Genomic DNA, 227,316 nt, shown 5'->3' with positions numbered 1-227,316 from the left:
GGTACAGCCTACCAAGGCCGAGCAGTCATGGAACCCTTCGCGCGCGGCAAGCAGGATAGTTCAGGCACAGGGCTCGGACTGGCAATCGTCGCACAGGTGGCGGCGCTCCACGGCGGGCTATTCTCAATCGACAAGACACCCGGCGGCGGCTCAACCGCGACATTGACCTTTCCGGGCTGAAGCTTCGCGATGTGATGTAATGAGCCGGTAATCCTCGGGTCGAGAATGGCTGATGTCATTGAGACACGAGGACCATTATGCGTACGCCCGCAAGAACCCTTCTTTGCGCTCTCTTCGCCAGCAGCCTTCTCGCCTCATCAGGATCCCAGGCACGTCCGCGCGGCGAGAATCTGGTTGCCGGCGCGCTCGCCGGTGTTGCTGTCGGCGTCATCGCCGGATCGGTGTTCGCGCCGCCGCCCCCGCGCTATCATGTCTACCGAGTTCGCCCCGGGTGGGACGGCTATCCCCCGCCGTATATCGAGCACGATTGGGATGATCCGTCGGATGAGGACCGGGACGACTGATCCTGTCTCACTGCGTTCCCCCGGTCATGCCCGCACCCTGACGGGCGCGCCTTATTCTCTCAATCAATAGTGACCTTTGCCATGTCCGCCTTTCGCGACCAAATTGGTCGGCCGCAAACAAGGGCCGTGCAGTCCCGCCTCCTGCACGCGGTGGCTCGGCTGCTTCGACCGTTCTGGCACCTTATTCTGCTCACCACCGTCGCCGGCGGCGCCGGTGGCATCGCGATGGCCTGGGTGCTGTCGATCATCAACGGTGCGCTCGCCTCGGCCACGTCGGCAGGCGTCCTGATCGGGCTTGCCGGGCTATGCACGCTCAGCCTGGCGGGCCAACTCATCGCCGGCATCGGCAATAGCCTGCTGGGCCAACGCATCGTCGCCCGGCTGCGACAGGACGTGAGCGGCCGGATTTTGCGCGCCCCTCTCAGCCAGATCGAGCAGATGAAGAGCCCGCGGCTGCTCGCCGTGCTCAATGGTGACGTCGAAAAGATTTCCGAGCTGGGCAATCATTTCGCCGGCTACACCACCGCGCTCGCCATCGTTCTAGGCTGCCTTTTCTATCTTGCCGCGCTTTCGCTGCCGATGTTGGGATTCGCTCTGCTGCTGGTGGCTCTCGGCGGAGCGCTCAACAATGCGGCGATGCGGCACTGGCTCGCCCGCTTCGACGAGGCGCGTGGCCTGGAGGATCAACTCCAGCGGCAGTATCGCGGGATCATCGAGGGGGCCAAGGAGCTGCGCCTCAACCGCGTTCGCCGCGAGCAAGTTGAACATAGCGGCATCGGTACGCTCACCAAACGCATTGCGTCGCTCAATGGCCGCGCATTCGCTGCCGATGTTGGGATTCGCTCTGCTGCTGGTGGCTCTCGGCGGAGCGCTCAACAATGCGGCGATGCGGCACTGGCTCGCCCGCTTCGACGAGGCGCGTGGCCTGGAGGATCAACTCCAGCGGCAGTATCGCGGGATCATCGAGGGGGCCAAGGAGCTGCGCCTCAACCGCGTTCGCCGCGAGCAAGTTGAACATAGCGGCATCGGTACGCTCACCAAACGCATTGCGTCGCTCAATGGCCGCGCATTCGCTATCTTCTGGGCCGTCGACACCATCAGCGTCGCGCTGATCTTCGTCTTCGTCGGTGCTGTGCTGGCGTTGCGGCCCTATCTCGGCATCGAAAACGAGGCGATCACGGGCTTCATCATCGTCATGCTGTTCGCCAAGGGGCCGATCGAGGAACTCGCCAGCGCGCTGCCCGTGTTAAGTCAGGCGCAGATCGCCTTTCGGCGTATCAGCGCACTCACGGCGAGCCTCGCCGAGGGGGGCCTGCAGATCGACGGACCGCAGGCGAGCTTCCGTTTCCGCGACAGCCTCGCCTTGGACGGCGTGCGCTACCTGTTCCCCGGCGCAGCGAGAGACGCCGGCTTCGCGCTCGACATTCCCCATCTGGTCATCAGGCGCGGCGAGGTCACCTTCATCGTCGGCGGAAACGGCAGCGGCAAGACGACGCTGATCAAGATCTTGCTCGGCCTCTATCAGCCGCGCTCCGGCGCCGTGCTTCTGGACGGCGAGCCCATTTCCGCCGCGGAGCTCGACGGCTATCGCCAACTCTTCTCGGGAGTTTTTGCCGATTATCACCTCTTCGACGAGCTGATAGTGGGCCCAGGCGGAGAGGCGCGGGTGAGTGCCTGGCTGCGGCGGCTCGGCCTCGCCGATGCGGTGGAGTTTCGGGACGGGCGCTTTTCGACAACCGATCTGTCGACCGGGCAGCGCAAGCGGTTGGCATTTATCCATGCCGTTCTCGAGGATCGCCCGATCCTGATGTTCGACGAATGGGCGGCGGATCAGGACCCGGGCTTCCGCAGGCTGTTCTATCGCGAGCTGCTGCCCGAGCTGCGCAAGATCGGCAAGACCGTGATCGCGGTCTCGCATGACGACCGCTATTTCGACGCAGCCGACCGCGTCGTCCACATGGCGCACGGACGCATCACCGGCATCGAGCAGTCCCGAAACGGCCTCGCGGGCGAGGCGATGACCGCCAGGGAGGAGAACCCCGCGTAATGTTCGCGTAATCGCCTCCGGCAAGATGCCGCCATGCCCAGAAGGGTTTTCACCTGCCGGATTGCAGCTGCCGTCCGCATCCTCGCTTCGCGCAACACAGCCGGCCGCAAAGCCGAGGCCCTGGCGCCGGCGAGGGTGTCGACGCGCCCGATGAAGACAGACGATGCATCAGCGCCCCGCTTCCATGCCCATTTCCCGCCATTGGTTCGCATGGCTGCCACGCAACGGCCGGGCACGGGCGACCCTCCGCTCCGGGCGGGGCATCCTCTGGGCAGCGACGATCGCAGGCGCGCTATCCGGCTGTTCGGCGATCGAGCCAATCGTCGGCGAAGCGCCGAATCTGCCGGCGAGCTACGCTCGGGAGGTCGCTACCGGCCCGCGTAGGGACCTGAAGGGCTGGTGGCGCCAGTTTCATGACCCGGTGCTCGATCGCCTCGTCGCGCAGGCGGGTCGTCAGAACCTCTCGATCGCGCAGGCGAAGGCGCGTCTCGCTGCCGGCCGCAGCCAGGCGGGGACGGCGCAGTCGCTTTTCCTCCCGACGGTCGGTGGCAGCGGCCAAGCCCTCGCAGGCAATTCGCGCGAGGAGATTGTGGATCCGCTGCGCCGTCCGCTGCTGGCTGGCTTCGATACGAGCTGGGATGCCGGCCTGTTCGGTCTCTCGGAAAGCACCGAAAAAGCCGCCGCCGCTTCCAGAGCCATCGCTGGTGACGAGCTCGAGGCGGTCCGCATCGCGGTGACGGCCGAGGTCGCCGCGGCCTATATCGGCCTGCGTTCTGCTCAGCACCAGCGGGAGCTCTCGACAGCGCTCGTCGCGGCTCAGGAGCGGCGCGTTCGGCTCGCTCGCGGCAGGGCCAAGGCCGGCATGACCTCGCCCGGCGAGGACATCGATAGCGTCACGTCCCTCGGCGAGGCGCAGGTCGACCTCGCCCGGCTCGACGCCCGCGCGGCGGCGCTGCGCCAGCAGATCGCGACGCTGCTGGGCGTTGTCACGCCGGATCCTGCCCTGGACCGGGCGGCACCCCAGCCGGTCTCGCCGGGCACGCCCGCGGCGGGACGCCCCGCCGACCTGCTGAGGGCGCGGCCGGACGTGCGCGCGGCTGAGCAGAGGGTCCTGAAGGCAGCTGCCGAGGTCGGGATCGCGAAGGCCGATCTCCATCCGAAACTGCGGCTCAGCGGCACGATCGGCCTCGGCGGCCCTTCCATCGGCTCGCCTTTCGGCCTCGCCGGCGGACCCTCGCTGCAGATCCCGCTGTTCGACTATGGCAGGCGCGAAGCAGCCGTCTATGCCCGGCGCGCCCTGCTCGACGAGGCGTTGGCCGCCTATCGGCAGACCGTCCTTACCGCTTATCAGGAAGCAGCTGGAGCGCTCGCGAATTGGCGCGCGGCGCACGAGGCCACGGAGCGACAGGCGTCCGCGATCGAAACGGAGCGGCGCGCGACGCGGCGGATGGGCGTCCTGCACCGGGAGGGGCTGGCCGACGCCGGAAAGCTCGCCGACGTTGAGGTCGGCCTGATCCTGGCCCGGCGGCGGTTAGCCGCTGCGAAGGAGGTCGAGGGATTATCGCTCGTCGTCCTCTTCAAGGCCCTGGGCGCGGCTGTTCCGGTATCGCAAGGTGAGGCGCGCGGCTGATGGCCGTCGCGCTCGCCCGCAAGACGCTCCTACATGAATGGCGGCGCTTCCTGCCCGCGGTGATGTCGGTCGGGTTTTCCGGCGTCCTCATCATCGTGCAGGGCGCGCTGCTGCTCGGCATCGTCGGCACGAACGCATTGCCGGTGACGCAATCGAGCGCCGATCTTTGGATCGGGTTTCCCGGCACGCAGAGCGCCGATCTCGGCCGCAGCATCGATGCTGGCGTCTCTGCCGAGCTGCTGGTCGATCCGCGGGTCGTCCGCGTCGAGCCGTTCCTCATGGGGACGGGCGACTGGCGAGGCCCTCGCGGAGGGGGCATCAGCGTGACGCTCCTCGGCATCGACACGCGTCCGGACGGGCTAGGACTGGCCAAGGCCTTATCGCCTGGGACGCGCGCACTCCTGGAGGAACCCGCCACGGTGCTGGTCGATGCAGGCGATCGCGACAAGCTCGCCACCGCGGTCGGTGAAGCCGCCGAGATCAACGGGCAGCGCGTCCGCGTCGTTGGCACGACCAACGACATGCGCGCGATGGGCGGCGTCAATGTCGTGGCCTCGCTCGCCACGGTGAGGGCGATCGACAAATCCCTCGCCGCTGCGGACAACGTGACCTACTACCTCGTGGGGCTACGCTCGCCCGAGGCCGCGACGACGGTTCGCAATCGGTTCTCCCAACACGAGAACCGAACACGGTTTGAGGTCTGGACCGCGGCAGATCTGGCGGAACGCTCCGTCCGCTACTGGCTGCTGGAATCCGGCGCCGGCGTGGGCTTCATCTTCGCGACGATCGTCGCCCTGCTCGTCGGAATCCTGATTACCAGCCAGACGCTGATGGCCGCGGTCGCGGCTTCCACGCCGCAATACGCCACGCTGCGGGCGATTGGCGTCTCCTTTCCGAAACTGCGCCGCATCGTGGTCGAGCAGGCTGGCTGGGTCGGGGCGGTCGGCCTGGCCTTTGGGCTGGCGGGTAGCCTCTTCGCGGCGCTGCTAGCACGCTTGAACGGCATTCCATTCGCGCTCGGGCCGGGCATCATGGTTCTTTCCGGCGGCCTTGTCCTCGCAGTCGCGCTGCTCGCGGGCCTGCTCGCCTTGCGCCGCCTGCGCCACGCCGACCCTGCTGCGTTGCTGCGATGACGCCGGAGATCTCGTTGAGCGCCGGCGCCCTGTCAAAATCCTATGTCGTCCAGAACATCCGGACGCAGGCGCTAAGCGATGTCTCGCTGACGCTTCATCCGGGTGAGCTCTCCCTGATCAGCGGGCCTTCCGGCTGCGGCAAGAGCACGCTTCTGTCGCTGATGAGCGGCCTCTCGCGGCCGGATCAAGGGTGGGTGCACGCGCTCGGGGTCGATCTCGGGCGGCTCGACGATGCGAAGCGGGACGCCTTCCGGCTGGCCCATTGCGGCTTCGTCTTCCAGGGGTTCAACCTGTTTCCGGCGCTGAACGCGCTGGAGCAGGTTCAGATCGTGCTCGACTACCAGGGCGTACCGCATTCGCAGGCGCAGCGCGGTGCCGCGCGGGCGCTCGAAATGGTCGGGCTCGGACACAGGCGCCATTTACGGCCCGCCGAGCTCTCGGGCGGCGAAAAACAGCGCGTGGCCATCGCCCGCGCCATCGTCAAGCGTCCGCGCCTGCTCTTTGCCGACGAGCCGACGAGCGCACTCGACAGCACGAACGGCGCCGCCGTCACCGACCTATTGCGCGAGATCGCGCATCGCAGCAGCGCGATCGTCGTCTGCGTTTCCCACGACCCGCGCCTGATCGCGCGCGCCGATCGCGTCCTCGAAATGGAGGACGGCCGCCTGCGCCACGATCGCCGCGGACGCTCCGGCCTTTCTTTCAAGGAGATCTCCCCATGAAGCTCGCGCGCTTCGCCACGGTCGCACCGGTCGTCCTGGCACTAACCTTCTCTGTGACCACCGGCATCCTGATGCTGACCGACAGCAGCCAGGCGGATGTCGAGCTGCAGACTGACGCGCCACGCATCGCCGCCGCCGCGCGCGGCCGTATCGAGATCGAGGGCGGGCTCTCGCGCATCCTCGCCACCCTCGATGGTCAGGTTGAGTCGGTTCTGGTCGCGGAAGGCCAGCGCGTCGAAGCGGGTGACGTGCTGGCGAAACTCGTTTCGCGCGATGCGGAGTTCGTGACCGCGGCAGCCGAAGCGGCCCTCAAGGAGGCGAAGTCGCGTCAGGCGGCGCTGGAAAGTCGGCGGGTCATGCAGGCGCGGCTTCTGGACCGCATGCGCCGGGCGGCGAAGGAACAGGCCGTCTCGCCACAGGCCCTCGACGAGGCGCAGGCCGCCATGGCGGCCCTTACCGGCGATCTCGGAAGCGCCGAGGCGGCGGTCGCGCTGGCCACCGCCAAGCGGGACGGTGCGCTGTACGAGCTTGAGCGCAGGCAGATTCGCGCGCCCCTGCCGGGGCGGGTCGCGCGCCGTTCGGTGAAAACCGGGGACGTCGTGTCGGCGACGATGCCGACGGAGATGTTCGTGGTCATCCCGGATGCGCCGCTGATCGTTCGCGCCGAAATCCAGGAGAATTTCGTCCGGCTGGTGAAGCCCGGCATGGTTGCCGAAATTGTCTCCGAGAGCGACGAGCGCATGAGCGCCAAGGGAAAGGTCCTCAGGGTCGGCGCTTTCCTCGACAATCGCCGCGCCGGCGAGAGCCCGACTGAACGCGCTGATGTGCGGGTAGCGGAAAGCGTCGTGCAACTCGACGCGCCCGACGCGTTCCTGATCGGCCAGCGGGTCTATGTGCGTTTCCGCAATCCGTGACGAACGGCCGGCGCGGCCATGGCACGTAATGCCCGCGTAACCCGCTCGCGACATCTCTCCCTGCAGACGCAATTCGACCGGAGATACCCCTTGTCAGTCAATGTGCCCGAAGACGCCTGGCCACCCTCAGTCGAGCCCGAGCTCGCTGCCCGCATCGTCGATGTGATCGTCAAGGAAGGGATGCTGGATCGGGCCGCAATGAAACCAGGCGCCACCCTTGATGAGCTGAACTTCGACTCACTGGAAGCCGTCATGGTGATCAACGGTATCGAGGACACCTTCGATGTCGAGATCGGCAGCGATCTGCAATGGGGCGAGGCTCGCAATCTCGGCGATCTCGTCGCCCTGCTAGCGGAGCACGTCAGGCGCGCGACACCCGCGCTCGAGTCATGACCTGCGTCGCCGTCACTGGCTTCGGGGTCGTGTCGGCCGCCGGGCTCGACCGCGGTGCCTTCGGCCGCTCGCTGTTCGAAGGGCGTAGCGCCGTCGGTGACCTCATGCTGCCGCGCTCGGTCGGGCGGCACTCCTTCCGGGCTGCGCAGATCGCCACCCTTCCGAGACGAGCGGCGGATATGGCTGGTGAAGGTCGTGCCTATGACCGTTTCAGCGTGCTTGCGCTACTGGCCGCCGAGGAGGCCATCGCTGCCGCGGGGCTCGACGAAGCCGATCTCGCCGGCGAACACACATCGGTGCTGCTGGGAACTGGCATCGGCGGTGCCACCGCGATCGACGATAGCCATTATGGTATTTATGCAGAGCAGCGTAGGCCCGATCCTCTGAACATTCCCAGGCTGATGGCCCATGCTGCGCCGGCTCTGCTGAGCCGCCGTTGGGGCTGCCGTGGTACCGTCCTAGCCGTATCGAGTGCGTGCGCCTCCGGCGCGCAGGCGATCGGGCTGGGCATGGGCTTCATCCGGGCCGGGCTTGCCGAGCGTGTGCTCGTCGGGGGCAGCGAAGCCTCTCTGACACCGGCTGCCATGCAGAGCTGGCGGGCGATGCGCGTTCTCACCTCGACGCGTTGCCGCCCTTTCAGCACGGCGCGCGACGGGATGGTGCTGGGCGAAGGCGCCGCAGTGTTCGTTCTGGAGAGCGAGCAATCAGCGCAGCGTCGCGGCGCGCCGATCCTTGCCCGCCTGCGCGGCTACGGCACGACATCCGATGCAGGCGATCTGGTGCGCCCTGATCCGGAGGGGGCGGCGGCGGCGATCCGGGCCGCGCTCGCGGATGCCGCTCTGCCGCCGCACGAAATTAACCACGTCAACGCGCATGGCACAGGCACACGTCTGAACGACGCCGCCGAAGCGCAGGCGCTCCAGGCCGTCTTCGGCGCCAATGCTGCGCGTATCCCGCTTTCCGCCACCAAGCCGATCCACGGTCATGCACTCGGTGCGTCGGGCGCAATTGAGCTCATTGCGACGATTCTTGCACTGCAGCACCGGAGCGCGCCGGGCACGCTCGGCTTCGAGGCGGGGCAGGGCGCCTTTCCGCTGTCGATCAGCGCGTCGAACCAGCCGATCGACGGCGCGATTGGCCTCAGCACCAGTTTCGCGTTCGGGGGCGTCAACGCCGCGCTCATCGTCGACGCTCCCGCTTTGGCGTCCCTGTAAGGCACTCCATGCCCTTCGCGCATCGCCCTTCACTGTCCTCGTCCTGGCAGGCCGTTGTCGATTTCGACGGAACGATCTCCTGTGACGACACGACCGATCGAGTGCTCCAGCGCTTCGCCGAACCGGGTTGGGAGGCAATCGAGGCGGAATGGCAGGCAGGGCTGATCAGCTCCCGCGCCTGTATGACGCGGCAGGTCGCGCTTCTGCGCGTCTCGCCTGAAGTACTCGACACCTTCGTCACAACGCTCGAGATCGATTACGGTTTTCCGGCCTTCGCGCTGCTCTGCCAACGCCACGGCATTCCCCTGACCATCGTCTCCGATGGGCTCGACAGGACGATCCGCACCATCATGAGGCGAACTGGTTTCGACCATATCCCCGTGATCGCGAACCGACTGGAGCCGACCGGCGGCGATCGCTGGCGGCTGACCTCCCCGCATTCGGCACCCGACGGGGCCTGTTCCAGCGGCACCTGCAAGTGCCGCGTCGCTGCCAAGCAGCCGCGACCTCTGACGCTGCTCTTCGGCGACGGGCGCTCGGATTACTGCCTGGCGGGCGAGGCAGACCTCGTCTTGGCCAAGAGCGGCCTAGCCGCCCATTGCCGGCAGGCCCGCATTCCCCACCACGCGGTCACGGATTTCGCCGAAGCCGCCGCGTGTCTGGAAGCCGTTCTGGCCGGCGCGCCGCTGCCACGTCAACCCGAGGACAAGATCAATGGCTAACACCGCTCTAAAGCATGCCGACTACATGGCCGCCGACATGGGGCACCTAGCCGCCGAGGAAGCCCGCTTGCTCGCGCTCGAGGCCGAGTACTGCTCGCATGGCGACACGGTCCACTATACGTAGTTCCCGAAGATCTTCTCGGGCTGCGAGGGCTCCTTCATGCTGGACGCGGCCGGAAACCGCTTCCTCGACCTGCAGATGTGGTACTCCGCCGTCAATTTCGGCTATGCCAATCCGCGCCTCAACAACGCCCTGAAGCGCCAGATCGACACGCTGCCCCAGGTGGCGAGCCAGTATCTCCACCGGGAGAAGATCGAGCTCGCGGCGATGATCGCCAAGGATGCCGAGCGCAAGTTCGGCACCAAGGGCCGGGTCCACTTCAACGTCGGCGGCGCCCAGGCCGTCGAGGATTCGCTCAAGCTCGTGCGCAACGCCTCGAACGGCAAGAGCCTGGTGTTCGCTTTCGAGGGCGGCTATCACGGCCGCACGCTTGGCGCCTCCGCGATCACCTCGTCCTATCGCTATCGCCGCCGCTTCGGTCATTTCGGCGAACGCGCGCATTTCATCCCCTTCCCCTACCATTTCCGAGGGCCGAAGGGCATGAGCAAGGAAGAGTACGGCGAGCACTGCGTCGCCCAGTTCGCCCGCCTGTTCGAGAGCGAGTATAACGGCGTCTGGGATCCCAAGGTCGGCCAGGCCGAATACGCCGCCTTCTATGTCGAGCCCCTGCAGGGCACGGGCGGCTACGTCATCCCGCCGCCGAACTTCTTCACCGGCCTCAAGAAAGTGCTCGACGACCACGGCATCCTGATGGTCGTCGACGAAATCCAGATGGGCTTCTACCGGACCGGTAAGCTCTGGTCGATCGAGCATTTCGGCGTCCAGCCGGACGTGATCGTCTTCGGCAAGGCGGTGACCAACGGCCTCAACCCCCTTTCGGGCGTCTGGGCGAAGGAAGAGCTGATCAACCCGGCCGTCTTCCCGCCGGGCTCCACCCATTCGACCTTCAACGCCAATCCGCTCGGCACGGCCGTGGCGCTGGAAGCGATGAAGATGATGGACGAGGACGACTACGAGTCCATGGTCATGGCCAAGGGCGCGCATTTCCTCGCCGGCCTCCAGGAGCTCAAGCGCCGCCACAAGATCGTCGGCGAGGTCGATGGCCTCGGCATGGCCCTGCGCATCGAGATCTGCGAGCCGCATGACAGCTATACGCCGTCCAAGCGCCTGGTCGACCTGATGTGCGACGAGGGGATGAAGGCCGATCTCGAAGTGACCGGCCGTCGCTACGGGCTCGTGCTCGATATCGGCGGCTACCACAAGAACGTCATCACGCTCGCGCCGGCCCTGACCATGAGCTACGCCGAGATCGATCTCGCGATCGCGCTGCTCGACCAGCTCTTCGCCCGCGTCGCCAACGCCTAAGCGTGGCGGGCCAAGACATGCGGCTGCGCGTAATCGATCTTGACGGTAGCCTGCCGAGGCAGGAGCCGCTGCGCCGGCACATCGAGGCGGGTAACTCGACCTGCATTGATGCAGTCGGGCTGGCGGCACAGCTGCGCATTGTGGCGAGCCGCTCCGCGCTTCGCAGTCTCGTCGACCGCTTCAAATCCGCGGCTGGCGGTGAAGGGACGACGGTCACCTTTTACGGTTCGGGGGATTTCCACCACCTGACCGCGGCCCTCGTGGCCACGCTCGACGAGCCTCTGACCATCGTGCATTTCGACAATCATCCCGATTGGGTGCGCTTCCCCGCCACGACAAATTGCGGCGCCTGGGTCAATCGCGCTCTGGAATTGCCGCATGTCCATAAAGTCGTGACGATTGGGCCGTGCAGCGCCGATCTCGTCAGACCCGAATGGCAGTTCGCCAATCTCGACGCAGTGCGCGACGGACGCATTGCGCTCTATCCCTGGCGGCATCCGCCCTCACGCGTCTGGGGACGCTACGGCCGGACGCGCTGCTACCGGCAAGAGGGCGGCTATCTCCGCTGGCGCAATCTGGCGGATGAGGATTGGTCTGATTTCCTCCACGAACTCGTCGAAACGATCCCCACTCGCGCCGTCTGGCTCACTATCGACAAGGACGTGCTCGGCCACGGCGAGGCAGTGACGAACTGGGACCAGGGCGAGCTGACGCTCAACCATCTCGTCACGGCGATCGAGCGCCTGGCGGCCGAGCGGCGCATCATAGGGGGCGATGTATGCGGCGACTGGTCGAAGCCCCGCTTCTCGGATCCGTTCCGTGCGGCGCTCGCATACTTCGACCATCCGCCGCGGCTGCGCCCCCAGATGGAGGATCTGCACGTCAATGCACAGACGAATGCGGCGCTGATCGATTGTTTCATGCGGGTGCTGCCGTAAGCCTCACCATCACCTCATGGGTTGCGTCTTTGATCTTCTGTGAAGTCATTGCGCAATTCTGCTTCACGCGCAGCGCTCGCCTCATCTCTTGCGGCAAGATCATGTTCTCCCGCACAGCCTGACGGAACCCCACGTGACGACGCGCGATTTTAGCCTCCGCTATGCCGGTGACCGCACCGGCTTTTTACTGGTCCACGGCCTCGGCGGCACACCGGCTGAGCTAAGGCTCGTCGTCCGCGCGCTGCATCGGGCCGGGCGCACCGTGCATTGCCCGCAGCTCGCAGGCCATTGCGGCACGGAAGCCGACCTGGTCGCCACCGGCTGGCGCGACTGGGCCAACAGCGTGCTCGCCGAGCTCGAGCGTATGCGCGAGACCTGCGAGCGTGTCATCGTTGGTGGCCTGTCGATGGGAGCGGTGCTAGCGCTTCATGCTGCGGCCGAGCGCCCGGACGCGGTTGACGGACTCGCTCTCTATGCACCGACGCTGCGCTATGACGGATGGTCGATCCCGCGCTACGCGTTTCTTCTGAAATGGCTGATCAATACGCCGGCGGGCCGGCGCTACAGCTTCATCGAGCGCGAGCCTTATGGGATCAAGGACCCGCGGGTCCGCAACATCATCCTGAATGCGATGACCTCGGGCGATTCCGCGGAGGCGGGTCTGCATCGAACGCCCTCGCGCGCTGTGCAACAGATGTGGCAACTTATCACCGATACCCGCCGGCGATTGCCATCCATCACCTGCCCGGCTCTGCTCGTCCATGCGCGCGACGACGATGTCGCAGGTCTCTCCAATGCCTTCGAGATCCAGCGTCGACTTGGCGGGTTAGTTGATGCCGTGATCCTGGACGACAGCTACCACCTCGTCACGATCGACCAGCAACACCACATCTTGATAGAACGCTCGCTGGCATTGGCGGCCCGGCTCGAAATTTCTGCCCGCAGGCACCGGAGGGCGGCACCGATGCGCGCCGTCGCCGCCCAGTGAGCGTACTTGCAGCGCGCATTGTCGGTAGCATAGCTGAGGTCGATGCTATGGCTTGGGATGCCTGCCTGCCCGGCGAGGTGGAGGACCACGCCTACTATCGTGCCTGCGAGGAAGCGGCGGCCGCCTCCGGCATTGGGCTACGCATGGCTGCAATCGTCGTCGAACAGAGCGAAGAGGTGGTTGCTGTCGCACCGCTGTTTCGCCTGAACTATCGGCTCGATATGCCACTGCAAGGCAGGCTGAGGAGACTTGGCGAAGCGCTGTTCCGCCGTCTTCCGGGCGTTCTCACCCTGCAAACTCTCTGCGTCGGCTCGCCGTATAGCGAGCGCTGCCACCTCGGCTTTTCGCCGCGCCTCGATACAGTCGGACGGATCGCCGCTCTCGAATGCATGATCGCGACCTTGCAACGTCAAGCTGCGGCCGAGCGCGTCCAGCTCCTCGTTTGGAAGGATCTGTCCCCTGGCCAGGAGCAGGACGCTGCGACGCTGCTGAATCGGGCCCGCTTCGCCCGCCTCGCCAGCCTGCCGATCGCGGTGCTCGACCTTCCCTATACAGATGAGGCCGCATATCTCGCCTCCCTGTCACCGGCCACCCGCAAGGATATTCGACGTAAGCTCGCTAAGGCCTGGGCAGTGCGCCTCGAATACCGCAGTGACATCGCCGGGCTGGAAGGTGAGATCGACACGCTCTACGAATCAACCCGGCGCCAAAGCGCGCTCGACTATCGTGATCTGGAGCTGTTGCCTCCAGGCTATTTCGCCGCCATCTCACCCGCGCTGGGCGAGCGGGCGGTCTTCGCCCTCTATTGGGTCGGAACGGAGCTCGTGGCCTTTAACCTGCTGCTCGTCGAGGCCGACCGCGTCATCGATAAGTTTCTCGGCATGCGCTACCCGCTCGCCCGAGAGCACAATATCTATGCGGTGAGCTGGATGGCGAATGTGCGCTTCTGCATCACGCGCGGCATCTCCCTGCTCCAGAGTGGCCAGACGGCCTATGCATCGAAGCTGCGCTTCGGCAGCAGCCTCGTCACGTCCACCGTCTATGTCCGCCACTGCAACACCCCTCTGCAATGGGTGCTGCGACGCTTAAGTCCGTGGCTCGGCTTCGATCGCTTCGATCCGGACCTCGCCGAATGGGCCAGAAGGGGTCGTTTGCGGGAGGGGGCGAAAACCTACTCTAAGCTTAGACAGCGCAACGAAAGAGCGGTGTGACGGCTTAATTTGATAGCTTAAGGTTGAAGCTCATTTCCAACGCGATCACCCGATGACGATGCTTCGCTGGGCGGTGCTTAAATTAAAGGGGGTTGAGCGCTCCCGAGTTATGGGGGAACGCAGTCTCAGTGTCACATGCGCTTCTTGAGGAGTTTCATAAGTTCGCTGTTGCGCGGAGTTTTTCTTTCCTTACCCTGTTCTGTGAGACAACAGAACCGCCCGGGACTAAGACTTGCGGGCAACTCGTAATCCATGCCATCCCACTCGTCTTCGCGAAACGCTTAAATGCGCGGCGAGCATGATACTTGTCCGTGGCGTCCATCACATCGGTCAAATAGGCGCTGCATTCTGGCCAGATCCGCATACAACCGAATTCAGCCATCACTATCCGTGTAGTGCTCAAGCCGTTTTTCTTGGCCCATTCAAATGGTAGTGGCCTGCCCCCAGCAGGTGGCCCGGTTTTAATCTAATGTATGGTAGTGCTTTGAGCCTGTCCCCGATGCTGGACCGGCCTGCTGGCCGCTCCCAGGGGGTAAAACGGTCACCGTGGGCTGCGTGCCGGCGGCCGATCGACGAGCGATATCGGTGGCTTGTTCCCGATCGCACTATGAGGTCGTAGCTCGTTGTAGTCTCTACGCCAAGCCTCCACTTTCTCCCGGGCATCGGGAAGGCTCATGAACCAGCGGGCATTGAGGCATTCGGTCTTAGGCAGCAATTGCACCAAGATTTGGATTGCTCCGGACCGATTGATACCAGATGTTTAACGCATAGCAGGACTGTTTGTCATCCAATCGCTGAAGGACAAGCGCGCCGAGATCCATGGGCGGATCACGGCGTATCAGGCACAGATCGCGCAGGCGAAGCATGACCTTGCCCATATCAATGCATCGATCCGATTGTTTACTGATCCCGCTCACCAACGGGCCCGCTATATGGGCAGCCATGGCTTCTTCAAGAAGCGCGAGATCGCCGACATTTGCCTGCGTCACCTGCAGGTCGATGGTGAGATGACCACGCGGGAACTGGCCGAGCGAGTAATGGTCGAGCGCAAGCTGGATGCGACAGATACAACGCTCAGGAACTCGGTTGTCTTCAAGGTCGTCCAGGCTCTGCGTCATGCGATGCCGTTACGCTGCGCGTCGTTGCCAATAGCCCGGGCCTAATCAGCTCATCTCCGCTCTGACGAGTCGAACGGCTTGTCCGCCGAGCCGGGCGTGGCTCGGAATGCGATTCCCTACCGGGACGCGATACCGTCATCCAACGCGGTCCGGCGTCCTTCAGAATCCGTTGAGGAACAACGGATTTTTGCAGGTCGCCTGTCCGGATGTGTCCGGCCGGGTGTGTTGGTATCCAGTAAAATCGTTTACAATCCTGTTTCATAACACCCATCTGTCTATGTCGTTCACGTCGTCCGACAGCGGCCCGGTAGAGGCGCCGCAGGATAGATGCCTCTCGAAGCCGATCCAGCTCGTCTGGGCTCGACCTTCCTTGGTCACCCAAGCCCGCAGCGCCATCACCTCATGGAAGGAGGACTACGGTCGCTCGGTATTATACAATTCGACGACGGAGCGCCCACGGGACCGGTGTCGATCGAGAGCTTCTTCATCCAGATCTGCGCCGGGCTTTGCACGATTTGAAGCCTATCGGGATCCTCTATGGTCCCGTGATCATCTCGCGCCGTGGCGGAGCGCTGCGGCCGAACAGCGTCGTCAATTTTTTTGTGAGCCTCTACCGGGAGCTAGGCCTGGTCGGCTGCTCGTCCCATTCGGGACGCCGCAGCTTCATCACCCAGGCCGCGCGCAATCTCCATCGTGCCGGCTGCAGCCTGCGGGATGTCCAGGTGCTGGCCGGACATCGCTCGATCGAGACCACGCAACGCTATATCGATGGTGACACCGACGCCCAGCGCAAGCTCGTCGCTTTGCTCTGATCGTTTGCCCTGTCTCAACCCGGCATCATGAGCGGCGTCGGGATCATTGCGTTTGCTTGTCATCCCAGATTTCGGCGGATCGCACGGCCCGGACGCCGCTGACACGACCGGCCGCTTCTCGTTCCTTCCCCCTCCCAAAAAACACGCACGTTCTCAAACAACGGACCTTCGGTTCGGCGCGCGATGACGCATGCGGTTTTGTCACTTCAAGGCTATGTCCATGAACGATCCTCTTTCCATCAACGATCCTCGTGCCCATGAAGCCCGCACACGCCGCCTCAACGATGCCCTGCGCCGCTTCCATGTGGGTGGCCGTGTCCTATTATCCCTCGGCATCACTTGCCTCAGCGACAACGCCATCGCCTCCATTCTCAATGCGGTGAGAACCTATGACGGGTTTTCCGCGGAAAATGATTCCGACAACCTCCACGACTTCGGCATCATCGAGGTCGGCGAACATACCGTGATGTTCAAGATCGACGTCGCATCCGCACCGCGGTCTGCCGGCATATCGCCACTCTCCCCCTACGCGCCCTCGCCGCCATTCATTCCAGACTGATTCCGGCATAAGTCGGCATGTGTCAGCGAGGCAGATCCACGGGGAGGTTTGCCAGATTCTGCAGCGCCTGACGGAGGTGGAACAGGAACCGCGCGGCAGCGGCGGTAGTCTGGCCGCGCCGCCGTGATAGCACGAAGAAGCTGTGCTTCAGATCGAAACCCTCGATGTCGCGGAAGACAAGATTGCCGGACTGGATCACGTCCATAGCCAATTGCGGCATAAGGGCTATTCCGTTGTTGCGCGAGACCAGCGTGAGTAGCGATATCGTGCTGTTGGTCTGGACCATTCCCGATTGCAGGCAATCCGGCAGGTTCGGATATTGTTTCAGCAAGCGTGAGATCCCGGTATGGGGCTTGAGCGAGATGATATGGGCCGGATCGAGATCGTCGAAGGTGATCGGCCCGGGGTGCCGCGCCAGCGGATGGTCACGGTGGCAGACCAGGCCGAAACGATCGCTGAAGAGCAGTTCCTCCTCGAGTGTCGGGTCCGACTGGCCGCGTGCCACGATCCCCAAGTCGATGATGCTGTCGCGCACCATCTCTGCCATCTTGTCGACCGAGTCGTCATGGATCTCGATCTCGATCTGCGGATGCTCCGCGCGAAAGGCGGCGAGAGCCGGGGAAAGCAGGTGCAGCACCAGCGAGGGTGCCAGCCCGACACGAACGAAGCCACGTTGCAAACTCCCGAATCGGCGCAGATCGGTCATAATTCTGTCGAAACGCAGCAGCAGTTCGGCCGCTTCGTTGATGAAGCCAACGGCCTCGACCGTGGGAGAGACGGGGCGCGTTGCGCGATCGAATAGCGGCAGACCCGCAAAGCTCTCGAGTTGGCGGATCGTCTCCGTGAGGGCGGAGGGTGCCACGTTCAGAACTTCCGCCGCACGCACAAAGGAACCTTCGTCGCGGATCGTCACCGCTGCCTGGAGATGGCGCAAACCGACATTCGTATTTTCCGAATCAATCATCATTTCATTCTAATTTTCCGCTCTGGATTCTTCTGCTTCAATGCACCGGAGAGACAAGCAGCGCAAGGTTTCCATGAACGCCCAGCCGGAAGTTCCCATAAATCAGCCTGTCTGGAACCCGGCGGTTCCGACGCAACGCGCGGAGACGCTCGACCATCGACATGGGGCCGCTCAGGGACGCCTCGCCACCACCATCTCGATCTCCACTGGGGCGTTTCGCGGCAATTCGCTGATGCCGAGGGCAGAGCGCGCATGTCGCCCAGCCTCGCCGAATATGTCCACCAGCCGTTCGGAGGCGCCGTCAATCACTTGCGGCTGGCGGCCGAAACCAGGCGCGGATACGACGAAGCCCATCACCTCAAGTATCCGTTCAACACGATCGAGCGAGCCAAGCGCGGCACTGAGCTGCGCCAATCCTTGCAAGATGCAAGTCCGCGCCTGTTCGCGGGCGATCGCGATGTCGAGATCGGCGCCGACCTTGCCGAAGACGCGCAGTTCCCCATCCACCTTGGCGACCTGATCGCTGACCCATGCCGTCTCTCGGTGGACCACCACTGGCAGATAGTTGCAGGCGGGCGGAACCGGCGGGGGAAACACTATACCGATACTGGCGAGGCGGCTGGCGATTATCCCGGGTACGACCTTCTTTCTGGATGGCGCCCATTTGGCGCAACTGCTGTTTCTGTTCACCCTGATACAGCAGAAAATCTTCGCTCCATCAATCGAAGACGCGCGATGATTTAAAAACGCCGTCCAATAACAATACGACAAATTGATGTTGCCAGGACATTCGGCTGCCTTGCATCAGCTGCGTATCCCGCGAGGGTGGCAGTACGACGATCACAAAAGAAGAGGCGAAGGCGCCGCAACCTAGAGGAGAAAGATATGAACAGAAGAGAGTTGATGAAGTTCTTCGGCATTGGCGGCGCCATGGCGCTTGGAGGAAACAGCGCCTTTGCACAAAGCGCGGCTGCGGACAGGCTCTCCGTGGCGCTTGCAGTTAACCTGCCCTCCCTCGATCCTCATTTCACCACCGCCGTGGTGACCCGGCAGATCGGCTGCCACATCTACGAGACGCTGCTCACCTACAATGCGGACTATAATCTGGCGCCGATGCTGGCCGAGACTTGGTCGACCAGCGAGGACGGTCTGACCACCAGCGTCACGCTGCGTCCTGGTTTGCGTTTCCATGACGGAAGCCCGGTGACTGCGATGGACGCCGTCGCCTCGCTCGAACGCTGGCGCGGCCTCTCGACGGTGGGCAAGAGCGCCTTCGCCGATGTGACCGCGATCACCGCAGTCGATGAGCGCAGCCTGACCATTACCGCGACCGCAGCGTCGAGCGCGCTGCTGGAGGCACTGGCCTCGCCGACCCAGGCGGCGGCGATCATGCCCGCCGCCGTGGCGAGAGCCGCCGGCAAGAACGAGATCACCAGCTTCATCGGCACGGGCCCCTACCGGCTGCAGAGCTGGCAGAAGGATCAGTATGTCACACTGGAGCGCTTCGCCGACTACGTCGCGCTCGAGGCCCCCCCCAGTGGGCTCGGCGGCCGCAAGGAGGCGCTGATCGCCGAGATCCGCTTCGATTTCGTCACCAATGCGCCCTCGCGGATCGCGGGGCTCCAATCGGGCGAATACGATTTCGTCGATGACGTGCCGCCGGACAATTTCAAGACGATCGCCGCGATTCCCGGCATCACCACCTATATCGGCAAGCCCAGCCGCCAGAACATCATGTTCTTTAACTGTGGCCGCGGGGTCTTTTCCAATCCTGCGATCCGCAAGGCGGCGAACAAGGCGCTCGATCTCGACTCGATCATGCTGGCCTCAGCGGCGCGACCGGATTTCTATCGCATCGATCCAGGCCTGATGTTCCGCGAGCAGACGCTGTGGCATTCCGATGCCGGCGCCGAATTGATGAACCTTAAGGATCCGGAAGGAGCGAAGGCGGATCTGAAGGCGGCGGGCTATGCCGGGCAGCCGGTCGTCATCCTGACCTCGCGCGAATATCAGTATCTCTATCGCGCGTCCCTCGTCATCCAGCAACAGCTGATGATGATTGGCATGAATGTGAAGCTGGAGGTCTATGACTGGCCGACGTTGCTGGAGAAGCGGCGCAATGCTTCGGCCTGGGACATCTTCTTCACCTTCGCCGGGATCTACGCCCATCCGACGCAGATCACCTTCGTGGATTCGCGCAAGGGCTATCCCGGTGGCTATGCCAATGCTGAGGTGGATGCGCGGCTCGACCGTCTGGCCGCGACGGTGGATCGCGCGGCGGCTGCGGCGCTCTTCCACGAGGTTCAGGCGCTCTATCGGGCGGATGTTCCGACGGTGAAGCTTGGCGACATGTTCGCGCTTGCCGCTTCCGGTCAGCAGGTGAAGGGGTTCGACTTCTTCTTCGACCTGCATTTCTGGAACGTGTCACTCTCGCGCTGATGGCAGCATAAGGAGGAGACGAGCATGCTCGCCTATGTCCTGAAGCGGACCTTCTCGGTGGTCCCTGTCTTTCTTGTCGTTCTGCTCGTTTCCTTCCTGCTGACCCATCTGACGCCGGGGGATCCGGCGCGTGTCATCCTCGGCGACACGGCGACCGAGGAGGAGGTCTGGGAACTGCGTGACCGGATGGGGTTGAACGCGCCCCTGATTGTGCAGTTTTTCCGCTACTCCAGCGATCTGCTGCAGGGGGATTTTGGGGATTCGGTCTTTCTGAAGATCCCGGTGACCGAGGCTTTCCTCCAGCACCTCGCGCCCACGGTCAGCCTGACGCTGCTCGCCCAGGCGGTGGCGATCGTGATCGCCATTCCCTTCGGTATCCTTGCGGCGATGAAGCGCGGGCACTGGCCGGATCACCTCTTCTCGGCAACAGTGCTCGTTGGGGTCTCGATCCCCAGTTTCTGGCTGGGGCTTTTGGTGATTCGTTTCTTCGCGGTCCAGCTGGGCTGGCTGCCGGCCGGAGGCTATGTGCCGATGACCGAGGATCCCTGGGCACATCTGCGCTACATGATCCTACCCGCATCGACGCTGGGCTTCATCCAGTCGGCGCTGATCGCGCGGATGACGCGTAGCGCCATGCTGGAGGTGATGACGCAGAACTACATCCGCACGGCGCGCGCCAAGGGCACGTCGCGCTGGCGGGTGATCCTCATCCATGCGCTACGCAATGCCTTGATCCCGATCCTCACCTCGATCGGTCTCTCACTCACGATCATGATCAGCGGCTCCACCATAACCGAGGCGGTGTTCAACATCCCCGGGGTCGGCCAGCTGATCGTCAATGCGGTGCTGCGCCGCGACTACGAGGTGATCCAGGGCGCGATCCTGATGATCACCGTGATCTTCGTCCTCATCAATCTGGTTGTTGACCTGCTCTATGCGGCGATCAACCCCGTCGTCCGCCTGAGATAAACCATGTCCGACCCAACCCAGCAGGCGCTCGCCGCCCTGGCCCGCCCGCGCAGCAAAGGTTCCCGCTTCCTGCGGCTGGTCCGCCGCAATCCCTTCGTGCCAATCGGAGGCGGCGTGGTCGTGCTCTTCGCCCTTACGGCACTTTTTGCACCCTGGCTGGCGCCGAAGAATCCGCAGATGATCGATGTCGTCAATCGGCTGCTGCCGCCAGGTCCGGGCCATTGGATGGGCACCGACGAATATGGCCGCGACATACTGAGCCGGGTCATCCACGGCAGTCGCATCTCGATGAGCGTGGCGGTGCTGGTGGTGATCCTGAGCGCGCTCATGGGCGTCGTCCTCGGCATCCTCTCCGCCTATTACCGTAAGCTCGACAACATCATCATGCGGATGGTCGACGGGCTGATGGCCTTCCCCGAGATCTTGCTCGCGATCTCGATCGTCGCCACGCTGGGGCCCAGCAAGGGCAATGTCGTGGCCGCGCTCTGCGTCGTCTATACGCCGCTGATCGCGCGGGTGGTGCGCGCCTCCGCCCTGGTCGAGCGCGAGCGCACCTATGTCGAGGCTATGGAGGTTATGGGTGCGCATCCGCTGCGCGTCATGTTTCTCAACATCCTGCCCAATTGCACCGCGCCCCTGATCGTCCAGCTGACTTTCATCTTCGCGCAGTCGATCATTGTCGAGGCCTCGCTCAGCTTCCTCGGGGCAGGCACACCGCCGCAATACCCGAGTTGGGGCAATATCCTCAGCGAGGGCGTGATCGTCATGCAGGAGGCCTGGTGGCAGACGGCCTTCCCGGGCCTGTGCATCCTCGTGGTGGTGATGGCCCTCAACCTCATGGGCGACGGTCTGCGCGACGTTCTCGACCCCCACAACATCTCCCGCAGGTAGGGCCGGATCATGGACACTCTCATTTCCATCCCGGAGAATCGGGCCGTGGCAAGAGCGTGACAGCGCTGTCGATCATGCGGCATTTCGAACCTGACAGCGGCGATCTGTGTGGCAACCCGGTCGCGACCGGGATCTGCCGCAAGGCTGCGCCAGCGCGCAGCGATCCCGGTCCGGCCCATTGGGCCAGGTGCCATCTCCTTTCCGCAAATCCAACCGGAGCGTCTCAATGAGCCAGCTCGTTATCGCCTCTGTCGAGGCCATTCCCATCCGCTCGGAACCCTCCCGCCCGCGGCGCAGTGCGCTGGGGCAGAGCATGGGCTTCGACTATGGCCTCGTGCTGGTGCGCACCGCCTGCGGAATCGAGGGCCTGGGCGAGATCTCCATGCTCTGGGACGGGATGGGCGGTCGCGCCTGTTACGAGGTGAACCACATCCTCGCCCCCACCATCCTCGGGCTTTCGGCCTTCGACATCCCTAGGGCGCTGGCGCGGATGGAAGAGGTCATCCGCTTCTCACGCGGGTCGAACACCGCCAAGGCGGCGATCGAGATGGCACTGTGGGACATACAGGGCAAGCATCTCGACACGCCAGTTTTCAATCTGTTGGGCGGGCGGATGCGCGACAGCGTCCCGCTGTCGATCTCGATCTACATGGACGATCCCGAGGCTATGGCCGAAAGCGCGGCGGCGATGGTCGCGAAAGGGTTCCGGACCATCAAGATCAAGGTCGGGCAGGGCCGCGACCGCGACCGTGCGGCGCTGGCCGCGATCCGTGCGGCGATCGGCGACGACATCGCGATCCGGGTGGATGCGAACATGGCCTGGCGCTCGCCTGCGGTGGCAGCAGCCTCGATCCGGGCGCTGGAGGAATTCGGCATCCACAGCGTTGAGCAGCCCATGGCACCCGAGCGTCTGGCCGACATGGCCCTGCTGCGCAGCCAAGTTTCGACCCCGATCATGCTCGACGAGAGCATCTGGTCACCGGAAGATGCCGCCCTCGCGCTGCGGGCCGGGGCGGCCGATATCCTGAACGTCTATGTCAGCGAGAGCGGCGGCATCTACAACGCCGGGACCATCTTCCGCATGGCCAGGGCATTCGGCACGGATGCGACCATCGGCAGCATGCCCGAACTGGGGATCGGAACGGCGGCGCAGATCCACCTCGGGCTCAGCGTGCAGGATTTCGACTGCCCCGGCGATGTCTGCGGCGCGCTCTATCACGCGCGCGACATCATCCGCGAAACCATCCCGGTGCGAAACGGTCATGTCCATGCGCTGACCGGCCCGGGGCTTGGCGTGACACTGGACCCCGATGCCCTGCGCGACATGCGCCGAGATGCAAGCGAATAAAAGCAGCGAGGAGATGACGGCAATGTATTTCGACTGCGACACGCGGATCGGGCGATCCGCGGGAACGAAGAATCTCGGCGGGCATGACATCTCCCCGGAGACCCTGCTGGCGAACATGGATCGGATCGGCGTCGGGAAGGCGCTGGTCTTCCACACCATGGCTTGGGAGTATCATCCGAACGAGGGCAATGCGATGCTGATAAAGGCACTGGCGCCGCATCGCGACCGGCTGGAACCCTGCTGGGTCATGCTGCCCCATCACACCGGCGAGGTGCCACATCCCCAGGACACCGTGGCCGAGATGCAGCGCCTCGGCGTCAAGGCCGCGCGGATCTTTCCGAACTTTCCCGCCAATTCGCATCGCTTCGAGCTGGCCGAATGGTGCATTGGCGAAATGCTCGACGCGTTGGAGGCCGCGCGGATCCCGCTCTTGCTGGATTTCGTGCTGTTCCGCCGCGAACAGCCGCCATTCCGCGACATCTTCTCGATCTGCGAGAACCATCCCAACCTGCCGGTAATCCTGATCGGGGTGCAGGCGCGCAACAACCGCAGCCTCTATCCGCTGCTGCGCCGCTTCCCCAACCTGCACGTCCAGACGGCAGGCTATTTCGTCCATCGCGGGCTGGAGCATTTCACCGAGTTCTTCGGCAGCCGGCAACTGGTCTTCGGTTCGAACACGCCGACACTCGGCATGGGGGCCGCGCATTTCCATGTCGACCGCGCACTGGTTGCGGAAACGGATCGCACCGCGATCGCCGGATCCAACCTGACCGCCCTGCTGGCGGCCGCCGCCGAACGGGCGCAACAAGAGGGACGAATCTGATGCGCAACAAGACCTATCCCAGCGACTTCGATCTCATCATCGACATGCATTGTCACATGGGGCATTTCCGCAACTTCCAGATCCCGTTCAACGACGTGCATGGCATGGTCACCGGGATGGATGCGCTCGGCATCGACATCGCCTGCGTCACCCATCACGCGGGGATCTTCTCGGATTTCCGGTTCGGCAACGACAAGGTGGCCGAGGCGATGCGCCTCTATCCCGAACGGATCGTGGGCTATTGCACCATCAATCCGAATTTCCCCGGCGAGGTGCGCGCCGAGATGGAGCGCTGCATCGACGGCATGGGGTTCAAGGCGCTGAAGGTACATCCCGAACTGCATGACGACTATCCGCTCGACGGGCCGAACTACCGCCCGGTCTGGGAATTCGCCCAGGAACGCAAGCTGCCGCTGCTGTCGCACACCTATTCCGGCGGCGACAGCCTCGAAGTCTTTGGCCGGCTGGCCGACGAATATCCCGATGTCACCATCCTGCTCGGCCACCTTGCCTTCGACAAAGGGCTGGAGCGTTCCTTCGCCATGGTGAACGAGCATCCGAACGTGATCATCGACCTCACCGGCCCCGTGCAGTTCCTTGGCGTAGTGGAGCGCGCGGTGCGGGGCGTCGGCGCCGATCGCGTGGTCTATGGCAGCGACATCCCCTTCCGCGACGCGGCGACGCAGCTTGGCAATGTGCTTTATGCCGATCTGACGCGCGAGGAGAAGACGAAGGTCCTCGGGTTGAATGCGAAACGCATCTTCGGCATCGGGGAGATGTTGGCATGAGTATCTGGATGGGGGATCTCACACGAGAGGAAGTCGCGGCTATCGCGCCAGAAGGGGTGGCGGTTCTGACGATCTCGGCCACAGAACAGCATGGCGACCACCTGCCGCTGCACACCGACTGGCGCATCGGCAGTCATATCACCGAAGGCGCCTGCCGCCTGCTGGCGACGGAACTCCCGATCCTCGCCTGCCCGGTGTTGCCCTATGGCAATTCTCATCATCATTTCCCCTGGCCCACGCTCTCGCTGCGCAGCGAAACCTTGATCGCGGTGCTGAAGGACCTGGTGGATTCGTTGGCCCGGTGCGGCTTTCGCAAGGTGTTCATCCTGAACGCCCATGGCGGCAATGACGAGGCGATCCGCATCACCGCCCGGGACCTCGCGCGCGAGCTGGGCATCACCATCGGTGCCGCCTCCTATTGGACACCGGCCTGGAACCGGCTGCGTGAAACGCTCGACAGGACCGCGCCGCAGATCACCCGCGTGCCGGGACATGCCGGTGATTTCGAGACTTCGGTGATGCTGGCGATCGAGCCGGAGCGTGTCCGGATGAACCGGCGCTCCTCCGTGCGCGAGGATGCGCCCCAGCATCAGGAGTTGCGCAATCGCGTCTTCATCCAGCGCCCGGGCAACAGCGTCGGTCTTGCCGGGGTCAGCGACGATTCCCGCCATGCCGATGCGGAGGCCGGAGCTGCCGCCATCGAGGCGGTGATCGAAGAGGTGGCCGCGGTGCTGCGCAGCTTTCACAGGGGGTGAGCATGCAGGACATGCACAGACCGACGGGCGCCAACCCCAGCCGCAATGTCGCGAGAGCCATCGTCGACCAGTTGCGGATTCAAGGGGTCGAGCGCGTAACCTGCGTGCCTGGCGAAAGCTACTTGGCTGTGCTGGCAGCGCTGCATGGTAGCGGGATCCGCACCATCACCTGCCGCAACGAGGGCGGCGCAGCCTATATGGCGGAGGCAGAGGGCAAACTGACCGGCCGGCCCGGTATCTGCTTCGTCACCCGTGGGCCGGGAGCGAGCAATGCCTCAGGGGGAGTGCATGTCGCCATGCAGGATTCGACTCCAATGATCCTTTTCATTGGTCAGATCGAGACCGGCATGCGTGAGCGCGAGGCATTCCAGGAGGTCGATTACAAGGCGATGTTCGGCAGCATGGCGAAATGGGTGGCGGAGATCGACGATCCCTCCCGTGTCGTCGAATTCGTCACCCGCGCCTTCCGTGTAGCGATGCAGGGACGGCCGGGGCCGGTGGTTCTGGTCCTGCCGGAGAATGTCCTGCCGCAGATCACCCATGCGCCGGATGCCGCCCGGATAGAGCCGGCGCGCGCCGCGCCGCGCCGCGAAGATATGACAGCGTTTGCCGCGCTGCTCGGCTCCGCACGCAGGCCGCTGGCAATTCTCGGCGGTTCGGGCTGGAGCGAGGAAGCCTGTGCCGGCTTCGCGGATTTCGCCGCGCGGGCCGGTCTGCCGGTCGCGACCTCCTTCCGCCGTGCCATGCTGCTGCCCGTCGACCATCCCATGCATGCCGGGGATCTGGGTATCGGCGCGGCGCGTCATCTCTCGGATGCGGTGCGCGAGGCGGATCTGATCGCGCTGATCGGCGGGCGGCTCTCCGAAATGCCCTCGGCCTCCTACAGCCTGCTGGAGGTGCCGGTTCCGCATCAACGCCTCGTGCATGTCCATCCCGGCGCGGAGGAACTGGGCCGGGTCTATCAGCCGGAGCTGGCGATCCAGGCCGGGCCGGTCGAATTCGTGCGTGCGCTGTCCGATCTCGAGGTGCCGCCAGCAGCCGATCCGGAGCGCGCAGCCAGGCTGCATGCCGCGGCCCGCGCCCATAGCACGGCGCCGCGGAAACTGCCGGGCCGGTTCCAGCTCGGCGAGGCGGTGCGCTGGCTCTCCGAGCGCCTGCCCGAGGATGCGATCATCTGCAATGGAGCGGGCAACTACGCCGGCTGGATCCATCGCCACCACGACTTCCGCCGTTACGGCACACAGCTTGCGCCGGTCTGCGGCACCATGGGCTACGGAGTTCCGGCGGCGGTCATGGCCCGGCTGATACATCCCGATCGTCCGGTCATCGCTTGGGCAGGCGACGGCTGCTTTCTGATGAACGGCCAAGAACTGACCACCGCCGTGCAATACGGCGCAGCCATCGTGGTGATCGTAGTGGACAATGGGCAATACGGCACCATCCGCATGCACCAGGCCCGCGACTATCCCGATGGCGCGGAGGGGCTGCAGATGCAGAGCCCGGATTTCGCCGGACTCGCGCGTGCCTGCGGTGCGGCTGCCTGGCGGGTCGAGACGCTAGAGGAGTTCATGGCCGCGATGGAGGCGGCTCTGGTCGCCGGGCGTCCGGCACTGCTGCATTGTCTGCTCGATCCGCGCGTGCAGTCCCATGCCGCCGATTTCCCCGAGCCGACGACATGAGGCGCCCCGTCCTCGCCTTTCTCGCCGACCAACAAAGGTGGGAGGCCTGGCGAGCGCCTGTCCTGGCGGCCCTGGCAGAGCGCGGCATCAAGGCGGAGCTGCGTTTCGGCGCCGAAACACCAGAGGAGGTGGATTACATTCTCTACGCGCCCACCGCCGCGCGGGTTGATTTCTCCACCTTCACCCGCGCCCGGGCGGTGCTTAACCTCTGGGCCGGGGTGGAGGGCATCGTCACCGATCCTAGTCTGACCCAACCACTGTGCCGCATGGTCGATACCTCCCTGGTCACGGGGATGGTAGAGTATGTGACTGGGCATGTGCTGCGCCATCATCTGGGCATGGACCGCCATGTTCTGGGTCAGGACGGCATCTGGCGTGGCAGGGAGGTTCCGCCGCTGGCGGCCGACCGGAGTGTCGGGGTCCTTGGCCTCGGCGAGTTGGGCGCGGCCTGTGCAGGAGCCCTCGCCAGTCTCGGGTTTCGGGTGACGGGCTGGAGCCGCCGCTGTCGGAGCCTGGCGGGCATCACCTGTCTGGACGGGACGGCCGGACTGGATGCGCTGGTTTCGCAGGCCGAAATCCTCGTGCTGCTCCTGCCGCTCACGCCCGCGACCGAGGGGCTGATCGGGGCGGGAGTTCTGGCGCGCGCGCGGCCCGGCGTAGTGCTCATCAACCCGGGGCGCGGCGGGTTGATCGAGGATTCGGCACTGATTGCAGCGCTTGATGAAGGTCGGGTCGGCCATGCCACCCTCGATGCCTTCCGTGAGGAGCCGCTGCCGCCGGAGCATCCGTTCTGGCACCATTCGAAGGTGACCGTCACACCGCATATCGCGGCGGCGACGCGACCGGAAACCGCAGCCCGGGTGCTGGCGGAGAATATCCGGCGCGGCGAAGCGGGCGAGCCCTTTCTGCATCTGGTGGATCGTGCAGCAGGATACTAGACTAGCATCGTCTTTCGCGCAGTTGGAGGGACAATGTCATAGGCGCGACATCAAACGCCTAGACGGGCGCCGAATTGGAAAACGGACTGGGAAAATGGAGTTTTCCAAAGAAGGCCCTTTTACCCTCAAAGGGAGGAAACCACCGGCCTGCAGCCGGCTTCGCGGGGACCGACATTGGGTGTTTCAAGACGCCGGAGGTGGCCTATACAAGGGCATTTCAGTATCGCTATTGCTCATAACTGAAGAGGGGGGTTATTTCACCCGCCATTTATAGAGCTTCCTCGCCAGTGTTCGCCTGTGCATGCCAAGACGGCGGGCCGTTTCGGAAATGTTGAACTCAGCGTCGACAAGCGTTTCGTGGATACGTTCCCACTCGAGATTCTTGATCGAGGTCTGCCTCATCGTCAGGGGAACGGATGTGTCACCGTCAATTTTCTCAAAGGCCGCTATGATGTCATTGGTATTCGAGGGCTTCGGCAGATAATGGCACGCACCGAGCTTGATCGCCTCGACGGCGGTGATGATGCTGGCGAAGCCGGTCAGTATCACGATTTTCATCGCGGGATCATGCCGATGGAGTTCTCTCACGCATTCGAGTCCCGAGCCTCCAGGCAGCTTCAGGTCCACAACCGCATAGCCGGGTGAGCCGCCTGCCAGGATCGACCGCATTCCTTCCAGCCCGTCGCACAGATGCACGTCATAGTTGCGACGCTCGAAGGAACGGCGCAGCGCCCGGGCGAAGGTTGCATCATCCTCGATGATCATCAGCGAAGGTCTAGAGCCCATCGAAGCCTCCCGGAGACAGGGAAGCGAGCGGCAGCTTGAGAGTGACGGACGCGCCGCCTGTCTTGCCGTTCTTCGGCGTGACCGTGCCGCCGAGCTTGCGCAGCACGTTGACGACGAGGTAAAGACCGAGACCGCCGCCGGGGCGTTTCTTGCCTGATCGATAAGGCTTGCCAAACTCGGCCAGTATCTCCCCGTCAAAGCCAGGACCGGCATCACTCACCGTGATCACCAGCTCATCGCCGCGCCGGACAACGGCGACGCCGATCCATTCAGGAGAGGCCTCCCAGGCATTGTCGAAGATGTTGAAGATGACCTGCTTAAGCGCAGTGTCCGAGACGATGGGCGTATCCGGTCTGAAGAGGTTGGTGTAGTCGACCGCCAAAGCCGGGCGGCCCGCGCGCCATTCCTCGACCAACGCGTCGAGGAAGGCGTTCACGGTGGTGCGCACCGTTCCTTCGCCGCGTGTCGCGCCCGACGACGTCAGGATGTCTGAGACAATCGCCTTGCAGCGGTCGAGCTGGCCAAGCATGTCGGAGAGATCCTCGATAAGCTCCGGATCGGCTTTGAACATCGGCATCCGCTGCCAGTCGCTCAGAATGACCGAGACGGTCGACAGCGGCGTGCCGAGTTCATGGGCGGCGCCGGAAGCCAGAAGACCCATCCTGACGATGTGATCCTCCTCTGCCGATTGCGCGTCGCGGATGCGAAGATTGCGCTGGATGCGCGTGACGAACAGGACGAGCAGACTCGCGGCCAGCACGAAGCAGATGAACATCCCCTGGATGTGCAAGTCGAAGAGATCTGGCCCGTGATTGTGCGGCATCGCGATCTCGCGGTAGTTTGTCGTCAACCAAATGAAGCAGGCGCTGGTGATCACGACGAGCGCCCATGTCGATCCTGCCTCCAGCAGCACCGCGCCGAGGATGACCTGAAGCAGGTAGAGTGAGACGAACGGGTTAGAGGCGCCACCGCTCAAATAGAGCTGAACTGTCAGCGCCGCGACATCAAGCAGAAGCTCGAGAAATAGCTCTGTGTTGCTGACCTCGGATTGATTTCGAAGTCGCATCAGGCTCACGATGTTGAGCCCGACCAGAAACAGGATCACCCCTGCCATCGTGATGAGCGGCAGCGTGATCCCGAGCCAGTCATGCACGACGAGGATCGTCACCACCTGACCGCCAACGGCCAGCCAGCGCAGTTGGATCAGTAGAGCGAGATTCTTCTTGTTGGTCTTGTCTGGAGTACTCAAAGATCGTGCCAGTTCAGCTTAAAAGATACAGATAGATCAGAGGCGCCGAGATCAACGTCATTGTGGTGATGCCTTTGATCGTCTGGTAGCGATCCAGAGCCAGATGGACCGCTTGACCCAGGCGCGGAAGGCGCGAAGAACGTTCCAGATGCCGCGCGGCTCGCCCCAATCCAGCGAACCAGGGATCATTGTGAAGTCCTCACATCGCCACCTTTCGCCGCCGCCTCCCGATTGGCCTCCTCAACCTTGCGCATGTAGTCCTCCGTCTTGGCGCGGACGAGTTCGCGATGGGGGGCCACGGCAGCTTCCCGGTAGAGATGGCGGCCCGCGCCCATCAATCCTACGACCACAAGCATCAGCGCGCAGATGGGCGCAAAGCTCTTGCCGATTGTCTCGGCCGGGCGCCTTGTCTCGGTGAACATCAGATGCGCCATGCCCATCGAAACGAGGATGGCGACACCGAAGACGGCAATGACGGAATGGATGGACTCCTGCGTCTCGGGAAGCGTCAGAAGCGCGAGGGGGCCGATGACGAACTGCGCGGCGGTCGGCCAGAAGGCCCACTGATAGCCCTTGCGGATCAGTTCAACGCGTTCGAAGCCGGTTGCGGCGATTTCCGCCTCGTTCTTTCGGCGGAACAGCCAGACCATCAACAGACCGGTCATGGCCGGACAAGCCAGGATGAAGTGGGCGTAGCGCGAGAAGACGTTGGGAAGCATCAGCGCCGAGAAGAAGCCACGAATCGTGCCCCATTTCTCCGGGAACAGCATCAGGTTGATGTTGGTAAGGAAGATCAGCGGAATGAACAGAAAAAGCAGGCTGACCACAATCGCCAAGCCGATGTGGAGCCATTTCATCCGTTCCATCTGATGCCAGAGATATTTATGGATGTAGGTCAATACGAAGGCGACGATGACCAGCGGGATGATACTGATCCAAAAGGCGCCAGTGAGCGCATTGGCGGTGTAGAAATAGACAGTATAGAGCGTGTTGATCGCGAGCAGCGGTCCGACGCCGAGCACGACCGCAATCGACTTGTTAGCGGTGATCGTCGCGGCGATTTCATAGGCAAGATCGTCGTAGCGCTTCTCCTTCAGGCCGCGTAGTTGGTACCAGAGGGTCAGGAAGGCGCCGCCCACCATAAAATTCACGAAGACGATATGCATCAGGAAGAAGATTATCAGCACGCCGATCAACACTGGTTCAGGTGCTGGCATTGGCAGAGGGATATCTCTGGGCACGGGAATCTCATTCATCGGGCGGCCGCCTCTGTCTGGTTGGTCTTCGTCGCGATGCGACCCGCATTCTCGTCATGCACGATGACGCCCGCCGACTGCGCGCCTGGGATTGGCGCCTTATTGTGCTGGAGATGTTCGAGATAGGCGCCCAAGAGTTGCAGCTCTGCCTTGCTGCCGGGGAACGGCGGCATATAGGGCTGGGCATAGTGCATGCCCTCGATGTAGCCCGCGGTCAGCTCCGGCGTCCAAGGCTTGTCACCGAACATCCGCTGGAGATGGCTGGTGATGCTGTTCACTCCATGGCCGGTATGGCAACGTGAGCAGGTATCCATGAAGACGTCCTTGCCCTTCTGGATCGTTTCCAGCCGCGCCGTCCGCTCCGGTTCCGACAGTCTCTCCGGCAGCCCGGCTTTCTCAGCCTCGGTCAGAGGATTCGAATAGGTCGCGTAGGTAAGGACGCCGTCGCGCTGCAGCAGGGCGTAGTCGTCGACCCGCATGCCGTTGGCATACATGTACTGACCGATCACATAGGGCTTGCGGATGAACTCACGCACCCGCTCGAAATGCCCCGTCATCCACAGGATGGCAAAGAACGGCACGACCAGCGCCACCTTCGGCAGCAGGTTCGGCCGCGAGATCGCAAACTGGACGACCAGCAGGATGGTGACGACGGTGACGACGGCGATCTGGAGGAACTTGGTTTGCCAGTCGGCGAACGCGAGCGTCGCCAGGGAAACGCCGAGGTTGTCCTTCATCGCGTCAGGAACGGAGGTGTAGTACCACCAGCCAGCGGCGAGCACGAACGGGGCGAAGGCGAGCGTCCAAAGGGCGACCGCCCGCAAGGCCTCGTGTCGGAAGCCATCCTGTCTCTTCGTGAAGAAAAGGATCAGGAACAGCGCGATGATGCCGGCCATGGCGGCCGCGAGCGGCGTGCGGAAGGCGAGCTGCGGGATGTAGAGCGGGTTCATCACACCCGTCCAAAAACTGTGATCCGTCAGCCAGTTTCCGGGATCCATCATAAAGCCGAGGATTGCGACGATGATGGCCATCGTCACCCAGGAGAAGAACGCCAGCGCAAAGCCGAGCCGGATGTGCTGCTTCTTCTTCTCCGGGCCCTGATTGCTCCACTTCTTCCACGTCAGCGTGTAGGCGAGAATCAGGCAGACCTCTGTGATGAAGACCAACCACTCCGTGAACCACGCCCAGAAGAACACACGGATCAGGCTCGCTATCGAATAGGGATTGACCAGCGATACCGATAACCAGATGCCGACGCCGGTGAGCGCGCCAATCGTCGTCGTGATCAGGAAGCAGAAGAATAGAATCTTGTAGGCAAGCCTGTCCCAGCGCGGGTCCTGCTTCTTCTGACCATACCATTCCATAGCCGCGACCAACGGCATCATGCCGACGGCCAGGCCATGATTGACCAAGACATGCAAGATGGCGATTGTCGCGATCAGCCAGCGATTACCGAAGAAGTCGAGGTGAAAGACAGGAAAATCCATTAGACGACCTCTATGATTCGGGACGATTTGCTTGCAGAATCGTCGAGATCGACTCCAGCGATGGTGAGCATCGCCAGTTCACAGGCGAACAAGATCACCCCAAGACAATAACCCATGCTGAACGGCTCGGCGCTGATGACGAGATAGAGCCCAGTCATTGCCAGGACGATCGCAAGTAAACCCGGGATCCAGGTCAGAGAAAGCTGATACGGATTGACAAATCTCTTTGTCCGAGCTGTCAACGCGATGGCGCGAAGGAGAAAGTAAAACGATGCGATTGCAATCGCTCCTCCGCCAACTGCCATGAAAAGTTCGGAACTCTGAGACATAGCAAGGACGCCTGTCAACATCACTAAATTGACCACCGTGCTTCTGTAACTCTTCTCAGAAAGCCACTGTCCAAGTGTCTTCATCGCCCACGGATCCCTCGTAAACATGTCGCCGGCGACAATTAGAGACTGTCAGAGCGATCCGGGATTGGACAATCGGTCCAAGGGAGGTCGCGATCGGCATGGGGCACGGGCCATTCCGCACGCGGCATGCACGCCCCGCGCCAGCCCAATCAACAAAGCCGACGCCTCCTCAAGACTGGGCGCTCCGGCGGGCGGTGGCCCGTCGGACGGTAAGAGCGATCCCCACAATCAGATGCTTGCCCGAAGGGCGGCAACAATCGCGTCCAGTCCGTCCGTCAGAGCGGCAGGGCCGGGCTGCAGGATCAGGGGAGATTTGATCTCGACGATGCGATTGTTGCGGACTGCCGGGATCGTGTCCCATCCCGGACGGCCTCTGATCCGCGCGGAGACCACCTTCTTTCCACACCACGACGCCAGGATGACGTCGGGCGCCGCCGCTACGACCTCCTGCGGCTGGATGACGCGATCTTTGGCAGCCTTCGCCTTGGCCTTGTCGGCAAAGACGTCATCACCGCCGGCGATCCCGACCAATTCCGACACCCAGCCTATGCCGCCGATCAGCGGATCATCCCATTCCTCGCAATAGACCTTCGGTCTCGGCAATCCGCGAGCCGATGCCGCGATGCCACGTAGCCGCGCCTCGTAACCTGAGGCCAAAGCATGCGCTTTCTCGGTCACGCCGACGAGAGCGCCAACCGTCCGGATCATGGCAAGGATGCCGGCGATGTCGCGCTGATTGAAGGCATGGACCGCGATGCCGGCCCGGATCAATTCCGCGGCGATGTCGGCCTGAAGGTCAGAAAAAGTAAGAACCAGATCCGGTTCAAGCGCCATGATCTTTGCAATGTCGGCCGATGTGAAGGCCGAAACCCGCGGCTTCTCGCGGCGCACCTGGGGTGGGCGCACCGCATAGCCGGAAACGCCGACGATCCGCTCCTGCTCCCCAAGCAGATAAAGCGTTTCGACCGTCTCCTCGGTCAGGCAAACGATCCGTCGGGGCGGAAAATGTCCGGCCATTGCCTTCAGGCGTAACCGGCGGGCTGAGGTCTGAGAGGAGCCAACAGCCCAATTGCGATCGCCAGTCGATGGAGGACGAGGAGACCTGTCAGCGCGAGGATATTCGTCCAGGCAATCCCGATGACAACCGCGAATGAAAAGGCCGCATCTCCGGACGGCAGGAACGCGGTCGCGCCGTATAACACGGCTTCGTAGGTGGCAAAGGCGGCGACGAACCCGCCGGTGAGTGCGGCGAACGTTGAGGGCGCCCCATTCTTGACGGCGACGACCACGCCCGTTGCCGCCAGGGCCGAGATGCCGATCATGGCTCCCCATGCCAAGCTGTCCCATGTGATCGGATAGCCTAGAATGAGATAGCCGACGAGCTGGTTCGCGAGCCACGCGGCGCCCGTCAGAACGATCGCACCAACGACGGGCATCCGTGTTCCCGCGATCGTTGCAATCGCGGCAAAGGGAATGGCGCAGGCCAACGCCATACTGAAGGCAACGCTCACCGCCGCGATGAAGGCGATCCACGCAGCGCCGCCCAATCCGCCAATCCGGGTCTGCAACTGAGCCGATCCCATCTGAACCTCTGTAAACTCGTCCGGCTCACCCACGGGCCGGCTTGGACGCCCGTGATCACGGAGCTTTCACGATGCCGAACCGGCTACAAACATAGCCAAATCCAGGCCAGGATGCGATGGAGAACGTTCAACGTGGATTGGCAGATCTGTCACGGGCGCGTGGCTCCGTTGAAGTTAAGCTCCGCCCGGCCGCCGTCCGAAGACAACAAAGTTGTCGAATTGCTGCCAGGCTGTACCCACCTCCGTGAAACCAGCATGGCGCATCGCGGCCAGATGGAAATCCACCGAGCAATCCTCACCGCTCGTCGCACGCTTTTGCCCCCGCGAGGCATAGAAGGCATCGCGCTGTTCCTTCAGCGCGGCGAGGCGGGGTATAGCGGCGGCGCGCGCCCACCAGGTTGCCCAGTCATCCTCGCCATTGGCGACGGCCTCGCGCTCTATGCGCTGGCGTGTCGCCATCGCCACCTTGGCGAGGGTGGGCCAGCGGCTGTCGAACCGCATATGGTCCCCGTTCATCACAATTCCGCCCGGCTGCACGAGTTCGCCCGCCGCACCGTAGAATTCGGCCAAAGCGCCTGGGGATAGCCAATGCAGGGCTGTGGTCGAGACCAGGGCGGCCGGCCGGTCAGCGTTCAGCGACGCGGCGGCTTCAAGAACACGCTCGCACCAGGAGGCGTCGGCGAGATCCGCCTCGACGACGCGCGCCCTTGCGCCGTCGGGGGCGAGAGCCACCCGTGCCATTTCCAGCAGCATCACATCCGCGTCGACGGCAATGACCTTGGCTTGCGGAAAACGTGCGAGCAGCCGCCGGCTGAGGGACCCTGGCCCGCATGCCGCGTCGACAACCGTGAAGGCGTCGCCAAGCGCTGATTGGAGCACGTCGAACATGACTTCGAAACGCTCTTCCCGCTGCTTGATGTAGCCTTCCTGCTGACGATCCCACCGATCCAGCAGAGCCATGATTTGATCGTCGGCTACCATTCCTCGTCCTTCCCGCAGATGCATCTCGCCGCCTGAGCCGCGAGGCTTTGATCATTCTTGTCGGTCGCCCTTCTCAGGACGGCGGCGACGTCCAACGCGCCAGTTCCACATCGAAATGCGGCGGCGCGTGCGGCGCTATCTGCACGAATTGTCCTTTCACGCGAAAGACCTCTTCGATCAAGCCTGTGGCCGCCAGATCCCGTGGCTCTCCATCGAACGCCAACATGCCGTGATTGAGAAGCGAGATCCGGTCGCATATCGACATCGCCTGGTTGAGGTCGTGGATCGCCATGACGATGCTCACGCCCCTGTCCCGGCTTAGACGATGGACCAGATCGAGCACCTCGATCTGATAGCCGATATCGAGAAATGAGGTCGGCTCGTCGAGGAGCAAAGTCTGCGCTTCCTGAGCCAGCGCCGCCGAGATCCATGCACGCTGGCGTTCGCCCCCGGAAAGCTCGTTGAGGCCACGCTCGGCGAAATCGGACAGGCCTGTGCTCTCGAGCGCCCAGGCGATCGCGGCTTCATCCTCCGGCCTGTAGCTGCGAAACAAGCCCACATGGGCGAACCGGCCCTGCCGGACGAGTTGCCCTACGGTCATTTCGTCTGGCGCTGAAGGCTGCTGGGGGAGAAATGCCAATCGACGCGCGATATCCCGCCGCGACATGACGGCGATGGGGGCGCCATCGATGTCAGCACGCCCCTCATCCGGCCTGATGAGGCCGGCAAGCGCTTGCAACGCGGTGCTCTTGCCCGAACCGTTCGGCCCGATCAGCGCGCGAACCTCGCCTGGTGCGACCGCGAGGTTGAAATTGGTGAGGGCCTTGCGAGCACCATAGGTCACGGACAGGCCGGAGCAGGAGAGCGACATGGTGTGACCTCACGGAACCCGGCGAAGGAGCGCGATCAGGACGGGAACGCCGAAGATTGCGGTGATGACGCCGATCGGAACCTCTTCCGCTTGCCCCAGCACCCTCCCGGCCAGATCACCCAGCGTCACGACGACGATGCCCAGCGTGATCGTCAATGGGAGCACAAGGGTGAAACGCCGGCCGGCGAGAAGACGTGCCAGATGGGGAACGATCAGGCCGACGAATATGATCGGCCCGACCACGCCGACCGCGCTCGCCGCGAGGCTGCAGGATAATGCAAGCGCAAGGGAAAAATGGAACCGGTAGCCGAGGCCGAAGGACCGCGCCACGGGCGCATCGAAACGCAGCAAGTCGAGCGAGCGGCGCAAAAGGGGGAGGAGGCTCAGACCGACAACGGTGAAAGGCAGGAGGAACATCACATGCCGCCAACTGCGCGCATAGAGTGAGCCGGAGAGCCATTCGAGCAGGATTTCGATCCGCGCCGATCCCCAGCCGGCAATCAGGCCGATCGCGACGGCGTGCAGAACGGCTCCCACCGCGATGCCGCAGATGGTGATCCGAAGCGGCCCGAGATTTTGGCGGAAAGCCAGCAGATAGATGACCGCGCCTGCTGCCAATCCTCCGACAGCCCCAACGCCGGGCAACCACGCGATTGGAAGCTCGGCCAAGGTGTTTGAGCCGGGATTGTCGATATAGACGGTCAGCAGCAGGAAGAGCGATACGGCAAGCGTCGCGCCCTGCGATACGCCCATGATCGAGGGATCGGCGAGGGGGTTGCGGGTGATCATCTGGAGTATCAGGCCGGCGACCGCGAAATGGATGCCGGCCAGCATGCCCGTCAGGATGCGTGGAAGGCGGATATCGAGGATAATCGACTTTGCCTCGGCGGAGCCGTGGCCTTGGAGTGCGGCTAGAATATCCGCAGGCGGTATGTCGACCACCCCGATAAAAACCGCGAGCATGATCGAGAGGACGGCGACAGCGACGGACGTCGGCACAAACCAGACGGGCGCGCGCGAGACGGTTTGCGGAGCATGGCTCATCCCTTGCCGCCCGACCTGAAGGTGACGTTGCGCGCCTGTACCAGATAAATAAATACAGGACCGCCGATGAGCGCGGTGATGATACCAACAGGGAGTTCTCGCGGGGCGGCGATCGAGCGTGCGAGAAGGTCGGCGACGGTGACCATCAGACCACCGAGGGCGGCCGCCAGGGCAACCGTCCAGCCTTGGCCGCCAGGCTTGAGGAGCCGCGCGATATGCGGCGTCGCCAATCCGACGAAGGCGACCGGTCCTGCCACCGGAACGACCCCCGCGACGGGCAGGACGGCAAGGAGCAGCAGCAGCGGCTTCCAGAGTTTGAGCTGGAGCCCCATGCCGGCCGCGGCGTCCTCGCTCAGGGTCAGAAGATCGAGGACACGGTGCGCCAGCAGCGCACCGATGAAGCCGACGGCGACCCAGGGCGCCATGTAGGCCAGCTGAATCCACGTTCGTCCCTGAAACCCGCCGGAGAGCCAGAACAGCATCGATTGGACCTGCGTGCCGCTCAGGAGAAGGACATAGATGGTGACGGCGCCGAGGAACAAGGAGACGCTGATGCCGCCAAGCGCCAGATGGAGCGGTCGGCCGGTGCTGCCTCGAGCGATCCAGAACGTGACCAGCGCCGCGCCGAGCCCTCCCGTCATGCCGACCAGCGGGTAATAAAGCGAGGACAGCCACGGCACGAAGGTGAAGCAGAACACGATCGCCGCAACAGCGCCGGTGGTCACGCCGGTCAGTCCCGGCCCGGCGAGCGGATTGCGCGTGAGGGTCTGCAGCAGATAGCCGGAGATACTCAAGCCGGCGCCGCCGAGAAAGGCGGCCAGGCTGCGCGGCAAGCGCAGCATCCAGACGATGATGGAATCGATCTTTCCATCAGGCCAGAACAAGGCGGAAACGAGCCCTTGAGGCGTGACTGGTCTTGCCCCGACGAGCAGGCCGCCGATGATCATGAATGCGGCAGTGGTGACGACGGCAATAATCATCAGCGCCGATCGCGCAGGGTGTCCTCGCCGTTCGAGCGACTGGCTTCTGATCACTTCTGCAGGTCGGCCGGGATGAGCTTCGCCGCTTCGGCCTTGACGTCAACCGCAGGAAAGACGTCCGGATACAGATAGTGGGCGGCTTCGCGCAGCACGACTTCGCGCGCGATCGGGCCGTTCGTTTCCGCCCACTGGTCAAAGACATAGTGAACACGGCCGTTCTTGACGGCGGACAGTTGTTGCCAGATCGGGTTCTTCTCGTGGGAGCGGTCCGGGTAATAGTCGATGATGAAGATGACCTCAGGATCCTTTTCGAGGATGGTCTCGAGGCTGAGGCTGAGGCCGAAGCGTCCGTTCTGCGTCATCGGGCCGGCGACGTTGTCGCCACCAAGCGCAGCGACGATCGATGCCGCCGTATTCTCGGTGTGGAACGCAAAGGGATCATCACCACCGAATGTAATCAGGAAGCGCGGATGCTTGTCCTTCGGGGCTTTCTGGCCGAACTCGGCGAGATGTTGCTTGAATGTGTCATTGAGTTGCTGACCGCGCTCAGGCTTGCCGAGCACTTTGGCAAGCTCCGCGACTTCCTTATAGCTTTCGCTCAAGAGTTCCATGTTATAGGCGACATAGGGGGCGATGGCCTGGAAGCGATCGGCATTGCCCACCGTGTAGCGCCGCATGGCGACGATGAGGTCGGGTTTTGTCTCCGAGAGAAGTTCAAGGTTGGGTTTGGCCCGCTGCCCGACCTGCTTCATGTCCTTGGTCAGGCCCAGGAGGAAGTCAGGTTCGCGTCCCGCCACCATGTAGGTGGTTGCGACGGGTTTGATCCCGAGCGCCAGGGCGACATCCGCCGCCAGATAGGAAATCCCCGCGACCCGTGTCGGATGGCCGGGGATCTCGACCTTCACACCACGATCATCCACGAGCGATTGCGTCTTGGCATCTTGTGCCAGGGCAGGACCCGCCATGACGGCAGCAAGCAGCCCCGTGGCAAAGAGCCAGTTTGAGATGGATTTCATGACGTGTCTGCCTCAGGACAATAAATTTGCCCCACCCATACCCCTGAACTAACGGAGTGGCAATAAACATCCCACGAAATTCCGGTTAGATTGTCGTTAACCCTGGTCCGTATGTGCAAAGATGCCCCACCTGCGCAATGTCGGCTGCAATTCCAACAATAGAATTATTATAATTCTCCACTACGTTGGGCTATGATTGTCATTGATACTCGGTCGCCAGCCGCCACCCTCAATGCCTGCATGTATGTTCGACATGAGGCCACTTACGACGTGATCTGACGGACGTAACTTGAGACCACCCTCTGGCCCGCCACTGGGCCTGCTGGTTCAAACGCAACCGCCCCTTCGCAGAACGCCGTGAGGACATAAGCCGGCTGCGGTCACATTCCGCTTTCGTTATGCAACGGCATAACATTGCATAGGGGAAGCGGCCAATGGTCCTGAAATCTGGGGTGATCTGCGCCCTCGCGACGTTAGCACCCGATCCACAAGCTCTCTAATACTCATCGGATTCGTGGACGGCCACCATTCTTCGGATTTTGACGCTTTATGATGTCCAATCAGATGAGTTGGAATCCATGCTTCAAGGGGTCCCGGTCATCGACAATAAGCGTATTGTAGCCCGTGAGCCGCGCCCAGCCTGCGATGCTCGGAATGATGCCTGGCCGCCCGGCTATGTCCGCAGCTTTCTCGATACGGCAGTCGTAAAGTGTGCCGATCAAGCTCTCATTGATGTAGGTGTCGCCAACTGACAGCCGACCTTTGCCGAAAAGATGTGCGATCCGCGCCGAGGACCCCGTTCCGCAAGGAGATCGGTCGATTGCCTTCTCGCCGTAGAAGGCTGCGCTGCGACCATGAGCGCGGGGATCCTTTGGCCCGTCGCACCACATGACGTGGGAGATGCCCTGCGCGTTTGCGATCAGCGGATGCGTTGGCTGTACGGCTTCTTGAACCAACTCTCTGATCAGAGGGCTCCAGCGGACGATCGCGCCGCCGGTGAAGTTTTCAAAGCCCTGCCAATTCCGCTGCGGCTCGATAATCGCGAAGAAGTTGCCACCGAAGGCCACGTCGACGATCAGTTGCCCCAATCCCGGCACATCGATCTTGACATCGACCGCGTGAAGATAGCTCGCCACGTTCGTCAGTCGGACCGATTCCACGAAATCACCGTTGCGTTCATAGCTCGCCTCGACGATCCCAGCCGGCACTTCGATGACAATCTGTCCCTCACGCTTCGGTTTGATGAGGCCCTCCTCGACGCCGAGCGTCGCCGCGCCTATCGTACCGTGGCCACACATCGGCAGGCAGCCATCGACCTCGATGAAGACAATGCCGATGTCGACTTCGGGCCTTCTGGAAGGATAGAAAAAGAGGCCCGACATAATGTCGTGCCCCCTTGGCTCGAACATAAGCGCCCGGCGGATCCAGTCGTAGTCCCTGATGAAGTGCTCGCGCTTCTCGGCCATGGTCTCGCCGCGCAGTGGGGGCGCGCCAGTCTTCACAATCCGGATGGGATTGCCGCAAGTGTGGCCGTCAATGCACTCGAAGATGTGTCGCGTCATCGATCGGAGCCCTCCACTGGAGCCTTTCCGGCGAAAGCCAGTTCACCGGAAAGGCTCTATCTCCTTGATTTTACGCAATTCCGGACGCGGAACCGCTACACACTTCCGCTGGAATTGCTCTAAGCCGGAAGACGCGCGGGCATTGTCTCGGGATCGCAGACGTTGCGGCGGTTCTCCAGATCGCGGATGACCTGCTTGATGATCTGCTCCGCCCGCGCCCGTTCATCGCCGACCAGCGGCAGGCGCGGCGCACGTAGATGCTCCGGCGCGCCGGACGTGAGATGATCAGCCAGCTTGATGGAGTGGACGAGCTTGACGTCGGTATCGAGGTGGAAGGCCTCGATCATCAAACGATAGAGGGCGCGCGCCTCTTCGAAGCGTCCCGCCGAGCAAAGATTGAACAGTTCCACGCATTCTGCCGGCCAGGCGTTCGTCATGCCGGACACCCAGCCGGTGGCACCGGCCGCCACGCTCTCCAGCACGAAATCGTCGATACCGCAGAACACGAGGAAGCGGTCGCCGCAGCGCTTGTAGATGTCGGTGATGCGGCGGATGTCGTAGGACTCTTCCTTGATGCAGACGACGTTCTTCACCTCGCCAAGCTTTTCGAGCAGTTCGGGGGTGACATCGACACGGTAGGCGACCGGATTGTTGTAGACCATGAGGCCGAGCGACGGCGCGGCATCGCCGATCGCTTGGTAGTATGCCACCGTTTCGCGATGATCGGTCTTGTAGGTAATGGCTGGGAAGACCATCAGGCCGTCAAGTCCGACGCGCTCGCAGAGCTTGGCGTAGGCGACCGCATCCTGCGTGGTCGCCTCGGCAAGGCCTGAGAGAAGCGGTACGCACGAACCCACGACTTCCTTGGCCGCGCGGAGGATGCTCTCCTTCTCCGTCGTCGTCATCATGCCGTTCTCGCCGAGCATACCTAGCACAACGATACCGCTCACGCCGCCGTCGAGCGCCCGCTGCACGCCGGCCTGCGTCGCCTTGAGGTCGATCTGACCGTCCCTGCTCAGCTTCGTCGTCAGCGCGGGGAACACCCCACTCCATTTCACCATGGTTTGATCTCCATTTCTGCGTTGTCGCGCGCCGTCCTGCGTGCTGATCCGCGGCTGTCGCGCGATCGTCAATTTCGACTCTTGACATTTGTAGATTGGATACATGTAAATTGGATGTCAATCAAAAACAGACCGCGCAGGGGGCGCGGTCGGCTCAGCAGGGGAAATCCAGATGTCGATCCGAAAGCTTATGAGCGTGGCGGTCATAGCCGCCGCATCACTTCACATCGCCGGTGCAGCCAGCGCACAGTCCACGCTTGACCGCATTGTCCAGTCTCGGACGCTGCGCTGCGGCGTCATGTTGGACTATCCGCCTGCAGGCTTCCGCAACCCGCAGAACCAGCCCGACGGTTTCGACGTGGCCTATTGCCGCGACATGGCCCACGCGCTGGGCGTCAAGCCGCAGATCATTGAGACACCGTCGACCGAACGGCTGCCGGCGATTGCCTCCAACCGAATCGACGTGCTGATCGCCTCAACCTCGAACACGCCTCAACGGGCACTCACTGTTGCCTTCAGCCAGCCCTACGTCGTCTATCAGGACGTTGTGCTTACGCGGAACGACACAGCCATCGAAAATTTCGATGGCTTGAAAGGACGCAAGATCGGCGGGGTGACCGGCTCGACAGGCGAACAGGCTATCATGGGCTTCTTCCGAAGCTGGAACAATCCGGCGGGCAACTATACCGGCTATGGCAGTGAAGCCGAAAGCTATCTCGCCCTGTCGCAGGGCAAGATTGACGGCATGATCGTCGGTAACGCTGCTGCTGCAGCGCTGATTGCGAGCGGGCAGTTCAACAATCTGGTCACCATGGGGCTGGCACCGTCGCCGCCTGATTTCTGCGCCATCGCAGTGCGTCGCGGCGATCAAGAATTTCTGAACTGGGTCAATCTATTCATTTGGCAGCAGGTCCGGACGGGGCGCTACACGGCCCTATACAATCAGTATTTTGGTCCCGGCGATGCGCCGTCGCTCGCTGTTCCCGGTGTCTACTACTGAACCGCACCCCAGCTAAGCAGGTCGTTGAAGCCGCGCTAGCGCGTGGCTTCAAACTGTGTCGGTCAGGAGGCATCTTATGTTCGACTATACGTTCCTTTGGCCGCTGGTCTGGGCCGAGTGGCCGCAGTTGCTGGCGGGCGCGCGTGTCACGCTCGAGATCACCATTCTTTCGATGGCCGTCGCGACCGTCGCCGCGTTCCCCCTCGCGCTTGCGCGGCGTGCTGGAAAAGGGCTTTCGTGTCAGGCCGCCACCATATGGGTTGAGGCTGCACGGAACACGCCGTGCCTCGTGCAGATATATATGGTCTATTTCGGGCTAGGTGCTCTCGGGTTGCATATCGGCAGCTACTTTGCTGTGTTAGGGGCAATCACGTTCAACAACACGGGCTATCTTGCGGAAATGTTCCGCGGCGGGCTCAACGCCGTGGCGCCACAACAATTCAACGCAGGCCGTTCGCTCGGCCTCACGGCATTTCAGACTTACAAGAATATCATCTTTCCGCAAGTTTTCCGGATCGTCTATTTTCCGTTCGTCAATCAAATCACGTGGGCGATGTTGAACTCCTCGCTCGGCATGATCATCGGACTGCGCGAGCTGACAGGCGCCACTCAGATGGCGCAATCAGTCTCGTTCCGGACGTTCGAATTCTTCGTCGTCGCTGCCGGCCTTTACTACGCCATTGCAAAAAGCGTGCAGATTTTGGCGCGAGTCGTAGCTTGGCGCGCCTTCAGACGGGCTTGAATGTTATGCAATTCGTGCTTCCCTATTCTGGCTTACAGTGGAGCGATCTGCCCTTCATGCTTGAGGGCGCGTGGCGCACCATCATGCTCACCATAATGGCGGGCTCGCTCGGCACGCTGCTCGGCGTCATCGTCGGTTGGCTTCGCGAAACCTTCGTAAGCTTTCGCATCGGCCTTATTCCTTTCATTGATGTAATCCGTAGCGTACCGCTGATTATACAGTTCATACTGGTAAACAGCTTTCAAAGCATCTTGGGCCTTCAATTCGATCCATTCTGGATCGGCGTCGTTACCCTTAGCATCTACATGGCCGTGCTGACATCGGAACTCGTGCGGGCCGGCCTTCAATCTGTCCGGCCCGAACTCTCCCGAGCCGGGCGCTCGCTAGGCATGAGCTACTGGCAGGGCTTCTTGCATATACGCGCACCGCTAGCCATTCGAACCGCGTTGCCAGGGTGGATCGGCGCGCTGATCGCGCTCACTAAGGACACCGCGCTTGTCAGCGTGATCGGCTACATCGAGTTGCTCCGCGCTGCCCAGGTCTTAATCAATCGCAGCAACGAAGCCCTGCTGATCCTCGCCGGCGTCGGCCTATTCTATTTCGTCATCTGCTACCCGGTCTCACTCTACGCACGACGGCTCGAACGAAGGCTCGCCATATGATTGAAATCCACAATGTTCACAAGGCGTTTGGATCGCTGAAGGTCATCAGGGGCGTCGACCTTGAAATCAAGAAAGGCGAGGTGCTTTGTCTGATCGGCGCCAGCGGCTCGGGCAAATCAACTCTGCTTCAGTGCGTCAATGGCCTGGAGCCCATCCAGCAGGGCGAAATTCAGGTCGACGGGATCAGTGTCCACGCCAAAGATACGAACCTCAACAAGCTTCGCCAAAAGCTCGGAATCGTTTTCCAACAGTACAACGCCTTCCCACATCTCACAGCGTTGGAGAACGTTGCGCTCGCGCCGCGGGTGGTGAAGCGTATCTCGAAGGCCGAGGCACGGGCTTTGGCTTCGAAACACCTCAAACACGTTGGACTGGGTGACAAGGAGGATGTTTTTCCATCGCGCCTGTCGGGTGGGCAGCAGCAGCGGCTTGCGATCGCCAGGGCGCTCGCCATGGAGCCGAGCTACATGCTGTTCGACGAGGTCACTTCGGCTCTTGACCCCGAATTGGTGGGCGAAGTGCTCGACACGCTGCGCATGCTTAAGTCCGAAGGCATGACCATGGTGGTCGTCACTCATGACATCGTCTTCGCACGCGAGACGGGCGACCGTATCGCCTTCTTCAAAGATGGCCGAATTTGCGAAGTCGGTGAAGCCTGGCAGGTAGTGAATGCGCCTCGGGAGGAGCATACGCGCCAGTTCCTGAAAAGGGTTTTGGCGTGATCGAATGTCGCTTGGTATTCTGGCTCCCTGGCTGCTTGAAACGTGTCAGTCGAGGGCACGTTTCGCTTTACGATACCGAGCGATCTCCTGAACCAGTTGTTTCCTCGCGTTTTCGATATGCTTGGCGAGATAGGCGACGGCCTTTGCCGTCTCTCCTTGCCGGCACAAGTCGAGAAGCTCCCGATGTTCACGCTCGGCGTCGGCCAAGGCATGGCTCAAAGTGAGCTGAAGCCGAATGTAGCGCTCCGTCTGCACATTCAATCCTTCGATCAGCGCGAGGGTCCGTGGCCGATCCGAAGGCCGGTAGAGGCTCATGTGGAATTCGGAGTTTCCCACTCCCCAAGCGCGCGTGTCGCGCTGATGATAGGCCTCTTCAAGCACGACCAGCAGTTTCTCGGCATGCCGAAGGGCTTCCGGTGTCATGCGGGGAACGGCGATTTTCAGAGCGTCACATTCGAGTAGGCCCCGAAGGTGAAACAGTTCTCCGATCTGCTCGACCGGCAGGGCCGTGACAATGGCCCCTTTGTGAGTTTGTATCTGGACAAGACCCGCCGCTTCCAGTTGCCGCAACGCTTCGCGCACCGGCATGCGGCTGACTTCATATTCTGCCGCGATCTGCTCCTGGAAGAGTTGATCGCCCTCGTTGAACTCCCCGTTGAGAATTCTTTCCTGGAGCGAAGCGGCTACCGACTCCGGCAGGCTCTGCCGCTTAATGCTAAGCCGCCCCTTCGTGGTGCGCTCACTCATCATACCAACCTGCTCCAAACTGGCTTTCGTATCCATTCGTACGACATCCATAGAGAGCACAAATGACGGCTTATGTCTGCTCCTGTTCGATGGTGTTCAAAGGCGCCGCAAACATCGGATGGTTGAGGGCTTCGACAACCAACGCATCGAACTTGCGGCCTTCGCTGCTTCTTTCGTCATCGCGAACAGGCAATCACGGCCGATGACAGACCCGCGCCGCGTCGAGGCCCTCGATCGGATCGACGGTCACGAAGCCGAAGCTGTCGGTGCCGGGGAAGGGGGCGTTGCCCGTAGCGGGACGATGGACGACCGGGACACCTACTGTCGTTGCGAACCCTTTCAGCGCATAGCGGCAGTCCGGCCATGCCGTCGGCGCCGTGCTCGGGGCGACCATGGCCCACTTTCTGATCGATGCTTACACGTGGCGGTTATCGAACCCGACATCCCGTAACTATGTGCGGCAACGGTTTGCTTTTCTGTTTTCAAAGCTGCCCAGTTCTCGCGGGCCTGAACGGCGCCGTCGAGAGACCAGTGCGGGGTGGAATGGTGTGATAAGCATGTAGCGATCGCGTTTGCCCGGCCCATCGTCCCCGTTTGACTATGATGCCGCCTTCGCCACCGACGCCGTCGCGAAGGTCGCCCGCGCCACCATCAACTCACGGCTCTTGTCGAAGAGGTCACCACGGCGACAGGCGGCATTCACCTTGTTCTCGATCGTGTGGGCGAGCGCCATCTCGCAGACCTCGCGGGGGGAGTGCGTGGTCTCGGCAGCCCAGTCTCGGAACGACGAGCGGAAACCATGGGCCGTGGCATCAACCTTCATCCGGCGCAGCATCATGAGCAAAGGGCGGCCCATTGGTCCGCGTTCAATCTGGACGAGGGGCTGTGGACCGTTCCGGAAGCGCGGATAAAGATGCGCCGTCCCCATCGTGTGCCTTTACCCAAGCAAGCGGTTGCCTTTCTCAAAAACGTGCAGCAACTCACCGGTCATGGCACCTTTGTCTTTCCCTCGATCTAAAGACCGCGTTTAAAATTTTAGAATTAGCATAGTTAAGAACACTATGCTTACACAGGATCGACGAGATCAGACGAGCGTCGAATGTTTGCATTCATAGCATGTTAGTCTAAGATAAAGAATTAACAGGTTGCTGGTTCAAGTGCCTTCAAGAGTGGCGCCTTAGAGCAAATCCGACTTAGATGGAATCGTCTGATACCATCTAGGACCAATCGATATTCAGCGCTTTCAGCTGTCATGGCCGGGCTTGTCATTGAAGTCGGGCTTGCCCGACTTCAACTTGTTCAACGCGGAACTCGGCTACAGCCGAGTTCCGTTGCCATCCCGATGTATCGAGGCGCCATTCCTGTCGGGATCACCGGAACTCGGCTACAGCCGAGTTCCTGACCAAAAGCCGAAATTCGGATAAATCCGATTTCGGGGACAAGCCCGGTGATGACAATGTAACTCTTGCGGCAATTCTCGAATGTCGATTGAGCCTAGGTCGATGAATTTGCTCGTTATTTTTTGAGCGTTGCCAAGTCCGCAAAAGACGGACTTGCTCTAGGTGATTAACGCGACCCAGCAGCACAGCTTTTCAAGAAGCCCGTGAGGCGTCGAAAATGTACCCGTGCTTCGATAGTCGTTTCGAAATGCCTGAGGTAACCGTGGTGCATGCCGTTTGAAACAGTACATTCACAAGTGACATGGAGGCACCTCAATGCTTCTGCAAGCTCCAAACTGTCAGAAAGCAAAGGATCAAGCTGTGCGGCCTCGATATACATATTGGGAAGATTGTGGAGATCTTGCGCCAACAAGTTGGCCTTCTCACAGATGTGATGCGAGGCGGAATTCAGATAGGCCGCCCAGTATCTCTTCATGTCGGCCGTGGATAGTCCGAATTCACCGCTTCCGAAGGAAGCATGGCTAGTGGCGGTAAAGCCCGGCCTGAATGCTCCGTAAAAGAGGAACGCGCCGTCGATGGTGCCTGGCTCGAGCTGGAGAGCAGCAGACAAGGCGATGTGGGCGCCGGCAGAATCTCCACCAACGAAGAGCGAACCTGCCTTCAGGTTGTTCAGCAGACAGCGTCGAGCTCTTATGGTGTGGACAACGGCAATCAGATCATCTCTCGCTGCGGGAAACGGGTGTTCTGGCGACAGGCGGTAGTCGACCGAGAGGACAGCAATCTCACAGCTGATAGCCAGTTGCCGCAGTAGTCTGTCGTGGCTGTCGAGGGAGCCGAATGCCCATCCGCCGCCATGCGCATAGATGAGGAGCGGCAGAGATCGGTGGCGGACCGGGAGGTAGAGCCTGCATCGTACGCCAGTTCCGGCCGGAGCAACCACGTCCTCGACATGGGCGATCGGAGGCGCATTTTCATTGATCGCTCGGTCGTCTCGCGCTCTGGCGAGACGCTCCAGCCTCAATGCGGCTATTTCAGCTTCCGTCAGCGGAGTAAAATGGGTCATATGTTAATATCGATCGCCAAGTGATAGAGGCAATCGCCGTGGCTCGTCCTCCCCGTTGACCGCTGGCAGATGACGAGACCGTCATGGCGGAAACGCTCGATAACTGGCGCTTTCGTTGGTGCTTCCGGAAACCATATCCTCGCTGCCGGCTCGCCTTTGGCGACGACGTCACCCAGTTCTTTCAGGGGCTCGTATACTCCATCGGCGGACGCGAAGACAAAGTAATCATCTCCGCCCAGTTCGACCAGCCGAACGGGCTGGCTATCGTCCGTATCGTTGTATTCCGTCAATACACCGAGGTGGGCCAAGGTCCGCCGGATGCCGCGTTCTGCTATCGCAAGACCGCGCGTCGAGACGGTGCCGCCGCCGCCAAGTTCTGACGAAATCAGCGGCTTCCCGCAACGCTCGGCCGCACCCGCGATCCCCCTGTCCAGCAGCCCCTCTTCGTTTGGCTGTCCGGCTTTCACCAGGCATAGGGGCGCGCCGAAAGCCCTGACTGCGTCGACAAGCACGTCGCGGCGGCCAAGGTCGGGCGTGAGGCGCATCAGCGTGCAGGGACTGTGCAGGAGCGAACTTCCTCCCGAATGGAGATCGATAATAAAGTCGCATCGCGGCAGGAGGATGTATTCGATGTAGTGAGCAAGCATCTCCGTCGGAGATCCGTCGGGATTACCCGGAAACGATCGATTGAGATTCCGATGGTCCAGCGTCGAAAGACGTATGCCGGACTTGACGGCCGGCGCATTGACCGCCGGCATGACGATGATCGTTCCCTGGACTTGCTCCACCGATATCTCGGCAAGAAATTTGGTCATCGCGAGCTGCCCCTCGTATTCATCACCATGAATGCCGGACGACAGGAGCACGGTCGGGCCGTTGCCGTGTCTCAGGACGGTAATCGGGATCGGCTGCCAACCATATGCGGATTGATTCGAAGAAAAGGGCAGGCGCAGGTTGCCATCGAAACGACCCGCCTCGGTCAACGGAACTTCACAAGTAATGCGGGAATAGGCCGGCATTCGCTCTTTCCATTCTATCTAGTCGTTGGCTGTCCGGTTGTAAAAAGGCACAAATCTGTGAATAAATGTGTCCTCGTGGAAGATCATTTCCACAAGACCGGGCAACGGGATGGGGTCATTGATCGGAGAGGTCAGCTCATCTAGCTGGTCGCTGGTTGTCGGCGCCCAGACAATGGTGACGCCATCACGATGAAGAACGCGATATTCGTGGCGATGGCCGCAAGCGATGACTTGGACACCGTAGCGGCGTACCAGAGCCCAGAGGTGACCTCTCGAAGCCGGCGGTATCGCCGCGGACCCGTGCTCGACATCGTCCGGCGTAGTCACGAACGGAGGTTTGTGCATGAAAAGAGCGACCGGCTTACCGGACGCCGTGGAAAGTGCCTTTTCCAGCCAGGCCCACTCTTCGTCTTCCTGCGCGGTTCCAAGGCCGAAGAGCATCGCATTGACGCCGATGACGAGCCAGTGGCCGATATCCTTGGTCCAATGCGTCGCACCATAGGTGTCTGCAAATCGGTGGATGAGGTCGCTACAGATGCTTTCCTGGCGAGGAGGGCCGTCACCGATGTCGTGATTGCCGGGGATGACCAGCCATTCCACAGCAAGATTGGCAAGTTCGTTTCTCGCGAATGCGTGGTCGGTTGCGTTGTCCGGTTCGTCGAGAACGATATCGCCCGTATGGATAACCAGATCGGGTTGGGTTGCCGCGATCGCGCGTATCGCCTTCGTCCACCCCACGAGGGAGCCGAGATTGCTCTCCCGGAGGTGAGTGTCGCTGATATGAATTACTTTGTACATGCAGTTCTCCGCGCGAGCGCGTTGGAGCACTCTGCGCCGACTCCCAGGATGCCGATGCGAAATCGGACCGTTGCGCAACAATCCGACTAGAGCATAATCCGACCGGAGTGAAACGAGGATCGGTAAGATTATGCGTGAAATAAAAGAGGTTAGAGCGCCGATCTGATGCAATCGGATCGAAACGCGCTCTAGAGAAGCCGTTCGACCTGTTGTGTCAGTTCCAGGAGCGCCTGTTCGGGCGTGAGCTTCAGGGACGATGTCGACTGCATGATGTCCTCGATCGTCTTGTCGATCTTTGCGGAGTTTTGGCCGGGGAACGCGTACCAGGGCGATGCCTTGCCGATGCTTTCCAGAGCTGGCGCCAGATTTGGCTGTGATCCGAGAAAGGCCTTCAGGGCCGGATCTTTTTCGACGGCAACCGAGTTGGTCGGTAGATAGGAAGTATTCCGGGCCACCAGAAGCTGCCCCTTGGGACCAGTCAGAAATTTGAGGAACCGCCATGCGGCCTCTTGTTGCTTCGGATCCTTGGCGGTCATCACCGCGGCAATTCCTGCCGCGGGAACACGGCCCGCGGGGGCCGGCACGGGCAGCGCGGTTACCCCCAACCGGAACTTGCCGGCAATTTCCTGCGTATGCTTCGACAGGAGGCTGCTCGAGTCGGTGAAAATTCCGATGGCGCCACTGACGAAGGCTTGGCGTGATTGCGGCGTGGTCATTGTCATCGATGACTGTCCCGCTTGTCCGAAGTCGCGCAATAGACCGAAGACCGATTTGCCCGCGGGCCCATTGAATGAAATCGTCTTGTCGTCAGCACTCATAAGCTTGCCGCCGTGTGACTCGATCAAGGCCTGGAAAGTCGCGGCATTGCTCCTGACGAACCCACCAATGATATTGGGATGCTTTGCTTTAATAGCCCTCGCTAAGCTCACGATGTCGTCCCAATCGGTTGGGAAGGGCTTGTTGCCCAGGACCTCTTCGACCAATGTCGCGTTGTAGTAGAGCATAGGGAAAGAGAAGCCCACCCCCAGACCGTAGGCGGTGCCCTTCACCCGCGCGCTATCCGCGACGGACGGCGAAAAGGCGCCGCCCTTCCAGTCAGTGTCAGCTGCGATGAATGGATCGAGTGGTACCGCCAAGCCCCGGTCGGCGACAACACGCAGGTAGTTGTATCCTTGGAACGTTACGTCGGGTAAGTCATTCACGACCGCCTTTCGAAGGAGTTCTTGGATCATTTCGGGCTGCTCGCCCGGTGCGACCTCCAGCTTCACCTGAATATCCGGGTTGTCCACCTGGAATAATTTTACGGCCTCCTCGAACATTGGACGGAAAATCGAGATAGCCTGTCCGACCCTCAAGGTGGTTTGTTCGGCATGGGCGTTGAACGGTAATCCTGAGAGTAGGATCGTGCCGGCGAGAAAGGAACGTCGAATGAGACGCATCGTAACCTCCGTCGAATGAGCAACTGGCGGGCAAGGGCCTCGCTGGCACGTCACGCCCGCTGTTGTGGGACGAGCTCTTGTTTCCCAGGACTGTTACCTCTGAAGTTCTTTCACCTTGGCTTCGAGAGCCTTAAGGGCGGGAGCAGGTTCTTGCCGCAAGGTGACGACAGCTGCCATCGTATCGTTGATTTCCTTATCGATACGGGCTGTGTTCGCACCCGGGAATGCATACCAAGCCGAGGCGGACGACACAGTGTCGATGGCTGCCTGCATTTTGGGCTGCTTACTCAGGGCAGCCCGCAGCGCAGCGCTGTCTTTGATGGCGACCGTGTTGGTCGGAACGTAGGACGTGTTGTTGACAACATCGATCTGGCCATCGACACCGGTAAGGAATTTCAGAAACTGCCAGGCGACTTTCTGGCGTTCTTCATCCTTTGTCAGCATGAGGGCCGCAATTCCGGCGGCCGGGATCTTGCCGTTTCCGGCGATCGGAAATCGTGCGACGCCGAGATTGAATTTTCCCGCTGTTTCCTTTTCGACCCTCGAGAGAATGCTGCTCGCATCGGTCATGAACCCGATCTTTCCGGCTGCGAAAGCCTGGCGCGCCTGGTCGGTGCTCATGGGGATGTTACCCTGGCCGGCTAGGCCGAATTGTCTCAAAAGCGCAAAGGCATCTCTACCTTCTTCGTTGGCGAACCGCGGTGCGTTCGTCTTGGGGTCTGCAAGTGTCCCGCCAGCGCCATCGACGAGGGCTTGCAGGACCCAGGAATCGGGCCTGATATATCCACCTATGTTGTCTTTGTTCTTCTGTCCGATGGTCTCCGCTAGCGACAGCAGGCCGTCCCAGGTGGCCGGAAAGGGCGCATCGCCGATCGCCGCTTTTACCAAGTCGGCATTGTAATAGATAACGAGAAAGGAATAGGCGACGCCGACGCCATAGACCTGTCCGTCGATGACAGTGCTTGCCGTCACGTTCGGCGAAACACTCTTGTCAACCCATTCCTGGTCACGCGCGATGATGGCATCCAGCGGTTGAGCGAGCTGCCGCGAGACGACTGTACGGATGAAGTTATATCCCTGAAAGGTAACGTCCGGGACATTTCCGATCAGGGACTTGCGCAGCAAGTCCTGAATCATGTCCTCCTGGTCGCCCGCAGGTATATCGAGAGAGACTTTAACGCCCGGGTTCTGGGCTTCGAAATTTCTCGCGAAGCTTTCGAACATCGGTTTGAAAATCGCGGGCGTCGCTGAGACCGTCAGTTTCGTTTCGGCGAAGGCATTGCAGGTCGTGGCCGCCAGTGCCAGAAGCATCGCGGCGCCAAGTGTCGAAATCTGCTTCATATTCGCGGTCCTTCACGATTGGGTTGGTGCTGAAGGCCAGGGTCGATTGCCGCTAGAGCATTTTCGCGTTTCTTCGAATCGCGAAAATGATCCATGTCTTTGTGTTAACGCATTTTCTTCACGCGAACCGGTGTCCACTTCGCTCGAAAATGCTCTAGCTACCGGCCGCCTTGATGTGATTGTGCTATTTTTCTTCTCACGAAAAACGTTCGAACCAACGGCCCTCCCCAGCAGCCGACGGTCATTTGAGTTACTTCAGACCACTCACTGTCAGTCCCTCGATGAAGCGACGCTGCGCAATCAGGAATGCGATCAGCAGCGGTGCCACGATCAGGGTAGCTGCCGCCATGAGTGGGCCATAGGAGTTCCCGGCCTCTTCGCTTCGGAAGAGCATGATCCCTGCCGGTGGGGTGAGGAGTTGTTGGTCCTGAATGAAGATCAACGGCAGGAACAAGTCGTTCCATCGGCTGACGACAGAAAGGATGCTGAATGCGATCACCGCAGACATCGAGGACGGGACCATGATCCGCCAGACGATCGAGAGTTCGCTCAACCCGTCAAGCCGCGCCGCATGGATCAGGTCATCGGGAACGGCTTTGAAGAACTGTCTCAACAAGAAGATCCCGAAGGGTGAAATCACACCAGGAAGAATGAGCGATGCGTAGCTGTTTAATATGCCGATCTTGTTGAACAAGATAAACAACGGGATCGCCAAGACTTGATGGGGGATCAGAAGGCCCACGAGCACCATCGCGAAGATGGCGTCCCTTCCCCGAAACTCCAACTTGGCCAAAGCATAGGCGGACGGGGCGGCAATGGCGAGTTGAATGACGAGGACCGATATACAGATCAGGAGGCCATTGCCCATGAAACGCAGTAGGGGAACATCGACGAAGGCTCGCTGGTAGTTCTCATGACCGTAAAAAACACTCGGGATGAGGCTGATGGTTTGCTGGAAGGCCTCCTGGGGCGACTTGATCGAGAGACTGACCATCCACACAAAGGGCATCAGAATGAAAAGGCTGCTGGCGATCAGGACAACGTGACGGAGAGCAGCGGAGCCGTGGTGTGCGCGTGCGGCGATCATGAATAGTGCACCCTCTTATCGAGTACTTTCGCCTGAAGGAAGATAATGGCGATGACGATGAGGAGGAAAACCACTGTCATCGCGGCGCCGTATCCCGTCCTGAAGAACTGGAAGCTCTCGACATAGAGCGTGTGCAACAGGAGTTCGGAAGCATTCTCCGGTCCGCCCTGCGTCAGCACCGCGACAGTGTCGAATGTCTCCAGAGCCTTCAATGTGATGACGATCAGCAGGAACATGATCACCGGACCCAGCATCGGAAGCGTGACATACCGGAGTCTGTCGAGAGGGTGATCAACACCATCGATTTCTGCCGCCTGGTAAAGATCGGACGGAATGGCTTTCAGTCCTGCCAGGAACAGAACCATCGCGTAGCCCAGATGTTGCCAGACCCCGATGACGCATAAAGTCGCGAGAACCAGTCTAGGGTCGTGGAGAAAGTTCCAGCTGCCCAGTCCGAGCTGGACCGCCAATCTCGTCACCAAACCGATAGTCGGATGCAGGAGCGCTTCCCACGCAATCGCCATAGCCGCAAGCGTGGCCATAACCGGTAGAAAGTGCACGGCTCGATAGAAGGCTTGGAATTCCTTTCGGGATTCGATAGCCAGAGCCACGAACAGGCCAAGGCCCAAAACGCTCGGGACGACGACTGCGACATAGATGAAAGTGTTCGAGAGTGAACTGAGGAAAACCCGATCGTCAAACAGTTCACGAAAATTCTGTAATCCAATGAACGAGAAACTCTGCGCACCAAACTGCCAGTTTGTTACAGATATCGCAAAGACAGCAAGTGAAGGTCCTATCAGAAGGCAGATCAGTAATACTAATGACGGACCCACAAGAGCGTAGGCGGAGATTGTATCGCGGGTATTGTATTTCTGTAAAGCTCTTTGATTTGAGAATGTTGAAATTGCCATCATCCACCTACCTTCCTCAATATCGGCAGGCAATTGTTTGACCTGAGTCTTTCCCCGTTATCAGAGAAGATGAGCGCTTCTTTCGGAGAAAATCGCAGCCGGACTCTTGTTCCGTTTCCGATCGTTGCCGCCTCGGCCGGGGTCGCACGAGCGATGACTGCCGTAGTGCGATCGACGAGTTTGGCGTGGATGTAGCTGTCAGAACCCAAGCTCTCGACGTAAGTGACATGGGCGAGAAGGCCGTCGGAGCTATCATCCAGCGCGAGCTTTAGCGCTTCCGGCCGCAAGCCTATCGTCACCGACATGCCTGGACGGATAGATGCCGGCAATATGCCTGCAACCTTCATGTCGAAGATTTCCAGTTCCGCCTTCTCGTTTACGATTGAAGGAATGAGATTGATCTGCGGGCTGCCGATGAATTTTGCGACCTCGATGTTCTCCGGATCGCTATAGACCTGCTGCGGGCTTGCGAGCTGCAGGATGTCCCCTGATTTCATAACCGCCACCCGGTCGGACATTGTCATTGCCTCGGCCTGGTCATGGGTTACGTAGATGAATGTCGCTCCCAGCCGCCGGTGCAATCCGGTGATCTCCTCCCTCATCTGTACGCGCAGTTTCGCGTCCAGATTGGAAAGCGGCTCGTCCATGAGGAAGACATCGGGGTGGCGCACCATAGCGCGGCCAAGCGCAACCCGCTGCCTTTGTCCGCCGGACATCTGGGATGGCTTGCGCGAAAGGAGCGGCCCGAGCCCTAGCGCGTTGGCAACGTCCTGAACCTCTCGTGCAATTTCCGCGCGTCGAGCTCTCGCGCCGGGCATCCAGCTTCCTATGAGCGGAAGCCTTTGCCACGCGGTAAGCTTTCGCATCACCAGGGGCAATGCGATATTCTCCTCGGCAGTCATATACGGATAGAGCGCGTAGGATTGGAACACCATCGCAACATTTCGCATCTTAGGCCGAACCGCATCGACGGCCTTCCCGTCGATGGCAATAGAGCCGAAATTTTGTCGCTCCAGCCCGGCGATAATCCGCAGCAATGTCGATTTTCCGCAGCCGGAAGGCCCGACAAGAGTGAGAAACTCGCCATCCCGCACGTCGAGTGACACGCTGTTCAAGACGCTTGTTCCACCGAATATCTTCGTTATGTCGGTCGCGCTGACGTTGGCCATCAGTAGTTCCCCATTATGGATTGCCTTATGTCTTGGCCTGTCACCGAGCCATCCGTACCTTTCGCAGGGCGAAGCGTTATAGAGTTTTATTATTATATAACACATGACTTGCGTGTGACAGAGATTCTCGGCTAGCGTTTTTTGCCGACTATTCTCCAAAATCGATTCGAGAGATGACGCTGAACCGGGAAAATATGGATTTATGGCGGCGCATCAGCGCCACCCTCAGTGAGGAAATTGCTGCAGGCACGTTTCCGATAGGCTCCCAACTGCCTCCGAGCACGACTTTGGCGAGCCGGTTCGGAGTTCATCAGCACACCGTTCTCAAGGCCATCTCGCATCTCCAGTCGGAAGGAATTGTGCGTATCGAGAGGGGACGCGGTACTTTCGTCACCCTTCAGCCAATTGGTTTTCGCTTGGGACCGAAGACATGGTTTGAACAGAACCTGCTTGAAGGAAACCACGTTCCAGCTCGCAAGATTCTGTCCATTACAACGATCCCGGCCCCCGGGGACATCGGCCGCGCCCTGGATGTACCTCGGGGTACCGAGTTGTTGCTCGCGACGCTGCTCGGGGAGGCGGACACCCTTCCGGTCTACATGGGGCATCATTTTTTTGCACTCGGCCGACTGCCTGGCATTGAAGCTGCTTTTCGGGAACTCAGCGAAAGCAAGAGCGAGCGGATCGTGTTCCAGGATCTTCTGCGGCGAGCGGGCGTAGCGGATTTCAGGCGCCGAAATGTGAAAATACGAGCGCGACTTCCTGAGGCGAGCGAGGCCCACCATCTCCAGATTGGACGAAGCGTGCCTCTTCTGGAAACGATTATCACCCTCGTCGACAGCGACGGCATACCGCTCGTACATGCTTTCTCTGCCTATTGCAGCGATCGCATCGAGCTTGTTCTCGAAATGTGAGGTGATGAGCGTCCGAGCCAGGGTTTGCATCACTCCTCCGCCTTCATGGCGTCGCGGACCGCATCCGCCGCCGCAACGATGTCGCTGTCCGAAATTGCCGCATGCATGACGAATCGGATCCTGCCATGTCCGTAAGGGGAGGCAAGCACATGGCGTTTCTTCAGCTCGGTGAGCATGGTCTTTGCCCAATCTTCCGAAGGTCCGCTCATCATGACAATATTCGTTTGGGGCGCATTGACCGATCCGATCGGGGCGATGCGCTCGGCGAGAAGGGCCGCAAACCGCCGGCCGCGGTTATGGTCTACCGAAAGCCTTTCCTTGTAACTGCGCATGGCAGCGCTGGCGCCGGCAGCAAACATTCCCACGGGCCGCCACCAGCCGCCGAACATCTTGCGTACGCGGGCGGCCTCTTCGATGAACGCGCGGTTTCCAAGGATTGCAGCGCCCGTGGGCGCACCGAGCGCCTTGTTTAAGTTAACAGATATACTCGTTGCCCCCTTAACCAGGTAAGACGGTTCGGTTCCGGTGGCGACGGCTGCATTCCAGATGCGCGCACCATCCATGTGCACGGGCTTTCCAATCGCGTCGCAATATTGCCCGACCGCTTGGATCCAGCCCGCCGGCGAAACGGTACCGCCGGCATGATTATGCGTGTTCTCAAGCCATATGAGCCCGACCTGACGGTCGATCGACGATCTGGGCGTATTCGCAACGGCCTCTTTCACCATGTCCGCCGAGAGGTGACCGTCGCTGCCTTCGACGCCACGGACGGCAACACCATTCAGACCGGCGGTCGAGGACGATTCGTTAATCGTTACGTGAGCCTCACGATCCGCGATGATGACCTGTCCGGGCTGGCACCAGATCCTGACGGCGATCTGGTTGGCCATTGTTCCCGTGGGGACGAAGAGTGCATCCTCAAATCCGAATAATCCGGACAGCTCTTCCTCCAGCGCCCGCTGGTTAAGGTCCTCGCCATGGGCGAAGCCTCGCGGATCATTTGCGGCGTCTATCATCGCCTTAAGGACGTCGGCGGACCATCCGCCAAGGATGTCACTTCGGAGATCGATCATTCCAGGCTCACGTCAGGGCTAAAGAATAGGTCTTCTTGTTCGTATAAGCCGCCATCGCTTCGCTGACGCCTTCCTTATAGCCGAGACCTGAGTCCTTTATGCCGCCGAATGGCGAAAGCTCGGAGCGGAACCCGGGCACCTCTCCAATATTCACATTGCCGACATCCAGCTCATCGATGAAGCGGGTGATGTAATCGAGACGGTTCGTGCATACGCCCGACGACAATCCATAGGCCGTGGAATTGGAAATCCGGATTACTTCGGAGATGTCATCGGGGCAGTGAATGATGGGAATGACCGGACCGAAAGTTTCCTCATGGACCAGTTCACAGTCGTAAGGGACATGATCGACCACGGTCGGCGGGAACACGGCCCCCTGACGCATCGCTCCATGGAGAACAACCGCCCCTTTCGCCACCGCATCGGCCACACGCCGTTCGAAAAGCGCCGCCGCGTTTTCATTGATCACCGTTCCGACATCGGTCGAGGGATCCATCGGGTCGCCGCAGGTCAGGTTCGCGGCCCTTTGCGCCACTTTTTCTGCAAATTCGTCGGCAACCGACTCGACGGCGAGGATACGTTTCACCGCGGTGCAACGCTGTCCCGAATTCTTGGTGGCTCCGGTCACGGCCAGTTCCGCAGCCCGGTCCAGATCTGCGTCTTCCATGACGATCAGGGGATCGTTGCCCCCAAGCTCCAGAATAAGGCGCTTATAGCCGGCGGTCCGCGCGATATGCTTTCCGACGCGAACCGAGCCGGTGAACGTCACCAGATCCGCATCGGGGTCGGTCATCATGGAATCGCCCATCGTTCCCGGGTTTCCCGTGACGACCGAAAGCATTTGCGGCGGAAGACCGGCTTCGTAGAGAATGTCTGCGAGCGCCAGAGCCGTGAGTGGGGTGAGTTCGGTTGGCTTGAGAACCACGCGGTTGTTGGTCGCTATCGCCGGTGCGATTTTGTGTGAAACCATGTTGAGCGGATGATTGAACGGCGTTATTGCGGAGATAACGCCGAGGAGCGGGGTGCGTGTTGTATAGATCTTGCGCGGCACCCCATTCGGGCTGATGTCGCAGGAAAAAATCGCGCCGTCGTCACGCACGGCCAACTGCCCGGAGAAATTGTAGACATCGCATGCCCGGCTGACCTCATACAAGGTGTCCTTAAGGCAGAGCCCGGACTCGCTTGTGATAAGCCTGGCCAACCAGTCACGCCTGGACGACAAGATTTCCGCAGTTCGGAAGAGGATCTTCTGGCGCTCATAGCGGGTCAATCGCGAGCGAAAGGCCCGGGCCCGCGCAAACGCCTCCCTGACGTGTTCGGGTCGCGCAGAAGGCACCTTGCCGACAACCGCACCGGTGAAAGGGTTGACGACGTCGAGGGTTTCATCCGTCTTAACCTCCCTGCCGCCGATGCGCATCGCATCGGACACGATAGCTGGGCATTTGCCTGACGGCATGCTTTGCATCGTCATCTCCTACTCTTGGAGAACCGCGTTCAACGCAATGTCGAAGACATCGAAATTACGCAGTTCATGATTGACGGGCCGGCCTATCTTTCTGTTCAGGATCATCGGTACCGATTGCTCGGAAATGCCGCCATGTGACCTGAGTGGACCCGACAAGCCGGAAAGGTCGTGACGATCGGCACTTGTGCCGATCACCTTGTGCCTTGTGGAAATGACCACTAAATCGCCTATACGATCCTCGGGCAGTTCGAAGGCTGCGGCCGCTTCCGCATTTGTGGCAACCAGTTCCACAGCCGGAGCCGCTCTCAAGTCGGCTATAACGCTGCTGCAATTCACGCCAGCGGGTAGATAGACCGTCGCGAAGGATCCGAGGGCGCCGTGGTGCCCCACATAGGGGTCGGTGATCGGCAGGATAACGCGAGCGCGCCCCTCGCCGAGCCTCTGGTCGAGCCATTCCTGCAGATAGAAGACATCTGGCTGCCCGTCGGAGCGGAACTTGTCGTTCATTCCATGATCGGCCGTCAAAGCAAGTACGCATCCCAGCGCATCCAACTCGCCCACATACCGATCGATCATACAGTAGAAGCTTTTGGCGTCAGCAGAGCCTGGCCCTGCCTTGTGTTGGACATAGTCGGTGGTTGAAAGATACATCAGGTCTGGCGTGAAAGTCTCAAGTAACCGCACTCCGGCTGCAAAAACGAATTCCGATAAATCGGCGGAATATACCTCAGGTAGTGGCAGGCCGGAGAATTCCAGTACGTTATCAATGCCGCTGGAGGTTTGTGTTGCGCGGTCCGCCTTTTCTGCCGAAAAGGCGACGGCTTGACCCTTGGAAAAATCCAAGCCCTTGGCCAGCAACGCGCAGAGCTTATCCTTTGCCGTAACCATGGCGACTTTAGCGCCGGCGTCCTGAAACGCCTTGAGAATCGTCTCCGCCCGCATGAAGCGGGCATCATTCATCATCACTTCGGTCCCGGAAGACGTATCGTAAAAGTAATTTCCGGCAATGCCATGTACGGACGGAGGGCGCCCCGTTATGATAGAAATATTGTTTGGATTGGTGAAGCTTGGGATGACCGATTTAGCAGTGAGACACGTTCCGGCCTCAATGATCCGGGCGATATTCGGGAGATAGCCCTCCTTTAAGCCGGAAGCAATGTAGTCCGGCTCCGAGCCGTCTATGCAGACGACGACGACCGGCCTTTGGGGCCATTGATAGGTTCTGCCATTCGCATGCACGTACGGGACTTCCCGCCTCGAAGCGGCATTGAGGGACATGGTTTTACTTTCCATTTAGATCGATGCACGGACTAATCATCTTGGGTGGCGTGCATGCGTCGTTGACTGGACTCGACGTGATCGATCATCGCCTGCCGCGCCTCGACAGGGTCGCCTGAGCAGATTGCGTTCACGATCCGAGAATGCTCCATCAGAGAGACTTCCAGCGAATTTCCGCGCACCAGGGTGGTATTACGGTACATCGTCAGCGTCATGATAATGCCGTCGTAGATTTCCTTGAGCTTGCCGTTGCCGGACGCATCTACGATGAATTGATGAAATCGGACGTTTAGGTCCGCGTATTCTTTCATCGACCGCTTGGAGGCGGCCTCTTTCATGCTCGCAAGAAATGTCTGCAACGTTCCGTGTTCGTGTTGGGAGGCCCGTAGTGCGAGGGTTTGCCCGGCAAGTCCCTCAAGCACCGCGCGGACGGCGTAGGTTTCATCGGCTTCGGCAATGGTGACCTGCCGAACGAACACCCCCCTGTTCTTTTCAATCCGGACCAACCCCTGTTCTTCGAGAGCGCGGAACGCCTCACGGACCGGGCCTCTGCTGACACCAAGCCGTTCCGCCATTTCGGCTTCGCCCAACCGATCGCCCGGTTTGAGCGCCCCACTGAGGATTAGCGCCTCCATTTCCGACTGAGCCAGGGATGCCAGCGAATTGGCGCGCATCATTGCGATCGATGTGGAGGGGGGAGTGTTTCTCGTTTCCATGCCGCATAATCCAACATTGATTTTCCAGATTGTCAACAACATGCAACATGGAATACGGATTTTCAAGCGGTAGTTGTGGGGACGAGAGGCTGGGCGATTTGACGAGCCATTGTGTGGCCAATGGATTTTGTCTCCGACGCAGTTCGAACGATGCGGCTGAAGAACCTTAGCGGGAGGAGCGGCCTTGAAAATCGCCGCGGGAGGAGGAAGGACGTGCTCGATTTATGTGGTGCAGTAGCCCTTCTGCTGTGGGGGGTGCGGATGGTTAAGACCGGCGTCATGAGGGCCTTCGGCCCGCGGTTGCGCCTGTGGATAGGGTCGGCAGTGCGCAACCGGGTCGCGGCATTTGGGGTCGGGATCGCAGCAACGATCGTGCTGCAGAGCAGCACCGCGACCGCGATGATGGCCGCAAGTTTTACGGCAGGCGGTTTTATGAGTTCGATGATGGCGCAAGCTATCATGCTGGGCGCCAATATCGGAACTGGCATCGTCACGCGGCTTCTCGTGTTTGATATTCATTTCTTGGCGCCGCTATTGATCGCAACCGGCGTTGTGTCATTCAGTTTCAGTCATTCGAAACCGTTGAAAGGTTTTTGCCGCGCTTTGCTCGGGCTCGGCATGATGCTGCTGTCACTTCAACTTCTCGGCCAGGCGACCGAACCGATGCGGCATGCAAAGGTCCTTACCGCATTGATGGCGGCTCTTGAGGCCGTGCCCGTTCTCGCTGTTGCGGTTGCTGCCGTCCTCGCCGCGGCGGCGTCCTCCAGCATGGCGATCGTGCTACTGGCGATGTCGCTTGCCACCGCAGATACGGTTTCCCCGATGACGGGGTTGGCCCTTGTGCTGGGAGCCAATCTCGGCGGTGCTATTCCACCCCTTGTCGCGACCCTGCGCCATCAGGCAGCCGCTCGTCGTGTCACGTTTGGAAACCTGCTCGTTCGCCTTCTCGGATGCATCCTGCTTCTGCCCTTCATTGAGACTGTCTCAGCGCTATTGTCGAAGTTCGCAGTTGATCCCGGTCTGTTCGTCGCGGACGCTCACATTCTGTTCAACATCAGTATCGCCGCCATTATGCTGCCATTGCTCCGGCCATGGTCGATGCTAATGCGGAAGATACTGCCGGATGCGCCGGGACCGCGTAGCGGTCCGCTGCATCTTGACGCGGAGTGCTTGGATAGTCCTGCATTGGCACTCGCCGGGGCCGCCAGAGAGACGTTGGCTATCGGCGATCGTATCGCTTCGATGCTGGAAATGAGTCTCGAGGCGCTGCGAATAAACGATATATCCAGATGCGCATCGATTGCGGATATGGACGATGAGATCGATCGCCTCAATAGCGCGGTTAAGCTCTATCTTGCCCGGCTTGATCGGCCGCGACTCAATATCGGAGAAGCAGACAGGTCGGACGATATCATCGGCTACGCTACCAATCTCGAACATGTGGGCGACATAATTGACAGGAACCTGTGCGAACTGGTGGAAAAAAAGATCCGAAATCAATTGAGTTTTTCGAGTGAAGGGGCCGCGGAAATAGAGGAAATATACAACCTGACATTTTCGAATCTACGGATGGCCCAGAGCATACTTCTATCGATGGACGATCACCTTGCCAGGAAACTCGTTAAGGCAAAGGTCGATATTCGTCATCTGGAGGAGCGTTCCGCCGCGAATCATATGTCGCGATTGAGAGAGGGGATCGTCGAAAGTATCCAAACCAGTTCGCTTCATATGGACATGCTACGCGATCTGAAGCGAATCAATGCTCACATAGCAGCGATTGCCTACCCCATTCTAAAGCGCCATGGTTTGCTACGGGAAAGTCGCGTCGTTGCGGTTGGAACCGAGCGGTGAAGCGTGCTGAAAATTCCCATTCTTCCACGCCGGAGGTTGGCTGACCGCCTCCGTAGCTGACAGCGCCCCTCGTTCTGCCATAGCATCGTCTCGCTGCAGAGGGGCTCAGGTTAGGAATGATCACAAACAGCATAATCAACGGCTGTTGCAGCCGGCTGGCTGCGCTACAGCGCATTTATCGGTCCCCATCCAGCATCCGTACAGGCATGGAGAGCCGCGCTCTCTAGCGGTACAGCACCACGAGAAAGCCGCGCGCGGGCTTGTTGCTGGCGTTGGAAATACAGTGCGAAACGTCAGCGGGATAGCGCGCCGTTTCGCCTTCCCTCAGCTGCGCCGCGTTCTCTCCACACGTGATTTCGAAGCCCTCCGACTGCGCCGTAAAATGTTCAAATGTTCCAGGCGCATGCGGCTCGCTCTCCAGCCTCCCGCCGGCCTCGATCTCCACCTCGTACCATTCCATCCGGCCGGCCAATGGGGGTGAGCTGAGGATCTTCAGGCGGCAAAGCCCGTCAGCGCTCCAAATTTGGGGCGTGTATGTCTTCGTCGTAATCTCGATGTAGCCGGTGCGCGGGGGCGCGCCACTTCCGCCGATGAGCTCTGAGAATTCGATGCCAAGCGCCTGCGTCAGACTCCAGACGACTGCGAATGTCGGGTTGGCTTCGCCGCGCTCGATCTGACTCAACATGGATTTTGACACGCCGGATTGTGCGGAAAGTTGCTCGAGGGTCAGCTTGTGCAGCTTGCGCTCCTTCCGGATGGCCGGGCCGATTCGCGGTGTTCGCTGTGTCATCCTGGCCTTCTTTTGCGCCGTGAGGGCCGCAGGCAAGTCGCTGATCCTGTTTATCGGAATTTTCCTGTTTCTCACAATTCGTATTGCCTTGTCCTTCTGATCGGGTATTTATCGCATATGCGGGAGAGAGACGGCTAGTGTCTCGCCGAAGGAGCAACCGCCCCGGAAACTCTCAGGCAAAAGGACCGCATACAGAAGACAGAGCTCTGAAAAGCGAAGCCGGCTGGCTTCCGCCGATGGTGTAAGCAGCGGGCCAATCCCGGTCGCGTTGTGAAGCTCTCAGGCCAATGACAGAGGGGGCATGGGTGCCTGCGTGTGCAGGTGATTTGCTATGTCCTCATCGTCTGAAAGCGTTGCCGTCATCGGCGCCGGTGTTACGGGCGTTACGACCGCCTACAAATTGGCAAAAGCTGGATATCGGGTCAGCCTGTTCGACAGGCATCCCTATCCTGCGATGGAGACCAGCTTCGCCAATGGCGGGCAGCTCTCCGCCTCGAATGCCGAGGTCTGGAACAATTGGGCGACCGTGGTGAAGGGTCTCAAATGGATGTTCACCCCCGGCGCGCCGCTGCTTGTCAACCCGAAGCCGTCTTGGCACAAGCTTTCGTGGATGGCGGAGTTCGTTGCCGCGATCCCGAAATACGAGCGAAACACCGAAACGACGGCCCGCCTGGCGATCGAAGCGCGTTCGCACCTTCGGCAGATGGCCCTCGACGAGAATATCGCCTTCGATCGCGAGGATCGCGGAATCCTCCATTTCTATAAAACGAGAAGCGATTTCGAGAAGGCCTGCCGGGTGACAGAGCTGCTCGCTCGGGCGGGGCTTCATCGCACAGCGGTCACGCCAAGTGACATCAAGGCGATCGAGCCAGCCTTGAATGGCGAGATCTATGGCGGTTTTTACACGGAGAGCGACTTCACCGGGGACATTCACAAGTTCACGAACGGGCTCGCTGATGCGTGCCGCCGGTTGGGCGTCGAGCAGAATTTTGGTGTCGATATCGTCCGCATCGATGCGCGTGACAAGGAAATCCGGCTTCGTTTCGAGGGCGTCCATGGCGATAGCGGGTCAGGCGGGACCCAAGCTGAAGCTTCATTCCAAAAGGTCGTTGTCTGCGCCGGCGTCGAATCGCGACGGTTCGCGGCTCAGCTGGGGGACCGGGTCAACGTCTATCCCGTGAAGGGATATTCCATCACGGTGAACCTGGACGTGGGTGCCGCGGTCGAGGCTGCTCCCTGGGTCAGCCTCCTCGACGACGATGCCAAGATCGTCACGAGCCGATTGGGTCGGGATCGCTTCAGGGTAGCAGGAACAGCCGAATTCAATGGCCTCAACCGCGATATCCGCAGCTCGCGCATCGAGCCGCTCGTCAGGTGGTGTCGCAAGCACTTTCCGGATATGAGCACGCGCCAATCTGTGCCCTGGGCGGGGCTGCGCCCGATGATGCCCGATATGATGCCGCGCGTGTTCCAGGGCAGGCGGCCCGGCGTGGTCTATAATACCGGCCATGGCCATCTCGGCTGGACATTGTCTGCAGCGACTGCGGAAATGGCCACGGCGCTCATTCAGAACGCATCTCGCACGGCGCGCTGACGTCCCCCGGCACCAGCGGGCCGCATTCACCGGCGCTGTCCGCGGCGCTTGCCCCGGGCAGCTTCTCTTGACAGATTTCCGATATACAGGAATGAATATGATATAGCGAAATGCGAGGAAGCCATGGCGTCACGTATCGATGATCATATCCGAGGATTGCTGTCGCAGATCCAAGCTGAAGGCCTCTACAAGCGGGAACGCCTTATCACCGGCCCGCAAGCTGGCACCGTCAGCATTCGCTCGGACGGCGTGGACCGCGAGGTCATCAATCTCTGCGCCAATAATTATCTTGGCCTGGCCGATCATCGCGAGGTGATCGCCGCAGCGCAGCAGGCTCTGCACGAATTCGGCTTCGGAATGGCATCGGTCCGCTTCATCTGCGGTACACAGACGCTGCACCGTGAGCTCGAACGGACGATTGCTCGCTATTTGGGGAAGGATGACGCGATCCTTTTCGCGGCCTGCTTCGACGCCAATGGGGGGGTGTTCGAGCCGCTCCTCGAGGCGGACGACGCCATCATCTCGGATTCACTGAATCACGCGTCGATCATCGATGGCGTTCGCCTTTGCAGGGCGAAGCGCTATCGTTTTGCCAATGGCGACATGAACGAACTGGAGGACCGGCTGAAGGAGGCCGACCGAGACGGGGCGCGATTCAAGCTGGTCGCCACCGACGGCGTATTCTCGATGGACGGATATGTCGCCGATCTTCCGGCGATCTGTGATCTGGCCGACCGCTATGGTGCCATCGTCATGGTCGACGATTGCCATGCCACGGGGCATCTCGGAGAGGCTGGCCGTGGAACGCCCGCACTCACGGGCGTCGGCCAGAGGGTCGACATCGTCACCGGCACGTTCGGGAAAAGCCTGGGCGGTGCGATGGGAGGGTTTGTCGCCGCATCACAGCCGATCGTCGATCTCCTGCGGCAGCGGTCGCGGCCTTATCTCTTCTCCAACAGCCTGGCTCCAGCGGTCGCCGCCGGCTCGATCAAGGCCATCGAGATCGCAGAGAACGCGGATGACCGACGGCAGCGGCTCGCCGGCTATTCCAAACGCTTCCGGTCCGGTCTGGAACAGGCTGGGTTTGAGCTTCTTCCGGGCGTGACGCCGATCATTCCCGTGATGCTGCACGAGGCGCCTCTGGCGCAGAAGATGGCAGCCGCGCTGGACGACCGCGGGGTTTACGTTGCCGGCTTCTTCTATCCGGTTGTCCCGAAGGGCAAGGCACGCATCCGGACACAGATGTCCGCAGCTCTCACCGAAAAAGAAGTGGACAGCGCGATCGATGCCTTCGCCGACGCGGGCAGGGCGTTGGGCATCATTTGATGATCAATAGAGGTGTTCTCATGAAGGCTCTCGTGAAGTGGGACGCTCAGCCCGGTTTGTTGCTGGACGAATGCCCGGTGCCTTCGATCGGTCCGGACGATGTTCTGATCAAGATCAGGAAGACCGGGATCTGTGGCACCGACATCCACATCTATTCATGGGACGAGTGGGCGCAGAGGACGATACCGGTCCCCATGGTGGTCGGCCATGAATATGCAGGCGAGGTCGTCGAACTGGGCGCAAATGTCCGACATCTGCGGGTCGGCCAGCGTGTCTCCGGCGAAGGGCATGTCGTCGGGATGAAGAGCCGGGCGGCGCGCGGCGGTCGGTTCCACCTTGATCCCGAGACCAAGGGCGTGGGTGTTCAAATCCCCGGCGCCTTCGCTGAATATCTCAGATTGCCGGCGTTCAACGTGGTGCCATTGCCGGATTCGATCGACGACGAGCTGGGCGCCATCCTCGATCCGCTCGGGAATGCCGTTCACACAGCCTTGTCGTTCGACCTTGTCGGGGAAGATGTGCTGGTCACGGGAGCGGGCCCGATCGGCATCATGGCTGCGGCCGTCGCGCGTCACGCGGGCGCACGCCACGTGGTGATCACGGACGTCAATCCAACGCGGCTCGCCCTCGCGGCGGAGGTGGCGGATGTCGAGCCCGTGGACGTCGGCAAGGAGGATTTGCAGTCCGTCAAAGCACGCCTCGGCCTGAGAGAGGGCTTCGATGTCGGGCTGGAGATGAGCGGAGCGCCAGCGGCATTCGAGCAGATGGTCGAGCATCTCGTCATGGGCGGCAAGATTGCCATGCTTGGCATCCCGGCAAGACCAGCATCGGTCGATTGGGCCAAGGTCGTCTTCAAGATGCTGACAATCAAAGGCATCTACGGTCGTGAAATGTTTGAGACATGGCACAAGATGCTCGCCATGCTCGAAAGCGGGCTCGATATCCGCAAGGTCATCACGCATCGTTTGCCAGCTCAAGAATACGAGATGGGATTCGAAATCATGAAGAGCGGCAATAGCGGAAAGATCGTCCTCGATTGGAATTGATGAAAGGTCCGACGGGGCGAAATCAACCGAACTCGGTGCGGAAGCCTCACCTCACCGGCATATGCGGCCGGCAAACGAGTGGCGCGCGGTCCGACTGGGGTGAAGGACGAAATTCCCTCAGGACCGATGCCGCTGGAGCATAATCTTATCGATCCTCGTTTCACTCCGGTCGGATTATACTCTAGCCGGCCCGCCAGCGGATCTCCTGCCCTATTCCCATGGTCTTCGCGTTGCGCAGGGCACAAACGGCCGCCGCCATGTCCTCAACAGCCATGCCGAGGGATTTGAAGACTGTCAGCGCGTCGGCGCTGGACCGGCCAGGGCGGGCGCCGACCAGAACCTCGCCGATCTCGCCGCGGATGTGATCCTCGCCGATAGCCCCTTCACGCATCGGCAGCAGCAGTTCACCGCACTCGACCATGGCTTGCGCGCGTGAATCCACGAAGAACGCGGCTGACGCGACGATATCCGTGCCGAGCTCCCGCGCCTGGGGCGAACTCGCGCCGACGGCGTTGATGTGGCAGCCGGCCTTGAGCCAATCCCGCCGCAGCAGGGGCTCGCGCGCGCCCGTGACCGTGCAGATGATATCGGCGTCGACGACAGCATCCTCGATCGTCGACGCCAAGCGGCATCCGGCTTCTTCGGCCAGTCGCCCGGCTTGCCCGGGAGAACGGGCCCAGAGGACGATCTCGGCCCCCGGCAGTGCGATACGCAGGGCGTCGATATGGGCACGCGCCTGCGTTCCGCTTCCGAGGATCGCGATCCTCCGGGCGTCGGGGCGCGCCAGGGCGAGCGTCGCGACCGCGCTGGTCGCCGCCGTCCGCACGGCGGTGATCGCTGTTGCATCCACGACCGCCAGCGGTTCACCGGTCGTGCCGTCATGAAGCAGGATGACGCCCTGATGGCTGTCGAGGCCGCGTGCGCGATTGCCCGATGCGACCAGCACGTCCTTCAGGCACCAAACCGGCATGTCGCCGCCCTGGAAAGCCGGCATGAGCCCCATCAGCGGCGCGGCCGTCGCCGGCTTGAGCTGAAAGCGCGGAAACTGCTCGCACTCCCGGCGCGCAAAGATTTTCAGCGCCTCACGCACCGCTTCGATGCAATCCTCCATCGTGAGCGCTGCGCGAACGTCCATCCCATCGAGGATCAGCATCGTCACAGTCCCGCCTGTTTGTCCTGCCAGCGCGCCTGCGCAATTGCGAAGGATGGCGCGGCGACGGCGAGCATGCGCATGGGAATGCGGCCCGCGCGCGCCAGTCCGATCGGCAGGTCCTGAAGGCGCGCGCCGCCCGCTGCTGCGGCCATGACCTCGCCCAGCATGGCCGTCAGGGCGATACCGCGCCCGTTGCAGCCGATGCCGCCGAGAAAGCCCGGCCCGAACTCGTAGAGATGCGGCAGGAAGTCGGTCGTCATCGCCGCCGTACCGCGCCAGACAAAGGCGGCTTCGGGCGTTTCCGGCAAGGCGAGTTCGCGCTGAAGGCGCTCAACGATCATCCGCGCCATCCGCTCTTCCGCCCGGACAGGCAGGATCGCCATGCCGCCGCTGATCAGGCGGTTATCGCGGTCGAGACGGTAGGTCATCAAATTCGCCCGCGTGTCGGCGACCGGGTTGCGCTGCGGGGAAATCCTGCGGACGATTGCCGCGTCGATGGGCTGGGTGGCGATCTGATAGACGGTGAGCGGCACCGTCGACCGGCCGAGACGGCGTGCCGCCCCCTGTTCGAACGCATTGGTGCAGAGGAGGACCTGCTCGGCGTGAACCGTCCGCTCGCCGCAGCCGAGGCGCCAGCCGTGTCCAGCCCGCTCTATGCGGCCGACCGGACAGCGCTCGTAGATATGCCCGCCGAGAGCGGTCACGGCGCCGGCGAGGCCATAGGCATAGTTTAAGGGATGGAGCATGCCCCCGCTCACATCGAGCAGGGCGCCGACGCAATGCTTTAGCCCGGAACGGGCGCGCGCGCTCGCCTCATCCAGCATGGAAACGGGCCTGCCGAGGTCCCGCCAGGCTTCGGCCCGGCGCGCAAGCACCTCCACCATGGCGGGCGAATGGGCAACATGCATCCAGCCGACCTGCTCGGCGTCGCAGGCGATGTCGTGGTCGCGGATCGTCGCGAAGACCCGGTCGGCGCCGGCGCCGATCATACTGAGGAGCCGCTCGCCGCGCTCCCGCCCCAGCCGCGCGATGACGGCGGCCGGATCGGCCTTCGCGAAATTCGGCACGACGAAACCGGCGTTGAGGCCGCTCGCCCCCGCGCCGATCGCATCCGCCTCCAGCACAACGACCTTTGCGCCTGCGCGGGCGAGATGCAGCGCCGCGGTCAAGCCGGTGAAGCCCGCTCCGATCACAGCGATGTCCGCGGTGATATCTGTCGTCAGTGTATCCGTGTACGGCCGCGGCGCAGCCGTGCTCCACCAGACGGTCCTTTGGTATTGGGGTGCCGCCGGGTCGTATCGCCTCGCTGACGTCATCGCGTCGTGAACTCCGGCAGATCAAAGGCTGTGACGGGGGGAACGTCCCCCGTCCAGGGGGCGATCTCGACAAGGCAGCTTTGCGCACTGCAGCCCTGGGACAGGGAGGAGGCCGGCGCGTCGCGCGTCAGCACGTTCGGGTTGCCATGCCGGTCGAGATCCGTCGCGGGATCAGGGTCATACCAGGCGCCGGTCGACAGGCGGGCGACGCCGGGCATGATATCGTCGCTGATAATAGCCCCGGCCAGGCAGCGGCCGCGATCATTGAACACTTCGACGATCTGTCCGTCGGCTATGCCGCGGGCGGCCGCGTCGGCCGGGTTGAGATAGACCGGCTCGCGTTCCGCGACCTTGCCGGCGCGGCTATGGGGGCTCGCGTCGAGCTGGCTGTGCAGGCGCCGCGCGGGCTGATCCGTGAGCAAATGCAGCGGAAAACACTTCGCCTTGTCCGCACCGAGCCACTCGGAGGGTTCCCGCCAGACCGCATGGCCGGGACAATCCGACAGCCCGAAGCCGGCAATCTTCTCCGAAAAGATCTCGATGCGTCCGGACGGGGTTCGCAGCGGACGGCGCGCGGGATCGGCAACGAAGTCCGCGAGCATCGTCGCCGGGCGATCATGTGCGGTCAGATCGACGAGCCCCTCCCGCCAGAAGCTGTCGAAATCGGGCAGGGCGAACCCACGCTCGTGATTGACTGCGAGGCCTTCGTCATAGAGGCGGCGCAGCCATCCCATCGTGTCGAGGTTTTCGGTGAAGGTTTCGGCGCAGCCGAGCCGGTCGGCAAGCGCCGCGAAGATATCGTAGTCGTCGCGTGCTTCATGCGCGGGCGGCACGACGCGCTTCATCGCCACGAGAAAGGCTTCCAGCGTCGCGGAGCCGATATCGTCGCGCTCGAGCGTCGTCGTGGCCGGCAGGATGATATCGGCACGCTTGGCCGTCGCCGTCCAATACTGTTCATTGACGACGATCGTCTCCGGCTTTTGCCAGGCCCGCCTCAGCCGGTTGAGATCCTGATGGTGGTGGAAGGGATTGCCTCCGGCCCAGTAGATCAGTCGAATATCGGGATAGGCGAAGGTCTGGCCGTTGTAGGTGAAGGGCTCCCCCGGCCCGAGCAGCATGTCGGCGATCCGCGCGACGGGGATGAAGTCGGGGATGCCCGGGCGTCCCTGCGAAAGCGTCGGTCCCTTCACTCTCGCATGCGCGCTGCCCACGAGATTGGCCGCGCCGTAGCCCACGCCGAAGCCGCCGCCAGGCTGGCCGATCTGCCCGAGCATAGCGGCCAGCGCAATCACCGCCCAGAACGGCTGTTCGCCATGGCTGGCGCGCTGCATCGACCACGACACGTTGAGCATGGTCCGTGAAGCGGCCATGCGTCGCGCCAGCGCGGCGATCGTCGCCGCCGGCACGCCGCTGATCGTCTCAGCCCATTCCGGCGTCTTGGCTATGCCGTCGGCGGCGCCCGTCAGATAAGCCGCGAAGGTGTCGTATCCAACGCAGCAGCGATCGAGGAAGTCGCGATCGACGCGGTTCTCCGAGCACAGCACGAAACCGAGGGCCAGCATCACCGCGGTATCGGTGTTGGGGCGGCACGCAATCCACTCCGCATCGACGCCGGCCTTGCCGAGATTGTCGCGGACCGGGCCGATATTCACGAATGGCACGCCGGCCTGCCGCATGCTGGCGAGGCCAAGCGCCACGCCGTGCAGCCCGACGCCGCCGGCATTCATTTGCGCATTCTTCACCGGCACGCCGCCGAAGGTGACGAAGAGTTCGGTATGACGGGCCATCACCTCCCAGGAGGTATGGCTCGCCATCAACTCGTCCATGCTGGCGACGATATGCGGCAACACCACATTGGCAGCGCCGAGGCTGTAGGAATCGACATGCCGGACATAGCCGCCCGCGGCATTGAGGAAGCGGTGCACCTGGCTCTGCGCATGGTGGAAACGCCCCGCGCTCGACCAGCCGTAGGAGCCGCCGAAGATCGCACTGTTTCCGAAATGCTTGCGGACACGCGCGATTTCACCGGCGACGAGATCGAGCGCCTCGTCCCACGGCACCTCGACGAAGGCATCCTGCCCCCGCCGCTCCGGTGACGCGCCAGGTCCATCGCGCAGCCAGCTTTCGCGGATCGCGGGCCGCCGCACCCGCAGACGCTTCAACGCCGGATCGAGTTGGTAGAGGCCGATCGGATTCGGGTCGGGATCGCGCCGGAATGGAGCGATGGCGGGATCGCGCCCCGTCCGTGGCTCGACCTCGTAGAGCCCCCAATGCGACAACGTGTAATGCGCCATGGCTATCTCAGACGGACGGGCCTAGTGGAGCGAAATTTGACATTTGAGTCCCGCCAGACATGAGGCGCCAGATCAAATGTCAAATTCAAAAGCTCCACTAAAACCATTAACTTCCTAGTGGTTCTCGTTGCTCCGACATTTGCTCCGAGGCCTGTATAAGGCGGATGCAAATGTCGGAGCAGAACCACTAGCCCGCGCGTCACCGAGCTCCTTGTTGTGTCAGCCGTCGATCTCTTTGAACAGCTTCTGCATATCTTCGGTCGAGAAGCTGCGGTCAATGACGAGATCGGTACCATCGACACGCCAGGCGAGCGCCGGACCGCTGACGTCGCCATTGGCGTCGAACTCAACCGGGCCGGTTGCGCCGAGATATTTGATCGGCGCGCCCTTCCCGATCAGCCCAAGAGCCTTCTTGAACTCGGCGGGACCGGTCGAGACCGTCTCCCCGCCGGCCACATGGACCTTGCGGATCGCATCGCGGATGGCGGTGCCCGAGAGGTCGGGGGCGATATTCATCGCTAGTCCCAGCACCATCACGGCGTCATAGATATTGTAGATACCGGGGCCAGCCGCGCTCGCCTTGAACTCGGCCTCGAAGGCGTCCTTGAAGACATTGACGGACGGGCCGGCTGCCGAAGCATTATCCGTACCGAACGCCTTGGCCAGATATTTACCGCCGACGGCCTTGACGAAGTCCGGGCTGCGCAGGGCGTTGTTGAGGATCAGGTTCTGCGTGCCGCCGAGCGATATCCACTCCCGCGCGATCGTCGCGCCATCCTGCGGGAAGGCGACGAGGAACATCGCATCCGGCTTCTCGGCGAGGGCGGAAGCGACCTCTGCGCGATAGGAGGCCTGATTCTCGTTGAAGCCGACGGCCTTGACGACCTTGCCGCCGAATGCCTCGGTCGCGCGCGTGAAGTCCTTCACCAGGCTCGTGCCGTAGTCGGTGTTGACGTAGATCATCGCGATGCGCTTCCAGCCGCGCTCGGCCGCGATCTTTGCCGGCGGGTAGGCCAGGTTCTTCACCGTCGGAAAGGTGCGGAAGAAGAAGCCGCCGGTTTTCCCTTCCTGCGCCATCGTCGTGAGGATAGGCGCGGATGAACAGCAGGCGATCTGCGGAATCTTGGAAGGCACCGAAACCGAGGTCAGCACGGGAATGGTGACGCCGCTGGAGATCGCTGCAGTCAGCGCCGCGACCCGCTCGACCTCGACGAGGAACTTGGCGGCGTCGACGCCGACATTGGGCTGTCCCTGATCGTCGCGCAGCACGAGCTCGACCGGGCATCCCTTGACGCCGCCCCCGCCATTGATGTGCTGCACGGCGAGCTGGGCGCTGTTGGCGATGTTCTTCCCGACGGATCCCATCGACCCGGTCAACGACAGGACACCGCCGATCTTGACCGGGCAAGCCACGCTTTGCGCCATGACCTGCGACGGCGCCAGGGCTGACCCGGCAGCGCCTACGGCGCAGGCGATGAGCAGAGTTCTGATTATGTGCGACACGGCTTTCCCCTCTCTTATGTTTTGGTCGAAACGATACCGATAGCCCTCTGCAATGCCCGAGGCTCCGGCATGATCTTGCATCATTTGATCATAAGAGCATACAAACGGGAGGTGATAAAGCGCCCAGGCGACACTGCGGAAGTCCAATGACTGTTTGATTTTTATGTGGTTCATACGCACCATTCGCCGTTCGACGCTTGCGCGCGGAACAACGCAAACGCCGTGCAACGACACCCTTCGGGAGTTCTAAGGCCAGGCGATAGCTTGTCCCGGCAAGGCTGGCGTCCTATGTTGCAAATCGAAGCATCGTTTGATCAAAAAGTGATCTGGAATGGCCATCGATTTCCTTGAGCCGGTCTCGTCGCGCTCGACGATTCAAGACGGCGTCTACCGGCAGCTGCGGCATGCGCTGATGTCCGGACATTTCGAACCGGGGCAGACCCTGACAATCGCCGTTCTTGCGGAGACGTTCCGGACGAGCCACATGCCGGTGCGCGAGGCCCTGCGTCGCCTGACCGCTGAAAATGCGCTGGTCGTCGTTGCCAGCGGATCTGCCAAAGTGCCGACGGTCAGCCTGGCCGGCTTGAACGATCTATGCCTCACGCGCATCTCGCTCGAGACGCTTGCCGTCAAGCTGGCCGCCGCGCGCAGCACGGCCGAAGACCGCAGGCGATTCACGGCGCTGATGCTGGAGCATGAGGATGCCGCCGCCGAACGCAACCTTGCCAGGATGCTTGCCCAAAACCAGGAATTCCACTTCGCGATCTATGACAGCTGCGGTTCGGCCGTTGTCGTGCAATTCATCCAGACGCTCTGGCTCCGCTTCGGGCCCTATATGCGTATGCTCTCGAACTATATCGAGCCCCTTCTGATCACCGGCAGCTACACACCGAGCTCCCACCACCGGCACCTCGTTGCGGCGATCGAGGCGGGCGATGCCCGCGCAGCGGCCAAGGCGGTGAAGGGCGACATCGAGACGACCCAGGACCTTCTCCGCCGGCTGTGTCGCGAGGAGGTCGGGAATTCGACACCCAAGCGCAAGAAGAAGCGCTGAATCGCGACGCCTCGCCACCGGCTCCGCTCAGGCGGCGTGACGCGACGTGGTGCTGCGTTCGCCGATCAGGCCGCGTGGGCGCAGCAGGAGCGTCAGCACCAGGATGAGCCCGATGACCAGGGACTGCAGCGCGCCGCCATAAGCCTGATATTGCGCGGGAACCAGCAGGGATGTCGCGGCGCCGATCAGCGTCCACAGCGCCCAGACCACGATCGCGCCGAGGATCGCGCCCTTGTTGTTGCCGCTGCCGCCGATGATCAGCATCGTCCAGATCTGGAAGGTCAGGATCGGCATGAAGTCGGAAGGGCTGATAAAGCCCACGAAGCCGACGTAGAGCGCGCCGCCGAGCCCCATGAGCATGGAGCCCAGCACGAAGGCCTGGAGCCGGAACAGGCTGATATTCTTCCCGAGGGTCTGCGCGGCGATCTCGTCCTCGCGGATCGCCTTCAGCACGCGCCCCCAGGGTGATTCAACGAGCCGCTGCAGGCCGGCGTAGACCAGCGCGACGATCGCCAGGACAAGCGCGAGATAGCAGAGATTGTTGATGATGGGCGAGCCGGTCAGGCCGCGGGCGGGGTTGGGGATCGATGCGATGCCCATGGCGCCGCCGGTCAGCGGGTCGGCGTTCAGGGCGAGGAGCTGGATCGTCGAGGCGATGCCGAAGGTCGCGATCGCCAGATAGTCGTCGCGCAATTTGAGCGTGGCAAGGCCGATGACAAGGGCAGCTAAGGCCGAAGCGACCATGGCGCCGGCCAGCCCGGCGAGCCAGGGCAGGCCGAAATTGCCGATAAGCTCGGGGCGTGGTGGCGCGGTCAGGATCGCAAAGGCGTAGGCGCCGATGGCATAAAAGCCGACGATGCCCGCATTGAAGAGGCCTGTCGCGCCCCACTGCAGATTGAGCCCGAGCACGACCACCGCGAGGATCAGCGCGACGCTCGTGAAAAACACGAGATAGGACAACAGACCGATCATTCCGCCCTCACGCGCGTGTCGACTTGGCGAAGAGCCCCTGCGGCCGGACATAGAGCACGAGCAGGAGCAACAGGAATGGCACCGCAGGCTTGTAGCTTGCGGGAATGACCAGGACGGAGAGGCTTTCCGCCAGTCCGACGATCAGTCCGCCGACAACGGCGCCAAAGAGGCTGCCGGACCCGCCGAGCACAGCCGCGGTGAGAACGGCGAGCAGCATGTTGAAGCCGAGCTCCGGCCTGATCTGGACGGTGAGCCCGGTGAACACGCCGGCACAGGCCGCCAGCATGCCCGCCAGCAACCACGTCCAGCGGATGACGCTCGCCGTATCGATGCCGCACGCCTGCGACAATGCCGGGCTGTCCGCCATCGCGCGCATCGCGACACCCACTCTGCTCGACTGCAGGAAGAGATGCAGCGAGACGACAAGGATAAGTGTCAGGGCCAGCACGAACACATGATCGGGCAGGAGGCGCACGTCGGGCAGGACTTCGATCGCGATCTGAAGCTCCTGGCCGTAGTAATGCGCATCCGGTCCCCACAGCAGCAGGACGAGATTGCGCAGCATCAGTGCCACGCCGAAGCTGGCAAAGACGAGCGTGAGAGCCGCCGCGCGGCGCGAGCGCAGCCGGCTGAAGACGAGTCTGTCGACCGCAATCGCGACCAATCCTGTCCCGATACCGGCGAGAATCGTTGCAACGATCAGGGGCAGGCCGAAGGACAACGCGCCGATCGGCTCCGCCGCTCCCATAAGGGTGACGAGGGCCAGCGCGAGATAGGCGCCGACCGTCAGAAACTCGGCATGGGCAAAGTTCGCGAATTTCAGGATTTGCGAACTCAGCGAATAGCCGATCGCGCCGAGTGCAAGAATTCCGCCCGTCAAAAGGCCGTCTGCAATCGCCTGGCCGATCATGGCGCTCTCCGGAATCCAAGGAAGGCTTCAGCGATGGCCGCGTCGTCGAGCAGGTCGCGCGCCGTGCCTGTCGTGTGATTGCGCCCCTCCACCAGGACATAGCCCCTGTCAGAGATGCGCAGCGCCGCTTTCGCGTTCTGCTCGACCATCAGCACCGCGACGCCGCTGTCGGCGAGCGCACGCAGGTCGGCGAGAACCTCCTGGACCACCTTCGGCGCAAGGCCGGCCGTCGGCTCGTCCAGCATGATCAGCCGCGGCTCGGTCATCAGGGCGCGCGCGACGGCGAGCATCTGCCGTTGGCCGCCGGACAGGACGTTGGCGGCCGACCGTCGGTGATTGGCAAGCGCGGGGAACCTCTCGAAGGCGCGCGCGAGCCGTTCGCGCAGCAGCGCCTTGGAAAGGGTGTGCCCGCCTGCGATCAGATTGTCCTCAATCGAAAGAGAGGCAAAGACATTGCCGGTCTGGGGCACGAAACCGACGCCGGCTGCTATGATGGCGTAGGTGGACCGCCCCGTGATGTCCTGATCGTCGAATTGGATGGTGCCGCCTTCGATCATGACGAGGCCGGCGAGCGCCTTCATGAAGGTCGACTTGCCCGCGCCGTTGGGGCCGACCAGGGTGACGAGCTCGCCGGGGGCGACATCGACGGAGATGTCGTGGACGATCGGCAGGCCTCGGCGATAGCTGGCGCGCAGATTGCGCGTGACGAGCAGTGGCCTGATCATAGCGCCAGCTCCGTTACGTCGCCCAGATAGGCGTCCACCACGCGCTGTTCCCGAACGACATCCTGCGGACGGCCGGTGAAGATCACCTGCCCCTGCGCCATGACGATGATCGATCCGCAGATCCGCATCACCATATCCATATTGTGCTCGACGATGAGGAAGCCGATTCCCCTCGCGTTCAGCGCCACGATCTTCTCGATCAGGGTTTCCAGCAGCGCCGGATTGACCCCGGCCGCCGGTTCGTCGAGCAGGATGAGCCGCGGCTCCACCATCATGACCCGCGCCAGTTCGAGGAGTTTCTGCTGACCGCCCGAGAGCACGCCCGCCAAGTCCTGCGCCTTGGCGGCCAGCCCTGTGAAGCCGAGCACCTCCATGGCGCGCGCGCGACACCGCTTCTCCTCTTCGCGCACGAGTGCAGGCCGAAACCAGTTGTTCCAGAACTGCTCTCCGGCCTGGGCCGTGGGCGCCAGCATGACGTTTTCGAGCACCGTCATCTTCGGAAACGGGCGCGGAATCTGGAAGGTGCGCGCCAATCCGGCGCGAAAGATCCGATCCGGCCGGAAACCCGTGATCGATTGGCCCGCAAAATCGATCTCTCCGGCGCTCGGCATGACCTCGCCCGCAATCAGACCGAAAAGTGTGCTTTTGCCGGCCCCATTCGGACCGATGAGCCCGGTGATGCCGCCGTCGGCGATAGACAGGCTCACGTTGTCGACGGCGCGCAGGGCACCGAAGCTGCGCGATAAGCCACGCGTTGCGAGGATGACGTCGCTCATCTCATCATGCCGCTCTGGAGGGTGAGAGATCGATTTCCGGAAGTCATTGCCGCGCTCACAGCCGGTTGAAGAAGTTGCTGAGGCGATTCATGCCTTCTTCCAGTCGCGCGGAACTTTCCGAGCCGAAGCAGATGCGCAGATGTCCTTCGCCCGCCGCGCCATAGAAGCTGCCGGCTTCCACCACCACATGGGCCTGCTCGAGGATCATATCGGCGAGAACCTGGGAGGGCAGCCCGGTGCCCGAGATATCGGGAAACGCATAGATGGCGCCTTGCGGCAGGGCGCAGCGCACGCCCGGCATCTGGTTCAACCGCTGCACCACGAAATCGCGCTTGCGGCGATCGTCCTCGACAAGCGCGGCGAGGACCTCACCCGGGCCGGTGATTGCGGCATGGGCACCGGCCTGAATGAACGTATTCACATGCGTGACGTCGTTCGCCGTGATCTTCAGGAGCCCCGCCATAGCCCAGGCCGGCGCGGCGAGATAGCCGATCCGCCAGCCGTCCATCGCGAAGGACTTGGTGAAGGCGAAGGCCGAGAAGGTGCGCTCGGCCATGCCGGGAAGCGAGGCGATGCTGCAATGCGCCGCGCCGTCATAGACGATGTCCTCATACACTTCGTCGGCGAAGATCAACAGATCATGCCGGCCCGCGAGGCCCGCGAGCCCCTCCAGCTCCGACCGTGTGAACACCCGGCCCGTCGGGTTGACCGGATTGACGAGCACGATCATGCGCGTGCGGCTCGTGATCCGGCTTTCGATGCGCTCCGGGGCGAGCCGAAAATCATCGGCCGGATCAAGCGCTGCGAAGACGGGTTTTGCACCGGCCAGTTCGATCTTGCCGATATGCTGGGGGTAATGGGGATCGATCAGGATGACCTCATCGCCCTCATCGAGCAGCGCCATGAAGACGGCAAAGGCCGCATGTGTCAGCCCGTTCGTGACGAGAACCGTGGCAGGCGTGGCCGCGATCCCGTTGCGCGTCCGCAGCTTTTCCGCGAGAGCGTTCCGCAACGGTGCCGTTCCCGCCAGGTCGCTGTAATGGACATCTCCGGCGAGCAGCGCGTCGATCGTCGCGCGCTTGATGTGCTCCGGCGTATCGGCGACCGGCCGGCCCAATTCCAGATGGATGAGATCATGGCCGGCACCGCTCAGCGCTGCCGCCTTCTGGTACATGCCGAAGGATTTCTTCGCCGTTCCGGAAATCCGCTGGGCGACGCGCCTCATCGTCCGGCCTCCTTGGATGCAATGGCGCCCGGCTCGCGGCGACGCTGATCGTCGCCCGAGGGCGGGAACACGCCATATGCCGGGTCATGGCCGGCCGTTCCTGAAACAAGGATCCGATCCCCGTCGACGAGCGCCGGCGCATGGCCGGCCAGCTTCCCGAATTCCGAACCCGTGTAGATCGCTCGCCGGCCCATGGGATCCCTATGAGTGCTCGTTTGATCAAATTATCTATTCTGCTTTCTAGCACATTCGGGGTGACATGCAACGGCGGATGGCAGCGTTCTCCGGAGTTTGAGCGAGCGTGGGCTGGGGCGGCACGCGCAGACAGGAAGGCTGAAGCCGTTCGTTCCGGGCCCCGCGCAGCCGACCTCAAGTCCGATGGACTTGGCTTCCGCTCAGGTGTAATCATGCAAGTCTTCCTATCTTGCTACTTCGCATCCGCGCAGTGAGCTTTCCACGAGGACTATCGAATGATTGCTAAAGCCCGGCGTATGCGCATGCACACGTGGTCGATTCCTGTCGCTATCGCGGCCCTGTTGTCGCTCGCCGGCTGCGTGTCGTCGCCGGTTCCGGTGAAGGTCCCGACCGCGCAGAGCGTCGCCGGGCTGTCTCCGTCCGGCACGGTGACCCTGACCGAAGCTGTCGTCGGCGGTTTCGTGGCCGGTGAGGGCATCTTGACGGTTGAGGGAAAGAAATACCCGTTCCGCTTGATCGGCAGCGTGATTGGCCCGGGGGGCGCGTCTAAAGTCGTTGTCACGGGCGATGTCTACAAGCTCACCGACATCGCGATGTTCGAGGGCGTTTACGCGCAAGGCACCGGCAAGGTGGGTCTGGAAACGTCGGGCGGCAGCGAACTCTGGCTTGAGAACAAGGCCGGCGTGATCATGCACCTGCGCGGCGCCAGCGCCGGGATTAGCCTCAGCCTCGGCCGCGACGAGGTCTTCATTCAAATGAAGGGAAAATGACTCGGAGCGACGAGTAAACCGACCAGGCGCCCGGGATAAGGAATGGCGCGGCATGGCGGAGTTGGCGCTGTGCCATCGCCTCTCGAGCGCTGGACTTTCGGGATGGGCGCGCCCCGTTTGTCCCGAAGTCCCGCCCGGTCGTGGGCGCGTCCAAACCGGATGTGCTCGAAATCGGATGTGCTTTAAGGCGTGGAACGATCGACCATCGCCTTGGCGGCCTGGACGGCGATCGGGTAGCCCTCCGCTCCGAGGCCGGCGATGACCGCGGTCGCCGCCAGCGAGACATAGGAGCGGTGATAGATCGGCTCGCGGCGGTGGATGTTTGTGATATGCAGCTCGATGATCGGGCCAGGAAACATCTTGAGCGCGTCGAGGATCGCCATCGAGGTAAAGCTGAAGGCGGCGGGATTGATGACGATGGCGGAGCCTTCGTCGATCGCCTCGTGGATCCAGTCGATCAGTTCATACTCGCGGTTGGACTGGCGGAAATGCAGCGGGGTGTCCCCCGCGGCCTCACGGCACATGGCCTCGATCTGGGCCAGCGTCGTCGCGCCATAGAGATGCGGCTCGCGCGTGCCGAGGCGGTTTAGATTGGGGCCGTTGAGGACATAGATGGGCTTGGTCACGAGAGCACCTGTCATATGCGTTGTCGCCGGCCGGACGATCAGCCCTGATATCCCATCAGACGGGGAAGCCAGAGGGACAGGCCGGGCCAGAAGGTGATCAGGGCGAGCGCCGCGATCATAGCGGCCAGGAAAGGCATGCAATCCCGCACGATGTCCCGGAGCGGCACGCCGGTGATGGTGTTCATGATGAAGAGCAGCAGCCCGTAGGGCGGCGTGATCAGCCCCAGCATGATGTTGACGACGACGACGACGCCGAAATGCACCATGTCGATGCCGAGCGCCTTCGCGGTTGGGATGAAGACAGGCACGACGATGAGCAGGATCGCCGTACCCTCCAGCATGCATCCGAGCACCAGGAGGATGCCATTGACGAGAAGCAGGAAGCCGATCGGCGACAGGTTCCAGCCCGAAAGCAGAATCTTGATGCTCTCGGGGATGTTCTCGACCGTCACGACATAGTTGAACACCAGCGCCCCGGCGATAAGCATGCCGATCGAGGCGGTCGTCCGCGCGCTATAGGCGAGGGAGCCGTAGGCGTCGCGCAGCGAGACGCTGCGGTAGAGCCATGCCGATATGAGGAGCGCGTAAGCCGCCGCAAGAGCTGCGGCTTCCGTCGGCGTCGTGGCGCCGCCATAAATGCCTCCGAGCAGGACGACGGGCATCATCAGCGCCGGAAAGGCGCGCCAGGTGATGCAAGGCAACTCGCGCAGCGGGATCGGCGGCTCGACTGGAAAATCCCGACGCCGCGCGGTGAGCCCGACGATGCCCATCTGGACACCTGCCATCAACACGCCCGGCACGACACCCGCCAGGAACAGGAAGCCGATCGAAGCGTCCGACACCAGCGCATAGAGCACCATCGGGATCGAGGGCGGGATGATCGGCCCGACGACGGCCGTGGCGGCCGTCAATGCGGCTGCGAAGCTTGCCGGATACTTGCCGTCCTTGGTCATCATCGCCTGCATCATGCGCCCGGTGCCGGCGGCATCGGCGATCGCCGAGCCCGACATGCCCGCGAAAATCAGGCTCTGGACGACGTTGACATGGGCCAGTCCACCTCTGAAGCGGCCGACCAAAGCGTTGCAGAAGAGCAGCAGGCGCTCGGTCATCGAGCCGATGTTCATCAACTCCGCCGCAAGGATGAACAGGGGCACGGCGAGAATAACGTAGTTGGTATACATGCCGTTGAGCAGTTGTTCCGCGGCGATGCTCATATCTTGGCCGGCGAGCAGCAAGTACAGGATCGAACTGGCGATCATCGCATGGCCGATCGGCAGACCGAGCAGCGAGAGTGTGACGATCGCCAGGATGCACAGCGCGAATGGGCTGGTCATACGCCTGATCCCGCTTTGGTCGGATCGAAGGCCTCGGGCGCATTGCCGCGCATTGCCCGCCAGCCGAGCCAAAGATAACGGGCGATCGAAGCCACCGCGAAGGCGAGATAGATCGCATAAACCCAGTTGAAGGGCAGCTTCAGATAAGCCGTCCGCTCGACTTTCATGAAAGAGACGTAGTCAGCCATCGCCGGCAGGGAGATGGTGTAAAGCACGACCAGCGCGGCGGCGGTGACGACCGCCATCACCCGCCGCGCGCGCCGCCCGACCGCGCCATAGATGATGTCGAAGCGTATCTCCTCGCTCTCGCGGGTGACGAAGGCGGAGCCGAACAGCACGATCCAGAGCCAGAGGATCACGCTGATTTCATGCGTCCAGCCGATCGGCAGGTTGAGCATGTAGCGGAAGACGACTTGCAGGATGAAGACGGCAAACATCGCGCCGAGCATCAATACCAGCACATTTTCGGCGCGGCGGGCCAGCCACCCGCCGAGCGTCCTCAGCCGATCCATCACCACGCTTGGCCCTCCCGCCCCGTCCGCTCAGAGCGCGTTGATCTTTTCGATCATGCCGGGCTTCCAGCTCTTGGCGAGATCGGAGGCGAGATATTTCTTCTGGGCGAAGTCACGGAAGGCGGCGACATCGGGAGTGTAGACCTCGAGCCCCTGCTTTTTGAAGAAGTCGACAAGTTCCTTTTCCTTGTCGAGATGCTGCTTGGCGCTCCAGTCCATGGCCGCGTCGGCGGCTGCCTGAAAGGCGGCCTGCTTTTGCGGCGACATCGCCTTCCAGACCCGGTCGGTGACGCAGAGCAGGTCGAAGCCGACGAGATGGGAGGTCAGCACGATCTGCGACGAGACCTCGTAGAACTTCATGTTCTGGACGTTGGGCAGCGGGTTGTCCTGCCCGTCGATCGCGCCGCTCTGCAAACCCGTATAGACCTCGGCATAGGCCATCGGCGTCGGGTTGGCGCCGAGCGACTGGCCAAGGAACTGCCAGGCATCGCCGCCGGGCATGCGCAGTTTGATCCCGGCCATGTCGGCCGGCGTCGTGATCTTTTTCTTCGGCCGCAGGCCGACCTGACGCGCGCCGAAATAGGTAGGCCCGAGAATCTTGATGTTGAGCTTGTCCTCGGCCGCCTTCTTGAGATCGCTGCCGACGTCGCTTGCGAAGACCTTCTTGAGGTGATCCGCGTCGCGGAAGAGATAGGCCGAGGTCACGATCGACCATTCCGGGATCTGGTTCGAGATGTCCTGCGGCGCGATATTCCCCATTTCGAGGTTGTTGCGCTGCATGGCGACCAGTTCGGTGCCCTGCTTGAAGAGGTTGCCGCCGAAATAGGGCTGCAGGGTGAAGTCTTCTTTGATCGCTTCGCCAAAGCGCTTCATCATCTCGGCGCGGATGTCCTGCTCCGAGAACACCGCCGAAAAGCGCAGATTGGGCTTTGCCTGCGCGAAAGCGCTCCCACTCAAGCCAGCCGCCGCGATGGCCGCGCCCCCCGCGATCAGAGCACGCCTGTCGATTGAATAGGCCATGACGAACCTCCCCTTGTGAACGGACTGTGACGCCGCCTTATGGGTCGCACTATCGCCGCGGGCGGGCTATGGCGCAATATGGTTTTTTTATTTTCGTATGACGTTTTCAATATTGCCATACGAATTGATCCTGCGATGCGGTTTGACTATCATGCCGCCTCCATTCCATAGCGGGGAGCACCCCGTCCGCGCCGGCGGCCGCCGTCCAAGGCAGATCATGCTCAGTATCACTCCACCGCCCCCTTCCATCGGCGAGACGGCCTACCGCCGCATCCGCGCGGATATCATCTTCGGGCGGCTGGCCCCCGGCCAGAAGCTGCGGCTGGAACTGCTGCGCGAGGCCTACGGGGCGAGCGTCAGCACGCTCCGCGAGCTCCTCAACCGGCTGGCTTCGGAAGGGCTGATCGAGGCGGAGGGACAGAAGGGCTTCGCGGTGATGCCTGTGTCCGCCACCAATCTGCGCGAGATCGCCGCGATGCGCCTGCTGCTGGAAGGCCATGCGCTGGCCCAATCCTTCGCGGCCGGCGATATGGAATGGGAGGGCCGCGTCGTCGCGGCCCACCACAAGCTCGCGTTGATGGAGCGGCGCATGCTGGCGGGAGACCGCACCGAGACCGAGCTGTGGAAGCGCTACGATTGGGAATTCCACCACGCGCTCATCTCGGCCTGCGGCTCGCAGGTGCTGCAGGAGACGCATGCGGCGATCTACGACAAATACCTGCGTTACCAGATGGTCGCGGTGGTGTTCCGGGGGGAGATCGCCGCGGAGGAACACAAGCTCCTGCTCGACTATGCGATGGCCCGCGACACAGAGCGTGCCACCGAGATCCTGGCTACCCACGTCAATGCCTGCGTGGACCACACCGCGGCGATGGGCGGGCTGCCCGCGGGGTGAACGGCGCCAGCTGCATATCCCGCACCTCCAACTCTGCGACAGGGATGGCTCCTCATGATCCGCGGCACCACCAAGCTCATCGCCCATCTCGGCTACCCCACCGAAAGCTTCAAGGCGCCGATGATCTACAATCCCTATTTCGCAAGCCGAGCTATCGATGCGGTCGTGGTGCCGATGGGGTGCAAGGCGCCCGAATATCCCGCTTTCCTCAAGCTGCTGTTCAAGCTCACGAATATCCATGGCGCCTTGATCACGATGCCCCACAAGGTGTCGACCATCGCCCTGCTCGACGAGGTGCTGACCACGGCGCAGGTCGCCGGCGCCTGCAACGCAGTCCGGCTGGGCGCCGATGGACAGCTCATCGGCGACATGTTCGACGGCGAGGGCTTCGTGCGCGGCGTTTTGCGCAAGGGGCGCGTCGTGAAGGATGCACGCGCGCTTGTCGTCGGCTGTGGCGGTGTGGGATCGGCCATTGCTGCCTCGCTGGCCAAGGCCGGCGTCGGGCAACTGACGGTCTTCGACCCCGACGCGCGGGCGATGGATGCGCTCGCGAGCCGCCTGCGCACCCATTATCCGCGGCTCAGCCTCGTCGCCGGCTCAGCGGACCCGTCGGGTCAGGATATCGTCGCCAACGCGACCCCGCTCGGGATGAAGCCGGGCGATCCGCTTCCGGTCGATGTCTCACGTCTCGACCCCGGCGCCTTTGTCGGCGAGGTGGTGATGGCGCAGGAGATCACGCCGTTCCTGGAGGCCGCCCGCGCCCGCGGCTGCGCCTATCAGATCGGCATGGACATGCTGTTCGAGCAGATCCCGGCCTATCTCGATTTCTTCGGCTTTCCGACGACGACGCCCGACGAACTGCGCCGATTGGCACAGTTCGGCCACTGACCGGGAGGCCGCATGGCCTGGCAGATCGCGACGATCGCCTTCCCGTCCCCCTTCCGGAAGGCCCCCGGCTGAATGGTTTCACCGTCAACACGGCCTTGGCGACGGCAGCCTATCCCTTCGCCAAGGCGGCCACCGGATCGAGCCGCGAGGCACTGCGCGCCGGCAGATAACCGAACATGACGCCGATCACGCTCGAACACAGAAACGAGACGACAATCGAGGCCGTGGAATAGACGAAGCCGAAGCTGGCGTTGAACATGCTGAACAGGCCGCCGAAGCCGAGCGCCGCTGCAATGCCCAAAAGGCCGCCGATCATGCAGACGAGAATGGCTTCGATCAGGAACTGTCGCAGGATATCACCCTGGCGCGCGCCCACCGCCATACGCACACCGATCTCGGAGACACGCTCGGAGACAGAAACCAGCATGATGTTCATGACGCCAATGCCACCAACGATCAGCGAGATCACGGCGATTGCGGCGATCAGGAGCGTCATGGTCTGTGTCGTGCTGGTGATGGTCTGACGGATGTCGTCGGTGTTCAGGATGAAGAAGTCCTTGGCCCCATGCCGCTTCATGAGGAATTCTGATACAGCCTGTTCTGCAAGGCTTGTGGTGACATTGTCGCTGACGCGCACGGTGATGCTGCGCAGCGAAGTCGATCCGAGAAAGCGTGTCTGCGCCGTCGTGTAGGGAATGTAGAGGGAGGGGCTCTGGCTCGATCCAAACCCGCCCTGCCGCGCCTGCACGACGCCAACGACACGAAGGGGGACCTTGCCGGCAAGGATGACCTGCCCGACCGGGCTTCTGCTATCGGGAAACAATGTGGTCTTCGCATTGACGTCAATGACGACGTCTTGAGCGATCCTGTGCACGCTGGAGGCATCGAAGAGACGGCCATCTGATAACTTCATGCCGGTTGCTGCAAAATACTGATCGCCGACCCCGTTGATGAGAGCACTCGCCTCCGTGGCGCGATAGCGGACGGTGCTGGAAGTCGAGACCGTCGGCGTGACGGCGGCGACATAGGGTTGCTTCGCGAGCTCGGTCGCGTCGGATGCGACAAGCGTGGTGATCTTGCCGGAGCGCGTGTCGCCGAAATCCTTGCCTGCAAAGATCTCGAGCGTGTTCGTGCCGAGACTGGCGATATTCGCCAACACACGCTGCTGCGTGCCTTGGCCCAGGGCAACGACACTGACCACGGAGGCGATGCCGATGATGATGCCGAGCATGGTCAGAAAGGTCCGCAACTGGTGCGCCTTCATCGCGAGGAGCGCCATGCGGAACGCCTCCCGAAAGCGGTCCAGCCAGGCGGCGACGGCCAACCGGACAGGGGCTGCGGCAGCGCGATCCTTCGCGGCCGCGGTGACCTTCTTCCGCTCCTCATTCCTCCTGTCGGAAACGATCTGGCCGTCGCTGATCTCGATGATGCGTTCGGCGCGGCTCGCCACACCCATGTCGTGCGTGACAATGACGACGGTCCGGCCCTCGGCATGCAGCTCGTCGAGAATGCGCAGAACGTCTTCGCCGCTGGTCTTGTCGAGCGCGCCGGTCGGCTCATCGGCGAGGATCACATTGGCATTGTTCATCAGCGCGCGGGCTATGGAGACGCGCTGCTGCTGACCTCCCGACAACTGGCCGGGACGATGATGGCTTCGGTCGGCCATGCCGAGCCGCTCCAGCAAGGCGGCAGCGCGCTTTATCCGCTCGCTTCGATTCCGGCCGGCATAGATCGCAGGGATCTCGACATTGCCGAGCGCGGTCAGTTCACCGAGCAGATGATAGCGCTGGAAGATGAACCCGAAATGGTCCCTCCTGAGCGCCGCAAGGTCGTCCGCGCTCAACAGGGACGTCTCGGCTCCAGACAAGCGATAATGGCCCGATGTCGGCCGGTCGAGGCAACCGATAATGGTCATCAGCGTCGACTTGCCGGAACCCGATGCGCCGACGATGGCCACCATCTCGCCCGCCTCGATGGCGAGGTCGATGTCCTTGAGGACAGTGATGGTCCCGTCGCCGGATGGGAATTCGCGCCTGATCTTTTCCAGGTTGATGAGCGGCACGGCCATGGCCTCACAGGCCCATGGGAGGCGGCCCGCCGGGTCCGCGCGGAGTGCGGGTCGTGTTTCGTGCGGAGGTCTCGCCCATGATCACCCGTTCGCCTTGTTCCAAGCCGGATCGCACCTCCGCGATCACCGTGTTGTTGAGCCCGATGTCGACCTGGCGCAGCGATGTCGTCCCGTCGGCCGCAACCACGCGAACGGCACGGCGGCCGTCGGCATCGGCCGCGCCGAGCGCGGCGGAGGGAAGGGTGAGGACGTTCTCGGCCCGCCCGAGAACAATATGGACCTGGGCCGTCATATAGGTTTTGAGACGGCCATCCGCGTTGGGGACGTTGAAGACGCCGTTGTAGTAGATCGCGCTCGACGAAGAGGAGCTGCTGCTCGACGAAGACGATGTGGTCGACGAACTGAAGCTGCTGTCGCTCCTGATCGATTCCGGCGCCGGCTCGATGGCCTCCAGCGTGGCGTTGTAGCGATGGTCGGGTTCGCCGAGCACGGTGAAATAGAGTGGAAGACCGGGCTTGACCCTGGTGATGTCGGCCTCGGAGATCTCCGTCCGGACCGTCATCGTGTCGAGCTGACCGAGAATGACGATGGTGGGCGCCGACTGCATGGCATTCACCGTCTGTCCCTCCTGACTGACGATCGCTAGGACGGTGCCGTCGATGGGGGCGGTGATCCTGGTGTAGCCGAGGTTGGCCTTTGCGGTTTCGACGGCGACTTCGGCCTCAATGATCTGGGCCTGCAACGCCTCGATCTGGGCCTGCGTGACATCGACGGCCGCGGTGGCGCTCTCGAAATCGGCGTGCGACACGGCATTTTGAGCGATCATGGTCTTCTGTCGCGCCAGGGTCTGTCGGTTGAGGATCAGCGTTGCCCGCTTCTCGGCGAGCTGCGCCTGGACGTTCGCCAGAGACGCCCTGGCCGTGCGCAGGCTGTTCTCCTGCGTCACGGAATCGATCTCGGCGATCAGATCATCGGCCTTCACGGCTTGGCCGAGCTTCACCTTCACCGCGACAATACGACCGGATACCTGCGCACCCACCGCAACGAGCCGGACCGGCTTCAGCGTGCCGGTTGCCAGCACGGTCACTTCGATATCGCCGCGTGCGACCACGGCCGTCATCATCGTGGCGCCCTGCTCGGCCCCGTACCCTTGCCAAAGGAGGTAGAGGCCGAGAGCAAGACCGGCGACCGCGACACCGGGGATGAGGATGCGGACGAACCTCATCGACCGCGCTTTCGTCCAGCAGGCCGGACGCGGCTTGCGGTTGCCGTGAAGTAAAGGATGGTCAAGGCCTCTGGATCGAGCGGCATCGGTCTCAATTGTGTTGGCCGAGCAGGTTGAACTTTCCACCAGACGAGGCGAGATGCGGGCCGGTATTGGTATCGATCACCGCCGGCTTCGAAGCGTCGACCGTGCCGCTCCACCCGCCGCCCAAAGCCTTGTTGAGGGCGATGTAGTCGGTGGTGATGGCGACCTGGCTCGTGATGAAAGCATCCTCAGCCGAATAGAGCGAGCGCTCCGCCTCGAGCAGATCGAGGAAGCTCTGCGAGCCGGACTGATAAAGCGAGCGGCCGAGCGAGGCGGCATCCCGATAATGTTTCGCGGCGACGGCGAGCCTGCCGCTCTTGACGCCTTCCTGCGCAAGCGAAACGATGGCGTTCTCGACATCCTCGAGGGCTGTCAGCACGGCCGATTGGTAAGCGATGAAATACTGGTCGCGCTGTGCCTCGGCGATCTCCACCGCGGCCTTGAGCTGACCGCCGTTGAAGATCGGAACGCTCAGCGTCGGCCCGATCGACCAGCCGATCGATGAATTCTTGCCGAGGTCACCGATCTTCGTGCCCGACGTGGAAACAGAACCCGCCAGGCTAACGCTTGGATAGCGCGCCGCCTCGGCCTCGCCGATCTTGGCCGTATACTGGGCATAACGCCGTTCGGCGAGGCGCAGGTCCGGACGGCTGCGCAGGATATCGGCAGGGATACCCATGGGAATGGGCAATTTCGGTCGGGGAATGGGCGTCGAACGCCTGAGGCGCGCCGTCAGCGCGCCCGGCGGCCTGCCGGTGAGGACCGAGAGCCTGTGCACGGCCTCGGCATTGGACGCTTCGAGGTCGGGTATATTGGCCTCGGTGCTGGCCGCCTGGCCCGCAGCGTTGGCGACGTCGACGGCCGAGGAGGCGCCCGACTCGAACTTGACCCGAGTGAGCGCGGCGGTCTCGCGTTGCGAGGCCGCGGTGCGGCGCGCAAGCGCGATACGGGCCTGATAACCCCGCGCCTCGACATAGTTGGAGGCAACGTCGCCGACCAGAGTAAGCAATGTCGAACGCAGATCCTCCTCGGCCACATCCATGCCATAGTGCGCGGCCTCGACGGCGCGCCGGTTGGCGCCGAAGAGATCGAGTTCCCAGCTCGCATCGAAGCCGGCCTGATATTGCGTGTACGGCCCGCTGACAGTGATATCCCCACCGCTTGACACGTTCGAACCGTTATCGCTGCGCGTCACCGAACCGGAACCGTTGACGCTTGGCAGCAACGCACCGACTGCCTTCCGATAGCTGGCCCGCGCCTCGCGGATCTTGGCCTTCGCGGTCGCGACGTCGAGATTGCCCGCGACCGCTTCCTGAATGAGGTCGTTGAGCAACGGGTCGTTCAGCCGTCGCCACCATTCGGCCAGCTGCGGCGGCCTCGACGACTTTGCTGGCTGCGCTGCGCCCCAAGTCGCTGGGAGGGTAAGATCGGGCTTCTGATAATCGGGGCCGACCACGCAGCCGGCGAGGCCGGTGGTCATGATCAGCATGCCAAGGAAACGGAGCGGTCTGTTCCACGACGTGCCGGCCGGCTTGCCTCGATCGGGCATGGCCGTCTTCATGGTCTCCGATGGGGTCATTGGCTGGCTCCGGCTGAACGAGTCGGGGTCGGCTCCGGCCGCGTGGGCTCATCCTCCCCGGTTGTCTTTCCCTTGAAGATTCGGCGGACGGTGACGAACAGCAGCGGCACGAAGAAAATGCCGAGCACGGTCGCGGCGATCATGCCGCCCATGACACCGATGCCGATGGCGTTCTGGGCGCCCGAGCCAGCACCGCTGGCGATGGCGAGCGGGGTCACGCCGAGGATGAAGGCGAAGGAGGTCATGAGGATCGGCCGCAGGCGCTGGCGTGCCGCGTCGAGCGTCGCCTCGACGAGGCCAGCCCCGTGCGCTTGCCGCTCGATGGCGAACTCGACGATGAGGATCGCGTTCTTCGCCGCGAGGCCGATGGTGGTGAGCAGGCCGACCTTGAAATAGACGTCGTTGCTCTGGCCGAAGAGATGGGCGCCGAGCAGCGCGCCGAAAATGCCGATAGGCACCGAGAGCAGCACCGCAAACGGGATTGACCAGCTCTCATAGAGCGCGGCGAGGCAGAGGAAGATGACGAGCAGCGAGATGGCGTAGAGCGCCGCGGCCTGGTTGGCCGAGAGCCGTTCCTGATGCGACAGGCCGGTCCATTCATAGTCGAAGCCCGGCGGCAGCTTGGCCACCATGGTTTCGATCGCGTCCATCGCCGCGCCGGAGGACACGCCCGGCGCCGCCTGCCCTTGGATCTCCACCGCCGAGGCACCGTTGAAGCGCTCCAGCCGCGGCGAGCCGTAGGTCCAGCGAGTCGCGGCGAAGGACGCGAAGGGAACCATCGTCCCGCCGGAATTGCGCACCTCCCATTTGGCGAGGTCATCCGGCTGCATGCGGAAGTCCGCCGCCGACTGGAGATAGACCTTCTTCACCCGTCCGCGGTCGAGGAAGTCGTTGACATAGCCGCTGCCCCAGGCGGTGGAGAGCGTGTTGTTGATGTCGGCCAGCGAGACGCCAAGCGCACTCGCCTTTTCCTGGTCGATGTCGACGACGAATTGCGGCTCATCCTCCAGCCCGTTGGGGCGGGTGGCGATGAGCCGCCGATCCTGCCCCGCCATGCCGAGCAACTGGTTGCGTGCCGCCATCAGCCTCTCGTGGCCGGCGCCCGTCATGTCCTGCAAATAGAAGCTGAAGCCGCCCGAATTGCCCATGCCCTGGATCGCGGGCGGGTTGAGGGTGAAGACCATGGCGTCGCGCATGCGCAGCGCGGCCATCGCCCGGCCCGCCACCGCGCTTGCGGAGACCGCAGGGGACTTGCGCTCATCGAAAGGCTTCAGCCGCACGAAGACAATGCCGAGATTTTGTCCCTGCCCGCTAAATCCGAAGCCGTTGACGGAAAAGACCCCTTCCACCGCGTCCTTCTCGTCCACAAGGAAATGGGTGCGGACCGCGTCCAGCACCTTCTCGGTGCGGTCGGCGGTGGCGCCGACGGGGAGCTGCACCATGGTGATGAGGATGCCCTGGTCCTCCTCCGGCAGAAAGGAGGAGGGCAGCCGCACGAACATCCAGCCCATGCCGACGCCGATGGCGAGAAAGACCAGGAGGAAGCGTCCCGTGCGCGCCAGCATCCCGCCGGCCCCGGCACGGTAGGTATGGGTGGCGCGGTCGAAATTGCGGTTGAACCAGCCGAAGAAGCCGCGCCTCTTGGCGTGGTCCTTGGGGGGCTTGAGGATGGTCGCGCATAAGGCGGGGGTGAGGATCAGCGCCACCAGCACCGAGAGCACCATGGCGGAGACGATGGTGACGGAAAACTGGCGATAGATCACGCCGACCGAGCCGCCGAAGAACGCCATGGGGACGAACACGGCCGACAGCACGGTGGCGATGCCGATCAGCGCGCCGGTAATCTCGCCCATGGACTTGGCGGTCGCCTCTTTCGGCGAGAGTCCGTCCTCCTCCATCACGCGCTCGACGTTCTCGACCACGACGATGGCGTCGTCGACCAGGAGGCCGATGGCGAGCACCATGGCGAACATGGTGAGCGTGTTGATGGAATAGCCGAACAGCGCCAGCACGCCGAAGGTGCCGAGCAGCACGACAGGGACGGCGAGCGAGGGGATCAGCGTCGCACGGATGTTCTGCAGGAAGACGAACATCACCACGAAGACGAGGACGATGGCCTCGAGCAACGTGCGCACCACCTCCTCGATGGAGAGCACGACGAAGGGCGTGGTGTCGTAGGGGTAGACGACCTCGACCCCTTCCGGGAAGGTCGGCTTCATCCGCTCGATGGCGGCCTTGACCTTCTCCGCCGTGTCGATGGCATTGGCGCCGGTCGCCAGATTGATGGCGAGGCCTGCCGCCGGCTTGCCGTTATAGCGCGAGGAGGTCGTGTAGGTTTCCGCGCCGAGCTCGACGGTGGCGACGTCATTGACACGCACCAGCGAGCCGTCCGTCGTGCTCTTGAGGATGATGTTGCGGAACTGCTCCGGCGTCTGCAGGCGCGAACGCGCCGTCACCGTGGCATTGAGCTGCTGGCCCGCGCGCGCTGGCAGGCCGCCGAGCTGGCCGGCCGAGACCTGCGTATTCTGCGCCTCGATGGCGCTCGCTACGTCGCTCGGCATGAGCTGGTACTTGGAGAGCTTCTCCGGATCGAGCCAGATGCGCATCGCATAGGAGGAGCCGAACAGCGTGGTCGACCCCACGCCCTCGATGCGCCGCAGCGTGTCGTTGAGCGTGGAATCGACATAGTCCGACACGTCGGTCGAGGACATGCGACCATCGGCCGAGACGAAGCCGATGACCATCAGGAAGCCGTCGGAAGCCTTGTCGACCGAGATGCCGTTGGTCTGCACGACGCTCGGCAACTGCGGGGTCACGAGTTGCAGCTTGTTCTGCACCTGCATCTGCGCGATGTCGGGATCGGCCGCATTGGTGAAGGTGAGCGTGATCGTGGCCTGGCCGGTCGAGGTCGAGGTGGCCGACATGTAGTCGAGATTGTCGATGCCGGTCAGTCCCTGCTCGATGACCTTGGTCACCGAGTTCTCGACGGTCTGCGCATCCGCGCCGGGATAGGAGGCGGTGACGCTGACGGTCGGCGGCGCGATCTGCGGATATTGGGCAATGGGAAGGCTGGTCAGGGCCAGCACGCCGCCAAGCATGACGAGCAGGGCGATGACCCAGGCGAAGACCGGCCGGTCGATAAAGAAGCGGGACATGGGTGCGCCTTAATTCGACGTCGCGGTCGAGGTGCCGGCGGAAGCGGCCGCATGGCTGGCCGATGGCGTCGGAGCCGTGCCCTGCTGGCCGCGGTCGCGCACTTCGCCGGTCGTGTCGTCCACCACCACGTCGACGGGGGTCACATCCTGGCCGGGGCGGGCGAACTGGCTGCCCTCGACGATGACGCGATCGCCGTCCTTGATGCCGGTATCGACCAGCCAGCTGTTGCCGACGCTGCGCGACACCGTGAGGACGCGCTGCTCCACCTTGTTGTCGGCGTTGACGACGAGCGCCACCGGCTCGCCCTTGGTGTTGCGCGTCACGCCGCGCTGGGGCACGAGGAAGCTGTCGGGGGCGACGCCTTCCTCGATGAGGGCGCGCACATACATGCCCGGCAGCAGCAGCCGGTCCGGGTTGGGGAAACGGGCCCGCACGCCATAGGTGCCGGTGGTCTGGTCGACATAGGCCGAGGTGAATTCCAGCGTGCCGGGATGGGGGTAGGTCTCGCCATTGTCGAGCCTGAGGCGCACCTTCACCGTGTCGCCGGAGATCTTGATGCGCCCGGCTGCGATGGCCTGGCGCAGGTTGAGCAGGTTTGTGCTCGACTGCGTCACGTCGACATTGATCGGATCGAGCGTGCGGATTGTGGTGAGGGCCGTATCCTGGCTCGCCGTCACCAGCGCGCCGGGCGTGAGCGTGGACTTGTCGACGCGTCCGCCGATCGGCGCGGTGATGCGGGTATAGTCGAGGTTGATGCGGGCGGTCTCGACAGCCGCCTTGGCTGAGGCGACATCGGCCCGCGCCTGGGCGAGTGAGGCGACGGCATCATCCAGATCCTGCTTGCTGATGGCGTTCTGCTTGATCAATCCCTGGTAGCGCTCGACCTTGGCCTGGGCGCTCGGCACCCCGGCTTCCGCCTTCTGCAGGCTGGCGGTGCTGCTGTCATAGGTCGCCTGATAGCTCGCCGGGTCGATCTGATAGAGCGGGTTGCCGGCCTTGACCTCTGAGCCTTCCTCGAACAGGCGGCTCTTGATGATGCCGCTGACCTGCGGGCGCACTTCGGCGACGAGCGAGGCTGTCGTGCGGCCCGGCATCTCGGCAGTGATCGCCACCGATTGCGGACGTACCGTGACCACGCCGACCTGCGCCCTGGCAGGTGGAGGCGTGGCCGGGCCCGCGCCGCTCTGGGGGTCGCAGGCGGCCAGCATCCACGCTATGACAAGGCTTGCGCAGAGCTTGCCGCCGACGGCGAGCCGGTGCGGAGACCCGTGGGCGGGCAAGCGAGAGAGAGGATTGGGAGAGGTGTATAGAAACAAAGGATTCACCCCGGCTTCGTATTTATAGTACGGTATCGTATCCATATTATCGAGGTGTGCCGGTGTCAATTGTGAGTGGCCGTGACAACGCAACGCATGACCGGAGCGCGGAGGACGAGTCATCCCCTGCATCCGCTTTGGGACGGCGCGGCCGCGGGCGGCCGAAGCGCGCGTCCGACGCGGAACAGGCGGCGGCGATCGCGCGCCGGGCGCGTGACCTGTTTCTGGAAAAGGGCTACGCCCGCACGACGATGGAGGACATCGTTGCCCGCTGCCGTATCTCGAAAAGCACCCTCTACAGGCTGTTCCCGAACAAGACGGAGGTCTTTGGCGCCGTCATCGACGAGCATCGCCAAGCCATGCTGGCGCTGCCGGGAGACTACGACGACCTGCCGATCGACGAGGCGCTGGCTCGGATCTTCCGGGTTGAGATCGACGATGAGGCCAATCATGAACGCATGGCCTTGATCCGATTTGTCCTCGTCGAGGCACGGGAGTTTCCCGAACTGCGCGCGCAGCTGCGCGAGCGCGGCGTAGACCGTTCGCGCCATGAGCTTGCCAGATGGCTGGACGGGCAGAGGGCGCAAGGCCGTATCGATTTGAAGAATGCCGATGACGCGGCCAAGGCGCTGATGGATCTGATGTTGGGCGCAATCGTCATGAAACCTCACGATGAAGACCAACCATGGCCTGAGAGGCAGGAGCGCATCCGTTATCTCAGGAACTGCATCAGCATGTTCACGCGCGGACTTCTTCCTCGCTGAGACGTCCTGTCGTCCCAGCGCTGGTGATATGCGTTTACTGCCCGTCGGGCGTCCGCAGGCCCCCCCAGGCATCACGCACTTGCCGGTAGTGACGGGTCGGATCATAGCGGGGGACTTTCAGGCTGAGATGCTGGGCCGTCAGCTTCCCGCTGGCCGAAAGCGCGGCATAGGTCGCAACGATGAAATCGCGTTGGGCTGAGACCAGATTGACGCGTGCATTGAGCAACGCCTGCTGCTGGTTGAGGATATCGAGGGTGGTTCGCTGCCCCACCTTGGCTTCTTCCCGGACGCCGGCCAGCGCGATCTCATTGGCGGAGACTGCGGTCAATCTTGCCGCAATTTGCTCCCGGGACGATTCCATGTCTGCCCAGGCGGCCTCGACCTGCTGACGGATCTGAGCGCGTGTGATCTCTAGATTATCATGCGCGGACGTCACATTTTCCTTGGCCTGGCGCACCTGGGAATAGAAGAGCCCCCCTTCGTAAATCGGTATCGAGGCTGCCAGCGCGGCCTCGGCAGCGATCGTTTTATCCTTCCGATAATCGTCGTCCCAGATGACCGATGCGGATGCGCTCGCCGCGATGCTGGGAGCAAGTTTACCGGTCTTGACCTTGACTTGCAGTTCCGCCGTGTCCACCGCGTGGAGATTTGCGCGAATGGCCGGATGTGAGGCCAGCGCCGTAGCGATCGCAGCCTCCCGGCTCTTGGGTAGCAGGGGAATGGCAGGAGCCCCGGGCGCTAGCCGCTGGGGAAGATGGCCAATGACCCGCTGATAGGTGGCAACACTGCTTTTCAAGGTGGCGACAGCGCTGCTTTCGCTTCCTCGTCCGCTGGCGAGGGACGCCTCGGCTTGCGCGACGTCGGTCTGTGTTACCTCGCCGGCGCGGAACCGGTCCTGCGTTTGCCGCAGTTGTTCCTCCAGCACCTCCACGTTGCTGTGTTGGAGATTCAGGGCAGCGGTGTCGCGCAAGACGTCCATATAGGCGGTCGCCGCATTATAAAGGGTGCTTTGCTCCGTATTGAGCAAGGTGGCTCGACCGCCCAGCACCTGACTTTCCGCGGCGCGGACGGAATTCAGGGTCCGCCCGCCGTCGAAGAGCTTCTGCTGGACCTCTATGCCGATCGATCCGGGATAAAAGGTCGAGCGCGTCGTGGAACCCTCGACGACCCGCCCATTTGAGCGTGTCGCCGCCTCCTCGTAGGTGAATGGATTGATGCCGTATGACGCGCTGCCAGCGATTGTGGGCCGATAGCCCGCGAGCGCCTGCGGGACCCCTTCATCGATCGCCTTCAGCCCGGCGCGTTCGGCGTTCAGGCCGGAATTATTCACGTAAGCCTGCGCCAACGCACTGGCCAGGGTTTCCGCCGACGCGCCGTTACATGTTACTGAAACGGTTGAAATCAGGGCGAATGAAGCAATTTTCCGCAGTCTCATTGCATATATCGAAATCTGCCAATCGAGATGAAAACATATACACGATATTTAAATAATCAACGAGAAGACGTTGTATTTACAATCAGAAATGTATTGTTACAAAATGTAGCATACCAGAAATTTTTGCTGACCATTTCAATGGAAAGTTCGGGCTGGATACGTTCATTGCGAATGCGATTCAAAATTTACTGCGCTGCTTCACTGTGAGTGACGATCGTGGTACATCACGATCGAGCGCTATCCTCCCGGGGATAGGGGGTCAATGGTCGTCCGGGGATAAAAGATATGCCTGTTGGACAGGAAAGAAATGTGGAGGCGCAGACGCTATCTGCAGGCGCGGGCCGAACGTGAGCTCAACGTAAAAGCAGCCGGCTTATGGCTTGTCGATCCCCAGCATGGAAACTCCCCCTCTGGGCTCGCTCTCACTTCTGGGCCCGCTGTCGACCCATGCCAGGCAAAGGGCAAGCGGTATAGCCCCCACGAAGAGACCAGCCGTATCGATGTAGCGTATGGCCGGGAACGTTGTGAGAACAGTCAAGGGAGCGGTTGCCAGAAGCCAGGCGGCGGCGATCAGCGATACTGACAAAATATCCCTGTTTGCCGGCAAACTATGCCGTCTCCGGACGACAGAAGCGGCCGCAAGACCCAGCAGCAGGCTACATGCGAGCAGGAAGGTCGCGTTCGCCATCATCATCTTGCCGACGAAGCGCCCGCTCGCACCCGCAATCCATGCCATCCAGGAGCGCGGCTCCGCCATGATGACGGCTTGCGCGAATTGTAACAAGCGGCGGTCGAAAGCAACCCAGCTCTCACCGGGCTCACGGAGGGCTGCGATGTTCTCCCACAGGAAGGTATCGTAGCTTCTTGCATAAATGTCGAAATAGCCGAGCGCGGCGGAAGCGAAGGAGCGCACGCCAAGCGCGTTCTGTGGCGTGCGCGCGATGGTTCCCGCCGTCTCGGCCTTCTGGCGTTGCGCGAGCACGGCCCGAGCCGTCGGCCGAATATCCGGCGGCAACCGCGCGATCGTATCCTCCTGCAGCATGAAGCCGGCCATGGCCGACATCTGGAAGCCGCCGAACGAAACGACATGGGCATCGCCCACGGCCTGGATCCGGATCGCTGCATTGCCAAGAAGCGGTATGGCGAGCACGCAGGCCAGAAGCAGCGCGCGCCTGACGAGGCCATGGGCGCCCTGGCGCAGGGCGAGGATAAACCAGAAAGCGGGGAACACAGCGATCAGCGGCAGGAAGGTCGGCCGAAGCAGATAAGCAGCACCGCCCCCGACGGCTGCCGGCACGAGGGAGATCCAATAAGCACGGCTGCCTGTCGCGCCATAGAGGATAGCCGACAGGGCCAGTATCCCAAAGGCGATCGCAAGCGCCTCCGGGATCAGCAGATGAAGGGTGAGGAAGGCCGCCTGAGAGAAGAAGGCTGTAGCGCTCAGGGCGAAGGCGGCGGAGCCGCCAATCCCTGCCCGCCGCGCGGAAGCGAACAGCACGACGACCGAGAGGGTGAGCAGCCCCATCTGCAGGGCAGCAATTGAGGCCGGGCCCCCGAGTAGCGTGACGATCGCGCCATAGAGGGGGTGGCGCATCTGGCCCCAGGCTTCTTTCCCTTCGACGGTTGCGAGATAGCCGGGGCTGTCGGGGGCGACGACCGTCGTGAGATATCCCGATGGTGCGAGAACGCACCATGCCAGCATGAGGCATGCGAGCAATCCAAGAAGCCAGCCATCGGGCGGGGATCGGCGGATGGCGTCGACCGTGGCCAGCCTCTCTGAACGATCCTGACACCAGATCGCGCCCGGCGTCTCGATCGCCCCGGCGAGCCAACCGGAAGACACTTCGTTCTCACCAGCCACTTCGGCCATTCTGACCATTCCGCCACGCTCTCAACATGCCCAGTCGAGCTGCGGAATTTACTCATGCACGATCTTCTGCGCGTGACGCAGTTGTTACAATTGATATCGGCTCGTGACAGAAACATCCCACGGGGCTACGTACCCCAGCGAAGTAAGAGCGCCGCATAAGCATTGACACGACGATCGTGCTGACACCGGAGGCCGTCATTCGACTTTCCTGGGGCCTTCTTTCCGAGGGGCGTCTGTCAGAGCGCGCTGATTATAGACGGAACCGCCGCGTCATTCCATCCACACGCAGTATGTTCTAATAGGTGGCGCGTCCACCGGACAAATCGAATACAGCGCCCGTCGAGAACGAGCATTCATCGGAGACGAGGAAGCTGATCATGGCGGCAATCTCTTCCGGCCTGCCGAAGCGACCCATCGGAATCTTTGACTTCGCCATTTCGAGCGTGGCCGGCGCCATTTGCTTCAGCAACTCGGTCTCGACGGCCGACGGGGCGACGCTGTTGATCCGGATATCCTTGTCGAGATACTCACGGGCGATCGCCTTGGTAAAGGCGATAACGCCTGCCTTGGCGGCAGAGTAGCAGGACACCGTGGGAACGCCTTCCTTGCCGGCCATGGATGCGATGTTGACCACGCGGCCGAAGCCGGTTTTCGCCATCTCAGGCACCACCGCACGGCAGGTCAGGAACACACTCGTCAGATTGATGGCAATCACCTTGTCCCACAGATCGAGAGGATAGTCCTCCATGCGGTGATTGGCGCCGGAAAAGCCGGCGGAGTTCACCAGAATATCGATGCGGCCGAACGCGTCGATCGCGTCGGACGTCGCCCGCGTCACGCTGTCGTAGTTCACGACGTCCACGACGGAGCCCCGCCAATCCGGATGTTCCGCGAGCACCTGGTTGAGACGAGCGGCATCGAGATCCCACAGAATGATGCGGGCGCCTTCCGAACTAAGCCTTGCCGCGATCGCCATGCCGATGCCGCCCGTGCCGCCGGTGACAATGGCGATTTTGCCCTGATGATCGTTCTTGTTCATGGCAGTCAGGTCCTGGTGTTGATAAGGCCGAAGGCTTGTGCCAGGTCGTCCTTCAGATCGTCCGGATCTTCCAGGCCAACATGGAGACGTATTCCCGCGTTGGAATAGGCATAGCGCGTCACCGTTCTCGGTGGATCGATCGGCATGACGAGACTCTCGTACCCGCCCCAGGACCCGCCGAGCGCGAAAAGCTTCAAGGCGTCGATGAATTCCCGCCGGAATTTTGCCAAATCCGGCTTGAGTGCAAAGGCGAACAGGCCCGAGGCCCCAAGGAAATCGCGTTTCCAGATGGCGTGGCCCGGATCGTCGGGAAGAGCAGGCGACATCACCCTTTCCACCTCGGGCCGGCTCGCCAGCCAAGCAGCCAGTTCAGTCGCCGCCTGACCCTGGCGAGCAAGCCGGACACCCATCGTGCGAAGGCCGCGCAAGGCGAGGTAACAATCGTCGGGACTTGCCGTCTGGCCGAGGTCGAGCGTCGCCGCCTTCAGCCGCTCATAACAGGCCTCGTTCGCTGTCACGACGCCGAGCATCGTGTCCGAGTGGCCCGTCACATATTTGGTCGCGGCATGAACCGAAACGTCAACGCCATGGTCGAAGGCGCGGAAAAGAAGCGGCGTCGCCCAGGTATTGTCCATCACCACGACCGCCCCATGCCGGTGCGCCACCGCGGCGATGGCGGGGATATCCTGCATCTCGAAGGTCAGCGATCCGGGAGCCTCCACATAGATCACCCGCGTGGTCGGCCTGACGAGGGCCTCGATGTCCTCGCCGATCCGTGGATCGTAGAATTCCGTCTCGATGCCAAAGCGCTTGAACATCGTGCCTGAAATCCGCCTGACGGGGCCGTAGACGGAATCGGGCGCGAGGACATGCTCGCCCTGACCGGCGAAGGCCATGATGGCGGTCACGCAGGCCGAGACTCCCGAGGGATATACGAAAGATCGGAACCCGCCCTCCAGTTCCGCCATGGCCTGCTGCAGGGCCTTGCTGGTCGGCGTACCGTGGCGTCCGTAGAACAGGTCCGGCTCGTTGGTGCTGGCCTGCTCCCGGTGCTTGCGATCCCACTCGTCCATATTCCGCGCGATGACGGTGGATGTGCGATACACAGGTACGTTGACCGCCCCCTTGAAGTCTTCGGGGTGGCGTCCTGCATGAACTATTCGCGTATCGTTCTTCATCGACTGGACTTTCAAACGGCAGGATGTCGACCAGAATTCAGAATTTCGATCAGAGTTGCGGTTCCGGCAGGCCCAGCACCCGCCGCGCCGCGGCGGCGTTCATGGCGACCGTCTCGGCCACCGGCAAGCCGGCCGTCGTGAGGCTGGGCGCCTCGATGCCGATCGGCAGCATTGGCGGCAAGGCGGCGACGAAGGCGTCAAGCCAGAGTTCACCGTCCCCGGGCAGGAGACGCTGCTGTCTCGTCTCGGTCGGAAGGTCTTCGACACGAGGCTGCTTCAACGGCGCGTCGCACAGATGAGCGAAGGCGAAGAGCTCGGGGGCGACCTTGGCCAGATCGCGGGGATGACCACCGGAACGGCTCAGATGGAGAGCGTCGACCAACAGCTTTCCATTCGGCTGTCTGGCACTATCGAGTATGGACAAGGCGCCGTCGAGCGTCTTCAGCAGTGAAAGCGGTACGAATTCAAGCGCGGCATTGAGATCATACTGGGCCAGCAGAACGCAAAGTTCGGCAAAGCGTTCGGCGGCGCGCTGCAGATCGTCTATATACATATTGACGACAACGTGGCGTGCGCCGAGTTCAGCGCCCGCCACGAGCGCAGCCTCGAACTGCGACAGGTCCGTCTCCTCGCGCAGGATGATCGCTTCAATGTCGTTCAGGCGCACATCGCGCGCGCTGAGTTCGGCCTTGAGGTCCCGAATGGCGCGCGGATTTCCGGCAACCTGCGCGACCACGTCGCCCGGGCGGGGGGCGATGATACGCAGGCCGACAGCGTCCAGCCCCGCACGCGCGGCGCCATCTATCAGTTCCAGTGGCGTCGCCTCGAGGGCGGACAGGTGGGCGATCGAAAGCGTGCGGGGAGCGGACATGGCGCTTATCTCACCGGCGAGAAACTGGCGGGCAGGAAGATCTCCGAGCGCATCGCGGCCAGATGGGGCGGCGCACCAGCCGGCGGCCAGACCTTTTCGGCAACAGTCTTCGCCCGAATTGCGAAGCGCTCATCGAAGCTCTTGTAGGGCCAGATATGCACGATGCGCGGAACTTCGCCGCCGACGGCATACATGAAGGACAACAGTTTCGAGTAGGCGGAGCGGGGACCGACAGCTTTGGTCCAGGCGTCGAGGGTCGGCGTCAGGCCGCCCGGCTTCAGCTTGTAGGTGCGAACTTCAAAGACCGGCCCCATCTCCCCCGCGATGATCTCCGGCAAACCGTTGAGGGGCGTATAGGCGTCCGTCTCCATGGAGACGATGAGATCACCAATGCCGAACGGATTGTCGCTGTAGATCACGGTCTCACGATCGCGTGGAATATCGGCGATGACATCATAGCCGTGCACCAGCAGAATTCGCGAAAGTTCGCCGATTTCAGACGTCCAGCAGGCCAGGAACTTTCCCTTCAGGGGCGATGTCTCCAGCCATGCCTGCAGGCCCGAGAGCGCCTTCTGCATTCCGGTGGGCGGGACGGTGATATAGGTCAGGTTATAGCGAAGCATCGCATTGTCCCGGTTGGTGATTATGGCGGAACAGTTTCACAAGCACCAACCAACCGCAACGAATTTTTCCCAATAAGTTGCAATTATTGGCGTTGTTTCGATATTTACAACAATGCTGATGCGCAGAGCGCGTTAATCGCGCAGGAACGCGCTGGCCGTGACTTTCAGGCGCTCCCCCAGGGGGCGGAGATCTTCACGGGCCATTCTTACGGTCGGGCCGGATACGCCGATTGCGCCGACAACCGTTCCGTCTTGTTCGCGCAGCGCGGCTGCGGCGCAGCGGATGCCCAGGTGATATTCCTCGTCGTCCAAAGCGTATCCCTGCTCGCGGATCGTATCGAGGAGGGCGGCAAAGCGGACGGGATCGGCGATGGTGTTCTCCGTCCGCTTCTGGAGTTGCAGCGGGATTGCCAGGGGCAGGTGGGCAAGGAGGATCCGGCCCATCGCCGTGCAATCCAGCGGTGCCAGTGTTCCAGCCGGGCGATCGACGCGCAGCGGCGAGTTGGACTCGATCGTGTCGATGTAAAGAACGCGATCGTCGGCCGGAATCGAGAGGTGGACGGCCTCTCCCGTCTCCGCGGCGATTCGCTCCAGCAACGGGCGGGCGCGCTCGCGGAGGCTGCGTTCAGGGCGCTCCAGGCTTTTTCGTCGGACCATTTTCTCGGTCAGCTCGAAGGCGCGCCCTTCTCCGAGGCGGACATAACCCGAAACGACAAGGGTCTGCAGCAGGCGGGAGGCGGTTCCCTTGTCGATGCCGAGGTGCTGGGCAAGGTCGGTTGTACGGACCGGGCCGCGTTCAAGCATGTGATCGATGACGGCAAGTCCCTTTGCCAGGGTTTTAACCTCGGGAGGCCTTGAGGGCGCCGCTCGTCTCTGATCCTCCGCTGCTGCTGCCGCCATCGCCCATTCTCCCTCGATCGCCACGTTTGCAACTATACTCGCACATTGTTGTAATATCAGCAACAAATATCAATTGTTGCATTTTTCTTTTGACTTTACAGCATAACGCCCCTTACCTGAAGCGGAGTGGGGGCGGGAAGAATAGCCCCCAGGGAGGTACTCAATGAATAAACTGACACAGATGCGCTCCATTGTTGCGTTTTCCGCAACTGCGGGTTTCGTATTTGCCGCGCTGTCGGCCCAGGCCGGGCCTGTTACGGACAAGGTCAAGGAGCGGGGCCGCATCGCGGTCTGCACCAACGTCAACAACCCTCCCAATGTCTTCATCGATTCATCCGGCAAGGCTCAAGGCATGCAGGTTGATCTGATGAACGATATGAAGGCGAGCCTTGAAGGTAAGATGGGCAAGCCGCTTGAGATCGAGCTCGTCCCGACGCTGCCGGCCAACCGTGTCGAGTTTCTCGACCGCGGAAAATGCGACATGATCTTCACGTCGCTGACCGTTACACCTGAGCGCCAGAAACTCATCCAGTTCATCGAACCGTATTATTATGCCGCCGGTCCCGGCCTTCAGACGAAGAAAGGCGTTAGCCTCAAGAGCTGGGCGGATTTGAAGGGCAAATCCGTCTGCAGCAACCAGGGCTCCAGCTGGAACGTGCCGCTGGAACGCGACTACGGCGTCAAGATCATCGCCTTCCAGACGCAGCAGGAAGTCGATCAGTCGCTGCGCGACGGACGTTGCATCGGCCTGGTTTCGGATGACAGCTATTTGCAAGCGCGGTTCCTGACCGACAAGGACGGCATCTGGAAGGATTTTGAAATTCAGAAGCTGCCGGCGTTTACGGAAGGCCCGTGGGGTTTGGCGATCAAGTTCGGCGACGCGGACTTTGAGAAGGACCTCTCGGACATCGTGATCGCGTGGCATCGGAAGGGCACAGTGATCGAGGCTGCGAAGAAGTGGGGCTTCACGCCTCCGAAGTTCTCTGAAGACATGCAGCAAAAATATAAGGCCAACTGAGCATCAGATGGACCTGCTCGCTCAAAGCTTCGAGGCGCTTTATCACCGCACCGGCTGGAATTTCTCCGTCTTCTATAACGCGTGGGAAGCCAGAAAATATGCAGACGGCATATACGTCGCCATCGAGCTGGCCCTCTGGGGCCTGTTCGGAGCAATGCTGCTCGGAACGCTCTGCTGCTTTTTACGGCTGGTGCGGTTTGCACCTTTGAGGTGGCTCGTCACGGCGTATGTGGAATTCTTCCGCAATACGCCGGGGCTGGCGCAGCTCTACTTTCTCTTTTTCGGCATCGGATCCTATTTTCGTCTCAGCAGCTACGGGCCGAACGGCGAGGGTCCGGTTCTCAGCCCGATGCAGTTCGTGATCATCGCCCTGTCGCTGCAGTACGGCGCTTTCGTCGCGGAAATCCTGCGCGCGGGCATCGAAGGCGTGCCGAAGACAACCAAGGAGGCCGCGGAAGCCTTAGGGTACGGTCGCTGGGGTGCGCTCTATCATGTCATCATGCCGCTGGCGTTTCGCGCGAGCCTGCCTGCGTTGGGCAACAATATGGCGCAGATCGTCAAGAGCACAGCCATGGCCTACGCAATCGCGGTGCCGGAGGCGCTCTATGTAGCCCATGAGATCTGGACAGAACATTTCAACGTGATCGAGATGATGAATGTTGTTCTCATTACCTATCTCGCGATCATGTGGGTCTTCACACTGATCGTGCGCCAGATCGAGCGCTGGCTTTATGTGCCGGGGATGGGCCGATGACGGCATTGCTCGACATGTTCGGCCCTCACAGCGCATGGGCCGTGCTGATTCCCTGGTTTCCGCTGATCCTGAAGGGCTTCTGGCTGAATATCCTGATCTCCGTGCTCGCCATGGCGATCGGAATTGTCACGGGTGCGGCGCTCGGCGCGCTGCAGATGTCGAAGGTCCGCCTGATTGTATTGCCGGCGCGCGTCCTGACGTTGTTCCTGCGCAACAGTCCTTGGCTGGTGATCGTTTTCTATGTCATGTACCTGATGCCCTTCGAGATCCGTGTGGGATCGCAGTGGATATCCTTCCCCGATTGGGTCAAGGCTGTCGTTGCCTTCTCGCTCCCCGTCACGGGATATATTTCGGAGATCGTGCGCGGCGGCATGCGGGCGGTTCCGACCACGCAGTGGGAGGCTGCCGAGGCCCTGGCCTTCGGCCCCGCCAGGACGGTGTTCTCGATCATCCTCCCGCAAGCCTTCAAGCAGATGCTGCCGCCGACGATGAACCTGTATTGCTCCGTCGCGATGGCGACGTCGCTGGCGAATATCGTGGGTGTGCAGGAAGTGATCACCATCACCCAGACAATCCTGACGACGGAGACCAGGCCGGGTCTGATCCTCCCCGCATACGGCATAACCCTGGCGCTCTTTTTCGTTTATGTCTTTCCGATTTCGCTTCTCTCCCGCCAGTTGGAAAGGGTCTGGAGCAAAGGACTTCAAAGATGAGCCAAGTTGCCGCCGCGCCCCAGGTCGTCCTCACAGACGTACACAAGTCCTATGGTCATCTCGAAGTTCTCAAGGGAATTTCGATGGCGGTGAAAAGGTCCGAGATCGTTTCGATCATCGGTCCGTCGGGCTCCGGCAAGTCGACCATCCTGCGCTGCATAAACGCGCTGGCGCCGATCAATGCGGGATCCATTACCGTTGGCGGAATGGAGGTGAACGATCCCAAACTCGATGCGCGAGCCCTGCGCCGCCGTGTCGGCATGGTCTTTCAGAGCTACAATCTCTTCCCCCATCGGACGGTCTTGCAGAATATCATGATGGCGCCGCTGCAGGTCCTGAAGCAGGACAAAGCCGAGGTGGAGGCGCGCGCCCATTCACTGCTTGGCAAGGTCAGATTGTCCGAGAAGGTGAACGCCTATCCGGGCGAGCTTTCCGGCGGCCAGCAGCAGCGCGTGGCCATTGCCCGTAGCCTCTGCATGAATCCTGACGTCATGATGTTCGACGAAGTGACTGCGGCGCTCGACCCTGAAACCGTCAAGGAAGTGCTCGTAACGATCCGGGATGTGGCGGAAGAGGGAATGACCTGCATTCTCGTAACCCACGAGATGAGATTCGCGCGCGAGATATCAGATACGGTTTATTTCACTGACAAGGGACGCATCATCGAGAGCAACAGCCCGAAGGATTTCTTCGAGAATCCCCAGGACGAACGCACCAGGGCGTTCCTCGACAAGGTCCTCTAAGCGGCCCGGCCGATGGGATTAATCGACCATGCGAACGCAGAACCATCCGGACTATCTCGTATCGACGCAATGGCTGGCCTCCGCGCTGTCCGATCGCGACGTGCTGGTTTTCGATTGCACGACGCGGATCGTCCCTGACGAGCGCACGATCTACCGGACGGAGCCGGTCATCGATCGTTTTCTGGCGGGCCACATACCCGGCGCGCAGTTCGTCGATGTGCAGAAGGATTTTTCCGACAGCACGCATCGCTATAAATTCATGCTGCCGCCGGCCGACCAATTCGCCGAGCGGGCGTCGGCGTTCGGCATCGAACCCGGCAAGACCGTCGTGCTATATTCCACCATGGATCCGTGGTGGGCAACGCGGGTCTGGTGGCTCCTGCGCGTGTTCGGTCACGAGCGTGTCGTGGTGCTCGACGGTGGTTTCGACAAATGGGCCGCAGAGCAGCGGCCTGTCGAGACGGGGCCCGCGCTGCCGCGCGAGCCCGGCCGCTTCACCGTTCGCTTCAATCCCCGCATGGTCGCCAGCCGGGATGAGGTGCTCGCGGCGATCGGCAGTGATGCCGTTTGCACCATCAGCGCGCGTCTGCCGTCGCAATTTGCCGGGATAGACGGCAACACCTATGGCAGGCCAGGCCGAATACCCGGCAGCGTCAATGTTCCTGCCGCCAGTCTGCTGGATGCGGAAACGAAAACCTATTTGCCGCTCGACGTATTGCGAGAGCGTTTTGCGCATCTGCCTGTCGCGGACCGGCGGGTCATTGCCTATTGCGGCCATGGCATCGCCGCGAGCGCGGATGCCTTCGTTCTGGCCATGCTGGGCTACGACAATGTCGCGATTTACGACGCCTCGCTTTCGGAATGGGCCGCAGATCACAGCCTGCCGATCGAGGTCGGCTGAAAGGAGTTCTGTCATGGTATCGATTGGTTTGATCGGGGCGGGTCGTATCGCCTCAGTGCATGCGCGCCACCTGCGCGAGAACCACAATGCCAGGATTGTCGCCATCGCCGACCCGTTCGCGCCAGGGTTGGCCGGTCTGGCAGCCGAACACGGTGCGAGAATGGCAGGCAGTGCGGAAGACATCATCAATGATGACGGCATTGATGCCGTCATCGTGGCCTCGTCAACGGACACGCATTGCCCGCTGATGACGGCCGCCGCCAAGAAGGGCAAGTTCGTCTATTGCGAAAAGCCCCTCGCGTCCTCGCTCGCGGAAGCTTATGCCGCGTCCATAGGCCTGGGCGAGGCCTCCGAAAAGGTCATGGTGGGCTTCAATCGCCGCTTCGACCGTAACCACGCCGCGGTTCAGGCCGATCTTGCGGCAGGTCGGCTCGGGCGCGTGCAGACGGTGCAGATCACCTCACGTGGCCCCAATGCGATCCCCAGTCTTGCATATCTGAAAGTCTCGGGCGGATTGTTCTTCGACAAGATGATTCATTTCTTCGACATGGTTCGCTGGTTGACCGGCGAGGAGCCGCTTGACGTCGTTGCTTTTGGTTCGGTTATCGCGGATCCGGTTTTTGCCGAGGCGAACGACATCGACACCGGGATCGTGACACTGCGCATGCAGAGTGGCGCTCTCTGCCAGATCGAGAATACGCGCCGTGCCGTCTATGGTTATGACGATCGCGTGGAGATACTGGGCACGGGCGGACTGATCGAGTCATCACGCATCACCGAGGGTGCGGTGATGCGCATCCTGGACGACAAGATCATGACGGAAGGCCTGCCGAAGGATCCCATGATCCGCATGGCGCCAAGCTACAAGGCGTCGATCAATGCTTTCGTGGACTTCGCCAGCGGGAAGCTTCCGCGGGCGATGGTTCCCTCGATCAACGACGGATTGAGAGCCCAGGTCATCGCGGCGGCGGCTGACCTGTCGCTCCGCGAAAGGCGGATCGTCGCTTGTGATGAGATCACGCGCACCGCAGGCATGGCAGCGATGAATTAGGCGTCGCGATGAAAGTCTCGGCCCCGGAGCTTGAACAGGAGAGCTTTGATGTCGTCGTGATCGGCTCCGGGGCCGCCGGGCTCTCCACCGCCGTGACGGCGGCCCATCACGGGGCGCGTAGTCTGGTTCTGGAAAAGGCCCCCGTCGTGGGCGGAACGACCGCCTGGTCCGGGGGCTGGATGTGGATACCGTGCAATCCGCTGGCTGTGCGCGCGGGGATCCAGGAGGACGCCGAGACGGTCAAAGCCTATTTGCGAGCAAGCCTCGGCGATGCCTATAACGCCGATCACATCGAGGCTTTTCTCGAAGCCGGGCCGCGGATGGTGTCGTTTTTCGAAGCGAACACGGCTCTCCAATTTGTGGATGGCAACCGGATACCGGACATGCATGGCGCGCTCCCCGGCGCGGGGCTCGGCGGCCGGTCCGTCTGTGCGGCGCCATTCGACGGACGGGCGCTCGGACACTCCATAAGGCTGTTGCGCGAGCCGTTGGCAGAAACGGCTTTTTTCGGCATGGCCATCGCCTCCGGCGCCGATCTCAGCCACTTCATGGCGGTCAGCCGATCTCTTCGCTCGGCCGTCTACGCCACGCGCCGCTTCGCCCGCCATCTTGCCGACTGGGCAGCCCACGGGCGCGGCCTGTATCTGGTCAATGGCAACGCACTCGCCGCGCGGCTGCTGAAGTCGGCGCTCGATCTCGGCGTGGATATCCGTACGCAACACCGTGCCTATCGCCTCCTTCAGCGCGAGGGGAGGATAGAGGGCGTCGCCACTATGCGGCCCGATGGAACAGAGGCGATCATCCACGCCCGACGCGGCGTGGTTCTGGCGTCGGGGGGCTTTCCGCAGGATCCGGCGTTCAAGCGACAGTTCTTCGCCCACGCGCCGACGGGCGTCGAACATTGGTCTGTGGCGCCGCACACCAATACTGGCGACGGGCTCCGGATGGCGATGACGGTGGGCGCGACGCTCAGCGATGATGTGAAGCAACCCGGCGCCTGGGTCCCCGTATCGCTGGTCCCGCGCCGCGATGGATCCTATCACCCGTTTCCTCATTTCATCGATCGGGCAAAGCCCGGCCTCATCGCCGTTCTTCGGAACGGGCGCCGATTCACGAATGAAGCCGACGGCTATCACGACGTGCTCTGCGACCTCCTGCAGAACACGCCGACAGGCGAGCTCGCTGAGGCCTGGCTGGTCTGTGACCATCGATTTCTGCGGCGTTACGGGCTGGGGCATGTGCGGCCGGCCCCTGTGCCTTACAGGCGCCATCTCAAGATCGGCTATCTCAAACGTGCACACACCATCGGTGCGCTCGCCAAGCAATGCGGAATAGACAGTGCCGGCCTTGAACAGACGGTTGCGGACTACAATCGTCATGCATCGGAAGGGCGGGATCCATTGTACAGGCGCGGAGACATACCGTTCAACAGAGCGGGAGGCGATTCGTCCGTCTCGCCAAACCCCTGCGTTGCACCAGTGCAGGACGCTCCATTCTATGCTGTTCGCATCGTGCCGGGCAGCATGGGAACATTCAAGGGCATCCGGACCGATGCCGCGGCGCGGGTCCTTGATCGGGATAGCGCGCCGATCCCCGGCCTGTTCGCCGCGGGCGCCGACATGACCAGCATCATGAAGGGCGCATACCCGGCCGGTGGCATCAATCTCGGTCCCGCCATGACCTTCGGGCATATCGTGGGCCTTCAGCTATCCAGAGATGATCACGAGGCAGGCGATACACGATGAACAGGCTTTTATCCCTTGCCCATCTCACCGCATTGTCGCTCGCGCCGCCGGATTTGGTCCGCCTTGCTGCGGAGACCGGCTATCAGGCGGTGGGCCTGCGTCTGATAGCCGTAACGCCGGACACGGCGTCCTATCCTCTGCAGAGCGACAGGGCGATGTTGCGCGAAACGCGGCGTGCCCTGGCCGAAACGGGTATCAAGGTGCTCGACCTTGAGATCTTGCGCCTCGAGCCATCGCTGGATCTCGCGAACTTTACCGCGGCCCTGGAGGTGGGCGCCGAGTTGGGCGCCTCCCAGGCCTTGCTGGCAGCCTACGATCCAGACGAAGGTCGCCTCTGCGACAACCTGGCCCGCGTAGCGGACATCGCGCGCCCGCTCGGCATTTGCGTCAATCTGGAGTTCTATCCCTGGACCGCCGTTGCAAATCTGGCCGATGCCGTGCGGGTTATTGATGCAAGTGGCGCCGAAAACGCGGGCGTGCTGGTCGATGCCCTTCACCTGGCCCGCTCGACAACCACATTGGCGGATCTGAAATGCCAGCCCGCGGGTCGCTTTCGATACCTTCATCTGTGTGATGCTCAAGCCGAGCATCCAGGTTCCCTCGAAGGGCTTTTGAAGGCCGCGCGCGAGGAACGTTTGCCGCCGGGCGAGGGAGGCCTCGATCTGCGTGGGTTTCTGGCAGCGATGCCAGACGATATACCGATTGCGCTGGAAATTCCGATGCAGGCCAAGACAAGACTGGAAGGGGAAAGGGCTGTCGCTCGACTGTGCCGAGAGGCAACCGAGAAGCTTATCAAGAGCTGAAAGCCTTACACCCCCCGCGATAAGGTCTACGATCCCAAGACAGGTCAAGCTTGTCCTAGTGGAGCGAATTTGACATTTGAGTCCCGCCTGACATCAAGCTCCAGATCAAATGTCAAATTCAAAAGCTCCACTAGAACCAATAACTTGCTAGTGGTTTTCTTGACTCCGACATTTGCTCCGAGGCCGGTATCAGGCGGATGCAAATGTCGGAGCAGAACCACTAGAGCATTTTCGAGCGAAGTGGACACCGGTTCGCGTGAAGAAAATGCGCTAAAATAAAGACATGGAGCATTTTCGCGATTCGGAGAAACGCGAAAATGCTCTAGTGGAGCGAATTTGACATTTGAGTCCCGCCTGACATCAAGCTCCAGATCAAATGTCAAATTCAAAAGCTCCACTAGAACCAATAACTTGCTAGTGGTTTTCTTGACTCCGACATTTGCTCCGAGGCCGGTATCAGGCGGATGCAAATGTCGGAGTCGAACCACTAGCAGGCTGTTGAAAAACTGTTTCTCGAACCGCTCACGTGTCATCCCCGGCGCGATTGGCGAAGCCAATAGCGGGAAGGGGATCCAAAATCATCAAGGGCGCCATTGTTCTGGATTCCCTTCCCCTCGGGCCTTGCGACCCTCGGCCGGGAATGACACCGTCGCCAAATGACATCGCTCAGGCAAAGGCTGAGTTTTTCAACAGCCTGCTAGAGCATAATCCGACCGGAGTGAAACGAGGATCGATAAGATTATGCTTGAAATAAAAAAGGTTAGAGCGCCGATCTGATGCAATCAGATCGAAACGCGCACCAATGAAAACTTGAGGCGAGCGCGCTGACCAGTATAGACGCACAGCCTCGAGCCCCCGTTTCGCTGCAGCGAGGCATGATCAACCATCGGACATACAATGACCGGTGAATATATGTTGCAGCGAAGCGGACGGCGTCGCTGGTGAGCTGGCGCCGCGGGAACAGTATGAAGCGAGCAACGACCCTCCGCAGAGCGGACGAAAAGGCATTGCAGCTCATTGTTATCGGCATGTCTCTCCCGATCCGGGAGGACGGCAGGCCATCGTTACGGTCAATTGAGAAAAATGAAGCGCAGGACGAGAATTCGGCCGGATTGTTTTTGTTTGACCTAAGATCAAACAACGGGGCAGCCAAATCTCTTGACCCCGCGCGCCACTCCGCCATGGTCCGATAGCATCGCCGAGCACGCTTCAAAGGGGGCGTTGGGTGAGAAGAATGCAAAGACCGGGAGGTCGGAACGAACGATGTGTGCAGACCGATGAGCCGTCCCGCGCTGGCCTATATTGTCGGGGCTTTCGAACATCCAACCCGCGACGCAGGGGATAAGACGCTCGCGCAGTTGCAGGCGGACGTTGCCTTGGGCGCCCTGGCGGATGCGGGCTTGGGCAAGGATGACGTGGACGGCTTCTTTTGCGGGCCCGACGCGCCCGGCACCGGCCCCCTGTCCATCGCCGACTATCTCAATCTCGATCTGCGGCATGTCGACACGACCAATACCAGCGGCTCGTCCTATCTCCTGCATGTCGCCCATGCCGCCCAGGCGATCGCAGCCGGCAAGTGCAACGTCGCGCTGATCACGCTTGCGGGCCGGCCGCGGACCGAAGGGCGCGGCAAGGGCGGTCTCGTCCGCCGGGACGATCCCAACCAGCCGGATTTTCAGTGGGAGCAGCCGTTCGGGATGCAGATCCTGAACATGTACGGCATGACCGCGATGCGGCACATGCATCTCTATGGCACGACGAGCGAACAACTGGCCTGGATCAAAGTGGCCGCCTCGCATCACGCCCAGCACAACGAGCGCGCCTATGCGCGCGACGTTGTGACCGTGGAGGATGTCATCAATTCGCCGATGGTGGCAGACCCCCTGCATCGGCTCGACTGCTGCGTGGTCACCGATGGCGGCGGTGCGCTGGTCGTCACGCGCCCGGAGATCGCGCGCAGCCTGAAGCGCCCGCTGGTCAAGGTGATTGGTACCGGCGAGCGCCCGCAGCACCAGCAGGGCGGGTATTTCGAGATCACCCAGTCGGGTGCCGCCTGGTCGGGGAAGACGGCCTTTGAACAGGCCGGCGTCAGGCCGGCCGACATCAAATATGTCTCCCTCTACGACAGCTTCACCATCACCGTCCTTCTGCAACTGGAGGATCTCGGCTTCTGCGCCAAGGGCGAGGGCGGGCGCTTCGTGATGGACGGCAACCTGATCAGCGGCGTCGGCCGGCTGCCGTTCAATACCGACGGCGGCGGATTGTGCAACAACCACCCCGGCAACCGCGGCGGCATGACCAAGATCATCGAAGCCGTCCGCCAAGTGCGGGGCGAGGCTCATCCCGCCGTGCAGGTCGCCAATTGCGACCTCGCGCTGGCGAATGGCATCGGTGGACAACTCGGCGTCCGCCATGCCTCCGGTACCCTGATCCTTGAGCGGGAGTGAACGATGAACGAGCGCGTCTTCATCGAACCCCAACCCTCTGCGGAAACGGAGGCGTTCTGGCATGCGGCCGGCGAGGGGCGTTTCCTGGTGAAGCGCTGCACCGCGTGCGGCAAGGCCCATTGGTATCCGCGCAGCCATTGCCCCTTCTGCGCGAGTGCCGACACCGTGTGGGAAGAGGCCTCCGGCGAGGGCGTCATCTATTCCTACAGCGTCATGCGCCGGGCCAAGCCACCTTACGTCATGGCCTATGTGACCTTGGCCGAGGGGCCGACCATGATGACCAATATCGTCGATTGCGATCCGGACGGGCTGTCGATCGGCGATGCCGTGACGCTGCGCTTCGTCACGACGGCCGAGGGCGCCGCGCTGCCCATGTTCGCCCCGAAGGCGGCAGCCGGCGTCGTGGACCCTGCGGAGGAGCGGCCATGATCAACAAGCAAGTCGCGCGCGCTGCCGAAGCGCTCGCGGACGTCCGGGACGGATCGACCATTCTCGTCGGCGGGTTCGGGCAAATCGGCCATCCTATGGCGCTGATCGACGGCCTGATCGAGCAGGGCGCGCGCGATCTCGTCATCGTCTGCAACAATGCCGGGGTCGGAACGAGCGGTTTGCCCCGATTGATGAAGCTTGGCCGCGTCGCCAAGATCATCTGCTCCTACCCGCGCACGGCCGCCGTCTTTACCGAACTCTACGCAGCCGGCAAGCTCGAGCTCGAAATCACGCCGCAAGGCACGCTGGCCGAGCGCATTCGCGCGGCGGGTGCCGGAATAGGCGGATTCTACACCCGCACCAGCGCGGGCACTCTGCTCGCCGCGGGCAAGGAAACGCGGGAGATCGACGGGGTGGCCTATGTCTTCGAAAAACCATTGAAGGGAGACGTCGCCATCATCGAGGCCTGGGAGGGTGATCGCTGGGGCAATCTCACCTATCGCGGGTCAGGCCAGAACTTCAACCCGGTGATGGCGACGGCGGCAGCGCTGACGGTTGCCCAGGTGCAGCGCGTGGTCGAGCTCGGCGCCATCGATCCCGAGGATGTCGTGACGCCTTCCATTTTCGTCGATCGCGTCGTCGAAATTCCCTACGAGCCGCCGTATCCGGCGATCAGCTATTGAGGAGTGCGCCATGAGAGCAGCAGCCGAACGCATGGTCGGGCCGGGCTTGGAAGCGCGCAAGGCAATTGCCAGGCTGGTCGCGCGCGACATCCCGGAGGGCTGGCATGTCAACCTCGGCATCGGCATCCCGACCCTGATCAGCGATCTCGTGCCAGCCGGCCGTGAGGTGCTGTTCCAGTCGGAAAATGGGATCCTCGGCATGGGGCCCGCGCCGGATGACGAGACGCCGGATCCGTGGCTCGTGAATGCGGGCAAGCAGAACGTCACCCTGTTGCCGGGCGCAAGCCTGTTCGATCACACGCTCAGCTTCACGATGATCCGCGGCGGGCATATCGACCTCTGCGTGCTGGGCGCGCTCGAGGTGGCCGACAATGGTGATCTCGCCAACTGGTCGACCTCGGCCGCCGACACGGCGCCCGCGGTGGGCGGGGCGATGGATCTGGCCGTCGGAGCGCGGCGCATCTGGGTCGCGATGGACCACACCACCAAACAGGGCGCGAGCAAGCTCGTAAGCGCCTGCTCCTATCCCTTGACCGCGGCCGGGGTCGTCAAGCGCGTTTATACGAATCTTGCGGTTCTCGATGTGACGCCGCGTGGTTTCGAGGTGCGCGAACTCCTCGACGGGGTGGATTTCGACGCCGTGCAGGCGCGCACGGACGCCAAGCTCCACCGCGCCGGCGTGGCTGCATGACGCTGGGCTCTTCGCCGGCGGGGTGATCGCAACACCACAGTCGGCGTCGCAGCCGGTCGATCGTCCGGGCCTGCACCCACAGTCCCGGCTCACTGGATGGCGCCCGCAAAGCGCCCGATGGCTTGAGACAATGGCATGAGCAAAAGTCAACTGAGCAAGGCGCTGTCAGGGGTCGCGGCAATCGCCGGCGTCGGCCACAGCGACTGGATCGCCGATTATGCCGCCGTTCGCGGCGGGGCGAAGCCGCACGACTCCTTCGGCTATGGCGCGATCGCCCTGAAGCGGGCGCTCGAGGACGCCGGCATCGACAAGTCCGAGATCGACGGCCTGGTCTCCGGCCCGCCGACGGCGCATGAACGCATGTGCGAGGTGCTTGGCATCGATCCAAGCTGGGGCGCCCAGGCGGACGCCATGATGGGCATCCAGGCCGCCGCCATGGCGATCCACGCGGGGATGTGCGAAGTGGTGGCCCTCGTCTATGGCAACGATCAACGCTCGGCCGCCGTGAATTATGGCGGCAGCAACGCCGCCGGTGGCAACGCCTTCCTGTCCTACATCTACCATGCGCCGTGGGGGTTCACTTCCCAAGGCGCGCTCTATGCGATCATGCTGCGCCGCTTCATGCATGACACCGGCTTCACCGAGGCCGACATGGGGCAAGTCGCCGTGGCGCAGCGCCTGCACGCAAGCCTCAATCCCCATGCGATCATGCAGAAGCGCGTGACGATCGAGGACTATCTCGCCACAAACTACGTCACCGAGCCGCTTCATCTGCTCGATTACTGTCTGATCAACGATGGGGGCGTCGCCTTCATCATGATGAGCGCCGAGCGCGCCCGGCGGGGCAAGCGCAAGCCGGCCGTCATCCACGGCATCGGGCGCCATGATCTCAGCCGCGAGGCGACGAGCCTCGCCCCGCGCCTCACCAATTTCTACCGCCCGGCTCAGGCGAAGGTAGCAGAGCAGGTCTTCAATATGGCCGGCGTCGGGCCGAAGGATATGTCCTGCCTGCAGATCTACGACAGCTTCTCCGTGCATATCCCGCTTGCCCTGGAAGGCTACGGATATTGCGGTTATGGAGAGGCGGCGAAGTTCCTCCGCGAGACCGGCATCTCGCTGGAACGCGGTCTGCCGGTGAATACATCGGGCGGGCATCTCTCCGAGAGCTACATGCAGGGCTGGAACCATCAGGTGGAAGCCGTGCGTCAGATCCGCGGCGAGTGCGGCGACCGGCAGGTGCCGGACTGTCGCTATGTCCACTATTCATCCGACGTTGCCGGCAAGGCGTTGTCGATCATCTATGGTCATTGAGGAGGATCGCCATGGGACATTCAAGCCGCGTCCTCGGTCATTACGACAAGCCGATGTGGGACAGCATCGCACGCAAGGAATGGGCTCTGCAGTATTGCCCGGAGAGCGCGCGTTTTCGCTATCCCCCGTCGCCGATTTGCCCTGACAGCCTCTCGATGAACTACGAATGGCGCCCGATCAAGGGGACCGGGGAGATCCTGTCCTGGGCCATCTTCCATCGCAAATACTTCGACGATTTTCCGCCGCCCTACAACACGATTGCGGTTCGTCTCGACGAAGGGCCGATCGTCGTATCCAATCTGGTCGGACCGGAGCCGGAAGGTGACTGGATCGGACGCCGCGTGCAGGTGGTCTATGCAGAGCATGACGGCGTGACGATACCGAAGATGAAGCTGGTCTGATCCAAGTAGCAAAAGGCCGGCCGATCGATGGCCGGCCTTTTTTTCTTCAGACGGGCCTAGCGCCTGTAGAATGCGTTCGGATTATCGACAAACATCTTCTGGCGGAGACTGTCATCGCCGGTCCAGCTGTCGAGGAGGTCGACCATGTGGCCGACATCCGGCGGGGCTGCGTCGAGGCTGAGATAGGGCCAATCGCTGCCGAAGAGCAGGCGGTCGGGCACCTGGCGCAACAGCGCTTCGAAGAAAGGTCGCGCTTCGGGATAGTCCGGTGCCGTCTTGGATATGCGCACCGGCGTCGTCTTCACCCAGTAGTCGCCGGTCGAAACCCACGCGAGAAAGGTCTGGAAGACGCGGTCGTCCACGCCTTTGGCCGCCTCGACATAGCCGAGATGGTCGAAGACGAGGGGCAGATTGTAGCTGTCGAGCGCTTGCCGCTCGTTCATGATGAAATCGCAGCGCCCCCAGATCTGGGCATGCCATCCCATCTCCTTCAGGCGGGGCGCCAGACGCGCGAGATCATCGAAATAGAGGGTGCCGAATGAGCGCCCGCTGTGCCCGCCATTCTCCGTGAAGCGAATGGCGCGGAATCCCTGGTCGTGAAGGCGGCTGAACTCTGCGTCATCCGCATCCGGCGCAACCACCGCCACGCCGACGAGCGTGTCGGGCCGGCGCGCCAGCGCATCGGCGACATTGCTCATGTCGAAACCCTTGGCCGATGCATGCACGATGACGCCATTGGCGAAACCAACGGTATCGAGCATGGCCAGATAGTCTTCGACCGGCGCAAGTGGCGGTTCATACCGGCGCTCGTCGCTCACGGGGAAGCGGTCAAACGGGCCAAAGACATGGGCGTGGCAGTCCCACGCGCCTTTCGGAAGCGGCTTTCGTGGCGGCGAAACAGGCCGCTTTGGGCCGGGCACCGGTTGCGGTCTCACGTTCATTGCTTTCTCCCGCCGCATAGTGTTCTTAAGAAAAATCCTCAGCGCGCCATGGCATTCGCCGGCTGAAACAGGTCATCGACGTCTGGCCGATGGCTGATCAGCCTCTGGTCATGCAGATAGTCAATCAGCGTTTCGATCGCAGCGCGGTTCTCCGGCGTCAGTCCGTACGGCATGGGATCGCCGCCGAACAGGGCCATGGTGCTGTTCCAACGCGCCTCACCCCAAGGCAGGAAGGTGCTGCCGAGCTTGCGCTGCAGGGCGCTGCGCTTGGCCTGCTCGAACAGACCGACGATGGCATCCGCGGCCTGGGGATCCTTTGCGGCGGCCGCGCGCGAGAGGATGACGACATGGAGAAGTGGAAATCGGCCTGTCTGCCGATAGTAGTCTGCCTCGGCGCCCTGGGGATCCGGCAGGAGAGGACGCAGGGCACGCTCGGGCAGCGGCTTCTTCTGGTCGCGAACGCGCACGGAGAAGAAGAGATCGATATCGCCGCCGACGAGGAGATCCTCGAGATCGCCGTCGGCTGCGACGACATCCGCCTCGGGCGGCGGCGGGAAGCGGCGGTTGGGGCCGACAACCCAGGTATTGGCGCGCCAGTCGATGCCATGGTGGGCCTTGAGATGGCCGCGGAACCACACGGAGGTCGTCGAGCTGTAGTCGCGCAGGCCGATGCGTCGGCCCGACAAATCGTCCAGGCTGCAAAGGGGCGAATCGTGGCGAACCCACAGGCAGGAATGGAAAAACGAGCGGGCCGGGAAAATGGGCAGTGCCGTGACGTCGAGCATGCCGCGGGTGCGCAGAATGATATAGCCTGCGAGCGTGAATTCAGCGGCGTCGAAAGGCTCGCCTTTCAGTATCGTCTGGATGACCGGCCCGAGTTCTGCCGGCTGGTAGCGGATTGGCGCATCCTCTGTCCTCGGAATGGCCAAGGTGTGCTCGTAGTCGCGTCCCGTGATGATCATTGCGCGGCCACCACTTCGACGCCGATCGTGCCGGTCGCCGGCGCATCCTGATCGTAGCTCGCCACCGCGGCGCTTGCAATCAGGGCATCGATGTCCGCCTGGCTGTAGCCGCCCACGCGATGAAGGACCTCACGCGTATCGGCGCCGCAATGCGCGGCCGGGCGGCTCGGCGTCATCGGGCGCGCATCGTCCGTGAACAGGAAGCCCTTCACCATATCCGAATCCTTCCCTTGCTGGAGCGCCCGCGTCCAGGCGACGCCGCGCTGGGCGAGCACACCGCGACCGTCGAGCACCTGCGCAGCATCTATCCCGTGGGCCTTAAGGTCGGCGGCCGCCTCCGGCGCCGTCCGCCCGGCAACCCAGGCCGCGAGGGCAGGCGCTGCGTCATCGCCGGCCAGTCCTTTCAGCGCGCCGAGTTGCTCTGCGCGTATGGTGACGGCCACCCATTGTCCGTCATCCGCCCGGTAGCAATCCTGCACGGGAATGCCGGGCTGGGCATTTCCCCGTCGTGCCGGTGTGGCTGCGGCCAGAAAAGCTTCGCCGCATAAGAAACTGGTCAACTCGCGTTGTGACATGTCTAGATGCACGCCACCGGCCCCATTGCCGCGCGCATGCCAGGCTGTCGCGATCATGCCGGCTGCGAACATCGCCACCACCTGGTCGGGGTAGTTGAGCGCGATGCCGGAGACCACGGGCGCGCCGCCCTCGTATCCGGTGAGAGCGGCAAGGCCTGCCATGGCTTCGAGCGTCGAGCCGAAGGAGACGTAGCGGGCGTCCGGTCCGTATTCGCCCTGGCTCGAAATGGATGCGAGAATGATATTCGGATTGGCGCGCTTCAGAGTGGCGAAATCGAGCCCGAGACGCTCCATGACGCCGCGGCTGAAGTTCTCGACCACGACATCGCTACGGGCGACGAGGCGCAGAAAGACGTCACGGCCTTTCGGATGTTTTAAGTCGATCCCGGCGTTCAGCTTGCCGCGGTTGGTCATGCGGAAGAACGGCGGCAGATCGGGGTGCTCGCCGGGAAATGTTTCGCCTGACCAGATCCGGAATGGATCTTTGTAGGAAGGACTTTCGATCTTAATGACCTCGGCGCCGAGGTCGGCGAGAACTGCCGAAGTCGCCGCGCCGGCGGTGATGATGCCAAGATCGAGGACGCGGCACTGGTCCATCGGTATCATCCGGAAATAGTCCTGTTGTCCTGTGCCGCATGCGCAAATCCGCCGGGTGGAAAGGCTCTGCCGTTCCAGAGCACGGGCAGGCTCGGCATGGCGAGAACCTGTCCGTCGACGGTGACCGGCTGGAAGTACCCGCGTTCGATCATATGAGGATCGCGCTTCAATTCCTCCGGCGTCCACACGGGGCCGAGTGGCAGCTTATGGCTGAGTGCCATCGTACGGATCTCGGCTCTCGTCTTGCCGGCAAAGATATCCGCGAGGATTGCGTTGAGCTCCGCGCGATTCTGGCTTCGGCGTGCGACGGTCTCGAACCGCGGGTCCGCGAGCCGTGCGTCGCCGGTCGCCACCTTGAGCGATGTCCATTCCTGGATCCGATAGACGAGCGCGACATATCCATCGCGACAAGGCACGATCGTCCATTCGGCCTTGGCGCCCGGGCGCATCGGCGATTGGCCGGTTCGGGCAGCGGTGCTCAGGGCTTTCCAGTTCAGCCAGACCCCGACATCGAGCAGGTCGACATGGACCGGGCCGGCAGGCCGCCCGGCGTCGCGCTGGGTGAGCGCCGCAACCAGCCCGAGATAAGCCGACAGCCCGGCGGAATAGGCGAGCTGGTGCCCGGCAAGGCGCAGGGGCGCGCGGTCAGGGTCGCCGATAAGGTCCAGCAGACCGCAGCGCGCCTCCGCCGTCAGTTCGCTGCCCCGCAGCGGCTCATCCAGCGACATGCCGATGAGGACAGCGATCGTCTGCGGGCCGAGCGACAGGTGGGCATGCGTGCCGCTGTCGCAGATGAGCGCATCGGCGCCGGCGCCGTGTATCGCGACGTGCCTGAGAAAATCCTCGGCAGTCGTCGCGATGAGCCGCTTGCCGTGATGCAGGAACACCCCGGTCTCTGACTTTCCGGAGGGTGCGAGGCGAATGACCGTTGCGCCGAGGTCGGCCGCCATGCGCCCGCACAGTCCGGCGGCGTGGCCGAGCGCATCGGGCGCGTCGGGCCCTATCGCTTCCACAACGACAACCCGGGATAGAGGTCCGCCGCGCGAGGTCACAGGCATAACCTCGCGGCTGCTGGCGTGTCGTGCCGCATGATGTCCATCCTCGCTGGCTGCGGTCGAACCGGGCATGCGGGACCGCAGATGTTTGCTCACGATGGCTGGAAGGCTGGGCGACGGTCAAACGAGGATATCGCGGCTTCGGTTGAAGTGCGCTCAAGGTCGAGGACGATGATTTCTCAATAACCAGCGTGTCTCACGGGGCCTTCGCCGCGGCCGCGACGATCCAGTCGCGGAATTCCTTCACCTGGGGCATCTGGGCGGCGGCCTGGGAGTAGATGAGATAGAACGATAGTCCTGTCGGGTGGATGAGCGGATGGGCGATGACGAGCCTGCCTGCATCAAGGTCCTCCTGCACGAGGCGTTTCATGGCCATGGCCACACCAATACCTTGAATGGCAGCCTGGTAGGCCAGGCTCGAACTCTCGAAACGCATGCCGACCTGCGGGTCAATTGCAACTCCCGACGTATCGACCCACGTGCCCCAGTCATTGGGTCGTGCCGAAGAAATGAGACGGGTCACACGCTCCCATAGGCCAGGGTCGCGACCGAGGGTGCCCTCTGCCATCAATCTCGGACTGCAGACGGGAACAAGCTCAATGTCCATGAGCGGATGGGCGATGAGACCCGGTGCGGCGGCCGCGACGATCTCGGGCGTGCGGATCTGGATGGCGACGTCTGTCGGCAGGTTGCTGAGATCCGCCGCGCCGGGCAGGCCGGTGGAAATACGGATCTCCCGCCGCGGATGGCGTGCGTGAAAGTCCACCAGCTTCGGCATCAGCCAGCGCATCGTGAAGGTGATGGCCGTGTGGATGTGCAGATAGTTCTGCTTGCGCGAATCAACCAGACGGCGCGTGGCCCTTTCCATCTGATTGAAGGCGTCGGTCAGTGCCTCCACATAGGCGCGGCTCTCGGGCGTCAGCCGGACTTCGCGATGGTGGCGCTCGAAGAGCGAGAAGCCGAGCGTCTCCTCAAGGCCACGGATCTGCCGGCTGATGGCGCCGGGAGTGACATGGAGCTCTTCTGCAGCACGACTGAAACTCACATAGCGACCCGCGGCTTCAAGTGCTCGCAGCGCATTCAAAGGCGGTAAGCGTGCGGGCATGTCGCTCTCCCTTGATAAAAACTCAATTATGACGTGTTGCAATTCGATTGACAGGAATACAGCTTCGCGTCAACGACAAGATGGTGGGAGGAACCGGCAGATATGAAACTCTACGCCTCGAATCGGTCGCCCTTCGTGCGCAAGGTGCTTGTCTGCGCCCATGAACTCGGGCTCGCGGATCGGATCGAGCTGGTGCCGAAGGTTGTCTCCTTCCTGAATGCGGACGAGGAGGTGGGGCGGCACAACCCGCTCGGCCAGCTCCCGACGCTGATACGCGACGACGGAACGAGCCTCTACGATTCCGGTGTCATTTGTGATTTCCTCAACCAGCAGGTCGCGGGCGCCACGCTGTTTCCCGACCAACCTGCGGCGCGCATCGAGATGGGGCAACGCCAGGCAGCGGCGGATGGGCTGCTTGCGAATTTCATGCGTTGGTATGGCGAACGCAGGCGCGCCGATCATCCGCTCACCCCGCAATACGTCGCCATATGTCGCGGCAAGCTGCAGCGGGTCGGCGATGCCTGGGAGGCCGCTGCGCCGGCATGGCGGGGCCGTCCGCTGGATATCGGTTTCATCGCGATTGGCTGCGCGCTGGCCTATGCTGACTTCCGCTTCGCGGCGGAAAACTGGCGCCAGGGCCGTCCGCAACTGGCCGATTGGTACACGGAACTGAGCAGCCGGCCCTCCTTCCTGGCAACCGAATTCGGAGGGGGCTGATGGGCGCGCGAATCGACTGGCTCGACGTCAATGGCGTTTCCCTGCGCTACGCGCTGGAGGGAGCGGGCGATCAGGCAATCGTGCTGCTCCATGAGATGGGAGGCTCGCTCGAGACCTGGGACAAGGTCGTTCCTCGCCTCGCAGGCTATCGGATCCTGCGTTACGACATGCGCGGGGCAGGCCTGTCGCAGAAGGTGTCGTCTTTGACGCTGGATGATCTCGTTGCCGACCTCGGCGCGGTCCTCGACAGTCTGGACATCAGCGGCCCCGTGATCTTGGCCGGTGTCGCGGTGAGTGCAGCGGTTGCCGCCGCATTTGCGGCGCGCTTCCCGGCACGCGTCGTGTCCCTCGTCCTGATGTCCCTGGCGGCAGGCATCCCGCCCGAGCGGCGTGAGGCAACGGCCGCCTTGGCACGCTCGATCCGCGAAGGCGGGCTGCGGGCCCGCGTTGATGCCCGGCTCGAGGCTACCTTTCCGCGCCGTTTCCGTGACGATGACCGTTGGGTGAGAGACTTCCGCGGCCGCGCGCTGGGCAATGATCCGGCAAGCTACGCCGCCTATTACGACATGCTGCTTTCGCTCGACCTGTCCAAGGACCTGGCGGCCATTCGCTGTCCCACGCTCGTGCTCGCGGGTTCAGACGACGGCACGCGGACGCCGGAAAGGGTCGCGCAGGATGCGTGCGCGATTCCCGATATGAGCTTCCAGACGATATCCTCGGGGCATGTCATGCCGGTGTTGACGCCCGCCCTCGTCGCCGAGGCGATCCTGGCATTCTCCGCGCTGCCTGCGTGCCTTCCGCTTGACCTTTCGTCAAGCAACGGTCCCCGAAAGGTCGTTTGACGCGAACGCCGGTCGAACGCGAGGATCAACCATAGACTTGAAGGTGCCCGTCTGAGTGGCGCCGGTTGCGAAACGCCTGAAGGATCATCGTGGCGCTCAAATTCTCAATCGAAGAGGGCATAGCGACCCTCATCCTGAATCGGCCCGAGGCGCTCAATGCCCTCGATCCGGAGACGCAGCAGGACTTGTTCGATGCGCTGAACCGTGTGCGTATCGATCCGGACGTGCGTGTCGTGATCATCAGTGGCGATGGGCCGAAGGCGTTCTGCGTCGGCGCGGACCTCAAGAAGACGATGCCGCCTGCCGAAAGCCACGCACAACTCACCTTCGGCGGGGGCGCACGGGAGCCACGCTGGGTCGATGCAATCGAGATGGATAAGCCGATCATCTGCGCCATCAACGGCCTGGCCATGGGCGGCGGACTGGAGCTGGCGCTTGCGTGCGATATCCGTATCGCTGTCGAGACGGCAAAGTTTGCGCTTCCGGAGGTCCGTGTCGGATCGATACCCGGCGCCGGCGGCACGCAACGGCTCCCGCGCGCGATCGGTCTGAGCGACGCCATGCTGATGTTGCTCGCCGCCGAGACGATTGACGCCCGTGAGGCGCTGCGCGTCGGTCTGATCAGCAGGATTGTCGGCGCGGATGAATTGATGGGCGAGGCACGGGCGATCGCGCTGAAGATCGCGGCCAACGCGCCATTGGCGGTCAGCGCCGTCAAGGGACTGGTGCGTCGCGGTCTCAACATACCGCTCGCCGAGGCCATCACCGAAGAGCGCATGACCTGGGGCCTGCTCCGCGATACGAAGGACCGCATCGAGGGACGTGTCGCGTTCCAGGAGAAGAGAAAACCGCACTATCGCGGGCACTAGTGGTTCTGCTCCGACATTTGCATCCACCTGATACGAGCCTTGGAGCCAATGTCGGAGTCACGAGAACCACTAGCAAGTTAATGGTTCTAGTGGAGCTTTTGAATTTGACATTTGATCTGGAGCCTCATGTCAGGCGGGACGCAAATGTCAAATTCGCTCCACTAGCTGCACCGGTGGTTCCCGCGGAACGCACAGACGCCGAAGGCGCAGGATTTGGGAGGAACGGATGAGTATTGCACGCAATTGTCTCATGGGACTGGTCCTGGCGGCTGCCGGATTGTTCGGCGGATTGGATCGCGCCAAGGCATCCGATCCGGCGCTGATCGAGGCCGCGAAGAAGGAAGGCCAGGTCATCTGGTACACATCCTTCGTGGAAAATCAGCTCGCACGTCCGCTCGCTGCCGCCTTTGAGAAAAAGTATCCGGGCATCAAGGTCCAGATCGTTCCCGGGACCGCCACAGATCTTCTTCTGAAGCTGCTCGGCGAGGCGCGGGCCGGCGGTGTTCGCGGCGATGTCCATCACGGCGGATCGTCGCTATGGCCGCTTTTGAAGGCGGATGCGATCGAAAAGTACATTCCAGATGCGGCCAAGGATTATCCGGATAACCTGAAGGACAAGGACGGTCTCTGGACCGCCGACGCACTTTATTTCCTCGTTGCGGCGGTCAATACCGACATGGTGTCGCCGGGTGACGAGCCGAAGACCTATGACGATCTCCTGGATCCGAAATGGAAGGGCAGGATCGCCTGGACCAACCAGATGACCCAGGGCGGCGCTGCCGGCTTTATCGGGACCATCCTCACCGCGATGGGCGAAGAGAAGGGGATGGCGTATCTGCGCAAGCTCGCGGACCAGAAGCTCATCAACGTGCCATCGAACCAGCGCGTGGTGCTGGACCAGGTGATCGCTGGCGAATATCCCATCGCCATAGCAACGTTCAACAATCACTCCGTGCTCAGCGCGGCCAAGGGCGCCCCGGTCAAATGGCTCAAGCTTGAGCCGGTGACGAATACCCTCGATACGGTGATGTTGCTGAAGGGCCCGCACCGCAACGCCGGCAAACTCTTCATAGACTACAGCCTTTCCGAGGAAGGCCAGAAGGTCGTCCGCGAGGCCGGCTATATCCCGGCCAACCCGAAGGTCGCCGCCAAGGTCCCGGAGTTGAAGCCGCAAGAGGGCAAGTTCAAGGTGCAAGTCTTGACGCCAAACATGGTCGAGGAGGGCCTTCCGAAATGGGTTGCGGTCTATAACGAGCTCTTCAAATGACGGTCCTCGACGCAACACGAAGCCTGCCGGTCTATAGGAAGTCGGCCCGCGAACGGTTGGCCGAGTATGCGCCTGCGATCATCGTCACGATCATTCTGGCGGTGATCGTCATTCCACCGGTCATCGTGCTGCTCCGGACAAGCCTGCGTGGCAATGACGACGGCGTCTTCACGCTGTCCCACTACGCGTCGTTGTTCAGTGATCCCCGCCTCTATGTGAGTGCCTGGAACTCGGTGAGTTTTTCGGTGCTGGCGATGCTGCTGTCGCTCGTCAATGGCGGGCTCGTCGCGTGGCTGGTGGAGCGCACGAATGTGCGCTTCAAGTCGCTCGCCTATATCTCGGCGATCATTTCGCTCGGCACGCCCTACATCATCTATGTCAGCGCCTGGCTCTATATCCTGGGCCGGGCTGGACCGGTCAATGGCCTTTATCGCGCGCTGGTCGATCCGACAGGAACATTGTTCAACGTCTATTCCATTACCGGTATGGTGCTGATCGAGGGGTTCCTCTGGTCGCCTCTCGTCTTCCTGCTTCTGTCGGCGACGTTCCGCCGTTCGAATGCCGATATGGAAGAGGCCGCGCGCATCGCGGGTGCCTCCGTCTTTGCGACGGTCACGCGGATTTCCCTGCGCCTGGCGATGCCGGCGGTTCTCGGCCTCGGGCTTTTCGTTTTCATCCGCAATCTCGAAGCCTTCGATGTTCCGGTATTGATCGGTACACCGTCAAAGATCAGCCTGTTGACGACCGATATTTATCTGTCGATGACCCAGGTTCCGCCGCAGCTCGGCCACGCCAGTGCGTTCTCCATCGTGCTGATGTTCGTGGTCGCCGTCCTGCTTTATTACTACGGCAAGATCTCCAAGCACGCGGAACGCTTCGCATCGATCACCGGCAAAGGTTACCGCCCGCGTCCCTTCGATCTGGGCCGCAGCAAGTGGCTCGGTTCCGCGCTCATTCTGTTCAACGCGATGCTCGTGCTGGTCCTGCCGCTGGCAGCGATCCTCTACAATTCGCTGACGCCTTTCGCGCGCCCTGTGAATTGGACCGGCCTCACCAACCTGACGTTCGACCACTACCGCGCCGTGTTCGCCCAGTCATATTATCTGGAGCTCGCCCTCAATACGGTCATCGTCGCAGCGGCATCCGCCACGGCCGCGATCCTGATCACATCCATCGCCGCCTGGATGAATGTCCGGCGTTGGCCAGGCAGTGCCTTGCTCGATCAGCTGACGAGTGTGCCGCTCGTTTTCCCGGGCATCGTTCTGGGTGTCGCGATGATCGAGATGGCGCTGAACTTCCCGCTGCCGGTTTATGGCACGCTCTGGGTGATCGGCTTCGCCTTTGTGATTCGCTATCTGCCCTACGGCATGCGCTACTCGCACGCCGGCATCATTCAGATCCATCGTGAACTGGAGGATGCCGCGGGCATTTCCGGGGCAAGCCGTCCGACGATCCTGCGGCGCATCCTCGTGCCCCTGATTTCACCATCGCTGATCGCCGGCTGGCTCTTCATCTTTCTCATCGCCGCCAAGGAATTGTCGATTGCGGTGCTGCTGGCCGGCTACAATGCCAAGACCATCTCCGTGGCCATGTTCGACCAGTGGGTCAACGGCGCGGGTGGTGAGGTCGCTGCGATGGGCGTGATCTGGACATCAGTCATGACGATCTTTACCGCGACCCTCTACATGATCACCCGTCGGCGAACCGACCTCATTTCCGGAAAGTGAAGGCCGATGAACAACCAACATAGCGCTCTCACCGTCAGCGGCTTGTCGAAAATCTACTATGGCACGACAGGCGGCGTGCAGAAGGCCGAATTCGCGCTGGAAAACGGGACGTTCTTCACGCTGCTCGGGCCCTCCGGATGCGGCAAGACAACCACCCTGCGCTGCATTGCGGGACTAGAGACACCCAACACGGGAGCCATCCGGCTCGGCCAAACCACGTTCTTCGATTCCGCGACAGGGGAGCATATCCCGCTCAATCGGCGCAATATCGGGATGGTCTTCCAGTCCTATGCGATCTGGCCGCATCTCACGGTGTTCGAGAACGTGGCGTTTCCGCTGCGTGTCGGCCGCGAGAAATATACGGCGGCGCAGGTCAGGGAGATGGTGGAGCGCGCCCTGTCGTCGGTCGACCTGACGGGCTTCGAGGATCGCTCCGCAACGCAGCTTTCGGGTGGCCAGCAACAACGTGTCGCGCTTGCGCGCGCGATCGTGAAGAAGCCAAGCTTGCTGCTGCTCGACGAGCCCTTGTCCAATCTCGATGCGCTTCTGCGGGATGAGATGCGGGCTGAGCTCAAGGCGCTGCAAGGTCGGCTGGGCGTCACGACCATCTACGTCACCCATGACCAGGCCGAAGCGCTTGAGATGTCCGATCTGATTGCGGTGATGAACAAGGGACTCATCGTGCAGATGGGCACGCCACAGGACATTTACTTCCGCCCCGCCAACGGATTCGTTGCGAGCTTCATGGGGTCCACGAATGTGCTCGCGGCGACCGTGGATGCGGATGTCCCGGAAGGGGCGTTTGGCTCCGTGACACTCGTCGGCGGGCGTAAGATCGCGGCTCGCGCCACCCGAAGCCTGCGTGCGGGGGAGGGCATCGTCGTTTCCATCCGCCCGGAAGACATAGGTCTTGCGGCGGCGGCGAGTGGACGAGCCAGTGTGAATCAGATGCAAGGCACCGTCACGGCGGCCGGCTTCCTCGGCCATCTCATCCGCTACGACATCGACGTCGGCGGCCACATCCTGCATGCGAGTGTCGGCTCCCATGCCGTCTTCGAGCGTGGCGCGACAGTGTCCGTAGAGTTTGCTTTCGACGACGCCTTGGCTCTCGTCGTCGACAAGAATGACAACGCGGCGGATTTTGCCCGCGGCCGTCGCAATCAGGTGGCGGCTTGAGCGGGCCGATCGCGCGCCGGCGCGAGGCTTATCGCGCAATCCTCGCCGGTGCCGGCTGCGTACGGCCCGCCATTATCTACGATCCGTTGTCGGCGCGCATGGCCGAGGACATCGGCTACGAGCTCGGCATGATCCCGGGCTCCGACGTGGCCCTTTCGGTCCTCGGCGCGCCGGATATCGCGCTCGTCACCATGTCGGAGTTCGTGGACCAGGTGCACCGGATGACGCGCGCGACGTCCATGCCTTTGATGGCCGATGGCGATCATGGCTATGGCAACGCCATCAATGTCCGGCGCTTCATCCGCGAGCTCGAGACCGTAGGTCTCTGCGGCGTGACGATCGAGGATACCGAATTACCCGCCGCCTACGGGGGCCAAAAGAGCCGGCTCATCCCGGTCGAGGAAGCCGGCGGCAAGCTCAGGGCGGCCTGTGCAGGGCGCACTGATCCGCGTTTTGTGATCATCGGGCGAACCAATCTTGCCCTTGCCGAGGGTGGGCTCGACGAGACGATTGCGCGTCTGCGCGCCTATGAGGCGGCCGGCGTCGATGCGCTGTTTCTGCAGGGGTTGAAAACACGGCAGCAACTGGAAGCGATCAGCAATGCCGTATCCTTGCCGCTCGTCACGCCGAAGCCTGCTGCTGAGCTGGATGACAGCCAGTACCTCGCCAGCCAGCGAGTCAGGATCGCTTTTCCCAGTGCCAGGAAAGCCATGACCGCTGCGATCGATGCGGCCCATGGTGCGCTTGTCGCCATGCGTGGCGATGGGGCCGCGATTGCCACCGATCATGCAGCCTTGCTGCGACGCCTGACGCGCGCCGACGACTTCGATGCGGCGCGCCGGGACTACCTGACAGATCAAGCTGGTTGAACGGAGGCCAATTGTGAAATTCGCGAGCTATCTGAAGGATGGCCAGCCGACGTTCGGCGTTGTCGTCGGCGACGGGCTGGTGACACTGGGCAACAAGTTGCCACATGTCCCAACGCTCCGCGCGGCGATCGAGACCGGCGCTCTTGCGCAACTGGGCGAGGCAGCGGTCGATGCCCGGCCGGATATCGCACTCGCGGAGGCGGTGTTCCTGCCTGTCATTCCCAACCCCTCGAAGACGCTGTGCGTCGGCGCCAACTACCGCGACCACGCGGCCGAGGCCGGCAAGACCGAGAAGCCCTGGCCCGGCTATTTCATCCGCGTCGATGACACGATCGTGGGCCACGGACAGCCGCTCGAGGCACCTGTCGTCTCCGAGGCGTTCGATTTCGAAGGCGAGCTCGCGCTCGTCATGGGTCGGCCGGCACGGCATATCGCAGAGAGCGAGGCGCTGGCTTACGTCGCGGGCTATACCTGCTTCATGGACGGAAGCGTGCGCGACTACCAGAAACGTTGCATCTCGGCCGGCAAGAACTTCCAGGCGTCCGGCGCCAGCGGTCCCTTTCTCGTCACGGCCGATGAGATTCCGGACCCCGCGCAGCTCACGCTGACGACCTATCTCAATGGGGACCAGGTGCAGCACTCCAGCATCGCCATGATGATCCATTCCGTGCCGAAGACGATCGCCTATCTCTCCACCATCATTCAGTTGCGGCCGGGTGATGTCATTGCCACAGGCACGCCGGCGGGGGTCGGCCACGGCCGCGAGCCGCCACTCTGGATGCGGCGCGGAGACCGGATCACCGTGGAGATCTCCGGCGTCGGCAGGCTCTCAAACCCCGTCGCCTGACGCGCGCTGCAGGAGAGGGAATCCAACGGGATGAGGAAGGGCAGCGCCGATGTGCTGCCCTTTTTCCATTTTCGGCATTATCCCACCGCGTGGGTGACGAATTTGAAGGTCATGTAGCCCTTCAGGGCCTCAAGCCCGCCTTCCGAGCCGTAGCCGGAATCCTTGATGCCGCCGTGCGGCACCTCCGGTAGCGACATGCCGTGGTGATTGATCGACAGCATGCCGGTCTCGATCGCGCTTGAAAGCTTGTGCGCCACCGCAGCCGAGCGGGTGAAGGCATAGGCCGCCAGTCCGTAGGGCAGGCGGTTGGCCTCGGCGATCGCCTCTTCCAGGTCGTTGAACGGCGCAAACAGCGCGACCGGCCCGAACGGCTCCTCGTTCATCAGTCTGGCGTCTCGCGCCAGCCCGGTGACGACCGTGGGCGCAAAGAAGTGGCCCTTGTTGCCGACACGCTGCCCGCCGAGCTCTGCAACGCCCCCATGTTTGAGCCCGTCGGCCAGGAGGCTTTCCATGGCCTCCAGCCGGCGGCCGTGCGCCAGCGGGCCCATGGCGCTGGCCGGGTCGGCTCCGTTCCCGACGCGGATGTCCTTCGCGGTGCCGATGAACATATCGAGAAAGGCATCATAGACCCGGTGCTGGACCAGGAAGCGCGTCGGCGCGATACACACCTGTCCCGCATTGCGAAACTTCGCCATGGCCAGGGTCTTCAGCGCGACGTCCAGATCGGCGTCGTCGCAAACGATGGCGGGCGCGTGGCCCCCCAGTTCCATGGTGCAGCGCTTCATATGGGCGCCAGCCTTCGCGGCCAGCAGTTTGCCGACGGTCGTCGAGCCCGTGAAGGAGATCTTGCGCACGCCCGGGTGGGCGATGAGGTGGTCTGATATCGTGGCGGGATCGCCGAAGAAGAGGCTGACCACCCCTTCGGGGATGCCGGCCTCCGCGAAGGCCGCAACGAAGGCCGCGCAGCAGGCCGGCGTGTCCTCCGGGCCCTTCAGGATGATGGGGCAGCCCGCGGCGAGTGCCGCGGCGATCTTGCGTGCCGCTTGCGCGATTGGGAAATTCCACGGTGAAAAGCCCGCGACGATGCCGATGGGCTCTTCGAGGACCGTCTGCATGACATCGGGCGAGCGGCTTGGGATGACGCGCCCATAGGCACGTCGGCCTTCCTCGGCAAACCACTCGATGATGTCGGCGCTGTTGCGGATTTCCCGCTCGGCTTCTGCCACGGGTTTGCCCTGCTCGGCGGTCATGATCGAAGCGATCGCAGCGGCGCGATCCCGCACGAGACCGGCGGCGCGACGCATGAGGCGGCTGCGCTCCAGCGGGCCGATCGCCCGCCAGCCTGGGAAGGCGCGGGCGGCCGCCTCGACAGCCTCGTCGAGATCGCCCACGCTTGCCACGGCATGTCGGCCGATCTCTTCCTCGGTGGCGGGGTTGTAGACGGGCGCTGTCGCCCCGTCTTCGGCTGGCCGCCAGCGGCCTGCCACGAAGAGTTGTGCATCGGGATTCATGGGGAGCATCTCAATGGTGTGGCCGTGGCCGGGGCCGATGTCCGACGCGTTATCCAGCCTTCAAGCCGTTGGGAGTTAGAGGGCGACTTCGATCAGCGATGGACCGCGCTGCGAAACACCGGCGCGCAAGGCGGCGTTGAATCCCTCCATCGACGTTACGCGTTCGGCCGGTACGCCGAACCCACGCGCGATCCCAGTCCAGTCGATGGCCGGGTTGTCGAACGACAGCATACGGATGGCATTGGTGCCCGGATTGTCGATGCCGACGTTTTTCAGCTCATTGCGCAGGATCGCATAGGCATTGTTCGCATAGACGATGGTGAGAATGTCGAGGTTCTCGCTCGCATGTGTCCAGAGCGATTGCACCGTATAGAGCCCGCTACCGTCGGCCTGCAGCAGGATCACCTTGCGGTCGGGGCAGGCCACTGCGGCGCCCGCGGCAAGCGGCAGACCGATGCCGATGGCGCCGCCCGTCAGCGAGAGATAGTCGTGGGGCGCGGCGGCCCGGGTCGCGGCGAACACGGGGCGTCCCGAGGTCACCGCCTCATCGCAGAGGATGGCATTGTCCGGCATCAGTGCGGCCAGCGACTGTGCGATGCCCTCCAGCGTCAAGGCGCCTTCCGCGGGGGCTATGTCGGCACGGGCGATACGCAGGCTTCCATCGGCCTTGATGCCGAGAGCATCGGCCAGGCGATAGAGAGCATCGGCCATGTCGTCCGCGCCCGTTGCCAATGTCACATAGCGACAGTCTTCAGGGGCAAACAGGCTCGGCTTGCCCGGATGGGCGAAATTGGCGACCGGCGGCTTGGAACCGACCAGAACGATCGTCTTGATGCCGCGCAAGGCCTCCACCGCCGGCCCCGTCATGGTGGGCAGGCGCGGCACGGCAACGCGCCCCGCGCCGCGTTCGATACGCGGATCTCGCCCTTGCGCAGCGATGCGGTTTCCGGTGCCGGCGGCGATCGCTGCCGCCACTTCTGCGGGCGCGGCCCTCAGGGCCTTGCCGCCGAGCAGAACGAGGGCATTGCCGTCGCGGAGTGCGGCAGCCGTATCGCGGATGGCGTCTTCGCCGACGATCGCGGCGGGAGGCGAGGCGGGCACCGTGCCGACGACGCCTCCCTCATTCCACGAGGCGTCGGCCGGCAGGATCAGGGAGGCGATCTGCCCCGGCTCGACCAAAGCCGCGGCGATCGCCTCGGCAGCCTTCGGCCCGACCTCGGCCGCCGTGTCGGCACGGCCCAGCCAGTGCGACATCGGCCGGGCGAGCGCTTCGACGTCCGATTTGAGCGGCGATTCGTACTGGAGGTGGTAGGTCGCATGGTCCCCGATGATGTTGACCATCGGCGTCTGCGCCTTGCGCGCGTTATGGACATTGGCGAGGCTGTTGGTCAGGCCGGTGCCGAGATGGGTGAGCGTGGCGGCGGGCCTGTCAGCCATGCGCGCGTAGCCGTCGGCGGCCCCGGTTGCGCCGCCCTCAAACAGCGACAGGACGCAACGCACCCCGGGGACGCGGTCGAGAGCCGCGACGAAATGCATTTCCGACGTGCCGGGATTGGCGAAGCATACGTCGACGCCTGCTTTCGCGAGGGTGCGCACCAGCGCTTCTGCACCGTTCATCAATCTCAATCCTGTCTATGATGCCGCCAGTCCTCAGCCCTAGTGGAGCGAATTTGACATGTGAGTCCCGCCTGACATGAGGCTCCAGATCACATGTCAAATTCAGAAGCTCCACTAAAACCAATAACTTGCTAGTGGTTCTCGTTGCTCCGACATTGGCTCCGAGGCCCGTATCAGGCGGATGCAAATGTCGACGACGAACCACTCGTGACTGCTGCCAATCCGGCTAAACTGAGCCATGGGCTGCGGGGCGTCAAAAGACCATTCCTCACGAACTGATGAGATCAACGATTGCAATTCGGTCGCTCGAAGCTCTCCTCAGTGAGAAAAGATCAAGCAAATGGTCGATATGGTCCGTTGACGATGCGAGCACGTCGGAGATTGCGGCGGCCTCGCATCCTGGACATCCTCCTTCTGAGCCGGGCCCTGCATGTCAGGGATCCTATCTGCGCCTTGTACGCCGGCTCGGCGTCCGCATATCCGAGTACATCGTCGGCGACGAGACCGACGCCGTCCGCGCCGTCGGGTTCCCGTCGACTTGGACACTATCCGTCGAACCCGGTTCAAGCCGCACCAGCTCAATCCTTCTCACAGGATTGCGACAGCGCGGGTCCACCCTGCCGAAGCTTTCCTGATCTTGACGGGGAAGCAGGCCACGGTGAAGCCGGTTGGCGGCAGGACTTCCAGCTGGTGCAGTTTCTCGAGGTGGCAGTAAAGGCGCTCGCGCCCTGCCTTGTGCCCTTCCCAGACGAGACCGTAGTCGCCGGTTTCGTCGACCTTGTCGCGGGTGAAGTTGAACGGCGCATCCCAGCTCCAGGCATCGGTGCCCGTAATCTTGATGCCCTGCCGGGCCAGAAACAGGGTCGCCTCGCGGCCGACACCGCAGCCCGCGGTGACGTAGTCTTCGCAGGAATAGCGGGATCCGGCGCGGGTGTTGATCAGCACGATATCGAACGGTTGCAGCCTGTGGCCGATCCGGTCGAGTTCAGCGCTGACATCGTCGACCGTCGCGACATAGCCATCCGGGAAATGGCGGAAATCGAGTTTCACGCCGGGCCGGAAGCACCAGTCGAGCGGGATTTCGTCGATAGTCGGGGAGGGCTCGCCGCCCGCGACGAGCTCATGATTGGTCGTGGGGTGAAAATGATAGGGCGCGTCGAGATGCGTTCCGTGATGGGTCGTCACCTCCAAGGTCTCGATCGCCCAGGCTGCGCCGTCCGGCAGATGATGCGCTTCGAGGCTTGGGAAAGACGTCCGCATCCGATCGATGGTCACGTCATGCGCGAGATAGGTGATCTTCGGGCGGGAGAAATCCGGATCGCTCACCACGTCGTTCTCAATGGGTATGGAGAGGTCAACGATACGCGCCATCGGGACAATATCCGCCATTCTGTAAGGTGATCGAGCCTCAGAGCCCGAGATAGGCACGCCGGATCGCTGGATCCGCCGCAAGTTTCGCTGAAGGGCCCGTCGCCGTGATGTGCCCGGTTTCCAGCACATAGGCGCGGTCGGTCGCCGCCAGCGCCATCTCGGCGTTCTGCTCGGCAAGGAGCACCGTCATGCCTTTGGTCTTGAGGAGGCCGATGAGCGCGCGGATCTGGTCGACGATGATCGGCGCCAGCCCGAGCGTGGGCTCGTCCAGCATCAGCACTTTCGGGCGCGACATCAGGGCGCGCGCGATCGCCAGCATTTGCTGCTCGCCGCCGGACATGCTGCCGGCAAGCTGGCTGCTGCGTTCGCGCAGGCGCGGGAAGAGCTCCAGCATGTCCTCGCACAAGGCCGGGAAGTCCCCCCCGATGAAACCCATCTCGAGGTTCTCGAGCACGCTCATCTGCGGAAAGACATGGCGCCCTTCCGGGGATAGGGCGACGCCGCGCATGACGCGCGCGTGGCTCGGCCGCCCGGTGAGCTCGGTGCCATCGACGCGGACCGAGCCGGAAGACGTCGCCAGGCCGAGAATCGCCTTCAGGATGGAGGACTTGCCGGCCCCATTGGCGCCGATGAGCGCGACCGCCTCGCCGCGCGCGGCGGTCAGCGCTATGTCTTCGACGGCGCGGACCTTGCCGTAGGTGACGGAGAGCCCGGACAGCTCAAGCATTCTGCGCCTCCTCCGCCGTGTAGCCACCGAGATAGGCTGCGATGACGGCCTTGTCGGCCTGGATCTCGGCCGGTGTGCCCTGGGCGATCAGGCGGCCGCGGTCGAGCACGATGATGCGATCGCAGAGCGCCATCATCATGCGCAGGTTGTGATCGACAAGCACGATCGTCAGTCCGCGCTGGCGCAGGCTGCGCAGCAGATCCGCCAGCCGGTTGGCCTCGGTGTGGTTGAGGCCCGCGGCAGGTTCGTCGAGCATCAGAAGGCGCGGCTGCGTGGCCAGCGAAACGGCGATGGCCAACATTTTCTGCTCGCCATAGGGGAGTGATCCCGCCTCCAGCGCGGCGCGCTCCGTCAGGCCGACGAAGGCGAGGCACTCCCAGGCGCGCCGGACGCGCCTGGCTTCCCGTGCGCGCCAGCCGGGGCCGCGCAGGACAGAACTCAGGAGCGATGCGGGCTCCGGGCAACTCGTGGCGGCGAGCACGTTCTCAAAGACGGTCTGGCTGCCGCAAAGCGCGGCCTGCTGGAATGTGCGTGCCAGTCCCTCGTTGACGAGGCTGCTCGGCGAATCGCCGGTCACCTTGCGCTCGCCATAACGGATTTCACCCGCCGTCGGCGGTGTGAAACCGCTGATCAGGGACAGACAGGTGGTCTTGCCGGCTCCGTTCGGCCCGATGATGCCCACAAGCTCGCCGGGCTCGATGGTCATGCTGACGTTGTCCACCGCCGTCAAACCGCCGAAGCGTTTCGTGAGGTCCGTTACGACGAGGCGGGGTGATGGCTCGAAGGCGATCTCGCCACCCTTGGCCGGCGCGCCGGGTGTGCGGAAAGGCCGGGTCAGGTGGAAGAGCGGCGCGAGGCCGGCCGGCTGGATGCGGATGACGGCCAAAAGGATCAGCGCGAAAATCGCGATCCGATATTCATCGACGAAACGCAGCGTCTCGGGAAGGGCCGCGAAGATCGCGCCGCCGAGCAGCGGGCCGATGAGTGTGCCCTTGCCGCCGAGAATGGCGATCAAGAGGCCTGTCGCCGACAGCATCGGATTGAACAGATCAGGCGTCAGGACAAGTGTGCGCGGGATGAACAGGACGCCGGCAAATCCCGCCAGCCCCCCGGAGAGCGCGATCGCCATCACCCGCTGACGCATCGTCGGGATGCCGATGCTCTCAGCGAGCGCGTTGGATTCGCGAATGACCTTCCAGGACCGGCCGGTGGGGCTTTCCAGCAAGCGGTGAACGATCAATACGGCGAGCCCGAGCCCGAGCAGTGTCGCCAGGAGATAATACTGGTGAAAGACGAGACCAAGCGACTCAAGCGTCTCGACGCGCGGGCGCCGCACGATCAGGCCGAGGGGGCCCCGCGTGAGATCGATCCAATTGGACACGACGAGGCGCAGGATCTCGGCCGTCGTCAAGGTGGCGATGGCGAAATAGGCGCCGCCGAGCCTGACGGATGCGAACCCGACCAGCGCGCCGAGGAGGGCCGCCGGGATAGGTGCGAACAGCAGGGTCACCCAGTAATTGACGCCGAAATTGACGATCGCCAAGCCCGCGACATAGGCGCCGAGCCCGAAGAAGGCTGCATGGCCGAAGGAGATCAGGCCGAGGTAGCCCACCGTCAGGTTGATCGACAGGCCAAAGATTGCGAGCACCGCGGCATAGGCCAGGAGCCCGCTGTAGTAGCTTTGCCCGGCGAGCAGGAAGGGGGCAGCAACGGCAAGAGCCAGAGCCATCACAATCAGGATGCGTCTCATCGGGCGCGCCCCGCGAAAAGGCCCTGCGGCCGGATGAGAAGGAAGATCAGAAGCAGCGCGTAGATGACCGCGGTGCCCATGTCCTGCGGCATGAAGGCGCTGGCCAGGGCTTCGAGCAGACCGAGCAGCAGCCCGCAGACGACCGCGCCCGTCGCATTGCCCATGCCGCCGATCACCACGACCACGAAGGCGGTGATGATGGCATGCTGGCCCATCGAGGGTGTGAAGAGGCTGACCGGCGCGATCAGAGCACCGGCGATCGCGGCGATTGCGGCCGCCCCGAGAAAGGTCAGCGTGCGGATGCGCGCGACATCGATACCGACGACCTGCGCGGCGAATTCGCTCTGCGCGACGGCCCTGATGCGGCGCCCCACGAGCGTGCGGCGCAGGACATATTCGATGGCGAGCAGGATCACGACGCCCGAAACAAGCACCAGCAGTCTGTGATTGGTGATGACGATCGGACCAAGCGATAGGGATCCCGCGAGCCCTTCGACACGGGACGGATTCGGCCCCCAGGTCGACAGGACCGATTGGTGCAGCAGCAGGCTCACCGCAAAGGTGCTGAGCAGGACGGTCGACGGGCCGTCTTTCGTCGGGAGAACCGGCCGCACGGCGACGAGGTCGACAAGGGCTGCGATGGCGACGACGGCGACAACAGCCAGCACCAATGCGAGGCCGTAGGGCAGGCCGAGCATCGTCGTGGCGACGACAGCCATGAGCCCGCCCAGCATGTAGAGTTCGCCATGCGAGAAATTGATGATGTGGAGCACACCGAAGATCATCGTCAGGCCGAGGGCCACAAGCGCATAGGCCATGCCCTGCGTTAGCCCGTTGACGGCCTGCTGAAGGAGAAGCTCAAGCATCGATTGGTTCCGACGTGCAACCGCGGGAGGAGGCGCGTGACGCGCGTCCTCCCGCCGGCTTTGGAATGTCAGAGACGATTAGCGGTTGACGACGATCTCGCCAGACTTGACGACCAGACGGATGAGCTCGCCGCTGGAGGCCTGCCCATTCTTGTCGAAGGTGACTTCGCCGCGCGGCGTCTCCCATTTGCCCTCATGGATGACCTTGGCGATCTTGGTGGTGTCATCGGCCGTCCCGGCCTTGTCCATTGCCTTGGCGGCGATCCAGATCGATTCGAAGCCGAGGACTTCGATTTTCTCGGGCTTGCGGCCGAATTTCTTCTCGAAAGCGGCGACAAAACGCTTGTTGAAGGCATTGTCGATCGACGGGACATAGATGTCGGCGCTGAAGGCCTTCTCGGCCGCCGCACCGGCGATCTGGACGCCCTGCGAATTGAGGACACCTGGCATCAGGCAGCGGTTGCCGTTGAAGCCGAGATCCGACAGGGAGCGCAGGATATTGCCGTATTGCTCCATGTTCGAGCCGACGATGCAGATGGTGTCTGCGCCGGAGGAACGCGCATTCGTGGACATTGCCGCGAAATCGTTCTGTTGCATGCCGAATGTATCGGAGTAGACGAGCTTGTCGCCGAACAGCTTTTTCATCTGGTTGATCGTCACCTGGCCGAAGTCGCTGTTTTCGGCAAGGATAGCAACCTTCGCGGGCTTGACCGTCTCCAGAAGAAAGGTGTCAAACGACTGCGCATCCTGTGCTGTCGTTGTATTCATCCGGAAAATCTTATCGTATCCGGATTTCGTCACGTCCGGATGCTTCGGCACCGCCGCCATGAAGATCGCGTCCTCGCCCTCGATGACCGGGATGGCCGCCAGCGCGACGCTGCTGGAGATCTCGCCCGCGACGACTTTCACCCTGTCCTGGGTCAGGAGACGCTGAAGCGCGGCCACACCCTCGGGTGGTGAGAAGTTGGTGTCGTAGGTAACGAGCTCGATCTTGCGACCGCCGAGGATGCCGCCGTCCTGGTTGATCATCTCGGCGGCGAGCTGTGCGCCCTCGAGGTTCTGTTTGCCGACAAGTGTCTTGATCGGGTTGATCACACCGAGCTTGACCGGCTCAGCCGCATTGGCCTGGCCGGCCGCAGCCAGGATGGCCCCGAAGGCGAGCGCGGCCAGGTGGCGCTTGAGAATTGTCATTGATTCCTCCCTATGTGCGGCGCAGACAAACGGACTTTTGCGATTGTGTCAAGCGCTTGCTTTAATCAGTTGACTGCATTATCCATCGCACAGGGAGGAAATCGCATGAAGCAGGTTCAGGACGTCGCATCGGATACGCGCGAGCGGTTGATGGACGTCGCGGAGCGTCTGTTTGCAGAGCGTGGCTACAGCAACGTCCCGACACGGATGATCGCGGAGGAGGCGAGCGCCAATACGGCGGCTGTGCATTACCACTTCGGCTCGAAGGAGCGCCTGCTCGAGGCGGTTTTCCATCGCCGACTGGAGCCGATGAACAGAGAGCGCATCGCCAAGATCAAGGAGGCGATGGCGGCTTCCGGCAACGGGCGCCCCGACGTCGAGGTGGTGCTGCGCGCTTTCATCGAGCCCACCCTGCGCAAGCCGCGCGATGACGGCGAGCGTGCGTTTCGCCTGCTCTCTGGCCGTGCGTCCACGGATCCCAATCCCGAGGTCAAGCGGATCCTGTTCCAGGCCTACGACGAGGTGGCGCGGGCTTTTGCCGATGCGATCGCGAAGGCCTGCCCGGAGCTTTCGACGGAAGAACTGTTCTGGCGCGTCGCCTGCGTTTACGGGGCGATGCTCTATATCCGCGCCGACAACGGCCGGCTGCAGCCTGTCTTCGGCAAGGAGTTCAGCCTGTCCGACCCCGAAGGGGCGCTGCGCTACGCCATCGCCTTCATGAGGGCCGGAATGCAGGCTCCTCCTGCCGGCCCTGTCGACTGACGTTGAAACTGGAGAGACCAGCAGTGTCGAAGAGGATCTTGCTCAAGGGCGGGCAGGTGGTTGGCGGTCCCCGCGTGCCGGCGGACGTGCTGATCGAGAACGATATCATCGCCGCCATTGGCCCGTCGATCGATGCTGCCGATGCCGAGATCATCGATGTTGCCGGCATGCTGGTGGCGCCGGGCTTCGTCGATACGCATCGGCATATCTGGCAGACGTCGATTCGCGGCGTCGCCGCCGACTGGAGCCTGGTGGAGTATATCCGCTTCATCCGGCTCGGCTATGCGACGGCCTATCGGCCGGAGGATGTCTGGATCAGCACCTATGCCGGCGCGCTCGAGGCGCTTGACGCCGGTATCACGACGATCTGCGACTTCTGCCACATCATGCGCACGCCCGAACATGCCGATGCCGGCATCGAGGGGCTGGACCGTTCCGGCATACGCGGCCAGTTCTATTACGGCTTCTATGACGTGCCGTCCGAGCCGCGCAGCTTCCTCGATCACGACGCCCGTGTGAGGCATGCCCGCCAGTTCTTCGACGCGCGTTTCCGCGCACGGCCGGCCAGTGCCCTGGTGACGATGGGCGTGGCCTTGACGGAGTTCAATCTCATCCCGGTCGCGCATACCGCCGATGAAATTGCCGTGGCGCGCGATTTCGACATCCCGCTGACCATGCATATGGGCACGCTCTCGACGCCCGACAGCGTCGCGCGCCTGGCGCAGGCCGGTCTGCTCGGTCCCCGCATGCTCCATGTGCATTGCAACGCGTCGAGCGACGACGAGTTGAAGGCCATTGCCGACAGCGGCGGGGCGCTCAGCATCACGCCGGAGACGGAGCTGCAGATGGGCATGGGCATTCCCGTCACCAACCGGGCGCTCGCGGTGGGTCTGCGCCCCACGCTCGGCATCGATATCGTCTCGGACTACTCCGGCGACATGTTCGCGCAGATGCGCATCGCGCTGCAGACGGCGCGGGCGATGGACAATCAAAAGGTCCTGGATGCCGGCCGGATGCCGCCCGAGATCGATCTGAAGGTCGCCGACGTCTATGACTTCGCGACCATCGACGGCGCGCGGGCCATCGGCCTCGATACGCAGGTCGGTTCGCTCGCGGTCGGTAAGCAGGCGGATATCATCACGGTCCGGCAGGACGGCATTCATCATGCGCCGCGCACGGCCGATCCGCTAGCATCGCTTGTCCTCCAGGTGCGGCCGTCCGACATCGACAGCGTCTTCGTGGCGGGGCAGGCACGCAAGCGCGACGGTCGGCTCGTCGGTGTCGATGTCGCGGCCGTGAGAGAACGCGCGCAGGCGTCGTCGGATCACCTCGCCGCAGCTTTCGCCGAGGCCATGCAACGGACGGGGCAGACGGCCACCCGGGCGACCTATGGCTCGGAATTGGCACGCGCCACGAAAGGGGATGTGTCGTGAAGCTCGCCAGTCTCGCGGACGGGCGCGACGGCCGCTTGGTCGTCGTCTCTGCGGACCTTCGCCGGGCCGTCGACGCAGGCCCTATTGCGCCGACCCTGCAGGCGGCGCTCGATCGCTGGGCCGAGGTAGCACCACGGTTGCAGGAACTCTCCGACCGACTGGCGAGCGGAACGGAAGCCGGCTTTGCTTTCGATGCCGCGGCCTGCGCGTCGCCGCTGCCGCGCGCCTTCCAATGGGCCGACGGGTCGGCCTATGTAAACCATGTCGAGCTGGTCCGGCGCGCGCGCGGGGCGGAACTGCCGGCCTCGTTCTGGACCGATCCCTTGATGTACCAGGGTGGCTCCGACGCGTTTCTCGGCCCGCATGATCCGATCACCTTGCCGGATCCCGAATGGGGCGTGGACTTCGAGGGCGAGATTGCCGTCATCATCGACGACGTGCCGCTCGGCGCCAGCCGCACGGAGGCGCTCAAGGCGATCCGGCTCGTCATGCTGTGCAACGACGTATCGCTGCGCAATCTCATTCCAGGCGAACTGGCGAAGGGCTTCGGCTTTTTTCAGTCCAAGCCCGCTTCCGCCTTCTCGCCGGTGGCCGTCACCCCCGAAGCGCTGGGGCCGGCATGGCAGGATGGACGCCTCCATCTGCCGCTTCATAGCTGGCTCAATGGCGTCGCATTCGGCAAGCCTGATGCGGGCCTCGACATGACGTTCGACTTCGGCACGCTGATCGCCCATGCGGCGCGCTCCCGCCGGCTCTCGGCGGGAACCATCATCGGCTCTGGCACGGTCTCCAACCGCGGCGAGGATGGCGGCCCCGGCCGGCGCGTGGATGAGGGGGGCGTCGGCTATTCCTGCATCGCCGAACTGCGCATGATCGAAACCATTCAGACAGGCAAGCCCGCGACACCCTTCATGCAGCCGGGCGATACGGTGCGCATCGAGATGTTCGACGGCGAGGGACGGTCGATCTTCGGCGCCATCGACCAGCGCTTTCTCCCCGCCGATCCCCCAGAGACGGCGGCGTAGCATGACGGAAGGCTTGATGTATCGTATGCCCTATGGCTTCGGTCCGAGTGCCGGACCGCGCCAGGGCCCGGATGGCCGCCCGTTCGACTGGACGAATACGCCGCGCAAGCGTTCGGTCGCCGTGAGCTACCTGACGGATGCGGCGCTTCTCCGCAATCTGTTGCCGCCCGGGTTCTCGCTCGCGGATGAGCCCGTAGTGACGATCGAGCTGCAGTATTTCACCGAACTGGAATGGCTTGCGGGGCGTGGATACAACACGCTCGGCGTCAAGTTTCCCGTGACTTACAGGGGCACCGTCGACGAAGTCACGGGCCTCTTCCTCGCAGTTCTTTGGGAAAACCTGGCAGATCCGATCCTGACGGGACGCGATGAGCTTGGTTTCGCCAAGCTCTATGCGGAGATTCCCGAGCCGCGCGTCTTCCAGGGCAGGGAGTTTCATGGCGCCGCCTGGCTCGGCCATCGTTTCATCGACATCGAGCTTGATGCGATCGAAGAGGCCTCTCTCGCGCCTCTGTCGGGCCCGGCGGCCGGCGGCACGCTGCACTACAAATATGTGCCCGCGACGGGACAGTGGGGCGAAGCCGACATCGCCTATGCCTGCCATACGCCCCCCGGGGCAAGCCAGCAACGTACCATCGGGGCTTTCCACGCCAAGGGCAGGGTGACGATCCACGACACGCAATGGGCCGATATGCCCACGCAGTTCCACATTGTGCGCGCACTGGCAGCGCTCCCGATACTGGAGGCGCGCGGCGCTGTCATCACAGAGACGCGCGGCGGCAAGGACCTGTCGGATCAGCGCCGCCTGACCTGAGGACGCGAGATGAGTACGGAACCATTGCCGCCGTTCCGGCGGATCATCACGGCGAATGCGGAGAACGGCCGCTCGCGCATTCTGACGGATGCGCCCGCTCCGCATATCCTCTTGTCCGGTCCAGGACGCGGATTGATCAACCTGTGGGCAACCGAAGGCAATCCGCCTTCACTCGACACCCTCGATGATGCGGCCTGGCCGGTCCAGCTCGAGCCGCCCGCGGGTGGCACCGTCTTCCGTCTCTTCCAACTCGGCCCCAGGACGGTGTCCAACGAGGATCCCGAGGTTGCCGAACGGGCCGCGGCGGCTGCCTTCGCCCGCATGGGGGCAGCCCATCTGCGCGTCGATACGACCCGTCACCCCGCGATGCACAAGTCGCACACCCTCGACTACATCATGCTCCTCAAGGGCCGGGTGCTGCTGGTGCTGGATGACGCGGAGACGGAGTTGAAGCCCTTCGATGTGGTGATCCAGCGCGGCACCAACCATGCGTGGGTCAATCTCGACGATGAGCCGGCGCTGCTGATGGGCGTGCTCATGGATGCGGTGCGCGGCCCCTAAAGCGGCGATCAGCCATCAGGCCGGCGATCCTCGTTTCACTCCGGTCGGATTATGTCTAGAGCAAATCCGGCTTAGATGGAATCGTTTGATGCCATCTAAGCCGGTGAATTTGCTCGTCATTTTTTGAGCGGAGCAAGTCCGCAAAAGACGGACTTGCTCTAGGCGGACAGGTCCGACCTCGGCAGCTGCGGCGATTTATCAGACATCAGACAAATTTGCGGCAAAATGGTCGCCCGGCTGTGGCCTTCGGCGTCCTTCTCGCTCATTATCGCGGGCGGGAGTGACGCCTCACGGGCATCCAAACATTTATGCCAAGCCGGAGAAGCCGATGCTGTCTGCAGAAACCCGCCAGAAACTGAAATCCGTGAGCACAGCCACGTTGAGCACGGCGTTGTTCAAGCGGGGATTGCGCAACCAGTTTATCCAGGATGTGAGCCCCTTGCAGTTCAAGGGCGAGAACATGGTGGGCGAGGCTTTCACGCTCCGCTACATCCCGGCGCGCGAGGATCTGAACACGATCGAGGTCTTCCGCGATCGCTCCCATCCGCAGCGCAAGGCCGTGGAAGAATGCCCGCCCGGCGCGGTGATGGTCTTTGATAGCCGCAAGGATGCCCGGGCGGCATCGGCCGGTGCCATTCTGGTCTCGCGGCTCATGATACGGGGGGTCGCCGGCGTGGTCACCGACGGGGGGTTCCGCGACAGCCCCGATATTGCCGCACTCGCCATCCCGGCCTACCACCATCGCCCCTCCGCGCCGACCAATCTGACCCATCACCAGGCGCTCGATATCAATGTGCCGGTCGGGTGCGGGGATGTCGCGGTCTTTCCGGGGGATGTCGTCGTGGGCGACGGCGAAGGTGTGATCGTCATTCCCGCCCATCTCGCCGACGAGATCGCCACTGAGGCGGTGGAGATGACCGCCTTCGAGGATTTCGTGCAGGGCGAGGTGCTCAAGGGTAGGTCGATCCTCGGTCTTTATCCGCCGACCGATCCCCAGACGCAGGTTGATTACGCGGCATGGCGCCAGGCCACCGGTCGCTGAAAGCGTCCGGCGTCGACCGCCGGTCGCGATTCACATCATTCCTCCGATGTTGCACGAAGCTGGCACCTTTCTTGCTGTGATTGTTGTCGGCTGAACGAGAAACGGTGATCGATGACCGGAGCGGTTGCCACGCGGTTCTTGGCGAGCTAAAGCACGCCCGTCTCTTGCGGGCTTGCTCCGTTTAGAATAGACGAGCAAATTCAATGGTCTGGATCAGGATGGCGCGATCCGGGCCGGATTTGCCCTAGGGATCGCCTGCGGATGACAAGAGCCTCGCCCCATAGTCCTCTGTCCCTCGTTGCGCTGGTGCGCGAACTCGCCGAGCGCGTGGGTGGCGCCGACGATGGGGAGACCAGCGCCGCGGACAGCGATGGGCGCCTCGCTCTCGCGACTTTGCTCGTGCATGTCGCCCGCATTGACGGCATCATCGTTCCAGCCGAATGGGCGCGGTTGGAGACCATGCTTCGGGACGAATTTGCTCTTACGGCGGCGGATGCAGAGGCCCTCGCGGTGCAGGGCGATCTCGCAGACCGGGGCAACGCCGATGTGCAGATTTTGATCACGCCGCTGCGTCGCCGCCTTGACGTTGCAGCGCGAACGCGCCTTCTTCATCTGGCGTGGGATCTGGCGCAGGCCGATGGCGAGGTGCGCGAGCTTGAGGATGACTTGATCTGGCGGCTGGCCCGCCTGCTCGACCTCGATGAGACGGTCGTCGCCGGCCTGCGCCGCTCTTCCCCTGAGTAGCATGAGGTTTGCTGAGACATGCACGATACGGCCACCCGCTTGGAGGTAATCCGCACGCCGGAGCCCGTTGAGCGGGCGAAGCAGCCGGTTCTTGTGATCCTGCACCAGGAGCATTCCTCTCCCGGGCGGGTGGGGCGTCTGATCGCCGCCCAAGGGCATGCGCTGGATATCCGCCGCCCGCGGTTTGGCGATCCATTACCCGAGACGCTCGCAGGCCATGACGGGGCGATCATCTTCGGTGGGCCGATGAGTGCCAATGATGACGAAGCCTGGCTGCGCGACGAGATCGACTGGATCGGCCGCGTCCTCCGTGAGGGAAAGCCCTTCCTCGGTCTCTGTCTCGGTGCCCAGATGCTGGTGAAGCATATGGGCGGCCGCGTCGCGGGCCATGCCGAGGGCCGGGCGGAGATCGGCTATTTCCCGATTCACCCCACTTTTGCCGGCGAGGATTTAGCGAGCCGCCTCGGCGTGCCCTGGCCGTCCCATGTCTATCAATGGCACCGCGAGGGGCTCGATGATCCCGCCGGTGTATCGGTCCTCGCGACGGGTGCGGACTTTCCCATCCAGGCCATCCAGGTTGGTCCGGCCGCCTTCGGCTTCCAGTTCCATCCGGAGGTCACGCACGCGATGGTCTACCGTTGGACGACACGCGCCGTGGAGCGGCTCGCTCTCCCGGGCGCACAGGAAGCGCGGCTCCACCATAGCGGCCGGTTCATGTATGACGGCGCGGTGGCCACCTGGCTTGAGGCGTTCCTCACGCGGTGGCTTGAGGGAACGCCGGCGGCGCTGGCCGATCAAAGCTCAGCGCGAGATCGTGACCGGCGCGCCTGACTTCGCGATCACGCCGTTATAGGCACCGGAGCCGCCCTTCAGGCGGGCGACAACGCTGCCGCGCGAATAGAGATAGACCTCGTCATCACGCAGATCCCAGGCATTGACGCTCTGGAGGTCCTTGTTGGCGCAGCCTGAGGTCGATGCGCGATAAAGATCCAGCGACGGCGAGCTCGATAACGTGACGCGGCACGACCCACCCGTGGCCTCGCGCGCCGTCCAGGTGCCGGTGATCGAGGTGCGTGACGTCGGCATTTGCGATGCGGGTACAGCAGCCCCCCCAGCGGGAGATCCGAGGCTGGCCATGTTGTCGGGCTTCGGCTGGCCGAGCATCGGATCGACAGGCGCAGGGGCGCCTGGCGTCGGGAAGTTCGGGTCCGAAGCGACGGGGGTGCCCGGCGCCGGCGGAAGGGGGCTCGCGATGACAGTCGGCGCGGGGCCTGGTGCCACGGGCTCCATATCGTCGCTGATGGCGCGCGAATACCCTCCGGCACCAGACGGGACGCTGCCGCCGGGTCGGCCGGAGAAACGATCAGAGCTTGTGCAGGCACCGAGTCCGAGCAGCATGATGGCTGCCACGGCTGGCCATTTGGGTCCAAATTCACGCACGATCAACTGCATCCTCTGCGCTCTCCCGCAAACGCGCCCGCGTTAAGCCAAGGCCGGGGTTAAGCCAAGGCCTGCGTCAGGCCGGAGACCTTCACTGGTGTGCCTTAAGCAGGAGCGTTGAGCAAGTGCTGAGCATCATCAACCATAGTCCGGGCTATCAAAATCGCCCTATGAGGCCTGGGTGTGACAGACGGCTTCGATATTGTGGCCATCCCCATCTCGCACGAAGGCGCCGTAATAGTTGGGATGATAGTCAAGCCGCAGACCCGGCGCGCCATTATCCGTCGCACCTGCACTGAGCGCCGCGGCGTAAAACGCGTCGACGATGGCGCGTGTCTCCGCGCGAAAGGCGACATGCACGGGCGGAGAGGTGCGGCCGCCTGCGTAAATCCAGAAATCGGGCTTGCCATCAAGGCCGAAACCCGCTGTGGAATCCGCGAATTCCATGACTACGGTATAGCCGAGCGGCGCAAGAGCCTTGGCGTAGAAGGCCCTTGCTTGATCATAGTCGGAAACCTGAAGGCCGAAATGGTCGATCATGATCGCCTTCCCATTGCTGTGGGCCGGCCACCATGGCCGGTGGTCACACCTGGCGAACGACCATCATCTGCTTGATCTCGGCGATGGCCTTCGCGGGGTTGAGACCCTTCGGGCACACATTCGCACAATTCATGATGGTGTGGCAGCGGTAGAGGCGGAAAGGATCCTCGAGCTGGTCGAGGCGCTCGCCGGTGGCTTCATCGCGCGAATCGATCAGCCAGCGATACGCCTGCAGCAAGGCTGCGGGACCGAGATAGCGGTCCCCGTTCCACCAGTAGCTCGGGCAGGAGGTCGAGCAGCAGGCGCACAGAATGCACTCATAAAGCCCGTCGAGCTTCTGCCGGTCCTCATGGCTCTGCCGCCATTCCTTTTCCGGAGCCGGCGTCGTGGTCTGAAGCCAGGGCTCGATCGAGGCATGCTGGGCATAGAAGCGCGTGAGATCGGGAACGAGATCCTTGACCACCGGCATATGCGGCAAGGGATAGATCTTCACGACGCCCTTGCGCTCGACTTCGTCGATGCCCTTGGTGCAGGCGAGCGTGTTGGCGCCGTCGATATTCATCGCGCAGGAGCCGCAGATGCCTTCGCGACAGGAGCGCCGGAAGGTCAGCGTCGCATCGACCTTGTTCTTGATCCAGATGATGGCATCGAGAACCATCGGGCCGCAATCGTCCCGGTCCACCGTATAGGTGTCGATGCGCGGGTTCTCGTCCGTGTCGGGGTCCCACCGGTAGATGCGGAAATCGGTCGTGTGCTTGGCGCCGGCCGGCTTCGGCCACACCTTGCCTTCAGTCATCCGGGAATTTTTGGGAAGGGCGAATTCAGCCATATCCTGAACCTCAACGACCGCCGGCGGGGCGAGCCAACGCGATCAATAAACGCGAGCTTTCGGCTCGATGTACTGGATCTCGTTCGACATGGTGTAGCTGTGCACCGGCCGGTAATCGAGCGTGACGCTTTTCTTCGCCTCGTCGATCCAGGCCAGGGTGTGTTTCATCCAGTTCACGTCGTCGCGGCTCGCATAGTCCTCGCGGGCGTGGGCACCACGGCTCTCGGTGCGGTTGGCCGCGCCCTCCATGGTGACGACGGCCTGGGTGATGAGATTGTCGAATTCCAGCGTCTCGACGAGATCCGAGTTCCAGATCAGCGAACGATCGGTGACGCCGATGTCGGCTGCACCCGTCCAGACGTCCTTGATCAAGGCGCGGCCTTCTTCCAGCACCTCGCCGGTGCGGAACACCGCGCAGTTCGACTGCATGGTGCGCTGCATCTGAAGCCGGAGTTCGGCGGTCGGCGTCGCGCCCTTCGCATAACGGAAGCCGTCGAGGCGGCTCAGCGCGAGATCGGCGGAATTGGCCGGGAGATTGGCGTGCTTCTCACCCGGCTTGACGAGTTCGGCGGCACGCAGGCCGGCGGCACGGCCGAACACCACGAGATCGATCAGCGAGTTGGAGCCGAGGCGGTTGGCGCCGTGCACCGACACGCAGGCGGCCTCGCCGAGCGCCATGAGCCCGGGGACGATGAAGTCGGGATTGCCGTCCTTCAGCGTGACGACCTCACCGTGGTAGTTGGTGGGAATGCCGCCCATGTTGTAGTGAACCGTCGGCAGAACCGGGATCGGCTCCTTGGTCACGTCCACGCCGGCGAAAATCTTCGCTGATTCGGAGATGCCGGGCAGGCGCTCGTGCAGGACGGCGGGGTCGAGGTGGTCCAGATGCAGGAAGATGTGGTCTTTCTGCTTGCCGACGCCACGACCTTCACGGATTTCCAGGGTCATCGAGCGGGAGACCATGTCGCGCGGCGCCAGATCCTTCACGGACGGCGCATAGCGCTCCATGAAGCGCTCGCCCTCGGAATTCGTGAGATAGCCGCCCTCGCCGCGCGCGCCTTCGGTGATCAGGCAGCCTGAACCGTAAATGCCGGTGGGGTGGAACTGCACGAATTCCATGTCCTGCAGCGGCAGGCCGGCCCGCAGGACCATGGCGTTGCCGTCGCCCGTGCAGGTATGGGCCGAGGTGGCGGAGAAATAAGCGCGGCCATAACCGCCCGTCGCCAGAATCACCAGATGCGCGCGGAAGCGGTGAAGCGTGCCGTCGTCGAGCTTAAGCGCGATCACGCCGCGGCAGCGGCCTTCCTCATCCATGATGAGGTCAATGGCGAAATACTCGACGAAGAACTCGGTATTGTTGCGGAGGGCCTGGCCATACAGCGTGTGCAGCATGGCGTGGCCGGTGCGGTCAGCGGCGGCGCAGGTGCGCTGGGCCGGCGGGCCCCTGCCGAAATCCGTGGTCATGCCGCCGAACGGCCGCTGGTAGATGCGGCCGTCTTCGGTGCGCGAGAACGGAACGCCCCAGTGCTCGAGTTCGTAGACCGCGGCCGGCGCGTTGCGCACGAGATATTCGATGGAGTCCTGGTCGCCCAGCCAGTCCGATCCCTTGACGGTATCGTACATGTGCCACTGCCAGGTGTCGGGGCCCATGTTGGCGAGCGAGGCCGCCACCCCGCCCTGCGCGGCAACCGTGTGTGAGCGGGTGGGGAACACCTTGGTGATGCAGGCCGTCCGGAGGCCTGCCTGGCTGCAACCGACGGTCGCGCGCAGGCCGGCCCCGCCGGCCCCGACGATGATCACGTCGAAGGTGTGATCGGTGATGGGATAGGCACGACCGTTGATGCTGGGCGTTGATGCGCCGATGGTCGTGGTCTGGGACGCCTGAGCCATGACTTAAATCCCGAAGGCGATCTTGAGAACCGCAAAGGTCGCGGCCGCGCCGATGGCGACGGCGAAGAACGTGTTGGCCATCACGGCGACGACCTTGGCACCCTCAGAATGCACATAGTCCTCGATGATGACCTGCATGCCGATGCGCATATGAATGACGCCCGACAGGATGAAGAGGAGCAGGAGGATGGCGATCAGCGGCTGGCCGACGGCGAGCCGGGCCTCCTCGAAGTCGCGCCCTGCCACCGACACCACGATGATGATGAAGGCGATCGCCAGAGGGACGTTCGCCACGGCCGTCAGCCGCTGCAGCCAGAAATGTTCCGTGCCGGACCTTGCCGAGCCGAGACCGCGCACGCGCCCCGCTGGGGTGCGGATGGAGAATTTGAACTGCGACATGGCGCTCCCTCAGCTCAGGCTCAGGCCGACAACCCACACGAGAAGCGTGAGCGCGGCCGATGCGACGAGGCTGCCCTTGGCGAGCATAAGCCTTTCCTTCGGCTCGAAGCCCTTGCCGAAGTCCCACATGAAATGGCGGAGGCCGCCCATCATGTGGTGCAGGAGGGCCCAGGTGTAGCCGAACAGGATGAGGTAGCCGAGCCAGGAGCCCATGAACCACTGCACCCGATCAAAGGCACGCGGGCCAGTGGCCAGCGCGACGAGCCAGATGACGAGGAGCAGGGTACCGATATAGAGCGCACCGCCGGTCGCGCGATGCATGCCGGACATCACCATCGTCCAGGTCAAGCGATAGATCTGGAGATGTGGTGAAAGAGGCCGGCTGTGAGCCGGTTGGGACGTGGGCGCTTTGGCCTCGGCCATGGGCGGGTCTCCAGAGACCTCTCGGAACAGGTGGGTAGTCTAGAGTTAGTCGAAGTTGTTCCGGTTGGTACTCAATATGGGCGGCAATCGCAATGCAGTAAGGGACGTGCTGTTGTGACAAAAAATGATTTTTGTCATTTCGCGTTGTCCCGGCGGTCCGGGATTGACTAACTAGATTATGTTTTACAAAGCCTTGCTCGGCTGGGTGAGCCATGGTCTTTTTCGGCTGGCCGAAAGCTCGACTCCGGCGACGATCGCGCTCGGCGGGGCGATTTTCGCATCCGCAACAGACATGGGTCCGTCGGATAGCCCGGCCTCGTCGCCCATGATGATCACGCGGTAGCCGAGACCGGTCGCGTCGGCACAGCTCTTCGCGAGGCCGCCAAGAGGGTTGGCCGCCGCGAGAACGAGGGTCGTGATACCGGCGGCCGTCAGGCGCGCATCGAGATCCGTTTCTGCAAAGATGCCGGCCGGGCCATGGGTCATCACGGGGATGCCCGTGTCTGCCTCGGAAAGGAGGCCTTCATCCGCTACGGGGTCGTGCACGGGCGTGAGGATGGCGCGCGGCATGTCCGCGGCGCGCCAGGCCGCGAGCAGGGCAGCCAATGGTCCATCATGCAGTCTTGATGCTGTCGCCCCCTCGCCGAGAACGAGGAGGGCGGTGTCCTGCGGCAAGCGAACTGGCGTCGTCATGGTCACCGTCCATAAAATGGGCCTCACACAGCCGTGTCGGCGAGCCCGCGGCGCAGGCGCGCGGCGGTCAGCGTATTCCTCAGCAAGCAGGCGATGGTCATGGGGCCGACGCCGCCGGGCACGGGCGTGATCGCCCGGGCCTTGCCGACCACCGCGTCAAAGGCGACATCGCCGACAAGGCGCGTCTTCCCCTCGCCAAGGTCGGGCGCGGGAATACGGTTGATGCCCACGTCGATCACGACGGCGCCGTCCTTCACATGGTCGGCGCCGAGCATCTCTGGACGGCCGACCGCGGCGACGAGGATGTCGGCCCGGCGACACACCGCGGCGAGGTCGCGGGTGCGCGAATGGGCGATCGTCACCGTCGCATTCTGTTGCAGGAGCAGTTGGGCGATCGGCTTGCCGACGAGATTCGACCGGCCGACGACGACCGCCTCGGCGCCGGCAATATCGGGCAGGACGGAGTTGATGAGCATCATCGCGCCGAGCGGGGTGCACGGCACGAGCCCGGCGCGTCCGCTGGCCAGGCGCCCGGCGCTGGCGTCGGTGAGACCGTCCACGTCCTTGAACGGATCGATCAGGGCAATCACCGGCGTGGCATCGAGCCCGGGAGGCAGGGGGAGCTGGACAAGGATGCCGTCGACCGCGTCATCGGCGTTGAGCCGGCGAACGAGGTCTTCCAGATCCCGCTGGCTCACGCTCGCCGGCAGCTTGTGCTCGATGGAGCGCATGCCGATCTCGACCGTCTGCTTCGCTTTCGAACGCACATAGACCTGGCTGGCCGGATCCTCGCCCACCAAGACGACGGCAAGGCCGGGCGCGGTTCCGACGGACGCGCCGAAAGCGGCCACAGCCCCCGTGAGACGCTCGCGCAGGCCTGCTGCGAAAGCTTTGCCGTCGATAATGATCGCGCTCACTGGCTCTCTCCTCGATCACCGGTCTGCGATAATCTACCGAGCATTTCAGTGAGGCGCCCGGTGATATCTGTTGCATTGCCGGCCAGCGCTATCGTCTTGAGACGCATGCGATGGCCACTTTTCAGGCTGGCCGCGGAAGCCGGCACCCCGGCCGCCTTTGCGAGCATGGCGATCAGCGCAGCATTGGCGGCACCGTCCTCCGCCGCCACCCGCACACGCGCCTTGATGACGGCGCGCCCGTCCGACAGGACCGCGATGCCGTCAAGCGCATCACGTCCGCCGCGCGGCGTCAGGCGCACGGTCACGACGAGGATGCCCTTGTCGTCGACGCGCCACGGCCGCGCCTCAGAGGAGGAGGCTGTAGGCATATTCCCGGATCAGGCTGGACACGAACCACAGCAACAGCAGCAGAATCACGGGCGAGATATCGACGCCGCCGAGGTTGGGGAGGATGTTGCGGATGGGCCGCAGCGCGGGTTCCGTGATCTGATACAGGAAGTTGCCGATCGCGCGCACGATATCGTTGCGCGGGTTGATGACATTGAACGCCACCAGCCAGCTCATGATCGCCGAGGCGATGACGAGATAGGAATAAACATCGATGACCGTAAGAATGAGGTTGATGAAAGAGATCATGGGCGCGCCTGACGTTGCATCATCGGGTCTGTGTAGCCGCGGTATCCCGGCGGCACAAGAATTGTGCGCGAAAGGCGGGGCCGCGTTTGGTGCAGACCGGCGCCGAACAATTCACGGGGTGTGATCATTCTGGGCGATTGACATTGCCCATGGAGGCGCCCTACAACGCGCAAACCCGCCGGGTCGGGGGCTGTAGCTCAGATGGGAGAGCGCTGCAATCGCACTGCAGAGGTCAGGGGTTCGATTCCCCTCAGCTCCACCAGCCGCCTTGAGGCTGGCGATAGTCCAGGGATATTTTCAAACAAGTTCGGACTGTTTCCGCGACAGCCGGCTGGCTGAATCCGGCCCCGGCTGCGCGCGCCTCAGGACCCGGTCGCGAACAGGGCAAGTCCCATCGCCCTGATCTGGTCGAGCGGGGATTGCTCCGTCGCCACAGCCTGCTCGAAGGCGGCAAACGAACGATCGAGCCGATCGAGCTCCTTCTGCTTCTCGTCAGCCATCAAGAATGAATGGACGATGGCGTTCCGGGCTATCGCCTTGAGCCGCCGATAGCCGAGGCCATGGTCGCGGGCGGCACGGTAATATTCGTTGCCGAGATCGATGCGCGACACGCCGGCGTCGTCCGTTGCGAGAACCACGGGCACGCCCGCGGCCAGATAGAGCGTAATCGGATGCTCCTTGCCGCGCACCCCCAGGATGACATCGCTCGACGTGAGCGCAATCTCGACGGTGACGCCGCGGCGGCGCATCTCGGCGAGGAGGCCGTCCATGTCGCGCTCGAAGACCACCGCCGTGCCGTGGCCGATGCGGCGCGCGCCCGCGGTTTCGACCGCATCGCGGATGTGGAACGCAAGATCAGGCGGAGGCACCAGTCCCATCCACAATTCGCCGGCATGCAGCGCGACGGGCACATCATCGCGGGCGAGGAAGCGGATCCAGCGCATGTGGGTGCGGTAGTCACGCAATGAGATCCGGTAATCTTCCGGCCCCACATAGTTGATGCCCACCACGATATGCGGTGCCTTGCGCACCAGTGCCGTGGCAAGCGCCGTCTGCGCGAAAACCTCCGCGGGTGCGCTGTTGCGATTGATCTGGGCGATGAAGCGGAAGGTCACGGCGCAGCCCGGATGCTGCTTGTCGGATCCGCAGTCCCGCAGGCTCTCGATCCGGCCCATCAGGTCGCTGAGCTGCTGAGCCCGCGCCGTCACCAGGTCGGCGAGGCCCGCGCGCTCGAGGGCTTCCAGCATGGCGGCAGGCTCGGCCTCCTGGCCGATCGCCTGCGCCATCTCACGCCGTTGCTCGCCCTCGAAGAAGGTCGCCATGAACTCGACATAGTGCACGGCTTCCGCGTCATATTGCCGGAGCTGGTCCACCGTCATCGCGGCGATGCTTTGTGCGGTCTTGTCCCAATTGTCTCCGCCGGTTGCCGCGTTGAACTTGCTGAACGTGCTGAAGAACTGATCGTGCCCCGACGGCACCTCCAGGGAGGGCAGGAACCAGCGCATGGACAAGGCATTGATCAGGAGATCGTAGTGTGTCTGGCCATTTCGCCCGGATACGGCATCCGCGACGGGTATGGCAGACGGATCGGCGCCGCACGGCTGACCCTGGCCAACCTCGGCCGGCGGCGCCATCAGCGTCATGTCGGAACGTCGCAGACAAAGTCCGTCGCGGATCGCCCAGGCGACATAGCGCTCCGCGTAGACCGCGCCGGACAGATGCGTGTGGAGATCGCCCCCCTTCGGCATCCGGCGGAGAAAGGCCCGCATGCGCGAAGGGTCGGTTTGCAGATCGTCGAAATGCGCCGTTGTCGTGACTTCATTGCCGTTGCCCAGGACGACGATCAGGCGCGCGAAAAGGCCGGTCGCAGCCAGGGCGAGGACGACGATCCAGATATATCGGCGCAAAGCTGCCCCCGTGCGGAAAACGGTTGAGCCTAGCCCAAGCTACGGCCAGGGGGAATGCGGGACTGATGGAATGGCGAGCATAATACAACCCTTCTTATCTCACGCGACGGACAAGGCGAGCGCGGGCCAGACGCACGCCGTCACCGGCGGGCGACAAGCAGGTGCCGTCCCCCGGAGCCGTTTCGCGGTCACGGCCTGAGAACGGAGGGCTTCCCAATATCGCGGGTTCGCGTGTATTGACGCGAGGTGTGACGGGGATCGCGAGTCGCAGGGCGATGCCGTTGCCGGGTCGGATGCCGCCCGTCTGCAATCGCTCTCGATCCGGCAAGCCGTCTTTGCCCCGTTGTACCGTCCGGAGATTTTTACGGTTTCGATATGTCCTGACATTCGTTCGGCGTTCCCGGCCGCTGCCGTCTGGCGACAGCCGACCCATGCGCCGATGTTCACCAAGGCGACAGGCGAGCCTCACCAGAGATCCTCGCATATTTCGCGATCGGATCATGTGGTGTGACCATGCAGAGCCGGCCTCCCTTCCTCCGTTACCTCGACAATGCACGTGGCGGGCGCCTCAGCATCGGGCTTCTCGTCGCCGGCTGCGTCGTGATCGTGGCCATCTGTTTTGTCGCTCAGTTCTTTATCGTCGCTTTCGCGGGCCTGTTCTTCAGCCTCTTGGATGACGGAGTGGCCGGCGACGACGCCTTTCTCACGACGACCGACCTCCTGGCGACGCCGGGCGGGATGTTCATTATGCTGGCGTCCATCGGGAGCGTCTGGATCGGCGTGTGGCTGGCCTTGGCCCGGCTGCAGAAGCGACGGCTGGCGAGCGTGCTGGGAGCGGACGGGCACATCACGCGCGACCATTTCGTCCGCGGCACCCTCGCCGCACTCTTTGCAGGTTTCGTCGCGGAATTCGCCGCCTATGTCGTCGACCCCTCGCTCGCCGTGGGCGATGTGGCTTTCGGCACCTGGCTCGTCTGGCTCGTTCCCTTCATCATCATCATCCTGATCCAGACCTCCGCGGAGGAGGTTCTGTTCCGCGGCTACATCATGCAGATCCTCGGCGCGCGCTTCACGAGCCCGTGGATCTGGGCGGGCATTCCTTCCCTCATCTTCACCCTGCTCCACTGGGATCCTGAAGCAACGGGTTGGATGAACCTGGCGCTCCTCGTGAATATCGCCGCTTTCGCCGCTGTGACCGTAATCGCGGTCGCCCTCACCGGCGATCTCGGCGCGGCGATGGGCATGCATTTCGGCACAAACCTCTTCGCCTTCCTTATCGTGTCCCATCAAGGGCTTAGCAATTCAGTCGCGCTCTTCCACGCCCGGCCCTTTGAGGCGCCGGATTGGGTCGCAGGCGACGCCATAGCCTTCGGCGCGATCGGCGTCGCCTCGATCGCCGGCACCCTGTGGTTGCTCGTCGACCCGCGTTCGCCGCTGCGCCTGCGCTGATCGGCCGGCCGGAACGGCGGTTTGCATCGCGCGGTCGCGCGCGGGCATACGAGGAGGGGAGATTTTGCGAGGAGGAGGGATGTTGCCATCTGCGTTCATCCCGGCTTTGGTTATCGCCCGCTGAGTTATGGTGCCGCTGTAATGATCGAGACGTCCCGTCTCCACTTGATCAGATTCGATCGCGTTCGACTGGCGCGGGGCGGGCACCGGCTGTTCGACGGGCTCGATCTCACCGTCTCCGAAAGGCGGGTCGGGCTGATCGGCGACAATGGCTCCGGCAAAAGCTCGCTTCTACGCCTGATCAACGGCCTCATCTTGCCGGACAGCGGAGACGTCTGGGTCGGCGCGCGTGACACGCGCCGGCACCGCAAGGAATTGCCGGGCGAAATCGGCTTTGTTTTCCAGAACCCCGACCATCAGATCATCTTTCCCACGGTGGGGGAGGAGGTCGCCTTCGGCTTTGCCAACCGAGGCCTGAAGGGACGTGCCGCCGAGGCGGAAGCCGCGCGATTTCTGGCGGCACACGGCTGCGCCTCATGGGAGGGCCGGGCGGTTCATGAACTGTCGGGCGGCGAGCGCCAGCGTGTCGCGATCATCAGCGTGCTGGCCGCCAGTCCCTCGCTGCTGCTCCTGGACGAGCCATTTGCCAGCCTCGACCTGCCGATGCGGATGGCGTTCCGGCGGCTGATCGCGGAACTCCCGCTGCAGGTCGTGATGGCCAGCCACGATCTCGAGCTGCTCGCCGATTGCGACCGCATCATCTGGCTGGACCGCGGGCGTGTCGTCGCCGAGGGCCCTCCGGGGCGTATCCTCCCGGCCTATCGCGAGGCGGCCACGCTCCGCGTGCTGGCATCATGATCTCCGCCTATCTCGCGCGCCCCACCTGGCTGCACCGGCTGCCGGCCGGCGTGAAGCTCATCGCCGTCGCGGTGATCAGCGTCGCCGTCCTGCCGGTCACGGACTGGCGGCTGCTTATGCTCGGGCTCTGCGCGGTCGTCGGGGTCTATGCGACATTGGGGCGCGAGGCGCTCCTGCACATCTCGGCGCTGCGGCCGCTTGTCCCTATCCTCCTCGGCATCGGGCTGCTGCAGGTCTGGACCGACAGCTGGCAGGCAGCCGCGGTCTCGCTGTTGCGCATTATCCTGATGGTGCTCGCCGCGGATCTCGTCACGATGACGACGACCCTGCGTGCCCTCATGGCGTCGCTGGAGCCGCTGCTCCGGCCCTTGCGCATCCTTGGGTTCGATCCGGAGCGCCTGTCCCTGGCGATTGCCCTCGTGCTGCGTTTCGTGCCCGTGCTGCTCGCGCAGTGGCAGGCGCGTGAGGAAGCCTGGCGCGCCCGCTCCAGTCGCCGGCGGCCACTGCGTCTCGTTGCGAACTTTGTGGCGGAAACCCTCGTGATGGCCGATCATGTGTCGGAATCGCTTGACGCGCGTGGCTTTTCATCGCGAGAAGCAGTGAAGGATAAACCACGCGCGGCGGCGACGGACCCTTCGGCCGGTCGCGACAGGGAGTAGGCATGGAAACGCGTCATCTCGTCCGCATCGCGCTCTTCGCGGCGCTTCTCGCTGTGCTCGGTCTGTTTCCGGCCTTCAACCTGCCCTTCGTCGCCGGCGTGCCGATCACCATGCAGACGCTCGGCGTGATGCTGGCGGGCGTCCTGCTCGGTGCGCGCTACGGCACCGCCGCCATCTGCCTGTTCATCGCCGTGGTCTTGCTCGGCGCGCCCCTGCTGGCAGGGGGGCGGGGCGGCATCGGCGTGCTGGCGGGGCCAACCGCCGGCTTCCTCATCGGCTGGATTCCAGGCGTTGCCGTGACCGGCTGGGTGATGGCGCGGCTCGTGCGCCTGCCGGTGCTGTGGGCGGCCATCGTCGCCTCGATCGTCGGCGGTATCGTCGTTGTCTATGCGCTCGGCATTGCCTGGCTCGCCTTCTCAGCCAAGCTCAGCCTCCAGCAGGCAGCACTCGGCAGCCTTCTGTTCGTGCCGGGCGATCTCATCAAGGCGGTCGCTGCCGGCTGCGTCGCTGAGGCGACGCGACGGCTCCAGCCGTCCCTTTTCGTTCGCCAGCACTGAGCATCGGACCGGAAGCGCGTAAAGCTTTGCATGGATCTGATGCGCAACCAAAGTCCTGAACCTGTCATCCCGTCTCCGAGGAAACCGCTGATGCAAACGTTCTTTGTGCAGATCAAGTGCAAGCTGGGTAGAACTTATGAAGTCGCCAGCGAGATCGCGGATCGCGAAATCGCCTCGGAGATTTATTCCATCGCCGGCGATTACGATATACTTGTGAAGTTTCACGTTGATGCCGACGTGGACATCGGTCATTTTGTCGCCCAGAAGGTGCAGACCGTGCCCGGCATCGCCGATACGCGGACGCTCATCACGTTCAAGGCGTTCTGAGGGGGATCGTGGCGCGCGTCACTGCGTTCAGGCTGCGGCAGAACGGCCGCGATCAGGCTGCGCGGCGAGCCGCCGAGAAATTGACGATCCGCCGCTCTTCCCGGTCGATCAGCCCCAGCCGCAAGGCGATGACGGCCTCCAGCTCGGCGCGACGGCGTGGCGATTGGCGATTGCGGACGGCGATCACCGCGGTCAATTCTTTCATGATCATGTTATGCAGGGCCACGCATTTCTTATGGTCGAGCCCAAGCTGGTCATAGGTCTGGTAGAGGCATGAGATGATTGATTCGCGGTCGCAGCTTGTGTCGGCCAGGAGCGTCATGATCGCCGCGCCGTGGATCCGGCTCAATTGTTCGGCCAGATTTGAATTGTCCGGAAGCATATAGGCATATACCGGATTGACAATGTCGTGGATAATCGGAAACGCCCAGGAAAAGGAGATGTGTAGCTGATCTGCTGTGAGAACAGTACTTGCCATGCTGCTTTCTTCTTCTTCCATGTCGGAATGTGACGTTGGCCACGCATAGCCCATGGCGGTCCCCTATCCTCGCAATCAATAAATTAAAATTCATTATGGTTAATCTTGTGTTAATCCACGCTCGTTAATATTTCTTTAACTTCACTATAAAGTGTCACGAGCCTAGGCTTCTTTTGCGGTCGGCTCAATCCGAGAAAACTGCGTGTCGAATTGTCCCCAGTGCTTATGATGAGCTGCTTGTCGCAAAGGCACCGCGGAATTGCGCCAAATGCGACGCCCGGGACCGCATCAACCCTGCCACGACGTTGCAACCGAAGTGATTTGTCTCGCCCCGTTTTCTCAGAATTCTGGTATGTCCATGGTTGCATTGTCCTGCCGCTTTGATCGGTGCCGCCCCCATGACGTCAGACCCTTCCCCCGCGAAGTCACAAGAGAAGTCGCAAGAGAAGCCCTCACAGAAGCCCTCACCGAAGCCTCATCCACACAAGCCCGATCCGGGGTTCAGTCCGGAGCAATCCGGGCCGGCCGCCTCGACGCGGGGCCCAATCGCGAGCCGCCGCCTCGGCGGGACGGATCTTCACGTGCCCATTCTCGGCTTCGGCACGGCGCCGCTCGGCGATCTCTACCGGCGGCTTGATGAAGAGGCCGCGCTGGCCACCATCGCTGCGGCCATCGCGGGTGGCATCAGGCTGTTCGACACCTCGCCACACTACGGACGGGGCCTGGCCGAGCATCGCCTTGGCACCGGGCTGCGACGCCTGCCGCGCGATCAGGTGATCATTTCAACCAAGGTCGGCCGCGTCATGGACCCCTGGCGCCCGCGCGCCGTCGCATCAGCGGACGGCACGTCTGGACCGGCGGTGGCGGCGCCTGGCTTCGCCGGCGGCCTGCCGCACCGGCCAATCTTCGATTATTCCCATGACGGGACGATGCGCGCGCTCGAGCAGTCCCTGCTGCGTCTCGGGACCGACCGCATCGAGATCGTCCTCATCCACGACGTCGATGTCTGGACCCATGGCGCCGATGCCATCGAGGGCCGGATCGCCGAAGTCATGGCGGGCGCCTATCCGGCCCTGCGACGCCTGCGCGACGAGGGCGTTGTCAAGGCGATCGGCATCGGCGTCAACGAGGCTGACATCTGCGAGCGGTTTGTGCGCATGGCCGATCTCGATTGCGTGCTGCTGGCAGGGCGCTATTCGCTGCTGGAACAGCCCGCGCTCGTGAGCTTCCTGCCGCTGGCGCAGGCGCGCAATGTCGGCGTCATGCTGGGCGGGGTGTTCAATTCCGGCATTCTCGCCACTGGCGCGGTTCCCGGTGCCCGCTACAACTACAAGCCGGCGCCCCAGCCGATACTGGACCGGGTGGCGGCCATCGACGCCGTCTGCAAGGCGCATGGCGTATCCCTGCCCAAGGCGGCCATGCAGTTCGCGCTGGGACATCCCGCTGTCGCTACTCTCATTCTGGGCGCTGTTGCGCCCGATGAGGTCAGCGCCAATATCGCGGCTTTCGCCACACCGGTGCCGGCCGCCCTGTGGGCGGATCTGAAGGACAAAGGCCTGCTCCAGTCCGAGGCGCCGGTGCCGGTGTGACCGCGGCTGCGCCACGCCGTCTGTTGCCAGTTCATAACCGACCGATTCATGAGGAAAACGCATGCTCAAGGGCATTGATCCGCTGCTGACGCCGGATCTCCTGTGGGTTCTCGCCGCCATGGGGCACGGCGATGACATCGCCATCGTCGACGCCAATTTTCCCGCCGAGACGGTCGCGGGTGCCACGCTGTCGGGCAAGCTCGTCCGCCTGCCGGGCCTGAAGCTCTCGCGGGCCGTGGAGGCCGTGCTGACGCTCCTGCCGATCGACACTTTCGTGTCCGATCCCGTCCGTCGCATGGAAGTCGTCGGAGATCCCGACACGGTTCCGCTGATCCAGCAGGAGGTTCAGCGCGTGGTCGATGCCGCCGCAGGGATCGCGCTGCCGGCGGAGGGGATCGAACGTTATGCCTTCTACGACGCGGCCCGGAAAGCCTTTGCCGTGGTCCAGGCGGGGGACCTGCGACCCTACGGGTGCTTTCTCATTCGCAAAGGCGTGATCCTCGCAGATTAGCAGGGCACCGCCGCCGACAGGGGCTCGTTTACGCGGAGCTAACATGTTAGGCGTAACGGCCCGGTTGGAATGAGTCCAGGGTCGCCGTTCCGGCGATCCTACGAGCACTTGCTTATTGCGCCGGCCATGACAATTTGTGGCGATGAAATCGAAGGAGCAGGTCGCGAGGTCCGCGGCTTGAGGAATATCCGTCCATGGATCAGTTAGTTTCGGACCGCCCCCGGTCGTCCCGCACCATCCGTCTGAACGACGCCGACAACATCATCGTCGCCGTCGATCCGATCGAGCCAGGCGCATTGGCCGAGGGTGTCGTCGCGACCGCGCGCGTCCCGCGCGGCCACAAGATGGCGATCGTGCCGATCGCCCAGGGCGAGCCGGTTCGCAAGTTCGGACAGATCATCGGCTTCGCCTCCTGCCCGATTGCGCCCGGCGATTGGGTGCATGAACACAATGTCGAGATGCACGCCTTTGCGCGCGAGTATCATTTTGCCGAGGACGCGCGTGACGAGCCCGTGCTGCCGCTCGCCGAGCAGGCGACGTTCCAGGGCTTCCGCCGTGCCAACGGCAAGGTCGGCACCCGCAACTACATCGGCATCCTCACCTCGGTGAATTGTTCGGCGACCGTCGCGCGCTACATCGCCAAGGAAATCGAACGCTCCGGCCTCCTCGACGATCATCCCAACATAGACGGGGTCATTCCGCTCGTGCACGGCGGTGGCTGCGCCCTCGATGTGAAGGGCGAGGGCTACGAGATCCTGAAGCGCACCCAGTGGGGCTATGCCACCAACCCCAACATGGCCGGCGTGCTCATGGTCGGCCTCGGCTGCGAGGGCTTCCAGATCAGCCGCTGGATGGAGGCCTATGGCGTGAAGGAGAGCGACACGTTCCGCACCTTCGTCATCCAGGATGTCGGCGGTACGAAGAAAACGGTCGCAGCGGGTGCCGAGGCCATACGCGACATGCTGCCGATCGTGGGGAAAGCCAGGCGCACCACCGTGCCGGCGTCGGAGATCGTGCTTGCGCTGCAGTGCGGCGGGTCGGACGGTTACTCCGGCATCACCGCCAATCCGGCGCTGGGGGCGGCGGTCGATATCCTCGTCAATCAGGGCGGCACGGCGATCCTGTCGGAAACCCCCGAGATCTATGGCGCGGAACATCTGCTCACGCGCCGCGCAGCCGACCGCGCGACGGGGGAGAAGCTCGTCTCCATGATCCGCTGGTGGGAGGATTACACCGCTCGCAACAAGATGGAGATGAACAACAATCCCTCGCCGGGCAACAAGGCCGGTGGCCTCACCACCATCCTCGAGAAGTCTCTGGGCGCGGCCGCCAAGGGCGGCACGAAGACCCTGGCCGGCGTCTATCACTATGCCGAGCCCATCGATCGGCATGGCTTTGTCTATATGGATACGCCCGGCTACGATCCGGTCTCGGCCACGGGCCAGGTCGCGGGCGGTGCCAATGTTCTCTGCTTCACGACCGGCCGCGGGTCCGCCTATGGCTGCAAGCCGACCCCCTCGATCAAGATCGCGACGAACACCGTGATGTACGAGCGCATGATCGACGACATGGATCTCAACTGCGGGGACGTGCTCGACGGCGTCTCGATTGCCGACAAGGGCAAGGAGATTTTCGAGACGGTGCTGAAGGTCGCCTCCGGCGAACGCTCCAAGTCCGAACAGAACGGCTACGGAGACACGGAATTCGTGCCGTGGCAGGTCGGCGCGACCATGTGACGATGCAAAGGCGCAACTGCGGCCGGCTTACGGGCCGCAGTTGCGAGCATGTGCGGCGTCGATGGCGATTGCCGCACCATGCGCGTGGATGGTAAGGGGCGCGATCCCACGTTCAGCCATGCCATGCGCGATCGGTCAGTCTCATTGTGACAGCACGCTCCGTTCTGTTTCTCATCACCGAAGACTGGTTCTTCGTGTCGCATTTCCTGCCGATGGCACGGAAGGCGCGGGAGATGGGCCTCGATGTCACGGTGGTGACGCGCGTGCGGGCCCATCGCGCCGAGATCGAGGCGACGGGCGCGCGCGTCATCGCGCTCGATGCGGAGCGGCGCAGCCTCAATCCTTTCGCCGTCCTGCGCTATCTCAGGACGCTCACGGGTATCCTGAGGGAACAACGCCCCGATATCCTGCATTGCATCGCGCTCAGGGTGATCCTGCTTGGCGGCCTCGCGGCGCGCTTCGCGAAAATTCGCAATCGCGTCTATGCCGTCACCGGCTTCGGCTTCTTCGGCGCGCGGCGTGATGTCGTCGGGCGGCTGGCGCGCCTCGGGCTCAGCGCGGTCTTGCGTGGTCCCTTGGACGGGGAGGGGACGCGCTACCTGTTCGAAAACGAGGATGACCCGCGGGTGCTGGGCTTGAGCCCGACCGACCCACGCGTCGTGATCGTCGGTGGCGCAGGCGTCGATCCAGATGCCTATCCTGTCACACCCATGCCTGCCCAGCCGCCGCTCAGGGTCGCCGTGGTGGCGCGCATGCTCTGGTCCAAGGGCATCGACCTCGCGGTAGAGGCGGTGCGCCGGGCGCGCGTCGCCGGGGCCGATGTGACGCTTTCGCTTTATGGTTCGCCCGATCCCTCCAATCCAAAGGCGGTGCCCGAGCAGCGCCTGCGCGCCTGGGGTGAGATCCCCGGAATCCATTGGCATGGCCCGACGCGGGATCCGGGGGCGGTCTGGCGCGACCATCATGTCTGCCTGCTGCCATCGCGAGGAGGCGAGGGATTGCCGCGCACGCTCCTGGAAGGCGCCATCTGCGGGCGCGCTCTTCTGACCACGGATGTTCCGGGCTGTCGCAGCCTGGTGCGGGACGGCACGGAGGGCGTCGTGGTACCGGCGGAGGCAGGGGCGCTTGCCGAGGCGCTGCAGCGTCTGGCCGCCGACCCGGCGCTCGTGGCCCGTTTGGGGAACGCCGCGCGCGAGCGTATCCTGACAGGCTATACCGAGCGCCATGTCATGGATGCGGTGGGCCGCCTCTACGCCGGACTTCTGGAGGAACGGCCTGCGGCCGGCCAGGCGGGAGGAGTGCCATGATCGACGACAGTGCAGCGGCACGGCGCGGCTTCATTGAAGGCCACACACGTCTCCTCCCTGTGCCCCACGCGCCGGAAATCAGCCTCTATGTTGCCGATGAGGCGACCGCGCTCTGGCAGAAGACCGAGGAGGAGATCGGTACGCTCGGCCTGCCACCGCCGTTCTGGGCTTTCGCCTGGGCGGGCGGGCAGGCGCTGGCGCGCTATATCATCGACAATCCGGATGTGGTGCGCGGCAGAAAAGTGCTCGATTTCGCGGCCGGCTCCGGCCTCGTTGGCATCGCTGCGGCGCGCGCCGGCGGTGTGGATGTGATCTGCGCCGACATTGACGGCTTTGCTGCCGCGGCCATTGGTCTCAACGCTGAGGCGAATGGCGTCGACGTGACGCCGATCACGCGGGACATCGTCGGCGCTGAAGAAGGGTGGGATGTCGTTCTCGCCGGAGACATCTTCTATGAGCGTGATCTCGCCGCAAGGGTTGGCGTCTGGCTTTCGGCGCTGGCGGCGCGGGGGGCCAACGTGCTGATCGGCGATCCCGGTCGCAGCTATCTGCCCAAGGATCGGCTGGAGGTGCTCGCAACCTACAGCGTGCCGGTGACGCGGACGCTGGAGGACAGCGAACTCAAGAGGTCCAGCGTCTGGCAGTTCCGCCGGGGCGAGCACCGATCAGGGGCCTCCGCGTTGTGAGTTGTCCGGTGGTATGCTAGCGCGGTTGCCATGAAACCCATCAAGCTGCCCGAGTTGCCTGGCGATACCCTTCCGACGCTCCTGCGTCTGTGGCACGCGTGGGTGAAGCCGCACTGGCCGACGCTGGCCCTCTCGCTGGTGCTCGTCGTCGTGGTGGCGGCGACGACGGGTACATATCCGGTCCTGATCTCCAAGGCCTTCGATGCTTTCACGGCGAAGGATGAGCGCGCATTGCTGCTGGCGCCGCTGGTCGTCATTGCCGCGACCCTCGTACGCGGCTTCGCCATGTATTTCCAGACGGTGCTGACCAACACGGTGGTCACCCGCATCGAGGCCGACATGCAGAGCGCTCTTTACGCGCATCTCATCGATGGCGACCTGGCGCAGCTCTCTCGCGAGAGCCCGGCCATGCTCACCCAGCGCTTCAGCACGGATTTCATCTATATCAAGGAGGCGATGGCGCGGGTCTTCACCGTGTTGCTGCGCGATGGCGCCACGATGATCGCGCTCGTCATCGCCATGCTGTGGATCGATCCGGTCCTCACGCTTCTCGCCGGCGCGATCGCGCCTTTCGCCAGCCGCCCGATCGCCAAACTCGGCAAGCGTTTGCGCCGCGTCGCGACGTCGACCCAGGAAGAGATCGGGTCGATGGCGAGCCTCGTCTCCGAGAGCTTGGGCGGCGCGCGCGTGGCCAAGACCTTCGGGCTGGAAGGCTACCTCAAGGACCAGGCGCGCGGAGCCTTCGAGAAGGTGCGCGAGCTCAAGATGAAGTCCGCCAATGCCCGCGCCCGTCTCGACCCGCTCCTTGAGGTCGCAGGCGGCCTCGCCATTGCGGCGGTGCTGGCCTATACCGGCTGGCGCATTCTCGCGGGAACCAGCACCGTCGGTGATTTCACCGGCTTCGTGACGGCGCTTCTCATGGCGGCCCAGCCCATCCGCACGCTCGGCAATCTCAACGCCATCGTCCAGGAGGCGATGTCCGCGCTGAAGCGCTTTTATGAAGTGATGGACGAGCCGGCGACCATCGTCGACCGGCCTGATGCCAAGCCGCTTGCGCTCGGCAAGGGCGAGCTCGCCTTCAACGATGTCCGCTTCAGCTATCATGCCGAAGCGTCGGCGCTGAACGGCATCGACCTCGTGCTGCCGGCGGGCCGCACGGCCGCGCTCGTCGGCCGTTCCGGCTCGGGCAAGTCGACGCTGATGGCGCTCGTTCCCCGCCTCTATGACGTGACCGGCGGCGCCGTGACGATCGATGGCCAGGACGTGCGGGACGTGACGGTCGCGAGTCTGCGCGCCTCCATTGCCGTGGTCAGCCAGGATGTGGTCATCTTCGACGACACCATCCGCGCCAACATCGCCTTCGGTCGCCCCGGGGCGACCGATGCGGAGATCGAGGCCGCCGCAAAGGCCGCCGCCGCCCATGATTTCATCATGCGGCTGCCCGATGGCTACGAGACACGTGCCGGCGATCGCGGCTCGCGCTTTTCCGGCGGCGAGCGCCAAAGGCTGTCGCTGGCCCGCGCCATCCTGAAGAACGCGCCGATCCTGCTGCTTGACGAGGCCACCTCTGCGCTCGACGCGGAATCCGAGCGGCTCGTGCAGGATGCTTTGGCGGAGCTGATGCAGGGCCGCACGACCCTCGTCATCGCCCACAGGCTGTCGACGGTGCGGCAGGCTGACCTGATCGTGGTGATGGATCGCGGCCGGATCGCCGAGACCGGCCGCCATGAGGATCTTGTCGCCGCCGGCGGGCTTTACGCCAATTTCCACCGGCTGCAGCTGGCCGATGATGGCGAGACGCAGCCTGCGTGAGCCGTCAGGCTCCGTCTATTCGCGCTTCAGCAGGCGGTCGACCATCATGTCGGACCAGAAGCGTGTCTTGAAGTCGCGCTTGAGCTGCTCCGGGTCGTAGTGCTGCTCGACCCAGGTGAAAAAATCGATGCCCTTGGCCTCGCCCTCGCGCGCGTAGAGATCGAGGAAGGCATCGAGAATGCCGGTCTTGGCGAAGCGGAAATGGCCGTAGCGCGCCGAGAGCTGGCGCTTGGCCTGTGCCACCGGCTTGTTTTCGGCGATGATCAGGAAAAGCGCGGCCATGAAGCCCGCGCGATCGGCGCCGGACTTGCAATGGACGAGGACCGGATACTCAAGATCGGCCAGGAGATCGCGCGCCGCGAACAGCGTTTCCTTGTCCGGCGCCTCGCGCGAGCGCAGCACGAATTCCTTCAGGCTGAGGCCGGCCGCGGCGCAGGCGTCGCGCTCCAGCGGCCAGGAGCCGTAATCGCGCCCGCCACGCAGATTGATGATCGTGCGAATGCCGCGTCGCGCGATCGCGCGCAGCTGGGCCGGCGTGGGCTGGGCGGCGCGCCAGAAGCGATCCGTCACGCGGTGACGGTTGAGATAGATGACGCGAAAAATGCCGTGGTCGACGAAAAGCATGCTGGCGAAGGCATTCGCGCGGTCGAGAACCCCGCCAAGCGGGCGATCCCATCGGGCGGTGCGGGCCATGCGCCGGGCGTAGCGCAATTCAGGCTTCAATAAGCGGTTGAGCACGGATCCTCGATATCAGCCTTGATAATCCCGCCCATAGCAGGAGGATCGCCAGCCGGCAATGACTGCGGGTCTGGCATATGGGGATGAAGTGCCGCAACGAGGCCCCTTCCGGCGCGCCAATGCCCTGGAATCGGCGCATCTCACGGCTATTTCTCGATGTTGTGAAAGGGGATTTTGGCCAAGTTGCAGCTGTCCCGCATCGCGGCTCTTGTCGGAGACCCCGGTCTCGTCTTAGGATTATCTCATGGGTGAGCTCGTCGTCAGTGTCCGTCGTCCTGTCCCCGCCGATGTGCCGGGCCTTACAGACGTGCATGATGCAGCCTGGCGGGAGGCCTATCGCGGGATCCTTCCCGGTCTTGCTCTGGAACGCATGATCGCCAAGCGCGGGCCGGTATGGTGGTCCCGGATGATCCGCCGCGAACGCCCGCTTCTCGTTCTCGATCTCGGCGATCGCATCGGCGGCTACGTGAGCTATGGTCCCAGCCGCACGTTGAATATGGCCCAGCGCGGTGAGATCGACGAACTCTATCTCGATCCGCTGTTTCAGGGCCTCGGCTTCGGCACAAAACTGTTCGCCACGGCCCGGCGAGATCTTGCGTCCAGTGGGTTCAAGGGGCTCGTGGTCTGGGCCCTGTCCGATAATGCGCGGGCCTGCGCCTTTTACGAGCGATTGGGCGGCCGGCGCGCCGGCACGGCGCCGATCCGTTTCAGCGGCGTGACGCTGGACAAGGTGGCCTACACTTTTCCATAAAGCCGACGGTCCACGGCGGTGCCAGGCTGAGCGCCGGTCCGCCCTCCTCTTCGGAGGTCTTGCCGCAAATTTGATCGGCCGGCTATTCGGGACTTGCAGCCGCATGGCGCGGGCGGGTATGAACGCTCGCCGACATGGTGCAATGCAACAATGCGTAAGAGGTTCCTATGCGTCTCGATGCCGTCAAGATCGGCTCCAATCCCCCCGATACCGTCAATGTCGTGATCGAGGTGCCCATCGGCGGCGAGCCTATCAAGTATGAGCTCGACAAGGAGGCCGGCACCCTGGTGGTGGACCGCTTTCTCTATACGGCGATGCGCTACCCCGGCAATTACGGCTTCATTCCCCATACGCTGTCGGACGATGGCGACCCCTGCGACGTGCTGATCGCCAATACGCGTGCGATCATTCCCGGCGCCATCATGGCCTGCCGCCCCGTCGGGGTCCTCCTGATGGAGGATGAGTCAGGCGGCGACGAGAAGATCATCGCGGTTCCCGCGCCGAAGCTGACCATGCGTTACGACAGGGTCCAGAACTACAGCGACCTGCCGGACATCACCTTGAAGCAGATCGAGCATTTCTTCGAGCACTACAAGGATCTCGAGCCCAATAAATGGGTGAAGATTGCGCGCTGGGGCGATGCGGACGAGGCCAAGGACCTCATCCGCAAGGCAATCGAGCGGGCGAATAAGAAGGGCGCGCAATAAAGAAGGGCGCTCCTTCGTATGGCGCGCGCGGCTGATCCCTCCCCTTGAGGGGAGGGATCAGGCCGGTGTCGCGACGCCGGCCTTCCTTCGTTTGCGCGTTTGTGGGAATTGTCTGCCGCGGCCGGCGGACAGCCATCATCGTGATTCCAGGATCTGCTCGGCGATGGCGAGATGGAGCCGTTCAACCATGCGCCCATCGAGTGATATGGCGCCGGCACGCGCGTTCTCGGGCAGCGCGAAGGCAGCGACGATCGCCTCCGCCTCGGCGATCTCGTCGGCGGAAGGCGCGAAGGCGGCTTTTGCGGCAGCAATCTGGCTCGGGTGGATCAACGTCTTGCCGTCGAAGCCGAGGTCGCGCCCCTGTGCGCATTCGGCCGCGAAGCCGTCGGCATCGCCGATGGCGTTGTAGACGGCATCAAGCACGGCAAGGCCATGGGCACGGGCCGCGACGACGATCGACGACAGCAAGGGCACGAGCGCAGCACGGCCGGGGGAAACGCGCATGCGCGTTTCCTTGGCGATATCATTCGCACCGACCACCAGGCAGGCGAGGCCGGTTTCCGGTGCCGCCGAGACGATGTCGCGCAGGTTGAGGATGGCGGCCGGCGTCTCGATCATAGCCCAAAGCGCCAGGTCACCCGGGGCGCCCGCCCGGCGCATGGCGGCGCCGACACGGGCGAGATCGTCCGGGCTGGAGACCTTGGGGACGAGCACAGCGTCCGGCCAGCGCGGCGCATAGGTGAGGGCCGCGACATCATCGGCACCGAAGTCGGTGTCGAGGCCGTTGATGCGCAGGACGACGCGCAGGCCGGATAAAAGGCCATCCGGGCCGAGCGCTTCCCGTATGGCCCCGCGCGCTGCCGCTTTCATGGCCGGTGCCACCGCGTCCTCGAGGTCAAGGATGATGGCATCGGCTTTCAGCGAGCGCGCCTTCTCAAGTGCGCGGCGATTGCTGGCCGGCATGTAGAGCACGCTATGCAGCGGACCCGCTGGTACCGATTGCGAAAGGCGCCGCGCCATTGTCATCTGTCCGCTATTCGGCGACCCAACCGCCGTCGATCTGCTGCATCGAGCCGGTGATGGACCGGGCCGCATCGGACGTGAGGAACAGGGCGAGCGCCGCCACCTCTTCCACCGTGACGAATTCCTTGGTGGGCTGGGCGGCCAGCAGCACGTCGCGCTTCACCTGCTCTTCCGTCATGTCGCGTGCCTTGGCGGTATCGGGAATCTGCTTTTCCACGAGCGGCGTCCAGACATAGCCGGGGCAGATCGCGTTGCAGGTGATGCCGAAGGTCGCCGTCTCGAGGGCCACCGTCTTCGTCAGGCCGGCGATGCCGTGCTTCGCCGCGACATAGGCGGATTTGAAGGGCGAAGCCACGAGCGCATGGGCCGAGGCGGTGTTGATGATGCGCCCCCATTTGCGCGCCTTCATGCCCGGCACGGCGGCGCGGGTTGCATGGAAGGCGGCGGACAGGTTGAGCGCGATGATCATGTCCCACTTCTCCGGCGGGAATTCCTCGATCGGCGCCACATGCTGGATGCCCGCGTTGTTCACGAGCACGTCCACCGTGCCGAAGGTCTTTTCCGCCTCGGTGATCAGCCTGGCGCATTCCTCACCCTTGGTGAGGTCCGCCGCCACATAGGCGGCCTTGACGCCGAAATCCTTCTCGATGCCGCTGCGTTCTTTTTCGATCGCCGCCGCGTCGCCGAAACCGTTGATCACCACATTGGCCCCGTCGCTGGCAAGGGCGCGCGCGACGGCGAGCCCGATACCGCTTGTTGACCCGGTCACCACAGCCGTCCGCGATTTCAGTGACATGATGCTACTCCTCAGGGAAAATCAGAATGCGATCGTGAGGCAAGGAAATGAAGTCTCGTTGACGATGTTCGCCTTCTTATCAAGCCTTCCCCTCAAGCCTTACCGCTCGCATGCTGCGATGCAACTGCAAAGCAGCAAGGTGCTATCATTGTTGCATAAGGGCAGTGTCACAGGGAGTCGCAGGCTCTTCAAGCTGCCGGCAGCCGTCACGATATGAGGGGGGGGGAGACGGAGACCGGATCGTGGCCGCACTGGCGTGCGCCCTGTGGTCCGTGGTACGCAAGGTGCTGCGATTGAGGAGACCGGCGGCATCAGATCGTTATGATGCCTGCCGCCATCCCGGGCGGCGACCACGAATGGCAACGGCAGTACGGTAACGACAGGTGCGGTAGAGGCAAGCGAGCGAGATTGCCGGCAGTGACGATTTCCAGGAACGCGATGTCCGAGAACATGCCTTCATCACGAACTGGACTGCGCGCAGGCGAGGCGGGCCGACAGGCCCGAGGCGAGCCCCATACCCATGCCCATGATGATGCCCATATCCATGACGAGGCTCATGTCCTCGGTGAGGTTCATGGGCACGACCATGCTCATGATTGCGACCACGCCCAGACGCGTGCCGCCCAGGCCCCGAAGGCGCTGGCTGCGGCCGAGGCCCTGTGCGAGCGCCTCGGAGTACGGCTGACGCCTATTCGCCGCGAGGTCCTGGAAACCTTGCTCGCGACCCATCGCCCGCTGGGCGCCTATGATCTCGTCGAGGATCTGGCCCGGCGCCACGGACGCCGCATGGCGCCGATCACCGTCTATCGGGCGTTGGATTTTCTTCTCGAACATGGCCTCATCCACAAGCTTGCGACGCAGAACGCCTTCGTCGCCTGCCCGCACCAGCATGCGGCTGATGAGCTCGTGATCTTTCTGATCTGCGAAAGCTGCGGCGGCGTGGATGAGGTATCATCCCCCGAATTGAGCGCGGCGATGCAGGGCATCCGCCGGAAGGCGCATTTCACGCCCCGGGCCGAGGTGATCGAGATCACCGGCCTTTGTGGCCATTGTGGTGCTAAGGCGTGAGCCTCCGCGGACATAGCGTCTGCGTCTTGATGTGCTCCGCGTCGGCGGATAAGAGTCTCCACCCATGAGTCCCGCCCTGATGGCCCTGCCAGATACGATGCCTGAACTGAGTGGTCCGCGACCGCGCCACCGCACGGTGGGCGTGGCCGTTGGGAATGTGATGGTGGGCGGCGGCGCCCCCATCGTCGTCCAGTCCATGACCAACACGGACACCGCGGATATCGACGGCACGGTGGCGCAGGTCGCCGCGCTGGCGCGGGCCGGGTCCGAGCTCGTCCGTATCACGGTCGACCGCGATGAGGCGGCGCGGGCCGTCCCCCACATCCGGGACAAGCTGCACGCCCGCGGCGTCAAAGTGCCGATCGTCGGCGACTTTCATTTCATCGGCCACAAGCTGTTGGCCGATCATCCCGCTTGTGCCGAGGCGCTGGATAAATATCGCATCAACCCCGGCAATGTCGGCTTCAAGGACAAGAAGGACCGGCAGTTCGGCATGATCGTCGAGGAGGCGGCGCGACGCGGCAAGTCCGTGCGCATCGGCGCCAACTGGGGCTCGCTCGATCAGGAACTGCTGACGCGCCTGATGGATGCGAATGCGGTTGCGGCCCGGCCGCTGCCGGCACGCACGGTCACGCAGGAAGCGATGATCCAGTCGGCCCTCATCTCGGCGGAGCGGGCCGAGGAGATCGGTTTGCCGCGCAACCGCATCATCCTCTCGGCGAAGGTGTCTGCCATTCAGGACCTCATCGCCGTTTATCGCGAGCTCGCCCGCCGCTCGGACTATGCGCTTCACCTCGGCCTCACCGAGGCCGGCATGGGGTCCAAAGGCATCGTGGCTTCGTCGGCCGCCCTTGGCATTCTCCTTCAGGAAGGCATCGGCGATACCATCCGCTTTTCGCTCACGCCCGAGCCAGGCGGGGACCGCACGCTGGAAGTGAAGGCGGCGCAGGAGCTCCTGCAGACCATGGGCTTCCGCACCTTCGTGCCGCTGGTCGCAGCCTGCCCGGGCTGCGGGCGCACCACCTCGACGGTGTTCCAGGAACTGGCGCGTGACATCCAGACATGGATTTCCACCTCCATGCCGGAGTGGAAGGCGCGCTATCCCGGCGTGGAGGCGTTGAACGTTGCGGTCATGGGATGCATCGTCAACGGACCGGGTGAGTCGAAGCATGCCGATATCGGCATTTCGCTGCCGGGAACGGGCGAGATGCCGGCTGCCCCCGTGTTCATCGATGGCGCCAAGGCGATGACCTTGCGCGGGCCGACGCTCGCCGCTGATTTCAAGGCGCTGGTGTCCGAATATATCGAACGGCGTTTCGGCATGAGCGAGCGGCGCGCGGCCGAATAGCGCCGCTTCCTCTCGATGAAAGGTGGCGGGATGAAGCGCGGAGCCAGTTGTTTCATACGCGCACGATGGGGCACCCATCCGGGCCTTTCGCCAGCCGCGGGAACCGCGTCTGCGCGTGAGCGTTGACGCCTCATGCGCTTCCGGTGCCGGTCCGCTGCAGTTGCATCAACGGGCGGGCCAGATGAGAGACATTCCGGCCTCCGTGCCAGAAGCGGACCTTACAGCGGGCCTCCATGCAAAAAGATGCGGCTTTGAGTGAACGGGATAGCGCAGGCGTTATCGCGGACGGGGACGACAGTGAAGGCCACTCCCGTTCGGCGTCATTTCCGATACTGATGCTGGGCGCCGTCGGTGTCGTCTTCGGCGATATCGGCACGAGCCCGCTTTATGCGATGCGCGAGGCCATCGCCGTCGCGACGGCCGGCTCGGCCGTGACCCTGAGGGAAACGGTGCTCGGCGTCATATCGCTGATCCTGTGGTCACTCATCCTGGTCGTCACCTGCAAATATGTCCTGGTGCTGCTCCGGGCCGACAACAACGGGGAGGGTGGCACGCTCACGCTGGTGGCGCTCGCCCAGCGCAGCGTGCGCAAGGGCCGCATGGCGGTCCTCATGCTCGGGGTCGTCGGCGCGGCGCTGTTCTATGGGGATGCCGTGATCACCCCGGCGATTTCGGTCTTGTCGGCCGTCGAGGGTGTGAAGCTCACGACGCCGGAACTCGATCCCTATGTCGTGCCGATCACGATTGTCATCCTGTTCGCGCTGTTCGCGGTTCAGAGCCGCGGCACCGGCAAGGTCGCGGCTCTGTTTGGCCCGATCATGGTGCTCTGGTTCCTGAGCCTTGCCGGTCTTGGCCTTCTCCACATCGCCGATGCGCCGGAGGTGTTTCGGGCTGTCAACCCGTTCTATGGCATCGCTTTTCTCGCGCACCACCCCGGCATCGCGCTGTTCATCCTCGGCGCCGTGTGTCTGTCGGTGACAGGCGCGGAGGCGCTCTATGCAGACCTCGGGCATTTCGGCCGCGGGCCGATTCGGGCAGCGTGGCTCATCTTTGTGTTTCCGGCCCTGGTGCTGAACTATTTCGGCCAGGGCGCGCTCGTGCTCAGCGATCCGTCTGCGGCCGATAATCCCTTCTACCGCATGGTGCCGGCACCGCTGCTGGTGCCATTCATATGTTTGGCAACGCTCGCCACGATCATCGCCAGCCAGGCCGTGATCACAGGGGCGTTCTCGCTGACACGGCAGGCTATCCAGCTTGGCCTTCTGCCGCGCATGCTGATCCGCTTCACGTCGGCGTCGCATTCCGGGCAATTCTATATTCCGAGGGTCAATTCGCTGTTGCTGATCGGCGTACTCGTGTTGGTCGTCATGTTCGGCACGTCCAGCGCCCTGTCGCACGCCTATGGCATCTCTGTCTTTGGAGCGATGGTCGTGGACGGCATCCTGGCCGTCATTTTCATCTGGAAGGGCTGGCGCTGGAGTTTCATCGCTGCCATTGCGCTGATGGCGCCCTTCCTGACGATCGACATTGCCTTCCTGTCCGCCAATCTGCTCAAACTGTTCTCGGGCGGTTACGTGCCGCTGATGATGGCGGCCGTACTCATCCTCATCATGTGGACGTGGGTAAGGGGCAGCGCGATCCTCTTCGCCAAGACCCGCAAGACCGATGTGCCGCTCAGCGAGCTTATCGGCATGCTCGAGAAAAGCCCGCCGCACCGCGTCAAGGGAACTGCGGTCTTCCTGACAAGCGATCCGGATACGGCCCCCTCGAGCCTGCTGCACAATCTGAAGCACAACAAGGTTTTGCACGAGAAGAACGTGGTCCTGACGGTGCGCACGGCCGACACGCCGCGCGTGAGCAACGGCGAGCGGGTGGCGGTGGAGCATCTGACCGACAGCTTCTGGCGGATCGAGATGAAATTCGGTTACATGGAGATGCCGAATGTACCGCGCGGTCTCGCCATCCTGCGCAAACTCGGCTTCAAGTTCGATATCATGTCGACGTCATTCTTCCTGTCGCGCCGCTCCATCCGGCCCGCGTCCCAGTCCGGCATGCCGCTGTGGCAGGACAAGCTCTTCATTGCGCTGGCGCGCAACGCCAGCGATGCGACGGACTTCTTCCAGATACCGACTGGCCGGGTCGTCGAGGTCGGGACGCAGGTTTCGGTTTAGCCGCGTATCCCCGTCGGATGTCCGTCGATCAGACCCGCCGTTCGACGGTGAAGCGCGCGGCGTCGCGCAGGATGTCTGCCTCCGGGCCGAAGCACGAGAGAGCCGCAATCGCTGTCGCGGCGATCGCGTCCCGCCGCGCGCGGGCAGCTGGCAGACCGAGTATGTCGACAAGGGTTCCCTTGCCCTTGTCGGCATCCTTCGCGGTACGCTTGCCCATCGCGGCCGCATCGGCCTCGCGGTCCAGCACGTCGTCGGCGATCTGGAAGGCGGCGCCGATTGCCTGGCCGTAGGCGACAAGGGCACGCCGCTGGTCGACCGTCGCCCGGCCGAGAATGGCCCCGGCCTCCACTGAGAACGCAAGCAGCGCCCCGGTCTTCATGGCCTGCAGCGTCTCGATTCCGGCCTCGCCGGGCGGGGCATCGCCGTAGCGTCCCTCGGCTGCAAGATCGAGGACCTGCCCGCCAACCATGCCGCCGAGGCCCGCCGCCCGCGCCAGTCCGCGCACCAGATCGAGATGAACGCCGCAATCATCCGGCTCGGCGGGGCCGGCCGCGAGCTCGAAGGCCAGCGTCAGCAGGGCGTCGCCAGCCAGAATGGCGGTCGCTTCGTCAAAGGCGATATGTACGGTCGGCTGGCCGCGCCGGAGGTCGTCGTCGTCCATCGCCGGGAGGTCGTCATGGACGAGCGAGTAGCAGTGCAGCATCTCCACCGCGCAGGCCGCCTGCATGACGTCGCCGGTATCGCGCCCCAGAAGCCTGGCGGTTTCGATGACGAGGAAGGGACGCAGACGCTTGCCGCCGCCGAGGACGGCATGCCGCATCGCCGCCATGAGCCGTTCGGGGCGGGCAATCTCGCCTTCGCGTGCGGCAGGTGCAAGGAAGCCGGCAAGAGCATCCTCAACCGCCGCGGCCACCTGGGTGAGGCGATCTGCGAATGCGACGCTGCTATCCTGGTGCATGTCCCGCTCCTTCACTGGCCGTCCTTCGCATGCCTGACGGAATTTTGCAGCCCCTTAAGTCGGTTCGGTCTGTTTTTCCGCGACCTGCGTGGGTTAGACTGCCACGACAGCTGTTTCATCCGGCGGTATTTGCAATCGGCGCGACGCTCGGCGCCATGACGATCAAGCGGAGGGGTTGCGCGCTTGCGTTTTGAGAAGGCAGCGACGTCGGAAGGGGAGGGGGCCGCCACGCGTCAGACGAAAGCGCGCGGGTCAAAGCGTCGGTTTCCCATTCGCCGCATGATGTGGCGGATTGTGTTCATCGCGGCGGCGCTGCCGATCGTCGTGGCGCTGATTTATCGCTTCGTTCCCCCGGTTTCGACGCTCATGATCGGGCGATGGATTGCCATGGCCGGTGTCGACCGGCAGTGGGTGCCGCTTGAGGCCATATCGACGGAACTTGTCAGGGCGGTGATAGCGGCTGAGGATGCGCGCTTCTGCAGCCACGGCGGCGTGGATTGGGTCGCGCTCAACGACGTTCTCGACGATGCGGGGGATGAGGGGCCGGCGCGGGGCGCATCCACGATCACCATGCAGACCGTGAAGAATGTCTTCCTCTGGCCCGGCCGTTCCTACATCCGCAAGGGGCTCGAAATTCCATTGTCACTGATGGCCGATGTGGTCTGGGGAAAGCCGCGCACGATGGAGATCTATCTCAATGTGGCCGAGTGGGGCGAAGGCATTTTCGGCGCCGAGGCCGCGGCGCAACGCGCTTTCGGCAAGACGGCAAAGCAGCTGTCGCGGCGCGAGGCGGCGCTGCTCGCGGCGGCGCTGCCCAACCCGCTGAGGCGTGATGCCCGCCGGCCGAGCCGCTATATGGCTGTTTATGCCGGACGCATCGGTGCGCGTATGCCAAGTGCGACGATCAGCTGTACGGGCGCGTGACGGAGGGAGCTCGCTTTTATGTGCGATGCCCTGACGCGCGCCGTGTTGCTTGGCCCTCGGAAGGCCGGACGTTCAGCCGCCTGCGGCGTTAAATCTGTGATGGGGGCTAGCCAGCGCGCGGTTGACCCTGTATAAGCCCGCATCCTTTTGATTGCTGGATGATCCGGGAGCCTGAAGCCGCTCGCGCTTATCCACGGCTCATCGCGCGGAGTTTGTCATGGCCGTTCCGAAAAGAAAAACATCGCCGTCGAAGCGTGGCATGCGCCGGTCTGCCGACGCCCTGAAGCAGCCGACCTATGTCGAGGACAAGGATTCGGGCGAGCTGCGCCGTCCGCATCATGTCGACCTCAAGACCGGCATGTACCGGGGTCGCCAGGTGCTGAAGCCACGCGCCGAAGCCTGATCCCTGTACGATCTGTGTCTGTAGGAAAGCCCGGCCTCGCCGGGCTTTTTTGCGTATCTGGCGCACATTTCGCGCGTGCTAGCGGCATGCATGCAGTATGTTCCCGCTACACGCTATAGTAGATTGTGTACATTTGCCGGCAACCTTCTCATTTCTTGACGTTTCGTTAACCAATTCTCAAGAGCATGCGCTATAGTGTCCCAAGCGAAGGGTGCGGAGTGTGCGATTTTGATAGACGCGCTCTCCGTGCGATCGATAATGAGCGCCCTGTCGTGGGGCCTCCAAAGGCGGATCGGATGGCGCAGAAGGCGCAAATGAAGGATCTGCGGTCGGAGAGCCCGGCGGGCACTGGGGCCGCCGGCGTCATGACGAATTGGGCGCATCTCGCGGAAGCCTTGGCTGCAGGGATAAGTGAGGCGTCCCGTAGCAGCGTTCCCTTCTCCCTTCTCGTTCTGGCGCTTGATAATCTTGATGACTTGAACTGCGACATCGGCTGCGATGCGGCAGACGAAGCGCTGAATATCGTTGCAGGGCGCATCGACAAGGTCGCCCGCCGCCGTGACCAGGTTATCCGCCATGCCGGCAATCGATTCGCCGTACTGCTGCGCGGCTGTCCCGCGGCGCAGGTACGCGGTATCGCCGAGCGCATGGCGCATGCCGTGGAGGCGGCTGCGGCGACCACGCGGCGCGGGCGCGTCCGGCTGCGGGTGCGCATGGGCGCTGTGCAGGTTCCCGATCAGGGCTGCAGTGTAGAGACATTGTTGCGGCATGCCCGCGATGCGCTGCGCTCAGCCAAGCACGTATCCGGCGGTCTGGCACTTGTCACCCATGCGGTGGCGCCTGAGGATGTGGCTGCTCCGGCGCTCGTCCATGCAGCAGAACTCGGCACCTTGGTGGATCCCGTGCGGTTGCTCAACGAGCAGCAGGTCATGCTCGCGGGCCAGCCCGTCGTCTCCGCAAAGACGCACGAGCTTGCCTTCCACGAGGCGCTCGTGCGCATCAAGCTTGCCGACGGTACCATCATGGGGGCGGCGGAAGCTGTGCCGCTTGCGGAGCGCCACGGCGTTATCCCGCTGTTCGACTATCGCGTGCTGCAACTGGCGGTCAGCCATCTCATCAAAGCACCGACCGAGCGGCTCGCCATCAATATCTCGCCATTGACGCTGCGCACGAACGACACCTGGGCCGCCTTCACGGCCCATCTCGGGGCTCATCCGTCCGTCGCCCAGCGCCTTATCGTGGAACTGACCGAGACCGCGGCGATTGACGATCCCCATATCGTGCAGGGGCGCCTTGCGACCTTGAAAATTCTCGGGGTGACCATCGCGATCGATGATTTCGGCTCAGGACATACATCGTTCAGACACTTGCGGAGCTTCCCTGTCGACATCCTCAAGATCGATGGCAGTTTCGTGTGCAATCTCTCCCGCTCGCGGGAAGATCGCTTTTTCACGCGCACCCTGGTGGAGCTTGCGCAGCATCTCGGCATCGCCACGGTCGCCGAATGGGTCGAGGACCGCGAAACGGCATCCATTCTCGCCGATTGGGGTGTGACCTATCTGCAGGGCGACTATATTGGGGCCGCTACCCTGTGGGACGAAGGACCGCAGGTCGCCTCCGCCCGGCGTCGCCGTATCTTGCCGCCGCTTGTTGACCTGCGGGCCGGCTAGAGCAAATCCGACTTAGATGGAATCGTCTGATGCCATCTAAGTCGGATTTTCGCTAGCCTATCATGATCAGTCCTTGCCGATCCGGTCGAGTCTTGCCTGCATTTCCGAGACTTGACGCCTGAGCTCGCCGAGGTCGTCCGCATCATCCGCAGCGGGCGGGGGCGTGGGCGCAGCGCTGGGCGCGTTGGGCTGCAGCCCCGCTCCTCCCGCAAAAGGTGTGAAAAGCCGCAGCGCCTCACTGAACATGGCCATGTTGGCGCGCACCTGCTCTTCAATCGCCTGGAAAGCCGCCGCGGGCCCGAAGGTTTGGCTCATCGTCTCGCGCAGCTTCTGCTGGTCTCGCGTCAGGTTGTCGATTGAAAACTCGAGATAGCGCGGCACGAGCGCCTGCATGCTGTCGCCATAGAAGCGGATGAGCTGCCGCAGGAAGGCGACGGGCAGGAGATGCTCGCCGTGCTTGTTCTCTTCCTCGAAGATGATCTGGGTGAGCACGGAGCGAGTGATGTCCTCGCTCGTCTTGGCATCATAGACGACAAAATCTTCACCGGTCCTGACCATATTGGCCAGATCTTCCAATGTCACATAGGTGCTGCTGCCCGTGTGGTAGAGGCGACGATTAGCGTATTTCTTGATGACGACCGGCTTAGTTTCATTCGCCATGGCTGCCTTTGTCCGATTTAATATCAACCCCTGCTACAACGGCGGGGCCTCAGCTTATTGCCGTGGGTCGGCCCCTTGTGCGTCGCAGCTCCACCCAGAAGAAGGATATGACGTTATACGGGTGTCGGAAACTCATTTGTTTGCGATGCACAGTGAGAGCATACAGTCCATGGTGTGAAGCTGATATGCTTGACGCCTGTCAAATGCGCCAGCCAAATAGCATCTATAAGAGAACTGCGACGCCTTGCGGGGCTAGCTGACAGAACAGGAGACTGAGGATGGCCTCAGACGATATCGTCATTGTTGCCGCGGCGCGCACGCCTGTGGGTTCGTTTAACGGGTCCTTCGCGTCGACACCCGCGCATGTGCTCGGCGCCACCGCGATTGCTGCAGCACTCGGCAAGGCCGGCGTCGCCGCTGGCGAGGTGGACGAGGTCATTCTCGGCCAGGTGCTCGCTGCGGCCGAGGGCCAGAATCCGGCGCGTCAGGCAGCCATGAAAGCCGGCGTTCCTGTCGAGAAGACCGCCTGGGGCCTCAACCAGGTTTGCGGTTCGGGCCTGCGCGCGGTCGCGCTCGGCATGCAGCAGATCGCCAATGGCGATGCGGACATCATCGTCGCGGGCGGCCACGAATCGATGAGCATGTCGCCCCATGCCGCGCATATGCGGGCCGGAACCAAGTTCGGCGACATCCAGTTCGTCGACACCATGATCAAGGACGGCCTGTGGGATGCGTTTCATGGCTACCACATGGGTGTGACGGCCGAGAATGTCGCAACCAAATGGCAGATCTCGCGCGAGGAGCAGGATGCCTTTGCGGTCGCGTCGCAGAACAAGGCCGAGGCCGCGAAGAAGGCGGGGCGCTTCAAGGACGAGATCGCGCCCGTCACCATCGCCTCGCGCAAGGGCGACATCATCGTCGACACGGATGAATATATCCGCGACGGCGCGACGCTCGAAGCCATGGCCAAGTTGCGCCCCGCCTTCTCCAAGGACGGAACGGTGACGGCCGCCAATGCGTCGGGCTTGAACGACGGAGCCGCCGCGCTGGTCTTGATGAGCGCTGCCACCGCCGAGAAGCGCGGCCTGAAACCGCTGGCGCGCATCGCCTCCTGGGCGACGGCAGGTGTCGAGCCGGCCATCATGGGTTCGGGCCCCATCCCGGCGGCACGCAAGGCGCTTGCCAAGGCCGGCTGGAAGGTGGATGACCTCGATCTCATCGAAGCGAACGAGGCCTTCGCAGCGCAGGCCATCGCCGTCAACCGCGACCTCGGCTGGGATACGGCGAAGGTCAATGTCAACGGCGGCGCCATCGCCATCGGCCATCCCATCGGCGCGTCGGGCGCGCGCATCCTGACCACGCTGCTGCATGAACTTGTCCGGCGCGATGCCCGTAAGGGCCTGGCGACGCTGTGCATCGGCGGCGGCATGGGGATTGCTTTGACCGTCGAGCGATAGGTTCGCCATCCGGCCGGCATGGCCATGGCAAGACTATTGCACCGAATAACCCTGGCGCCGGCCGCGTGCGGCGCCAGGCCTCGTGAGTTCGGCTGAAAGCCAGCGTTCACAATAAATGTGGAGGAGGAGCCCATGTCCAAGGTAGCGGTAGTCACAGGCGGCACACGCGGCATCGGCGCTGCTATTTCCCGGGCGTTGCACGCGGATGGTTATAGCGTGGCCGCGACCTTTGCCGGGAACGAGCAGGCGGCAAGCGCCTTCACGGCTGAGACGGGCATCAAGTCCTACCGCTGGGATGCCGGCGATCCCGAGGCCTGCGCGACGGGCCTCAACCGCGTGGCCGAGGAACTGGGCCCGGTCGAGATTCTGGTGAACAACGCCGGCATCACCCGTGACAGCATGTTCCACCGCATGAGCTACGAGCAGTGGTCAGCGGTGATCCATGCCAATCTGAACAGCATGTTCTGCATGACGAAGCCGGTGATCGAGGGCATGCGCTCCCGCGGTTTCGGCCGTATCATCAACATCTCTTCGATCAACGGCCAGAAGGGTCAGGTCGGCCAGGTGAACTATTCGGCCGCCAAGGCCGGCATCATCGGCTTCACCAAGGCGCTGGCCCTGGAGAATGCTCCCAAGGGCATCACCGTCAACTGCATCTGCCCCGGCTATATCGACACGGACATGGTCGCGGCTGTACCTGCCGACGCGCTCGCGAAGATTGTTGCGGGCATTCCCGTCGGCCGGCTTGGCAAGGCGGAAGAGATTGCCGCCGCCGTTGCATTCCTCGCCTCGGACAAGGCCGCGTTCATGACGGGCTCGGTGCTCACGATCAATGGTGCACAATATATAGCCAACGGCTAACGCTTGATGCATGGGCCGCCCTCCGGGGGGTGATACCGCTGGGATGGCGAACATGGTCGTGTTGACGGGAGCGACCCGGGTTGGCTTGGGGGCCATCGCGCTCTGGTCGCTCCTCGCAGCCTTGACGGCGGCATCCGGCAAGGTGCCGCCGTTCCAGCTTGCGGCGATGACCTTTGCGCTGGGCGGCCTTCTCGGCTGCGCATCATGGATCGTCAAGCCCGCGGGGGTGGCCGCCTTGCGGCAACCCTGGCGGGTGTGGCTCGTCGGCGTCAGCGGGCTCTTCGGCTATCACGCGCTCTATTTTGCCGCGCTGCGCATCGCGCCGCCCGCTGAGGCGGGGCTCATCAACTACCTCTGGCCCCTCCTCATCGTGCTGTTTGCCGCGCTTCTTCCGGGCGAAAAGCTGCGGCCAGCCCAGATTCTGGGGGCGATTTTCGGCTTCGCAGGCGTGCTCGTCCTCATCTTCAGCAAGCAGGACCTGTCCTTCAGCGGCGCCTATGTCCCGGGATATCTCGCGGCCCTGGGGGCCGCCGTGATCTGGGCGATCTATTCCCTGTTGTCACGCGCCCTGGGGACGGTCCCGACGGATGCGGTCGCCGGCTTCTGCCTTGTGACGTCTGTCCTCAGCGCGCTGTGCCATATCGCCTTTGAGGAGACTGTGTGGCCGGCGTTCTGGTGGCAATGGCTGGCCATCGTCGTTCTCGGCGTGGGGCCGCTTGGCGCCGCCTTCTATTGCTGGGATATCGGCGTGAAACGGGGCGACATCGGCTTTCTCGGCGTTGCCGCCTATGCGACGCCGGTCATCTCGACCCTGCTCCTCGTCGTGTTCGGATTTGCCGAGGCGACCATCTCACTGGCCGTCGCCTGCGCCCTGATCGTGGCGGGGGCCTTCATCGCCTCCCTGGCGACCAGCCGGGGGCGGCCATCTCGAAGCCCGCAAAGCTGAAGCCGGGCGCCACCGTACAGCCGACCAGCGTCCAGTCGCCGAGGCTGGCGGCCGCCTGCCAGGACGCCGCCGGCACCACGAACTGCGGCCTGGCGCCGGCGGCGAGGTCCGGCCCCAGCACGTGCTGGTTGACGGCGATGCCGTCGTCGCTGAGCTCGAGCAGGAGCGGGGCGCCCGCGTACCAGTGCCAGACCTCGGCTGCATCGACGCGGTGCCAGTGCGAACGCTCGCCGGCGCGCAGCAGGTAGTAGATCGCCGTCGAATGTCCGCGGGCATCGGCGCCGGCGTCCCGGAAGGTCTCGCGAAAGGCGCCGCCTTCGGGGTGGGGCTCCAGCGCGAGCAGCGCCATCACCTCCGCGGCACCGAGGGTTTGCGGCTGATCGGCCATCAGAACTTGTCCTTCCAGCGCCGCAGCGCGGCAAAGACATCGGCTGCACGCCCGTTTTCAAGGCTGACGGCCTTTGCGAGGGCAGGTTCGCCCGCGCGCAGGAACGGGTTCGTGGCCTTTTCTTCGCCGAGCGTCGAGGGAATGGTGAGCTTGCCGGCGGCGCGGGTCGCGTCGATGGCCGCGGCACGCTCCCGCAAGGCTGGATCGTCGGGCGTGACGGCGAGCGCGAAGCGGGCGTTGGACTGCGTATACTCGTGGCCGCAATAGAGGCGCGTCGCGTCCGGCAGGGCCGCGAGCTTCTGCAGCGACTGCCACATCTCCTCCGGCGTGTTCTCGAAAATGCGTCCGCATCCCAGCGCGAACAGGGTATCGCCCGCGAACAGGGCTTCCTCCCTTTCGAACCAGTAGGCGATATGGCCGGCCGTGTGCCCTGGCGTGGCGATGACCTTCGCGGCGAGCTGGCCGACCTTCACCACGTCACCGTCGTGCACGGTGACATCGATGCCGGGAATCGCATCGGCCTCGGCGCCCGGCCCGACCACCCGGATGTCGTAGCGATCCTTGAGCGGCAGGATCCCCTCGACATGGTCGGCATGCTTGTGGGTGACCAGGATGTCGGTCAGCGACCAGTTCCGGGCGGCGAGGACTTCGAGGATGGGGTCTGCCTCCGGCGCATCGATGGCGGCGGTCGCGCCGGTTGCGGGATCGTGGATAAGCACACCGATATTGTCGCTGCGGCAGGGGAAAACCTCGATCTGGGCGGGCATCGGTGACCTCACTTTGGTCAAAAGCAGGGGAGGGGACCAACCGCGCGGTGGCGCTGCGCGGCCTGGCCGGAGAATGGTGTCGGGCTTGGTACCGGGCAAGGCCGGAACGCGCACCGCTTGCATGGGGCGGCCGTCGCCCCCATTGATAGCATGGTGGATAGCGCGGAGAGGCCATGCCTGTCGATGTCGTCGATCTCAAGAGCTTCTACGCAACGCCGCTCGGCGTCGTCGCGCGGCGGCTGGTCGGGCGCGCGATCGATAGCCTGTGGGGCGACATGCCGCGCCAGCGCCTCCTCGGTATCGGCTACGCAACGCCCTATCTCGCACCGTTCCGCCCGCGCATGGAACGGACGCTGGCCTTCATGCCGGCGATGCAGGGCGTCGTGAACTGGCCACCGAACGGCATTTCCTCGTCCGCGCTGGTGGAACCCACCATGCAGCCGCTGCTCGATGCGTCGATCGACCGGGTCATCATCGTGCACGCGCTGGAGACGAGCGACGCGCCGGAGGAACTGCTGTCCGAGGTGTGGCGGATCCTCACCCCCGGCGGGCGCATGATCGTCGTCGTGCCCAACAGGCGCGGTCTCTGGGCCCGGATGGACACCACGCCCTTCGGGCAGGGGCTGCCCTACAGCCGCTCCCAGCTCACGACGCTGCTGCGGCGCACGCTCTTCTCGCCGGAGAACTGGGGGGAGGCTCTCTACGTGCCGCCCTTGCGCGGCCGGCTGTTCCTGCGTGCCGCTGTTGCCTGGGAGCGGGCGGGCGCCCGGCTCTCGCTTCCCTTTGCAGGCGTCTATGTCATGGAAGCCACCAAGCAATTGCACCGTCCCGTCACGGTCCGCAAGGTCCGCCGCGCGCGCAGCCTGAGCCCGGTGCTCCTGCCGACACCAGGGCCGCCGGTGCCCACGGGCCGTATCCCGACGGCTGATGAATCGCCGAACATTCCGACATGAGCGCCGGGCGGGTCGTGCGGTGGCGCACGGATGCGACGAGGCACACCGGATATTGGCTTGGCCGGCATATCGACCTGGCCGGCATATTGGACTGGCCAGGATATTGACTTGGCCAGATATTGACTTGGCGCCCTCGTAACGCCAAGGTCCGGCCTTCGCCGGCCGCCCTGACGGAGGCTCTTGTCGGCCCTTCGGCCTTGAAATGCGAAGGGCTTTGCTGACCCCCATTGTGAGTTGATGCGCAGCTATCTCGATTTTGAAAAACCCGTTGCTGAACTCGAAGCCAAGGTCGAGGAGCTGCGAGCGCTCGCCCAGTCCGGTGACGCCGTCGCCATTGGCGAGGAGATCGGCCGGCTCGAGGCCAAGGCGGCACGGGCGTTGGACGAGCTCTATGCAGCGCTGACGCCGTGGCAGAAAGCGCTTGTGGCGCGTCATCCGCAGCGGCCGCATTTCATCGACTACTGCGCGGCGCTGATCGACGATTTCACCCCCCTCGCGGGAGATCGCAAATTCGGCGAGGACGAGGCGATCGTCGGTGGTTTCGGCCGCTTCCGGGGCGAAAGCGTCTGCGTGATCGGCCAGGAGAAGGGCTCCAACACCGAGGAGCGCATCCGCCACAATTTCGGTATGGCGAAGCCTGAAGGCTATCGCAAGGCCGTGCGCCTCATGGAGCTTGCCGGGCGGTTCTCGCTGCCGGTTATTACCTTCGTCGATACGGCAGGCGCTTATCCCGGCATCAACGCCGAGGAGCGCGGCCAGGCCGAGGCCATTGCGCGCTCCACCGAGGCCTGCCTCGCGCTGCCTTGCCCAAGCGTTTCCGTCATCATCGGTGAGGGGGGCTCAGGCGGCGCCATTGCGCTCGCCACCACCAACAAGGTGCTGATGCTGGAGCACTCGATCTATTCGGTGATCTCGCCGGAAGGCGCGGCTTCCATCCTCTGGCGGGATTCCTCGCGCGCCCAGGATGCGGCCACCGGCATGAAGATCACGGCGCAGGATCTGCTGAAGTTTGGTGTGATCGATGCGATCATCGCCGAGCCGTCGGGCGGCGCACATCGTGATGCGGCCCAGGCCATCGCGGCGACCGGCGATGCCATCGCGGCCGGTTTCCAGGACCTCGCCGGCCTGCCGCCCGACGATATCCGCAATCGAAGGGCTGACAAGTTCCTGGCGATCGGCAGGCGGTTGTGAAACCCGTCTGAATCCGTCAAGATGGCCAGAAGATGGAGCCGAGTCGCCCGTTCGTTCGCGTATCACCCTGTGAAGTGCCCCCGGTTTGCCTCAATTTGGTAAGATTAGGGTAACGCCTCACGGCGTAAGACATGGATAACCGGCGACCGTTGTCGACCGGCCGAATGATTGGATGGCTGATGTTCAAGCGCGTCGCATTGATCGCCGTCGTGGGATTAGGCCTCGCCTCTTGCCAGGACGGCAACGGCTATAGCCGCAGCGCCCGTGCCAACGCTCCGCTGCCTGCCGCCACCCTGGCGCTCATGTCCGAAAAGGGCATGACCAAATCCTCTCCCATTCTGATCCGCGCCTACAAGAAGGAGGCGGAACTTGAGGTGTGGAAGAAGGATACCTCTGGTCGCTATGCGCTTCTGAAGACCTACCCCATCTGCCGCTGGTCGGGCCAGCTCGGCCCGAAGGTGCGGGAGGGGGATCGCCAGGCGCCGGAAGGCTTCTACAACATCACGCCTGCACAGATGAACCCGAACTCGAACTACTTCCTGTCGTTCGACACGGGCTTCCCCAATGCCTATGACCGCGCCAACGGTCGCTCCGGCTCGTATCTGATGGTGCACGGCGCCTGCTCGTCGCGCGGCTGCTACTCCATGACCGATGAGCAGATCGCCGAGATCTACGCGCTCGGACGCGAGGCCTTCGCGGGCGGTCAGCGCTCCTTCCAGTTCCAGGCCTATCCCTTCCGGATGACTCCGGAGAACATGGCGAAGCACCGCAAGGATCCCAACATCGCCTTCTGGCAGATGTTGAAGCGCGGTTCCGACAATTTCGAAGTGACGCGCGAGGAGCCGAAGGTCGGTGTCTGCGGTCGCCAGTATGTCTTCAACGCTGTTTCGGCGAGCGGCATCAGGCTCGATCCCGTCGCGGCTTGCCCCACCCTGCGTGAAGACGAGGCCGTTGCCTCCGCCGTCAAGGCCAAGCAGCAGCAGGATGATGCCAAGGTCGCCGAACTGGTGCGAGCGGGTACTGCGGCCGTTCGTCTCGTCTATCAGGACGGCGGGCAGCACAAGTCCTTCAGCACGGCGTCCAGCGGCTTCGGCGGTTCGGACGGCGGGGTCATGATGTTCGCTGCGCGCAGCAGCGCCAAGCCGCTCGATAACGTCAGCCGCCCGGAAGCGCTCTTGAATGGGCCCGAGGAGATCGTGCTCGAGGACAGCGCTCCGAAGGCCGCTCAGCCCGTGGTGGCCGTGGCTTCGGCAGCACCTGCCAAGCCGGTTGCGACCGAGGTCGTGTCGACGTCTACCGCGCCGCGTGACGAGCCGGCGACGCCGGCGCCGGTTCTCGCCTCCATTGGCGCGGGCGACGGCGCCACCCCGAAGAAGTCGTTCTTCCAGCGCGTGATGTCCTGGACGGACGCCGCGCCGAAGCCTGCGGCACCGGCGGCGGAAGCCATCCAGCAGACGGTGCCCGCTGCTGCGCCCCTGCCCCCGCCACGGCAGCAGTCTTCCAACAAGCCGGCATCGACGGACAAGCGCGCCGAATTGCCCGCCAGGAATGCGACCGAGGCGTCTTCACGCAGCGTGTGGCCGCTTTCCCTGTTCTGAACCTGGCAGGAATGCCGGGGATGCCGAATTGCGAAGGGCCGCTGTCGATAGACGGCGGCCTTGTCCGTTGGTGCTACGCAAGGGCGGCTGGTTTTGGCTGTTCCCCCGGAGCGGCTCTGCCGTCAGAAGAAGGGGGGAGGGGCGCGGATGCCTGCGATGTCGGCCTGCGGCAGCGGGCATGCGGGCTCTGTTTCCAATGAATTTATATTTGGCGGCCATACTACGATAGGTTCTTATGGCGCATGATAGACTGCGCCGTATCGCTCCCGGCCGGTGGTTCCGGCAAGAGGAACAGTCATGGTGGTCAAGTTTGGCGTCGCCGCTGCAGCCCTGATCGTCGCCGCTTTTGCGATGGACGGAGCCTTGGCCGCTCCCGAAAGCGGCCCACCGCCGCGGCCCGCCGAGCCGGCATCCGCGTCTGAGCCCATCCCCAAGCCCGCCCTACCGGCGGAGGCCTCCACGCCCTCGCCGAACCGCGACAAGGTGCGGCTGCGCGCTCTCGTCCGTGAGCAGGCCCTGAAAGCAGGCTTGCCGCCGCAGATCGCCGATGCGGTCGCGGAGGTGGAGAGCGCCTATAACATTTCAGCATCCGGCAGTTACGGTGAAGTCGGGCTGATGCAGGTGCTGCCTTCGACGGCGCGGATGCTCGGCTTCAGCGGCTCGCTGGCGGAGCTTGCGGAGCCAGCCACCAACATTCGCTATGGCGTCACCTATCTCACCGGCGCCTGGCGGCTCGCCGGCGGTGATATCTGCACGACGGTCATGAAATATCGCGCCGGCCATGGCGAGACACGCTTCTCCTATCGCTCCGTCCACTATTGCCAGCGCGTCCGTGCAATCCTCACCGCCCAGGGATATCCGGTATCGGGGTCGGTGCCGACACCGACTTTTGGCGACCCCGTCGTCGGCACGATAGGGGCCGTCGCGCGCGGCAAGTCGGTCCGTGGTCGCAGAAGCCGCGTGAACTGGGCCGCCTATGACACGCGCATGCGCAATCTGACGAAGATCGGCGCGGCCACCCTGCGCATCATGCAGTGAGGCCTGTTCGGCGCGGGCGGGATGCCGTGTCCATAGAGTAGCGAACCACCTCGGTGTTCCGGGGCAAGTCGCAGGCTTGCGCCCGAAATCTATGAACGCGACAGAAAATCAAGTGTACCCCCGGTTCGACGCCTTCTTGTAAGCCGCCGCGTTCAAGGGGGCCGGGCTCCTCGCCGATACGAGGCCCCGGAATGACGGCCGCGCGTCGATGAGGAGCTTCTATTGCTCCTGAGCGGGGCAACCGCTCAGATGAAGCGCCCGTGGCAATGCTTGAACTTCTTGCCCGAGCCGCATGGGCAAGGGTCGTTACGGCCCACCTTGCCCCAGGTGGACGGGTCGGCGGGGTCCACCGCCGCAGTCTGGGAGCGCGGAGCGACGAGCGTGTCGCCGTAGCCCGACATCTCCTCCTCGCCGCTGAACGGATTGAGGTGATGGGCTTCCATGGGCGGCAGTTCGGCCTCGGGGGGAGGCGAGAACATCACTTCGACCCGCATCAGCTGCGTTGTCACCTGCTCGCGCAGGCGGCCGATGAGCCCGTCGAAGAGCTGGAAGGCTTCGGACTTGTACTCGTTCAGCGGATCACGCTGGGCATAGCCGCGCCAGCCGATGACTTGCCTCAGATGGTCGAGCGTTCCGAGATGCTCGCGCCAGAGGTGATCGAGGGTCTGCAGCAGAACCTGCTTCTCGACGTAGTTCATCACCTCCGGCGTATTCTTCTCAACGCGCTCCGCATAGGCGGCATCGGCTGCAGCCCTGAGGCGATCGCGGATCTCGTCGTCGGCGATCCCCTCTTCCTTCGCCCAGTCCTCAACCGGAACGCTCATGTTGAGGTCGGTGGCGATGGCTTCGGCAAGGCCGGCGACATCCCACTGCTCGGGGTATGAATTCTCTGGAATGTGACGCGAGACCAGCTCCTCGGCGACACCGTGGCGCATCTCGTCGATGGTTTCGCGCACCGATTCCTGGCCCATGAAGTCACGACGCTGCTCGAAGACGACCTTGCGCTGGTCGTTCATCACGTTGTCGTATTTCAGGATGTTCTTGCGCATGTCGAAGTTGCGCGCCTCGACCTTGCCCTGGGCCTTCTCGATGGCCTTGTTGATCCAGGAATGGACGATCGCCTCGTCTTCCTTGAGACCAAGCCTCTGCAGCATGGTGTCCATGCGGCCCGAGCCGAAGATGCGCATCAGGTCGTCTTCGAGCGACAGGAAGAACTTGGAGCGGCCGGGGTCGCCCTGGCGGCCGGAGCGGCCGCGGAGCTGGTTGTCGATGCGCCGGCTTTCATGGCGCTCGGTGCCGATGACATAGAGGCCGCCAGCGGCCAGCGCCCGTTCCTTGAACTTGGCGACCTCGGCGCGGATCTCTGCCTCGCGCGCGGCCCGTTCCTCGCCGTCCGGCATGTCGGCGAGTTCCTGCTCGAGCCGCATGTCGGCGTTGCCGCCGAGCTGGATGTCCGTGCCGCGGCCGGCCATATTGGTGGCGATGGTGATGGCGCCGGGGACGCCGGCCTGCGCGACGATGAAGGCTTCAAGCTCGTGGAAGCGGGCGTTCAGCACCGCAAAATGCTTGGATGACTTGCCGGAGCGGGCCGCCTCGAACACCGGCTTCAGGGCATCGGATTTGTTGAAGTCGATATGCTGGTAGCCCGTCTGCGACAGGAAGTTGGCCAGCATCTCCGATTTCTCGATGGAGGTGGTGCCCACGAGAACGGGCTGACCCTTCTCTGCCGCTTCCATGATGTCCCGGGCAATCGCCTTGTATTTCTCGGCGTCGGTCCGGTAGACCTCGTCGTCCTCGTCGATGCGCTTGACCGGCAGGTTGGTGGGGATTTCCACCACGGCCAGGTTGTAGATGTCGAGGAATTCGTCCGCCTCGGTGGCGGCCGTGCCGGTCATGCCGGCGAGCTTCTTGTAGAGGCGGAAATAGTTCTGGAAGGTGATCGAGGCGAGCGTCTGGTTCTCGGGCTGGATCTGGACGTGTTCCTTGGCCTCGAGCGCCTGGTGCAGGCCTTCCGAGTAGCGCCGGCCCTGCATCATGCGGCCGGTGAACTCGTCGATGATCACCACCTCGTTGTTGCGGACGATATAGTCCTTGTCGCGCTGGAAGAGGGTGTGGGCGCGCAAGGCCTGATTCACATGGTGCACCAGCGTCGCGTTGGCGGCGTCGTAGAGCGAGCCCTCCTTCAGGAGACCCGCGCTTTCGAGCAGCTCCTCGATATGCTCGTTGCCGCTCTCGGTGAGCGAAACCGCGCGCTGCTTCTCGTCGAGGTCATAGTCCTCGCGCTTGAGCTTGGGGATCAGCACATCGATGGCGTTGTAGAGATCGGAGCGGTCGTCGAGCGGCCCGGAGATGATCAGCGGCGTCCGCGCCTCGTCGATCAGGATCGAGTCCACCTCGTCGACGATCGCGAAATTGTGCCCGCGCTGCACCATCTGCGCGAGGTCATATTTCATGTTGTCGCGCAGATAGTCGAAGCCGTATTCGTTGTTGGTGCCATAGGTGATGTCGCAGGCATAGGCCGCGCGCCGCTCGTCGTCATCGAGGCCATGGACGATCACGCCGACCGTCAGTCCGAGGAAGCGATAGACGCGCCCCATCCAGCTCGAGTCACGGCTGGCCAGATAGTCGTTGACGGTGACCGCGTGCACACCCTTGCCGGCCAGTGCGTTGAGATAGACCGGCAGCGTGGCCACCAGCGTCTTGCCTTCACCCGTGCGCATCTCGGCGATCGCGCCTTCGTGAAGAACCATGCCGCCGATGAGCTGCACATCGAAGTGCCGCTGGCCGAGCACGCGCTTGGCCGCCTCGCGCACGGTGGCGAAGGCGGGCACGAGCAGGTCATCGAGCGTCTTGCCGGCGGCGAGCTGCTGGCGGAACTCCTCCGTACGGGCCCGCAGCTGGTCATCCGAAAGGGCCGCGAGCTCGGGTTCGAGCGCATTGATGGCCTGGACCTTGGCCGTATAGGTCTTCAGGCGGCGGTCGTTGGCGGAACCGAATATTTTCTTCGCAATAGCGCCGAGCATCGAGATTCTTTCCGGACGATCAATACCGGTCCGGGAAGGCACCCCGCACCGTCGGTCACACGATTAACCCCCAAGGGGCGCCGGGTCCAGCACAACAGCGGGGACATGCGGCCCGAGCGGTCGACTTTCTAGCGCCGACCTTGATGTCGCCCACATCGCGCGCCGACGTGGCGAAGCCCCGTGCTGTTCGGCGAAATGGGTGTATCATACGGATCTGTCAACCCGGTTACCGGAGAACGGACCTTGTGCCCCCAAATATGGGGGCAATCTGCTGCAGGAAAACCGCGATCCCGGCGCGGAACGCCACCGGGCAGGCGTTGGCCGATGAGGCTCCTGTCAACTAAAGGTCTTGCCAACCCACGTGGCTTCGGCCACTCATGCAGGCCGAACATGCTTATATGACTAGCGCCGCGCCATCGGTCGCAGTCGTCCACCGGCCCCTGGCCACCTCGCGGAAGCACCCATGAACCTTCGTCGCTTCTTTCTGTCCACAGCCGCCACCGCCTTGATGGGCCTGCCCATGGTGGGGCTATCCGTTCCTGCGTCGGCCCAGGGAGCCGCGGCTCCGGCAGCGGCCCAGCCCACCGCGCCGGCCGCCTCCGCCGGCAACCCGGACAAGCCGCTCGCCACCGTCAACGGTGTTGCGATCACCCAGCGGGATCTCGACGTCGCCGCTGAGGATCTCGGCGACCGGCTGCCGGCAATGCCGGAAGCGCAGCGCCGGACCTATCTCCTGAATTACCTCATCGACATGAAGATTCTGGCGCAGGCAGCCGAAAAGGCAAAGGTCGCCGATAACCCGGATTTCGCGCGCCGCCTGGCCTATTATCGCGACAAGGTGCTGCTCGACGACTATCTGGCGGCCGAGGTGAAGAAGGCGGCGACGCCCGAGGCGGCCAAGGCGCTCTATGAGGAGACGGTCAAGGGCATGAAGCCCGAGGAAGAGGTGCGCGCCCGCCACATTCTCGTGGAGAACGAGGCCGACGCGAAGAAGATCGAGGCGCGTCTCAAGGCCGGCGAGGACTTCGTGAAGGTTGCCGCCGAGGTGTCGAAGGACCCGGGCTCCGCCAAGGAAGGCGGGGATCTCGGCTTCTTCACCAAGGACCGCATGGTCCCCGAATTCGCCGAAGCCGCGTTCAAGCTCCAGCCCGGCCAGGTCTCGGCGCCGGTGAAGAGCCAGTTCGGCTGGCATATCATCAAGGTCGAGGAGAAGCGCGAGAAGCCGATCCCGACCTTCGACGAGGTCAAGGAGCAGGTCGACAACTACCTTGCGCAGAAGGCGCAGCAGGACATCATCGTCGGCCTGCGCAAGGATGCGAAGATCGAGCGCCTCGACGAGCCGCCGGCCGCGCCTGTTCCGACGCCGACTGCGCCGGCAACGCCCGCCGCGCCCAAAAAGCCCTGAATAATCGGGCCCTGAAAGATCGGGCGCCGATGAACAGGGCGCCGTGATCGCCTGATGATCCTGGAGCCCCGGCTTCTCTGTGAGCCGGGGCCCGAACCAGCCGCCCGGGCAGGTCTTGGCCTGCACCGGGATCTCTCCCCCATTGATCGGCCCTCGTCATGGCAACAGAACATCCCGTCTCGCCTCTCGCCCCCAAGATCGTCCCTGCCATGCCGCCCATCGCCGGCGTGCGCTTCGCGACCGCTGCCGCGGGCATCCGCTACAAGGGGCGGACGGATGTGCTGCTCGCGATTTTCGACGAAGGCACGAGCGTGGCGGGCGTCTTCACGCGTTCCAAATGCCCTTCGGCCCCGGTTGAATGGTGCCGCGACCGGCTCGCCGGCGGAAAGGCGCGGGCGCTTGTCGTCAATTCCGGCAATGCCAATGCCTTCACGGGCCGCAAGGGCCGGGAGTCGACCGCGCTCACCGCAAAGCTCGCCGCCGCGGCGGTGGGCTGCGCGGAGAGCGAGATCTTCCTCTCCTCGACCGGCGTGATCGGCGAGCCGCTCGACGCCACCAAGTTCGAGGGTGTGCTGACGGATTGCGCCCGCCGCGCGTCGCCGGAGCCCTGGCTCGACGCGGCGCGGGCCATCATGACGACGGATACCTTCCCCAAGGTCGCAACCCGCACCGCTGCCATCGATGGTGTCACCGTCACGATCAACGGCATCGCCAAGGGCGCGGGCATGATCGCCCCCGATATGGCGACGATGCTGTCCTATGTCGTGACCGATGCGCCGATCGCGGCGCCCGCCCTGCAGACGCTTTTGTCCGGAGGCGTCAAGGGCTCGTTCAACGCCATCACCGTTGACAGCGACACCTCGACCTCCGACACCCTCATCGCCTTTGCGACAGGCGCTGCAGCCGCCCACGGCCTCAAGCCTGTCGAGGCAGCGGACGATCCGCGCCTGGCTGCCTTCAAGGTGGCTTTCGACGCCCTGTTGCTCGACCTCGCCCATCAGGTCGTGCGTGATGGCGAGGGTGCACGGAAATTCGTCGAGGTTCTGGTGCGAGGCGCCGTGGACGACGCGTCCGCCAAGCGCATCGCCTTGTCCATCGCCAATTCGCCGCTCGTGAAGACGGCCGTCGCCGGCGAGGACGCCAACTGGGGCCGTGTCGTCATGGCCGTCGGCAAGGCGGGCGAGCCCGCCGAGCGCGATCGCCTCGCCATCTGGTTCGGTGATATCCGCGTGGCGGTCGACGGCGAGCGCGATGCGGCCTATGACGAGGCCGAGACCTCGGCCTACATGCGCGGCGAGGACATTCGCATCACGGCGGATATCGGGCTCGGCAGCGGATCGGCGACGGTGTGGACCTGCGACCTCACCAAGGCCTATGTCGAGATCAACGGCGATTATCGTTCGTGAGCGTGAAGCTGACCCTCGTCGCGGCTTGCGCCCTCGTCGATGCCGACGGGCGCATTCTCATCGCCCAGCGCCCGCCGGGAAAGGCGCTCGCGGGTCTCTGGGAATTCCCGGGCGGCAAGGTGGAGGCCGGCGAGCGGCCGGAGGAAACCCTGATCCGGGAACTCCATGAGGAACTCGGCATCACCGTGAAGCAGGACTGTCTCGCGCCGTTGACCTTCGCGAGCCACCCTTACGAGACCTTTCACCTCCTGATGCCGCTCTATATCTGCCGACGCTGGGAGGGCATTGCCGCTCCGCGTGAGGGCCAGGTGCTGAAATGGGTGCGGGCGCAGGCCCTGCGCGATTATCCCATGCCACCGGCCGATGAGCCGCTCATCCCGGTGCTTGTCGACCTTCTGCGCTGAGGCGGGCGTCGTGACGGGCCCCTGGGTGCCGCGCTGATCCCTCCCCTCCAGGGGAGGGGGGCGCCTGCTACCCTCGGTCGCCGGTCTTGATTTCCTTAGTGTTCAGCGCGTCCGCCAGCCGCATCTTCGCCGAACCGGGTTGCAGCGGCTTCTGTTGGCTCTCATGCGGCACCCAGCCGGAGACCCACAGGATATCGAAGGTGGCGGGCACACGTCCGTCGTCTTCCGCATAGCGTTCGTAATAGAGCGCCACCGCATGGGCCAGCGTCTCGCGCTTCAGGGGCTTGCGGCGGCGTTCGACGAGGCTGTTCGTCAGGCCCATGGCCCTGAGGTCGCGCATCAGGCCGATGGGATGTTCGTAACGCACCTTGACCGTGTCGATATCCGTGACAGGTAGCGCAAAGCCTGCCCGCTGGAGCAGAGCCCCCATGTCGCGGATGTCGATGAAGGGGGCAACCCGCGGGCTCACGCCCCCCTCGATCTCGCTTTCGGCCTCCGCCAGAATCTGGCGCAATTCCGTCAGCGTCGAGCCGCCGAACAGGGCGGCAAGGAACAGCCCGTCGGCCTTCAGGCCCCGGCGGATCTGCACCAGCGCGCCCGGCAGATCATTGACTCCTTGAAGGGCGAGCAGGGAGACGGCCAGGTCGAAGCGACCCTCGGCAAAGGGCAGGGCCTCTTCATCCGCGACCAGTGTATCCCCGCGCCCCCCGCCGAGGGCCGCAATAGTGGGCGCCGCGCGGATGATGCGCCCTGCCTGCCCGGAGGCCGCCAGGGCCGCGACGGCAGCATCGGTCGGCGTGCCGAGATCGAGAGCCAGATCGAAGGTGCGCTTCACCGCCGCGAGCCGATCGGCGAGGTCCTCGGCGGCGCGCGCCACCAGGAAATCGATGAACCCTTCGCGATGGGCGCGTTCCAGGCGGCGGCGGGCGAGCGCGCGGTCGAAGACGAGAGGGGCGGCCATGGATGGTCCTTCATCCTGATGGAGCAAGGAGGCGAGTGACGGCTCGCGTTATCCTGCGCTTCGGTCCGGCGGTCAAAGACTATCGCCGTGCCTCGCGCGAATGGCGGCGGGATCGGATTGCAGCCTTTGACGGCGGCCTGTCCCGTCCTAAACTGGACGATGGGGGCAAGCGACATGGCGGGGGGCAAGCCACATGGCGGAATCCGTTGAGATCGCTGGACGTGGTTGGCTGCGGCACTCCGTTGCGGTGTTGCAGGGTGAGACGGTGGCGGCCGCCAGCCGCCTGGCGGGCCTGATCTATCCACCGACCTGCATTGCCTGCGGTTGCGCGACCGCAGAACCCCATGGCGTTTGCGCCGCGTGCTGGCGCGACCTGCCCTTCATCACGCGCCCCTATTGCGAGCGGCTCGGTACGCCCTTCGCGGTGGACCTCGGCGGGCCGCTGCTGTCGCCGTCGGCGATCGCCGATCCGCCGGTTTTCGAGCGGGCGCGGGCGGTCGCGCGCTATGATGGCACGGCCCGCGAGCTGGTCCACCGTCTGAAATACGGCGATCGTCCCGAACTCGCAAAGGCCATGGGGCGCATGATGGCCTCTGCAGGCGCGGAGTTGGTCGCGGACGCCGCCCTCGTCGTTCCGGTGCCCCTCCATCCCTGGCGGCTGTGGTCGCGCCGTTTCAACCAGGCCATGGCGCTATCCCGCGAGGTCGCACGGCATAGCGGTCTGCGTTGCGATGGCCTTGTGCTGCATCGCCGCAAGAGCACCCGGCCGCAGGTGGGGCTGACGCGGGCAGAGCGCGCCGCCAATCTGCAGGGCGCATTTCACGTGCCGGACAACCGCCGTTTGCTGGGGGAACGTGTCATTCTCGTCGATGACGTGCTGACCACCGGCGCGACAGCCAACGCGGCGTCCAGGGCCTTGCTGCGCGGTGGCGCGTCCAGCGTCGATGTATTGACTTTCGCAAGGGTTGTAGCGGAGGTGTGATGGCACCTATATGTCCTTTGAGGACAATTTTCGCGAGGCGGCGTGGCTGCTATGCCTGATGTGACAATCTATACGAAGTCGTGGTGCCCCTATTGCCAGTCGGCAAAGGAGCTTTTGGTCTCCAAGAAGGTGGATTTCACAGAGATCGAGATTTCAGGCAAGGCCGACGAACGTGCGGCGATGATCGCGCGTGCCGGGGGACGGAGTACCGTGCCGCAGATCTTCATCGGCGATCGCCACATCGGCGGATGCGATGATCTTTATGCGCTCGACCGGCGCGGCGAGCTCGATCTGTTGCTCGAGGTTGCGTGACACCGACATGCCGCTGCGAAGCCCGTGCCTGTCGACATTCGCCTTGAATTCGCTCTCGTAACAGCAGCGACCCGTCACCATGATCCGTTACAAACTCATCTGCGATAAGAGTCACGCCTTTGAGAGCTGGTTCAAGAACAGTGATGCTTTTGACGCGCAGGTTTCGCGCGGCTTTGTGACCTGCCCGGTCTGCGGGTCCGACAAGGTGCGGAAGGCGATTATGTCCCCGAGCGTGGTGCGGACGGACAATGAGCGGCGGAAAGCCGTTCCTTCCGTCGAGGGCATCAGCGATGGTGCCGGTCCGGCCCGCGTCCCTGTGCCGGTTCCCCAGGCTGCGCTGCTGACCGAGCGCGAGCAGCAACTTCGTGAGATGGTGCGCGCGCTGCGCCGACATGTCATCGAGAACGCGTCCTATGTCGGCGATGAATTCGCCAATGAGGCCCGCCGCATCCATGCGGGCGATGCGGAGGAGCGTGCCATCTACGGCGAGGCGACCGGAGAGGAGGTTCGCGACCTTCTCGAAGAGGGCATCGAGATCCTGCCGCTGCCCCCCGCCCCCGAAAAGGGCAACTGATCCCGCCTGCTAGCGCAAATCCGACTTGCACGGAATCGCCTGATATCATTTAAGCTATTGAATTTGCTATTCTATTTTCGAACGGATCATGTCTGCAAAAGGCGGGCCTGCTCTAGCGACAGAGCTGGCTGGCCGCATAATGATGCAGCACGATGCCGCTCGATGTCGCCACATTGAGGGAATCCATCGTCCCGCCCATGGCGATCCGAACCGTAAGGGTGCGGGACAGAAGCGCCTTGGGCAGCCCCGGTCCTTCCGCGCCGAAGAGAAGCGCCGATCGCTTGGCCGGGCGCAGCTCGTGCAGGCACCGGCTGCCAGACGGGCTCAACGCGACGGAAACGAAGCCTGCCTCATCGAGGGCGGCCAGCATGTCGTCGCCGTCGACGGCGCGCGCATAGGGCACGACGAAAGAGCCGCCGACCGAGACGCGAATGGCCTTGCGGTAGAGCGGGTCGCAGCAGGTGCCGTCCAGGAGCACGGCGTCGGCGCCGAAGGCCGCGGCATTGCGGAAGACGCCGCCCATATTGTCGTGATTGGCGATGCCGACAAGGCCGACGACCGTCGCTGCCGGCGGAAGCTGTGCGATGAGGTCCCGCACGCTCGGTGTGGCCACGCGCCGGCCGATGGCGAGGAGGCCGCGGTGGATGTGGAAGCCTGCGATGCCGTCCATCACCGGCTGGCCGGCGACGAAGATCGGGATCGCATCGGGCCACGCCGTCGCATCGAAAGTTGGCAGCCGCTTGTCGCTGATCAGCAGGGATTCCACTGTGAAATCCGGCTGGCGGCGCAGGACAGCCAGGACGACCTCGCCCTCGGCAATAAAGCGCGCGCCGCGCCCGACCAGGTCCCGCTCGCGTACCGCGCGATAATCCGCAATGGCGGGATCGTCGGGATCCCTGACGGGGATAAACATGGCCACAGCCTCCAGAGCAAGTCCGTCTGTTGCGGACTTGCTCCGCTCAAGAATTGACGAGCAAATCCGGCTAAGATGGTATCAGACGATTCCATCTTAGCCGGATTTGCTCTAGCCCCCGCTCTCGATCTCTTCGCGGAGCATTTCGAGCCTGAGCCATTCCTCCTCGGATGCGGCGAGATCGGCCTCAGCCTTGGACATCGCCTGCGATGCCTTGGCGAAGCGCGCGGGATCGCGCGCATAGAGATCGGGATCGTCGAGCACGGCCTTCAATTTGGCGATGTCGCGCTCGAGCGCGGCCATGCGCCCGGGCAGGCTCTCGAGCGCATGCTTGTCCCTGAAGCTCAGCTTCGTCTTCGGCGCATTGCGCTCGTCCTGCTCCGAGCGGGATGCCGCAGCCTGTCCCGCAACCTTCCCGGCCGCTCCCCCGCCATTGCCGCGCGATGTCGTCTCCACGCCGGCGCCGCGCTGGGCGAGCATGTCGCTATAGCCGCCGGCATAGTCATGCCAGCGGCCTTGGCCTTCCGCCATCAGCACGGAGGTCACCGTGCGATCGAGGAAGTCGCGATCGTGGCTGACGAGGATCACGGTGCCGCTGTAGCTGTCGATCATTTCCTCGAGGAGGTCGAGGGTCTCCAGGTCGAGATCGTTCGTGGGCTCGTCGAGCACCAGCAGATTCGACGGTTGGGCGAGCGCCCGCGCCAGCATCAGCCGGCCGCGCTCGCCGCCGGACAGCTTGCCGATGGGCATGTTGGCCTGGTCGGGCGTGAACAGGAAATCCTTGAGATAGGACATCACGTGCTTCGGCGTGCCGCCGACCATGACGGTGTCGCTGCCGCCGCCCGTCAGGGCGTCACGCAGGGTGACATCGGGATCAAGGCCGGCGCGGCCTTGGTCCAGGCTCGCCATGGCGACATTGGCGCCAATTTTCACGGTGCCGCTGTCCGGGGCGAGTTGGCCGGTCAACATGTTGATCAGCGTGGTCTTCCCCGCGCCGTTGCGCCCCACGATGCCGATCCGGTCCCCCCTGGCGATGCGGATCGACAGATCGCGGACCACCGGTTCCGTGCCGTAGGACTTGGAGATGTTGACGGCCTCGATCACCAGCTTGCCTGAGATATCGCCCTCGCTTACCGTCATCTTGACGTCGCCGACCGCGCGCCGGGCGTCCCGGCGTTCCTGGCGCATGGCGTGGAGGGCGCGCAGACGACCCTGGTTGCGTTTGCGCCGGGCTGTCACGCCATAGCGCAGCCAGTCGTTCTCCTGGGCAATGCGTCGGTCGAGTTTATGCCTGTCGCGTTCTTCCTCCTCGAAGACGGTGTCCCGCCACTCTTCAAAGGCAGCGAAGCCTTGTTCCAGCCGGCGTGTGGTGCCGCGATCGAGCCACACGGTGGCCCGCGACAACGTTTCCATGAAGCGCCGGTCGTGGCTGATGAGCACGAGTGCAGAGCGCAGTGAACGGAGTTCGCTTTCCAGCCATTCGATGACCGGCAGGTCGAGGTGGTTGGTGGGCTCGTCGAGCAGCAGGATGTCGGGTTCAGGCGCAAGGAGCCGCGCCAGGGCCGCACGGCGCGCCTCGCCGCCGGACAGGCGCGTGGGGTCCTCGGTTCCTGCGAGGCCGAGCTGTTCGAGCAGATACTGCGCGCGATAGGTGTCGTCGCCGGGCGCAAGACCCGCCTCGACATAGGCTGACGTCGTGGAAAAGCCCGTGAGATCCGGCTCCTGCGGCAGGTAGCGCAACGTGGTGCCTGGTTGGAGGAAGCGTTGGCCGCGGTCCGGCGTGATGAGGCCGGCGGCAATCTTCAAAAGCGTGGATTTTCCCGATCCGTTGCGTCCCACGAGGCAAAGCCGCTCACCGGAACTAACAGACAAGCTTGCCTGTTCGAGGAGAGGCGTTCCGCCGAAGGTTAGCGCGATATCTTGGAGCAAGAGAAGAGGTGGGGCCATGGTCCCGATCGGGTTCGCTCAAATGAATCTTGGTTCCGGCCTATATCGGCGGGTCGCCGGCAGGGCCGAGACAGGCGTGATAACGCCCCTACGTGGTCATGGGAAGAGCGGGCAATGCTTGCCGCGCTCCATGCAACCGGAGTTTTATCGACGCGAGGTGGCGTTCACCATTTGTCATCCTTATCATGGTCGAATGCATTTTAAGGAATTGCAGTTGTTGATATGGCCTCCTGATCGCGCGACCCGAGGCGTCGCCGCGACATGTGGGTCCCGCGAGTTGAGTTGCGTTCAGTGAAAGTCCTGTCTTCCAATCCTGCCCCGAACAGGAGGCGCCGTCGTCGAAGGGCTGCTTCAGGCCCGACGCTCGAAGCCGGCTTCGGTGGCGGGGTTCAGCTGAAAGCCTTGGCGCAGCCGAAGGCATGGGCGCAGCCGAGGGTCTGGGCGGTCGGCGTGGGATTGTGCTTCGCTTCGCTCGCGACAGCCCCCGGGGATCTTCATGCGCAGACGGCGGCGGCTGGTAGCCGGACGTCTGGACAGGCTGGAAGCACCGACAACCGCTCCTTCTTCGATCGCCTTTTCGGACGCAAGCAGGAGCCTGAGCAGCCGACGATCCCGGTGCCGGATGCGGTCCCCTATGAGGTGACGATCCATGTCGTTGGGGATGACGATACGCTTGAGCAACGGATTCGGGACGCCTCCAACCTGGAGGAGTTGAAGAACAGCCCGCCCTCCGGCGCGGAAGGCCTGGTGCAGCGCGCCGCGGCGGATTTGCCGCGGCTGTTCTCGACCATGGCGGCGCTCGGCTACTACGAAGCCAAGATCACCGTGAGCGTGGCCGGCGTCGACGTGGACGAGGCGGCCGCCACGGCCCGGGTCAACGCGGCCCGCCGGACAGGCGCCGTGCCCGTCGTCATCAATGTCGATCCCGGCCGCCTGTTCACCTTCGGAAGCCTGAAGGCCGTGAATGCGGCGACAGGCGCGGCGGTTGATCCGCCCGAGGCCTGGGCAAAACTGAGGTTTGCGCCTGGCCAGCCGGCCGAGAGCAGCGTCGTCTTATCCGCCGAGGCGGCGCTGGTCGCACGGTTCCGCGATATCGGCCATGCCTTCGCCAAGGCGGTGAAGCGCGATGCCATCGTGGACTATGCCACGGGCCACATGGACGTCACCCTGCGTGTCGAGCCAGGGCCGATCGTGCGCTTCGGCGACGTCAAGATTTCCGGAACCGACCGGCTCAATCCCAATTTCATTCGCCGTCGGGTGACTTTCCAGCCGGGGGATGTTTTTTCCACGACCGCGCTCGATGATTTCCGCCGGGAACTCAATTCCTACGATGTCTTCGATTCCGTCCGGATTCGCGAAGGCAGCGCCTTGAACGATGCTGGCGAATTGCCGATCGACGTTGACGTGAAGGAGCGGCTGCCCCGTTTCGTGGGCTTCAGCGCGAAATATTCGAATACGGACGGCCCCTCGGTGAATGCCTACTGGGGTCATCGCAACCTGTTCGGCAATGCCGAGCGGCTGCGGCTCGATGCGACCGTCGCCGGCGCGTCGGGGAAGATTCTGGGGGCGGACGGCCAGGAAGTCTCCTGGCAGGACAGGCTCGGCTTCAACGTCGGTGCGACATTCGAGGTGCCTGGAATCTTCACGGTCGAGGATGACCTGATCGTGAAGGCCAATTATCTGCGCAACGTCACCGAGAATTACACCCAGCAGGGTTTTCTCGGCTCGATCGGCGTCAAGCGCGAGTTTTCCAAGGCGTTCACGGCCCAGGTCGGCCTGAGCTTCGAGCGCGCCAAATTCATGCGCGCCTATAGCGACGTCAACGGTGCAGGTCGCTATTACACCCTCGTGGGCATTCCGGTCGAGGCGACCTACGACACGACGGATTCCAAGCTCGATCCCACGCGCGGCTTCCGTCTGACCGGCACCGTCACGCCTTATCCGAGCTTCCTCGGCTCGACCACGAATATGACGGTGATGACGGGAACGGCCTCGGGCTACCTCAGTTTGGACAAGGAGTCGCGCTATATTCTTGCCGGTCGGGTTCGCATGGGGAGCATCGTCGGCGCGAGCCTCTACGATGTTCCGCCTCCGCACCGCTTCTTTGCCGGTGGTGGCGGGTCGGTTCGCGGCTACGACTACCAGAGCATAGGCCCGACGGACGCCTTCGGCCGGGTCATCGGTGGGCGCAGCCTTCTCGAAGGCTCGGTGGAGATGCGCATGAAGGTCACCGATACGATCGGCATCGTGCCTTTCGTCGATGCGGGCGGCGCCTTCCGCGACAGCGTGCCCTCCTTCGACGACGATGGCATCAAATATTCGGCGGGCATCGGGCTTCGCTACTACACGAGCCTCGGCCCGCTCCGCCTGGACGTGGCGCGCGGCTTGAATCGCGACAAGGGCGACCCGCCCTACGGCATTTACATGAGTCTTGGACAGTCATTCTGATGCGGCGAGTATCCTTTCCCCTCCTGCGCGTGGCGTTGCAAGCCCTTATCGGGCTGGTCGTCGTCGTGGCGCTTGGGCTCGTCGTGCTGACGCGCACGGATTTCGGCCGCGCCGAGATCGTGCGGCTTGTCGAACGTTTCGCCAGCAGCGATGGCATGACCATCCGCATCGGCCGTCTCGAGGGCGCGCTGCCGGCGGAGATGCGCGTGCTTGACGTGACGATCGCCGATCCGCGTGGCGTCTGGCTGTCTCTCGATCAGGCGGATCTGCGCTGGCGACCCCTTGCCCTGATCCGCGGGCGGCTCGATGTCGAACTCGTGCGCCTCGGCCATCTCGACGTGGCACGCGCACCGGACACGCCTGCCTCGCCGGCTCCAGCGGAGCCGTCTTCCGGAATCCCGCAACTGCCGTTCGGTGTTTCCCTGGAACGCTTGGACATCGCGCGCCTGACGCTGGGTGAGCCGCTGCTCGGCGCGCCCGCCGCGCTCTCGCTCACCGGTATGGCCCGCCTGGTCGACCCGGCGCAGGGCCTCGTCCTCGACATCTCGGCGGACCGCATCGACTCCACGCCGGGCCGCGCCAGCATCCAGCTCAACTTCCGGCCGGATACGCAACAACTCAAGCTCGCGGTGGATGCAAGCGAGCCACCTGGCGGCCTCGTATCCCGCCTGGCCGCCTTGCGCGGCGCGCCGCCGATCTCCCTCAGCATCAGTGGCGACGGCCCGCTCGACGACTGGAGCGGACGTCTGCGCCTGACCATGGGCGACAAGGCCGGGGCAGAGGGCGAGGCGACCCTGAAACGCACGGGCACGTCGCGCAGCCTCGACGCGACGCTCCTCGCTGACGTGGGCGCGGTGCTGCCGCAGGATCTCGAGCCACTGCTCGGCCCCGCGACCATCAAGCTCGATGCATTATTCGCTGACGATGGTGCGGTCACCCTGCGCGACGTCACCGCGTCGAACAGCGCTTTTCAATTGAGCGGCGATGGTGCCATCGCTCCGGGCGGCGCCGTGGCGGGCAAGGCGCGGCTTACCATAGGTAATGCCGCCCCGTTCGCCGGTTTTCTTCCCAAGGTTGCCGGTCCTGACGGCCGCATCATACCCATGGCGTCCTGGCAATCCCTGGTGGCGGATCTCGTGCTTGGCGGCACGGTCAACGCGCCCGAGCTGTCGCTGAAGGTGGATGGCCGCGAGATTGGCGTCACCGCTGCCGGCAGCCGCTATGGCGCTGGAACGGTTACGCTCACGGCAACGGCGCGGGGCGATGGGCCCCTTACGGCAGAGGCGACCCGCTTCGCCGTCAAGCTCAATGGCGTCGCCGATGCCTTGTCGGCCAGCGACAAGGCCGTCGCAGCAGCGCTCGGGCCACGGCTGACGCTGGCGGCTGAGGGGCGGGCTGACCGAAGCGGCAGGCTCGACATCACGTCTTCGCGCATCGAGGCCACGCCGATCGTCGCCACCTATGTGGGGCAGGTCGATCCCGCCTCCGTCAAGGGCAAGCTGATGATCGAGCGCGCCGATATGGCCGCCCTGCGCGGCTTTGTCGATCAGGACCTGAGCGGCCGGGTGCGGCTCGCAGCCGATGTCGACGCGGCCTTCGATTTGAGCCGGCTGGTGGTTGCGCTGGACGGCGCCGCCCAGGATCTGAAGACGGGCATTCCAGTTGCCGACAATCTCATTGGCGGGCGGGCGACTGTCAAAGGCACGGTGCGCCGCGCCGGTGACGGCAGCTTTGGCTTCGAGACCTTCTCGGCCGATGCCGCCTATGTATCGCTGACGGCTGACGGCTCGGCGACGAAAGAGCGCGCCAACGTGGTTGCCAAGATCGCCCTGCCGGAATTGCAGCGGCTCGATCAGCGTATCACGGGACGTGGCGACATCTCGGCGACGCTGACCGGAAGCCTGTCGAAGCTCGACAGCCGCGCGACCATCGCGCTCCGTGATGCCAAGGCGATGGGGCGCCCCATCGAACGGCTGACGTTGAATGTGACGGCCGCCGATGTTCTGAACGCGCCGCAGGGCGAGCTCAAGCTCGACGGCAGCGTCAACGGCAAGCCGGCGCGCGGCAGCGGCCAGTTCGCGCGCAAAGCTGACGGCGCCGCCGAGGTGCGTGACCTCGATATCACCCTCGGCTCAGTCGCCGTGCGCGGGTCGCTGGCCGCGACGCCGGCCTCGCTCGTCACCGGCCAGGTGTCCGTCACGGCAGGGGATCTGCGCGACCTTGCGCCGCTTGTCCTCGCCGAAATTGCCGGCCGGCTGGAACTGATGGCGAATTTCGAGGCGCCCGGTGGCAAGCAGGCGGCGCGGATCACCGGCTCGGCGAGCCGCATCGATGCCTTCGGCGTCACACTGACGGACGCGAAGATCAATGCCAATGGGCGCGACCTGTTCCAGGCTCCCGCCTTCAGCGGGCAGGTGGATGTCGATGGCATCGCCACGAGCGGCCTCACGATATCCCGCGCACGACTCACCGCGGAAGGGCAGGGCAATGCGACCGATCTCAACCTCACGGCGGTCGTTCAGGGCGCGGATCTCACCACCGCGGCGCGCATCACGCCCACCGATGGGGGGATCGAGGCGCTGATCCGCCGCCTGACATTGACCCGCGGTCAGACCCTGTCGCTGGCGCCTGATGCCCGTTTCAGCCTTCGTGATGGCACGGTCACGCTGTCCAACGTGGAACTGCGCGCCGGCTCAGGCCGGCTGACGGTGGCCGGTTCGGCGGGCGAGCGGCTGGACCTCAGGGTCGCCGCCCGGGCCATCCCCCTGACCATCGCCGAGCTGTTCGCGCCGGGGCTTGGGGTGACGGGTGCCCTCAACGGTGATGTGACACTGACCGGACCCGCCGCCCAGCCGTCCGGCCGCTACAACCTTGCCATCACCAATCTTACCGCGCCGCAGATCAGCGACGCGGGTCTCAGGCCCCTCGGCGTGACTGCGGAAGGCACGCTTGGCAACGGGCGCGTCAATGTGGACGCGCGCGTGACCGGTCTTGCGAATTCCAACTTGCAGATCACCGGCTCCGCCCCGATGGGCGCCGGCGCGCTCGACATCGGCGTCAACGGCCGCATCGATCTTGGCCTGATGAATGCCCGCCTCTCGGCCGCCGGCCAGACGCTCACCGGCCAGGCCGTTACTGACCTGCGCATCCGCGGCACGGCCGCCGCGCCGACGGCGGCCGGCACCATCCGTATCACCAATGGGCGCTTCCAGGACGCGGCCAACGGCGTGACGCTCACCAATATCGAGGCCGTGATCAACGGGTCGGAGCGCGAGCTCGTGATCTCCAGCCTCTCGGCGCGGGCGCGTAACGGCGGAGCCATTACCGGTTCGGGACGCGTGGCGCTGGATCCGTCTGCAGGCTTCCCCGGCCAGATCGCCATCAAGGCGAACAACGCGCAGCTCATGGCAACACCGATCGTGAATGCCACCGCGAATGCGGACCTCGCCATCGCGGGCGCACTCGCGACCCGCCCGAGCGTCACCGGGTCCATCGAGTTCTCGGCGCTGGAAATCACCTTGCCGAAGCGCTTCCCCTTCTCCGCAACGCCGATCCCGGTCACGCGCGTTAACGCGCCGCCCGCGGTGCGCGCCCGCGTCGCGGCAGAACAGCGGGCGGCGGCTGCGCAGGCGGCCAATCCCTTCGCCGCTACGCTTGACATTCGGGTGGCCGCGCGGAGCGGTATCGTGGTGCGCGGGCAGGGCATCAACGCCCAGCTCGGCGGCCAGCTGACGATCCGCGGCACCAGTGCCGCGCCGCAGGCCGACGGCGCCTTCACGCTGCGTCGCGGAACGCTCTCGCTGCTCGGCCGCCAGCTCACTTTCACGCGCGGCGAAGTCTCCCTCGACGGCGATTTCGACCCGCGCATCAACTTCGAGGCCGAATCGACAGCAGCCGGAATAACCGCGCGTATTCTCGTGACGGGCAAGGCCTCCAATCCGCAGTTGGACTTCACATCCTCGCCGGAGCTGCCGCGGGATGAGGTGCTGGCGCGGCTTCTGTTCGGCAAGCCGTCCGGCAGCCTGTCGACTGGCCAGGCGATCCAGCTTGCCCAGGCGCTGGCCGAGCTGACGGGCGAGGGGGGCGGACCGCTCGGCGCGATCGGCTCGTCGCTGGGCCTCGATTCCATCGATCTCGGGACAACCAATTCCGATGGGACCGGCGGTGTCGCGGTCGGCATTGGCAAGCAGATCAATGACAGGATGCGGTTGAGCATCCGGCAGGGCGCTACGCCGGAATCGAGCCGCGCCGCGGTCGATATCGACCTCGGCCGCAACATCAAGCTCGAGGCCGAGGCGGGAGCCGGCGGCGGCGCCGTCGGGGTCGGCATGGAGTGGAACTACTAGGGCTTCGACCCCGAGATTGGCATCCGCCTGATGCGGGCCTCGGAGCCAATGTCGGATTGACGAGGGCCGCTAGCAAGATATTGGTTTTAATGGAGTGTTGAATTTGGCATTGGAACTTGAGCCGCTCGCCTCGGAATGACGCGGTGGTTCCCTCGTGGAACCGCATGCTATCGTCAATAGCAGCACTGAATTCCCTATATCAAAACTATAATTTTTCTACGGGCTGATTTGTTGATGTCTTCAACGGATTTCATTATCGATTCAAAATTCTTACTTGATATTTTTCTTGATAGTATGTCAGCTTCGTATCTTGATAGGTAGATCTGATCGACATCTCGGTTAATGTACGGCTGCCCGTGCAGCTGCACGTCGATGTAGTTATTCCGCCCGCCGCGGCCGTAATTACGATGAGGTGTAACGTCTTTGCCCGCGAATTTTGCTATGAAACTTCCGAAGCAGTCGTATCCAAGGCGATCATTCTGCATATTAGCGATCAGCCTTTCCATGTGGTAGAAGGTCGCCAGCTTGTCAAAAGCAACGGAACTACGGCCAATAAGATCTGTCGCCATCGTATCAACAGGGGCGTAGGTGCATATCGCCTTCACGTAGTCCTTGAATACAAGGAAGCTGTATCCATAAGTCGCCGCCGCGCCGTTCGCGCCGGACAGTACGTCGAGCGCACAGTAAATCGGGCGACTGAACGGATGAAACCCCCGGCTGCGGATGCCAGGCGTATCCGTGCTCTCATAGCGGCCGCATTGCCCGAAGGGGAGCGACCTGAACAGATCCTCCATATGGAACAGATTTTCCTCAAGCCGCGCTCGTCCAAAAACATATCCCTGGGGCTCTTGTGGCTTGCAGCCGCGTTCAAGACAATTGATGATCCGTCCTTCGGTCTTGGCGAGACGCGAAAAATCGAAATTTGATAAATCGAAATTCATTGTCAATCGTGCGGATTGTAGAAATTTGACCCCTTTCTCACATAAATCTGTTGCGGCGGATCGGTCGATTTTGCAGAATTTTGCGATCCTATTAATAGCTGTTTCGCGATCGACTGCGCGTGTTTTTTCGCAATTTTCATAAATATTTCTAAGTATATTTGCGCAAAAGAACTTGGCATAATATTCGGCAAGCTTGCTGTCCGGTGTATTCATGGGCGTTCCTTCCTCCGGCGTCGGTTGCAGCGCGGGGCACGGCTTCCCCCCTTGCCCGACGCCTCTTCTGCCGGCGTCGTCATTACGGGATCTCCGGGCAGCGGAACTGCCGGAGATCCTGTAAATTGAAGGGGTTGATGATGCTCGCTGCGGTGAGCCGCAGAGACGCCGCGCGCGAGCCGAGGGCGTAGCGCAGGATGAAGCGATCGGGCGCCTTGCCGTCGGGTTTCGGTGTGCCAGCCTCGATCAGCCTCAGGAAGGCGAAGGGCCCGCGGAAAGCGAGGCTGCCGGGTTCGTTCGCGACCCAGGGGGTCACCTGGATCTGCGCCGTCAATTGTCCGTCCGGCGGTGGCCATTGCATGGGCCATAGGCGCACGGGATCGTGTCGGTAGACGAGCGTCTGGCCTCCGATGGCATAGGTCAGGGTCTCGGCGGTTGCATCAAGCCGCAGGGGTTCGAGACTGAAACGAACCGAAGGCGCGGCAGGATTGTCCGCGAAGAAGGCATCGCGTATGCGGGCCGCCCGCTGGAACTGCTCCAGCGCTGGGCGATCGATGTCGATCGCCATGCCATGTACGGGGTGGACCCGCCACGCGGGCGCAGTCGTATCGACGAAGGGCCGGATATAGGTCGCGAAGAATTTCTCCAGCCGTCCCTGTGGCCCGAAGAGGGCCGCGAAATCGTCGAGCGATGTGGCCTGGCTCGCCTGCCCATAGAAGGGGTAGCGATTGCCCGTGACAAGCCGGCAGAATGGCTCCACGTCGCGCCAGGCCGTCGTGACCCGGTCGTCCGTTGCGGCAGAGGTCATGCTCGTGGCGGCACGGGCGACCTCATTCGCGATCCGCGCCAGCGGCGGCGGGAGGCTCGCCGCGCTGTCCGCCACTTGTCCCGCGGCCGAGCCGGCCGACAGTGTGGGTGCTGCATCCGTCGGGAGATAAGCCGTCTGCGCCATCTGGCGGCCAAGGGCACCGAAGCTGTCAATGGTCTGCCGTAGCCGCGATGGGCCGTTGTCGCCGGTTGCGACGAGTTCCCTCAGCCACGCGAAGCGCGTCGTGACAGGTTCACCCGTGGCAATCGCCTTCGCCAGTGAACCCTCGGCGCGGCTGGCAGGGGGGGATGTCGTGGCGGCGGGCGGCGGCGTGAGATCCGTCTCCCGGCTCGCCGCCTGGTAAAGGCGCTCAAGCGGCGAGGCCGGCCCCGCGAGCTGCGTGAGTTGCTGGGCCGCCTGTTGCAGCGTCATGCCCTGTGCCACCGTCACGTCGTCGAGCAGCTCGTTCCAGCTATCGACATAGGCCGTGAAGTAGTCGTCCGCGATCTCCTGTTCCAGTACCTTGGCGAGGTCGGTATTGTCCGGTCCTGCCGTCAGGGGGATGACCCAGGCTTCCGTTGCGACTTGTGCCGCGACCTCCTGCAAGGCGGGCGCAACGATGGTGAGGAAGCCGGCGCGCGTGTAGAAGGCGGGAATGCCGTCGCTCAAGGGCCGGCCTGAGCGCCGTATGAGCAGCCGGCCGGCGATGGGACCGGCTGCATCGATGGGCCGCCATGCCGGCAGGTCGTCGGCGGCACGCGCCTTGGCTTGCAGGGTGGCGAGGCCGCGCAGTACGAGCGTATTGATGGAAAGCGCTCTGCGCGCGGCCGCAATACGGGCTTCGTCGAGCGGTATGCGCGGCAGCGGGCCTGCAAGAAGGGCGTGAAGATGTGTGGCGAGACGGGCCGTGGCGTCGTCGTCCAGCCCTGGCGCGACTTCGTCGCTGTGCGCCAGCAGCCAGGTCAGGGCAGCTTCGGTGCCCCCCGGGCTTTGCCCGCCGAGCGTGAGATAGGTCATCAGCCTGTCGAAAAGCGCGAGCTCCGCCTGGGGCGTGAGCCCCTGCGGGCTTTCGGTCGGTAGTTGTGCCTGAATCCCGACGAGAAGGTGGGGCAGCAGAAGATGAAGCTGGGCCCGGCGGTATGCGTCACGATGCGCATTGGCCAGGGTCTCCCGTGCATCGGACAGGGGAAGGCCTGCTCCGAGCGTGGCCACTTCGGGCACCTCCGCCGCCAGCCGATCGAGCACGGGCAGGGTGCGGCCGAGGTCGGGGAGCGGCGCGTCCGTGTCGAGGGCGCGGACGGCGCTGTCGCTGGCCGCCAACGACTGCTCGACATGGTCCAGCGTCCGGTCCGCTTCCAGGAGCCTGTCCTGCAAGACGAGGCCGAATGTGACGCTGCTCGCAAGCAGAGCCAGCGCCGCCAGTGCTGGAAGGGTTGCCCGCCACGCCGCCCGCAACGGATGATGCCGGTTGGCGAGACCCGCTTCCGGCAGGACGTCCCGATGGAGAAAGCGCCCCGCGAGCCCCGTGCCGTCAGCCCTCAGCCTTGTGGAATGGCACGGGCTGAATTGCTCGACGTCAAGCGCCAGGACACGGGCTGCGCCACGCAGAAGCCGATCGTCGGGGAGATTGGGCTGCGTTGTCGGCAATTGGACGAACTGGACCCCGCGCAGTGAGAGTGTCGGCCTGCCGGGGTCGGGGCGCAGCATCGTCACGGCGAATTGCGTGATGCGATCGGCGAGGATCGCGACCTCAGCCGGAAACTCCAGAATGCATCCAGCCTGTTCGGACTGCGGGGCGGCTCCGGCGCGCCGCGCCGCATGCCGCGCAAGGCGCCTCAGCATGTTGCGCAGGGCCTCGTGAAGCGCCTTGGCCTGTTCCTGGGCCCGCGCTTCCGTGGTGTCGGCCAGTGTTGCGCCGGTGAGATCAAGGAGGGTCATCTCGTCGAGATCGGCACAGCTCGCGTGGTAGCCGCGCAGATCGTCGATGCCGGTGACGGCGAGATAGGCGGGAATGGAAGGGCCGACGATATGCGCGGCCAGCGCGATACGATCGCGCCAGTCCTCGGCGAGGGTCGCACGACGGCCGGCCGTGCTGTCGAGAAACGCGCTCGCGCTGACTTCCAGGATCAGACCGTTGAGCGGCTGTTGTGGACGCATCCGGCGGATGAGCTTCAGCAAGGCGCGCCAGCGCATGCCGGTTTCGGTGTCGCCATCCGCCAGGACGGTATCCCCGGGCGCATCCACTGCAAGGACCAGCGCGCGCGGCCCGGACCACAGGGCGGCGAGCGGGGCCGTGCCGGCATCGTTGAGCTCTTGCCGGCCCACCGCCGCCGGCCGGAACCCCATGGCCTTGAGCAAGGGGCCCGCGGACCCCACCTGCGATGTGAGCACAACATACCAGGGGACCGAATATGCAGCTGGCCGCAGCCAGCGCCAGCGATTGCCGCGGCGGCGCAGGATATCCCTGATAGCGTGGCGCAGCACGGCGATCTCGGCGGCCGTGGCGCGCTCGGCCTCCAGCTGGCGTCTATCCGTCAAACGGCCTCGCCGCGCAACGAGCACAGCAATCACCGCGATGGCCAGCAATCCGATCAGTGCGATTGCCGCGACACGCGGCATCACCCCGGCGAAGGGCTGCATCCCGGCGATTGAGAGCGCGGGCGCGCCGAACCAGAGGGCGACAGCAAGTTCGACCGCCAGTCCGAGCACGATGATCGCGAGAAGCCAGGCTGTTTTGGTCATCGGTTTGCTCTGCTTATGGCGGAGGTGCTGAAGCCGCCTGACCTGCCGGGATGATGATCTCGACGCGGCGATTGCGGGCGCGGCCTTCGGGCGTAGCGTTGCTCGCCAGAGGCTCCCTGTCCCCACGCCCCTCCGGAGTGATGGTGACGCCGGAGGGCAGCTGCTCGCGCAGGGCAGCCGCGACCGCCTCGGCCCGACGCTTGGCCAGCACGGCATTCGAGCCGATCTGCGGTGTTCGGATCGGCTGATTGTCCGCGTGGCCGACTACGGCGATCGTTGGCGACAGGCCCTCGAGCGCCTTCGCGACGGCGCCGAGCAATTCTCTGGTTGTCGCGGAAAGCGTGGCGCTGGCACTGGCGAAGAGAGTGCGATCGATGAGCCGGACGGTGGCGATGCCCGGCCCCTCGACAACACTCACCCGGCCGTCCGCGATCTCTTGGGTCAGCATGCGCCTGAGGTGCGTGGAGGCTGCTTCGGGAATCGCGGCGGAGACTTCTTGGGGCCTGGGCGTGGTGGGACGTTGCAGCACAGGCAGCGGCGCGCCGTTCTCGGTGGCCACAAGCCAGCGTGGCATGCGGCCGGGTATCAACCGGGCGGCGTCGGAGGCGGCTGTTTCCATGCGGCTTGCAAGTGTCGCCGTCATGACTGCGCCGAGCCCCAGGATGGTCGCCGACAGGGCGATGGATAGCGCAAGCGCGGCGCGGGATATCAGCGGCGCGCGATAAGGGGCGTTTATCGGAGAAGGGCGTGCGAGCCCCTGCTGGTCTTGGGGATCCGCCGTTTCCTCAAGCATCCTGCTGAGCTTGGTGCGAATGAGGGCGAGTTGCGCCGCACCGTCGGGCAGCACGCGGAACTTGCCCTGGAACCCGAGCGCCAGACACAGGGACATCAGCGTGAGCGTGTCGGCATTCTGTCTGGGGTTGTGCTGCAGCTGCGCCATGAGGTCGAAGAAGCGCTCGCCACCGCAGGCTTCGTTGAACATGAGGCTTACCAGCGTGTTGCGCGCCCAGGCATCGCCGCTGCTCCAGGCCGCGTTGAGGGCCAGGTCGTCGAAGGTCGCGGCGAGGGCGTAGCAGGCGGCCGCGCGCGTCCCTGTGTCGAAGGTGCTATGGGTGCCGATGCGGCGGATCTCGTCGGCGAGACAATCCCGGAGGGTACCGACATCCCTGGGTGTGAAATTCGCGAAGCGACCGGCAAGCCATATCAATCGCGCGGCGCATGCGAGAATGGGGTTGCAGGCGGCAGCCGCGAGCGCCCGCGTCACTTCGGCACCGTTGTCGTCCGTCACGAAGGGCGGCGCCGTCGCCATGCTGGGCATGGGCGCTGGCGGGCACGGGCCTGCCGGCGCAAGCTGTCGCTCGGCGTCGACAGGCGTTGCGAAGGGATTGTCCATGCGCATCGCGACCTATCCCCGCACGGCCCAGACTTCGAGGACGAGAGCCGGGAACTCGCCGGTGATGTGGAGCGCCAGGCTTTCGGTGGCCACTACCTGCTTCCACAGGGGGCCGGCACGATCGCATTCGAAATAGGACGTGCCGGGGCTGAAAGGCATTTGCCGCGGCGGAGCGGCCAGGGGGCGCAATTTCACGCCCGGTAACGCCGCATTGACGAGATGCTGGATCTGGCTCTCCGCGGCGATCTTGAGCTGCGCCGGCAGCCGCTGGATCAGGGCGCTTGCCTCCATATCGGCACGCGCGGCCAGGATGATGGAGGCGTCCGAAAAGAGTGACCCGCGCGGCATATCGCTCCTGTCGATTACGGCGTGGTGAATGCCATCGCCCACGTCGACGAGCGGGATGAGGATCGCGCCGCGATCATGGGGTGTGCCGAGATAAAGGCGGATCGCGGCAAGCAGCGGCGCGAAACTGCGCGCGGGATCCTGGTGGTCATAGCGGTAGCTGTCGGCTGCCGGCAGTGACGGCGAGGCCGTTGTCGCCAATTCGCCGACAAGCCCGAGCAGGAACTGGAAGACCGCTTCCGGATGGTGGAGGCCATGCTCGCTGATGTGCCGGAGCTGCAGGCGATGCCGGTTGATGCTCTGCAGCAGCAGGAGTTCGGTCGGTCCGGCCGTGTCGAAACCCGCGCAAAGGCGCCTGACGAGCGTCTCTCCGCACTGGGCCAGAAGTCCCTCCACCTCGATGATAAGGCGGGAGAGGGCCGTCGAGGCAGCGAGCAGGAGCACCGGCGGACTATGGAGATCGTCGAGCCGCGCGCCCGTTGCGGCATCGACATCGGCGATGCGGGCGACCGGCAGCGCAAGCTCGGAGGGGGCGGCGCCCTGCCGGCCGAGGGCATAGCGCAGCCGCAACTTGCCCACATCGATCTCCGCCGCCGTACCGTCCGGGCTGTGCGTATCCGGCGTGGCCACGGCCACGGCGGTACACCGTGCGGATGTGACCGCGCCGTCCGCGGCGGTGATCTCGATTGTGCCGGGGCGGCGGACCGGAAGTGTGAGATAGACGACGGCCCCATTGGCCGCTGACGTCAGCAGCAAAGGGCTGAGGAGACCGTCGCCATCCCCCAGGGCGAAGGCCGTGCCGTCCTCGAATACCCCGGCGCAATGGCGCAGGCCGAAACGGCATGTGGAGAGCAACTCGCGGTCGATCTCCACATGAGTTAAACCCCATCCATACGGGCGCAGGACATGGCAGCGCCGCCGGACGAGCTGCTCCAGGTAGCGCGTTTCCTGCTGGAAGTGCTGCGGTCGGATGAACATTCCTTCCGACCATGAAACCTTGCTGTATTCAGACATTTATGTATATGGACTCGTATATAAACTATCCGTATCAAAAAGTGTGTGAGTAACGACCTCCCGCATGGGACTGGTCTCGGACTGCGAGATGAGGGGCGGCGAGGTTTCCGGCGCGCACCCGAAGCGGCCTCAAAGAGGATGTCTTCGCGGATCTGAGTGACGTCCGGCTTTGCCTCCTGTGCAGCATAGTCGAGATGAGCCGCCTCTATTGCACCGGCCGGACGGTGATGCCGGCGCCGTCGATGGCAATGGCAACCCGCACATCCTTGCCGGGCAACGTCTGGAGCGCGCCCCGCCATTGCAATCCGTCAAGATCGGCAAAGCCGGCGATAACGCCGAGAGCCGTCGTCTGCGGGGCCATGGTGGCGGTGACGGTTTTGCTCGCGCCTGGCGAGACGATCGTCGAATGTGTAGCTAGCAAATTTTCTCCTAATGTCTGCTTTTCCTTCGTATAAAGACTATCGAAGTCCGCCTCTTGGAAAGGCGTTAGCGAAGAGAGCTCGAATATCTCGACAACGACCGGCGAGGCGCGGCCATCACCGTCGGGGTTCACTGATAGCCCTGCAACAACAGTTGCGTGTAAAATGGCCGGGCGGGGCGGAGCCGCTGTGGCACATCCGGCCAGAATGGTGGCTAAGAGGCATGTCATCACGCACTGCTTGATCTCTTGCCCGGACATTCGGACGCCTCTGGTGCAGCCAGAAGGGCTCCCGCGAAGAATGTCCTTCCGGTAAACACCCTTTCGGGAAACATCGTTTGGGACGCGACCGATTGGCAGCCACCAAAGGGGTCCGCGCCGAGTTGGCGCGCGATGGCTCACGCACCATCGGCGCATACGGTCGAATCTTCGAGGGATGTGTGGTCCAGCATCCGCAGTCTTCCGCATGGCACGGCCAACCATAAACACTCGCGATCACGAGAATGAGTGTTTCGCATCTCATTTTGCGCATGAAACAGGACGCTCAGCGAAACGCCCTTTCAATAGAGTTGAAAGCGAGCATATTTCTTTATAGCCGGGTGTAAAGCGGAAATTAGGAAGTATATATAAGTTTGTTGGATGATATACTTATGATGCCGATGGCTGTTCGGCCGGATGTTGCGGCTCGACGAGGTGTGGAGGCCCTGGATGCCAGCTGCTGCGAGAATGGGCGATCTCGTCCGCCAAACCGCTCCCCACTGCCATGCCCCGATTCATCCGGCGGCGCCTGTGCCGACGCCCTGTGCGCATCCGGCAATGCTGCTGCCGCTCGTGAACGGCGAGCCCAGCGTCCTCATTGGCGGCCGGCCGGCCGTGCGTCTCGGCGACATGTCAGCACCCTGCGTGATGGCGGGGTGTCTGCCGGGTGGGCCGGGCGTGGTATCAGGCGCGTCATCCAGCGTGTTCATCGGCGGGTTGCCGGCCGCGCGCGTGGGGGACGAGACCCTGCATGCCGCCTGCATTGCGCCCATCCCGGCGCCGACAGGGCGCATCCAGTCACCGGGATGTCCGACGGTGCTCATCGGAGGCTGAGGCCGCGCGCGGCCCGTCATCGCAGCGAGCCGTGAAGCGGACAAGAGAGGCCAGGAGAAACGACATGACGGACGATGTGTCGGCGGTGGGGGCCCTGACACCGCGCGTGCGGATCGGCGCCGCGGGTGGCGGCCTGTTCCGCGGCAGGATGTGGTCATCCGATCCGAAACGCGCGTCGCGGAGGGCGGGCCGGCCGAATGGCGTCCACGGGCGCGGCTCCGACACGTCCGGACCGATCGCCTGCCGCCGTGCTGACCGGTTGAACGGGTCCTGACCCCTGCCATGCGGCTCGCGCATTTCGAAACCTTGTCGCCACGCTGCCCGTCTTGCCTGATGCAATGGCGGAAGGATGTCGCGGGCCCGCCGCCGGCGCCGTTGCGTTTGCTGCAAGATGGGCAGCGCGCGGACGATGATGTCCTGGCCGGGCTCATCCGCTGCCCGGAATGTGCCGCCGGCTATCCGATTATCGAAGGCCTGCCCATCCTGCTGCCGGACCCCGCCCGCTTTATGGCCGATCATCTCGTCTATGGCCTCTTGCCCCAGCGCTGGCCGAACGAACTGCAGGCCTGGTTTGGCGAAGCCTTCGCGCAGTCCGGTTGGTTCCCGGCCATGCAGCGGCATCTCTCGGTCTATGGCTGGGACCACTACGGCGGCGGCGAGGTTGCGGCGGCGCGACCTGAGGCGGGTGGAGGACCTGATGTGGGGGGAGGACCTGATGCGGGTGGAGGATCTGTTGCGAGGGGAGGACCAGATGCGGGGGGAGGACCTGGCGGCGTGCTGCGATGTCTGGCGGCTGGCCTCGCCGGTGTAGAGGCGCTGCCGGCGGGGGCGGCCCTGGATGCCGGCTGTGCGGCCGGGCGTGCGACCTTCGCCCTGGCCGCGCGTACGGAAGGGCTCGTACTTGGCATAGACATCAATATCCCCTTGCTCCGCCTGGCGCGGCAGGCGCTCACGGAGAGCGCGGTGACATATCCGCTGCGCGACATCGGTAGCCGGTTCAGGATGCAAACGGTCCCCGTGTCGTTTCCTGGCCGGGAGCGCGTGGATTTCTGGGTTGCCGATGTGCATCATCCGCCTTTCCTGCCCGCGTCCTTCGCGTTTCTGGCAGCTCTCAATCTGCTGGATTGCCTGGCGAACCCTGCTCAGGCGCTTGCGGCTCTGCGCGAGATGCTGGGTGACAGCAGTCTGGCGGTCGTAAGTCTTCCCTACGACTGGAGCGATGCTGCCACGCCCGCGGGCGAGAGCAGCGGTGCGCGCGACCGGTCCTTCGCGGCGGCGTCTGATGCGGAGGCCCTCCTGCGCCAGCATATCGCGGCGCTCGGTTGGCATATACGCCATGAGGCTTCGCACCATCCCTGGTATCTGCGTATCCATCGCCGCTCCACCATATGCTACGACAACCATGTTCTGCTGCTGGCGGGGCCGGGCCGGGTTGATCGGGGGTGATGACGGGGAAGGAATCCGTCTTCTGCTGAATTGCCGGCGGCAGTCAGTAGATATTATAAAATAGAATGTTTTTTGAGTATATCTTCGTTATATCGCATCCTGCGCGCACTCTATTGCAGTCGCAAATTTTAAGATGAATTTTGATCCATGAAATAATATCCTTCAATCTGATCTGGTTTTTACTGTGGGATCGACTGCATGACGATATATCTCAAGCACGAAAAGATAAAGGGTTCGGCGACTAATCCTGATTATAAGGATGCGCTCGATGTGGCAAGCGTCGAATGGGGCGTTGCCCGCTATGTCAGTCAGAAGGTGGGCAATACGGCCAATCGCGAGGCCGGCGAGGCCAATCTCAGCGATGTGCATATTCGTAGAAGGGTCGATGGAGGCTCGCCGGCGCTGTTCGAGCATGCAGCCAAGGTGAAGGATGCGTTTAAAATTGAATTGATATTCCTGATGTCGGGCAAGACACCCTACCTGAGGATCGAACTCCAGAACGCGATTATATCGGCATACAGCTTCACCGGGCGGGGTAATGGTGAGGATGAAGAAAGTATATCGATCTCATTCACTAAGCTGGAAATAAAATACACGACGATGGGTTCCGACAATAAGCCGGGAACGAATATAGTCGGTTCCTTCGATGTCGCCGCGGCGGCCTGAGTTCGTATCGCTGTGACCGCATCTGAGCCCTGGATGCGCATTGAAGGGCCGTCGGAGCAGGGCTTCCTCTCGCCTTACTCTTTGCGGTGCGATGAAGCCCTGTCATGTCCCTTCGATCTGCGGGTCGGGGCGCTGTCGTCCAGAGAAGTTCTCGAGCCCGAGGTTCTGCTCGGAAAGGTTATCACGGTGTTCGTGGCAAATCCTGCTGGTCAGGAGCGGATCTTTTCCGGCGTAGTGCGGGACTTTCGGCTCGGGGATCTCGCCGGTCGTGGTCAGCGTCATGTGGCGCTCACGGTCGTGCCACGTCTTGCTCTCCTGCAGCGATCCCATGACAATCGCGTCTTCCAGGACATCACGGTGATCGATGTCGTGAAGCGTATCCTCCAGAGGGATCACGGTCACGATATCGAGTGCCTTGTATCGGGAAAACAGCGCGTTCGCGGCTATATCGTCCAATATGGTGAGACAACACGCGAATTCGTGGAGCGAATCCTGGCCGAAGACGGGTTCTTCTATTACTTCCGTCACGAGCGCGGCCGGCATGTCATGGTCATCGGGGATGACAGCGCGAGCTTTCCGGATCACGCCGACGGAGACATCGAATTCAGTGCCAATGCGCCCATCGGCGGTGGCTTGACCGCGTGGCATGCAGGCTTCGCGGCGCAGCTGGGGCGCTACACGCTGGGCGGCTTCGATGAGCTGAAGCCTTCCGCGACCGTTCGCGAGACTGCGACGGCGCATCATCGGATCGAGCCGACGGCGTCGATCGAGTCCTACCATTACAGCGGTCTGCCCCTGCGGGAGGGATTGGCGGCCGAAGGCGCGAGTTGCGGTATCGAACGTGAGGAGTGCGGCTTTCGCGGCGCCCACGGCGAGAGCCTCTATGCGCGTCTCGCGCCGGGTGTGCGGTGCAGGCTCTCGCGGCATCCGGTCAGTGCGGAACGCGGCGGGACCTGGGCGGTGACGGCGGTCAGCCACGAGGCGGCGGCCGGGGATGCCTTGCCCGAGGGGGGCAGCGCATTCTATCGCAACAGCTTTCGGGCTATCCCCATCGACACGCGTTTTCGGCCGCCACTGCGCGAGCGGCCGCCGATGCCCGGACCCCAGACCGCGACGGTCGTCGGCGAAGCGGGCGAGGAAATCGTCTGTGATGCCTACGGCCGTATCAAAGTTCAGTTCCACTGGGATCGCGACGGCAAGCGCGATGAGCACAGCTCCTGCTGGATTCGTGTCATGCAACCTGTCGCTGGCAATCGATGGGGGGCCATCTTCATCCCGCGGGTTGGCCAGGAGGTCGTGGTTCAGTTTCTGGAGGGCAATCCCGATCAACCGCTGGTGACCGGCAGCGTCTACAATGGTGACAACCATCCCCCCTGGGCGTTGCCTTCGGCGAAAACGCAGTCCGGTATCGTGACGCGCACGACGCCTGGCGGGCAGTTGAGCAATGCGAATATCCTGCGCTTTGACGACAAGAAGGGCAGTGAGGAAGTGTGGATCAGGGCGGAGCGCGACAGCCGCCGCGAGACGGTCCACGACGAGACGATCACAGTTGGACATGATCAGTCGATTTGTATCGATCACGATCGCAGTTTAACCGTAAATAACGGTAGCGACAGCGTCGTCATCGCGAAAGGAAATGGCAGCGTCTCTGTTCGTGAGGGGAACTATACGTTGGACGCGGCGCGCTCGATTACATTGTCTTGTGGGGAAAGTGCCATTGAACTATCGCCGAGCGGGATAGAGATAAGGGCGGCCGCGGTCACCATTCGAGGGACGACAAATATCGATATTGACGGCGAGCTGACCAACGTGAATGGCACGTCGTTCCTCGTCCTCAAGGGGGGAATTGTGCGCATCAACTGAGATAAGTGAATATTGGATAAGTTCTGATTGAGGTAGTTCTGTGAACTTCGATCGTTTGTTCAAGATTGCAGATGTATCCCCGGCAGCTTGTGTTGAGGATGCGGGGATTGCCGGCCCGGCGCTGTCCCTGGGCCTCGATGGCGTCTGGTCGGCGCCGGCCTATCTCGCGCGGCTGATCGACGCTGTCCTGTGGCCGGATGCGATCCGCTTCCTGGCTTTCGCCCTGCCTCGGCGGGAAGGCGCCTGGTGGGCCTGTCTCTCCGCGCGCCGCGCGCTTGGCGACATGGGCCGCGACGGGAGGTTGGAATTGAACGCGATTGAGGCGGCTGAGGCCTGGGTGCGTGGGCCCTGCGAGGAGAGGCGCCGCGCCTGTCTGGCGGGCGCCGAGGCCGTGGGGTGCGAAGGCGCGGCCGGCTATGCGGCGCTTGCAGCCTATTGGACGGGTAATCTCGCACAGCCGGATGCGCCGGAGATCCCGCCTGATGCGCGGCTCGCGCCGACGGCGGTGGGGGCCGCGGTGCTGTTGGGAGCGCTCGGCCGCCATGCAGGGCCGATCGCGGAGACCTATCGGCTGGCGGTGCTGGAGGCCCTCGATATCGCCCGTGGTGGGGACGGTCGGGACCTTCCGCCGGACTCCAGGACGTGACCGGAATGACAGCCGCCGCATTGGACATCGCAACGATCGTCGCCCCTTTAGCCGGCGAAGCGCCGGCCGGCGCCGACCTGCGGGCTGATGGCGCGCTCTCGGCCAGCTATCACATGTTGCGGGATGCCCGCGCGGCGGCGCGCGCGGCGGAGCGTCGCGCGGTGTATGAGGAGGAGGACGTCGATGCGGGGCGGGTGGAAGCGACCCAGGCTTGGCGGGGCGTCGCAGCGCAGGCGGCCCAATTGCTCGGGGAGACGAGCAAGGATCTCGAGGTTGCTGCCTGGCTGAGCGAGGCCCTGCTGAGGCTGCGGGGCTTCCAGGGGCTGCGTGATGGCTTCCGCGTGATCGCGGGGCTCGTCGATAGCTTCTGGGACGATCTTCATCCGCTGCCGGACGGGGACGGCTTGCAGCGCAGGCTTTCCGCCGTTGCCGGCCTCAATGGCGAGGGGACGGAGGGAGCCATCATCGCGCCGATCCGGATGGTGCCGCTCATCCCCTCCATGGGAGGCGCTTTCACGTTATGGCACTATCAGTGCGCCGCCCGCATCGAGCGCCTGACGCCTGTCGCGGCGCGCGAGGCGGCGATGGCTGAGGCCGGCTTCAGCCTCGAGGACATCGTGTCCGCAGCGCGCGCGCTGCCCGCGAACGAACGCCATGAGATCTTCAGCGCCATCGTCGAAGCGCATGCCGCCGTGCAGGCCGCAGGTGCGGCGCTGGACCGGGCCGCCGGGGAGGCGGCGCCTTCGCTGCGGCAGATCGTGGACGTCTTGGAAGAGGCACGTGAAGCTTGTCGTTATCTCGGTCTCGCGCCGGAGGGGGGCGTGATCGCCACCGCAGACAACGCGCCGGTGGGAAGCACGCCATCGTCCGGCGACTCCTGCCGCCCGGCCGACGGAGTCTACGCAAGCCGAGAGGCCGCGCTCGCGGAAATCCTGAGCATCGCCGCCTATCTCCGGCGGATCGAGCCGCATTCACTGATTTCCTACACGTTGGAGGAGGCTGTGAGGCGCGCGCGTCTGCCGCTGATCGATCTTTTGCCGGAGCTCATTCCTGATGGACAGGCCCGCCGCCGATTCCTGATGGCCGCGGGTGTCAGGCAGGCCGACGATGACGGTGAATAGTGCATCGGACAGGAAACGTGGAGCGGGTTCCGGACCCATCCGCTGGTTGGGCAACGTGCGATAATGCGGCGTGTCCTATGTCACCGGAACGTCCACGTTTCAGGATTCGTCAAGACAAGTGCGCGCCAGGCAAGGGCGCAGAAGCCGTAATGACGTGAGGAGTTCGCAATGGCGGATGGAATTCATCAGAAACTGTCACGTGTACGCAAACCGCGCGTGCATATTACCTATGATGTCGAGATCGAGGGAGCTGTCGTTCGGAAGGAACTTCCGTTCGTCGTTGGCGTCATGGGTGATTACTCAGGCGACGCGGCGGCATCGCTGCCGCCGCTGCGCGAGCGCAAGTTCGTGCAGATCGATCGGGACAATTTCAGTGATGTCATGGCGCGGATGGCACCTGCATTGACGTTGCGCGTCGACAATACGCTGACCGGGGAAGAAGAGAGCTTTTCAGTCGATCTCGCCTTTCGCACGATGGAGGATTTCGAACCGGCCAGCATCGTCGCGCAGATCGAACCGCTGCGGCGCCTGCTCGAAGCGCGCAACCACCTGCGTGATCTCATGGGAAAGATCGACCGCTCGACGGATCTTGAGGCGCTGCTGGAGGATGTCCTGCAGAGTGAGGAGAAAATGCTGGCCCTCACGTCGGAGCTTGGCATCGATAATCCCACCGCCGGGAAGGAATAATCACAATGTCCGATGAAGAGACGAAAGTTGAAGTTCTGTCTCCTGAAATTGCCGACAGAGGCATGCTTGGGCAGATCGTCGTGGCGACGCGTCAGACGGATCCTGACCGTGCGACGGAACTGATGCGGACCTTGATGCGCGAGGCGATGCGTGGAACGGTCACTTACGATCGCAATCTGGTTCGCACCATGGGCGCGGCGATCGAGCGCATCGATCAGGAATTGTCGCGCCAGCTTGCCGCCATCACGCAGCATCCGGCCTTCCAGAAGCTGGAAGGGTCGTGGCGCGGGCTGCATCACCTCGTCATGAATTCCGAGACGGGAAGCAATCTCAAGATAAGGGTGATGAACGTCACCAAGGCCGAGCTGCACAAGGCTCTCACAACGGCCGTCGAATTCGACCAGAGTGTCGTCTTCAAGAAAGTCTACGAGGATGAATTCGGCACACCCGGCGGTGAGCCTTATGCCGTCCTGATCGGCGACTATGAATTCTCGGCGAGCCCCACGGATGTCGAGACGATGAGCGGCATGGCGCAAGTGGCCGCGGCGTCCTTCGCGCCCTTCGTCGCGGCGGCGTCCCCCGCGATGTTCGGCCTCTCGGACTATACGGAACTGTCGCGGCCGCGCGATCTCACGAAGATCTTCGATAGCCACGAACATATAAAGCTGCGGAATTTCCGTGAAAGCGACGATGCGCGCTTCGTGACGCTGACCATGCCGCGCGTTCTCGCGCGCCTGCCCTACGGCGCGAATGGCAGAAGGACCGAAGCCTTCAACTTCGACGAGGCCGCGGGTGACGCTCCCGCCAAGCCCCTGTCACATGCGCAGTTCACCTGGATGAATGCCGCCTACGTGCTCGGCACGAGGCTCACCGAGGCTTTCGCCATCCATGGCTGGTGCACGGCGATCCGCGGCGCCGAGGGCGGCGGTAAGGTCACCGCCCTGCCAAGTTATGCCTTCACCAGCGACGACGGTGACATCGACCAGCAATGCCCGACCGAGATCGGCATCACGGACAGGCGCGAGGCGGAACTTTCACGGCTCGGCTTCCTTCCTTTGTGCCACTACAAGCACACGGATTACGCGGTGTTCTTCGGCGCGCAGAGCCTGCAGAAGCCCGGGGTCTATGATCGGCCTGAAGCAACGGCGAATGCGGCGATTTCCGCGCGGCTTCCCTATGTCATGGCGATGTCGCGCTTCGCGCATTTCCTTAAGGTGATGGCGCGTGACAAGATCGGCTCGTTCGCCGAGGCAAGTGAGTGCGAAGCCTGGCTCAACCGGTGGATCATGAACTATGTCAACGGCAACGAGGCGGCGACGCAGGACATCAAGGCCAAGTATCCGCTGGCAGACGCCAAGATCTCCGTTCGCGAGATACCGGGTCAGCCAGGCAGCTATCACGCCATTGCCTGGCTGCGCCCCTGGTTGCAGATGGAGGAGCTTACGACCTCGATGCGTCTTGTGGCGCGCATTCCGCGGATCGAATGAGCGGTCGAGGGGCGCAGGAGCAGGGACGCGAAGCCATGCGCGCGCGTCTTCGCGCGGCGTTGGCCCGGCATATCGCGTGGATCGATGCGCGGCTCGGCGCACAGCTCGACGCGGTGCTGCATCATCCGCGCTTCAAGAAGCTGGAGGCGGACTGGCGCGGTCTTGCCTATCTCGTCGACCACGCCTGCTGCCATCGATCCGTCATCGTGCGGGTGCTCGCGGCTACATATGATGAGCTGGCAAAGGATGTCGGCGCTGCCTTGGAGGTCGACCAGACCCAGCTCTTTCGCCTGATTCATGCCGAGGAGTTCGACATGCCTGGCGGCCTGCCTTAT

The 227,316-nt window shown here is 63.3% G+C and carries 211 protein-coding genes, 1 tRNA gene, 3 pseudogenes and 1 riboswitch (2 of these 216 running past the window's edge); of the genes and pseudogenes, 115 read left to right on the top strand and 100 right to left on the bottom strand.

Translation table 11 applies throughout. The features are described 5' to 3' along the window. From C7450_RS04365 to C7450_RS04295, 15 genes and pseudogenes are all read left to right on the top strand, one after another. Positions 1-180, top strand: partial view of a sensor histidine kinase gene (locus tag C7450_RS04365; protein WP_110373109.1) — the end only. The gene continues 1,146 nt to the left of window position 1, outside the view; only the last 180 of its 1,326 coding nucleotides appear in the window; its start codon lies beyond the left edge, outside the window; its stop codon occupies positions 178-180. Positions 181-257: 77 nt separating this feature from the next. Beyond that, on the top strand, positions 258-524 hold the full coding sequence (locus C7450_RS04360) for a hypothetical protein (protein WP_110373108.1): 267 nt from the start codon (positions 258-260) through the stop codon (positions 522-524). Between the two features lie 81 nt (positions 525-605). Beyond that, positions 606-1,172, top strand: a pseudogene (locus C7450_RS34430) (ABC transporter transmembrane domain-containing protein); the annotation flags it as partial. Positions 1,173-1,353: 181 nt separating this feature from the next. Next, a complete protein-coding gene (locus tag C7450_RS04350) occupies positions 1,354-2,571 on the top strand; it encodes a cyclic peptide export ABC transporter (protein ID WP_170147040.1) in 1,218 nt (405 codons plus the stop codon). Positions 2,572-2,734: 163 nt separating this feature from the next. Beyond that, positions 2,735-4,201 carry an efflux transporter outer membrane subunit gene (locus C7450_RS04345; protein WP_110373105.1) on the top strand — a complete coding sequence of 489 codons (1,467 nt, stop codon included), beginning with the start codon at positions 2,735-2,737 and terminating at the stop codon, positions 4,199-4,201. After that, positions 4,201-5,334 (top strand): ABC transporter permease, encoded by a 1,134-nt coding sequence (locus C7450_RS04340; protein ID WP_110373104.1) that lies wholly within the window; start codon positions 4,201-4,203, stop codon positions 5,332-5,334. The genes C7450_RS04345 and C7450_RS04340 overlap by 1 nt, the downstream gene beginning before the upstream one ends. A 14-nt stretch (positions 5,335-5,348) precedes the next feature. Next, positions 5,349-6,056: an ABC transporter ATP-binding protein gene (locus C7450_RS04335; protein WP_245449467.1), complete on the top strand. Its 708-nt coding sequence runs from the start codon at positions 5,349-5,351 to the stop codon at positions 6,054-6,056. After that, positions 6,053-6,970 carry an efflux RND transporter periplasmic adaptor subunit gene (locus tag C7450_RS04330; RefSeq protein ID WP_110373102.1) on the top strand — a complete coding sequence of 306 codons (918 nt, stop codon included), beginning with the start codon at positions 6,053-6,055 and terminating at the stop codon, positions 6,968-6,970. Before C7450_RS04335 ends, C7450_RS04330 begins: the two co-directional genes overlap by 4 nt. Before the next feature lie 90 nt (positions 6,971-7,060). Beyond that, the gene (locus C7450_RS04325) at positions 7,061-7,363 is read left to right on the top strand and encodes an acyl carrier protein (protein ID WP_170147039.1); all 303 of its coding nucleotides are present in this window, start codon (positions 7,061-7,063) and stop codon (positions 7,361-7,363) included. Continuing rightward, a complete protein-coding gene (locus tag C7450_RS04320; protein ID WP_170147038.1) occupies positions 7,360-8,577 on the top strand; it encodes a beta-ketoacyl-[acyl-carrier-protein] synthase family protein in 1,218 nt (405 codons plus the stop codon). Before C7450_RS04325 ends, C7450_RS04320 begins: the two co-directional genes overlap by 4 nt. 8 nt (positions 8,578-8,585) lie before the next feature. Further along, on the top strand, positions 8,586-9,299 hold the full coding sequence (locus tag C7450_RS04315) for an MtnX-like HAD-IB family phosphatase (protein WP_110373099.1): 714 nt from the start codon (positions 8,586-8,588) through the stop codon (positions 9,297-9,299). A gap of 25 nt (positions 9,300-9,324) precedes the next feature. Continuing rightward, a pseudogene (locus C7450_RS04310) lies at positions 9,325-10,725 on the top strand (aspartate aminotransferase family protein). Positions 10,726-10,742: 17 nt separating this feature from the next. Continuing rightward, positions 10,743-11,663, top strand: coding sequence for an arginase family protein (locus tag C7450_RS04305; RefSeq protein WP_146227254.1), 921 nt, complete (start codon positions 10,743-10,745; stop codon positions 11,661-11,663). 133 nt (positions 11,664-11,796) lie between these two features. Beyond that, positions 11,797-12,651 (top strand): alpha/beta hydrolase, encoded by an 855-nt coding sequence (locus tag C7450_RS04300; RefSeq protein WP_110373097.1) that lies wholly within the window; start codon positions 11,797-11,799, stop codon positions 12,649-12,651. Between the two features lie 47 nt (positions 12,652-12,698). Then, positions 12,699-13,862 carry a GNAT family N-acetyltransferase gene (locus C7450_RS04295; protein ID WP_110373096.1) on the top strand — a complete coding sequence of 388 codons (1,164 nt, stop codon included), beginning with the start codon at positions 12,699-12,701 and terminating at the stop codon, positions 13,860-13,862. A gap of 541 nt (positions 13,863-14,403) precedes the next feature. Here C7450_RS04295 and C7450_RS04285 read toward each other — a convergent pair. Both C7450_RS04285 and C7450_RS33855 read right to left on the bottom strand, forming a co-directional pair. Continuing rightward, positions 14,404-14,568, bottom strand: a pseudogene (locus C7450_RS04285) (integrase core domain-containing protein); the annotation flags it as partial. Continuing rightward, positions 14,567-14,980, bottom strand: coding sequence for a hypothetical protein (locus C7450_RS33855; RefSeq protein WP_170147037.1), 414 nt, complete (start codon positions 14,978-14,980; stop codon positions 14,567-14,569). The pseudogene C7450_RS04285 and the gene C7450_RS33855, both read right to left, overlap by 2 nt. A gap of 515 nt (positions 14,981-15,495) precedes the next feature. On the opposite strand from C7450_RS33855, the gene C7450_RS34425 reads away from it, so the two are divergent. Together C7450_RS34425 and C7450_RS04270 are read left to right on the top strand one after the other, a co-directional pair. Next, a complete protein-coding gene (locus C7450_RS34425; protein WP_245449466.1) occupies positions 15,496-15,792 on the top strand; it encodes a site-specific integrase in 297 nt (98 codons plus the stop codon). A gap of 220 nt (positions 15,793-16,012) precedes the next feature. Then, a complete protein-coding gene (locus C7450_RS04270) occupies positions 16,013-16,351 on the top strand; it encodes a DUF3768 domain-containing protein (protein ID WP_170147036.1) in 339 nt (112 codons plus the stop codon). 22 nt (positions 16,352-16,373) lie between these two features. Here the strand turns inward: C7450_RS04270 and C7450_RS04265 are convergent, their stop codons facing one another. Beyond that, positions 16,374-17,315 (bottom strand): LysR family transcriptional regulator, encoded by a 942-nt coding sequence (locus tag C7450_RS04265; RefSeq protein ID WP_245449465.1) that lies wholly within the window; start codon positions 17,313-17,315, stop codon positions 16,374-16,376. 171 nt (positions 17,316-17,486) lie between these two features. After that, positions 17,487-17,912: a RidA family protein gene (locus C7450_RS04260; RefSeq protein WP_245449464.1), complete on the bottom strand. Its 426-nt coding sequence runs from the start codon at positions 17,910-17,912 to the stop codon at positions 17,487-17,489. A gap of 288 nt (positions 17,913-18,200) precedes the next feature. Between C7450_RS04260 and C7450_RS04255 the strand changes: the two genes are divergently transcribed. The 9 genes from C7450_RS04255 (at position 18,201) to C7450_RS04220 (ending at position 27,945) form a co-directional block, all read left to right on the top strand. Next, complete coding sequence (locus C7450_RS04255; protein WP_110373091.1) at positions 18,201-19,754, top strand: ABC transporter substrate-binding protein; 1,554 nt, start codon at positions 18,201-18,203, stop codon at positions 19,752-19,754. 24 nt (positions 19,755-19,778) lie between these two features. Further along, the gene (locus tag C7450_RS04250; protein WP_110373090.1) at positions 19,779-20,723 is read left to right on the top strand and encodes an ABC transporter permease; all 945 of its coding nucleotides are present in this window, start codon (positions 19,779-19,781) and stop codon (positions 20,721-20,723) included. A gap of 3 nt (positions 20,724-20,726) precedes the next feature. Then, positions 20,727-21,614: an ABC transporter permease gene (locus C7450_RS04245; RefSeq protein ID WP_110373089.1), complete on the top strand. Its 888-nt coding sequence runs from the start codon at positions 20,727-20,729 to the stop codon at positions 21,612-21,614. Positions 21,615-21,840: 226 nt separating this feature from the next. Further along, positions 21,841-22,962, top strand: coding sequence for a mandelate racemase/muconate lactonizing enzyme family protein (locus tag C7450_RS04240; RefSeq protein WP_110373088.1), 1,122 nt, complete (start codon positions 21,841-21,843; stop codon positions 22,960-22,962). Positions 22,963-22,984: 22 nt separating this feature from the next. Continuing rightward, positions 22,985-23,785, top strand: coding sequence for an amidohydrolase family protein (locus C7450_RS33850; protein ID WP_170147035.1), 801 nt, complete (start codon positions 22,985-22,987; stop codon positions 23,783-23,785). Beyond that, positions 23,785-24,573 (top strand): amidohydrolase family protein, encoded by a 789-nt coding sequence (locus C7450_RS33845; RefSeq protein WP_170147034.1) that lies wholly within the window; start codon positions 23,785-23,787, stop codon positions 24,571-24,573. The genes C7450_RS33850 and C7450_RS33845 overlap by 1 nt, the downstream gene beginning before the upstream one ends. Next, positions 24,570-25,328: a creatininase family protein gene (locus C7450_RS04230; RefSeq protein ID WP_110373086.1), complete on the top strand. Its 759-nt coding sequence runs from the start codon at positions 24,570-24,572 to the stop codon at positions 25,326-25,328. Before C7450_RS33845 ends, C7450_RS04230 begins: the two co-directional genes overlap by 4 nt. Positions 25,329-25,339: 11 nt before the next feature. Continuing rightward, positions 25,340-27,007 carry a thiamine pyrophosphate-binding protein gene (locus C7450_RS04225; RefSeq protein ID WP_110373257.1) on the top strand — a complete coding sequence of 556 codons (1,668 nt, stop codon included), beginning with the start codon at positions 25,340-25,342 and terminating at the stop codon, positions 27,005-27,007. Next, positions 27,004-27,945 carry a 2-hydroxyacid dehydrogenase gene (locus C7450_RS04220; protein WP_110373085.1) on the top strand — a complete coding sequence of 314 codons (942 nt, stop codon included), beginning with the start codon at positions 27,004-27,006 and terminating at the stop codon, positions 27,943-27,945. The genes C7450_RS04225 and C7450_RS04220 overlap by 4 nt, the downstream gene beginning before the upstream one ends. A 252-nt stretch (positions 27,946-28,197) precedes the next feature. Here C7450_RS04220 and C7450_RS04215 read toward each other — a convergent pair whose 3' ends face one another. The 14 genes from C7450_RS04215 to C7450_RS04150 all read right to left on the bottom strand — a co-directional run bounded on the left by C7450_RS04215 (position 28,198) and on the right by C7450_RS04150 (position 42,234). Beyond that, positions 28,198-28,731 carry a response regulator transcription factor gene (locus C7450_RS04215; RefSeq protein WP_110373084.1) on the bottom strand — a complete coding sequence of 178 codons (534 nt, stop codon included), beginning with the start codon at positions 28,729-28,731 and terminating at the stop codon, positions 28,198-28,200. Continuing rightward, entirely contained in the window at positions 28,721-29,980 is a 1,260-nt protein-coding gene (locus C7450_RS04210; protein WP_110373083.1) for an ATP-binding protein, read from the bottom strand. The genes C7450_RS04215 and C7450_RS04210 overlap by 11 nt, the downstream gene beginning before the upstream one ends. A 185-nt stretch (positions 29,981-30,165) precedes the next feature. Then, the gene (locus C7450_RS04205; protein WP_146227252.1) at positions 30,166-31,221 is read right to left on the bottom strand and encodes a cytochrome C; all 1,056 of its coding nucleotides are present in this window, start codon (positions 31,219-31,221) and stop codon (positions 30,166-30,168) included. 11 nt (positions 31,222-31,232) lie between these two features. Continuing rightward, the gene (locus tag C7450_RS04200) at positions 31,233-32,723 is read right to left on the bottom strand and encodes a c-type cytochrome (protein WP_110373081.1); all 1,491 of its coding nucleotides are present in this window, start codon (positions 32,721-32,723) and stop codon (positions 31,233-31,235) included. Further along, entirely contained in the window at positions 32,723-33,136 is a 414-nt protein-coding gene (locus C7450_RS04195; protein WP_146227251.1) for a hypothetical protein, read from the bottom strand. Before C7450_RS04195 ends, C7450_RS04200 begins: the two co-directional genes overlap by 1 nt. Positions 33,137-33,364: 228 nt before the next feature. Beyond that, complete coding sequence (locus C7450_RS04190; RefSeq protein WP_110373079.1) at positions 33,365-34,153, bottom strand: cobalamin-binding protein; 789 nt, start codon at positions 34,151-34,153, stop codon at positions 33,365-33,367. A 5-nt stretch (positions 34,154-34,158) separates the two neighbouring features. Then, on the bottom strand, positions 34,159-34,704 hold the full coding sequence (locus tag C7450_RS04185; protein ID WP_210206355.1) for a hypothetical protein: 546 nt from the start codon (positions 34,702-34,704) through the stop codon (positions 34,159-34,161). Positions 34,705-34,893: 189 nt separating this feature from the next. Then, complete coding sequence (locus C7450_RS04180) at positions 34,894-35,679, bottom strand: class I SAM-dependent methyltransferase (RefSeq protein ID WP_210206354.1); 786 nt, start codon at positions 35,677-35,679, stop codon at positions 34,894-34,896. A 94-nt stretch (positions 35,680-35,773) separates the two neighbouring features. Then, entirely contained in the window at positions 35,774-36,571 is a 798-nt protein-coding gene (locus C7450_RS04175) for an ABC transporter ATP-binding protein (RefSeq protein ID WP_110373077.1), read from the bottom strand. A 9-nt stretch (positions 36,572-36,580) separates the two neighbouring features. Then, complete coding sequence (locus tag C7450_RS04170) at positions 36,581-37,534, bottom strand: FecCD family ABC transporter permease (RefSeq protein ID WP_425351147.1); 954 nt, start codon at positions 37,532-37,534, stop codon at positions 36,581-36,583. Between the two features lie 77 nt (positions 37,535-37,611). After that, on the bottom strand, positions 37,612-38,595 hold the full coding sequence (locus C7450_RS04165; RefSeq protein ID WP_110373075.1) for a FecCD family ABC transporter permease: 984 nt from the start codon (positions 38,593-38,595) through the stop codon (positions 37,612-37,614). Between the two features lie 50 nt (positions 38,596-38,645). Then, the gene (locus C7450_RS04160; RefSeq protein ID WP_110373074.1) at positions 38,646-39,611 is read right to left on the bottom strand and encodes an ABC transporter substrate-binding protein; all 966 of its coding nucleotides are present in this window, start codon (positions 39,609-39,611) and stop codon (positions 38,646-38,648) included. Positions 39,612-40,171: 560 nt separating this feature from the next. Beyond that, the gene (locus C7450_RS04155) at positions 40,172-41,173 is read right to left on the bottom strand and encodes a 4-hydroxyproline epimerase (protein ID WP_110373073.1); all 1,002 of its coding nucleotides are present in this window, start codon (positions 41,171-41,173) and stop codon (positions 40,172-40,174) included. 119 nt (positions 41,174-41,292) lie between these two features. Then, a complete protein-coding gene (locus C7450_RS04150) occupies positions 41,293-42,234 on the bottom strand; it encodes a dihydrodipicolinate synthase family protein (RefSeq protein WP_110373072.1) in 942 nt (313 codons plus the stop codon). A 190-nt stretch (positions 42,235-42,424) separates the two neighbouring features. Between C7450_RS04150 and C7450_RS04145 the strand changes: the two genes are divergently transcribed. From C7450_RS04145 to C7450_RS04130, 4 genes are all read left to right on the top strand, one after another. Then, positions 42,425-43,234: an ABC transporter substrate-binding protein gene (locus C7450_RS04145; RefSeq protein ID WP_245449463.1), complete on the top strand. Its 810-nt coding sequence runs from the start codon at positions 42,425-42,427 to the stop codon at positions 43,232-43,234. A gap of 76 nt (positions 43,235-43,310) precedes the next feature. Beyond that, positions 43,311-43,976 carry an amino acid ABC transporter permease gene (locus C7450_RS04140; RefSeq protein WP_110373070.1) on the top strand — a complete coding sequence of 222 codons (666 nt, stop codon included), beginning with the start codon at positions 43,311-43,313 and terminating at the stop codon, positions 43,974-43,976. Next, positions 43,952-44,638: an amino acid ABC transporter permease gene (locus C7450_RS04135; protein ID WP_245449462.1), complete on the top strand. Its 687-nt coding sequence runs from the start codon at positions 43,952-43,954 to the stop codon at positions 44,636-44,638. Before C7450_RS04140 ends, C7450_RS04135 begins: the two co-directional genes overlap by 25 nt. After that, complete coding sequence (locus C7450_RS04130) at positions 44,635-45,360, top strand: amino acid ABC transporter ATP-binding protein (RefSeq protein WP_110373068.1); 726 nt, start codon at positions 44,635-44,637, stop codon at positions 45,358-45,360. Before C7450_RS04135 ends, C7450_RS04130 begins: the two co-directional genes overlap by 4 nt. Before the next feature lie 45 nt (positions 45,361-45,405). Here C7450_RS04130 and C7450_RS04125 read toward each other — a convergent pair whose 3' ends face one another. From C7450_RS04125 to C7450_RS04075, 11 genes are all read right to left on the bottom strand, one after another. After that, positions 45,406-46,143, bottom strand: coding sequence for a GntR family transcriptional regulator (locus C7450_RS04125; RefSeq protein ID WP_245449461.1), 738 nt, complete (start codon positions 46,141-46,143; stop codon positions 45,406-45,408). Between the two features lie 157 nt (positions 46,144-46,300). Beyond that, the gene (locus tag C7450_RS04120) at positions 46,301-46,501 is read right to left on the bottom strand and encodes a hypothetical protein (protein ID WP_110373067.1); all 201 of its coding nucleotides are present in this window, start codon (positions 46,499-46,501) and stop codon (positions 46,301-46,303) included. A 204-nt stretch (positions 46,502-46,705) separates the two neighbouring features. Further along, complete coding sequence (locus C7450_RS04115) at positions 46,706-46,930, bottom strand: hypothetical protein (protein ID WP_425351138.1); 225 nt, start codon at positions 46,928-46,930, stop codon at positions 46,706-46,708. A gap of 743 nt (positions 46,931-47,673) precedes the next feature. After that, complete coding sequence (locus C7450_RS04110; protein ID WP_110373066.1) at positions 47,674-48,570, bottom strand: alpha/beta hydrolase; 897 nt, start codon at positions 48,568-48,570, stop codon at positions 47,674-47,676. Next, on the bottom strand, positions 48,567-49,589 hold the full coding sequence (locus C7450_RS04105; protein ID WP_110373065.1) for a succinylglutamate desuccinylase/aspartoacylase family protein: 1,023 nt from the start codon (positions 49,587-49,589) through the stop codon (positions 48,567-48,569). The genes C7450_RS04110 and C7450_RS04105 overlap by 4 nt, the downstream gene beginning before the upstream one ends. Positions 49,590-49,607: 18 nt before the next feature. After that, complete coding sequence (locus C7450_RS33840; RefSeq protein ID WP_170147033.1) at positions 49,608-50,387, bottom strand: metallophosphoesterase family protein; 780 nt, start codon at positions 50,385-50,387, stop codon at positions 49,608-49,610. A gap of 188 nt (positions 50,388-50,575) precedes the next feature. Beyond that, positions 50,576-51,826, bottom strand: coding sequence for an extracellular solute-binding protein (locus C7450_RS04095; RefSeq protein WP_110373064.1), 1,251 nt, complete (start codon positions 51,824-51,826; stop codon positions 50,576-50,578). Positions 51,827-51,919: 93 nt separating this feature from the next. Further along, positions 51,920-53,167 (bottom strand): extracellular solute-binding protein, encoded by a 1,248-nt coding sequence (locus C7450_RS04090; protein WP_110373063.1) that lies wholly within the window; start codon positions 53,165-53,167, stop codon positions 51,920-51,922. A 250-nt stretch (positions 53,168-53,417) separates the two neighbouring features. Continuing rightward, positions 53,418-54,254, bottom strand: a complete 837-nt coding sequence (locus C7450_RS04085; protein WP_110373062.1) for a carbohydrate ABC transporter permease — start codon at positions 54,252-54,254, stop codon at positions 53,418-53,420. Continuing rightward, positions 54,251-55,171 carry a carbohydrate ABC transporter permease gene (locus tag C7450_RS04080; RefSeq protein WP_342588486.1) on the bottom strand — a complete coding sequence of 307 codons (921 nt, stop codon included), beginning with the start codon at positions 55,169-55,171 and terminating at the stop codon, positions 54,251-54,253. Before C7450_RS04080 ends, C7450_RS04085 begins: the two co-directional genes overlap by 4 nt. Continuing rightward, positions 55,168-56,337, bottom strand: coding sequence for an ABC transporter ATP-binding protein (locus tag C7450_RS04075; protein WP_110373061.1), 1,170 nt, complete (start codon positions 56,335-56,337; stop codon positions 55,168-55,170). The genes C7450_RS04080 and C7450_RS04075 overlap by 4 nt, the downstream gene beginning before the upstream one ends. Positions 56,338-56,510: 173 nt before the next feature. Between C7450_RS04075 and phnF the strand changes: the two genes are divergently transcribed. Next, positions 56,511-57,251 (top strand): phosphonate metabolism transcriptional regulator PhnF, encoded by a 741-nt coding sequence (gene phnF / locus C7450_RS04070; RefSeq protein WP_110373060.1) that lies wholly within the window; start codon positions 56,511-56,513, stop codon positions 57,249-57,251. 29 nt (positions 57,252-57,280) lie between these two features. Here the strand turns inward: phnF and C7450_RS04065 are convergent, their stop codons facing one another. From C7450_RS04065 to C7450_RS04050, 4 genes are read right to left on the bottom strand one after another with little or no spacing between them, the layout of a single operon-like run. Then, complete coding sequence (locus tag C7450_RS04065; protein ID WP_110373059.1) at positions 57,281-58,324, bottom strand: threonine aldolase family protein; 1,044 nt, start codon at positions 58,322-58,324, stop codon at positions 57,281-57,283. 7 nt (positions 58,325-58,331) lie between these two features. Further along, a complete protein-coding gene (gene phnY, locus C7450_RS04060) occupies positions 58,332-59,795 on the bottom strand; it encodes a phosphonoacetaldehyde dehydrogenase (protein WP_170147032.1) in 1,464 nt (487 codons plus the stop codon). 3 nt (positions 59,796-59,798) lie between these two features. Further along, positions 59,799-61,067, bottom strand: a complete 1,269-nt coding sequence (gene phnA, locus C7450_RS04055) for a phosphonoacetate hydrolase (RefSeq protein WP_110373058.1) — start codon at positions 61,065-61,067, stop codon at positions 59,799-59,801. Between the two features lie 32 nt (positions 61,068-61,099). Continuing rightward, positions 61,100-61,783: an FCD domain-containing protein gene (locus C7450_RS04050; RefSeq protein WP_170147031.1), complete on the bottom strand. Its 684-nt coding sequence runs from the start codon at positions 61,781-61,783 to the stop codon at positions 61,100-61,102. A gap of 120 nt (positions 61,784-61,903) precedes the next feature. Here C7450_RS04050 and C7450_RS04045 point away from each other — a divergent pair, with 120 nt between their 5' ends. Further along, entirely contained in the window at positions 61,904-63,634 is a 1,731-nt protein-coding gene (locus C7450_RS04045; RefSeq protein WP_245449460.1) for a Na/Pi cotransporter family protein, read from the top strand. 223 nt (positions 63,635-63,857) lie between these two features. Here C7450_RS04045 and C7450_RS04040 read toward each other — a convergent pair whose 3' ends face one another. After that, complete coding sequence (locus tag C7450_RS04040; RefSeq protein ID WP_245449459.1) at positions 63,858-64,460, bottom strand: helix-turn-helix domain-containing protein; 603 nt, start codon at positions 64,458-64,460, stop codon at positions 63,858-63,860. 74 nt (positions 64,461-64,534) lie between these two features. Continuing rightward, positions 64,535-64,622: riboswitch (glycine riboswitch) on the top strand. Positions 64,623-64,755: 133 nt separating this feature from the next. Between C7450_RS04040 and C7450_RS04035 the strand changes: the two genes are divergently transcribed. The 3 genes from C7450_RS04035 to tdh all read left to right on the top strand — a co-directional run bounded on the left by C7450_RS04035 (position 64,756) and on the right by tdh (position 68,390). Then, a complete protein-coding gene (locus tag C7450_RS04035; RefSeq protein ID WP_110373056.1) occupies positions 64,756-66,018 on the top strand; it encodes a D-amino acid dehydrogenase in 1,263 nt (420 codons plus the stop codon). A gap of 123 nt (positions 66,019-66,141) precedes the next feature. Then, the gene (locus C7450_RS04030) at positions 66,142-67,344 is read left to right on the top strand and encodes a glycine C-acetyltransferase (RefSeq protein WP_110373055.1); all 1,203 of its coding nucleotides are present in this window, start codon (positions 66,142-66,144) and stop codon (positions 67,342-67,344) included. Between the two features lie 20 nt (positions 67,345-67,364). Next, on the top strand, positions 67,365-68,390 hold the full coding sequence (gene tdh, locus C7450_RS04025) for an L-threonine 3-dehydrogenase (RefSeq protein ID WP_110373054.1): 1,026 nt from the start codon (positions 67,365-67,367) through the stop codon (positions 68,388-68,390). A gap of 181 nt (positions 68,391-68,571) precedes the next feature. Here tdh and C7450_RS04020 read toward each other — a convergent pair whose 3' ends face one another. From C7450_RS04020 to C7450_RS04005, 4 genes are all read right to left on the bottom strand, one after another. Further along, the gene (locus tag C7450_RS04020) at positions 68,572-69,543 is read right to left on the bottom strand and encodes an ornithine cyclodeaminase family protein (protein ID WP_110373053.1); all 972 of its coding nucleotides are present in this window, start codon (positions 69,541-69,543) and stop codon (positions 68,572-68,574) included. A gap of 2 nt (positions 69,544-69,545) precedes the next feature. Then, positions 69,546-70,859, bottom strand: a complete 1,314-nt coding sequence (locus C7450_RS04015; protein ID WP_110373052.1) for an NAD(P)/FAD-dependent oxidoreductase — start codon at positions 70,857-70,859, stop codon at positions 69,546-69,548. Next, positions 70,856-73,153 (bottom strand): molybdopterin guanine dinucleotide-containing S/N-oxide reductase, encoded by a 2,298-nt coding sequence (locus tag C7450_RS04010; RefSeq protein ID WP_110373051.1) that lies wholly within the window; start codon positions 73,151-73,153, stop codon positions 70,856-70,858. The genes C7450_RS04015 and C7450_RS04010 overlap by 4 nt, the downstream gene beginning before the upstream one ends. A 219-nt stretch (positions 73,154-73,372) precedes the next feature. Further along, positions 73,373-74,656 (bottom strand): ABC transporter substrate-binding protein, encoded by a 1,284-nt coding sequence (locus C7450_RS04005; RefSeq protein ID WP_245449458.1) that lies wholly within the window; start codon positions 74,654-74,656, stop codon positions 73,373-73,375. Positions 74,657-74,987: 331 nt separating this feature from the next. On the opposite strand from C7450_RS04005, the gene C7450_RS04000 reads away from it, so the two are divergent. Continuing rightward, entirely contained in the window at positions 74,988-75,710 is a 723-nt protein-coding gene (locus tag C7450_RS04000; RefSeq protein ID WP_110373050.1) for a GntR family transcriptional regulator, read from the top strand. Between the two features lie 27 nt (positions 75,711-75,737). Here C7450_RS04000 and C7450_RS03995 read toward each other — a convergent pair whose 3' ends face one another. The 5 genes from C7450_RS03995 to C7450_RS03975 are packed head-to-tail and all read right to left on the bottom strand — an operon-like array spanning position 75,738 to position 80,318. Beyond that, complete coding sequence (locus C7450_RS03995) at positions 75,738-76,682, bottom strand: branched-chain amino acid ABC transporter permease (RefSeq protein WP_110373049.1); 945 nt, start codon at positions 76,680-76,682, stop codon at positions 75,738-75,740. A 7-nt stretch (positions 76,683-76,689) separates the two neighbouring features. Then, positions 76,690-77,592 (bottom strand): branched-chain amino acid ABC transporter permease, encoded by a 903-nt coding sequence (locus tag C7450_RS03990; RefSeq protein WP_110373048.1) that lies wholly within the window; start codon positions 77,590-77,592, stop codon positions 76,690-76,692. Further along, the gene (locus C7450_RS03985; protein WP_110373047.1) at positions 77,589-78,317 is read right to left on the bottom strand and encodes an ABC transporter ATP-binding protein; all 729 of its coding nucleotides are present in this window, start codon (positions 78,315-78,317) and stop codon (positions 77,589-77,591) included. Before C7450_RS03985 ends, C7450_RS03990 begins: the two co-directional genes overlap by 4 nt. Next, complete coding sequence (locus C7450_RS03980; protein WP_110373046.1) at positions 78,314-79,093, bottom strand: ABC transporter ATP-binding protein; 780 nt, start codon at positions 79,091-79,093, stop codon at positions 78,314-78,316. Before C7450_RS03980 ends, C7450_RS03985 begins: the two co-directional genes overlap by 4 nt. Before the next feature lie 55 nt (positions 79,094-79,148). Beyond that, positions 79,149-80,318 carry a pyridoxal phosphate-dependent aminotransferase gene (locus C7450_RS03975; RefSeq protein WP_110373045.1) on the bottom strand — a complete coding sequence of 390 codons (1,170 nt, stop codon included), beginning with the start codon at positions 80,316-80,318 and terminating at the stop codon, positions 79,149-79,151. 470 nt (positions 80,319-80,788) lie between these two features. On the opposite strand from C7450_RS03975, the gene C7450_RS03965 reads away from it, so the two are divergent. Next, positions 80,789-81,283 (top strand): hypothetical protein, encoded by a 495-nt coding sequence (locus tag C7450_RS03965; RefSeq protein WP_146227250.1) that lies wholly within the window; start codon positions 80,789-80,791, stop codon positions 81,281-81,283. 182 nt (positions 81,284-81,465) lie between these two features. On the opposite strand, the gene C7450_RS03960 is transcribed toward C7450_RS03965, so the two are convergent. Genes C7450_RS03960 through dctP form a run of 4 tightly spaced genes read right to left on the bottom strand, consistent with a single transcriptional unit; the run spans position 81,466 to position 84,775 of the window. Further along, positions 81,466-81,924 carry a type II 3-dehydroquinate dehydratase gene (locus C7450_RS03960; RefSeq protein ID WP_110373042.1) on the bottom strand — a complete coding sequence of 153 codons (459 nt, stop codon included), beginning with the start codon at positions 81,922-81,924 and terminating at the stop codon, positions 81,466-81,468. A gap of 23 nt (positions 81,925-81,947) precedes the next feature. Beyond that, a complete protein-coding gene (locus C7450_RS03955; protein ID WP_110373041.1) occupies positions 81,948-83,243 on the bottom strand; it encodes a TRAP transporter large permease in 1,296 nt (431 codons plus the stop codon). Then, positions 83,240-83,755, bottom strand: a complete 516-nt coding sequence (locus C7450_RS03950) for a TRAP transporter small permease (protein WP_246574166.1) — start codon at positions 83,753-83,755, stop codon at positions 83,240-83,242. Before C7450_RS03950 ends, C7450_RS03955 begins: the two co-directional genes overlap by 4 nt. Positions 83,756-83,785: 30 nt before the next feature. After that, positions 83,786-84,775: a TRAP transporter substrate-binding protein DctP gene (dctP, locus tag C7450_RS03945; protein WP_110373040.1), complete on the bottom strand. Its 990-nt coding sequence runs from the start codon at positions 84,773-84,775 to the stop codon at positions 83,786-83,788. A 217-nt stretch (positions 84,776-84,992) separates the two neighbouring features. On the opposite strand from dctP, the gene C7450_RS03940 reads away from it, so the two are divergent. Then, the gene (locus C7450_RS03940; protein WP_110373039.1) at positions 84,993-85,670 is read left to right on the top strand and encodes a GntR family transcriptional regulator; all 678 of its coding nucleotides are present in this window, start codon (positions 84,993-84,995) and stop codon (positions 85,668-85,670) included. A gap of 54 nt (positions 85,671-85,724) precedes the next feature. Next, entirely contained in the window at positions 85,725-86,558 is an 834-nt protein-coding gene (locus C7450_RS03935; RefSeq protein WP_110373038.1) for a shikimate dehydrogenase family protein, read from the top strand. A 109-nt stretch (positions 86,559-86,667) separates the two neighbouring features. Here C7450_RS03935 and C7450_RS03930 read toward each other — a convergent pair whose 3' ends face one another. The 5 genes from C7450_RS03930 to C7450_RS03910 all read right to left on the bottom strand — a co-directional run bounded on the left by C7450_RS03930 (position 86,668) and on the right by C7450_RS03910 (position 95,878). Beyond that, complete coding sequence (locus C7450_RS03930; RefSeq protein WP_110373037.1) at positions 86,668-88,626, bottom strand: MacB family efflux pump subunit; 1,959 nt, start codon at positions 88,624-88,626, stop codon at positions 86,668-86,670. Between the two features lie 4 nt (positions 88,627-88,630). Next, the gene (locus C7450_RS03925; RefSeq protein WP_110373036.1) at positions 88,631-89,851 is read right to left on the bottom strand and encodes an efflux RND transporter periplasmic adaptor subunit; all 1,221 of its coding nucleotides are present in this window, start codon (positions 89,849-89,851) and stop codon (positions 88,631-88,633) included. Between the two features lie 91 nt (positions 89,852-89,942). Next, positions 89,943-91,424: an efflux transporter outer membrane subunit gene (locus C7450_RS03920; protein WP_110373248.1), complete on the bottom strand. Its 1,482-nt coding sequence runs from the start codon at positions 91,422-91,424 to the stop codon at positions 89,943-89,945. 86 nt (positions 91,425-91,510) lie between these two features. Further along, complete coding sequence (locus C7450_RS03915) at positions 91,511-94,669, bottom strand: efflux RND transporter permease subunit (RefSeq protein ID WP_245449457.1); 3,159 nt, start codon at positions 94,667-94,669, stop codon at positions 91,511-91,513. 9 nt (positions 94,670-94,678) lie between these two features. Then, entirely contained in the window at positions 94,679-95,878 is a 1,200-nt protein-coding gene (locus C7450_RS03910) for an efflux RND transporter periplasmic adaptor subunit (RefSeq protein WP_110373035.1), read from the bottom strand. A 170-nt stretch (positions 95,879-96,048) separates the two neighbouring features. On the opposite strand from C7450_RS03910, the gene C7450_RS03905 reads away from it, so the two are divergent. Beyond that, positions 96,049-96,750 carry a TetR/AcrR family transcriptional regulator gene (locus tag C7450_RS03905; protein ID WP_245449456.1) on the top strand — a complete coding sequence of 234 codons (702 nt, stop codon included), beginning with the start codon at positions 96,049-96,051 and terminating at the stop codon, positions 96,748-96,750. Positions 96,751-96,784: 34 nt separating this feature from the next. Here the strand turns inward: C7450_RS03905 and C7450_RS03900 are convergent, their stop codons facing one another. The 7 genes from C7450_RS03900 to C7450_RS03870 form a co-directional block, all read right to left on the bottom strand. Beyond that, positions 96,785-98,185: a TolC family outer membrane protein gene (locus C7450_RS03900; protein ID WP_110373033.1), complete on the bottom strand. Its 1,401-nt coding sequence runs from the start codon at positions 98,183-98,185 to the stop codon at positions 96,785-96,787. A 373-nt stretch (positions 98,186-98,558) separates the two neighbouring features. Continuing rightward, the gene (locus C7450_RS03895; protein WP_146227249.1) at positions 98,559-100,055 is read right to left on the bottom strand and encodes a hypothetical protein; all 1,497 of its coding nucleotides are present in this window, start codon (positions 100,053-100,055) and stop codon (positions 98,559-98,561) included. Between the two features lie 295 nt (positions 100,056-100,350). Beyond that, entirely contained in the window at positions 100,351-101,094 is a 744-nt protein-coding gene (locus tag C7450_RS03890) for an SDR family NAD(P)-dependent oxidoreductase (protein WP_110373031.1), read from the bottom strand. A 5-nt stretch (positions 101,095-101,099) separates the two neighbouring features. Continuing rightward, a complete protein-coding gene (gene metC / locus C7450_RS03885) occupies positions 101,100-102,272 on the bottom strand; it encodes a cystathionine beta-lyase (protein ID WP_110373030.1) in 1,173 nt (390 codons plus the stop codon). A gap of 49 nt (positions 102,273-102,321) precedes the next feature. Then, complete coding sequence (locus C7450_RS03880; protein WP_110373029.1) at positions 102,322-103,143, bottom strand: sugar phosphate isomerase/epimerase family protein; 822 nt, start codon at positions 103,141-103,143, stop codon at positions 102,322-102,324. 5 nt (positions 103,144-103,148) lie between these two features. Then, complete coding sequence (locus tag C7450_RS03875) at positions 103,149-103,766, bottom strand: NIPSNAP family protein (protein WP_110373028.1); 618 nt, start codon at positions 103,764-103,766, stop codon at positions 103,149-103,151. A gap of 132 nt (positions 103,767-103,898) precedes the next feature. Further along, positions 103,899-104,690 (bottom strand): IclR family transcriptional regulator, encoded by a 792-nt coding sequence (locus C7450_RS03870; RefSeq protein WP_146227248.1) that lies wholly within the window; start codon positions 104,688-104,690, stop codon positions 103,899-103,901. Between the two features lie 139 nt (positions 104,691-104,829). Here C7450_RS03870 and C7450_RS03865 point away from each other — a divergent pair, with 139 nt between their 5' ends. The 8 genes from C7450_RS03865 to C7450_RS03830 are packed head-to-tail and all read left to right on the top strand — an operon-like array spanning position 104,830 to position 112,394. Then, positions 104,830-105,684, top strand: coding sequence for a transporter substrate-binding domain-containing protein (locus C7450_RS03865; RefSeq protein ID WP_210206352.1), 855 nt, complete (start codon positions 104,830-104,832; stop codon positions 105,682-105,684). A gap of 7 nt (positions 105,685-105,691) precedes the next feature. After that, a complete protein-coding gene (locus tag C7450_RS03860; protein WP_110373026.1) occupies positions 105,692-106,438 on the top strand; it encodes an amino acid ABC transporter permease in 747 nt (248 codons plus the stop codon). Continuing rightward, positions 106,435-107,151 (top strand): amino acid ABC transporter permease, encoded by a 717-nt coding sequence (locus C7450_RS03855; RefSeq protein ID WP_110373025.1) that lies wholly within the window; start codon positions 106,435-106,437, stop codon positions 107,149-107,151. Before C7450_RS03860 ends, C7450_RS03855 begins: the two co-directional genes overlap by 4 nt. Further along, positions 107,148-107,894 carry an amino acid ABC transporter ATP-binding protein gene (locus tag C7450_RS03850; protein ID WP_110373024.1) on the top strand — a complete coding sequence of 249 codons (747 nt, stop codon included), beginning with the start codon at positions 107,148-107,150 and terminating at the stop codon, positions 107,892-107,894. The genes C7450_RS03855 and C7450_RS03850 overlap by 4 nt, the downstream gene beginning before the upstream one ends. A 28-nt stretch (positions 107,895-107,922) precedes the next feature. Beyond that, positions 107,923-108,795 (top strand): sulfurtransferase, encoded by an 873-nt coding sequence (locus tag C7450_RS03845; protein ID WP_110373023.1) that lies wholly within the window; start codon positions 107,923-107,925, stop codon positions 108,793-108,795. A gap of 13 nt (positions 108,796-108,808) precedes the next feature. After that, positions 108,809-109,846 (top strand): Gfo/Idh/MocA family protein, encoded by a 1,038-nt coding sequence (locus C7450_RS03840; RefSeq protein WP_110373022.1) that lies wholly within the window; start codon positions 108,809-108,811, stop codon positions 109,844-109,846. Between the two features lie 8 nt (positions 109,847-109,854). Continuing rightward, entirely contained in the window at positions 109,855-111,591 is a 1,737-nt protein-coding gene (locus C7450_RS03835) for an FAD-dependent oxidoreductase (RefSeq protein WP_110373021.1), read from the top strand. A 32-nt stretch (positions 111,592-111,623) separates the two neighbouring features. After that, positions 111,624-112,394, top strand: a complete 771-nt coding sequence (locus tag C7450_RS03830) for a sugar phosphate isomerase/epimerase family protein (protein WP_170147029.1) — start codon at positions 111,624-111,626, stop codon at positions 112,392-112,394. Positions 112,395-112,438: 44 nt separating this feature from the next. On the opposite strand, the gene C7450_RS33435 is transcribed toward C7450_RS03830, so the two are convergent. After that, the gene (locus C7450_RS33435) at positions 112,439-112,927 is read right to left on the bottom strand and encodes a hypothetical protein (protein WP_146227247.1); all 489 of its coding nucleotides are present in this window, start codon (positions 112,925-112,927) and stop codon (positions 112,439-112,441) included. 744 nt (positions 112,928-113,671) lie between these two features. On the opposite strand from C7450_RS33435, the gene C7450_RS03820 reads away from it, so the two are divergent. The 6 genes from C7450_RS03820 to C7450_RS03795 all read left to right on the top strand — a co-directional run bounded on the left by C7450_RS03820 (position 113,672) and on the right by C7450_RS03795 (position 118,356). Continuing rightward, positions 113,672-114,841, top strand: a complete 1,170-nt coding sequence (locus tag C7450_RS03820; protein ID WP_110373018.1) for a thiolase domain-containing protein — start codon at positions 113,672-113,674, stop codon at positions 114,839-114,841. A gap of 3 nt (positions 114,842-114,844) precedes the next feature. Further along, positions 114,845-115,270, top strand: coding sequence for a Zn-ribbon domain-containing OB-fold protein (locus tag C7450_RS03815; RefSeq protein WP_110373017.1), 426 nt, complete (start codon positions 114,845-114,847; stop codon positions 115,268-115,270). Further along, a complete protein-coding gene (locus C7450_RS03810; protein WP_210206367.1) occupies positions 115,270-115,953 on the top strand; it encodes a 3-oxoacid CoA-transferase subunit A in 684 nt (227 codons plus the stop codon). Before C7450_RS03815 ends, C7450_RS03810 begins: the two co-directional genes overlap by 1 nt. A 10-nt stretch (positions 115,954-115,963) precedes the next feature. Continuing rightward, positions 115,964-116,644: a 3-oxoacid CoA-transferase subunit B gene (locus tag C7450_RS03805; protein ID WP_245449455.1), complete on the top strand. Its 681-nt coding sequence runs from the start codon at positions 115,964-115,966 to the stop codon at positions 116,642-116,644. Positions 116,645-116,779: 135 nt separating this feature from the next. Beyond that, complete coding sequence (locus C7450_RS03800) at positions 116,780-117,955, top strand: thiolase family protein (RefSeq protein WP_110373014.1); 1,176 nt, start codon at positions 116,780-116,782, stop codon at positions 117,953-117,955. An 11-nt stretch (positions 117,956-117,966) separates the two neighbouring features. Then, positions 117,967-118,356, top strand: a complete 390-nt coding sequence (locus C7450_RS03795) for a Zn-ribbon domain-containing OB-fold protein (RefSeq protein ID WP_110373013.1) — start codon at positions 117,967-117,969, stop codon at positions 118,354-118,356. A 56-nt stretch (positions 118,357-118,412) separates the two neighbouring features. Here C7450_RS03795 and C7450_RS03790 read toward each other — a convergent pair whose 3' ends face one another. From C7450_RS03790 to C7450_RS03770, 5 genes are all read right to left on the bottom strand, one after another. Then, entirely contained in the window at positions 118,413-119,297 is an 885-nt protein-coding gene (locus C7450_RS03790; protein ID WP_170147028.1) for an amidohydrolase family protein, read from the bottom strand. 38 nt (positions 119,298-119,335) lie between these two features. Next, complete coding sequence (locus C7450_RS03785) at positions 119,336-120,259, bottom strand: PhnD/SsuA/transferrin family substrate-binding protein (protein WP_110373011.1); 924 nt, start codon at positions 120,257-120,259, stop codon at positions 119,336-119,338. Next, positions 120,256-121,431 (bottom strand): CaiB/BaiF CoA transferase family protein, encoded by a 1,176-nt coding sequence (locus C7450_RS03780; protein WP_170147027.1) that lies wholly within the window; start codon positions 121,429-121,431, stop codon positions 120,256-120,258. The genes C7450_RS03785 and C7450_RS03780 overlap by 4 nt, the downstream gene beginning before the upstream one ends. Positions 121,432-121,436: 5 nt before the next feature. Continuing rightward, positions 121,437-122,444 (bottom strand): CoA transferase, encoded by a 1,008-nt coding sequence (locus C7450_RS03775; RefSeq protein ID WP_170147026.1) that lies wholly within the window; start codon positions 122,442-122,444, stop codon positions 121,437-121,439. 238 nt (positions 122,445-122,682) lie between these two features. Further along, positions 122,683-123,591 (bottom strand): LysR substrate-binding domain-containing protein, encoded by a 909-nt coding sequence (locus tag C7450_RS03770; protein WP_110373008.1) that lies wholly within the window; start codon positions 123,589-123,591, stop codon positions 122,683-122,685. 102 nt (positions 123,592-123,693) lie between these two features. On the opposite strand from C7450_RS03770, the gene C7450_RS03765 reads away from it, so the two are divergent. From C7450_RS03765 to C7450_RS03730, 8 genes are all read left to right on the top strand, one after another. Beyond that, positions 123,694-124,308, top strand: coding sequence for a glutathione S-transferase N-terminal domain-containing protein (locus tag C7450_RS03765; protein ID WP_110373007.1), 615 nt, complete (start codon positions 123,694-123,696; stop codon positions 124,306-124,308). Next, positions 124,308-125,150 (top strand): alpha/beta fold hydrolase, encoded by an 843-nt coding sequence (locus C7450_RS03760; RefSeq protein ID WP_110373006.1) that lies wholly within the window; start codon positions 124,308-124,310, stop codon positions 125,148-125,150. Before C7450_RS03765 ends, C7450_RS03760 begins: the two co-directional genes overlap by 1 nt. Positions 125,151-125,239: 89 nt before the next feature. After that, complete coding sequence (locus C7450_RS03755) at positions 125,240-126,019, top strand: enoyl-CoA hydratase/isomerase family protein (protein ID WP_110373005.1); 780 nt, start codon at positions 125,240-125,242, stop codon at positions 126,017-126,019. A gap of 226 nt (positions 126,020-126,245) precedes the next feature. Next, positions 126,246-127,286 (top strand): ABC transporter substrate-binding protein, encoded by a 1,041-nt coding sequence (locus C7450_RS03750; protein WP_110373004.1) that lies wholly within the window; start codon positions 126,246-126,248, stop codon positions 127,284-127,286. Beyond that, complete coding sequence (locus C7450_RS03745) at positions 127,283-129,013, top strand: ABC transporter permease (protein ID WP_110373003.1); 1,731 nt, start codon at positions 127,283-127,285, stop codon at positions 129,011-129,013. Before C7450_RS03750 ends, C7450_RS03745 begins: the two co-directional genes overlap by 4 nt. Before the next feature lie 6 nt (positions 129,014-129,019). Next, on the top strand, positions 129,020-130,189 hold the full coding sequence (locus C7450_RS03740; protein ID WP_110373002.1) for an ABC transporter ATP-binding protein: 1,170 nt from the start codon (positions 129,020-129,022) through the stop codon (positions 130,187-130,189). Then, entirely contained in the window at positions 130,186-131,058 is an 873-nt protein-coding gene (locus C7450_RS03735; protein WP_210206351.1) for an isocitrate lyase/PEP mutase family protein, read from the top strand. The genes C7450_RS03740 and C7450_RS03735 overlap by 4 nt, the downstream gene beginning before the upstream one ends. Positions 131,059-131,071: 13 nt before the next feature. Continuing rightward, positions 131,072-131,905, top strand: a complete 834-nt coding sequence (locus tag C7450_RS03730) for a fumarylacetoacetate hydrolase family protein (protein WP_110373001.1) — start codon at positions 131,072-131,074, stop codon at positions 131,903-131,905. Positions 131,906-131,982: 77 nt separating this feature from the next. Here C7450_RS03730 and C7450_RS03725 read toward each other — a convergent pair whose 3' ends face one another. From C7450_RS03725 to C7450_RS03695, 7 genes are all read right to left on the bottom strand, one after another. Next, entirely contained in the window at positions 131,983-133,416 is a 1,434-nt protein-coding gene (locus C7450_RS03725; protein WP_110373000.1) for an NAD-dependent succinate-semialdehyde dehydrogenase, read from the bottom strand. A gap of 75 nt (positions 133,417-133,491) precedes the next feature. Beyond that, positions 133,492-135,033: an acetolactate synthase large subunit gene (locus C7450_RS03720; protein WP_110372999.1), complete on the bottom strand. Its 1,542-nt coding sequence runs from the start codon at positions 135,031-135,033 to the stop codon at positions 133,492-133,494. A 588-nt stretch (positions 135,034-135,621) separates the two neighbouring features. Next, entirely contained in the window at positions 135,622-136,404 is a 783-nt protein-coding gene (locus C7450_RS03715) for a cyclase family protein (RefSeq protein WP_210206350.1), read from the bottom strand. A gap of 37 nt (positions 136,405-136,441) precedes the next feature. Continuing rightward, complete coding sequence (locus tag C7450_RS03710) at positions 136,442-137,131, bottom strand: ABC transporter ATP-binding protein (protein WP_110372998.1); 690 nt, start codon at positions 137,129-137,131, stop codon at positions 136,442-136,444. Then, on the bottom strand, positions 137,124-138,881 hold the full coding sequence (locus tag C7450_RS03705; RefSeq protein WP_110372997.1) for a branched-chain amino acid ABC transporter ATP-binding protein/permease: 1,758 nt from the start codon (positions 138,879-138,881) through the stop codon (positions 137,124-137,126). Before C7450_RS03705 ends, C7450_RS03710 begins: the two co-directional genes overlap by 8 nt. Continuing rightward, the gene (locus tag C7450_RS03700; RefSeq protein ID WP_110372996.1) at positions 138,878-139,747 is read right to left on the bottom strand and encodes a branched-chain amino acid ABC transporter permease; all 870 of its coding nucleotides are present in this window, start codon (positions 139,745-139,747) and stop codon (positions 138,878-138,880) included. The genes C7450_RS03705 and C7450_RS03700 overlap by 4 nt, the downstream gene beginning before the upstream one ends. A 78-nt stretch (positions 139,748-139,825) precedes the next feature. Further along, on the bottom strand, positions 139,826-140,938 hold the full coding sequence (locus C7450_RS03695) for an ABC transporter substrate-binding protein (RefSeq protein WP_110372995.1): 1,113 nt from the start codon (positions 140,936-140,938) through the stop codon (positions 139,826-139,828). A 105-nt stretch (positions 140,939-141,043) separates the two neighbouring features. On the opposite strand from C7450_RS03695, the gene C7450_RS03690 reads away from it, so the two are divergent. The 8 genes from C7450_RS03690 (at position 141,044) to C7450_RS03655 (ending at position 148,150) form a co-directional block, all read left to right on the top strand. Further along, positions 141,044-141,700 (top strand): TetR/AcrR family transcriptional regulator, encoded by a 657-nt coding sequence (locus C7450_RS03690; RefSeq protein WP_170147025.1) that lies wholly within the window; start codon positions 141,044-141,046, stop codon positions 141,698-141,700. 23 nt (positions 141,701-141,723) lie between these two features. Further along, complete coding sequence (locus tag C7450_RS03685; RefSeq protein WP_170147024.1) at positions 141,724-143,133, top strand: amidohydrolase family protein; 1,410 nt, start codon at positions 141,724-141,726, stop codon at positions 143,131-143,133. After that, positions 143,130-144,158 (top strand): fumarylacetoacetate hydrolase family protein, encoded by a 1,029-nt coding sequence (locus tag C7450_RS03680; protein ID WP_110372992.1) that lies wholly within the window; start codon positions 143,130-143,132, stop codon positions 144,156-144,158. The genes C7450_RS03685 and C7450_RS03680 overlap by 4 nt, the downstream gene beginning before the upstream one ends. Positions 144,159-144,174: 16 nt before the next feature. Continuing rightward, complete coding sequence (locus C7450_RS03675) at positions 144,175-144,972, top strand: acetoacetate decarboxylase family protein (protein WP_210206349.1); 798 nt, start codon at positions 144,175-144,177, stop codon at positions 144,970-144,972. Positions 144,973-144,981: 9 nt separating this feature from the next. Continuing rightward, complete coding sequence (locus C7450_RS03670; RefSeq protein WP_110372990.1) at positions 144,982-145,533, top strand: cupin domain-containing protein; 552 nt, start codon at positions 144,982-144,984, stop codon at positions 145,531-145,533. A gap of 328 nt (positions 145,534-145,861) precedes the next feature. Next, the gene (locus C7450_RS03665) at positions 145,862-146,575 is read left to right on the top strand and encodes a ribonuclease activity regulator RraA (RefSeq protein ID WP_210206348.1); all 714 of its coding nucleotides are present in this window, start codon (positions 145,862-145,864) and stop codon (positions 146,573-146,575) included. Between the two features lie 261 nt (positions 146,576-146,836). After that, the gene (locus C7450_RS03660; RefSeq protein WP_110372989.1) at positions 146,837-147,319 is read left to right on the top strand and encodes a tellurite resistance TerB family protein; all 483 of its coding nucleotides are present in this window, start codon (positions 146,837-146,839) and stop codon (positions 147,317-147,319) included. Positions 147,320-147,337: 18 nt separating this feature from the next. Continuing rightward, positions 147,338-148,150 (top strand): glutamine amidotransferase, encoded by an 813-nt coding sequence (locus C7450_RS03655; RefSeq protein ID WP_110372988.1) that lies wholly within the window; start codon positions 147,338-147,340, stop codon positions 148,148-148,150. Here the strand turns inward: C7450_RS03655 and C7450_RS03650 are convergent. From C7450_RS03650 to C7450_RS03605, 10 genes are all read right to left on the bottom strand, one after another. Next, positions 148,121-148,771, bottom strand: a complete 651-nt coding sequence (locus C7450_RS03650; protein ID WP_110372987.1) for an AprI/Inh family metalloprotease inhibitor — start codon at positions 148,769-148,771, stop codon at positions 148,121-148,123. The two genes, C7450_RS03655 and C7450_RS03650, sit on opposite strands and share 30 nt — an antisense overlap. 156 nt (positions 148,772-148,927) lie before the next feature. After that, positions 148,928-149,299: a VOC family protein gene (locus tag C7450_RS03645; protein WP_110372986.1), complete on the bottom strand. Its 372-nt coding sequence runs from the start codon at positions 149,297-149,299 to the stop codon at positions 148,928-148,930. A gap of 43 nt (positions 149,300-149,342) precedes the next feature. Then, positions 149,343-150,128 (bottom strand): succinate dehydrogenase iron-sulfur subunit, encoded by a 786-nt coding sequence (locus C7450_RS03640; protein ID WP_110372985.1) that lies wholly within the window; start codon positions 150,126-150,128, stop codon positions 149,343-149,345. Positions 150,129-150,170: 42 nt separating this feature from the next. Then, positions 150,171-152,018, bottom strand: coding sequence for a succinate dehydrogenase flavoprotein subunit (gene sdhA, locus C7450_RS03635; RefSeq protein ID WP_110372984.1), 1,848 nt, complete (start codon positions 152,016-152,018; stop codon positions 150,171-150,173). A gap of 3 nt (positions 152,019-152,021) precedes the next feature. After that, complete coding sequence (gene sdhD, locus C7450_RS03630) at positions 152,022-152,417, bottom strand: succinate dehydrogenase, hydrophobic membrane anchor protein (RefSeq protein ID WP_110372983.1); 396 nt, start codon at positions 152,415-152,417, stop codon at positions 152,022-152,024. A 9-nt stretch (positions 152,418-152,426) separates the two neighbouring features. After that, entirely contained in the window at positions 152,427-152,840 is a 414-nt protein-coding gene (gene sdhC / locus C7450_RS03625) for a succinate dehydrogenase, cytochrome b556 subunit (protein ID WP_110372982.1), read from the bottom strand. Between the two features lie 183 nt (positions 152,841-153,023). Further along, positions 153,024-153,533 (bottom strand): cysteine hydrolase family protein, encoded by a 510-nt coding sequence (locus C7450_RS03620; protein ID WP_110372981.1) that lies wholly within the window; start codon positions 153,531-153,533, stop codon positions 153,024-153,026. Between the two features lie 23 nt (positions 153,534-153,556). Continuing rightward, positions 153,557-154,450, bottom strand: a complete 894-nt coding sequence (folD, locus tag C7450_RS03615; RefSeq protein WP_110372980.1) for a bifunctional methylenetetrahydrofolate dehydrogenase/methenyltetrahydrofolate cyclohydrolase FolD — start codon at positions 154,448-154,450, stop codon at positions 153,557-153,559. Further along, a complete protein-coding gene (locus C7450_RS03610; RefSeq protein ID WP_110372979.1) occupies positions 154,447-154,818 on the bottom strand; it encodes a DUF167 family protein in 372 nt (123 codons plus the stop codon). The genes folD and C7450_RS03610 overlap by 4 nt, the downstream gene beginning before the upstream one ends. Then, positions 154,796-155,086, bottom strand: coding sequence for a YggT family protein (locus C7450_RS03605; protein WP_110372978.1), 291 nt, complete (start codon positions 155,084-155,086; stop codon positions 154,796-154,798). The genes C7450_RS03610 and C7450_RS03605 overlap by 23 nt, the downstream gene beginning before the upstream one ends. Positions 155,087-155,272: 186 nt before the next feature. Here C7450_RS03605 and C7450_RS03600 point away from each other — a divergent pair. Further along, a tRNA-Ala gene (locus C7450_RS03600) sits at positions 155,273-155,348 on the top strand. Positions 155,349-155,448: 100 nt separating this feature from the next. Here the strand turns inward: C7450_RS03600 and C7450_RS03595 are convergent. After that, positions 155,449-156,993 (bottom strand): adenosine deaminase family protein, encoded by a 1,545-nt coding sequence (locus tag C7450_RS03595; RefSeq protein WP_110372977.1) that lies wholly within the window; start codon positions 156,991-156,993, stop codon positions 155,449-155,451. A gap of 513 nt (positions 156,994-157,506) precedes the next feature. Between C7450_RS03595 and C7450_RS03590 the strand changes: the two genes are divergently transcribed. From C7450_RS03590 to C7450_RS03570, 5 genes are all read left to right on the top strand, one after another. Then, positions 157,507-158,442 (top strand): CPBP family intramembrane glutamic endopeptidase, encoded by a 936-nt coding sequence (locus C7450_RS03590; protein ID WP_110372976.1) that lies wholly within the window; start codon positions 157,507-157,509, stop codon positions 158,440-158,442. 165 nt (positions 158,443-158,607) lie between these two features. Then, positions 158,608-159,300: an energy-coupling factor ABC transporter ATP-binding protein gene (locus C7450_RS03585; RefSeq protein ID WP_245449454.1), complete on the top strand. Its 693-nt coding sequence runs from the start codon at positions 158,608-158,610 to the stop codon at positions 159,298-159,300. Beyond that, on the top strand, positions 159,297-159,959 hold the full coding sequence (locus C7450_RS03580; protein ID WP_110372974.1) for an energy-coupling factor transporter transmembrane component T family protein: 663 nt from the start codon (positions 159,297-159,299) through the stop codon (positions 159,957-159,959). The genes C7450_RS03585 and C7450_RS03580 overlap by 4 nt, the downstream gene beginning before the upstream one ends. A 2-nt stretch (positions 159,960-159,961) precedes the next feature. Next, positions 159,962-160,516: a biotin transporter BioY gene (locus tag C7450_RS03575; RefSeq protein ID WP_110372973.1), complete on the top strand. Its 555-nt coding sequence runs from the start codon at positions 159,962-159,964 to the stop codon at positions 160,514-160,516. 90 nt (positions 160,517-160,606) lie between these two features. Then, complete coding sequence (locus C7450_RS03570) at positions 160,607-160,843, top strand: Lrp/AsnC ligand binding domain-containing protein (protein WP_110372972.1); 237 nt, start codon at positions 160,607-160,609, stop codon at positions 160,841-160,843. A gap of 52 nt (positions 160,844-160,895) precedes the next feature. On the opposite strand, the gene C7450_RS03565 is transcribed toward C7450_RS03570, so the two are convergent. Then, positions 160,896-161,375 (bottom strand): hypothetical protein, encoded by a 480-nt coding sequence (locus tag C7450_RS03565; protein WP_110372971.1) that lies wholly within the window; start codon positions 161,373-161,375, stop codon positions 160,896-160,898. Between the two features lie 527 nt (positions 161,376-161,902). On the opposite strand from C7450_RS03565, the gene C7450_RS03560 reads away from it, so the two are divergent. From C7450_RS03560 to C7450_RS03535, 6 genes are all read left to right on the top strand, one after another. Then, the gene (locus tag C7450_RS03560; RefSeq protein WP_245449453.1) at positions 161,903-162,910 is read left to right on the top strand and encodes an aldo/keto reductase; all 1,008 of its coding nucleotides are present in this window, start codon (positions 161,903-161,905) and stop codon (positions 162,908-162,910) included. A gap of 61 nt (positions 162,911-162,971) precedes the next feature. Beyond that, positions 162,972-163,421: an RbsD/FucU family protein gene (locus C7450_RS03555; RefSeq protein ID WP_110372969.1), complete on the top strand. Its 450-nt coding sequence runs from the start codon at positions 162,972-162,974 to the stop codon at positions 163,419-163,421. Positions 163,422-163,615: 194 nt separating this feature from the next. Next, positions 163,616-165,157: a UxaA family hydrolase gene (locus C7450_RS03550; protein ID WP_110372968.1), complete on the top strand. Its 1,542-nt coding sequence runs from the start codon at positions 163,616-163,618 to the stop codon at positions 165,155-165,157. A gap of 146 nt (positions 165,158-165,303) precedes the next feature. Next, positions 165,304-166,464, top strand: a complete 1,161-nt coding sequence (locus tag C7450_RS03545) for a glycosyltransferase family 4 protein (RefSeq protein ID WP_281064257.1) — start codon at positions 165,304-165,306, stop codon at positions 166,462-166,464. Beyond that, entirely contained in the window at positions 166,461-167,150 is a 690-nt protein-coding gene (locus C7450_RS03540) for a class I SAM-dependent methyltransferase (RefSeq protein WP_110372967.1), read from the top strand. Before C7450_RS03545 ends, C7450_RS03540 begins: the two co-directional genes overlap by 4 nt. 30 nt (positions 167,151-167,180) lie before the next feature. Next, positions 167,181-168,962, top strand: coding sequence for an ABC transporter ATP-binding protein (locus tag C7450_RS03535; RefSeq protein WP_110372966.1), 1,782 nt, complete (start codon positions 167,181-167,183; stop codon positions 168,960-168,962). A 15-nt stretch (positions 168,963-168,977) separates the two neighbouring features. On the opposite strand, the gene C7450_RS03530 is transcribed toward C7450_RS03535, so the two are convergent. Then, positions 168,978-169,700, bottom strand: a complete 723-nt coding sequence (locus tag C7450_RS03530; protein WP_110372965.1) for a protein tyrosine phosphatase family protein — start codon at positions 169,698-169,700, stop codon at positions 168,978-168,980. A gap of 244 nt (positions 169,701-169,944) precedes the next feature. On the opposite strand from C7450_RS03530, the gene C7450_RS03525 reads away from it, so the two are divergent. Next, entirely contained in the window at positions 169,945-170,451 is a 507-nt protein-coding gene (locus C7450_RS03525) for a GNAT family N-acetyltransferase (protein WP_110372964.1), read from the top strand. A gap of 167 nt (positions 170,452-170,618) precedes the next feature. Then, positions 170,619-171,158, top strand: coding sequence for an inorganic diphosphatase (ppa, locus tag C7450_RS03520; protein ID WP_110372963.1), 540 nt, complete (start codon positions 170,619-170,621; stop codon positions 171,156-171,158). Between the two features lie 135 nt (positions 171,159-171,293). On the opposite strand, the gene C7450_RS03515 is transcribed toward ppa, so the two are convergent. Beyond that, the gene (locus C7450_RS03515; protein ID WP_110373243.1) at positions 171,294-172,178 is read right to left on the bottom strand and encodes an HpcH/HpaI aldolase/citrate lyase family protein; all 885 of its coding nucleotides are present in this window, start codon (positions 172,176-172,178) and stop codon (positions 171,294-171,296) included. A 13-nt stretch (positions 172,179-172,191) separates the two neighbouring features. Continuing rightward, entirely contained in the window at positions 172,192-172,977 is a 786-nt protein-coding gene (locus C7450_RS03510) for a 3-hydroxybutyrate dehydrogenase (RefSeq protein ID WP_110372962.1), read from the bottom strand. A gap of 450 nt (positions 172,978-173,427) precedes the next feature. On the opposite strand from C7450_RS03510, the gene C7450_RS03500 reads away from it, so the two are divergent. The 3 genes from C7450_RS03500 (at position 173,428) to C7450_RS03490 (ending at position 177,564) form a co-directional block, all read left to right on the top strand. After that, a complete protein-coding gene (locus tag C7450_RS03500) occupies positions 173,428-174,045 on the top strand; it encodes a Fur family transcriptional regulator (protein WP_110373242.1) in 618 nt (205 codons plus the stop codon). A 64-nt stretch (positions 174,046-174,109) separates the two neighbouring features. Further along, positions 174,110-175,393 (top strand): flavodoxin-dependent (E)-4-hydroxy-3-methylbut-2-enyl-diphosphate synthase, encoded by a 1,284-nt coding sequence (gene ispG / locus C7450_RS03495; protein WP_110372960.1) that lies wholly within the window; start codon positions 174,110-174,112, stop codon positions 175,391-175,393. A 233-nt stretch (positions 175,394-175,626) separates the two neighbouring features. Then, a complete protein-coding gene (locus tag C7450_RS03490) occupies positions 175,627-177,564 on the top strand; it encodes a potassium transporter Kup (protein ID WP_110372959.1) in 1,938 nt (645 codons plus the stop codon). Between the two features lie 28 nt (positions 177,565-177,592). On the opposite strand, the gene C7450_RS03485 is transcribed toward C7450_RS03490, so the two are convergent. Continuing rightward, positions 177,593-178,522, bottom strand: a complete 930-nt coding sequence (locus tag C7450_RS03485; RefSeq protein ID WP_110372958.1) for a polyprenyl synthetase family protein — start codon at positions 178,520-178,522, stop codon at positions 177,593-177,595. 279 nt (positions 178,523-178,801) lie between these two features. Between C7450_RS03485 and mtgA the strand changes: the two genes are divergently transcribed. From mtgA to C7450_RS03470, 3 genes are all read left to right on the top strand, one after another. Continuing rightward, the gene (gene mtgA, locus C7450_RS03480) at positions 178,802-179,446 is read left to right on the top strand and encodes a monofunctional biosynthetic peptidoglycan transglycosylase (protein WP_110372957.1); all 645 of its coding nucleotides are present in this window, start codon (positions 178,802-178,804) and stop codon (positions 179,444-179,446) included. A gap of 217 nt (positions 179,447-179,663) precedes the next feature. Beyond that, positions 179,664-179,849, top strand: coding sequence for a 50S ribosomal protein L32 (rpmF, locus tag C7450_RS03475; protein ID WP_110372956.1), 186 nt, complete (start codon positions 179,664-179,666; stop codon positions 179,847-179,849). A 314-nt stretch (positions 179,850-180,163) separates the two neighbouring features. Then, positions 180,164-181,519, top strand: a complete 1,356-nt coding sequence (locus C7450_RS03470; RefSeq protein WP_170147023.1) for a bifunctional diguanylate cyclase/phosphodiesterase — start codon at positions 180,164-180,166, stop codon at positions 181,517-181,519. 66 nt (positions 181,520-181,585) lie between these two features. Here C7450_RS03470 and phaR read toward each other — a convergent pair whose 3' ends face one another. Beyond that, positions 181,586-182,179 (bottom strand): polyhydroxyalkanoate synthesis repressor PhaR, encoded by a 594-nt coding sequence (gene phaR / locus C7450_RS03465; RefSeq protein ID WP_110372954.1) that lies wholly within the window; start codon positions 182,177-182,179, stop codon positions 181,586-181,588. A gap of 278 nt (positions 182,180-182,457) precedes the next feature. On the opposite strand from phaR, the gene C7450_RS03460 reads away from it, so the two are divergent. From C7450_RS03460 to yddG, 3 genes are all read left to right on the top strand, one after another. Beyond that, positions 182,458-183,636, top strand: coding sequence for an acetyl-CoA C-acetyltransferase (locus C7450_RS03460; RefSeq protein ID WP_110372953.1), 1,179 nt, complete (start codon positions 182,458-182,460; stop codon positions 183,634-183,636). Between the two features lie 132 nt (positions 183,637-183,768). Further along, complete coding sequence (phbB, locus tag C7450_RS03455; protein WP_110372952.1) at positions 183,769-184,497, top strand: acetoacetyl-CoA reductase; 729 nt, start codon at positions 183,769-183,771, stop codon at positions 184,495-184,497. A gap of 52 nt (positions 184,498-184,549) precedes the next feature. Next, positions 184,550-185,443 (top strand): aromatic amino acid exporter YddG, encoded by an 894-nt coding sequence (gene yddG, locus C7450_RS03450; protein WP_110373241.1) that lies wholly within the window; start codon positions 184,550-184,552, stop codon positions 185,441-185,443. Here the strand turns inward: yddG and C7450_RS03445 are convergent. After that, positions 185,388-185,831, bottom strand: a complete 444-nt coding sequence (locus C7450_RS03445) for a cupin domain-containing protein (protein ID WP_110372951.1) — start codon at positions 185,829-185,831, stop codon at positions 185,388-185,390. The genes yddG and C7450_RS03445 overlap by 56 nt on opposite strands. Continuing rightward, positions 185,831-186,598 (bottom strand): hydroxyacylglutathione hydrolase, encoded by a 768-nt coding sequence (gene gloB / locus C7450_RS03440; RefSeq protein ID WP_110372950.1) that lies wholly within the window; start codon positions 186,596-186,598, stop codon positions 185,831-185,833. The genes C7450_RS03445 and gloB overlap by 1 nt, the downstream gene beginning before the upstream one ends. Before the next feature lie 173 nt (positions 186,599-186,771). Here gloB and C7450_RS03435 point away from each other — a divergent pair, with 173 nt between their 5' ends. The 4 genes from C7450_RS03435 (at position 186,772) to C7450_RS03420 (ending at position 191,378) form a co-directional block, all read left to right on the top strand. Further along, positions 186,772-187,551 carry a class I SAM-dependent methyltransferase gene (locus tag C7450_RS03435; RefSeq protein WP_110372949.1) on the top strand — a complete coding sequence of 260 codons (780 nt, stop codon included), beginning with the start codon at positions 186,772-186,774 and terminating at the stop codon, positions 187,549-187,551. A 237-nt stretch (positions 187,552-187,788) separates the two neighbouring features. After that, on the top strand, positions 187,789-188,742 hold the full coding sequence (locus C7450_RS03430; RefSeq protein WP_110372948.1) for an acetyl-CoA carboxylase carboxyltransferase subunit alpha: 954 nt from the start codon (positions 187,789-187,791) through the stop codon (positions 188,740-188,742). Positions 188,743-188,921: 179 nt separating this feature from the next. Beyond that, positions 188,922-190,340, top strand: a complete 1,419-nt coding sequence (locus C7450_RS03425) for a L,D-transpeptidase family protein (protein WP_210206347.1) — start codon at positions 188,922-188,924, stop codon at positions 190,338-190,340. Between the two features lie 297 nt (positions 190,341-190,637). Next, positions 190,638-191,378: a lytic transglycosylase domain-containing protein gene (locus C7450_RS03420; protein WP_245449452.1), complete on the top strand. Its 741-nt coding sequence runs from the start codon at positions 190,638-190,640 to the stop codon at positions 191,376-191,378. Between the two features lie 245 nt (positions 191,379-191,623). On the opposite strand, the gene secA is transcribed toward C7450_RS03420, so the two are convergent. Beyond that, positions 191,624-194,401, bottom strand: a complete 2,778-nt coding sequence (gene secA, locus C7450_RS03415) for a preprotein translocase subunit SecA (protein ID WP_110372947.1) — start codon at positions 194,399-194,401, stop codon at positions 191,624-191,626. A gap of 463 nt (positions 194,402-194,864) precedes the next feature. Here secA and C7450_RS03410 point away from each other — a divergent pair, with 463 nt between their 5' ends. The 3 genes from C7450_RS03410 to C7450_RS03400 all read left to right on the top strand — a co-directional run bounded on the left by C7450_RS03410 (position 194,865) and on the right by C7450_RS03400 (position 197,616). Beyond that, positions 194,865-195,806 carry a peptidylprolyl isomerase gene (locus tag C7450_RS03410; RefSeq protein WP_245449451.1) on the top strand — a complete coding sequence of 314 codons (942 nt, stop codon included), beginning with the start codon at positions 194,865-194,867 and terminating at the stop codon, positions 195,804-195,806. Between the two features lie 158 nt (positions 195,807-195,964). Further along, a complete protein-coding gene (argJ, locus tag C7450_RS03405; RefSeq protein WP_110372946.1) occupies positions 195,965-197,212 on the top strand; it encodes a bifunctional glutamate N-acetyltransferase/amino-acid acetyltransferase ArgJ in 1,248 nt (415 codons plus the stop codon). Next, positions 197,209-197,616, top strand: coding sequence for a (deoxy)nucleoside triphosphate pyrophosphohydrolase (locus C7450_RS03400; RefSeq protein WP_110372945.1), 408 nt, complete (start codon positions 197,209-197,211; stop codon positions 197,614-197,616). The genes argJ and C7450_RS03400 overlap by 4 nt, the downstream gene beginning before the upstream one ends. Before the next feature lie 67 nt (positions 197,617-197,683). On the opposite strand, the gene C7450_RS03395 is transcribed toward C7450_RS03400, so the two are convergent. Next, a complete protein-coding gene (locus tag C7450_RS03395; RefSeq protein ID WP_110372944.1) occupies positions 197,684-198,577 on the bottom strand; it encodes a methyltransferase domain-containing protein in 894 nt (297 codons plus the stop codon). 193 nt (positions 198,578-198,770) lie between these two features. On the opposite strand from C7450_RS03395, the gene C7450_RS03390 reads away from it, so the two are divergent. The 3 genes from C7450_RS03390 to C7450_RS03380 all read left to right on the top strand — a co-directional run bounded on the left by C7450_RS03390 (position 198,771) and on the right by C7450_RS03380 (position 200,445). Then, positions 198,771-199,559 (top strand): ComF family protein, encoded by a 789-nt coding sequence (locus C7450_RS03390; RefSeq protein ID WP_110372943.1) that lies wholly within the window; start codon positions 198,771-198,773, stop codon positions 199,557-199,559. Between the two features lie 51 nt (positions 199,560-199,610). Next, on the top strand, positions 199,611-199,871 hold the full coding sequence (grxC, locus tag C7450_RS03385; protein WP_110372942.1) for a glutaredoxin 3: 261 nt from the start codon (positions 199,611-199,613) through the stop codon (positions 199,869-199,871). A gap of 79 nt (positions 199,872-199,950) precedes the next feature. Next, positions 199,951-200,445 (top strand): DUF1178 family protein, encoded by a 495-nt coding sequence (locus C7450_RS03380; RefSeq protein ID WP_110372941.1) that lies wholly within the window; start codon positions 199,951-199,953, stop codon positions 200,443-200,445. A gap of 112 nt (positions 200,446-200,557) precedes the next feature. On the opposite strand, the gene C7450_RS03375 is transcribed toward C7450_RS03380, so the two are convergent. Beyond that, positions 200,558-201,358, bottom strand: coding sequence for a TrmH family RNA methyltransferase (locus tag C7450_RS03375; protein ID WP_110372940.1), 801 nt, complete (start codon positions 201,356-201,358; stop codon positions 200,558-200,560). Between the two features lie 111 nt (positions 201,359-201,469). Beyond that, positions 201,470-203,305 carry an ABC-F family ATP-binding cassette domain-containing protein gene (locus C7450_RS03370; protein ID WP_110372939.1) on the bottom strand — a complete coding sequence of 612 codons (1,836 nt, stop codon included), beginning with the start codon at positions 203,303-203,305 and terminating at the stop codon, positions 201,470-201,472. A gap of 450 nt (positions 203,306-203,755) precedes the next feature. On the opposite strand from C7450_RS03370, the gene C7450_RS03365 reads away from it, so the two are divergent. Continuing rightward, positions 203,756-205,753: an autotransporter assembly complex protein TamA gene (locus C7450_RS03365; RefSeq protein ID WP_170147022.1), complete on the top strand. Its 1,998-nt coding sequence runs from the start codon at positions 203,756-203,758 to the stop codon at positions 205,751-205,753. Next, entirely contained in the window at positions 205,753-210,099 is a 4,347-nt protein-coding gene (locus C7450_RS03360; protein ID WP_110372937.1) for a translocation/assembly module TamB domain-containing protein, read from the top strand. The genes C7450_RS03365 and C7450_RS03360 overlap by 1 nt, the downstream gene beginning before the upstream one ends. Positions 210,100-210,293: 194 nt before the next feature. Here C7450_RS03360 and C7450_RS03355 read toward each other — a convergent pair whose 3' ends face one another. The 5 genes from C7450_RS03355 to tssJ form a co-directional block, all read right to left on the bottom strand. After that, positions 210,294-211,253, bottom strand: coding sequence for a DUF3626 domain-containing protein (locus C7450_RS03355; RefSeq protein WP_110372936.1), 960 nt, complete (start codon positions 211,251-211,253; stop codon positions 210,294-210,296). An 82-nt stretch (positions 211,254-211,335) separates the two neighbouring features. Beyond that, positions 211,336-214,803, bottom strand: a complete 3,468-nt coding sequence (gene tssM, locus C7450_RS03350; RefSeq protein WP_110372935.1) for a type VI secretion system membrane subunit TssM — start codon at positions 214,801-214,803, stop codon at positions 211,336-211,338. Between the two features lie 13 nt (positions 214,804-214,816). Next, complete coding sequence (gene icmH / locus C7450_RS03345) at positions 214,817-216,202, bottom strand: type IVB secretion system protein IcmH/DotU (protein ID WP_110372934.1); 1,386 nt, start codon at positions 216,200-216,202, stop codon at positions 214,817-214,819. 6 nt (positions 216,203-216,208) lie between these two features. After that, the gene (tssK, locus tag C7450_RS03340) at positions 216,209-217,555 is read right to left on the bottom strand and encodes a type VI secretion system baseplate subunit TssK (protein WP_110372933.1); all 1,347 of its coding nucleotides are present in this window, start codon (positions 217,553-217,555) and stop codon (positions 216,209-216,211) included. 205 nt (positions 217,556-217,760) lie between these two features. Beyond that, entirely contained in the window at positions 217,761-218,234 is a 474-nt protein-coding gene (gene tssJ, locus C7450_RS03335; protein ID WP_170147020.1) for a type VI secretion system lipoprotein TssJ, read from the bottom strand. A gap of 447 nt (positions 218,235-218,681) precedes the next feature. Here tssJ and C7450_RS03330 point away from each other — a divergent pair, with 447 nt between their 5' ends. The 10 genes from C7450_RS03330 to tssC (C7450_RS03285) form a co-directional block, all read left to right on the top strand. Further along, positions 218,682-219,065 carry a PAAR domain-containing protein gene (locus C7450_RS03330; RefSeq protein WP_110373238.1) on the top strand — a complete coding sequence of 128 codons (384 nt, stop codon included), beginning with the start codon at positions 218,682-218,684 and terminating at the stop codon, positions 219,063-219,065. A 64-nt stretch (positions 219,066-219,129) separates the two neighbouring features. Next, positions 219,130-219,339 (top strand): hypothetical protein, encoded by a 210-nt coding sequence (locus tag C7450_RS03325; protein ID WP_110372931.1) that lies wholly within the window; start codon positions 219,130-219,132, stop codon positions 219,337-219,339. An 8-nt stretch (positions 219,340-219,347) separates the two neighbouring features. Next, on the top strand, positions 219,348-220,511 hold the full coding sequence (locus tag C7450_RS03320) for a class I SAM-dependent methyltransferase (protein WP_110372930.1): 1,164 nt from the start codon (positions 219,348-219,350) through the stop codon (positions 220,509-220,511). A gap of 198 nt (positions 220,512-220,709) precedes the next feature. Then, entirely contained in the window at positions 220,710-221,177 is a 468-nt protein-coding gene (locus C7450_RS03315; protein WP_110372929.1) for an Hcp family type VI secretion system effector, read from the top strand. Positions 221,178-221,210: 33 nt separating this feature from the next. Then, positions 221,211-223,040, top strand: a complete 1,830-nt coding sequence (locus C7450_RS03310) for a type VI secretion system Vgr family protein (RefSeq protein WP_110372928.1) — start codon at positions 221,211-221,213, stop codon at positions 223,038-223,040. Between the two features lie 40 nt (positions 223,041-223,080). Further along, positions 223,081-223,686, top strand: coding sequence for a DUF6931 family protein (locus tag C7450_RS03305; protein ID WP_110372927.1), 606 nt, complete (start codon positions 223,081-223,083; stop codon positions 223,684-223,686). A gap of 5 nt (positions 223,687-223,691) precedes the next feature. Further along, the gene (tssA, locus tag C7450_RS03300; protein WP_110372926.1) at positions 223,692-224,807 is read left to right on the top strand and encodes a type VI secretion system protein TssA; all 1,116 of its coding nucleotides are present in this window, start codon (positions 223,692-223,694) and stop codon (positions 224,805-224,807) included. Positions 224,808-224,975: 168 nt separating this feature from the next. Next, the gene (gene tssB, locus C7450_RS03295; RefSeq protein WP_110372925.1) at positions 224,976-225,494 is read left to right on the top strand and encodes a type VI secretion system contractile sheath small subunit; all 519 of its coding nucleotides are present in this window, start codon (positions 224,976-224,978) and stop codon (positions 225,492-225,494) included. A 5-nt stretch (positions 225,495-225,499) separates the two neighbouring features. Then, positions 225,500-226,981 (top strand): type VI secretion system contractile sheath large subunit, encoded by a 1,482-nt coding sequence (tssC, locus tag C7450_RS03290; protein ID WP_110372924.1) that lies wholly within the window; start codon positions 225,500-225,502, stop codon positions 226,979-226,981. A 35-nt stretch (positions 226,982-227,016) separates the two neighbouring features. After that, on the top strand, positions 227,017-227,316 hold the start of the coding sequence (tssC, locus tag C7450_RS03285) for a type VI secretion system contractile sheath large subunit (RefSeq protein WP_170147019.1). The gene runs 1,065 nt beyond the window's last position; only the first 300 of its 1,365 coding nucleotides appear in the window; its start codon is at positions 227,017-227,019; its stop codon lies off the right edge, out of view.

The sequence above is a fragment of the Chelatococcus asaccharovorans genome, from assembly GCF_003201475.1.
Taxonomy (GTDB): Bacteria; Pseudomonadota; Alphaproteobacteria; order Rhizobiales; family Beijerinckiaceae; genus Chelatococcus; species Chelatococcus asaccharovorans.
This window is presented reverse-complemented; position numbering and strand designations above follow the sequence as displayed.

What these genes read in the sequence shown, in the direction of transcription:
- tdh (WP_110373054.1), top strand. Translation starts at nt 67,365, where the DNA reads ATGAAGGCTCTCGTGAAGTGGGACGCTCAGCCCGGTTTGTTGCTGGAC.
- C7450_RS04105 (WP_110373065.1), bottom strand. Translation starts at nt 49,589, where the DNA reads ATGCCGGCCTATTCCCGCATTACTTGTGAAGTTCCGTTGACCGAGGCG.
- C7450_RS03360 (WP_110372937.1), top strand. Translation starts at nt 205,753, where the DNA reads ATGCGGCGAGTATCCTTTCCCCTCCTGCGCGTGGCGTTGCAAGCCCTT.
- C7450_RS03790 (WP_170147028.1), bottom strand. Translation starts at nt 119,297, where the DNA reads ATGAACGTGAGACCGCAACCGGTGCCCGGCCCAAAGCGGCCTGTTTCG.
- C7450_RS03800 (WP_110373014.1), top strand. Translation starts at nt 116,780, where the DNA reads ATGAGCAAAAGTCAACTGAGCAAGGCGCTGTCAGGGGTCGCGGCAATC.
- C7450_RS03720 (WP_110372999.1), bottom strand. Translation starts at nt 135,033, where the DNA reads ATGAACGGTGCAGAAGCGCTGGTGCGCACCCTCGCGAAAGCAGGCGTC.
- phaR (WP_110372954.1), bottom strand. Translation starts at nt 182,179, where the DNA reads ATGGCGAATGAAACTAAGCCGGTCGTCATCAAGAAATACGCTAATCGT.
- phnY (WP_170147032.1), bottom strand. Translation starts at nt 59,795, where the DNA reads ATGACGATGCAAAGCATGCCGTCAGGCAAATGCCCAGCTATCGTGTCC.
- C7450_RS03920 (WP_110373248.1), bottom strand. Translation starts at nt 91,424, where the DNA reads ATGCTGATCATGACCACCGGCCTCGCCGGCTGCGTGGTCGGCCCCGAT.
- C7450_RS03370 (WP_110372939.1), bottom strand. Translation starts at nt 203,305, where the DNA reads ATGGCCCCACCTCTTCTCTTGCTCCAAGATATCGCGCTAACCTTCGGC.
- C7450_RS03960 (WP_110373042.1), bottom strand. Translation starts at nt 81,924, where the DNA reads ATGACAGGTGCTCTCGTGACCAAGCCCATCTATGTCCTCAACGGCCCC.
- C7450_RS03525 (WP_110372964.1), top strand. Translation starts at nt 169,945, where the DNA reads ATGGGTGAGCTCGTCGTCAGTGTCCGTCGTCCTGTCCCCGCCGATGTG.
- C7450_RS04255 (WP_110373091.1), top strand. Translation starts at nt 18,201, where the DNA reads ATGAACAGAAGAGAGTTGATGAAGTTCTTCGGCATTGGCGGCGCCATG.
- C7450_RS04160 (WP_110373074.1), bottom strand. Translation starts at nt 39,611, where the DNA reads ATGAAATCCATCTCAAACTGGCTCTTTGCCACGGGGCTGCTTGCTGCC.
- C7450_RS04125 (WP_245449461.1), bottom strand. Translation starts at nt 46,143, where the DNA reads ATGGATACGAAAGCCAGTTTGGAGCAGGTTGGTATGATGAGTGAGCGC.
- C7450_RS03705 (WP_110372997.1), bottom strand. Translation starts at nt 138,881, where the DNA reads ATGAGACGCATCCTGATTGTGATGGCTCTGGCTCTTGCCGTTGCTGCC.
- tssK (WP_110372933.1), bottom strand. Translation starts at nt 217,555, where the DNA reads ATGTCTGAATACAGCAAGGTTTCATGGTCGGAAGGAATGTTCATCCGA.
- C7450_RS03580 (WP_110372974.1), top strand. Translation starts at nt 159,297, where the DNA reads ATGATCTCCGCCTATCTCGCGCGCCCCACCTGGCTGCACCGGCTGCCG.
- C7450_RS03875 (WP_110373028.1), bottom strand. Translation starts at nt 103,766, where the DNA reads ATGCTTCGCTATAACCTGACCTATATCACCGTCCCGCCCACCGGAATG.
- C7450_RS33855 (WP_170147037.1), bottom strand. Translation starts at nt 14,980, where the DNA reads ATGACGCAGAGCCTGGACGACCTTGAAGACAACCGAGTTCCTGAGCGT.
- C7450_RS03860 (WP_110373026.1), top strand. Translation starts at nt 105,692, where the DNA reads ATGGACCTGCTCGCTCAAAGCTTCGAGGCGCTTTATCACCGCACCGGC.
- C7450_RS03470 (WP_170147023.1), top strand. Translation starts at nt 180,164, where the DNA reads ATGAAGGATCTGCGGTCGGAGAGCCCGGCGGGCACTGGGGCCGCCGGC.
- C7450_RS03540 (WP_110372967.1), top strand. Translation starts at nt 166,461, where the DNA reads ATGATCGACGACAGTGCAGCGGCACGGCGCGGCTTCATTGAAGGCCAC.
- C7450_RS03315 (WP_110372929.1), top strand. Translation starts at nt 220,710, where the DNA reads ATGACGATATATCTCAAGCACGAAAAGATAAAGGGTTCGGCGACTAAT.
- C7450_RS03745 (WP_110373003.1), top strand. Translation starts at nt 127,283, where the DNA reads ATGACGGTCCTCGACGCAACACGAAGCCTGCCGGTCTATAGGAAGTCG.
- C7450_RS03850 (WP_110373024.1), top strand. Translation starts at nt 107,148, where the DNA reads ATGAGCCAAGTTGCCGCCGCGCCCCAGGTCGTCCTCACAGACGTACAC.
- C7450_RS03390 (WP_110372943.1), top strand. Translation starts at nt 198,771, where the DNA reads ATGGCGGAATCCGTTGAGATCGCTGGACGTGGTTGGCTGCGGCACTCC.
- C7450_RS04010 (WP_110373051.1), bottom strand. Translation starts at nt 73,153, where the DNA reads ATGGCGCATTACACGTTGTCGCATTGGGGGCTCTACGAGGTCGAGCCA.
- C7450_RS04020 (WP_110373053.1), bottom strand. Translation starts at nt 69,543, where the DNA reads ATGCTGATCCTCGATGGGATGGACGTTCGCGCAGCGCTCACGATGGAG.
- C7450_RS04245 (WP_110373089.1), top strand. Translation starts at nt 20,727, where the DNA reads ATGTCCGACCCAACCCAGCAGGCGCTCGCCGCCCTGGCCCGCCCGCGC.
- icmH (WP_110372934.1), bottom strand. Translation starts at nt 216,202, where the DNA reads ATGCGCATGGACAATCCCTTCGCAACGCCTGTCGACGCCGAGCGACAG.
- tssB (WP_110372925.1), top strand. Translation starts at nt 224,976, where the DNA reads ATGGCGGATGGAATTCATCAGAAACTGTCACGTGTACGCAAACCGCGC.
- tssA (WP_110372926.1), top strand. Translation starts at nt 223,692, where the DNA reads ATGACAGCCGCCGCATTGGACATCGCAACGATCGTCGCCCCTTTAGCC.
- C7450_RS03740 (WP_110373002.1), top strand. Translation starts at nt 129,020, where the DNA reads ATGAACAACCAACATAGCGCTCTCACCGTCAGCGGCTTGTCGAAAATC.
- C7450_RS03310 (WP_110372928.1), top strand. Translation starts at nt 221,211, where the DNA reads ATGCGCATTGAAGGGCCGTCGGAGCAGGGCTTCCTCTCGCCTTACTCT.
- C7450_RS04120 (WP_110373067.1), bottom strand. Translation starts at nt 46,501, where the DNA reads ATGGTCGCCCCGAGCACGGCGCCGACGGCATGGCCGGACTGCCGCTAT.
- C7450_RS04250 (WP_110373090.1), top strand. Translation starts at nt 19,779, where the DNA reads ATGCTCGCCTATGTCCTGAAGCGGACCTTCTCGGTGGTCCCTGTCTTT.
- C7450_RS33840 (WP_170147033.1), bottom strand. Translation starts at nt 50,387, where the DNA reads ATGTACAAAGTAATTCATATCAGCGACACTCACCTCCGGGAGAGCAAT.
- argJ (WP_110372946.1), top strand. Translation starts at nt 195,965, where the DNA reads ATGGCAACAGAACATCCCGTCTCGCCTCTCGCCCCCAAGATCGTCCCT.
- C7450_RS03935 (WP_110373038.1), top strand. Translation starts at nt 85,725, where the DNA reads ATGATCCGCGGCACCACCAAGCTCATCGCCCATCTCGGCTACCCCACC.
- C7450_RS03490 (WP_110372959.1), top strand. Translation starts at nt 175,627, where the DNA reads ATGCAAAAAGATGCGGCTTTGAGTGAACGGGATAGCGCAGGCGTTATC.
- C7450_RS03975 (WP_110373045.1), bottom strand. Translation starts at nt 80,318, where the DNA reads ATGAGGCGCGTCGCCCAGCGGATTTCCGGAACGGCGAAGAAATCCTTC.
- C7450_RS03380 (WP_110372941.1), top strand. Translation starts at nt 199,951, where the DNA reads ATGATCCGTTACAAACTCATCTGCGATAAGAGTCACGCCTTTGAGAGC.
- C7450_RS03725 (WP_110373000.1), bottom strand. Translation starts at nt 133,416, where the DNA reads ATGAATCCCGATGCACAACTCTTCGTGGCAGGCCGCTGGCGGCCAGCC.
- C7450_RS03610 (WP_110372979.1), bottom strand. Translation starts at nt 154,818, where the DNA reads ATGCCTACAGCCTCCTCCTCTGAGGCGCGGCCGTGGCGCGTCGACGAC.
- metC (WP_110373030.1), bottom strand. Translation starts at nt 102,272, where the DNA reads ATGAAGAACGATACGCGAATAGTTCATGCAGGACGCCACCCCGAAGAC.
- C7450_RS04000 (WP_110373050.1), top strand. Translation starts at nt 74,988, where the DNA reads ATGGCCATCGATTTCCTTGAGCCGGTCTCGTCGCGCTCGACGATTCAA.
- C7450_RS03910 (WP_110373035.1), bottom strand. Translation starts at nt 95,878, where the DNA reads ATGCTGGCCGCCTGCGACCCCCAGAGCGGCGCGGGCCCGGCCACGCCT.
- C7450_RS03535 (WP_110372966.1), top strand. Translation starts at nt 167,181, where the DNA reads ATGAAACCCATCAAGCTGCCCGAGTTGCCTGGCGATACCCTTCCGACG.
- C7450_RS04350 (WP_170147040.1), top strand. Translation starts at nt 1,354, where the DNA reads ATGTTGGGATTCGCTCTGCTGCTGGTGGCTCTCGGCGGAGCGCTCAAC.
- C7450_RS03665 (WP_210206348.1), top strand. Translation starts at nt 145,862, where the DNA reads ATGCTGTCTGCAGAAACCCGCCAGAAACTGAAATCCGTGAGCACAGCC.
- C7450_RS04225 (WP_110373257.1), top strand. Translation starts at nt 25,340, where the DNA reads ATGCACAGACCGACGGGCGCCAACCCCAGCCGCAATGTCGCGAGAGCC.
- C7450_RS04175 (WP_110373077.1), bottom strand. Translation starts at nt 36,571, where the DNA reads ATGTCGCTCTCCTGCTCCGGCCTGTCCGTGACCTATGGTGCTCGCAAG.
- C7450_RS03555 (WP_110372969.1), top strand. Translation starts at nt 162,972, where the DNA reads ATGCTCAAGGGCATTGATCCGCTGCTGACGCCGGATCTCCTGTGGGTT.
- C7450_RS03980 (WP_110373046.1), bottom strand. Translation starts at nt 79,093, where the DNA reads ATGAGCGACGTCATCCTCGCAACGCGTGGCTTATCGCGCAGCTTCGGT.
- C7450_RS03320 (WP_110372930.1), top strand. Translation starts at nt 219,348, where the DNA reads ATGCGGCTCGCGCATTTCGAAACCTTGTCGCCACGCTGCCCGTCTTGC.
- C7450_RS03795 (WP_110373013.1), top strand. Translation starts at nt 117,967, where the DNA reads ATGGGACATTCAAGCCGCGTCCTCGGTCATTACGACAAGCCGATGTGG.
- C7450_RS03645 (WP_110372986.1), bottom strand. Translation starts at nt 149,299, where the DNA reads ATGATCGACCATTTCGGCCTTCAGGTTTCCGACTATGATCAAGCAAGG.
- C7450_RS03515 (WP_110373243.1), bottom strand. Translation starts at nt 172,178, where the DNA reads ATGGCGCGGCGCCTTTCGCAATCGGTACCAGCGGGTCCGCTGCATAGC.
- C7450_RS03900 (WP_110373033.1), bottom strand. Translation starts at nt 98,185, where the DNA reads ATGAGACTGCGGAAAATTGCTTCATTCGCCCTGATTTCAACCGTTTCA.
- C7450_RS04190 (WP_110373079.1), bottom strand. Translation starts at nt 34,153, where the DNA reads ATGGCCGGACATTTTCCGCCCCGACGGATCGTTTGCCTGACCGAGGAG.
- C7450_RS33850 (WP_170147035.1), top strand. Translation starts at nt 22,985, where the DNA reads ATGTATTTCGACTGCGACACGCGGATCGGGCGATCCGCGGGAACGAAG.
- C7450_RS03785 (WP_110373011.1), bottom strand. Translation starts at nt 120,259, where the DNA reads ATGATCATCACGGGACGCGACTACGAGCACACCTTGGCCATTCCGAGG.
- dctP (WP_110373040.1), bottom strand. Translation starts at nt 84,775, where the DNA reads ATGGCCTATTCAATCGACAGGCGTGCTCTGATCGCGGGGGGCGCGGCC.
- C7450_RS04305 (WP_146227254.1), top strand. Translation starts at nt 10,743, where the DNA reads ATGCGGCTGCGCGTAATCGATCTTGACGGTAGCCTGCCGAGGCAGGAG.
- C7450_RS03460 (WP_110372953.1), top strand. Translation starts at nt 182,458, where the DNA reads ATGGCCTCAGACGATATCGTCATTGTTGCCGCGGCGCGCACGCCTGTG.
- C7450_RS04315 (WP_110373099.1), top strand. Translation starts at nt 8,586, where the DNA reads ATGCCCTTCGCGCATCGCCCTTCACTGTCCTCGTCCTGGCAGGCCGTT.
- C7450_RS03565 (WP_110372971.1), bottom strand. Translation starts at nt 161,375, where the DNA reads ATGGGCTATGCGTGGCCAACGTCACATTCCGACATGGAAGAAGAAGAA.
- grxC (WP_110372942.1), top strand. Translation starts at nt 199,611, where the DNA reads ATGCCTGATGTGACAATCTATACGAAGTCGTGGTGCCCCTATTGCCAG.
- C7450_RS03890 (WP_110373031.1), bottom strand. Translation starts at nt 101,094, where the DNA reads ATGAACAAGAACGATCATCAGGGCAAAATCGCCATTGTCACCGGCGGC.
- C7450_RS03605 (WP_110372978.1), bottom strand. Translation starts at nt 155,086, where the DNA reads ATGATCTCTTTCATCAACCTCATTCTTACGGTCATCGATGTTTATTCC.
- rpmF (WP_110372956.1), top strand. Translation starts at nt 179,664, where the DNA reads ATGGCCGTTCCGAAAAGAAAAACATCGCCGTCGAAGCGTGGCATGCGC.
- C7450_RS04075 (WP_110373061.1), bottom strand. Translation starts at nt 56,337, where the DNA reads ATGGCCAACGTCAGCGCGACCGACATAACGAAGATATTCGGTGGAACA.
- C7450_RS04150 (WP_110373072.1), bottom strand. Translation starts at nt 42,234, where the DNA reads ATGGTGAAATGGAGTGGGGTGTTCCCCGCGCTGACGACGAAGCTGAGC.
- C7450_RS04110 (WP_110373066.1), bottom strand. Translation starts at nt 48,570, where the DNA reads ATGACCCATTTTACTCCGCTGACGGAAGCTGAAATAGCCGCATTGAGG.
- C7450_RS33435 (WP_146227247.1), bottom strand. Translation starts at nt 112,927, where the DNA reads ATGACACGTGAGCGGTTCGAGAAACAGTTTTTCAACAGCCTGCTAGTG.
- C7450_RS04090 (WP_110373063.1), bottom strand. Translation starts at nt 53,167, where the DNA reads ATGAAGCAGATTTCGACACTTGGCGCCGCGATGCTTCTGGCACTGGCG.
- C7450_RS04200 (WP_110373081.1), bottom strand. Translation starts at nt 32,723, where the DNA reads ATGGATTTTCCTGTCTTTCACCTCGACTTCTTCGGTAATCGCTGGCTG.
- C7450_RS03820 (WP_110373018.1), top strand. Translation starts at nt 113,672, where the DNA reads ATGAGCCGTCCCGCGCTGGCCTATATTGTCGGGGCTTTCGAACATCCA.
- C7450_RS03420 (WP_245449452.1), top strand. Translation starts at nt 190,638, where the DNA reads ATGGTGGTCAAGTTTGGCGTCGCCGCTGCAGCCCTGATCGTCGCCGCT.
- C7450_RS04050 (WP_170147031.1), bottom strand. Translation starts at nt 61,783, where the DNA reads ATGGAAACGAGAAACACTCCCCCCTCCACATCGATCGCAATGATGCGC.
- C7450_RS03840 (WP_110373022.1), top strand. Translation starts at nt 108,809, where the DNA reads ATGGTATCGATTGGTTTGATCGGGGCGGGTCGTATCGCCTCAGTGCAT.
- ispG (WP_110372960.1), top strand. Translation starts at nt 174,110, where the DNA reads ATGAGTCCCGCCCTGATGGCCCTGCCAGATACGATGCCTGAACTGAGT.
- C7450_RS04080 (WP_342588486.1), bottom strand. Translation starts at nt 55,171, where the DNA reads ATGATGGCAATTTCAACATTCTCAAATCAAAGAGCTTTACAGAAATAC.
- C7450_RS03930 (WP_110373037.1), bottom strand. Translation starts at nt 88,626, where the DNA reads ATGGCCGTGCCGCTCATCAACCTGGAAAAGATCAGGCGCGAATTCCCA.
- phnF (WP_110373060.1), top strand. Translation starts at nt 56,511, where the DNA reads ATGACGCTGAACCGGGAAAATATGGATTTATGGCGGCGCATCAGCGCC.
- mtgA (WP_110372957.1), top strand. Translation starts at nt 178,802, where the DNA reads ATGATGTGGCGGATTGTGTTCATCGCGGCGGCGCTGCCGATCGTCGTG.
- C7450_RS03670 (WP_110372990.1), top strand. Translation starts at nt 144,982, where the DNA reads ATGAGTACGGAACCATTGCCGCCGTTCCGGCGGATCATCACGGCGAAT.
- C7450_RS03640 (WP_110372985.1), bottom strand. Translation starts at nt 150,128, where the DNA reads ATGGCTGAATTCGCCCTTCCCAAAAATTCCCGGATGACTGAAGGCAAG.
- C7450_RS04115 (WP_425351138.1), bottom strand. Translation starts at nt 46,930, where the DNA reads ATGAAGGTTGATGCCACGGCCCATGGTTTCCGCTCGTCGTTCCGAGAC.
- C7450_RS03780 (WP_170147027.1), bottom strand. Translation starts at nt 121,431, where the DNA reads ATGGACCAGTGCCGCGTCCTCGATCTTGGCATCATCACCGCCGGCGCG.
- C7450_RS03660 (WP_110372989.1), top strand. Translation starts at nt 146,837, where the DNA reads ATGACAAGAGCCTCGCCCCATAGTCCTCTGTCCCTCGTTGCGCTGGTG.
- yddG (WP_110373241.1), top strand. Translation starts at nt 184,550, where the DNA reads ATGGTCGTGTTGACGGGAGCGACCCGGGTTGGCTTGGGGGCCATCGCG.
- phbB (WP_110372952.1), top strand. Translation starts at nt 183,769, where the DNA reads ATGTCCAAGGTAGCGGTAGTCACAGGCGGCACACGCGGCATCGGCGCT.
- C7450_RS03880 (WP_110373029.1), bottom strand. Translation starts at nt 103,143, where the DNA reads ATGTCCGCTCCCCGCACGCTTTCGATCGCCCACCTGTCCGCCCTCGAG.
- C7450_RS04215 (WP_110373084.1), bottom strand. Translation starts at nt 28,731, where the DNA reads ATGGGCTCTAGACCTTCGCTGATGATCATCGAGGATGATGCAACCTTC.
- C7450_RS03845 (WP_110373023.1), top strand. Translation starts at nt 107,923, where the DNA reads ATGCGAACGCAGAACCATCCGGACTATCTCGTATCGACGCAATGGCTG.
- C7450_RS03965 (WP_146227250.1), top strand. Translation starts at nt 80,789, where the DNA reads ATGATTGCTAAAGCCCGGCGTATGCGCATGCACACGTGGTCGATTCCT.
- C7450_RS04170 (WP_425351147.1), bottom strand. Translation starts at nt 37,534, where the DNA reads ATGCTCGCGGTTTTTATCGGGGTGGTCGACATACCGCCTGCGGATATT.
- C7450_RS03805 (WP_245449455.1), top strand. Translation starts at nt 115,964, where the DNA reads ATGAGAGCAGCAGCCGAACGCATGGTCGGGCCGGGCTTGGAAGCGCGC.
- C7450_RS03690 (WP_170147025.1), top strand. Translation starts at nt 141,044, where the DNA reads ATGAAGCAGGTTCAGGACGTCGCATCGGATACGCGCGAGCGGTTGATG.
- C7450_RS33845 (WP_170147034.1), top strand. Translation starts at nt 23,785, where the DNA reads ATGCGCAACAAGACCTATCCCAGCGACTTCGATCTCATCATCGACATG.
- phnA (WP_110373058.1), bottom strand. Translation starts at nt 61,067, where the DNA reads ATGTCCCTCAATGCCGCTTCGAGGCGGGAAGTCCCGTACGTGCATGCG.
- C7450_RS03700 (WP_110372996.1), bottom strand. Translation starts at nt 139,747, where the DNA reads ATGCTTGAGCTTCTCCTTCAGCAGGCCGTCAACGGGCTAACGCAGGGC.
- ppa (WP_110372963.1), top strand. Translation starts at nt 170,619, where the DNA reads ATGCGTCTCGATGCCGTCAAGATCGGCTCCAATCCCCCCGATACCGTC.
- C7450_RS03760 (WP_110373006.1), top strand. Translation starts at nt 124,308, where the DNA reads ATGGGCGCGCGAATCGACTGGCTCGACGTCAATGGCGTTTCCCTGCGC.
- C7450_RS03915 (WP_245449457.1), bottom strand. Translation starts at nt 94,669, where the DNA reads ATGTCCCGCTTCTTTATCGACCGGCCGGTCTTCGCCTGGGTCATCGCC.
- C7450_RS04320 (WP_170147038.1), top strand. Translation starts at nt 7,360, where the DNA reads ATGACCTGCGTCGCCGTCACTGGCTTCGGGGTCGTGTCGGCCGCCGGG.
- C7450_RS03395 (WP_110372944.1), bottom strand. Translation starts at nt 198,577, where the DNA reads ATGGCCGCCCCTCTCGTCTTCGACCGCGCGCTCGCCCGCCGCCGCCTG.
- C7450_RS04240 (WP_110373088.1), top strand. Translation starts at nt 21,841, where the DNA reads ATGAGCCAGCTCGTTATCGCCTCTGTCGAGGCCATTCCCATCCGCTCG.
- C7450_RS03955 (WP_110373041.1), bottom strand. Translation starts at nt 83,243, where the DNA reads ATGACCAGCCCATTCGCGCTGTGCATCCTGGCGATCGTCACACTCTCG.
- C7450_RS03710 (WP_110372998.1), bottom strand. Translation starts at nt 137,131, where the DNA reads ATGCTTGAGCTGTCCGGGCTCTCCGTCACCTACGGCAAGGTCCGCGCC.
- C7450_RS03895 (WP_146227249.1), bottom strand. Translation starts at nt 100,055, where the DNA reads ATGGCCGAAGTGGCTGGTGAGAACGAAGTGTCTTCCGGTTGGCTCGCC.
- C7450_RS03815 (WP_110373017.1), top strand. Translation starts at nt 114,845, where the DNA reads ATGAACGAGCGCGTCTTCATCGAACCCCAACCCTCTGCGGAAACGGAG.
- gloB (WP_110372950.1), bottom strand. Translation starts at nt 186,598, where the DNA reads ATGCCCGCCCAGATCGAGGTTTTCCCCTGCCGCAGCGACAATATCGGT.
- C7450_RS03675 (WP_210206349.1), top strand. Translation starts at nt 144,175, where the DNA reads ATGTATCGTATGCCCTATGGCTTCGGTCCGAGTGCCGGACCGCGCCAG.
- C7450_RS03950 (WP_246574166.1), bottom strand. Translation starts at nt 83,755, where the DNA reads ATGGATCGGCTGAGGACGCTCGGCGGGTGGCTGGCCCGCCGCGCCGAA.
- C7450_RS04145 (WP_245449463.1), top strand. Translation starts at nt 42,425, where the DNA reads ATGAGCGTGGCGGTCATAGCCGCCGCATCACTTCACATCGCCGGTGCA.
- C7450_RS04045 (WP_245449460.1), top strand. Translation starts at nt 61,904, where the DNA reads ATGGATTTTGTCTCCGACGCAGTTCGAACGATGCGGCTGAAGAACCTT.
- C7450_RS04295 (WP_110373096.1), top strand. Translation starts at nt 12,699, where the DNA reads ATGGCTTGGGATGCCTGCCTGCCCGGCGAGGTGGAGGACCACGCCTAC.
- C7450_RS04220 (WP_110373085.1), top strand. Translation starts at nt 27,004, where the DNA reads ATGAGGCGCCCCGTCCTCGCCTTTCTCGCCGACCAACAAAGGTGGGAG.
- C7450_RS03865 (WP_210206352.1), top strand. Translation starts at nt 104,830, where the DNA reads ATGAATAAACTGACACAGATGCGCTCCATTGTTGCGTTTTCCGCAACT.
- C7450_RS04140 (WP_110373070.1), top strand. Translation starts at nt 43,311, where the DNA reads ATGTTCGACTATACGTTCCTTTGGCCGCTGGTCTGGGCCGAGTGGCCG.
- C7450_RS04035 (WP_110373056.1), top strand. Translation starts at nt 64,756, where the DNA reads ATGTCCTCATCGTCTGAAAGCGTTGCCGTCATCGGCGCCGGTGTTACG.
- C7450_RS03355 (WP_110372936.1), bottom strand. Translation starts at nt 211,253, where the DNA reads ATGAATACACCGGACAGCAAGCTTGCCGAATATTATGCCAAGTTCTTT.
- C7450_RS03425 (WP_210206347.1), top strand. Translation starts at nt 188,922, where the DNA reads ATGTTCAAGCGCGTCGCATTGATCGCCGTCGTGGGATTAGGCCTCGCC.
- C7450_RS03855 (WP_110373025.1), top strand. Translation starts at nt 106,435, where the DNA reads ATGACGGCATTGCTCGACATGTTCGGCCCTCACAGCGCATGGGCCGTG.
- C7450_RS03570 (WP_110372972.1), top strand. Translation starts at nt 160,607, where the DNA reads ATGCAAACGTTCTTTGTGCAGATCAAGTGCAAGCTGGGTAGAACTTAT.
- C7450_RS03325 (WP_110372931.1), top strand. Translation starts at nt 219,130, where the DNA reads ATGACGGACGATGTGTCGGCGGTGGGGGCCCTGACACCGCGCGTGCGG.
- C7450_RS04130 (WP_110373068.1), top strand. Translation starts at nt 44,635, where the DNA reads ATGATTGAAATCCACAATGTTCACAAGGCGTTTGGATCGCTGAAGGTC.
- C7450_RS03590 (WP_110372976.1), top strand. Translation starts at nt 157,507, where the DNA reads ATGCAGAGCCGGCCTCCCTTCCTCCGTTACCTCGACAATGCACGTGGC.
- tssC (WP_110372924.1), top strand. Translation starts at nt 225,500, where the DNA reads ATGTCCGATGAAGAGACGAAAGTTGAAGTTCTGTCTCCTGAAATTGCC.
- C7450_RS03575 (WP_110372973.1), top strand. Translation starts at nt 159,962, where the DNA reads ATGGAAACGCGTCATCTCGTCCGCATCGCGCTCTTCGCGGCGCTTCTC.
- C7450_RS03435 (WP_110372949.1), top strand. Translation starts at nt 186,772, where the DNA reads ATGCCTGTCGATGTCGTCGATCTCAAGAGCTTCTACGCAACGCCGCTC.
- sdhD (WP_110372983.1), bottom strand. Translation starts at nt 152,417, where the DNA reads ATGTCGCAGTTCAAATTCTCCATCCGCACCCCAGCGGGGCGCGTGCGC.
- C7450_RS03940 (WP_110373039.1), top strand. Translation starts at nt 84,993, where the DNA reads ATGCTCAGTATCACTCCACCGCCCCCTTCCATCGGCGAGACGGCCTAC.
- C7450_RS04345 (WP_110373105.1), top strand. Translation starts at nt 2,735, where the DNA reads ATGCATCAGCGCCCCGCTTCCATGCCCATTTCCCGCCATTGGTTCGCA.
- sdhC (WP_110372982.1), bottom strand. Translation starts at nt 152,840, where the DNA reads ATGGCCGAGGCCAAAGCGCCCACGTCCCAACCGGCTCACAGCCGGCCT.
- C7450_RS03500 (WP_110373242.1), top strand. Translation starts at nt 173,428, where the DNA reads ATGCCTTCATCACGAACTGGACTGCGCGCAGGCGAGGCGGGCCGACAG.
- C7450_RS04095 (WP_110373064.1), bottom strand. Translation starts at nt 51,826, where the DNA reads ATGCGTCTCATTCGACGTTCCTTTCTCGCCGGCACGATCCTACTCTCA.
- C7450_RS03985 (WP_110373047.1), bottom strand. Translation starts at nt 78,317, where the DNA reads ATGATCAGGCCACTGCTCGTCACGCGCAATCTGCGCGCCAGCTATCGC.
- C7450_RS03770 (WP_110373008.1), bottom strand. Translation starts at nt 123,591, where the DNA reads ATGCCCGCACGCTTACCGCCTTTGAATGCGCTGCGAGCACTTGAAGCC.
- C7450_RS03995 (WP_110373049.1), bottom strand. Translation starts at nt 76,682, where the DNA reads ATGATCGGTCTGTTGTCCTATCTCGTGTTTTTCACGAGCGTCGCGCTG.
- C7450_RS04340 (WP_110373104.1), top strand. Translation starts at nt 4,201, where the DNA reads ATGGCCGTCGCGCTCGCCCGCAAGACGCTCCTACATGAATGGCGGCGC.
- C7450_RS04065 (WP_110373059.1), bottom strand. Translation starts at nt 58,324, where the DNA reads ATGATCGATCTCCGAAGTGACATCCTTGGCGGATGGTCCGCCGACGTC.
- sdhA (WP_110372984.1), bottom strand. Translation starts at nt 152,018, where the DNA reads ATGGCTCAGGCGTCCCAGACCACGACCATCGGCGCATCAACGCCCAGC.
- C7450_RS03430 (WP_110372948.1), top strand. Translation starts at nt 187,789, where the DNA reads ATGCGCAGCTATCTCGATTTTGAAAAACCCGTTGCTGAACTCGAAGCC.
- C7450_RS04085 (WP_110373062.1), bottom strand. Translation starts at nt 54,254, where the DNA reads ATGATCGCCGCACGCGCACACCACGGCTCCGCTGCTCTCCGTCACGTT.
- C7450_RS03650 (WP_110372987.1), bottom strand. Translation starts at nt 148,771, where the DNA reads ATGCAGTTGATCGTGCGTGAATTTGGACCCAAATGGCCAGCCGTGGCA.
- C7450_RS04180 (WP_210206354.1), bottom strand. Translation starts at nt 35,679, where the DNA reads ATGGCTCTGCTGGATCGGTGGGATCGTCAGCAGGAAGGCTACATCAAG.
- C7450_RS03695 (WP_110372995.1), bottom strand. Translation starts at nt 140,938, where the DNA reads ATGACAATTCTCAAGCGCCACCTGGCCGCGCTCGCCTTCGGGGCCATC.
- C7450_RS04155 (WP_110373073.1), bottom strand. Translation starts at nt 41,173, where the DNA reads ATGACGCGACACATCTTCGAGTGCATTGACGGCCACACTTGCGGCAAT.
- tssJ (WP_170147020.1), bottom strand. Translation starts at nt 218,234, where the DNA reads ATGTCCGGGCAAGAGATCAAGCAGTGCGTGATGACATGCCTCTTAGCC.
- C7450_RS03375 (WP_110372940.1), bottom strand. Translation starts at nt 201,358, where the DNA reads ATGTTTATCCCCGTCAGGGATCCCGACGATCCCGCCATTGCGGATTAT.
- C7450_RS03715 (WP_210206350.1), bottom strand. Translation starts at nt 136,404, where the DNA reads ATGGCGCGTATCGTTGACCTCTCCATACCCATTGAGAACGACGTGGTG.
- C7450_RS04165 (WP_110373075.1), bottom strand. Translation starts at nt 38,595, where the DNA reads ATGATTATTGCCGTCGTCACCACTGCCGCATTCATGATCATCGGCGGC.
- C7450_RS03765 (WP_110373007.1), top strand. Translation starts at nt 123,694, where the DNA reads ATGAAACTCTACGCCTCGAATCGGTCGCCCTTCGTGCGCAAGGTGCTT.
- tssM (WP_110372935.1), bottom strand. Translation starts at nt 214,803, where the DNA reads ATGACCAAAACAGCCTGGCTTCTCGCGATCATCGTGCTCGGACTGGCG.
- C7450_RS03990 (WP_110373048.1), bottom strand. Translation starts at nt 77,592, where the DNA reads ATGATCGGCCAGGCGATTGCAGACGGCCTTTTGACGGGCGGAATTCTT.
- C7450_RS04265 (WP_245449465.1), bottom strand. Translation starts at nt 17,315, where the DNA reads ATGATTGATTCGGAAAATACGAATGTCGGTTTGCGCCATCTCCAGGCA.
- C7450_RS04360 (WP_110373108.1), top strand. Translation starts at nt 258, where the DNA reads ATGCGTACGCCCGCAAGAACCCTTCTTTGCGCTCTCTTCGCCAGCAGC.
- C7450_RS03655 (WP_110372988.1), top strand. Translation starts at nt 147,338, where the DNA reads ATGCACGATACGGCCACCCGCTTGGAGGTAATCCGCACGCCGGAGCCC.
- C7450_RS03925 (WP_110373036.1), bottom strand. Translation starts at nt 89,851, where the DNA reads ATGAGGTTCGTCCGCATCCTCATCCCCGGTGTCGCGGTCGCCGGTCTT.
- C7450_RS03410 (WP_245449451.1), top strand. Translation starts at nt 194,865, where the DNA reads ATGAACCTTCGTCGCTTCTTTCTGTCCACAGCCGCCACCGCCTTGATG.
- C7450_RS03445 (WP_110372951.1), bottom strand. Translation starts at nt 185,831, where the DNA reads ATGGCCGATCAGCCGCAAACCCTCGGTGCCGCGGAGGTGATGGCGCTG.
- C7450_RS03485 (WP_110372958.1), bottom strand. Translation starts at nt 178,522, where the DNA reads ATGCACCAGGATAGCAGCGTCGCATTCGCAGATCGCCTCACCCAGGTG.
- C7450_RS03510 (WP_110372962.1), bottom strand. Translation starts at nt 172,977, where the DNA reads ATGTCACTGAAATCGCGGACGGCTGTGGTGACCGGGTCAACAAGCGGT.
- C7450_RS04330 (WP_110373102.1), top strand. Translation starts at nt 6,053, where the DNA reads ATGAAGCTCGCGCGCTTCGCCACGGTCGCACCGGTCGTCCTGGCACTA.
- C7450_RS03330 (WP_110373238.1), top strand. Translation starts at nt 218,682, where the DNA reads ATGCCAGCTGCTGCGAGAATGGGCGATCTCGTCCGCCAAACCGCTCCC.
- C7450_RS04230 (WP_110373086.1), top strand. Translation starts at nt 24,570, where the DNA reads ATGAGTATCTGGATGGGGGATCTCACACGAGAGGAAGTCGCGGCTATC.
- C7450_RS03550 (WP_110372968.1), top strand. Translation starts at nt 163,616, where the DNA reads ATGGATCAGTTAGTTTCGGACCGCCCCCGGTCGTCCCGCACCATCCGT.
- C7450_RS04195 (WP_146227251.1), bottom strand. Translation starts at nt 33,136, where the DNA reads ATGAAGACACTTGGACAGTGGCTTTCTGAGAAGAGTTACAGAAGCACG.
- secA (WP_110372947.1), bottom strand. Translation starts at nt 194,401, where the DNA reads ATGCTCGGCGCTATTGCGAAGAAAATATTCGGTTCCGCCAACGACCGC.
- C7450_RS04030 (WP_110373055.1), top strand. Translation starts at nt 66,142, where the DNA reads ATGGCGTCACGTATCGATGATCATATCCGAGGATTGCTGTCGCAGATC.
- C7450_RS04270 (WP_170147036.1), top strand. Translation starts at nt 16,013, where the DNA reads ATGAACGATCCTCTTTCCATCAACGATCCTCGTGCCCATGAAGCCCGC.
- C7450_RS03620 (WP_110372981.1), bottom strand. Translation starts at nt 153,533, where the DNA reads ATGACGACGCCAGTTCGCTTGCCGCAGGACACCGCCCTCCTCGTTCTC.
- C7450_RS03835 (WP_110373021.1), top strand. Translation starts at nt 109,855, where the DNA reads ATGAAAGTCTCGGCCCCGGAGCTTGAACAGGAGAGCTTTGATGTCGTC.
- C7450_RS03750 (WP_110373004.1), top strand. Translation starts at nt 126,246, where the DNA reads ATGAGTATTGCACGCAATTGTCTCATGGGACTGGTCCTGGCGGCTGCC.
- C7450_RS04015 (WP_110373052.1), bottom strand. Translation starts at nt 70,859, where the DNA reads ATGACGTCAGCGAGGCGATACGACCCGGCGGCACCCCAATACCAAAGG.